At 42.4% G+C, this 230,686-nt stretch carries 198 protein-coding genes, 3 tRNA genes, 5 pseudogenes and 1 riboswitch (2 of these 207 only partly in view); of the genes and pseudogenes, 118 read left to right on the top strand and 88 right to left on the bottom strand.

Translation table 11 applies throughout. From position 1 onward, the window contains the following. Together SIO70_RS31140 and guaA are read right to left on the bottom strand one after the other, a co-directional pair. Positions 1 to 1,092, bottom strand: partial view of an ABC transporter substrate-binding protein gene (locus tag SIO70_RS31140; protein WP_320577505.1) — the 5' portion only. The gene continues 204 nt to the left of window position 1, outside the view; 1,092 of the gene's 1,296 nt are visible here — the first part of the coding sequence; the start codon lies at positions 1,090 to 1,092; the stop codon falls past the left edge of the window. Between the two features lie 133 nt (positions 1,093 to 1,225). Next, complete coding sequence (guaA, locus tag SIO70_RS31135; RefSeq protein ID WP_320577503.1) at positions 1,226 to 2,764, bottom strand: glutamine-hydrolyzing GMP synthase; 1,539 nt, start codon at positions 2,762 to 2,764, stop codon at positions 1,226 to 1,228. A 99-nt stretch (positions 2,765 to 2,863) separates the two neighbouring features. Here guaA and SIO70_RS31130 point away from each other — a divergent pair, with 99 nt between their 5' ends. The 11 genes from SIO70_RS31130 to SIO70_RS31080 all read left to right on the top strand — a co-directional run bounded on the left by SIO70_RS31130 (position 2,864) and on the right by SIO70_RS31080 (position 13,077). After that, positions 2,864 to 3,583, top strand: a complete 720-nt coding sequence (locus SIO70_RS31130; RefSeq protein WP_320577501.1) for a head GIN domain-containing protein — start codon at positions 2,864 to 2,866, stop codon at positions 3,581 to 3,583. Then, the gene (locus SIO70_RS31125) at positions 3,583 to 4,263 is read left to right on the top strand and encodes a class I SAM-dependent methyltransferase (RefSeq protein ID WP_320577499.1); all 681 of its coding nucleotides are present in this window, start codon (positions 3,583 to 3,585) and stop codon (positions 4,261 to 4,263) included. Before SIO70_RS31130 ends, SIO70_RS31125 begins: the two co-directional genes overlap by 1 nt. Positions 4,264 to 4,497: 234 nt before the next feature. Beyond that, on the top strand, positions 4,498 to 5,418 hold the full coding sequence (locus tag SIO70_RS31120) for a hypothetical protein (RefSeq protein WP_320577498.1): 921 nt from the start codon (positions 4,498 to 4,500) through the stop codon (positions 5,416 to 5,418). A 349-nt stretch (positions 5,419 to 5,767) separates the two neighbouring features. Further along, positions 5,768 to 6,904 (top strand): beta-ketoacyl-ACP synthase III, encoded by a 1,137-nt coding sequence (locus SIO70_RS31115; RefSeq protein WP_320577496.1) that lies wholly within the window; start codon positions 5,768 to 5,770, stop codon positions 6,902 to 6,904. Positions 6,905 to 6,987: 83 nt separating this feature from the next. Then, positions 6,988 to 7,389, top strand: a complete 402-nt coding sequence (locus SIO70_RS31110; RefSeq protein ID WP_320577494.1) for a hypothetical protein — start codon at positions 6,988 to 6,990, stop codon at positions 7,387 to 7,389. 15 nt (positions 7,390 to 7,404) lie between these two features. Continuing rightward, on the top strand, positions 7,405 to 8,409 hold the full coding sequence (locus SIO70_RS31105; RefSeq protein WP_320577492.1) for a BtrH N-terminal domain-containing protein: 1,005 nt from the start codon (positions 7,405 to 7,407) through the stop codon (positions 8,407 to 8,409). Positions 8,410 to 8,417: 8 nt separating this feature from the next. Continuing rightward, positions 8,418 to 9,164 (top strand): ABC transporter ATP-binding protein, encoded by a 747-nt coding sequence (locus tag SIO70_RS31100; RefSeq protein ID WP_320577490.1) that lies wholly within the window; start codon positions 8,418 to 8,420, stop codon positions 9,162 to 9,164. A 9-nt stretch (positions 9,165 to 9,173) separates the two neighbouring features. Beyond that, a complete protein-coding gene (locus tag SIO70_RS31095) occupies positions 9,174 to 10,460 on the top strand; it encodes an ABC transporter permease (RefSeq protein ID WP_320577488.1) in 1,287 nt (428 codons plus the stop codon). A gap of 108 nt (positions 10,461 to 10,568) precedes the next feature. After that, positions 10,569 to 10,826: a phosphopantetheine-binding protein gene (locus tag SIO70_RS31090; RefSeq protein WP_320577486.1), complete on the top strand. Its 258-nt coding sequence runs from the start codon at positions 10,569 to 10,571 to the stop codon at positions 10,824 to 10,826. Between the two features lie 6 nt (positions 10,827 to 10,832). Beyond that, positions 10,833 to 12,047, top strand: coding sequence for a beta-ketoacyl-[acyl-carrier-protein] synthase family protein (locus tag SIO70_RS31085; RefSeq protein ID WP_320577484.1), 1,215 nt, complete (start codon positions 10,833 to 10,835; stop codon positions 12,045 to 12,047). Beyond that, on the top strand, positions 12,037 to 13,077 hold the full coding sequence (locus tag SIO70_RS31080) for a beta-ketoacyl synthase chain length factor (RefSeq protein WP_320577482.1): 1,041 nt from the start codon (positions 12,037 to 12,039) through the stop codon (positions 13,075 to 13,077). The genes SIO70_RS31085 and SIO70_RS31080 overlap by 11 nt, the downstream gene beginning before the upstream one ends. On the opposite strand, the gene SIO70_RS31075 is transcribed toward SIO70_RS31080, so the two are convergent. Further along, the gene (locus SIO70_RS31075) at positions 13,038 to 14,768 is read right to left on the bottom strand and encodes a M14 family zinc carboxypeptidase (RefSeq protein ID WP_320577481.1); all 1,731 of its coding nucleotides are present in this window, start codon (positions 14,766 to 14,768) and stop codon (positions 13,038 to 13,040) included. The genes SIO70_RS31080 and SIO70_RS31075 overlap by 40 nt on opposite strands. A 93-nt stretch (positions 14,769 to 14,861) precedes the next feature. Continuing rightward, entirely contained in the window at positions 14,862 to 15,116 is a 255-nt protein-coding gene (gene rpsT, locus SIO70_RS31070) for a 30S ribosomal protein S20 (protein WP_183289934.1), read from the bottom strand. Positions 15,117 to 15,412: 296 nt separating this feature from the next. On the opposite strand from rpsT, the gene SIO70_RS31065 reads away from it, so the two are divergent. The 3 genes from SIO70_RS31065 (at position 15,413) to SIO70_RS31055 (ending at position 20,940) form a co-directional block, all read left to right on the top strand. Continuing rightward, positions 15,413 to 18,148, top strand: coding sequence for a 2-oxoglutarate dehydrogenase E1 component (locus tag SIO70_RS31065; protein ID WP_320577477.1), 2,736 nt, complete (start codon positions 15,413 to 15,415; stop codon positions 18,146 to 18,148). A 60-nt stretch (positions 18,149 to 18,208) separates the two neighbouring features. Further along, positions 18,209 to 19,765: a 2-oxoglutarate dehydrogenase complex dihydrolipoyllysine-residue succinyltransferase gene (gene odhB / locus SIO70_RS31060; RefSeq protein WP_320577476.1), complete on the top strand. Its 1,557-nt coding sequence runs from the start codon at positions 18,209 to 18,211 to the stop codon at positions 19,763 to 19,765. 83 nt (positions 19,766 to 19,848) lie between these two features. Further along, entirely contained in the window at positions 19,849 to 20,940 is a 1,092-nt protein-coding gene (locus SIO70_RS31055) for an RsmB/NOP family class I SAM-dependent RNA methyltransferase (RefSeq protein ID WP_320577474.1), read from the top strand. Between the two features lie 39 nt (positions 20,941 to 20,979). On the opposite strand, the gene mnmA is transcribed toward SIO70_RS31055, so the two are convergent. Then, on the bottom strand, positions 20,980 to 22,074 hold the full coding sequence (gene mnmA / locus SIO70_RS31050) for a tRNA 2-thiouridine(34) synthase MnmA (RefSeq protein WP_083729954.1): 1,095 nt from the start codon (positions 22,072 to 22,074) through the stop codon (positions 20,980 to 20,982). A gap of 135 nt (positions 22,075 to 22,209) precedes the next feature. On the opposite strand from mnmA, the gene SIO70_RS31045 reads away from it, so the two are divergent. The 5 genes from SIO70_RS31045 (at position 22,210) to SIO70_RS31025 (ending at position 28,165) form a co-directional block, all read left to right on the top strand. Continuing rightward, positions 22,210 to 23,670, top strand: a complete 1,461-nt coding sequence (locus SIO70_RS31045; protein ID WP_320577472.1) for a tagaturonate reductase — start codon at positions 22,210 to 22,212, stop codon at positions 23,668 to 23,670. An 8-nt stretch (positions 23,671 to 23,678) separates the two neighbouring features. After that, complete coding sequence (gene uxaC / locus SIO70_RS31040; RefSeq protein WP_320577470.1) at positions 23,679 to 25,073, top strand: glucuronate isomerase; 1,395 nt, start codon at positions 23,679 to 23,681, stop codon at positions 25,071 to 25,073. Between the two features lie 13 nt (positions 25,074 to 25,086). Further along, positions 25,087 to 26,085, top strand: coding sequence for a sugar kinase (locus tag SIO70_RS31035; RefSeq protein WP_320577467.1), 999 nt, complete (start codon positions 25,087 to 25,089; stop codon positions 26,083 to 26,085). A 1-nt stretch (position 26,086) separates the two neighbouring features. Beyond that, the gene (locus SIO70_RS31030) at positions 26,087 to 26,746 is read left to right on the top strand and encodes a bifunctional 4-hydroxy-2-oxoglutarate aldolase/2-dehydro-3-deoxy-phosphogluconate aldolase (RefSeq protein ID WP_320577465.1); all 660 of its coding nucleotides are present in this window, start codon (positions 26,087 to 26,089) and stop codon (positions 26,744 to 26,746) included. A gap of 114 nt (positions 26,747 to 26,860) precedes the next feature. Then, positions 26,861 to 28,165, top strand: coding sequence for an MFS transporter (locus tag SIO70_RS31025; protein WP_320577464.1), 1,305 nt, complete (start codon positions 26,861 to 26,863; stop codon positions 28,163 to 28,165). Between the two features lie 81 nt (positions 28,166 to 28,246). Here the strand turns inward: SIO70_RS31025 and SIO70_RS31020 are convergent, their stop codons facing one another. After that, on the bottom strand, positions 28,247 to 29,893 hold the full coding sequence (locus SIO70_RS31020; protein ID WP_320577462.1) for an altronate dehydratase family protein: 1,647 nt from the start codon (positions 29,891 to 29,893) through the stop codon (positions 28,247 to 28,249). 411 nt (positions 29,894 to 30,304) lie between these two features. Between SIO70_RS31020 and kduI the strand changes: the two genes are divergently transcribed. The 5 genes from kduI to SIO70_RS30995 are packed head-to-tail and all read left to right on the top strand — an operon-like array spanning position 30,305 to position 35,408. Continuing rightward, positions 30,305 to 31,141 (top strand): 5-dehydro-4-deoxy-D-glucuronate isomerase, encoded by an 837-nt coding sequence (kduI, locus tag SIO70_RS31015; protein WP_320577461.1) that lies wholly within the window; start codon positions 30,305 to 30,307, stop codon positions 31,139 to 31,141. A gap of 23 nt (positions 31,142 to 31,164) precedes the next feature. Then, positions 31,165 to 31,929, top strand: coding sequence for an SDR family oxidoreductase (locus SIO70_RS31010; protein WP_320582078.1), 765 nt, complete (start codon positions 31,165 to 31,167; stop codon positions 31,927 to 31,929). A 20-nt stretch (positions 31,930 to 31,949) separates the two neighbouring features. Next, on the top strand, positions 31,950 to 32,999 hold the full coding sequence (locus SIO70_RS31005) for a LacI family DNA-binding transcriptional regulator (protein WP_320577459.1): 1,050 nt from the start codon (positions 31,950 to 31,952) through the stop codon (positions 32,997 to 32,999). Positions 33,000 to 33,024: 25 nt separating this feature from the next. Beyond that, positions 33,025 to 34,173 (top strand): glycoside hydrolase family 88 protein, encoded by a 1,149-nt coding sequence (locus SIO70_RS31000; RefSeq protein WP_320577457.1) that lies wholly within the window; start codon positions 33,025 to 33,027, stop codon positions 34,171 to 34,173. Beyond that, positions 34,170 to 35,408, top strand: coding sequence for a DUF2264 domain-containing protein (locus tag SIO70_RS30995; protein WP_320577455.1), 1,239 nt, complete (start codon positions 34,170 to 34,172; stop codon positions 35,406 to 35,408). The genes SIO70_RS31000 and SIO70_RS30995 overlap by 4 nt, the downstream gene beginning before the upstream one ends. 14 nt (positions 35,409 to 35,422) lie before the next feature. On the opposite strand, the gene SIO70_RS30990 is transcribed toward SIO70_RS30995, so the two are convergent. The 5 genes from SIO70_RS30990 to SIO70_RS30970 form a co-directional block, all read right to left on the bottom strand. Continuing rightward, entirely contained in the window at positions 35,423 to 36,100 is a 678-nt protein-coding gene (locus SIO70_RS30990) for a response regulator transcription factor (RefSeq protein WP_320577453.1), read from the bottom strand. Continuing rightward, entirely contained in the window at positions 36,072 to 36,908 is an 837-nt protein-coding gene (locus tag SIO70_RS30985) for a sensor histidine kinase (protein WP_072362625.1), read from the bottom strand. Before SIO70_RS30985 ends, SIO70_RS30990 begins: the two co-directional genes overlap by 29 nt. Beyond that, positions 36,875 to 37,570, bottom strand: coding sequence for a hypothetical protein (locus SIO70_RS30980; RefSeq protein ID WP_320577449.1), 696 nt, complete (start codon positions 37,568 to 37,570; stop codon positions 36,875 to 36,877). Before SIO70_RS30980 ends, SIO70_RS30985 begins: the two co-directional genes overlap by 34 nt. A gap of 144 nt (positions 37,571 to 37,714) precedes the next feature. Then, the gene (locus SIO70_RS30975) at positions 37,715 to 38,179 is read right to left on the bottom strand and encodes a hypothetical protein (protein WP_083729816.1); all 465 of its coding nucleotides are present in this window, start codon (positions 38,177 to 38,179) and stop codon (positions 37,715 to 37,717) included. A 742-nt stretch (positions 38,180 to 38,921) separates the two neighbouring features. Continuing rightward, positions 38,922 to 39,395 (bottom strand): hypothetical protein, encoded by a 474-nt coding sequence (locus SIO70_RS30970; RefSeq protein ID WP_320577447.1) that lies wholly within the window; start codon positions 39,393 to 39,395, stop codon positions 38,922 to 38,924. Positions 39,396 to 39,819: 424 nt separating this feature from the next. Between SIO70_RS30970 and SIO70_RS30965 the strand changes: the two genes are divergently transcribed. Next, a complete protein-coding gene (locus SIO70_RS30965) occupies positions 39,820 to 41,193 on the top strand; it encodes an IS110 family transposase (protein ID WP_320577013.1) in 1,374 nt (457 codons plus the stop codon). A gap of 59 nt (positions 41,194 to 41,252) precedes the next feature. Here the strand turns inward: SIO70_RS30965 and SIO70_RS30960 are convergent, their stop codons facing one another. Then, on the bottom strand, positions 41,253 to 43,562 hold the full coding sequence (locus SIO70_RS30960) for a GH92 family glycosyl hydrolase (RefSeq protein WP_320577444.1): 2,310 nt from the start codon (positions 43,560 to 43,562) through the stop codon (positions 41,253 to 41,255). Between the two features lie 147 nt (positions 43,563 to 43,709). Then, positions 43,710 to 45,389, bottom strand: coding sequence for an SGNH/GDSL hydrolase family protein (locus tag SIO70_RS30955; protein WP_320577441.1), 1,680 nt, complete (start codon positions 45,387 to 45,389; stop codon positions 43,710 to 43,712). 110 nt (positions 45,390 to 45,499) lie between these two features. On the opposite strand from SIO70_RS30955, the gene proB reads away from it, so the two are divergent. Both proB and SIO70_RS30945 read left to right on the top strand, forming a co-directional pair. Next, a complete protein-coding gene (gene proB / locus SIO70_RS30950; RefSeq protein WP_320577440.1) occupies positions 45,500 to 46,534 on the top strand; it encodes a glutamate 5-kinase in 1,035 nt (344 codons plus the stop codon). A 21-nt stretch (positions 46,535 to 46,555) separates the two neighbouring features. Then, on the top strand, positions 46,556 to 47,803 hold the full coding sequence (locus SIO70_RS30945; protein WP_320577439.1) for a glutamate-5-semialdehyde dehydrogenase: 1,248 nt from the start codon (positions 46,556 to 46,558) through the stop codon (positions 47,801 to 47,803). Between the two features lie 68 nt (positions 47,804 to 47,871). Here SIO70_RS30945 and SIO70_RS30940 read toward each other — a convergent pair whose 3' ends face one another. After that, the gene (locus SIO70_RS30940; protein ID WP_320577437.1) at positions 47,872 to 50,247 is read right to left on the bottom strand and encodes a glycoside hydrolase family 9 protein; all 2,376 of its coding nucleotides are present in this window, start codon (positions 50,245 to 50,247) and stop codon (positions 47,872 to 47,874) included. Between the two features lie 148 nt (positions 50,248 to 50,395). Here SIO70_RS30940 and SIO70_RS30935 point away from each other — a divergent pair, with 148 nt between their 5' ends. The 11 genes from SIO70_RS30935 (at position 50,396) to SIO70_RS30885 (ending at position 65,441) form a co-directional block, all read left to right on the top strand. Beyond that, positions 50,396 to 51,853: a sodium:solute symporter gene (locus SIO70_RS30935; RefSeq protein ID WP_320577436.1), complete on the top strand. Its 1,458-nt coding sequence runs from the start codon at positions 50,396 to 50,398 to the stop codon at positions 51,851 to 51,853. 1 nt (position 51,854) lies between these two features. Beyond that, the gene (gene murQ, locus SIO70_RS30930) at positions 51,855 to 52,664 is read left to right on the top strand and encodes an N-acetylmuramic acid 6-phosphate etherase (protein WP_320577435.1); all 810 of its coding nucleotides are present in this window, start codon (positions 51,855 to 51,857) and stop codon (positions 52,662 to 52,664) included. Then, on the top strand, positions 52,654 to 53,838 hold the full coding sequence (locus SIO70_RS30925; RefSeq protein WP_320577434.1) for an anhydro-N-acetylmuramic acid kinase: 1,185 nt from the start codon (positions 52,654 to 52,656) through the stop codon (positions 53,836 to 53,838). Before murQ ends, SIO70_RS30925 begins: the two co-directional genes overlap by 11 nt. Positions 53,839 to 53,965: 127 nt before the next feature. Continuing rightward, positions 53,966 to 54,712: a DeoR/GlpR family DNA-binding transcription regulator gene (locus tag SIO70_RS30920; protein ID WP_320577433.1), complete on the top strand. Its 747-nt coding sequence runs from the start codon at positions 53,966 to 53,968 to the stop codon at positions 54,710 to 54,712. Positions 54,713 to 54,977: 265 nt separating this feature from the next. Further along, entirely contained in the window at positions 54,978 to 58,088 is a 3,111-nt protein-coding gene (locus SIO70_RS30915; protein ID WP_320577432.1) for a SusC/RagA family TonB-linked outer membrane protein, read from the top strand. Positions 58,089 to 58,107: 19 nt separating this feature from the next. Continuing rightward, positions 58,108 to 59,403, top strand: a complete 1,296-nt coding sequence (locus SIO70_RS30910) for a RagB/SusD family nutrient uptake outer membrane protein (RefSeq protein ID WP_320577431.1) — start codon at positions 58,108 to 58,110, stop codon at positions 59,401 to 59,403. A gap of 187 nt (positions 59,404 to 59,590) precedes the next feature. Continuing rightward, positions 59,591 to 61,552: a gliding motility-associated C-terminal domain-containing protein gene (locus SIO70_RS30905; RefSeq protein WP_320577428.1), complete on the top strand. Its 1,962-nt coding sequence runs from the start codon at positions 59,591 to 59,593 to the stop codon at positions 61,550 to 61,552. A 13-nt stretch (positions 61,553 to 61,565) separates the two neighbouring features. Beyond that, positions 61,566 to 62,585, top strand: coding sequence for a type IX secretion system membrane protein PorP/SprF (locus SIO70_RS30900; RefSeq protein ID WP_320577427.1), 1,020 nt, complete (start codon positions 61,566 to 61,568; stop codon positions 62,583 to 62,585). A gap of 234 nt (positions 62,586 to 62,819) precedes the next feature. Beyond that, a complete protein-coding gene (locus tag SIO70_RS30895; protein ID WP_320577425.1) occupies positions 62,820 to 63,302 on the top strand; it encodes a c-type cytochrome in 483 nt (160 codons plus the stop codon). Between the two features lie 144 nt (positions 63,303 to 63,446). Next, positions 63,447 to 63,758 carry a hypothetical protein gene (locus tag SIO70_RS30890; RefSeq protein WP_320577424.1) on the top strand — a complete coding sequence of 104 codons (312 nt, stop codon included), beginning with the start codon at positions 63,447 to 63,449 and terminating at the stop codon, positions 63,756 to 63,758. Between the two features lie 147 nt (positions 63,759 to 63,905). Then, complete coding sequence (locus tag SIO70_RS30885) at positions 63,906 to 65,441, top strand: right-handed parallel beta-helix repeat-containing protein (RefSeq protein WP_320577423.1); 1,536 nt, start codon at positions 63,906 to 63,908, stop codon at positions 65,439 to 65,441. 44 nt (positions 65,442 to 65,485) lie between these two features. Here the strand turns inward: SIO70_RS30885 and SIO70_RS30880 are convergent, their stop codons facing one another. Further along, the gene (locus SIO70_RS30880; RefSeq protein ID WP_320577422.1) at positions 65,486 to 66,175 is read right to left on the bottom strand and encodes a hypothetical protein; all 690 of its coding nucleotides are present in this window, start codon (positions 66,173 to 66,175) and stop codon (positions 65,486 to 65,488) included. A 113-nt stretch (positions 66,176 to 66,288) separates the two neighbouring features. Between SIO70_RS30880 and SIO70_RS30875 the strand changes: the two genes are divergently transcribed. The 8 genes from SIO70_RS30875 (at position 66,289) to SIO70_RS30840 (ending at position 78,147) form a co-directional block, all read left to right on the top strand. Beyond that, on the top strand, positions 66,289 to 66,876 hold the full coding sequence (locus tag SIO70_RS30875; RefSeq protein ID WP_320577420.1) for an RNA polymerase sigma factor: 588 nt from the start codon (positions 66,289 to 66,291) through the stop codon (positions 66,874 to 66,876). Between the two features lie 35 nt (positions 66,877 to 66,911). Then, positions 66,912 to 68,129, top strand: a complete 1,218-nt coding sequence (locus SIO70_RS30870) for an alkaline phosphatase family protein (protein ID WP_320577419.1) — start codon at positions 66,912 to 66,914, stop codon at positions 68,127 to 68,129. A 226-nt stretch (positions 68,130 to 68,355) separates the two neighbouring features. Then, positions 68,356 to 69,510, top strand: coding sequence for a FecR family protein (locus SIO70_RS30865; protein WP_320577417.1), 1,155 nt, complete (start codon positions 68,356 to 68,358; stop codon positions 69,508 to 69,510). 291 nt (positions 69,511 to 69,801) lie between these two features. Next, positions 69,802 to 73,074: a TonB-dependent receptor gene (locus SIO70_RS30860; protein ID WP_320577415.1), complete on the top strand. Its 3,273-nt coding sequence runs from the start codon at positions 69,802 to 69,804 to the stop codon at positions 73,072 to 73,074. A gap of 17 nt (positions 73,075 to 73,091) precedes the next feature. Beyond that, a complete protein-coding gene (locus tag SIO70_RS30855; RefSeq protein ID WP_320577413.1) occupies positions 73,092 to 74,606 on the top strand; it encodes a RagB/SusD family nutrient uptake outer membrane protein in 1,515 nt (504 codons plus the stop codon). 18 nt (positions 74,607 to 74,624) lie between these two features. After that, positions 74,625 to 75,485: a PKD domain-containing protein gene (locus tag SIO70_RS30850; protein WP_320577412.1), complete on the top strand. Its 861-nt coding sequence runs from the start codon at positions 74,625 to 74,627 to the stop codon at positions 75,483 to 75,485. 84 nt (positions 75,486 to 75,569) lie between these two features. Further along, on the top strand, positions 75,570 to 77,093 hold the full coding sequence (locus SIO70_RS30845; protein WP_320577410.1) for a DUF4832 domain-containing protein: 1,524 nt from the start codon (positions 75,570 to 75,572) through the stop codon (positions 77,091 to 77,093). Position 77,094: 1 nt separating this feature from the next. After that, positions 77,095 to 78,147 carry a DUF5009 domain-containing protein gene (locus SIO70_RS30840; RefSeq protein ID WP_320577408.1) on the top strand — a complete coding sequence of 351 codons (1,053 nt, stop codon included), beginning with the start codon at positions 77,095 to 77,097 and terminating at the stop codon, positions 78,145 to 78,147. Positions 78,148 to 78,236: 89 nt separating this feature from the next. Here SIO70_RS30840 and SIO70_RS30835 read toward each other — a convergent pair whose 3' ends face one another. Then, the gene (locus SIO70_RS30835; RefSeq protein ID WP_320577406.1) at positions 78,237 to 78,752 is read right to left on the bottom strand and encodes a DinB family protein; all 516 of its coding nucleotides are present in this window, start codon (positions 78,750 to 78,752) and stop codon (positions 78,237 to 78,239) included. Between the two features lie 227 nt (positions 78,753 to 78,979). Between SIO70_RS30835 and SIO70_RS30830 the strand changes: the two genes are divergently transcribed. Further along, positions 78,980 to 79,822, top strand: coding sequence for a rhomboid family intramembrane serine protease (locus SIO70_RS30830; protein ID WP_320577404.1), 843 nt, complete (start codon positions 78,980 to 78,982; stop codon positions 79,820 to 79,822). Next, on the top strand, positions 79,819 to 80,499 hold the full coding sequence (locus tag SIO70_RS30825; RefSeq protein WP_320577403.1) for a TIGR02117 family protein: 681 nt from the start codon (positions 79,819 to 79,821) through the stop codon (positions 80,497 to 80,499). Before SIO70_RS30830 ends, SIO70_RS30825 begins: the two co-directional genes overlap by 4 nt. A 144-nt stretch (positions 80,500 to 80,643) precedes the next feature. Here the strand turns inward: SIO70_RS30825 and SIO70_RS30820 are convergent, their stop codons facing one another. Continuing rightward, positions 80,644 to 81,579 (bottom strand): hypothetical protein, encoded by a 936-nt coding sequence (locus tag SIO70_RS30820; protein ID WP_320577401.1) that lies wholly within the window; start codon positions 81,577 to 81,579, stop codon positions 80,644 to 80,646. A 1-nt stretch (position 81,580) separates the two neighbouring features. Then, entirely contained in the window at positions 81,581 to 82,780 is a 1,200-nt protein-coding gene (locus SIO70_RS30815; RefSeq protein WP_320577399.1) for an MBOAT family O-acyltransferase, read from the bottom strand. A 428-nt stretch (positions 82,781 to 83,208) separates the two neighbouring features. Here SIO70_RS30815 and SIO70_RS30810 point away from each other — a divergent pair, with 428 nt between their 5' ends. Both SIO70_RS30810 and SIO70_RS30805 read left to right on the top strand, forming a co-directional pair. Further along, entirely contained in the window at positions 83,209 to 84,075 is an 867-nt protein-coding gene (locus SIO70_RS30810; RefSeq protein WP_320577398.1) for an AraC family transcriptional regulator, read from the top strand. Positions 84,076 to 84,150: 75 nt separating this feature from the next. Continuing rightward, on the top strand, positions 84,151 to 84,693 hold the full coding sequence (locus tag SIO70_RS30805; protein ID WP_320577396.1) for a YbhB/YbcL family Raf kinase inhibitor-like protein: 543 nt from the start codon (positions 84,151 to 84,153) through the stop codon (positions 84,691 to 84,693). A gap of 201 nt (positions 84,694 to 84,894) precedes the next feature. Here SIO70_RS30805 and SIO70_RS30800 read toward each other — a convergent pair whose 3' ends face one another. After that, positions 84,895 to 87,003: an outer membrane beta-barrel protein gene (locus SIO70_RS30800; protein WP_320577394.1), complete on the bottom strand. Its 2,109-nt coding sequence runs from the start codon at positions 87,001 to 87,003 to the stop codon at positions 84,895 to 84,897. A gap of 219 nt (positions 87,004 to 87,222) precedes the next feature. Here SIO70_RS30800 and SIO70_RS30795 point away from each other — a divergent pair, with 219 nt between their 5' ends. Both SIO70_RS30795 and SIO70_RS30790 read left to right on the top strand, forming a co-directional pair. Further along, positions 87,223 to 88,224, top strand: coding sequence for a sensor histidine kinase (locus SIO70_RS30795; RefSeq protein ID WP_320577392.1), 1,002 nt, complete (start codon positions 87,223 to 87,225; stop codon positions 88,222 to 88,224). Continuing rightward, positions 88,190 to 88,885 carry a LytTR family DNA-binding domain-containing protein gene (locus tag SIO70_RS30790; RefSeq protein ID WP_320577390.1) on the top strand — a complete coding sequence of 232 codons (696 nt, stop codon included), beginning with the start codon at positions 88,190 to 88,192 and terminating at the stop codon, positions 88,883 to 88,885. Before SIO70_RS30795 ends, SIO70_RS30790 begins: the two co-directional genes overlap by 35 nt. 2 nt (positions 88,886 to 88,887) lie before the next feature. Here the strand turns inward: SIO70_RS30790 and SIO70_RS30785 are convergent, their stop codons facing one another. From SIO70_RS30785 to SIO70_RS30775, 3 genes are all read right to left on the bottom strand, one after another. Then, positions 88,888 to 89,724, bottom strand: coding sequence for a hypothetical protein (locus SIO70_RS30785; RefSeq protein ID WP_320577388.1), 837 nt, complete (start codon positions 89,722 to 89,724; stop codon positions 88,888 to 88,890). 36 nt (positions 89,725 to 89,760) lie between these two features. Next, on the bottom strand, positions 89,761 to 90,360 hold the full coding sequence (locus SIO70_RS30780; protein WP_320577387.1) for a hypothetical protein: 600 nt from the start codon (positions 90,358 to 90,360) through the stop codon (positions 89,761 to 89,763). 122 nt (positions 90,361 to 90,482) lie between these two features. Beyond that, entirely contained in the window at positions 90,483 to 92,612 is a 2,130-nt protein-coding gene (locus SIO70_RS30775) for a GH92 family glycosyl hydrolase (RefSeq protein ID WP_320577385.1), read from the bottom strand. 56 nt (positions 92,613 to 92,668) lie between these two features. Beyond that, a riboswitch (TPP riboswitch) is annotated at positions 92,669 to 92,763 on the top strand. A gap of 43 nt (positions 92,764 to 92,806) precedes the next feature. Here SIO70_RS30775 and thiM point away from each other — a divergent pair. From thiM to SIO70_RS33630, 13 genes are all read left to right on the top strand, one after another. Then, positions 92,807 to 93,613: a hydroxyethylthiazole kinase gene (thiM, locus tag SIO70_RS30770; RefSeq protein WP_320577383.1), complete on the top strand. Its 807-nt coding sequence runs from the start codon at positions 92,807 to 92,809 to the stop codon at positions 93,611 to 93,613. Beyond that, a complete protein-coding gene (thiE, locus tag SIO70_RS30765) occupies positions 93,606 to 94,232 on the top strand; it encodes a thiamine phosphate synthase (protein WP_320577381.1) in 627 nt (208 codons plus the stop codon). The genes thiM and thiE overlap by 8 nt, the downstream gene beginning before the upstream one ends. Then, positions 94,229 to 95,062, top strand: a complete 834-nt coding sequence (gene thiD, locus SIO70_RS30760) for a bifunctional hydroxymethylpyrimidine kinase/phosphomethylpyrimidine kinase (protein WP_320577379.1) — start codon at positions 94,229 to 94,231, stop codon at positions 95,060 to 95,062. Before thiE ends, thiD begins: the two co-directional genes overlap by 4 nt. Then, positions 95,049 to 95,693 (top strand): TenA family protein, encoded by a 645-nt coding sequence (locus SIO70_RS30755; RefSeq protein ID WP_320577378.1) that lies wholly within the window; start codon positions 95,049 to 95,051, stop codon positions 95,691 to 95,693. The genes thiD and SIO70_RS30755 overlap by 14 nt, the downstream gene beginning before the upstream one ends. 38 nt (positions 95,694 to 95,731) lie before the next feature. Continuing rightward, positions 95,732 to 96,595, top strand: a complete 864-nt coding sequence (locus SIO70_RS30750; protein WP_320577376.1) for a CPBP family intramembrane glutamic endopeptidase — start codon at positions 95,732 to 95,734, stop codon at positions 96,593 to 96,595. Between the two features lie 10 nt (positions 96,596 to 96,605). Continuing rightward, positions 96,606 to 97,352, top strand: a complete 747-nt coding sequence (locus SIO70_RS30745) for a patatin-like phospholipase family protein (RefSeq protein ID WP_320577374.1) — start codon at positions 96,606 to 96,608, stop codon at positions 97,350 to 97,352. A gap of 91 nt (positions 97,353 to 97,443) precedes the next feature. Then, on the top strand, positions 97,444 to 98,145 hold the full coding sequence (pxpB, locus tag SIO70_RS30740; RefSeq protein ID WP_320577372.1) for a 5-oxoprolinase subunit PxpB: 702 nt from the start codon (positions 97,444 to 97,446) through the stop codon (positions 98,143 to 98,145). Then, positions 98,146 to 99,162: a biotin-dependent carboxyltransferase family protein gene (locus SIO70_RS30735; protein ID WP_320577371.1), complete on the top strand. Its 1,017-nt coding sequence runs from the start codon at positions 98,146 to 98,148 to the stop codon at positions 99,160 to 99,162. Beyond that, on the top strand, positions 99,138 to 99,902 hold the full coding sequence (gene pxpA, locus SIO70_RS30730) for a 5-oxoprolinase subunit PxpA (RefSeq protein ID WP_320577369.1): 765 nt from the start codon (positions 99,138 to 99,140) through the stop codon (positions 99,900 to 99,902). The genes SIO70_RS30735 and pxpA overlap by 25 nt, the downstream gene beginning before the upstream one ends. After that, complete coding sequence (locus SIO70_RS30725; RefSeq protein WP_320577367.1) at positions 99,899 to 101,068, top strand: NRAMP family divalent metal transporter; 1,170 nt, start codon at positions 99,899 to 99,901, stop codon at positions 101,066 to 101,068. The genes pxpA and SIO70_RS30725 overlap by 4 nt, the downstream gene beginning before the upstream one ends. Positions 101,069 to 101,084: 16 nt before the next feature. Next, a complete protein-coding gene (locus tag SIO70_RS30720) occupies positions 101,085 to 102,191 on the top strand; it encodes a multiheme c-type cytochrome (RefSeq protein WP_320577365.1) in 1,107 nt (368 codons plus the stop codon). Positions 102,192 to 102,232: 41 nt separating this feature from the next. Beyond that, positions 102,233 to 103,120, top strand: a complete 888-nt coding sequence (locus tag SIO70_RS30715) for a metallophosphoesterase family protein (protein WP_320577363.1) — start codon at positions 102,233 to 102,235, stop codon at positions 103,118 to 103,120. A gap of 131 nt (positions 103,121 to 103,251) precedes the next feature. Next, complete coding sequence (locus tag SIO70_RS33630) at positions 103,252 to 103,374, top strand: AraC family transcriptional regulator (protein WP_414017947.1); 123 nt, start codon at positions 103,252 to 103,254, stop codon at positions 103,372 to 103,374. A 25-nt stretch (positions 103,375 to 103,399) separates the two neighbouring features. Here SIO70_RS33630 and SIO70_RS30710 read toward each other — a convergent pair whose 3' ends face one another. Continuing rightward, positions 103,400 to 103,801, bottom strand: a complete 402-nt coding sequence (locus SIO70_RS30710) for a helix-turn-helix domain-containing protein (RefSeq protein WP_320577361.1) — start codon at positions 103,799 to 103,801, stop codon at positions 103,400 to 103,402. 75 nt (positions 103,802 to 103,876) lie between these two features. On the opposite strand from SIO70_RS30710, the gene SIO70_RS30705 reads away from it, so the two are divergent. Together SIO70_RS30705 and SIO70_RS30700 are read left to right on the top strand one after the other, a co-directional pair. Further along, positions 103,877 to 104,755 carry an NmrA family NAD(P)-binding protein gene (locus SIO70_RS30705; RefSeq protein ID WP_320577359.1) on the top strand — a complete coding sequence of 293 codons (879 nt, stop codon included), beginning with the start codon at positions 103,877 to 103,879 and terminating at the stop codon, positions 104,753 to 104,755. Between the two features lie 55 nt (positions 104,756 to 104,810). Next, positions 104,811 to 105,626: a hypothetical protein gene (locus SIO70_RS30700; protein WP_320577358.1), complete on the top strand. Its 816-nt coding sequence runs from the start codon at positions 104,811 to 104,813 to the stop codon at positions 105,624 to 105,626. 75 nt (positions 105,627 to 105,701) lie between these two features. Here the strand turns inward: SIO70_RS30700 and SIO70_RS30695 are convergent, their stop codons facing one another. Beyond that, on the bottom strand, positions 105,702 to 105,863 hold the full coding sequence (locus SIO70_RS30695) for a phenolic acid decarboxylase (RefSeq protein ID WP_320577357.1): 162 nt from the start codon (positions 105,861 to 105,863) through the stop codon (positions 105,702 to 105,704). Positions 105,864 to 106,071: 208 nt separating this feature from the next. Between SIO70_RS30695 and SIO70_RS30690 the strand changes: the two genes are divergently transcribed. Continuing rightward, complete coding sequence (locus SIO70_RS30690; protein WP_320577356.1) at positions 106,072 to 106,458, top strand: hypothetical protein; 387 nt, start codon at positions 106,072 to 106,074, stop codon at positions 106,456 to 106,458. Here the strand turns inward: SIO70_RS30690 and SIO70_RS30685 are convergent. The 3 genes from SIO70_RS30685 to SIO70_RS30675 all read right to left on the bottom strand — a co-directional run bounded on the left by SIO70_RS30685 (position 106,455) and on the right by SIO70_RS30675 (position 109,909). Beyond that, positions 106,455 to 107,045, bottom strand: a complete 591-nt coding sequence (locus SIO70_RS30685) for a phosphatase PAP2 family protein (protein WP_320577355.1) — start codon at positions 107,043 to 107,045, stop codon at positions 106,455 to 106,457. The two genes, SIO70_RS30690 and SIO70_RS30685, sit on opposite strands and share 4 nt — an antisense overlap. A 66-nt stretch (positions 107,046 to 107,111) precedes the next feature. After that, entirely contained in the window at positions 107,112 to 107,696 is a 585-nt protein-coding gene (locus SIO70_RS30680) for an RNA polymerase sigma-70 factor (RefSeq protein WP_320577354.1), read from the bottom strand. A 59-nt stretch (positions 107,697 to 107,755) separates the two neighbouring features. Continuing rightward, entirely contained in the window at positions 107,756 to 109,909 is a 2,154-nt protein-coding gene (locus SIO70_RS30675) for a cellulase family glycosylhydrolase (protein WP_320577352.1), read from the bottom strand. 101 nt (positions 109,910 to 110,010) lie between these two features. Here SIO70_RS30675 and SIO70_RS30670 point away from each other — a divergent pair, with 101 nt between their 5' ends. The 4 genes from SIO70_RS30670 (at position 110,011) to SIO70_RS30655 (ending at position 117,261) form a co-directional block, all read left to right on the top strand. Next, positions 110,011 to 111,105 carry a FecR family protein gene (locus tag SIO70_RS30670; protein WP_320577351.1) on the top strand — a complete coding sequence of 365 codons (1,095 nt, stop codon included), beginning with the start codon at positions 110,011 to 110,013 and terminating at the stop codon, positions 111,103 to 111,105. Between the two features lie 94 nt (positions 111,106 to 111,199). Beyond that, complete coding sequence (locus tag SIO70_RS30665) at positions 111,200 to 114,613, top strand: TonB-dependent receptor (RefSeq protein WP_320577349.1); 3,414 nt, start codon at positions 111,200 to 111,202, stop codon at positions 114,611 to 114,613. 12 nt (positions 114,614 to 114,625) lie between these two features. Continuing rightward, complete coding sequence (locus tag SIO70_RS30660) at positions 114,626 to 116,092, top strand: RagB/SusD family nutrient uptake outer membrane protein (protein ID WP_320577347.1); 1,467 nt, start codon at positions 114,626 to 114,628, stop codon at positions 116,090 to 116,092. Positions 116,093 to 116,097: 5 nt separating this feature from the next. After that, complete coding sequence (locus tag SIO70_RS30655; protein ID WP_320577345.1) at positions 116,098 to 117,261, top strand: M14 family metallopeptidase; 1,164 nt, start codon at positions 116,098 to 116,100, stop codon at positions 117,259 to 117,261. Between the two features lie 61 nt (positions 117,262 to 117,322). Here SIO70_RS30655 and SIO70_RS30650 read toward each other — a convergent pair whose 3' ends face one another. The 6 genes from SIO70_RS30650 to SIO70_RS30625 all read right to left on the bottom strand — a co-directional run bounded on the left by SIO70_RS30650 (position 117,323) and on the right by SIO70_RS30625 (position 122,531). After that, entirely contained in the window at positions 117,323 to 118,345 is a 1,023-nt protein-coding gene (locus tag SIO70_RS30650) for an alpha/beta hydrolase (protein ID WP_320577343.1), read from the bottom strand. Positions 118,346 to 118,512: 167 nt separating this feature from the next. Beyond that, positions 118,513 to 118,773 carry a hypothetical protein gene (locus SIO70_RS30645; protein WP_320577341.1) on the bottom strand — a complete coding sequence of 87 codons (261 nt, stop codon included), beginning with the start codon at positions 118,771 to 118,773 and terminating at the stop codon, positions 118,513 to 118,515. Beyond that, a complete protein-coding gene (locus SIO70_RS30640) occupies positions 118,773 to 119,765 on the bottom strand; it encodes a hypothetical protein (RefSeq protein WP_320577339.1) in 993 nt (330 codons plus the stop codon). Before SIO70_RS30640 ends, SIO70_RS30645 begins: the two co-directional genes overlap by 1 nt. Positions 119,766 to 120,175: 410 nt before the next feature. Then, on the bottom strand, positions 120,176 to 120,982 hold the full coding sequence (locus tag SIO70_RS30635; RefSeq protein ID WP_320577338.1) for a zf-HC2 domain-containing protein: 807 nt from the start codon (positions 120,980 to 120,982) through the stop codon (positions 120,176 to 120,178). Next, complete coding sequence (locus SIO70_RS30630) at positions 120,921 to 121,886, bottom strand: hypothetical protein (protein WP_320577336.1); 966 nt, start codon at positions 121,884 to 121,886, stop codon at positions 120,921 to 120,923. The genes SIO70_RS30635 and SIO70_RS30630 overlap by 62 nt, the downstream gene beginning before the upstream one ends. A 276-nt stretch (positions 121,887 to 122,162) precedes the next feature. Further along, the gene (locus SIO70_RS30625; RefSeq protein ID WP_320577334.1) at positions 122,163 to 122,531 is read right to left on the bottom strand and encodes a helix-turn-helix domain-containing protein; all 369 of its coding nucleotides are present in this window, start codon (positions 122,529 to 122,531) and stop codon (positions 122,163 to 122,165) included. Positions 122,532 to 122,603: 72 nt separating this feature from the next. On the opposite strand from SIO70_RS30625, the gene SIO70_RS30620 reads away from it, so the two are divergent. Further along, positions 122,604 to 123,404, top strand: a complete 801-nt coding sequence (locus SIO70_RS30620; protein WP_320577332.1) for an enoyl-CoA hydratase/isomerase family protein — start codon at positions 122,604 to 122,606, stop codon at positions 123,402 to 123,404. A 31-nt stretch (positions 123,405 to 123,435) separates the two neighbouring features. Here SIO70_RS30620 and SIO70_RS30615 read toward each other — a convergent pair. The 3 genes from SIO70_RS30615 to SIO70_RS30605 form a co-directional block, all read right to left on the bottom strand. Next, positions 123,436 to 123,507, bottom strand: a tRNA-Met gene (locus SIO70_RS30615). 57 nt (positions 123,508 to 123,564) lie between these two features. Then, positions 123,565 to 124,482, bottom strand: coding sequence for a helix-turn-helix transcriptional regulator (locus SIO70_RS30610; RefSeq protein WP_320577330.1), 918 nt, complete (start codon positions 124,480 to 124,482; stop codon positions 123,565 to 123,567). A gap of 59 nt (positions 124,483 to 124,541) precedes the next feature. Continuing rightward, positions 124,542 to 125,372, bottom strand: coding sequence for an SDR family NAD(P)-dependent oxidoreductase (locus SIO70_RS30605; protein WP_320577328.1), 831 nt, complete (start codon positions 125,370 to 125,372; stop codon positions 124,542 to 124,544). A 99-nt stretch (positions 125,373 to 125,471) separates the two neighbouring features. Here SIO70_RS30605 and SIO70_RS30600 point away from each other — a divergent pair, with 99 nt between their 5' ends. The 3 genes from SIO70_RS30600 to SIO70_RS30590 all read left to right on the top strand — a co-directional run bounded on the left by SIO70_RS30600 (position 125,472) and on the right by SIO70_RS30590 (position 128,643). After that, the gene (locus tag SIO70_RS30600) at positions 125,472 to 126,332 is read left to right on the top strand and encodes a helix-turn-helix domain-containing protein (protein WP_320577326.1); all 861 of its coding nucleotides are present in this window, start codon (positions 125,472 to 125,474) and stop codon (positions 126,330 to 126,332) included. Positions 126,333 to 126,408: 76 nt separating this feature from the next. Further along, on the top strand, positions 126,409 to 127,500 hold the full coding sequence (locus SIO70_RS30595) for an FAD-dependent monooxygenase (RefSeq protein WP_320577324.1): 1,092 nt from the start codon (positions 126,409 to 126,411) through the stop codon (positions 127,498 to 127,500). A gap of 105 nt (positions 127,501 to 127,605) precedes the next feature. Continuing rightward, positions 127,606 to 128,643, top strand: a complete 1,038-nt coding sequence (locus SIO70_RS30590; protein WP_320577323.1) for an aldehyde reductase — start codon at positions 127,606 to 127,608, stop codon at positions 128,641 to 128,643. A 213-nt stretch (positions 128,644 to 128,856) separates the two neighbouring features. Here SIO70_RS30590 and SIO70_RS30585 read toward each other — a convergent pair whose 3' ends face one another. Further along, positions 128,857 to 129,879 (bottom strand): LLM class flavin-dependent oxidoreductase, encoded by a 1,023-nt coding sequence (locus SIO70_RS30585; protein WP_320577321.1) that lies wholly within the window; start codon positions 129,877 to 129,879, stop codon positions 128,857 to 128,859. Positions 129,880 to 129,955: 76 nt separating this feature from the next. On the opposite strand from SIO70_RS30585, the pseudogene SIO70_RS33625 reads away from it, so the two are divergent. Further along, positions 129,956 to 130,141, top strand: a pseudogene (locus SIO70_RS33625) (arsenic resistance protein); the annotation flags it as partial. Between the two features lie 78 nt (positions 130,142 to 130,219). On the opposite strand, the gene SIO70_RS30580 reads toward SIO70_RS33625, so the two are convergent. Then, entirely contained in the window at positions 130,220 to 131,338 is a 1,119-nt protein-coding gene (locus tag SIO70_RS30580) for an acyl-CoA desaturase (RefSeq protein WP_320577320.1), read from the bottom strand. Positions 131,339 to 131,581: 243 nt separating this feature from the next. Here SIO70_RS30580 and SIO70_RS30575 point away from each other — a divergent pair, with 243 nt between their 5' ends. Next, a complete protein-coding gene (locus SIO70_RS30575; RefSeq protein WP_320577319.1) occupies positions 131,582 to 134,755 on the top strand; it encodes a chemotaxis protein CheB in 3,174 nt (1,057 codons plus the stop codon). A 139-nt stretch (positions 134,756 to 134,894) separates the two neighbouring features. Here SIO70_RS30575 and SIO70_RS30570 read toward each other — a convergent pair whose 3' ends face one another. From SIO70_RS30570 to SIO70_RS30550, 5 genes are all read right to left on the bottom strand, one after another. Further along, positions 134,895 to 135,332 (bottom strand): DUF6265 family protein, encoded by a 438-nt coding sequence (locus SIO70_RS30570; RefSeq protein ID WP_320577318.1) that lies wholly within the window; start codon positions 135,330 to 135,332, stop codon positions 134,895 to 134,897. Positions 135,333 to 135,395: 63 nt separating this feature from the next. Continuing rightward, a complete protein-coding gene (locus SIO70_RS30565; protein ID WP_320577317.1) occupies positions 135,396 to 136,211 on the bottom strand; it encodes a helix-turn-helix transcriptional regulator in 816 nt (271 codons plus the stop codon). A gap of 203 nt (positions 136,212 to 136,414) precedes the next feature. Beyond that, entirely contained in the window at positions 136,415 to 138,301 is a 1,887-nt protein-coding gene (locus SIO70_RS30560) for a glycoside hydrolase family 97 protein (protein ID WP_320577315.1), read from the bottom strand. Between the two features lie 720 nt (positions 138,302 to 139,021). After that, positions 139,022 to 140,437: a YncE family protein gene (locus SIO70_RS30555; protein ID WP_320577313.1), complete on the bottom strand. Its 1,416-nt coding sequence runs from the start codon at positions 140,435 to 140,437 to the stop codon at positions 139,022 to 139,024. Between the two features lie 4 nt (positions 140,438 to 140,441). Then, on the bottom strand, positions 140,442 to 141,080 hold the full coding sequence (locus tag SIO70_RS30550; RefSeq protein WP_320577311.1) for a DUF305 domain-containing protein: 639 nt from the start codon (positions 141,078 to 141,080) through the stop codon (positions 140,442 to 140,444). 514 nt (positions 141,081 to 141,594) lie between these two features. Here SIO70_RS30550 and SIO70_RS30545 point away from each other — a divergent pair. Both SIO70_RS30545 and SIO70_RS30540 read left to right on the top strand, forming a co-directional pair. Further along, complete coding sequence (locus SIO70_RS30545; RefSeq protein WP_320577309.1) at positions 141,595 to 142,575, top strand: sensor histidine kinase; 981 nt, start codon at positions 141,595 to 141,597, stop codon at positions 142,573 to 142,575. After that, a complete protein-coding gene (locus tag SIO70_RS30540) occupies positions 142,563 to 143,327 on the top strand; it encodes a LytTR family DNA-binding domain-containing protein (protein ID WP_320577307.1) in 765 nt (254 codons plus the stop codon). The genes SIO70_RS30545 and SIO70_RS30540 overlap by 13 nt, the downstream gene beginning before the upstream one ends. A 280-nt stretch (positions 143,328 to 143,607) precedes the next feature. On the opposite strand, the gene SIO70_RS30535 is transcribed toward SIO70_RS30540, so the two are convergent. Further along, complete coding sequence (locus SIO70_RS30535; RefSeq protein WP_320577305.1) at positions 143,608 to 144,504, bottom strand: helix-turn-helix transcriptional regulator; 897 nt, start codon at positions 144,502 to 144,504, stop codon at positions 143,608 to 143,610. Between the two features lie 162 nt (positions 144,505 to 144,666). On the opposite strand from SIO70_RS30535, the gene SIO70_RS30530 reads away from it, so the two are divergent. The 6 genes from SIO70_RS30530 to SIO70_RS30505 all read left to right on the top strand — a co-directional run bounded on the left by SIO70_RS30530 (position 144,667) and on the right by SIO70_RS30505 (position 149,876). Beyond that, on the top strand, positions 144,667 to 145,653 hold the full coding sequence (locus SIO70_RS30530) for an aldo/keto reductase (RefSeq protein WP_320577304.1): 987 nt from the start codon (positions 144,667 to 144,669) through the stop codon (positions 145,651 to 145,653). Between the two features lie 171 nt (positions 145,654 to 145,824). Then, complete coding sequence (locus SIO70_RS30525) at positions 145,825 to 146,658, top strand: aldo/keto reductase (RefSeq protein ID WP_320577302.1); 834 nt, start codon at positions 145,825 to 145,827, stop codon at positions 146,656 to 146,658. A 494-nt stretch (positions 146,659 to 147,152) separates the two neighbouring features. Beyond that, positions 147,153 to 147,611: a hypothetical protein gene (locus SIO70_RS30520; RefSeq protein ID WP_320577300.1), complete on the top strand. Its 459-nt coding sequence runs from the start codon at positions 147,153 to 147,155 to the stop codon at positions 147,609 to 147,611. A 63-nt stretch (positions 147,612 to 147,674) separates the two neighbouring features. After that, complete coding sequence (locus tag SIO70_RS30515; RefSeq protein ID WP_320577299.1) at positions 147,675 to 148,139, top strand: hypothetical protein; 465 nt, start codon at positions 147,675 to 147,677, stop codon at positions 148,137 to 148,139. 472 nt (positions 148,140 to 148,611) lie between these two features. Then, positions 148,612 to 148,947, top strand: a complete 336-nt coding sequence (locus SIO70_RS30510; RefSeq protein WP_320577297.1) for an EthD domain-containing protein — start codon at positions 148,612 to 148,614, stop codon at positions 148,945 to 148,947. Positions 148,948 to 149,027: 80 nt separating this feature from the next. After that, positions 149,028 to 149,876 (top strand): AraC family transcriptional regulator, encoded by an 849-nt coding sequence (locus tag SIO70_RS30505; protein ID WP_320577295.1) that lies wholly within the window; start codon positions 149,028 to 149,030, stop codon positions 149,874 to 149,876. Here SIO70_RS30505 and SIO70_RS30500 read toward each other — a convergent pair. The 4 genes from SIO70_RS30500 to SIO70_RS33620 all read right to left on the bottom strand — a co-directional run bounded on the left by SIO70_RS30500 (position 149,873) and on the right by SIO70_RS33620 (position 152,156). Further along, the gene (locus SIO70_RS30500) at positions 149,873 to 150,781 is read right to left on the bottom strand and encodes a helix-turn-helix domain-containing protein (protein WP_320577294.1); all 909 of its coding nucleotides are present in this window, start codon (positions 150,779 to 150,781) and stop codon (positions 149,873 to 149,875) included. The two genes, SIO70_RS30505 and SIO70_RS30500, sit on opposite strands and share 4 nt — an antisense overlap. 2 nt (positions 150,782 to 150,783) lie before the next feature. Continuing rightward, positions 150,784 to 151,128 (bottom strand): hypothetical protein, encoded by a 345-nt coding sequence (locus SIO70_RS30495; RefSeq protein ID WP_320577291.1) that lies wholly within the window; start codon positions 151,126 to 151,128, stop codon positions 150,784 to 150,786. A gap of 4 nt (positions 151,129 to 151,132) precedes the next feature. Continuing rightward, positions 151,133 to 151,912 carry an SDR family oxidoreductase gene (locus SIO70_RS30490; RefSeq protein WP_320577289.1) on the bottom strand — a complete coding sequence of 260 codons (780 nt, stop codon included), beginning with the start codon at positions 151,910 to 151,912 and terminating at the stop codon, positions 151,133 to 151,135. A gap of 103 nt (positions 151,913 to 152,015) precedes the next feature. Further along, on the bottom strand, positions 152,016 to 152,156 hold the full coding sequence (locus SIO70_RS33620; protein ID WP_414017889.1) for a hypothetical protein: 141 nt from the start codon (positions 152,154 to 152,156) through the stop codon (positions 152,016 to 152,018). 276 nt (positions 152,157 to 152,432) lie between these two features. On the opposite strand from SIO70_RS33620, the pseudogene SIO70_RS30485 reads away from it, so the two are divergent. After that, positions 152,433 to 152,507: pseudogene (locus SIO70_RS30485) on the top strand (hypothetical protein); the annotation flags it as partial. Positions 152,508 to 152,549: 42 nt separating this feature from the next. Next, complete coding sequence (locus tag SIO70_RS30480) at positions 152,550 to 152,774, top strand: hypothetical protein (protein ID WP_320577288.1); 225 nt, start codon at positions 152,550 to 152,552, stop codon at positions 152,772 to 152,774. Here SIO70_RS30480 and SIO70_RS30475 read toward each other — a convergent pair. Continuing rightward, positions 152,755 to 153,381 carry an RNA polymerase sigma-70 factor gene (locus SIO70_RS30475; protein ID WP_320577286.1) on the bottom strand — a complete coding sequence of 209 codons (627 nt, stop codon included), beginning with the start codon at positions 153,379 to 153,381 and terminating at the stop codon, positions 152,755 to 152,757. The two genes, SIO70_RS30480 and SIO70_RS30475, sit on opposite strands and share 20 nt — an antisense overlap. Positions 153,382 to 153,497: 116 nt before the next feature. On the opposite strand from SIO70_RS30475, the gene SIO70_RS30470 reads away from it, so the two are divergent. The 7 genes from SIO70_RS30470 to SIO70_RS30440 all read left to right on the top strand — a co-directional run bounded on the left by SIO70_RS30470 (position 153,498) and on the right by SIO70_RS30440 (position 164,773). Next, complete coding sequence (locus tag SIO70_RS30470; RefSeq protein WP_320577284.1) at positions 153,498 to 154,670, top strand: FecR family protein; 1,173 nt, start codon at positions 153,498 to 153,500, stop codon at positions 154,668 to 154,670. Positions 154,671 to 154,829: 159 nt separating this feature from the next. Next, the gene (locus tag SIO70_RS30465) at positions 154,830 to 158,393 is read left to right on the top strand and encodes a SusC/RagA family TonB-linked outer membrane protein (protein WP_320577282.1); all 3,564 of its coding nucleotides are present in this window, start codon (positions 154,830 to 154,832) and stop codon (positions 158,391 to 158,393) included. A 10-nt stretch (positions 158,394 to 158,403) separates the two neighbouring features. Further along, positions 158,404 to 159,825 (top strand): RagB/SusD family nutrient uptake outer membrane protein, encoded by a 1,422-nt coding sequence (locus tag SIO70_RS30460; protein WP_320577281.1) that lies wholly within the window; start codon positions 158,404 to 158,406, stop codon positions 159,823 to 159,825. Between the two features lie 111 nt (positions 159,826 to 159,936). After that, positions 159,937 to 161,358 carry a TlpA disulfide reductase family protein gene (locus tag SIO70_RS30455; RefSeq protein WP_320577278.1) on the top strand — a complete coding sequence of 474 codons (1,422 nt, stop codon included), beginning with the start codon at positions 159,937 to 159,939 and terminating at the stop codon, positions 161,356 to 161,358. 604 nt (positions 161,359 to 161,962) lie between these two features. Next, positions 161,963 to 162,784, top strand: coding sequence for an AraC family transcriptional regulator (locus SIO70_RS30450; RefSeq protein ID WP_320577276.1), 822 nt, complete (start codon positions 161,963 to 161,965; stop codon positions 162,782 to 162,784). Positions 162,785 to 162,881: 97 nt separating this feature from the next. Next, the gene (locus tag SIO70_RS30445; RefSeq protein WP_320577274.1) at positions 162,882 to 163,235 is read left to right on the top strand and encodes a nuclear transport factor 2 family protein; all 354 of its coding nucleotides are present in this window, start codon (positions 162,882 to 162,884) and stop codon (positions 163,233 to 163,235) included. Between the two features lie 632 nt (positions 163,236 to 163,867). Continuing rightward, positions 163,868 to 164,773, top strand: a complete 906-nt coding sequence (locus SIO70_RS30440; protein WP_320577272.1) for a hypothetical protein — start codon at positions 163,868 to 163,870, stop codon at positions 164,771 to 164,773. A gap of 138 nt (positions 164,774 to 164,911) precedes the next feature. Here SIO70_RS30440 and SIO70_RS30435 read toward each other — a convergent pair whose 3' ends face one another. After that, the gene (locus SIO70_RS30435; protein ID WP_320577271.1) at positions 164,912 to 165,577 is read right to left on the bottom strand and encodes an IS30 family transposase; all 666 of its coding nucleotides are present in this window, start codon (positions 165,575 to 165,577) and stop codon (positions 164,912 to 164,914) included. A gap of 180 nt (positions 165,578 to 165,757) precedes the next feature. Between SIO70_RS30435 and SIO70_RS30430 the strand changes: the two genes are divergently transcribed. Both SIO70_RS30430 and SIO70_RS30425 read left to right on the top strand, forming a co-directional pair. Then, positions 165,758 to 166,156, top strand: a complete 399-nt coding sequence (locus tag SIO70_RS30430) for a MerC domain-containing protein (protein WP_320577269.1) — start codon at positions 165,758 to 165,760, stop codon at positions 166,154 to 166,156. A gap of 4 nt (positions 166,157 to 166,160) precedes the next feature. Further along, on the top strand, positions 166,161 to 167,573 hold the full coding sequence (locus tag SIO70_RS30425; RefSeq protein ID WP_320577267.1) for an alkaline phosphatase: 1,413 nt from the start codon (positions 166,161 to 166,163) through the stop codon (positions 167,571 to 167,573). Positions 167,574 to 167,781: 208 nt separating this feature from the next. On the opposite strand, the gene SIO70_RS30420 is transcribed toward SIO70_RS30425, so the two are convergent. The 9 genes and pseudogenes from SIO70_RS30420 to SIO70_RS30390 form a co-directional block, all read right to left on the bottom strand. Next, a complete protein-coding gene (locus tag SIO70_RS30420; RefSeq protein WP_320577265.1) occupies positions 167,782 to 168,009 on the bottom strand; it encodes a hypothetical protein in 228 nt (75 codons plus the stop codon). A 79-nt stretch (positions 168,010 to 168,088) separates the two neighbouring features. Next, positions 168,089 to 168,349: pseudogene (locus SIO70_RS33615) on the bottom strand (GTP-binding protein). Then, positions 168,280 to 168,483, bottom strand: coding sequence for a GTP-binding protein (locus tag SIO70_RS33610; protein WP_414017888.1), 204 nt, complete (start codon positions 168,481 to 168,483; stop codon positions 168,280 to 168,282). The pseudogene SIO70_RS33615 and the gene SIO70_RS33610 overlap by 70 nt, the downstream one beginning before the upstream one ends. A 163-nt stretch (positions 168,484 to 168,646) precedes the next feature. Continuing rightward, positions 168,647 to 169,480: a prolipoprotein diacylglyceryl transferase gene (gene lgt / locus SIO70_RS30415; RefSeq protein WP_320577262.1), complete on the bottom strand. Its 834-nt coding sequence runs from the start codon at positions 169,478 to 169,480 to the stop codon at positions 168,647 to 168,649. Between the two features lie 4 nt (positions 169,481 to 169,484). Next, on the bottom strand, positions 169,485 to 169,940 hold the full coding sequence (locus SIO70_RS30410; RefSeq protein WP_320577260.1) for a hypothetical protein: 456 nt from the start codon (positions 169,938 to 169,940) through the stop codon (positions 169,485 to 169,487). Then, positions 169,933 to 171,126: an ABC transporter permease gene (locus SIO70_RS30405; protein WP_320577258.1), complete on the bottom strand. Its 1,194-nt coding sequence runs from the start codon at positions 171,124 to 171,126 to the stop codon at positions 169,933 to 169,935. The genes SIO70_RS30410 and SIO70_RS30405 overlap by 8 nt, the downstream gene beginning before the upstream one ends. Continuing rightward, positions 171,123 to 171,728 (bottom strand): ABC transporter ATP-binding protein, encoded by a 606-nt coding sequence (locus SIO70_RS30400; protein WP_320577257.1) that lies wholly within the window; start codon positions 171,726 to 171,728, stop codon positions 171,123 to 171,125. Before SIO70_RS30400 ends, SIO70_RS30405 begins: the two co-directional genes overlap by 4 nt. A gap of 9 nt (positions 171,729 to 171,737) precedes the next feature. Continuing rightward, positions 171,738 to 172,724, bottom strand: coding sequence for a GTP-binding protein (locus SIO70_RS30395; protein ID WP_320577255.1), 987 nt, complete (start codon positions 172,722 to 172,724; stop codon positions 171,738 to 171,740). Positions 172,725 to 173,231: 507 nt separating this feature from the next. Then, on the bottom strand, positions 173,232 to 173,324 hold the full coding sequence (locus tag SIO70_RS30390) for a T9SS type A sorting domain-containing protein (RefSeq protein WP_320577254.1): 93 nt from the start codon (positions 173,322 to 173,324) through the stop codon (positions 173,232 to 173,234). Positions 173,325 to 173,505: 181 nt separating this feature from the next. Here SIO70_RS30390 and SIO70_RS33605 point away from each other — a divergent pair. Further along, a pseudogene (locus SIO70_RS33605) lies at positions 173,506 to 173,568 on the top strand (hypothetical protein); the annotation flags it as partial. Between the two features lie 42 nt (positions 173,569 to 173,610). Here the strand turns inward: SIO70_RS33605 and SIO70_RS30385 are convergent. Further along, positions 173,611 to 173,805: a hypothetical protein gene (locus SIO70_RS30385; RefSeq protein ID WP_320577252.1), complete on the bottom strand. Its 195-nt coding sequence runs from the start codon at positions 173,803 to 173,805 to the stop codon at positions 173,611 to 173,613. A 115-nt stretch (positions 173,806 to 173,920) separates the two neighbouring features. Here SIO70_RS30385 and SIO70_RS30380 point away from each other — a divergent pair, with 115 nt between their 5' ends. Then, positions 173,921 to 174,853, top strand: coding sequence for an IS4 family transposase (locus tag SIO70_RS30380; protein ID WP_320577250.1), 933 nt, complete (start codon positions 173,921 to 173,923; stop codon positions 174,851 to 174,853). A 272-nt stretch (positions 174,854 to 175,125) separates the two neighbouring features. Beyond that, positions 175,126 to 176,454: a DUF2911 domain-containing protein gene (locus SIO70_RS30375; protein WP_320577248.1), complete on the top strand. Its 1,329-nt coding sequence runs from the start codon at positions 175,126 to 175,128 to the stop codon at positions 176,452 to 176,454. Between the two features lie 871 nt (positions 176,455 to 177,325). Here SIO70_RS30375 and SIO70_RS30370 read toward each other — a convergent pair. The 7 genes from SIO70_RS30370 to SIO70_RS30340 all read right to left on the bottom strand — a co-directional run bounded on the left by SIO70_RS30370 (position 177,326) and on the right by SIO70_RS30340 (position 189,454). Further along, positions 177,326 to 177,502 (bottom strand): hypothetical protein, encoded by a 177-nt coding sequence (locus tag SIO70_RS30370; RefSeq protein ID WP_320577246.1) that lies wholly within the window; start codon positions 177,500 to 177,502, stop codon positions 177,326 to 177,328. A 44-nt stretch (positions 177,503 to 177,546) separates the two neighbouring features. Further along, the gene (locus tag SIO70_RS30365; RefSeq protein WP_320577244.1) at positions 177,547 to 177,777 is read right to left on the bottom strand and encodes a hypothetical protein; all 231 of its coding nucleotides are present in this window, start codon (positions 177,775 to 177,777) and stop codon (positions 177,547 to 177,549) included. 174 nt (positions 177,778 to 177,951) lie between these two features. Then, positions 177,952 to 181,530, bottom strand: a complete 3,579-nt coding sequence (locus tag SIO70_RS30360) for a hypothetical protein (protein WP_320577243.1) — start codon at positions 181,528 to 181,530, stop codon at positions 177,952 to 177,954. Positions 181,531 to 181,816: 286 nt separating this feature from the next. After that, positions 181,817 to 182,191, bottom strand: coding sequence for a hypothetical protein (locus SIO70_RS30355; protein ID WP_320577241.1), 375 nt, complete (start codon positions 182,189 to 182,191; stop codon positions 181,817 to 181,819). Positions 182,192 to 182,202: 11 nt separating this feature from the next. Next, positions 182,203 to 186,651: a DUF6443 domain-containing protein gene (locus SIO70_RS30350; protein WP_320577239.1), complete on the bottom strand. Its 4,449-nt coding sequence runs from the start codon at positions 186,649 to 186,651 to the stop codon at positions 182,203 to 182,205. 1,641 nt (positions 186,652 to 188,292) lie between these two features. Then, positions 188,293 to 188,366 (bottom strand) — tRNA-Asp (locus SIO70_RS30345). Between the two features lie 302 nt (positions 188,367 to 188,668). Next, positions 188,669 to 189,454, bottom strand: coding sequence for a nucleotidyltransferase domain-containing protein (locus SIO70_RS30340; RefSeq protein WP_320577237.1), 786 nt, complete (start codon positions 189,452 to 189,454; stop codon positions 188,669 to 188,671). A 480-nt stretch (positions 189,455 to 189,934) separates the two neighbouring features. Between SIO70_RS30340 and SIO70_RS30335 the strand changes: the two genes are divergently transcribed. Then, entirely contained in the window at positions 189,935 to 190,486 is a 552-nt protein-coding gene (locus SIO70_RS30335) for a hypothetical protein (RefSeq protein WP_320577236.1), read from the top strand. Between the two features lie 768 nt (positions 190,487 to 191,254). Here SIO70_RS30335 and SIO70_RS30330 read toward each other — a convergent pair. The 3 genes from SIO70_RS30330 to modA all read right to left on the bottom strand — a co-directional run bounded on the left by SIO70_RS30330 (position 191,255) and on the right by modA (position 193,764). Further along, entirely contained in the window at positions 191,255 to 192,160 is a 906-nt protein-coding gene (locus SIO70_RS30330; protein ID WP_320577235.1) for an ABC transporter ATP-binding protein, read from the bottom strand. A 207-nt stretch (positions 192,161 to 192,367) separates the two neighbouring features. Further along, the gene (modB, locus tag SIO70_RS30325) at positions 192,368 to 193,030 is read right to left on the bottom strand and encodes a molybdate ABC transporter permease subunit (protein WP_320577233.1); all 663 of its coding nucleotides are present in this window, start codon (positions 193,028 to 193,030) and stop codon (positions 192,368 to 192,370) included. After that, the gene (modA, locus tag SIO70_RS30320) at positions 193,027 to 193,764 is read right to left on the bottom strand and encodes a molybdate ABC transporter substrate-binding protein (protein WP_320577232.1); all 738 of its coding nucleotides are present in this window, start codon (positions 193,762 to 193,764) and stop codon (positions 193,027 to 193,029) included. The genes modB and modA overlap by 4 nt, the downstream gene beginning before the upstream one ends. A 116-nt stretch (positions 193,765 to 193,880) precedes the next feature. On the opposite strand from modA, the gene SIO70_RS30315 reads away from it, so the two are divergent. The 3 genes from SIO70_RS30315 to SIO70_RS30305 all read left to right on the top strand — a co-directional run bounded on the left by SIO70_RS30315 (position 193,881) and on the right by SIO70_RS30305 (position 195,793). Beyond that, complete coding sequence (locus tag SIO70_RS30315; protein WP_320577231.1) at positions 193,881 to 194,168, top strand: putative quinol monooxygenase; 288 nt, start codon at positions 193,881 to 193,883, stop codon at positions 194,166 to 194,168. Between the two features lie 56 nt (positions 194,169 to 194,224). Continuing rightward, the gene (locus SIO70_RS30310; RefSeq protein WP_320577229.1) at positions 194,225 to 195,013 is read left to right on the top strand and encodes a type II CAAX endopeptidase family protein; all 789 of its coding nucleotides are present in this window, start codon (positions 194,225 to 194,227) and stop codon (positions 195,011 to 195,013) included. 186 nt (positions 195,014 to 195,199) lie between these two features. Next, entirely contained in the window at positions 195,200 to 195,793 is a 594-nt protein-coding gene (locus tag SIO70_RS30305) for a pentapeptide repeat-containing protein (protein WP_320577227.1), read from the top strand. A gap of 151 nt (positions 195,794 to 195,944) precedes the next feature. Here SIO70_RS30305 and SIO70_RS30300 read toward each other — a convergent pair whose 3' ends face one another. Beyond that, positions 195,945 to 196,454, bottom strand: a complete 510-nt coding sequence (locus tag SIO70_RS30300) for a PDDEXK nuclease domain-containing protein (protein WP_320582077.1) — start codon at positions 196,452 to 196,454, stop codon at positions 195,945 to 195,947. A gap of 111 nt (positions 196,455 to 196,565) precedes the next feature. Then, positions 196,566 to 196,945: pseudogene (locus SIO70_RS30295) on the bottom strand (DUF1016 N-terminal domain-containing protein); the annotation flags it as partial. A 264-nt stretch (positions 196,946 to 197,209) separates the two neighbouring features. Here SIO70_RS30295 and SIO70_RS30290 point away from each other — a divergent pair. Further along, complete coding sequence (locus SIO70_RS30290) at positions 197,210 to 200,338, top strand: RICIN domain-containing protein (RefSeq protein WP_320577225.1); 3,129 nt, start codon at positions 197,210 to 197,212, stop codon at positions 200,336 to 200,338. 64 nt (positions 200,339 to 200,402) lie between these two features. Here the strand turns inward: SIO70_RS30290 and SIO70_RS30285 are convergent, their stop codons facing one another. The 3 genes from SIO70_RS30285 to SIO70_RS30275 form a co-directional block, all read right to left on the bottom strand. Further along, positions 200,403 to 201,314: a helix-turn-helix transcriptional regulator gene (locus tag SIO70_RS30285; RefSeq protein WP_320577223.1), complete on the bottom strand. Its 912-nt coding sequence runs from the start codon at positions 201,312 to 201,314 to the stop codon at positions 200,403 to 200,405. A 4-nt stretch (positions 201,315 to 201,318) separates the two neighbouring features. After that, the gene (locus SIO70_RS30280; RefSeq protein WP_320577221.1) at positions 201,319 to 202,230 is read right to left on the bottom strand and encodes an alpha/beta hydrolase; all 912 of its coding nucleotides are present in this window, start codon (positions 202,228 to 202,230) and stop codon (positions 201,319 to 201,321) included. Positions 202,231 to 202,331: 101 nt separating this feature from the next. Further along, positions 202,332 to 203,132, bottom strand: coding sequence for a glutaminyl-peptide cyclotransferase (locus tag SIO70_RS30275; RefSeq protein WP_320577220.1), 801 nt, complete (start codon positions 203,130 to 203,132; stop codon positions 202,332 to 202,334). Between the two features lie 380 nt (positions 203,133 to 203,512). Here SIO70_RS30275 and SIO70_RS30270 point away from each other — a divergent pair, with 380 nt between their 5' ends. The 3 genes from SIO70_RS30270 to SIO70_RS30265 all read left to right on the top strand — a co-directional run bounded on the left by SIO70_RS30270 (position 203,513) and on the right by SIO70_RS30265 (position 205,294). Further along, positions 203,513 to 204,304 carry an AraC family transcriptional regulator gene (locus SIO70_RS30270; protein WP_320577218.1) on the top strand — a complete coding sequence of 264 codons (792 nt, stop codon included), beginning with the start codon at positions 203,513 to 203,515 and terminating at the stop codon, positions 204,302 to 204,304. A gap of 6 nt (positions 204,305 to 204,310) precedes the next feature. Next, positions 204,311 to 204,463, top strand: coding sequence for a helix-turn-helix domain-containing protein (locus SIO70_RS33600; protein ID WP_414017946.1), 153 nt, complete (start codon positions 204,311 to 204,313; stop codon positions 204,461 to 204,463). Between the two features lie 78 nt (positions 204,464 to 204,541). Next, a complete protein-coding gene (locus SIO70_RS30265; protein ID WP_320577216.1) occupies positions 204,542 to 205,294 on the top strand; it encodes an SDR family NAD(P)-dependent oxidoreductase in 753 nt (250 codons plus the stop codon). Positions 205,295 to 205,657: 363 nt separating this feature from the next. Here the strand turns inward: SIO70_RS30265 and SIO70_RS30260 are convergent, their stop codons facing one another. Then, a complete protein-coding gene (locus SIO70_RS30260) occupies positions 205,658 to 205,807 on the bottom strand; it encodes a hypothetical protein (protein WP_320577215.1) in 150 nt (49 codons plus the stop codon). Between SIO70_RS30260 and SIO70_RS30255 the strand changes: the two genes are divergently transcribed. After that, a complete protein-coding gene (locus SIO70_RS30255; protein WP_320577213.1) occupies positions 205,806 to 206,063 on the top strand; it encodes a hypothetical protein in 258 nt (85 codons plus the stop codon). The two genes, SIO70_RS30260 and SIO70_RS30255, sit on opposite strands and share 2 nt — an antisense overlap. An 89-nt stretch (positions 206,064 to 206,152) precedes the next feature. Here SIO70_RS30255 and SIO70_RS30250 read toward each other — a convergent pair. The 6 genes from SIO70_RS30250 to SIO70_RS30225 form a co-directional block, all read right to left on the bottom strand. Then, positions 206,153 to 206,237: transfer RNA gene (locus SIO70_RS30250), tRNA-Ser, on the bottom strand. A gap of 641 nt (positions 206,238 to 206,878) precedes the next feature. Beyond that, positions 206,879 to 207,898, bottom strand: a complete 1,020-nt coding sequence (locus SIO70_RS30245; RefSeq protein WP_320577211.1) for a cupin domain-containing protein — start codon at positions 207,896 to 207,898, stop codon at positions 206,879 to 206,881. A gap of 143 nt (positions 207,899 to 208,041) precedes the next feature. Continuing rightward, a complete protein-coding gene (locus SIO70_RS30240; protein ID WP_083729923.1) occupies positions 208,042 to 208,296 on the bottom strand; it encodes a hypothetical protein in 255 nt (84 codons plus the stop codon). Between the two features lie 4 nt (positions 208,297 to 208,300). Beyond that, positions 208,301 to 209,242: a zeta toxin family protein gene (locus SIO70_RS30235; RefSeq protein ID WP_320577208.1), complete on the bottom strand. Its 942-nt coding sequence runs from the start codon at positions 209,240 to 209,242 to the stop codon at positions 208,301 to 208,303. Between the two features lie 130 nt (positions 209,243 to 209,372). Continuing rightward, positions 209,373 to 209,594, bottom strand: a complete 222-nt coding sequence (locus SIO70_RS30230; protein ID WP_320577206.1) for a DUF4241 domain-containing protein — start codon at positions 209,592 to 209,594, stop codon at positions 209,373 to 209,375. 75 nt (positions 209,595 to 209,669) lie between these two features. Continuing rightward, complete coding sequence (locus tag SIO70_RS30225; RefSeq protein ID WP_320577204.1) at positions 209,670 to 210,434, bottom strand: glucose 1-dehydrogenase; 765 nt, start codon at positions 210,432 to 210,434, stop codon at positions 209,670 to 209,672. Between the two features lie 102 nt (positions 210,435 to 210,536). On the opposite strand from SIO70_RS30225, the gene SIO70_RS30220 reads away from it, so the two are divergent. The 3 genes from SIO70_RS30220 (at position 210,537) to SIO70_RS30210 (ending at position 212,556) form a co-directional block, all read left to right on the top strand. Continuing rightward, the gene (locus SIO70_RS30220) at positions 210,537 to 210,893 is read left to right on the top strand and encodes a helix-turn-helix domain-containing protein (protein WP_320577202.1); all 357 of its coding nucleotides are present in this window, start codon (positions 210,537 to 210,539) and stop codon (positions 210,891 to 210,893) included. A gap of 312 nt (positions 210,894 to 211,205) precedes the next feature. Next, a complete protein-coding gene (locus SIO70_RS30215; protein ID WP_320577199.1) occupies positions 211,206 to 211,820 on the top strand; it encodes a hypothetical protein in 615 nt (204 codons plus the stop codon). A 1-nt stretch (position 211,821) separates the two neighbouring features. Beyond that, on the top strand, positions 211,822 to 212,556 hold the full coding sequence (locus SIO70_RS30210; RefSeq protein WP_320577197.1) for a DUF3307 domain-containing protein: 735 nt from the start codon (positions 211,822 to 211,824) through the stop codon (positions 212,554 to 212,556). A 477-nt stretch (positions 212,557 to 213,033) separates the two neighbouring features. Here SIO70_RS30210 and SIO70_RS30205 read toward each other — a convergent pair whose 3' ends face one another. Genes SIO70_RS30205 through SIO70_RS30190 form a run of 4 tightly spaced genes read right to left on the bottom strand, consistent with a single transcriptional unit; the run spans position 213,034 to position 218,986 of the window. After that, positions 213,034 to 213,738, bottom strand: a complete 705-nt coding sequence (locus SIO70_RS30205; protein ID WP_320577196.1) for an ABC transporter ATP-binding protein — start codon at positions 213,736 to 213,738, stop codon at positions 213,034 to 213,036. A 12-nt stretch (positions 213,739 to 213,750) separates the two neighbouring features. Further along, positions 213,751 to 215,190: an ABC transporter permease subunit gene (locus SIO70_RS30200; RefSeq protein ID WP_320577194.1), complete on the bottom strand. Its 1,440-nt coding sequence runs from the start codon at positions 215,188 to 215,190 to the stop codon at positions 213,751 to 213,753. 5 nt (positions 215,191 to 215,195) lie between these two features. Continuing rightward, a complete protein-coding gene (locus SIO70_RS30195; RefSeq protein WP_320577192.1) occupies positions 215,196 to 216,617 on the bottom strand; it encodes an ABC transporter permease subunit in 1,422 nt (473 codons plus the stop codon). An 11-nt stretch (positions 216,618 to 216,628) separates the two neighbouring features. After that, a complete protein-coding gene (locus SIO70_RS30190; RefSeq protein ID WP_320577190.1) occupies positions 216,629 to 218,986 on the bottom strand; it encodes a TonB-dependent siderophore receptor in 2,358 nt (785 codons plus the stop codon). 1,072 nt (positions 218,987 to 220,058) lie between these two features. Here SIO70_RS30190 and SIO70_RS30185 point away from each other — a divergent pair. From SIO70_RS30185 to SIO70_RS30170, 4 genes are read left to right on the top strand one after another with little or no spacing between them, the layout of a single operon-like run. Beyond that, positions 220,059 to 222,263 carry a peptidase domain-containing ABC transporter gene (locus tag SIO70_RS30185; RefSeq protein WP_320577188.1) on the top strand — a complete coding sequence of 735 codons (2,205 nt, stop codon included), beginning with the start codon at positions 220,059 to 220,061 and terminating at the stop codon, positions 222,261 to 222,263. Between the two features lie 28 nt (positions 222,264 to 222,291). Beyond that, a complete protein-coding gene (locus SIO70_RS30180) occupies positions 222,292 to 224,955 on the top strand; it encodes a lantibiotic dehydratase (RefSeq protein ID WP_320577186.1) in 2,664 nt (887 codons plus the stop codon). Between the two features lie 22 nt (positions 224,956 to 224,977). After that, the gene (locus SIO70_RS30175; RefSeq protein ID WP_320577184.1) at positions 224,978 to 225,832 is read left to right on the top strand and encodes a thiopeptide-type bacteriocin biosynthesis protein; all 855 of its coding nucleotides are present in this window, start codon (positions 224,978 to 224,980) and stop codon (positions 225,830 to 225,832) included. Further along, positions 225,816 to 227,729 carry a lanthionine synthetase LanC family protein gene (locus tag SIO70_RS30170; RefSeq protein WP_320577182.1) on the top strand — a complete coding sequence of 638 codons (1,914 nt, stop codon included), beginning with the start codon at positions 225,816 to 225,818 and terminating at the stop codon, positions 227,727 to 227,729. The genes SIO70_RS30175 and SIO70_RS30170 overlap by 17 nt, the downstream gene beginning before the upstream one ends. 48 nt (positions 227,730 to 227,777) lie before the next feature. Here the strand turns inward: SIO70_RS30170 and SIO70_RS30165 are convergent, their stop codons facing one another. Together SIO70_RS30165 and SIO70_RS30160 are read right to left on the bottom strand one after the other, a co-directional pair. Then, the gene (locus tag SIO70_RS30165; protein WP_320577180.1) at positions 227,778 to 227,963 is read right to left on the bottom strand and encodes a pinensin family lanthipeptide; all 186 of its coding nucleotides are present in this window, start codon (positions 227,961 to 227,963) and stop codon (positions 227,778 to 227,780) included. Positions 227,964 to 228,766: 803 nt separating this feature from the next. Next, complete coding sequence (locus SIO70_RS30160; RefSeq protein WP_320577179.1) at positions 228,767 to 228,907, bottom strand: hypothetical protein; 141 nt, start codon at positions 228,905 to 228,907, stop codon at positions 228,767 to 228,769. A gap of 614 nt (positions 228,908 to 229,521) precedes the next feature. Between SIO70_RS30160 and SIO70_RS30155 the strand changes: the two genes are divergently transcribed. Together SIO70_RS30155 and SIO70_RS30150 are read left to right on the top strand one after the other, a co-directional pair. Continuing rightward, positions 229,522 to 229,977, top strand: coding sequence for an IS110 family transposase (locus SIO70_RS30155; protein ID WP_320577177.1), 456 nt, complete (start codon positions 229,522 to 229,524; stop codon positions 229,975 to 229,977). Continuing rightward, positions 229,974 to 230,686: the 5' portion of a transposase gene (locus SIO70_RS30150; RefSeq protein WP_320577175.1), read on the top strand. 160 nt of this gene lie beyond the right edge of the window; 713 of the gene's 873 nt are visible here — the first part of the coding sequence; the start codon lies at positions 229,974 to 229,976; its stop codon lies beyond the right edge, outside the window. The genes SIO70_RS30155 and SIO70_RS30150 overlap by 4 nt, the downstream gene beginning before the upstream one ends.

Here is a 230,686-nt window from a genome sequence, read left to right as displayed (position 1 = left end):
GGTCAGCTCAAATCCTTTGAAAGCCATATCCGACGGACGGGACTTATACACTTTCTTCCAGTAGTCATTGATATAACGGCTGTAAGCATCCGTCTTATCATTCCAGTAAGGAGTGGTGTAGAAGATAGGCATTCCTTTGAATTCAGGTTCCTTGAACTTCATCACATCCCATGTAGGCATACCAAACACCTGGATAGGGTAGGTGGCCGACTGAGTGCTCAGTCTGCGGATGATCGACTTTGCATTGGTTTCATCCAGCGAAGTTACGATCACCAGGTTTGGACGGTCATTCAGCAGGTATTGAGAAAGGGCCAGGTCACTGATGTTATCATCCCAAACTACTTCTCTTGGTTTGGTTTTCTTACTACTCTGTAGTTTCTCGTATTCAGCCTTGATATCAGCAGCAATACGCTTTTCAAACGGCGTATCGTGGTGGATCACCAGGATATTTTTAGTTGCAAAGCCTTCCTGCAGGTAGCGCAGTAAAGCTTCGCTATGTGTTTTCAGCAAACTGTTGGTGATGATGAAAAACGGATTTTCATTTACACCAGCATCATTTGGATAGGTAGCCGACACCAGGTTGATCTGTTTCTTTTTGGCTATATCACTCAGATCTTTGATCTCCGGCGTACCAACGGCAGCGATGATGAGGTCTGTATTGATCAGGTTTGCACCCGACAGGTTCTGCTTATTCTTACTATCGTAGACAGTAACATTCAGTTTTATACCCTGGTTTTGCAGACTATCCAGTGCCAGCTGCGCACCTTCATAGAAATCCAGACCCGGCAGAATATAGCGGGGCAGGGAGCGGGTAGGCATGTCTGTATTAACCGAATCCAGGTAAAGTGGGGTAAACAACGCTATATTATAGGTGTCTTTTTTAATTTCCCGGGCAAAAGCTGGAACATTAAACGGAATTTCCTTAGGAGATTTAGCTTCATCCTTAGGTTTTTCCTCTTTTACAGGTTTCGCAGTTGTTGGCGGTGGTGTAGCCGTCTTTGAACTACTTTTCTTGGAAGTAGTACACGCTGACAGCAGTACAACCACGATGGATGCAGTGATCAATGGCCTGCATAGAATGGATTTACTCATAGCGATCGTTAAAATACAAAAATCATGCAAATGCAATAGGAGATATGGTGCCTACTGCAAATGATGTTGGTCAGCCCCCTTAAAATGGAACAGGCTGTAAGTGAAAATAGTATTACTTACAGCCTGCCTGGAATTATTCCCATTCGATGGTAGCCGGCGGCTTGGAACTGATGTCGTACACCACGCGGTTAATACCTTTTACCTTATTAATGATGTCGTTAGACATTTGAGCCAGGAATTCGTAAGGCAGGTGTGCCCAATCCGCAGTCATACCATCCACGGAAGTTACCGCCCTGAGGGCAACGGTGAATTCGTAAGTCCTTTCATCACCCATTACACCTACGCTCTGTACCGGAAGGAGGATGGTACCTGCCTGCCATACTTTGTCGTAGAGACCGTGTTCACGCAGACCTTCGATGTAGATAGCATCTGCCTCCTGCAACATCGCTACTTTATCAGCGGTGATTTCACCGAGGATACGGATAGCCAGACCAGGACCCGGGAAAGGATGACGACCCAGGAAAATCTCACTGATACCAATTTCACGTCCTACGCGTCTTACTTCGTCTTTGAAGAGGAAACGGAGTGGTTCAACAAGACCCATATTCATCTTCTCAGGCAAACCACCCACGTTGTGGTGTGATTTGATGGTTACAGAAGGTCCGTTTACAGATACAGACTCGATCACATCAGGATAGATAGTACCCTGACCCAGGAAAGAGATGTTCTGCAACAGGGTAGCTTCCTGCTGGAATACTTCGATAAAGAGACGACCGATGATCTTACGTTTCTTTTCAGGATCACTTACACCAGCCAGTTCACCATAGAAGAGGTCTTTTGCATTCACACCCTTCACGTTGAGGCCCATATGTTTATATGAGTCCAATACCGTTTCAAATTCGTCTTTACGGAGCAACCCGTTATCTACAAATATGCAGTAGAGGTTACTGCCAATTGCTTTATGGATCAGCTCTGCAGCTACAGTGGAGTCAACTCCACCGCTGAGGGCCATTACTACTTTTTTATCTCCTACCTGTGCCTTAATTTTCTCTACAGTTTCCTGTACGAATGCAGCAGGGGTCCAATCCTGTTTGCAACCACAAATGTGTACGAGGAAATTGCGTAGCATGGTCTTACCCTCCAGAGAGTGGGTTACTTCCGGGTGGAACTGGAAACCCACCATTGGGAACGGAGTTCTGGTATCGCATTTGAAAGCGGCAACAGGAATGCTTTCCGTCTGGGCTATGATCTGAAAACCTTCCGGCATACGCACGATGGTATCAGAGTGGCTCATCCATACCTGGCTACGGGGTGAGATGTCGAAGAGGGCCTTTTCTTCTTTATTTTCGTGCACCATAAAAGCACGGCCATATTCCCGGATGTTGCTCTTTGCTACTTCACCACCAAAGTTTTTAGCCATCAGCTGGGCTCCGTAACAAATACCGAGCACAGGCACTTTTGCCGCCATGGCAGCGATATCTACGGATGGTGCGTTAGGCTCGTTTACTGAAAAAGGACTTCCGGAAAGAATAATGCCTTTAACTGTATCATCCCATTGTACTGGTTGCAGACAAGGTTTGATTTCACAATAAATATTCAGTTCCCTGATGCTGCGCGCGATCAGTTGCGTATACTGGGAACCAAAGTCGAGGATAAGAATCTTTTCTGTCATGGTGGTGCAAAGATAAAGGGCTTGGAGCAAATCCCAAGTTATTATGGTATTTTCGTTCTGAACCCAATTCATAATTCCGCCATTTTAAACATTTACCTTATGAAACAAATTACCGGCTACGCCGTCCTTGTATTGTTAGCACTTTCCCATACCGGTTGTGACGAACATGGGGTCAACGGCAGTGGTAACATGAGCACAGAAACCCGTAAACTGGGCGATTTCCACGCCGTATCCTTACGTGGATCTATGGACATAGATTATACCGACGGACCGGCTGAAGATGTGGTGATCGAAGCTGAAGACAATATGCTTCCCCTGATCACCACCGAAGTAAAAGATGGTCAGCTGATAATAGGCCAGAAATCCAATACCTCTATTCATCTGCATAAAAAGATTACGGTAAAGATCACCGCTCCCGATGTAGAGGAACTGAGCCTTGCCGGCTCCGGCACCATTCGTCTTATGAATGACTGGGAACAGGACGATTATGTAAAGTTGTCCGTAACCGGCAGTGGCGATGTGTTAGGATCCGTGAACAGCCCTAAGGTAAGTGTGGCTGTAACTGGTTCCGGCGATGTAAAACTGAAAGGTGAAGCCAAAGACCTGAATGTGGATATCGCAGGCAGCGGTTCTTTCGATGGCTATAACCTGCATGCAGAAACAACCAATGTACACGTAGGCGGTAGTGGCGATGCAAAAGTACACGCCAGTGTAACCCTGAATGTACAGGTATCCGGTTCCGGTAGTGTGGATTATCATGGTAATCCAACCGTCAATTCCCAAACATCAGGATCAGGTTCAGTACACAAAAGAGATTAATGGAGCAACGTAAAATGACGGCTGCGGAAGCTGCACAACAATTACGCCGCCCAACAGGGGACGATGGGGTGAAGATGGGCGTACAAATGAGCAGGTCGAACCGCCTTATTTATGAAATGACACTCGATTTCCTGCAACTAAAAGCCGGCGATCAGGTGTTGGAACTGGGCATGGGGAACGGACATTTTATACCTGCCTTATTCGAAAAAGAAAACAACCTCCAATATACAGGATTAGATCTCTCCGATGTGATGGTGCAGGAAGCCATTGTTGCAAATGCAGACGCCATCCGTGCCGGCAGGGTACAGATCCTGGAAGGTACGGCAGACACTATTCCTTTTGATACAGGTGTATTTACAAAAGTCTTTGCAGTCAATGTATTGTACTTCTGGCAACCGCCAGCAATAACGCTACAGGAGATCTACAGGATATTACAGCCGGAAGGCGAAGTGATACTGGCCTTTCGCACGAAACGTACCATGGAGAAATTAGCATTCGTAGATCATGGCTTTTCATTGTATGATACAGAGACGGTGCAGGAAATGTTACAAAATGTTGGGTTTCAGGTCACTGAAATTCAGACAGCAGTAGAACCCCCGAAAGCGGCTGCAGACGGGAGTATGCTGGTACAACTGGAGAACGTTTGTATGAGGGGCGTTAAAACTTTAAGTAGTATTTAACACTTTCTTTATAGTACTTACCTCATATTTGCACCTGTAAAGCAACTAATTAAGTCCTTTGGCCACGGTACTGCTGTAAACAAATATGCAGAGGTTATGGCAGTACCTGGCTAAGGCACAATTTTCTCCCACTCTCTTTCCTGCTTTCGTATCATATAATAAAAATATATCTTTACTCTACGGTTGTTTTTCGTAAGTTTACGATTTCAATTGTTCTAACTCCTATTCCTGAATATGAACGAAAGACCTAAGATCCTGGTAATATATTATACACAGACCGGACAACTAAAGCGGATAGTAGATACTGTAATTGGCCCATTGCAGGATATGGCAGATATAGTATACGAAGAATTGAAACCTGTGCAGCCATTTGTATTCCCCTGGGAGAAACAAACCTTCTATGATACAATGCCTGAAACTGTATTAGGTAAACCCAGAGCAATACAGGCACTGAATGTGGATCCAAATGCGCATTTTGACCTGGTCGTACTGGCTTATCAACCCTGGTTCCTGTCTCCATCCCAACCCACAGCGGCTTTCCTGCAAAGTGAGCAGGGAAAAAGCCTGCTGAATGGCAAACCGGTTATTACCCTCATGGGTTGCCGTAACATGTGGCTGAGTGCTCAGGAAACTGTAAAAGGATATTTACAGGCTGCGGGAGCGCACCTGGTAGGAAATATAGTACTGGTAGACAAATCTCCGAATCTGATAGCCCTGATCACTGTACTGCGCTGGCAGTTCAAAGGTAAAAAGGAAGCAACCTCCTTACTGCCACCAGCCGGGGTACAGGAAGTAGACATTGTGGAATCAGTAAGATTCGCCAACCCAATCCGTAAAGTATTGACTACCCGTTCCTGGGATGCCCTCCAACCCGAACTGATCGAACTGAAAGCTGTGGAATTATTAGCTCCACTCATCCTGTTGGAAGACAGAGGTATCCGGGCTTTCCGCTACTGGTCCAAATTTATCAGTGCCAAAGGTGGCCCCGGTGCCCCTGAACGCCAGGGTAGAGTGAGCATGTACAGGGGCTTATTGTTAATAGGAATATTCGTATTGTCGCCTATCGCCAAGATTTCATCATTATTCAAGCTGACATTTAAGAAAAAGGAACTGGCCGAAAGGGTGGAGTATTATAAAGGCATTCACCTTAGTTAAGGTAAAATAATAGCTAAATATCATATAATCAAAATAAAAGGCATTGTTATTGTGCTTGTTTTAAATGGAAGCATGAAGGCGGTTCATTAAAGCCGGCCACAGGCCCTCCCCGGAAAGTCTTCTGCCAGCAACAGATGCTATTTTCAATCAGGGCTAAACAATACCATAGCATTTTATATTCTATATTTACGGGCGCTTTTATCTGTCTTTGAGTATAAATGTGAATGTGATGCGAATGAAAAATGGGACAAGAAAAAGAGCAATGACTGTAAGCCAGGAGGTACACAATACCAGCCGTCGCAGACGGAAGGGCATCAACTTATAACAAAAAACAGGAACCATATTTCAAATGAACGAAGTTTATATTACAAGGCTCTCTAAATTTCTGCCGAATGAGCCTGTTGGGAATGATGAAATGGAAAACATTCTAGGACTGGTTGATGGGAAACCTTCCCGTGCCAGACTGAGAGTTCTTGGAAATAACAAGATCAAAACCCGTTATTATTCGCTGGATAAGGATGGTAAATCTACCCATTCCAATGCTGAAATGACGGCCGAAGCAGTAAAGGGTCTTTTTGATGATAAATTTCCGATCAATAAAATGCAGGTGCTGGCCTGTGGTACTACCTCGCCTGATCAGCTGTTGCCAAACCATGCTGCCATGGTTCATGGTCTGCTCAAATGTCAGCCGGTAGAACTGATCGCTGCTACTGGCGCTTGTGCAGCCGGTATGCAGGCTTTTAAATATGCCTGGATGTCCATTAAATGTGGCAACTCTGCAAACGCTGTGAGCACTGGTTCCGAAAAATTCTCCAGCTGGATGCTGTCAGAGAAATTCGAACCGGAAACTGACCGTGTGAAATTGATAGATAATAACCCGATCATCGCCTTTGAAAAGGACTTCCTCCGCTGGATGCTCTCCGATGGCGCCAGTGCAGCCCTGTTCCAGGACAAACCGAATGAAACCGGCCTCTCCCTGCGCGTAGACTGGGTGGAGATCGCTTCTTATGCTAATGAACTGGAAACCTGTATGTATGCAGGTGCTGTTAAAAACGAAGACGGTACTACCAAAGGCTGGATCGATATGACGCCGGAAGAATGGGCACAGGATAGCGTGTTCTCCTTCAAACAGGATACCCGCCTGCTGGGCAAAAACATCGTACCATCCGGTGCACAGATGTGGAAAGAACTGGTGGAAAAATACAATTTAGACCTGGATAAGCTGGATTACTTCCTGCCTCACCTGTCTTCTGAATTCTTCCGCTTTAAAATAGATGAAGAAATTACACGTCTGGGTGTACCTATTCCTCAGGAAAAATGGTTTACCAACCTGGTGAAAGTAGGAAACGTAGGTACAGCTTCTCCTTACTTCATGCTTGAAGAACTGATGAATACCGGCATGCTGAAGAAAGGACAGACCATCGTGATGATGGTTCCTGAAAGTGCGCGTTTCTCTTATGCGTATGCGCACCTGACAGTTGTATAATTTTCATTTTCATAAAAGCCATTGAAAAAATCGCTTCCGCCCGCGGCTGAAGCGATTTTTTTCCATAATCAAACACCTGTCAAATGAAAAAAGAAGAAGTTCCACAAGATGGCAATAACATGCATGACGGGAAATTCAAACAGCTTTTTTACGCAACAGATGATGCAGGCGCATATGTACCCGTAACCAGTGTTGGCTGGGAACCCGAAAACATTGCCATGCAACAGGCATGGGAAGAAGTGAATGCAAAGATAGCAGAAGCCCACAGGGCCATGCAGGCGGGTGAAGTCAGCCCTATTTTGTACTACATGGAAAAGACCATCATGGATCTGCCCCTCCTGGCAAGTTATGTGAATAAGTTCCAATGGCAGGTGAAACGTCACCTGAAACCTTCTGTATTCAGGAAACTGAACGACGATACTTTAAGAAAATACGCTGCTGCTTTCAAAATAAGTCTTGATGAACTAAAAAAGGCCGGGCAGTAATTTATACCAATCAATATGAGCGATATTCAGTTCAACCACGTGCAAACAGCACATTGTGAGTGTGGGGTGATTTCAAATATTTTCCGTTTCTATGGTCTTGAGATCAGCGAACCAATGGCACTGGGCATCGGTGCCGGCCTCTTTTTCGGACACCTGCCTTTCGTGAAGGTAAACGGTGTACCTGGTACCACCTATCGCGTAGTACCCGGCGCCATCTTCAGCAGAGTGTGCAAAAGACTGGGTGTGAAAATGGAATCACATACTTTTTCCAGCGTGGAAAAAGCAACGGCTGAACTGGACAAAGTATTGGAGAGAGGCATGCCTGTAGGCCTGCAGAGCAGTGTATATTACCTGCCTTACTTTCCTCCTTCCTACCGTTTTCACTTCAATGCACATAACCTCGTGATCTATGGAAAGAAAGACGGGAACTATCTCGTCAGCGATCCAATCATGGAACACGTCACAGAAATAGATCCGGTAAGCCTGGCGGAAGCCCGCTTTGCTAAAGGATTTCCGGCACCCAAAGGGAAAATGTATTACCCCGTGGTAGTACCCAGAGAAGTCAACTTTGCAGCACCTGTCAAAGCAGGTATCAAACAAACCTGTAGCGATATGCTCAATATTCCTTTACCCTGGTTTGGTGTAAAAGGTATTCGCTTCCTGGCAAAAAGACTACGTAACTATCCGGAGAAAGTGGGCGAAAGAAGAGCCACGCTCTACCTGGGAAACATCATCCGCATGCAGGAAGAAATCGGTACCGGTGGGGCCGGCTTCCGTTTTATGTATGCCGCATTCTTACAGGAAGCTGCAGGCATCCTGAAAAGAGATGACCTGAGCCAGATGGCCCAGGAACTGACAGCTGTTGGCGACATCTGGAGAAACTTTGCCTTCACTGCCGGCAGAGTGTGTAAAAGCAGAACGACCAACGGAAATGGTTATGCTGAACTGAGTGACCTGATGATGCAATGCGCGGCCTCGGAAGAAGTGTTCTTCAGAAAACTGGCAGCCTTGAAACTTTAATTGAAATTATGACCAGCATACTTGTACAGGATCTGCATAAAACCTATAAAGGTGCGTTGGAACCATCATTGAAAGGGTTATCATTCAGCTTTGAAAAAGGTATGATCACCGGACTCTTAGGCCCTAACGGTGCTGGTAAAACAACAACCATCTCTATTTTATGCGGACTGGTAAGTGCTGACAACGGAATGGTAAAGATCTTCGACCTGCCCCAGACCGCTGCACACAGAGAAGAGATAAAGAAATTAATCGGTATCGTACCACAGCAGATTGCCTTGTTTCCCCAACTGACAGCTATTGAAAACCTGGAATACTTCGGGAACCTGTATGGATTGAAAGGAAAACCACTGCGCAACCGTATCGACGAATACCTCCAGATCTTCGGCCTCGAACAGAACGGAAACAAAGCCGTACACCGCTATTCAGGTGGTATGAAAAGACGCGCCAACATAATCGCATCTATCCTGCATCAGCCACAACTGCTGATACTCGATGAACCGACTGCGGGTGTGGATGTACAGTCGAGAAGTATGATCCTGCAATTCCTGCGCGAATTCAATGCACAGGGTGCAAGCATAGTATATACTTCGCACCTGCTCGATGAAGCACAGACCATTTGCCAGGAAGTGGCGATCATTGACGAAGGCAGACTGATTGTACAGGGAACGCCGGCACACCTGATTGCACAACATTCGGACTGCGGGCACCTGGAAGATGTTTTTTTACATTATACCGGTCATGCGGTAAGAGATTAATAAAATTTGATGTTAAGGCTATTAGCTACCATAAAGAAAGAATGGCTGTTGCTGCTGCGTGACAGAACAGGGTTGGCCCTGCTATTTGCCATGCCTGTCGTGCTCATTACGGTAATGGCTTTGATAGAAGATGCACCATTCAGAGACTACCAGGAACTGAAGTTTGACGTACTGACTGTAGACAACGATCATGGTCGCTTAGGTAAATATATCAGGGATGGATTGGAATATACCGGTCAGTTCAATATTATCGATACACTGAAAGGACAACCCGTACAGGAAGCACAGGCACTGGAAATGGTGAATGCAGGTGATTACAAAATTTGCATCATTATACCACAGGGATCTACAGGCGCCATCGTGAGCAATGCGAATCGCATCGTAAATGACCTGTCCAAAAGAATGGGCGTACCTGCAATATTGCCGGTGAGCCTGCGCAAAGATTCACTAAATGTATTGGTGTATTTTGATCCTGCTTCCAAGAAGGCTTTCAAGAGTGCAATTCATCAGGCGCTCGATAATTTCCTGACACAGGTAGAAACAGATCTGTTGTTGGAAAGGATCAAACAACAATTGAAAAATAAAGATATCGCACAGCAGGATTCCATGGTGATCCAGTTGAAGGCAGTAGGGCTGAAAGAACAGCTCACAGGGCCTTCGCAACAACTGGATGTGATCTCGAATTCGGTACAGCACAATGTACCTGCATGGAGTATTTTCGCTATGTTCTTTATCGCTATCCCAATAGGAGGGCATATGATACGTGAGCGGGAAGAAGGAAGCCTGGTACGTGTACGATTGATACCCGGATCTTTCCTGGATATCCTTGGGGGTAAACTGTTGTTCTTTATGGCAGTAACAGTAGTGCAGTTTTACCTGATGATGATGGTAGGTATTTATTTGCTGCCATTATTTGGGTTACCAAAACTGATGATGGGCAATAGTTACCTGGCTACCTTCGTCATAGCAGTGAGCATCGGTTTGGCCGCTACAGCATATGGTATACTGGTTGGTACCGTGTTTAAAACGCCTAACCAGGCACTGAATTTCGGAGCGATTTCAATAGTCATCTTATCGGCGATAGGCGGCATCTGGATACCACTTGAAATCATGCCGGCAAAAATGCAGCTAATCGGGCATTTATCTCCCCTCAGTTGGGGATTGGATGCCATCAATGATATCTACCTCCGTAACCGGGGAGTACAACACATCTGGTTACATGTCGGAAAACTGATCGCCTGCGCCGTACTCATGCTGTGTATAGCAGCAGGTGTGGAGCAAAGAAGGATGAGCTGATGGGGATTATTAAATGTAAAACAGTATTTTTACGGCCACTTGGCAACAAAATTGCTTTAGAGGCTTAGCTTTCCAAATAAAATAAGAGAGTATAAACCTACGACTACTATGGAAGATTTAAAACAGAAATTGAAAGTACAGATTATTGAGGTGCTGAACCTGCAGGATACCCGTCCTGAAGATATTGATGACAATGCACCATTGTTCGGAGATGGTTTAGGACTGGACAGTATTGATTCACTGGAACTGATGGTATTGCTGGAAAGACATTATCACATCAAGGTGGAAGATCCCCGCGAAGGCAGAAAGATCCTGCAGTCTGTACAATCTATGGCTGAATTCATTCAATCCAAACAACCTGCGTAAGCTGGTATGGCGGAACGTGTATTGATAACGGGCCTTGGAATGGTGACGGCCATTGGTGATGATGTAGCGGGCAATTTGAAAAGCCTGCGCATGCAGCAGAGTGGTGTTGGTTTTACACAACATATAGACACTATCTACAAGGATATCCTGCCAGCAGCAGAGGTCAGACATTCAACTGCGGCCTTGCAGCAAATGGCAGGTGTGGCAGGTAAGGACGGGTATACCCGTACTACCCTGCTGGGCCTGATCGCTATGCGCGAAGCACTGGCAGATGCCCGTATTGCAGATGCCAGTGATGAACCATCTGGTTTTATCAATGCATCGACCGTAGGAGGGATGTGCGACACAGAGAAAGTATATTTCGATGTGATCAACCCTGAGAAAGAAGGAGATTTTTTACAGTATATTGATACGCTGGATTGTGCAGATTGTACCCAGCGCATAGCAGATACAGTGGGTATCAGTGAATACATCGCTACCATCAGTACTGCATGTTCTTCCTCTGCCAATGCACTGATGTTTGGTGCACGCCTCATCAAAGCAGGACTGGTACGCCGCGTGATATGTGGTGGTACGGAAGCCCTGACCCGCTTTACCCTGAATGGTTTCAACTCACTCAAGAATATTGATAAGCAACATTGCCGTCCTTTCGATCAGCAGCGAAATGGGCTGAACCTGGGTGAAGGAGCTGCATATTTAGTACTCGAAAGTGAATCACTGGTCAAAGAGCGCCATGCCCGTGTTAAAGCAGAACTGAAAGGGTATGCAAATACCAACGAAGCATTCCATCCTACAGCGCCTTCACCAGAAGGAGATGGTGCATTTGCAGCTATGCAACAGGCCTTGGCTATGGGTGGTGTAGCACCGGACAATGTTCAATACGTAAACGTACATGGTACCGCTACCCTGAGCAACGACCTCGCTGAAGGCCACGCATTACAAAGATTGTTTGGTGATAAAGTACCCCCGTTCAGTAGTACGAAACCCTTTACAGGACACACGCTGGCCGCAGCTGGCGGTATCGAAGCGATCTACGCGGTATTGGCCATTCAACAATCTATAATTTTTCCCAACCTTCATTTTTCAGAGAAAATGGAGGAATTAAATATTACACCGGAAACTCAGTTGAAAGAAGGAGTACCGGTATCCAACGTTATTTCTAACTCATTCGGTTTTGGAGGCAACAATGCTTCACTGCTGATCAGCAAATATGAAGGATAAATACTACATACAAGGCATGTCGGCTATTTCGCCGCAACACTCTTTTGGAGAGGATATATTTTCTCAACCCCTGGTTACAGTGCAGGAGAATGTATTTGCATGTGTGGAACCTGACTATCGTAATTTCATGCCACCGAATAGTATACGCCGCATGACGCGTATATTGAAAGTAGGATTGACTGCAGCGCTGCAATGTATGCAGAACGCGGGGATCGCAGTACCCGGTGCGATTGTGACAGGTACGGGAAAAGGAAGTTTGTCTGATACAGAACGTTTCCTGAAAGAGATCAGGGAATACAAAGAAACGGCATTGAATGCAACGCCATTCATTCAATCTACCTACAATGCGGTAAATGGGTTGATTGCATTACAACAGAAATGTACACAGTACAATAACACATTTGTACATCGTGGTTTTTCATTTGAAAATGCACTGCTGGATGGGATGTTGTTAATATCAGAAGGTAATAAGAATGTACTGATCGGTGCATTTGAAGAAATTACGGCGGAGCATTTTTACATCAAAAGCAGGATCGGATGCTGGAAGAAAGAAAAGATCTCCAGCGATGAATTGTACAGTCATCCTACACCGGGTACGATATCAGGAGAAGGAGCTGCATTCTTTGTATTGTCCGATACACCCGGTTATGCACAGTTAGCAGGACTGAAGATGGTATATAAACCAAAGGAATCTTACCTACAAAAGTTTTTATCCTCTCACAACCTAAGTCTCGAAGACATCGATCTCGTTATCAGCGGTCGTAATGGAGACAGCAACTTCGATCATTATTACAATGGGCTGCCAAAAGAGTTGCCATTCAAACATCTCTGTGGTGAATACGATACTGCTGGCGCATTTGCACTCTGGTTGGGTGCTCAAATATTAAAGGCCCAGCAAATACCAGCACATTGGTTTCCCATGGTGCAGGTACCGACCGGACCTTATAAGAATATTCTTATTTACAATCACTTTTTTGGAGAGCAACACGTCTACATGCTGCTAACCCTGAATACCGGATATCTCAAATAACCCGGTTCTCCATAAATCGAATGTTCATATACAAAATGTAATTGCGCATCTGCACTGTTGGCAAATGTGCTGTCTGCTTTTTTCTTCTCATCAATTAGTTTCCGCAATTCCGGATGCCTGCTTACATACGCTGCTGCCGTATCTTCAAACACATAAGGAGAATAACCTTCTTTTGGTGTGAGGATCGCATCAAAGAAATTCCATGCAAAGAAAGAATCACTACCTGTAGGTTCTAAAGTTTCGATCAGGTAACGGTTAGCTGACTGGTTCATGGGAATATAATAATCCCCTTTTCTGAAATGAATGCTATCATGTGATGTGGTTACTTTTACATGATTGTGCATATAGTGTCCTTCAAAAGGTCGTAACGCGGTTTTGAAATCAGCAATATGATATACTTCCACAGCAATCGTCGTATCATGTGCAAGCGTGCGCATGATCACCTTATTGTTCTTCAGAATATTCAACACATTCCACCAGCCCTGTGGTATAATATAAGCCGCTGGTTTCTGTACAAAATTATCTGCAGTAACGTAATTATAGAATTTCACCTTTTTTTCAAAAGGCTTAGAACGATCATAATACAGCCTTGGCAAACCTGAAATTTCACTTGGTTGATGTCCAGCCTCATACCCCTTGAAATTGATATAAGAAAACCGGGTGGTATCCACATTCCATTCCAGTGCAAACTCTTTTTGTGTTTTTACTGACTCCTTTGTTTTTTCTCTTAATGCTTTTATCTCCTCACTATGCACACTTACAAAACTGATAAATGACTCCATCAAAGCATAAGTCGCAGCTACCCTTTGTGGATAAGGCTTGAGCATATGCGTCTCTGGCACAAACCCAAATGTGGAGAACAAAGTAGTATATCCACTGGAAAAACGGGGTACATCCGCAAAAGTCATCCATCCATTTTCGGGTGTTTCTCCAAAATGATTTACATAAGGCACCAGGTCATATCCCTTTTCCTTCATCAGTTTATACAAACCCGGTTCAAACTTATTGTGCAGAAACTCGCCCATGACACCGCCCAGTTTGTTATATTCTGTACTCAGCAAGGTCATCACATGTTGGTAATCGGCCCCGTTGCTCACGTGATTATCAATAAACACATCCGGATCAGTCAGCTGATAAATAGTTTGAAAAGTAAAGCTGTTCCTTGAATCAGTTTTAATAAAATCCCTGTTCAGATCCAGGTTCCTGGCATTTCCTCTTGAGCCAAAAGCAGCTGGTCCATTCTGGTCTACCCTGAAATATTCACTGCGGTTCAGTGCGCCGCCAATATTATAAAGCGGAATTACAGCCAGCACTACATTAGCCGGCAGTTTCTTTTTTCCCTGCGCCAGATCTCTCAACAGCATCATACTGGCATCCACACCGTCCGGTTCTCCGGGGTGTATTCCGTTATTAATCAATATAATACGCTTGTTTTTCCGGTGCAGACCGGGGAAATTGAAATCTCCGTCAGGTGAATAGATCACCAAATGGAGGGGAAAACCGGCATCCGTATTCCCGATCTCCAGCATACTGATCTGTGAATAGCGCTGATCTAGTTTCTTATAAAAGGCGATCACTTCCTCATAAGTAGCAGTTTCTTTTCCCTGGGTAAGTTCAAATCGGGTGGTAAAATCCTGGGCATACAAAGTGGAAGCCCAAAAGATGGCCAGCAGGGCAAGGATTATTCTCATAAAAGGACGACTTTGGTTGACTATAATGAAAAACAAACAGCCCTTCCTGTTTTACAGGAAGAGCTGTTCATCAATATTTTAATCTGAAAGAGCTTAAGCCAGTGTGTTCACTTTCTTAGAAAGTTTGCTCTTCAGGTTGGCTGCTTTATTTTTGTGGATAATATTGCGTTTAGCCAACTTGTCGATCATAGAGATCACGTCAGACAGTTTTTCGCCAGCAGCAGCCTTCTCAGTCAATTTCTTCAGATCACGGATCGCGTTACGGGTAGTTTTACCGTAGTAACGGTTACGCTCATTTCTCGCTTTGCTTTGACGAACGTCTTTTTTCGTTGCTTTATGGTTTGCCATTTTTCTAATTTCAAGTTTCGGACTGCAAAGGTAGGGATTACTTTTTTACAAACAAAATAAAAACACTCCTAATGAGTTTTTTTTCTTCTAAACGAGTTGATTACACCATTCCAAAAGCGCCGGAAGTAGGCCCCTTTGCCGCTGCTAACCCGGATCTTCATTATTCATTCTTACGTATATCATTTTTCCATTTTTTTTCACAAAAGAAGAACGATATTTGCAAACCCATATATTATATATGGGTGCATTCAACAGAATAGCAATTTGAATCGAAGCTTTAGCAAAACTCGTTGTAAATGAAGGACTTCTCATTTGTTACCAACTCACATCCTGCCTACATTGAATCATTATACCAGGATTACCGAAAAGACCCTGGTGCTGTTGACCCGGAATGGGGCAAGTTTTTTGAGGGGTTTGACTTCGCGGTAAACAATGTAAATGGCAAGGCGCCAGGTGCGGGAGCACCGGTTAGCAGTGATCAGTTAACAAAAGAGCTGAACGTTTACAGGCTGATACAGGCCTATCGCAAAAAAGGTCACCTTATCTCGAAAACTAATCCAATCCGGGAACGTAAAGATCGTCAGGCCAACTTAGACATCTCTTTCTTCGGACTCTCCGATGCCGATCTAAAGACTGAATTCTACATCGGTCAGGAACTGGGTTTAGGAAAAACCAGCCTTGAAAATATTGTCAGCCGGTTAAAACAGGTCTATACTTCCGCAGTAGGTCTGGAATATGCTTATGTGAATGATGCAAAAAAAATTGAGTGGCTGCAGCGCGAAATGGAGACCACCCTGCAAAGAACGCTCACGCTGGAACAGCGCAAGCGCATTCTTCACAAGCTGAACCAGGGCGTTATCTTCGAAAAATTCCTTCACACAAAATATATAGGTCAGAAGCGTTTTGGTCTGGAAGGTGGTGAAAACACCATTCCTGCACTGGATGCCATCATCAATACTGCTGCCGGCGAAGGCGTTCAGGAAGCAGTGATCGGTATGGCACACAGAGGCCGTCTGAACGTACTGGCCAATATCTTAGGTAAAACATATGAGCAGATCTTCAACGAATTTGAAGGGCATGCCGTACCAGACCTCACCATGGGTAGCGGTGACGTGAAGTACCACCTGGGCTTCCGCTCTATCGTTGACACCCCGGGCGGTGAAAAAGTAAACCTCCAGTTGCTCCCTAACCCTTCCCACCTGGAAGTGGTAGATCCGCTGGTAACAGGTTTCGCCCGTAGTAAGGCCGACGTAATTTATAATAGTGATTATGACAAGATCCTGCCTATCCTCATCCATGGTGATGCTGCGGTAGCTGGTCAGGGTGTTATATATGAGCTCATACAGATGAGCAACCTGAAAGGGTATTATACCGGTGGTACCATGCACCTGGTGATCAACAACCAGATTGGTTTCACTACCGACTTCGACGATGCCCGCTCTTCTGACTATTGTACTTCTATCGCTTCTACTGTTCAGGCGCCTGTATTCCATGTGAATGGCGACGATGCGGAAGCTGTAGTAAAGGTATCAGAAATTGCAGCCCGCTACCGTCAGGAGTTCAACTCCGATATTTTCATTGACCTGCTGTGCTACCGCAGGCATGGCCATAACGAAGGTGATGAGCCTAAGTTTACCCAGCCAAGCCTGTATGCACTGATCGATAAGCACCCTAACCCTCGCGAAGTGTACACCCAGTACCTCCTGCAAAATGGAGAAACTGAAGTACAGGACCTGGCGAAGGAAATGGAAAAAGGCTTCTGGGCACAATTGCAGGAACGCCTGGACGAGGTAAGACAGAACCCGCTGCCTTATACTTACCAGAAACCTGAACAATGGTGGCAGGAACTCCGCAAATCCAGGCCGGAAGATTTCGATGCTTCTCCGGTTACAGCAGTAAAAGAAGAGGACGTGAGAAGGCTGATCGGCCGCCTCATGACATGGCCAAAGGAATTTGTGCCACTGCGTAAAGTAGAAAAACTGCTGCAGGATAAGATCAAACTGTATGAAACAGAAGGTAAAGTAGACTGGGCTACCGGCGAATTGCTGGCTTACGCCTCCCTGCTGAGCGAAGGTAGAGATATCCGTATGAGCGGTGAAGACGTGAAGAGAGGTACATTCTCTCACCGTCACGCCATCCTGACCGATGAAAATACCAACGCTACTTACAGCCGTCTGGGTTCTTTACAGGACAAACAAGGTTCATTCCGTATCTATAACTCCCTGCTGAGTGAATTTGCTGTACTGGGATTTGAATATGGCTATGCAATGGCCAATCCAAATTCACTGGTGATCTGGGAAGCACAATATGGTGACTTCGCCAACGGTGCGCAGACAGTGATCGACCAGTATATTACCAGTGCAGAGCAAAAGTGGACAAACCAGAATGGTATGGTTATGTTGCTGCCTCATGGTTATGAAGGTGGTGGACCAGACCACTCCAATGCACGTCCTGAGCGTTTCCTGCAGTCATGTGCTGAATACAACATCATCGTTACAAATATTACTACTGCTGCGAACTTCTTCCATGCGCTGCGCCGTCAGCTGACCTGGCAGTTCCGTAAGCCACTGGTGAACTTCTCACCAAAAGCGAATTTAAGGCACGTAGGTTCTTACTCCCCAATCTCCGCATTCACTGAAGGTGGATTTAAAGAAGTACTGGACGATGAATTTGTAGACGATGCATCAAAAGTGAAGAAAGTATTGCTGTGTACCGGTAAGATCTATTTCGAACTGGCTGAAAAGCAGGCGAAGGATAACCGTAAGGATGTAGCGATCGTACGCCTGGAACAATTGTATCCGCTGCCGGCAGTGCAGCTGGAAGCGCTGAACCAGAAGTATAAAGCTGCCACCTGGTTCTGGGTACAGGAAGAGCCCCTGAACATGGGTGCTGCTTCTTACCTGCAAATGAACCTGAAGCAGATCAACTATGGCGTAATCAGTCGCAACCCAAGCGCTGCTACTGCTACTGGTTATGCTAAGGTGCATGCACGCGAACAGCTCGAGATCATTGAAACAGCATTTAACATATAGGGAAGTTTAGAACAAGTGAAGAAATTCACTTTATACAAATCGCACACAGAAATTAGAAATATGGCTATCGAAATCAAAGTTCCTACGGTAGGAGAATCTATTAGCGAGGTAACAATTGCAAAGTGGTTGAAGAAAGACGGTGATTATGTGCAACAGGATGAGGTGATCTGTGAAATGGAATCAGAAAAAGCCACCTTTGAATTAAACGCAGAGAAGGCAGGTATCCTGAAGATAGCTGCTCCTGAAGGTGCTACATTGAAAATTGGAGATGTGGCCTGTACAATTGATACAGATGCGGCTGCCCCTGCGGCAACTGCACCAGCTGCTGCGGCAGCGCCGGCTCCTGAAGCCCCTGCGGCACCTGTAACGGAAGCTGCACCTGCTGCTCCGGCTGTAAATAAAGGAACGATTGAGATGAAGGTGCCAACTGTGGGAGAATCTATCAGTGAGGTTACTTTGATCAAATGGATAAAGAAAGAAGGTGAATACGTTGAGCGTGATGAAGTGATCTGCGAACTGGAATCAGAGAAAGCTACTTTCGAACTGAATGCAGAAGAAGCAGGTGCGCTGATCACCCTGGGTAAGGAAGGCGATGTACTGAAAGTAGGCGATCCAATTGCTAAGATCGATACCAGTGTAGGCCGTCCTGCAGGAAAAGCACAACCAGCTGCTACACCAGCGCCACAAGCTGCACCACAGGTACAGAATGCACCTGTCACAGCTATTCCTAACGATGTGAAAACTACACCTGTAGCTGCTGCTGTTATCGCTGACTCACATGTAGATCCGGCTACCATCAAAGGTACCGGCGCTCATGGCAAGATCAAGAAAGGGGATGTACTGGCTGCATTACAGAACCCAGGCGTAGCACTGGATCAGGAAATGTTCACCCGCGGCGAACGTCGTGAAAAGATGAGCAACCTGCGTAAGACAGTTTCCCGCCGCCTGGTAGAAGCTAAGAATACTACTGCCATGCTCACCACTTTCAACGAAGTGGACATGACTAACATCATGGAGCTGCGCGCTAAATACAAAGAAGTGTTTAAGAAACAACATGAGGTGAACCTGGGCTTTATGAGCTTCTTCACCAAAGCTTGTTGCTTTGCACTGAAAGAATTCCCTGCTGTAAATGCTTACATCGATGGGGAAGAATTAGTGTACCACGAATACTGTGATGTATCTATCGCAGTGTCTGCACCTAAGGGGCTGGTTGTACCGGTTATCCGCAATGCAGAGAGCCTGGATATGGCGCAGATCGAGAAAAAAGTAGTGGAACTGGCTACCAAAGCACGCGATAGCAAACTGACAATGGATGAAATGACAGGTGGTACCTTCACCATCACCAATGGTGGTGTGTTTGGTTCTCTCATGAGTACACCAATCATCAACATTCCTCAGTCTGCAATCCTGGGTATGCACAAAATCCAGGATCGCCCAATGGCAGTAAACGGTCAGGTAGTGATCCGTCCGATGATGTACATTGCGCTGAGCTACGATCACCGTATCATCGATGGTCGTGAGTCTGTGAGCTTCCTTGTACGTGTCAAGGAAATGCTGGAAAATCCTGAACAACTGCTGTTCGGTAAAGATCCACTGAAAGCATTACTGAAACTCTAACTTAGTTTTTTATAAGCCTTTGGCAAAACGCTCAATGCTGCTTTTAAAGAGCATTGAGCGTTTTGCTTTTTATATGATGTGATATGACCCGATGGGAGAATTATTTAGCGGCTGCTGAAAAAGTAATATTGGAATATGATGGAGGATTGCCTTTGCATCATTTTCTGAAGGGTTTTTTTAAGCAGCATCCTTATATGGGAAGCCGCGATAGACGGCATATTTCACAACTGGTGTATGCTCATTACCGGTTGGGTTATCTATATAAGGAGGAAATGTCTGTACAGGAAAGGATCCAGATTGGTTTGCATTTATGCAGGGCAGAAGAATCGGAAAACTTCCCCATTCCGGCTCCTTTAAATATACCGTTGGATAATATCTTTCCCTTCAAAGCCGCGCTTTCTCCCGATATAGATCCTATCGGGTTTTCCCGTTCATTTCTGCGGCAGCCATTCTTATTTATCCGCACCCGCAAAGGCAAACAGGACGCAATAAAAAAGCTGCTGCAACGCGCTGAGATCTCCTTCGAAGAATGGGGACCAACCACCCTCGCATTGCCAAACAGCACTAAGATCGATACCATTGTCACCGATAAGAGCTGGTACGAAATCCAGGATGCCTCCTCTCAACAGGTAGGTCATCTTTTCCATCCAAAACCGGGAGAACAATGGTGGGATAGCTGTGCGGCCAGCGGAGGAAAATCCATCTTATTATTGGATCAGGAACCAAAGGTAAAACTCATGGTAAGTGATGTGCGCTCTTCCATTATTTCAAATCTGCACATGCGCTTCAAAGAAGCAGGTATCAGGGATTATACCAGTATGGTTATGGACCTGACGGCCCCTATCGCCCTGGAACGTCGCTTCGATAATATCATTTTAGATGCACCCTGTTCCGGCTCCGGTACCTGGGGACGTACACCAGAAAACCTCTCTTTCTTCAGGGAGGAACAGATCAAAGAATACCAACAATTACAACAAACGATCGCAGGCAACGTAGTGAAACTATTGAAGCCGGGGGGATCATTAATTTATATCACCTGCTCCGTATTCCGTCAGGAAAATGAAGAAGTCGTCGCTCATGTAGAAAATACCACAGGCTTGAAAAAGCAGGAGGGAGGCGTGATCGCCGGTTATGAAAAAGGCGCTGACAGCATGTTTGCCGTGCGCCTGACATAAAAAAGGGGGGTGCCTGATGGCAACCCCCTTTTTTATAAATTATAGACTTCGCTGTATTATACCTCCTGCAATCACATCATCACCTTCATAAAACACTGCCGACTGCCCCGGCGCAATCCCCTTCACATTTCCATAAAAATTCACTTTTACCTTTCCATCCACATTATACAAATTACTCAGCGCCCCCTTATCCTTATACCGGATCTTGGTGATCGCCTCCATTCCTTCCGGAATATGATCGTACTTAATATAATTAATCCCTGCTACCAAAGTCTCCGTTCTATTCAACTCTTCCTCATCACCCAACACAACCGTATTGGTTTCAGGGATTATCTCCGTTACATAGATCGGCCTTCCCAGCGCAATATCCAACCCTTTACGCTGACCAATCGTATAAAAAGGATACCCTTTATGGTGTCCTACAATCGTACCATCACTCAATACAAAGTTGCCACCATTCACCTGTTCTTCCAATCCATCCACTCTCCGTTTCAGGAACCCACGATAGTCATTATCAGGTACAAAACAGATTTCATAGCTCTCCGCCTTTTTCGCCAGTTCAGGATACCCGAAATCTTCCGCCATCTGGCGGATCTCCGTCTTCCTGTATTGGCCTAAGGGTAAAATAGTCCGCGCCAATACATCCTGCTCCAATCCCCAAAGCACATAACTCTGGTCCTTCAGCTCATCCAGCCCTTTACTCAGCACCCAGCGATTATTCTCCTCACGAATTTTGGCATAATGCCCCGTAGCAATAAAAGCACAATCCATCGCATCTGCCCGTTTCATGAGCGCCCGCCATTTTATATGCGTATTGCACAGCACGCACGGGTTCGGCGTGCGTCCAGCCATATATTCCTCGACGAAGTTGTTGATAACGTAGTCGCCAAATTCTTCCCGGATGTCCAGGACGAAGTGGGGGAAGCCGTGATGTACAGCCGCAGCCCGTGCGTCATTAAAAGAATCCAGGTTACAACACCCGGTTTCTTTCTTACTGGAGCCGGCAGAAGCGTAATCCCAGGTTTTCATGGTGATACCCACCACTTCATAACCCTGCTCGTGCAGCATCAGGGCGGTAACGGTACTATCAATACCGCCGCTCATTGCTACCAGCACTTTGCCATGTCTGCTCATTATTGTGTATTTAAGAATGCAAAATTACAGAAAAAGAGGGGGAACGGATAGATCGATTTTTTTCGATTTGTAAATTACCTGTCTGCGGTGTGTAAAAAAATTAAAACAAATTCCCGGATTTCCCTAAATTTAAACATGTTACCAACATTAAATAAAGCATATCTGCTGCAACACCCGGAATTGGGTGTTTCCGGGCGCTACTTTACTTTCCCGGAGAAGATCCTCCAGTTTGGTACCGGCGTGCTTTTACGTGGCCTCGTCGACTACCTCGTTGACAAAGCTAACAAAGCCGGCCAGTTCGAAGGAAGGATCGTAGTCGTAAAATCCACGGATGGAGAAACTACCGAATTTACCTCCCAGGACAATCTCTTCACTACCCACATCAAGGGCGTAGCCCAGGGGGAATTGGTGGATCAACAGCTAATAAACGCTTCTATTAGCCGAGTTTTGCAATCGAATGCAGAGTGGAACGAAGTACTAGAAACTGTCCACCAGCCTGCATTACAGATTATTATTTCCAATACCACCGAAGTAGGCATTCAGTACGTTCCTGAAAAGATTGAAGGCATTGTCCCAGTTTCTTACCCCGGCAAGTTACTCGCCGTACTATGGGAGCGCTATCAGTGTTTTAAAGGCGCCCCCCATACCGGTTTTGTTATCGTACCTACCGAATTAGTAGTGAACAATGGAAACTTATTAAAGGACACCGTCCTGAAACTGGCTGCTTACAATGACATGCCAGTTGAATTCCAAACCTGGATCGCAGCCGATAACAGCTTCTGCAATTCCCTGGTAGACAGGATCGTGCCCGGCAAACCAAAGGAATTGCCACCTGCAGGGTATACCGACCAACTCTGGATCAATGCGGAACCTTTTCTGCTCTGGGCCATCGAAGGGGATGCCGGCATCGCCAAAATCCTCAACTTCCACCAGGCCGATGCCCGCATGCTCATTACCCCGGATATCACGCCTTACAGGGAGCAGAAATTGCGCATTCTGAATGGTAGTCACACCGCTTCAGTGCCATTAGGTTACCTGAGAGGACTGAATACCGTGTATGAATGTATGGAGGACCCTTACATGCGTGCATTTTTCAGAACAGTGGTCATCGACGAAATACTGCCTACCATTAAAGATACCTGCCCACAGGCGCCATTATTTGCAGAAGATGTACTGGACAGATTTGCCAATCCATCTATTGCACATAAGCTACTGAGCATTACCTTCCAGGAGAGTAGTAAGATGAATGCCCGCAACGTACGCACTTTTGTAAGGTATTATGAGCAGCAGGGCAAGGTACCACCCGCTATGTGCCAGGGTTTTGCCGCCATGATCCTCTTCCTTCGCCCTGCGAAGCAGGAAAATGGCCAGTACTTTGGTGCAAGAGGTACAGAATATTATCAGATCACCGACGACCGCGCAGCCATCTTTGCCGGTTATTGGCAACAGTATAACGATATTCCACAACTGGTAAAAGCCATCAGTGCCGATACCACATTGTGGGAAGCTGACCTGTCAGCATTGTCCGGGTTCACAACAGCTGTGGCAGGACATTTACAGGAAATGTTGGAGAATCAAGCAGCGTTAATTAAGTAATTCCAGTTATGAAGGCTTTTATGGATGCCGATTTCCTGTTAAAAACGGAAACAGCTAAGCAGTTATTCCACGATTATGCAAAAGAGATGCCTATCATCGATTATCATAATCACTTACCACCAGATGAAATAGCAAACAACCGGCAGTTTGAAAGTTTGACAGCCATCTGGCTCAAAGGCGATCATTACAAATGGAGAGCTATGCGCGCAAACGGTGTTGCAGAGCAATTCGTGACCGGTGATGCCGATGACCTGACCAAATTCAAACAATGGGCAGCCACCGTACCTTATACTATGCGCAATCCATTGTACCACTGGACCCATATGGAGTTGCAAAACCCATTTGGTGTAAAGCAATTACTGGATGCTTCCAATGCTGAATGGGTGTACGATCATTGCAATGAACAACTTCCACACTGGCGTACACAGACCCTGCTCAAGCATTTCAAGGTCACGACACTCTGCACAACAGATGATCCTTGCGATAACCTGGAGCATCATAAAGCGATCAGACAATCTGGTTTTGACATTCATGTATTGCCTACTTTCCGCCCCGATAAGGCGATAGCGGTAGAAGATGCACAAGCATTCAACGCCTACGCGGATAAGCTGGGAATGGTAGCTAATATGCCCACAGGCAGCTATCACCAGTTTATGGAAGCATTGCGCAGCAGGCATGATTATTTTCATGAAGCCGGCGGACGCCTCTCTGATCATGGTATCAGCACATTTTACAACACGGCATTTACTGCCTCTGAACTCGAAACCATCTACGCCAAACTGAGAGCCGGCAAAGAAATCAGCACAGCAGAAGCCCTGCAATTCAAAACCGGTACCCTCCACCTGATCTGTGAATGGAATCATGAAAGAGGTTGGGTACAGCAATTTCACGTAGGGGCGATCCGGAATAACAACAGCCGATTGTTACAGCAAATTGGCGCTGATGCAGGAGTTGATTCCATCGGTGACTGGCAGGTAGCAATTGCGATGTCTGGTTTTCTGGATGGCCTTGACAAGAAAAATAAATTAGCTAAAACCGTCCTATACAACCTGAATCCTTCTTATAACGAAGTGTTTGCTACCATGGCTGGCAACTTCCAGGATGGCACTGTACCGGGGAAAATACAATTTGGTTCTGGCTGGTGGTTCCTGGATCAGAAAGATGGCATGGAAAAACAAATGAACACATTGAGCAATATGGGCCTGCTAAGTCGTTTTGTAGGTATGCTCACAGATTCAAGAAGTTTCCTGTCCTGGTCACGTCATGAATATTTTCGCCGTATTTTGTGCAACCTCCTGGGTGATGATGTGGAAAACGGAGAGTTGCCTGGCGATATCAACTGGTTAGGAAAAATGGTGCAGGATATTTGTTATAATAATGCCAGATCGTATTTTGGATTTTAGTTAACCGAACTATATGAAACCAGTTAAAGTCATTTCCTTTGGAGAAATATTGCTCCGCCTGTCACCGCAATGGGAACAGCACAATGCTGCCCTCTATATAGGAGGTGCGGAAGCCAATGTAGCAGCGGCCCTGGCTAAATGGGGTACCTCTGTAGCATACATCAGCCGTATGCCTGACAATGGTATCGCGCATGAAGTAGAACAACAATTACAGCATTTAGGCGTCACTACAGATCGTATGATAAGAGGTGGAGACCGCATTGGTATCTATTACCTCGAGCAGGGGAAGGACCTGAAAAATGCAGGTGTGGTATACGACCGTAAATATTCTTCCTTTAGCCAGTTACAACCGGGAACGGTAGATTGGGACAGCCTCCTGGGTGATGCGGAATGGTTCCACTGGAGTGCCCTCACGCCCGCCCTGAATGAAGATACCGCCATTATTTGCAAAGAAGTACTGGAAGCTGCTACCCGCAAAGGATTATTCATCTCTACGGATCTTAACTACCGTAGCAGACTATGGCAATATGGTAAACAGCCATTCGCCGTAATGCCTGAACTGGTAGCATATTGTGACCTGGTGATGGGCAATATCTGGGCGGCACATACCATGTTGGATACAAACCTGAATACCGTAGCACTGGAAGCCAACAGCAGGGAAGTATACCTGCAACAGGCACATGAAGTCGCCCTGGAAATTACAGAGAAATTCCCCCGTTGCAAACAAGTGGCATTTACCTATCGCTTCTCGCATGCACCTACCCATAATCTGTATTACGCTACCTGGTATGACAATGGTACGCTGAGTGTATCCAAACAATACGAAACCAGTGAAGTGGTAGACAGAGTAGGGAGTGGTGATAGTTTCATGGCAGGATTAATTCATGCCCGTTTAAGTGGTATGGATGCACAGGAAACCATTTCATTTGCCGCAGCCGCAGCATGGTCTAAACTATTCCTGAAAGGAGATTTTAATTTAACAGACAAAGCAGATATCCTAAAACTGATTTAATATGGCAATAGCCGCATCTACCATAGTCTCAGCTTTTGAGAAAAGCAAGATCATCCCGGTGTTTTATCATGATGATGAAGCCACTTGTATTCAGGTCATGACCGCGTGTTATGCCGCTGGCATCAGGGTATTTGAATTCACTAACAGGGGAGAACATGCACGTCGCAACTTTGCCGCCATGCGTGATAAAAAACTGGTAGAAATGCCTGATCTGTACCTGGGCATTGGTACCATTAAGAATGCAGAAGAAGCAAAGGCATTTGCAGGTGCAGGTGCTGATTTCATCATCAGTCCGATTACTGATGTAAGTATTGCAGATGCCTGCAAAGAAGCTGACATTGTATGGGTACCGGGTTGTATGACCCCTTCCGAAATAGCTACCGCCGAAAAAACAGGTGCACGTTTCGTAAAACTGTTCCCGGGTAGTCTGTTAGGCCCTGATTATGTCACTGCTATCAAGCCACTCTTCCCCGACATGAAATTTATGCCGACAGGTGGTGTAGCTCCTACCAAAGAAAGTATACAGACCTGGCTGAATGCAGGGGTGGTATGTGTAGGCATGGGTTCAAACTTATTGAACAAAGACCTGATTGCAAAACAGGATTGGGATGGCCTGAAAGCTCAATTGTCCAAAGTAGTTGACATCGTAAAAAGCCTGTAAACCCAGCCTGTAAAGAGACAGCGACTAAATTCCTGTCTATTTTGTGCAAACGTTTGCATTATTCGCGCCGGTGTCGTATCTTAATTCCACTTTATAAATTCCAAAATGAAAGGCATGGATTCCACAACTATAGGTAGGTATCGCTGGCGCATTTGTGCGTTATTGTTTTTTGCGACCACTATCAACTATATAGACCGTCAGGTGATTGGTCTGCTCAAGCCCACATTATCTGAGTCTTTTCACTGGACTGAAACAGACTTTGCCCATATCATGACTGCCTTTTCTGCTGCCTATGCCGTTGGTTTATTATTCTTCGGCCGGTTGGTAGATAAGATAGGTACAAAGATGGGGTATATACTATCCATCGTTGTATGGAGTGTAGCCGCCATCTTACATGCATTGGCCAAAACAACGCTGGGCTTCGGTGTGGCGAGAGTTTTCCTGGGCCTTGGAGAATCTGGCAACTTCCCTGTTGCTATCAAAACCGTAGCAGAATGGTTCCCTAAAAAAGAAAGGGCGCTGGCTACCGGTATCTTCAATTCAGGAGCCAATATCGGTGCGGTATTAGCACCTATAGTAGTACCCTGGTTAAATGGTAGATATGGCTGGCAACAGGCCTTTATATGGACAGGGGTGATTGGTTTTATCTGGCTCATCTTCTGGGTGATCTGGTACGAAATTCCTGCACGTCACAAACAACTGACACAGGCAGAGTATGACTACATTCACAGTGATGATTTAGTAGAAGCACCTGTAAAGGATATAGATCCTCATCCAAAAAGTGTATCCTGGAGAAAGCTGTTAAGTATCCGTCAAACCTGGGCATTCGTATTTGGAAAGTTGCTCACAGATCCCATCTGGTGGTTCTTCCTCTTCTGGTTACCATCTTATTTTGCAGACACTTATCATCTTGATTTCACCAGGCCCAATCCGCAGCTGATGCTGATATACACAGCTACCACCATTGGTAGCATCGGCGGTGGTTATTTGTCTTCATGGCTGATAAAAAAAGGCTGGCCAGTATTCAAAGCAAGAAAGACATCGATGTTCATATTCGCCATCGCAGTCACACCGGTTATATTTATTCAATACGCTACCAATATGTGGGTCGTAGTGGGCCTCATTGCCCTCGCCGCTGCTGCACACCAGGCATGGTCTGCAAACATCTTTACGACAGCATCAGACATGTTCCCTAAATACGCAGTCAGTTCTGTAGTTGGATTAGGTGGAATGGCAGGTTCAGTAGGAGGGAGCTTATTTCCCTTAGTTGTAGGATACTTATTAGATCATTATAAACTTCTTGGCAACATCACCATCGGCTATAACATCCTCTTCGTAATATGCGGATGTATCTATTTAGTCGCATGGCTCATGATGCATATCTTCGCCCCCAAAATGGAGCGTGTATCATTTGATTAAAGGTCGGCCGCAGGCCCCACGGCCCAAAACAAAAACGCTTTTGCCGAAGGCAAAAGCGTTTTTGTTTTGTATCTAAATCTTTTACAAACTCACTCCTCTCTTCCATGGAATAAAATCGTCCTGATGCAGCAACTCCGCCTTCGTCTGTACCTCTCCACTTGCCGCCTTAATCACAAACTCCAATATCTCTTCACCCATCTCCTCAATGCTTACCTCTCCACTAATGATCGTTCCCGTATTAATATCTATAATATCCGGCATTCTTTGCGCCAACTTCGTATTCGTCGCCAACTTCACTACTGGTGCAATCGGGTTCCCCGTCGGCGTACCCAACCCCGTCGTAAACAACACAATATTTGCACCCGACCCTACCTCTGCCGAAGTAGACTCCACATCATTGCCCGGCGTACACAACAAATTCAATCCCGGTTTTTTTACATACTCTGTATAATCCAACACATCTATCACCGGAGAAATCCCCCCTTTCTTCGCCGCACCTGCTGACTTGATCGCATCTGTGATCAACCCATCCTTAATATTTCCCGGAGACGGATTCATATAAAAACCAGAACCTACAGACTCGGCCTGATTCTCATACGCACGCATAATACGAATGAACTTATCAGACACATCTTTCTCCACACAACGATTGATCAACTCCTGCTCCACACCACACAACTCCGGAAACTCAGACAGGATCGAAGTACCACCCAACGCCACCAGCAAATCAGAAGTATGCCCCACCGCCGGATTCGCAGAAATACCTGAGAACCCATCAGAACCACCACACTCCAAACCAATCACTAGTTTAGACAATGGACTTGGTTTCCTGCTTTCCTTATTAGCTTCAATCAACGCCAGGAACGTATCTTTAATAGCAGTTGACAACATGGCGAACTCAGAAGCACTCTTCTGCTGCTCATACACCAACACTGGTTTATTAAATGCTGGATTCAGTTTCTTTAATGATTCCTGCAGAATCGATACCTGCGCATGTTGACAGCCCAGGCTCAATATAGTAGCACCTGCAACGTTCGGATGGTGAATATACCCGGCCAGCAGTGCACACAGTGCATCAGAATCCTGCCTTGTACCACCACAACCACCTTCGTGCATCAGGAACTTGATACCATCTATATTATTAAATACGGTATGACGTTTACTGCTCAGTGTTACTACCTCTGCCGTGTAGGTCTTAATCCCATTCAGATCTCCCTTCTTATATAAAGACACTAAATCCTGTACCTGTTCATTATACACCTCTGTTGGCGCAAAACCCAACCCTTTTTCAAAAGCAGTCCTGATCACACTCACATTACGGTTCTCACAAAACACCATTGGAATCACAAGCCAGTAGTTGCGCGTACCTACCTGACCATCATTACGTGGATAACCCATAAAGGTGCGGTTAGCCCACTTACTCACATCAGGCTGTTCCCATTTTACAGTTCCTTCTTTTTCATGGAAAGCACTGGCGTCATGTTTTACATTGGTAATAGTAATCAGTTCACCCTTGGCAATGGCAACATTGGCTTTACCAACCAATACTCCATACATAGTGATAGGATCGCCTTCCTTAGCATCAGCGATCATGAATTTATGTTTAGCGGGAACGTCTTTTAATAAGGTTATTGTGGAACCATTGAACCCGACTTCCGTACCTTGCTGGAGGTCTTGTAAAGCAACAAGTACATTGTCGCCGGGATGTATTTGCAGATACTTATTCATATAAGCTAAAGTATAAAATTACCACACCGCCTGTTAATACTAAAATCTTAATCATTAATGCGATTTTGACTTTAGAATGATAGTAAAACACTCGATAGGTTGGCTAAAAGGTTTTAGCGGTTAAGAGCACCCCAAATCCTTGTCAGAAAAGGGAACGCAAAGATAATGACTCCTCCGCTAATGGAAATATTTATAATGTGATAAAAAGCCGGTAATACCCTTCAAACACCCTGAATTAGGCGGATTAGCCAAAAAACATGTGGTTAATGATAAAAAAGTATTAGTTTCATTGTTATGCAAACGTTTGCATTTCTGGGCATTAAGCACTATCTTTCCATTCAGTTATGAAAGATGCACTGATACGCATCTCCCGCTATTTATTATCATTTCTAAAAACTAATTGTCAGCCGTATGACTGCCGAAACGAGATATGCCACCAGCCCGGCCTCCGTGTTGCGCTGGACGACAGACGAAACCAGAAAAGAACTGCTTATAGAAAAGCTCTTCTTTGCCGACGATGCAGTATTGGTATATAGCCATTATGATCGTTTTATCACAGGAGGCATCATGCCTGTGAACAAAACCGTAAAACTGGGAACACCGGATCAGCTGAAAGCTACCTACTTCCTGGAACGCAGAGAACTGGGCATTATCAATGTAGGCGCTCCGGGCAAAGTTCAGGTAGATGGAGAAGTATTCGAAGTAGGCTTCAAAGAGGCGTTATATATAGGCAAAGGCAAACAGGAAATCCTCTTCAGTAGCAACGACTGTGAGCAACCTGCTAAGTTTTATATCAACTCTACGCCAGCTCATCAGACATATCCAACCCGTCTGGTCACTAAGAAGGATGCGGAAATCGTAACCCTGGGCAGCCCCGAAACCGCCAATCACCGTACTATTAATAAACTGCTCGTCGCCTCCGTACTACCTACCTGCCAGTTGCAGATGGGTATGACCGAACTCAAAACAGGCAGCATCTGGAATACTATTCCTGCGCATACACACGACAGGCGCATGGAAGTATACTTCTACTTCGAAGTACCCGATGGCCAATCCGTTTGTCACTTCTGGGGGCAACCACAGGAAACCCGTCATATCTGGATGCAGAACGAACAGGCTGTAATATCACCACCCTGGTCTATTCACTCCGGCGCCGGCACCAGCAACTATACATTTATCTGGGGCATGGCTGGTGAAAACCTCGACTATGGAGACATGGATGTATGTGCAGTACCAGATTTACGATAACCTTAAAAAAATAACTCATTATGATACTGCGGTCATTTGATCTCACAGGCAAGGTGGCATTGGTAACCGGTGCCAAACGAGGTATTGGCAAAGGTATAGCCGTAGCCCTTGCAGAAGCAGGCGCAGATATAATAGGTGTATCTGCTTCGCAGGAACCCACAGGTAGTGAAGTGGAAAAAACCGTGCAGGCAGCAGGCAAAAAATTCTATGGCTACACCTGCGATATGGGGAACCGTGAAGCCCTGTATGCATTCATCAAAGAAGTGACCAGCCGTTTTCCTGTCATCGATATATTGGTCAACAATGCAGGTACCATCCTCCGTGCTCCGGCAGCAGAACATCCGGATGAATATTGGGATGAAGTATTAGGCATCAACCTCGATGCACCATTTATACTAACACGCGAAATTGGTAAACAGATGCTATCCCGGGGCCGTGGAAAGATTATCTTTACAGCATCGCTGCTCACCTTCCAGGGTGGCATCAATGTGCCGGGATATGCTGCCAGCAAAGGCGCCGTAGGATCACTGGTCAAAGCATTTGCCAATGAATGGGCAGGAAAAGGAGTACATGTCAATGCTATTGCTCCAGGGTATATCGCTACAGACAATACCGCCGCCCTTCGTGCAGATGAAGATCGCAGTACTGCCATCTTATCACGTATCCCCGCAGGCCGTTGGGGCACTCCTAAAGACTTTCAGGGACCAGCCGTATTCCTTGCCTCCGCGGCTTCGGACTATGTACATGGTACCATCCTGACTGTCGATGGAGGTTGGATGGGGCGATAGTATTGGCTACACACTGATATATGAGTAAAAGAACAGAAAAAACGATTGTCGATATTGCGGAAGAACTGGGATTCTCCGTGTCTACTGTGTCCAGGGCATTGAATGACCATCCCAATATCAGCGCACGCACAAAAGAAAAAGTGAAGAAGATGGCCCGCAAACTGGGCTACCGTCCAAATGCGATGGCTGCTGGCCTGCGCAACAACCGGAGTAAAACCATCGGTTTACTCGTGCCGCGTATCTCTATGTTCTTCCCTGCTACTATCAGTACCGTTGTTCAAAACAAACTACAGGAGCATGGTTATAATGTGATCATCTGTCAGTCCAACGATTCTTACGAACAGGAAGTGGCCCTGACCAATACCCTGTATTCAGCAAGAATAGATGCACTGGCTGTATCCACTACATTAACTACTACTGACTTCTCCCACTTCGATATCTTCAAGGATAACAATATACCATTGGTATTTTTCGACAGGGTACCAAAGGACTACGATGTCACAGTTGTAAAAGGTGATGATTATTTAGGTGGATTGACCGTGACCCAGCACCTGATCGAACAGGGTTGTAAAGATATCGTCCACATCTCCGGCCCACTCACCTGCAACCTGTATGTAGAAAGAGTAGCCGGGTTCAAACATGCCTTGCAGCAACACAAAATTCCTTTTAAAAAATCAAGGGTTTTTTACCAGGAGTTAACCCGTGACAATGCATGGCAGGCATGCGAAAAGATCTTTGCAAAACAACCTTATCCTGATGGCATCTTTGCTGCCAATGATACCACTGCCATTACCATACTGGAATATTGCAGGAAGATCAATGTCAAAGTGCCGGAAGACCTGAAGGTAGTCGGCTACTCCAACGATCCGAGGGCAGAAATTATCAGTCCGGCTATCACTTCGGTAGACCAGTTCCCCGCTCTGATGGGAGAACGGGTAGCTGCAGCATTACTGGATCTGATGCAACAACCCAGACAAACCCCTCAGCAACATGCAGCTGAGATGGTACCCATTCAGTTAATCAAACGTGCTTCATCCGAAGTAAAAGTAACGAAGCGAAAAAAGAGTTAATACTATAAAAGAAAGTTAGTCACGTATGAGAAAATTACTCTTCCTCCTGGGCAGCGTACTGCTCGTCATTCCTGTAAGTGCACAGGTGCCTGTTGACAAAGCACTGAAGCTGGCTATTCAACAATACAAGCAAATGATGACCCATGTGCCGGATAGTTTACTCCCCCGCACCACCAACAATAAAACAGGTAAACTGGTCACCGCCGGCACCGACTGGTGGACATCCGGATTTTACCCGGGTACACTATGGTACCTCTATGAATATTCAAAAGATAAAACCATCCGGCAGGAAGCACGCAAACGTACAACTGAGGTGGAAAAAGAACAATATAACAAGACGACACATGACCTTGGATTCATGATGTATTGCAGCTTTGGCAATGCATACCGCCTTACAAAAGATCCAAAAGATAAACAGGTGCTCATCACCAGTGCCCGCACCCTTTGTACGCGCTTCAATCCTGTAGTAGGTTGCATCAAATCATGGGATCATGGTAAATGGAAATTCCCTGTTATTATCGACAATATGATGAACCTGGAATTGCTTACCTGGGCCACAAAAGAAACAGGCGATACTTCCTTTGCACACATCGCCCGTACCCATGCAAACACCACCATGAGGAACCACTTCAGACCCGATTTTAGCTCTTATCATGTAATAGGATATGACCCTGAAACAGGTGCAGTCGTAGCAAAAAATACTGCACAGGGATTTGCAGACAGCTCTGCATGGGCACGTGGTCAGGCATGGGGATTATATGGTTACACCATGATGTTCAGAGAAACAAAAGATGGTGCATATCTGGAACAGGCTAAGCAAATTGCAAACTATATCATCCCTCATCTGCCAGCAGATAAAATACCTTACTGGGATTTTGATGCGCCTGATATTCCCCATGCAAAAAGAGATGCATCTGCAGGTGCAGTGATGGCTGCCGCATTGCTGGAACTGAGTCAGTATACAAAGAACCAGACCTATTGGCAAACGGCGGAACAGATCTTACAAACACTCTGCAGCGATGAATACTTAGCCAAAGAAGGCGCCAATAATAACTTTATACTCAAACACAGCGTAGGTCACCTGCCAGCAGATTCAGAAGTAGATGTACCGCTGACCTATGCAGATTATTACTTTGTAGAAGCATTACTCCGTTATAAAAAATATAGCAAATGAACAGGCGGCGTTTCATACAGGCAGTACCCATAGCCGGATTGGCCACCGCCGTAAAACCAGGCAATATGTTACCCTCATCCGTTTCTCCCACAAATGACAGAGCATACTGGGCCTCGCTGCTGGTACGCATCGCAGAACCTGTATTGTACAACCTGAGTAAAGGCCAGCTGAAAAAGACAATGCCTTTGGAAGTAGCACCTGCCTACAGCAAGCCTGTGGAAAAGGTGACGTATCTCGAAGCTTTTGGCCGTACTATGGCCGGTATCGCTCCCTGGCTGGAACTTGGCGCCGACCAGACGGAAGAAGGCAAAATTCGGGGCCATATGATCAATTTAGCACAGGTATCTACCGCTCAGGCAGTGGATCCTTCCGGCCCTGACTACATGAACTTCACAGGCAGGTACGATGGCCAGCCTTTGGTAGACGGCGCTTTTCTGGCGCATGGATTTATCCGTGCCCCCAAACAACTCTGGGAGCCACTGCCTGACAAAGTAAAACGCCAGGTCGTAGCTGCATTCAAAAGTCTCCGTAGCATCAAGCCCGGTTATAATAACTGGTTACTCTTTGCTGCCATGATAGAAACCGCCTTACTTGAATTCGGCGAAGACTGGGATGCGATGCGCGTAGACTTTGCTATCAAAAAACACCAGGAATGGTACAAAGGCGATGGCATGTATGGTGATGGTACTGACTTTCACTTTGACTATTACAACGGTTTTGTGATTCAGCCCATGCTGGTCGATATACTAAAGGTACTGGTGGCCAAAGGCAAAGCCAATCAATCAGAATACGACCAGGCACTGGAACGAATGCAACGTTATGCCGTGATCCAGGAAAGACTCATCTCTCCTGAAGGCACATTTCCTGTAGTAGGTCGGTCTATGGCTTACAGAAATGCGGGTTTCCAACCCCTCGTACAACTGGCGCTCCACGATCAGTTACCTGCATCGCTCTCTCCTGCGCAGGTCAGGTGTGCATTGACAGCGGTTAAGAAGCGCATATTCGAAGCGCCGGATACCTTTGATCAAAAGGGTTGGATGCAGCTGGGCTTTTGTGGCCATCAGCCGGAAATAGCAGATGTCTATACATCTACTGGCAGCTCTTACCTGTGTACAGTGGCATTTCTCGCATTGGGTTTGCCTCCCGGGCATACTTTCTGGACCGGGGCTCCGGAAGAATGGACAGCGCAAAAAGTCTGGAAAGGGAAACCGGTCTTAAAGGATCATGCCTTATAATGGTTATTCAATCATTAATCGGTATTGATATCGATCAGGCCATACCGAATGCCGAAGATCACTAAACCTACTCTGGTTTTTACTTTCAGTTTATCGCAAAGACTGCTTTTGTAGTCGTCGATAGTGCGCGGGCTCACGAACATCTTTTGTGCAATTTCTTTGTAAGACAACTCCGTACAAAGGTATTGCAGGAATGTTTTTTCCTTGGGTGTGAGTTCGATTTTTTCGCTGAGAGACAATACATCTTTCTGCAAGCCAGAGATCACCTTGCCGGAGATATAATCAGGCAGGTAGAAGTCTTTTTTGATAATAGAATCAAAAGCTTCTTTCAGATCATCTGGTTCTACATTCTTCATAATGTATCCCTTTGCACCCGATTTCAGCATTTTGATGATCACTGATTCATCGTTCAGCATGGACAGTGCCAGTACCTTGATCTGAGGGAAATGGTTATTGATCCAGGTGGCAGTTTCGTACCCGTTCATACCCGGCATATTCACGTCGAGAATGAGGATATCAGGCAGCTGCAGTTCCCTGTTATTGATGATTTTGATCACTTCTTCCCCATTGTTGGCTTCGAAGAGAATGAAGTAATCCGCAAAAGTGTTAATTAATCGCCCAAGGGCTTTTCTGACAAGTACATGGTCATCAGCAATGGCAACACTATATTTCGCTTTCCTGGTTATGCTCATGGAATGATTGTTTGTTTACGGGTATAGTGATTCGGATAGCAGTTCCGCTGTTTTTAGCGCTGTTGATCTGAAAGGTTCCACCAATAAGACTGGCTCTTTTACGGATGTTTCTAAGTCCAAGGCCCTTGTGCTGGTTTAAGTCTGCAAACAGGGCTTCCTGGTCAAAACCAATACCGTTATCAGTAATTTCCAGGTCAATAAAGTCTGTGTTATGTGAAAGCCTGACTTCCACTTTTGTCGCTTTGGCATGCTTCACAATGTTGTTCAGCATTTCCTGTACAATGCGAAAGACGATAATCTCAGTCTGGTGGTCAAGCAGGTTCCGGATGTCTGCAAAATTAAAGGAAGTTTCGTATAAATTGGTCCGCCTTAGTCTTTCCAGCTCGAAATTGATGCTTTGTCCTAATCCGACTTCCGTAATTCTGTCAGTATGGAGGCTTCGTGACAGGTCGCGTAGCTCTGTAATAGCCTTCTGTAGCGCCTTTCGGCTTTCCTCTATGTATTCATGCGCTTCGCTGTTATTTTCCACGGGTACAGTCAGGAGGGAGAGGGCCACGAAGGTGAGGGACTGACCGATGTTATCATGGATCTCCTGGGAAAGGTGTCCAAACACGTTTTCCTGGATTTCCAGTTGTGACCGGAGTAGTTCCTGTTCATAGCGCTCCTTGAGCAATCGAAGCTCCTGGGCCTGCGCAAGGCGGCCTTTCTGATTCAGAATCAGCATAATGATAATGAACCCTACTAGTAATACAAGCAGGAAGATAGATGTAAATACTACAGGGAAGATTTCCTGAAAATCAGATTGCATATAAACGAAATACTAAAGAATAAATATAGAATAATATTTATCATAATATTTGTTACATGTAGTGTAGTAAACACCATCCATGGCATATTGGAAATAAAATTCAGGATCCCGTTCAGCGGAAGACTGCATGTGTAAAAGAATAGCAGCCCGGTAGCAGTCCAGAAAGTAGGGTCCTGGAGCAGGCTGTGAGGACCCGGAAATTTGATACGTTCATAAAAATAAAAGATGCAGGTGATCACTACCAGCAGGCAGCCCAGCATATATGTATACGTATTAAAGGTACCCGTACCCTGTAAAAAGGCCATATTAACGATCCCAAATATGGGGAATAGAACAATCGTATAACCCAGCGCCCTGATGACCTTAGGTGTGGACAGGAAGGAACGAAGCAGGTATAACAAATATGGGAAATTCAGGATAGCATAGCCATTATAATACTTTAGGTTATTCATATTATGAAGGCTGTACCACCAGGTGATGACTTCCACCGATATAGTGACAGATATATAAATGAGAAACGAGTTCAGGTAGCTGGGAGGTCTCTTTTGCAGTTTAGCCAATAAAGCAACAATGAAGCACAACAGGATCGTCATGACAATTACCGGTTGTTGATAAAGCGAAAAATGTGATAACGTTAATACGTTCAGTAGTGCACAGGACATATGAAATAAATACGATAGCTTTTTAACTGTTATTGGTCGTGGAAAGTTAGCAAAAGCAGGGTGAAATTTTTTGGCTGGCAAAAAAAACTGCCGGATCAGTAATCCGGCAGCATAAGTTGATATCTATATATAGATGTGGTATAATCAGATCTTGCTGGCAATTGCTGCATCGATCTTAACACCCCTCAATTCGTTACCAGCTTGACCAATACAGGCCGGAGGACATGGATAACCAAAGTTGAAAGCTACGATCTCAGCACCATTAGGTGTGGAAACATACAGATCTTTGTTTTCAGTTTTACCGGATTCGTTTACTTTCTGCTGAGTAGCGACAAAAACGATCGTTTGTCTGTCTTCCAGCAGGATGTTTTCAGGGAAAGAAGAAGGGTAAACACCAAAATAGACTCTAATTCCATCAGCACCAGCAGCTTCAGCTGTTTCGATATAATGTTTGAGTTCATCAAGGCTGTACCAAACGCTCAGAGAATCCAATTTTCCCAGACGTTCAGAGTTAGCTTTCCATCTATTCTCCCTGTAATTATTTTTGAGCATGGTTACATGCTTATCGTTTACAAACTGACCGGCTTTCATAATTGTAGCGGCTGACATAAGATATTATTTTAGGTTTTGAAATCTCATTGACAACATAAAACTAATTTAAAACAAATACAGTTATCACTGTAAGTTATTAATAATCATAACATTACAATGTGTATAAATTCGTAATTACTGTATAATCAGTTCATATATAATTTTGTCTAATGCAAAAACCGCCCTTTTCTACTCAACTTTCCGGTAAAGATGCAGTAATTTCTGCGTTAATAACGGTACATGTACCCCGGTAATTATCGGTGAGGATTATTTTTTTCTGCACACTGTCAGGTTTTGGGATACTCCTTCGGTCAGATCAGGGCTATTACGATTACACTTTGGAATGGAGATCTTGAATACCGTGATTTCACGGTATTCATAAGACCGTGATTCACGCAGTTTGTGAATGCGCATAGGTACGTTTCGTGTTGATTCAATGCCGGTTTTTTATACCCACGAAATCGTAAAACTGAGACTGTTTATCAGCAATTTATCCACCAAAAAACTTGTACGGGCATGACTGACAGGCATTTTGCTCATTGCGTGTTTATTCCGATGTTATAACAGTTAATTCAAACATAATAAATGCAACTAACATATTCATCCATCAAACGTGCTACGTCAACTTTATTTTTAATAATATTGAGAAGGCAATTAGCCTGAATGCTGATTTAAAATATTGTACCCTTTGAAAACCCTAAATTGTATTGTCCCCCCCAAAGTACCATAACTGGCCTGCTTTTTAGCAGGCCTTTTCTTTTTATACCACGTGTACCTCATACTCTTTCAACGCAGTCATATCGTATAGAAAACGAAATGCAATCACCGTTCGCAACAAGGCATTGGAAGTCTGCAAAGTAATCTCCGTATCACTATCTGTCACCCAGTTATTTTGAGCGGCAGGCTCGCCGTATAAATGACTCAGCCGGGCAGCCAGTTGAAACCCTGGTTGATCCGGGTAAATAAAGATCCTGTTTATAAACCCATTCTCATTCACACCAGCAAAAAGATGACTCATGGCAATACCATTGTCCTTTTGCTCAATCGTACACTTAATAGGCCTGTTGAATACATGGTAAAGACTGGCATGAGGAGCAACAGTAAAATGATGTTTACCCGTGTATAGGTTAAAAGGTAACATACCTGGAATATGTCCAGGCTTTCGGCCTAACTGGATGTTGCCGACACCCAGGTTGTGAAACCTGAACTGGTTTGGTTGAGAGGCGGATTTCATATGTGTAGGGTTAGTTATCATAAATTTACGAAATCCTTTTATCATGATCACACCATAAAACCACTGGTATTCCTTCAACGCTTCTTCGATGCTTCTTCGTCACTTCTTCGACACTAAAAGGGCACTTCAATATCCCCGGGATATTGAAGTGCCCTTTTGATGCCCTTATAGTATACGAATAACCAGCTTATGTTTCGCGCAAAATAACTGGGGGCGGCCCACCGACTGATGTTCAAGAATAATATAAATTTAAAAAGCAAAAGACTTTGCAGTAAGACCTGACAGTCCAATGAATATAAAATTCATCTCATAGTTTGGTTCTTCTTGCTTTTTAGGTTTCAAATTGGGGCTAGACCCCGTATGGAAGATTATACTTATTTATGCTTGAAGGCAAAGCTCTTTTGCTTCTTAAAGTAAAAAGTCTATGCCAAAAAAAACATCCAAAAAAGTAGCAAATCCAGGTTTTGTACCAATGCCTGTAGTTAATCCGAATGCCGCAGGAATTGACATTGGGGATACCATCCATGCAGTGGCAGTTCCCAAAGATCGAGATCAACAGTCTGTTCGAGTCTTTGGAACGATGAGTTGTGATCTAAAGGAAATAGTTGATTGGTTGGAAAAATGTGGCATAGATACCATAGCGATGGAAAGCACAGGGGTTTACTGGAAACCTTTATTCAACTATTTGATTCTGTATGGATTTGATGTTTATTTGGTCAATGCACAGCATGTACGCAATGTCACCGGTAGAAAAACGGATCAGAGTGACGCGGAATGGCTACAACAACTGCATAGTTGCGGATTAGTAAAAAGCAGCTATTTGCCGGAAAATGAGCAGGAAACATTGCGAACATTGGTTCGTCACAGGAGAACCCTTACCGAGGAAAGTAGCCGGTTTGTATTGCGGATGCAAAAGGCACTGGAGATGATGAATATTAAATTGCATACAGTGATCAGCGATATAGTGGGTAAGTCTGGTACAGCCATCATCGAAGCTATCATTGCCGGAGAAAGAAATGCTGCGAATTTTTTGCCATTTCTTGATTATCGCATAAAAGCTAGTCATGAAGTTATAATAAAATCATTAGAAGGCAACTGGCGCGCGGAGCAGTTGTTCACATTGGAAGAGAATTATATCAGTTACAAATTCTTTCAGCAACGAATTATAGCATGCGAGAAAGCAATAGAAGCACAATTACAGAGGTATGCAGCTATACAAAATGAAGGAGAGATCCCTTTGATAGAAACAAAGAAAGAAGATATTCTGTCCAAAGCAAAAAAGAGGAGTAAAAACGCTCCTATATTTAATACCAGATCATTTTTGAAAAATATTCTTCGGGTCGATGTCCTGGCTATTTATGGAATGAGTGACATCTGTGCCTTGGAAATACTGTCAGAAACAGGAACTGACTTGAGTAAATGGAAAAGCGAAAAACATTTTGTGTCCTGGTTGAATTTATGCCCCAACACTAAAAAATCGGGCGGAAAAATAATCAGCAGTAAGTTGATGAAAAAGAAGCCTAATTCCGCCAGCCAGGCATTCCGGATGGCAGCTAACGGTGTTCAGCGAAGTGATCACTGGCTGGGAGACTATTTTAGACGGATGAAGGCGAAAGGAGGAAACAAGTATGCTATTGTAGCAACCGCCAATAAAATAGCAACTATTTACTATAAAATGGTTACAAATAAGGTAGAGTTCAATCCTTTAGATTTGCAACAATATCAGGAACAGCGGAAAAATGCCAAAATCGCTTACTTGGAAAGAAAGCTGGAATCACTAAAAAAACATGTCGCTTAGTTATATGGAAGTACTATAGTAGTAACGAAGCTCTACCGAAGCTACACCGTAGCTAACGCCTACTTCTTCGGCTTAGCTCCCATGTAAAACACGAGCTTACCACCGTTCATAATATCCTCATGGGTAATTGAATTACTCACTACAGGCTTCCCATTCAGTACCACCTTCTGCACATACACATTCGTTTCGCTCTGATTCGGCGCCTCTACTGTAAATGTCTTCCCATTTTCCAATTGTAACACTGCACTTTTCACCGCAGGACTACCCAATATATACTCAGTAGAACCCGGGCAAACCGGATAAAATCCTAAGGATGTAAAAATATACCACGCACTCATCTGCCCACAATCGTCATTACCACCCAAACCATCAGCAGCCGGCTTATACATCTTCTTCAGGATCATCCTTACCCGCTCCTGCGTTTTCCATGGCTCACCTGTCCAGTTATACAAATAAGCCGCATGATGAGATGGCTCATTCCCATGCACATAGTTCCCAATTATACCATCCCTGGTAATATCCTCTGTCTCTGCAAAGAACTCATCTGGCAAATGCATCGTAAACAATGAATCCAGATGACGGGAAAACGCTTTCTTATCTCCACGCAGTGCGATCATAGCAGCAGGATACTGTGGTACATACAGACTGTAATTCCACGCATTCCCTTCTATGAAACCCTGATTGTCTGTTTTCAATGGATCAAACTCTTTCCTGAAACTACCATCACTCAAGCGAGGGCGCATATAGCCTGAAGCAGGATCGTACACATTCTTATAATTCTCAGAACGCCTGATGAACTCTGCATAAATATCATCCCTGTGCAGTTTCTTCGCCAGCTGTGCTATACACCAGTCGTCATAAGCATATTCCAGTGTCTTGGATACAGAAGCACCACTCTTATCTTCAGGCACATAACCATTATCTATATAGTAACCCAAACCATCATATGTACGATGACGCGCAGTGGTCACACAGGCATCCAGTGCCTTGTTCGCATCAAATGGTGCATTGCCCTTCATCACCGCATCTACTATTACTGACACACTGTGATAGCCGATCATACACCAGTTCTCATTGGCATAATGTGACCATACCGGCAACATATGTTGTGCACTCTGATCAAAATGTGCCAGCATGCTCTGTGCCATATCCGCATTGCGTTTTGGCTGAATGATATTGAAAAGGGGATGCAATGCACGATACGTATCCCAAAGAGAGAAAGTCGTATAGTTGGTGAAGTTCTGCGCCTGATGTATGTTCTGGTCTAAACCACGATAGTTACCATCTACATCCATATATGTGGTAGGACTTATGAAAGCATGGTACATAGCCGTATAGAAATTCACCATTTCATCATCATTCAGCAGTTGTGCATCGATCTTATGCAGTTCTTTGTTCCACAATGCCTGACCATCCTGTTTCACTTTCTCAAAATCCCATCCCGGTGCTTCTTCTCTCAGGTTCTTCAATGCACCTTCTGTGCTTACAGGTGACAATGCAAACTTGATCTTCACCTTTTCGCCGGCAGCTACTTTGAAATCAAAGTAAGCGCGGATCTGTCTTCCCGCCATTTCAGGGAAGTTATGGTTCGTGTCAAACTTTCTCCAGAAACCTCTGTACACATCATTCGTTTGATTCTGATGGCCATACTGATAGAATGGTTTGGAGAAAGACATGGCGAAGTATTCAATCCTTGTCCTTGCCCAGCCATTCGTCTGCCGGTAACCTGTAATGAGTGTATCGTTTTCCACCCTTACAAAAGTCCACACGTTTTTGTTGGAGTAGTTATAAATACCTGCCATCAGATCAAGAATAATATGTGCCTGATCAGTAGCTTCTGCAAAAGTATATTGATGAAAACCGACCCTGTTTGTAGCTGTGAGTTCTGCTGTGATGTTGTATTTATCCAGCTTTACTTTGTAATAATCAGCAGCAGCGGTTTCATTGTCATGAGAAAAAGTACTGCGGTAACCCGTTTCCGGATGATCTGCTGTACCCGGGTTCAGGTGTAGCTGACCTGTGGTCGGCATTATAAGGAAGTCGCCCAGGTCTGAGTGACCAGTACCACTGAAGTGGGTATGACTAAAACCACAGATGGTCTTGTCTGAATACTGATAACCCGCGCAATACTTATACACATCCGGGTTATATTTTCCATTCATTTCGTAAGGAATGGTATCCGTATCAGGGCTTAGTTGCACCATGCCGAAAGGCACAGTCGCCCCTGGATACACATGTCCCATTTTAGCAGTACCGATGATTGGTTTCACATAACGTGTCAGGTCTTTGTCCTGTGCCTGTGAAGATTCCTTAACAAAGAGCGTAACAGCGGTCAACATTGTAAGGTGAAAAGCAAAACGTGCACCCATTGGTTAATATGATTTTTTTTAACGTTGTAAAGTACAGGCACGGTTCAAAACACGTGTCATAGTTGGGTCAAAGAGTTTAAATGAATTTTAAATCTATTGCAGATATTGGTTCAGGTAATTCATCGGAAGTTTAAATGAATTTTAAATCTATTGCAGGTACCGCCTTAAATAATCCGCCAGTTTGCTGTACCCTGTGCTGTTTGGGTGCAGGCCATCGGTAAAGAGTGTGCTATCCGGTTTTAAATCAGCGTTCAGCAAAACCTGCCCGGGATTGATAAATGACACCTGTTGCATACCCGCCATTTGCTGGATACCTTTATTAATTTTTGCTACTCTATCTGCCATATTTACGCGGGGGAGTATGCCTGCCAGCAGGATATCTGCCATTGGTTGTCTTTCTTTGATTGCGATCACCAGTTGTTGTAAGCCTGCTATGATTTCCACATCTGTATTCATTTGCAGGTTATTAGTGCCTATCATAATGACTATTTTCTTTGCTTCAAATCCATCCAGTTCATCATGATACACTCTCCATAGCACATTTTCTACCCTGTCCCATCCAAAACCCATATTTCTGGCACCTGAAGGCCAGGAGTCTGTGCCCCTGGCAATGGGGCCGGCAGGTTCTCCACCCCAGAAATGGGTAATGGAATTACCAATGATAACAACTCTGGGAGGGTTCTTTTTGTTCATAGTCAGCAGGGTATTGTGGCGTAGATCCCAGTCATACCGGATCAGCTCACGGTATTGGCGGCAGGGGATAGTGATGTTGATATTGCCAATTGGTTCATGAAAGATCTGACGAAGGATCTGGGCATAACCATTAGCATATTGTTGCATACCAATATCATTGGGATGAGTGCCATCTACAGTACTTTCGATACCTAGCCCCAGTTGTTCAACAGGGAGTAGATATAGTTGTTTGACCCCTTTCTCCTGAAGTGAATAATATGCATTTTCCAGTGCATCATTTCCACCGATCCTTCCATGTTCTACTAATAAAATAGGAGTATTGGGCTTTACTTTCCTGATTTGTTCAACTGCTGCCAATACCTTTGCAAAAATTTCCTCATAAGAAAGACCTGAAATATTCGGCAGACAATCCAGCACATATACCTTCGCATCAATCTCAGTTAACAATTCCGTCACTGGTGGATCCAGTTTTCCATTTCCTGCAAAACCAAGGTTAATCACCGGTCTGTCCATCATCCTATCCAATTGATTCGTCCATGCTAATCCCGGCCGGGAGGCACAAGCCCCCTGTGCAATGGAAGTACCATAAACAACAATCGGTTTGTCGGGTCTCAATGGCAAAAAATGAATACTATCACTGCCCACAGTCCCTATTTCCAGCCACTTCACGGTATTATAAAGCGGCAGATACAACCGGTATTCCCCCACGTCCCTGCTCATGCCTGAAAACCGATAAGTAACCGTATCTCCAAAATTATATTTACCCGCACTCCATTTCCATGCCCCATTCGGATCTATACTATACAAATCCACACCACTGGCGCCTGTCGCCGGCATATGTGGCATATCCGGTTTCCCTGTCACCACATACCTCACTACAATATCAGGTGCTGAAGTCCGAAATCGCACTGATAGTCCGGCACTCATCCTCGATAAGTTCCAGACCTTGGGTGGCACGGTTTGCGCTGCTTTGGCAGGTAACCTGTCATATCTGGTAGCCATCGAAAATGCCTGACCTTCAATCTGAGCAGGTGTATACCAGTGCCAACTGGTATCCTTTTGAGCATGGGCTTTGCCACAGATCAGGCTGATAATGGCCAGCAGGGCTAACTTTGGAATTCGACTGTTTTTCATTGGTTTCTCATTTTAGCCGGCCGCAGGCCGAAACTAGACATAGCAATAAAATACTTTTTTAAAATATACTCAGCATTTTCAATAATTTTGATACCAAATTTTTTGGGACAGTGACTAAACCGATACTCGTAATCAAATTTGGATCAGCTTCCATCACGCAGGTTGGCGGGGAGCTGGATGAGACGATCATAGCTTCAATAGCCCGTCAGGTGGCAGAATTACAGGAGCAGTACAATATCGTGTTAGTTTCTTCCGGAGCAGTAGCTGCAGGTAAAAAATTCCTGCATGGATACAGTGGCACCATTAGTGAGCGCAAAGCGGCAGCCGCCATCGGTAACCCCTTGCTCCTCAGCAAATATGCCCGTTATTTCTCTCCGTACAACATCGCCATTGCCCAAAGTCTCTGCGAACGCCGTCACTTCAGTAACAGGCAACAGTTCCTGCAACTGAAAAAAACGTACGAAGAGCTGTGGGCCAGCAATGTAATCCCGGTGGCAAACGAAAATGACGTAGTAAGCGACCTGGAATTGAAATTCTCTGACAACGATGAACTGGCTACCCTGATCGCCGTAGGCTTTGGTGCCTCTTTGCTGTTATTCAGTACCTCTGTAGGAGGATTGCTGGATAAAGAAGGAAAGGTAGTCCCGGAAATCCCGGAAATCAACGAGTCAATATTATCACTGGCAGATACAAAAAAATCATCAGTAGGCCTCGGTGGCATGGTGTCTAAACTCACCTTTGCCCGCCTCGCTACCCGCATGGGTATAGGTGTCGTTATATTCGGTATTCATACGACCGACGGTATCCTCAATGCTATTAGTGGCAACACCGGTACCGTATGTTTACCACAGGAGTGCAGCATGCCTGCCAGAAAGAAATGGCTGGCCAGCGGTAGCCTGGTAACTGGCAGGGTACTGGTTGATGCCGGTGCACTGACGGCATTGCAAAAGAGACGTAGCCTGCTGGCAGTAGGCGTATTGTCTGTGCTGGAAAAGTTTGAAGGAGGTGAGGTGTTTGAAATAGTAGACGAAGAGCACAATGTAATTGCCGTAGCACGCGCAAAAGTATCTTCCGAATTATTGTCGGAAGATAACAAACTACATGACCTTGAGATTGCCCATGCAGACGATATCGTACTGTTGTAGGCAATTGAAAAAGAAATCAAAATGGAATCGATACAGCAAATGTTGGTAGATGCAAGAGCAGCTACCAGCGCTATAAAGTCACTGGCCGATGAGCAGAAGCAACAACTCTTGCGCAGTCTGGCAGTGCAGATAACCACGCATGCCGCTACGATTGTAGCTGAGAATAAGAAGGATCTGGATAAGATGTCTGACGAAGACCCGAAGAAAGATCGCTTATTGCTCAATGAAGCACGTATACAGCAACTCGCTGATAGCCTCAATGAAATAGCAGCCTTACCCGATCCTGCAAATGAATTGGTGTTGGAGCGCACATTGGCCAATGGGTTAAATGTGCAAAAACGTACCGTTCCATTAGGAGTGGTTGGCGTAATTTATGAATCCAGACCAAACGTGACCCTCGATGTAGCTGCCCTCTGTATCCGTTCGGGTAATGTATGTGTATTAAGAGGTGGGTCCGATGCTTTCCATACGAATACGATCCTGGTAAAGATTATCCAGGATGTACTGAAGGAATTCAAAGTAAATGTGCACACTGTACAATTACTACCTGTAGATCGCTCGCTGATAAACGAAATGCTCACTGCAGTAAAATATATCGATATCATCATTCCAAGAGGCTCACAACAGCTGATTGAATTTGTACGTGGAAATAGCAAGGTACCTGTGATTGAAACTGGTGCAGGTGTATGCCACACCTATGTAGAAGCAACTGCTGACCTGGAAAAAGCCAGTAAGATCGTAACGAATGCAAAGGTGAGCCGTCCATCTGTATGTAATTCACTGGATACAGTACTGGTAGATGAACAGGTGGCAACAGGTTTGTTACAATTATTAGCGCCATCACTGGCGGAGTATAATGTAGAGATCTTTGCAGATGAGCCATCGTACAACATCTTAAAAGGCTTATCCTATCCATTTTTACAACATGCAGCACCGGAAGATTTCGGACGTGAGTTCCTGGACTTCAAGTGCTCTGTCAAAGTAGTAAATGGTGCAGACGAAGCCCTGCTACACATTCAGGAATATTCTTCCAAACATTCTGAAGCCATCGTATCAAACGATGCAGCGATCAGTGAGCGTTTCCTGAATGAAGTAGATGCAGCAGCGGTGTATGTAAATGCCAGTACCCGTTTTACAGATGGTGGTGTGTTCGGACTGGGCGCAGAAATAGGTATCTCTACGCAGAAACTGCATGCCCGTGGGCCTTTCGCACTGGAAAAACTGGTGACAGAAAAATGGTTCGTCAGGGGAGACGGCCAGGTTCGTTAAAAATTTGCAATGGCAGGTTTCGCTAAGATGACCACATCGTTCATCTTATGATGCCAGGTTCGTTCATTTTAAAGGGAGCTTGATTCGTTAATTTTTCTAAAAGTATAGCCTTCCTTTTTCAATAAAGTGATCAGCTCACCAAGATGATCATACAATTTATCTTTACGCCGGGGATCAGTGCCTGCATGAATAAGCAGGATCACCCCATTCAGTCCTCCTTTGAACTGAGTAATGGATTGAAGAATACGTTCACTACTTTTGTATGAGGCGCCCATTTCCGGATAGGTATAATCAGCATTGCTACCTGTACCCGGCGTAAAGTTTACTACTTGTAACCCCATATCAGCAGACCATTCAGCGATCGTATTATTCCACCACTCATAAGGAGGAATAAAGTATCTCACTCCGGAAGTATCAACGCCCGCATACTTCATCTTAGATAAACACTGCAACATATCATTCCGGAATTCAGTCTTCGTTACAAGCATACTATCTCTCTTCCCCCAATCGCAATACAACAAATGCTGATCAGAATGTGGTCCTAAATAATGTCCCTGTTTAATCAATGTACGCACATCATGCCGCTCATAAAACCTGCCTGTAAAAAAGAACGAAGCCTTTACTTTTTGCTGTTGCAATACACGTGTAATAGTTGGCAATCCATCTGCAAATTCGTCAGCTGTAAACACTAGTGAAATTTCCTTTTTAGTCGTATCGGTTCGTACAATGCCTTTCAGTGCACTTTCCTGCGCTGCCAATAAGTAAATCAACACCGCTGTTCCATCCATGGTAGGTTCATTCGTACTATAATCTCCAAAGTCATCATGGTACACAGCCAGGTCACTCTGAAAAGGTGCATACTCATCTTCGTTCTGTAATTGAATTCCTATCAAACCCTTGTAAATACTGGTATATACAGGGCCATCAACCAAACCGCCATCAATCGGATATTGTTTCAAATGTGAAAAAGAAGAATGTGGATCAGCAGGCGTATCACCATTCGCCGGTAGTCCATATACCATAGAAGTTCCCCACGGATTACACCCAAATAACCAGTCAAAACAAGCCTGTTCCAGTGGCAGATAAGTATTATCCCCACTCAGTTGCCTGTACCAGTAACATTGAATAGTGAATGCTGTCGTTAAATTATTACTACACCAGATAAAAGGAATGGCACGGTAAAAAGCATTGTGATTCGCTTTGCGCCACACACGTTCAATACCCTCTTTATAGAACTGAATTAAACTATCTCTTTGTGCACCCTTCAACTGTTTGGCCAGTTCATAATGCCCGGGATTGATAAAAGGATACCATTGGTAATGTCGGGCCGTATCCTGCCCTAACCAGGGAGTAACCGGCTCCTGTCTTGCAAAAGACATAGCCTCCGCTGGCTTTGACAACATGGCTGCTGCCAGTTCCATATCATCTGCATAGTTATCTTCTTCATAGAAATAAGGTGACCGGCCAGGCGCAGTCTGACACACACCCGGATATTTCAAACCTAACTGATAAGCCGCCATCGCCTTATCCCGCAACAGAGAAGAAGCAAACAATTGTGATCCTAATGCAAAACAACTTGCAAACTTACCCGCCGTAGAAGCAACACCGGTAGCCCTGTTTTTATATTTCAACAATCCCTGTGGCTGGCCGGAACAAAAGTATACGGGTCTGAGCAGCCCATGCTGATAAAAATTCGTATCCTGCCCTGGTAAGCGCATTCCCTGGTGATCTCTGTCATCTCCAATCTGGTTAAATAGCCAGTCATCAGCAGGATACATTTTCAGTAACCAGTCTAATCCCCATTTCGCCTCATCCATGGCATCAGAAAACCCGTTTTTGCCCCTCAATCCATTCGCCTGTACAGTATCTCCAAATACCCCCGGAAAGTCTCTGCAGGCGGCTAATAAATGATAAGTGGCATTTGCCGAAGTAGTGGCATATTGCAAATAATCAGTAGCATCATGCCAACCACCGGATACATTTACAAAAGTATCTTTGGGTGCATACACCGTAAACCCATCATGGGTATGACAGCTATCTTTCAAAAACGGATTAAACCCACTCCTTTGCTGTCGCATATATCGCAGGCAAAACGCTGCCGCACCCCCATACACCGATTCACTGATCTCAAACTGCGGAGACCGGGTAGCACCTGTCTGTATATAATATAGTCCTGCCCGCTGCAAAGCAGAAAAATCCAACCTGCACGTTTGAGCAAACGGACCGTATGCCCCCGCAGCTTTTCCGGCAGCATGCCTGTACACTACTTTATTAGTCAGCACATCAACTACCTCAAATTTTTTTAATGTATCTTGGCTCTTACTGCACCAAACAGCTACTTTCATCCCTGCAGGCCGGTATCCGAGCTGATTAATACGGATCCAGTCCGCGGTCACCGAAAGATGTAAAAACAGTAGCAGCAATAGTATGGATAGTTTTTTCATACACTTATCTTTGTCTGTGGAATCAGGATAAATGTAAATTTATTCGTCTTTTTGCACATTATTTTAGTTTTTTTGCGTTTTTCTCTGTAAGTTTATTTGAGGGAATGCGTTTTTATGCGGTTTTATCTACCAAAATTGATTATCGGTTATGTCACCAGTGCTTTTATTCTCAATTGTCGTAGTCTATTTTATTATTTTATTGGTAGTAGCCTGGTACACCGGCCGTAATTCCAGTAACGAATCCTTTTTTATCGGTAACCGCAACAGTAATTGGATGTTGGTTGCCTTTGGGATGATTGGTACCTCCCTCAGCGGTGTCACTTTTGTGAGTGTACCCGGGGATGTCGCTAAGAATTCCTTTTCCTATTTTCAGGTGACCATCGGGTACCTGTTAGGTTACCTGGTCATTGCTTTTGTCCTATTGCCTTTGTATTACAGGTTGAAGCTCACTTCTATTTACAATTATTTGCAGACCCGTTTCGGCGTCGCTTCTTACAAAACAGGTGCTTCCTTCTTTATATTATCCAGAACACTTGGCGCTACTGCAAGGTTGTATCTCGTCGTGAATATTCTGCAGGAAGCTATCATGAATCAGTTTGGTATTCCTTTTTGGGTCACTACGCTGGTAATCCTGGTCATGATCTTACTCTACACTTTTGAAGGTGGGGTCAAGACCATTGTTTATACAGATACCTTACAAACTACCTGTATGCTGCTGGGGTTAGTGCTCTGCACCATTTACATCCTGCACACCATGGATATCAGCATGGGAGAAAGCCTGCACAGAATGTCGCAGCAGGGCATGACCCGCATCTTCTTCGGCGATCCGAATAGTAAACTCTTCTTCCTGAAACAGATACTGGGTGGTGCATTCATCACCATCACCATGACAGGTATGGATCAGGAAATGATGCAGAAAAACATATCTGTAAAAAGACTACAGGATGCACAGAAGAATGTAGTGACCTTATCCCTCATCCTGATGGTGGTGTTAATGTTGTTCCTCTTCTTAGGTGGTTTATTATACCTGTATGCAGAGCAACTGCATGTAGATGTAAAGGGCGATAAACTCTTTCCTGTACTGGCATTGAACCATATGCCTGCCTACATGTCCATCATCTTTATTGTAGCATTGATCTCTGCCTTATTCCCAAGTGCAGATGGTGCAATCACAGCATTGACATCTTCTTACTGTATAGATATTCTGGGTATCAACAGAAATGCGGAACTCGATGAAAAACAAAGAAAGTCAACCAGGCAGCGCGTGCACCTGGTATTTACATTCATTTTCCTGCTATTCGTACTGGTCTTCAAGTGGATTAGCAGTGCCAGTATGATAGGTGTGATACTCATAGTAGCGAGCTATACATACGGTCCATTATTGGGATTATTCTCCTTTGGTATATTGACAAAACGTCGCGTTAGAGACAAGGCCGTACCTGTTATTGCAGTTGTAGCACCATTGGTTTGTTTGTTGTTGGATACATATCAATCAAAAATACTGGGCGAGTTTAAGATAGGATTGGAACTACTACTGATAAACGGTCTCCTCATGTTCGCCGGATTATGGATCTTCTCAAAACCCTCAGAAAAAACACCTTTATAATATGCTTACTACTGAAATGTCTTCCCGCTTTAACAACCTGGAAAAGATGAGCGTAAAAGCCATTCTGGAAGGTATTAACAGTGAGGACGCCACCGTGCCACAGGCAGTCGCAAAGTCGCTGCCACAAATAGAGAAGCTGGTGACAGCTACTGTAGAACGAATGAAAAAAGGCGGTCGCCTTTTTTATATCGGCGCAGGTACCAGCGGGCGTCTCGGCATACTGGATGCATCAGAATGCCCACCCACATTTGGAGTAGGTTTTGATCTGGTGATCGGGTTGATAGCAGGTAGTGATACTGCCATCCGCAAAGCAGTAGAATTTGCAGAAGACGATAAAGAACAGGCAGCCAAAGACCTGGATGCTTATCACATCAATGAGAATGATGTAGTGATTGGTATCGCTGCCTCGGGTACTACACCTTATGTAATTGGTGGGGTACAACAAATGCGTGCCAGAGGTATTGTGACTGGCTGCATAACCTGTAACCTGAACAGCCCATTGGCAGCTGAAGTGGAATATCCCATAGAAGTACCGGTAGGTGCGGAATTCCTGACAGGAAGTACACGTATGAAAGCTGGTACTGCACAAAAGCTGGTGTTGAATATGATCTCTACCACCGTGATGATACAACTGGGCAGGGTAAAAGGGAATAAGATGGTAGATATGCAACTGAGCAATCATAAACTGATAGACAGGGGCATCAGAATGGTGATGAGTGAACTGGCAGTAGACGAAGAAAAAGCAAAACAACTGATCGAAGAGCATGGCAGTGTAAGAGCCGCCATTGAAAGCCGGATGCATGAACAGTAATTTACAACGACTTTTTACCATCACACAAAAGCCGGTACGACGTATTATCGGTTTGATGTCGGGTACATCGCTCGATGGACTGGATGTGGCTTTGTGCGCGATCAGTGGCAGTGGTATGGATACAAAAGTAGTGCTGGAACAATTTGAAACAGTACCGTATCCCATCGAAGTGAAGGACGAGATCCGCAAGATCTTTGCAAAGGAAACCATTTCCTTTCAGCAGCTTTGTCTGCTCAATCCATGGATTGCCAATCACCATGCAGTATGGATATTAGATTGTTTACAAAAATGGAATATAGATCCGTCAGCAGTCGATCTGATTGCATCACACGGGCAAACAGTGTATCATAGTCCTAAGATATTGCATCAGCAGGCAGCGTTTCCAAATGCCACTTTGCAGATCGGAGATGGGGATCACATTGCAGTAAAAACCGGCATCATCACCCTGAGTGATTTTCGCCAGAAGCATATTGCAGCAGGAGGAGAGGGGGCGCCACTCGCCTTGTACGGTGATTACTGTTTATTCTCAAAACAGGGAGAAGACAGGATCATGTTGAACATGGGGGGGATTGCGAACTTTACATTCCTGCCGGGATCACTGGATGCAAACAAAGTATTCGTGACAGATACAGGACCGGGCAATACCTTGCTGGATGCATTTGCCCGTCATTATTTCCAAAAAGAATATGATGAAGATGCACAATTTGCAAAGCAGGGAACAGTGAATGAAAAACTCCTGGCAGCATTAAAAGAAAACTCCTTTTTTAAAGAAGGATTTCCCCGCACCACTGGCCCGGAATTATTCAGCAAAGAGTATGTACTTAAGGCAGAACAAGGCATCGGGGTCAATCCATTCGATGTCATGGCCACCCTCACCCAATTCAGTGCAGACACCATTACCGATGCTTTGCTGAGTGTATTGGACGCAGACAGAGCTTACGCAGTATACATGAGTGGCGGCGGTGCACACAATCCATTATTAGTCGGATTGATCAAAGCCCGCATGCCGCACTTAAAAATAAACACCACCAGTGAACTGGGAATAGCCGGCGATGCGAAAGAAGCTGTTTTATTTGCTATCTTGGCAAATGAAGCTGTCATGGGAGAAGGAATCAACTTCGGAAAGCCCGGCATGCCGGCTATCACCATGGGAAAATATTCATTTCCTGCATAAACCGGCAAGATTTATAAAAAAAATGGCGTGAACCAGCAAAAAAATGCGGATTTATATTTGGATTTGTGCGTTTTTTTGCTGAATTTCAACTCCGGATCGCACCAATTAAATTTTCAACCAAACTAAGATGCTAAAAGAAGAACGCCACGCCTATATACTTCACCAGGTGAACTTACATAATAAGGTGCTGTCTTCACATCTGAGTGAACAGATCCAGGTATCTGAAGATACAATCCGCAGAGACCTGGCTGAACTGGCGCAGGAAGGTAAAATCATCAAAGTACATGGTGGCGCATTATCCAATTCTTTTCATCTTGGTATCACTTCGCAGGATGTATATGCTGTAGAAGATAAAAAGACCATCGCATTAAAAGCAGTACAGCTTATACAGGATGGCATGTTTGTATTAACAACGGGTGGTACCACTATTGCAGAACTGGCGCGTATGCTGCCAAAAGACCTGCAGGCCACCTTTATTACAGTAAGTTTACCGGCAGCTTTTGAATATGCCAACCATCCTAACATCGAAGTTATCGTGATAGGTGATAAGCTGGCAAAAGGTTCCAAGATCACCGTAGGAGGGGAGGCGATTTCAAAGATCAGGATGATCAAAGCAGATCTCTGTTTTTTAGGAAACAATGCCATGGATGCAAGTGATGGTCTTACAGACAATGACTGGGAAGTGGTACAGGTAAAACGCGCTATGATCAGCACTTCTAAAAAGGTAGTCGTATTATCCATTTCAGAAAAACTGGATACTGCCGAACAACTGAAGATCTGTGATGTAGAGGAGATAGATATTTTAATAACAGAGCTGCCACCGAATTCCAAAAAACTACAGCCTTACAAGAAAAAAGGCATTCAGATATTATAAAACACTTGTGAATAAACCAGGGGCGCACTGCTTCCCGGAAAATCAAAATCGTCGTTTAGAATGGAAGCTACGCGTTAAGGAGAATCAGTAATTCATTTTGCAGGATCGTTGTCGTAAACAGTGAAAGTGTATCGCCTGAAAAATTGGTGAGGGAAAACTTATTCCCAGCACCCTGTAATCATCTTTTAATCAAAAAAACATTTATCCCTATGGGACATGGGGATAGTATGCCAGGATCTATCGTCTTCACATTTAAAAATTAGCTATGAGAATGTATCAATTATTCCGGCATGTCAAATGCAGGTATCTGTTACTCTTCTTTGTCATGCAGTGTTTGACTGCCGCAGCCGCCTTTGCACAGGTAAAGCTGACGGGTAAAGTAACAGACGAAACCGGCACACCATTGCCAGGGATCACGGTAGCCATCAAAAACACCAAATCCGGAGCAATGACTGATGGAGATGGAAACTTTGTGATCAATGCTGATCTGAAACCAGGTACTTACACAGTGAGTTTTTCCGGAATCGGTTTTGCACAAAAACAAAGTGACCTGGTAATTGGTACAGGTAAAACTTATACTTTAAACACACAGCTCGGTACCTCCGTATCCAAACTGGATGAAGTAGTGGTAACAGGTACTTCGGCAGGTACTACCCGCAAACAATTGGGGAGTTATGTGAGTACTGTAAAAGCAGCAGAACTCTCCAAAGGCGCTACCGGCAACGTACTGGCGGCTTTACAGGGTAAGACTGCCGGTGCACAGGTATCGCAAAACTCAGGTGACCCTGCAGGCGGTATCTCTGTAAAACTCCGTGGTATCAGTACCATCGGTGGTTCTACTGATCCGTTGTATATCATTGATGGGGTGATCATCGACAACTCTACCACCCGTGTTACCAATGCCGATGCAAGCTATGCCGGCGGTAACTCAGTAGGTAACGTAGGGCAGAGCCGAATGGTAGACATCAACCCTGCGGACATTGAAAGTATCGAAGTACTGAATGGTGCTGCAGCAGCTGCCATTTATGGTAGCCGTGCCAATGCCGGGGTGGTACAGATCTTTACTAAACGTGGTTCCAGCGGTGCTCCTGTAGTGAACTTCAGCACCAGTTTCAATGTAAACGAACTGCGTAAAAAACTGGATGTAAACCAGGCGCCTACCAAGTTCGGTGGCGATCCGGCTACTTCTACACAAACGATCCTGACGCCTTCTATCACCACTACCACCGATGTAAAACGTTACGATTACCAGGACTACATCTTCCGTACTGGTGTAGGTGCTGATAACAATATTTCCGTTACCGGCGGACAAAATAAAACCAAATACTACGCTTCTGCAGGCTATCTCTACAACCAGGGGATTGTAAGAAATACTGATTTCAACCGTTACAGCTTCCGTTTAAACCTCGACCAGGAGCTGAATAAGTGGATCAGTTTTAATGCCACCATGAACTATGTTTATAGCAAATCAAATGAGAAACCGGATGGTAACTCCTTCTTCTCACCGACCAACTCTGTGACCATCATTGGTAACTACTACGACATCTGGGCAAGAGATGCTGTGGGTAATATTCAGGCTGTAGGTGAACGTGGACGTGTGAACCCTGTTTCTGTAATAGAGGACATCAAACAGCAGCAGCAAACGAGCAGGATCATCGCGGGTGCGGGTATTAAACTCAAACCCGTGAAGAACCTGACTGTCGATTATCATATGGGTATTGACAACTATAGCCAGGATGGTACTACCCTCATTCCTCCTTACAAGTATAATGTAAGCTCAAGCTTCTACGGTGGTGGTGCTTCACTGGACCCTACCCAGAATGGTTATGCCAGTGCAGGTAGCAACATCTCTTTCATGATCAACCATGATGTGAATGCGACTTACAATGCACAGATCACCAGCCGTCTGGCTTCTGTAACACAACTCGGTTATTCGCAGCAATACCAGCGAATGCATTACTCCCTGCAACAGGGTCGTGGTCTGCCTCCTTTCGTAACTACTGTGAGCGGTGCAGCTACTGCTATTACTGGTGCTGACCAGCGTACAGAATTGTCTATCTCCGGTGCTTTCATTCAGCAGAACTTTAAATACCGTGATCAGTTCTTCATCACAGGTGCATTGAGAATGGATGGTTCATCTGTATTCGGTGAGTCAGAAAGAAATCAGCTGTATAGCAAACTGAGTGGTAGCTATGTGATATCAGGTACTGATTACTGGAATAAGATGGGTGTATCTAAATGGTGGAATCTTTTCAAACTGCGTGCTGCTTATGGTGAATCAGGTAACCTGACTGGTATATCTGCATATGGCCGTTACAATACTTATAATGCAGTTGCATTTGTTGGCGCCGCTTCCTTTACCTCAGGTACTACCTACACCAATCCGGATGTAAAACCGGAAAGACAGAAAGAACTGGAATTCGGTACAGATCTGGGCTTCCTGAACAATCGCCTGAATGTGTCTGTAAACGTATATCATAAACGTGTAAACGACCTGCTTATCACCAGCTCCATCGCACCTACACAGGGTTACACCAGCCGCCTGGACAACATTGGATCCCTGCAGAACAATGGTGTGGAAGTAGTGCTGAATGTAGAACCAGTGAAGACAAAGAACTTCACCTGGGATATGACAGCCATCTGGAACCACAATAAGAACAAAGCACTGAATACAGGACAGAACATCATTCTGTACAGCACAAACAGTGGGGCACCGGTAGCTATCGCAAATGGTCAGCCAATAGGTTTCTTCTATGGTACCTTCTTCGCAAGAGATGCGAATGGCAAACAGATCACCAATGCATCAGGTATTCCGTTGACAGAACTGGGTACACAGAACAGTGCAATGAGTTATACAGCGGGTCGTGATGCAAACGGATTGCCAACAGGTTCTTCCCTGCAAAAGAAGATCGGTGATCCAAACCCGGACTGGACAGGTACTTTGACCAACGATTTCACCTACAAAAAATGGAACCTGCATACACAGCTGGATGCTGTACAGGGGGGCGATGTATTCAATGCTGACTTCAGAACCAGACAAGGTGTAGACAATGGTAAAATTGCAGAGCAGGAAGATAGAGGTCAACTGCCACGTGGTTATATCGCAGGTGTATATGCAATACAGGAATGGAGAATTGATGATGGCTCTTTTGTAAAACTGAGAGAAGTATCATTGAGTTATAATATTGGCAAAGTAAAAGGGATCAGTGACCTGACAGTGAGCGTAGGTGGAAGAAACCTTTATTCATGGGATCACTACAAAGGATACGATCCTGAAGTGAATGCAGCAGGACAGAGTACAATTCTGCGTGGTATTGACTTCGGTTCAGTACCTGCTCCAAGAACTTACAACGTAGCGATTCGTGCCAAATTCTAAACCATCAAAAAGGAGATTCATGAAAAGGTATATCAATAATTATAGCAGGTCAATCATGGCAGGGATCTTACTCTTCGCTGCTGCATCCTGCAAAAAAGAATATACAGATCCTTCCGGACCTTCATCTGGCAATGCACTCAGCTCTGCCAATGCACTGACGGATGTGGCAGTAGGTTTACAAAACTGGTACACCGCTGCAAGAACAGGAAATGTGTACACCAAGATAGCTGCCAGTAGTCTGCTCACAGGTGAAACCTATGTGGTGAATGCCGGTAATACAGACGAAAACCAGTTGTACCTGGGTGGAACCAATGTGCAAAACACTAACACCATCGTAACAGGCCTCTGGACGGTAAGTAACAAAATCATCTTCGATGCGAACAACGTGTTGAACAATGTGAACAGCGTGGTGACCGATAAAAGCTATGCCAGTGGGCTCATAGCCTACACCTCCATCTGGAAGGCACTGGCCATTGGTGATATGGCGGAGTTCTGGGAGCAGGTACCGGATACAACAGGTACAAATGTTTCCTTCATCACGAATACTGCTGGTTATACCAAAGCCATTGGCATTATTGACAATGCCCTGGCTACCATCAGTGCCAATGCAGTGAGCAGCACATTTACCAAAAATATACCTGCGGGAATCGATCTGCAAAACACCCTGTATGCGCTGAAAGCACGCTATGCACTGTTTGCGGGTGATTATACGACTGCGCTGGCAGCAGCAAACCAGGTGACACTGAGTGTGACATCTACGTACAATTACAATGCGCTGACTACAAATCCGATTTTCACACTGGTGACTTCTACGAACAACATCTATCAGGTCACTGATTCTACCATGAGTTTACCAGTAGGTTTACGTCCGGATGCAGATGACAAACGTTATCCATTTTACGTAACCATCAGCAGTAGCCCGCGTTTCCGTATCAAAGGTTTTTATACTTCTACTACACAGGCTATACCTGTATACCTGCCCGGAGAGATCACGCTGATCAAAGCAGAATGTTATGCCCGTCAGCATGATCTCGCCAATGGGTTGATTGAACTGAATAAAGTAGTGACCAAAACTGCATCGCAGGATGCATTTGGCGTAGGCGCTGCATTACCGGGTGAAGTGGCTGCAACTGAAAGCGACCTGCTGAATCTGATTTATAAACATCGTCGTATCGAACTGTTTATGGGTGGGCTGGCACTGGAAGATGAGCGTCGGTTTGGCAGACCAACTACAGAGCGCAAGCGTTCCTACTTCCCGTATCCATTCGTAGAGCGGAACGGTAATACAAACACACCAACAGATCCATCATTCTAATAGCCACTCTCAGTTCAAATCCCCGCTTCTGCTATGTGCAGAGGCGGGGATATTCTGTTTCGTCTATGAAATTTGCCTTTCTGCATATTATTTTGCCCCATTAATTGTATTGGGATATTTTTGTCTTACCACTCGACCTAGCATTCTGTTAATCTCAAAGCAATTTCCAAGGACTATACCTGTTATAATGATTATTGCTATCTTAAAGCGTAAGCGTGCAAGAGCGAATGCCTGTTTGAAGTGTTTGCTGTCGATGTGGATGCTACTACTTTGCTCACACCATTTAAAGGCTCAGTTGTGTACTGGTAGCCTCGGAGATCCGGTTGTTAGTATTGATTTTGGATCAGGTACTGCCTCCTTCGGTGGTGCACTGGCTTCGGACATTACAACTTACACCTATGTGGCGCAGGCCTTTCCCAGCGATGGCTATTATACTATTGAGAGCTCAACAGCCGCTTCCGGTACTGTGTGGTGGAGTACCACAGACCATACTGGTGGCGGATATATGATGGTGGTAAATGCCGCCACCTCTGTAAAAGATTATTTCTACAAGAAAACAGTGACTGGGTTATGTGGAGGTACGACCTACGAATTTGCAGCATGGGTCGTAAACCTGTTGCGTTCACAGGATAATAACCCTCCCAACGTTACATTTTCCATTCTATCAACCGACGAATCTACTACTTACGGCTCTTACACTACAGGTTCTATTCCCCTCACCAGTGGAAGTGCAGTGTGGAAGCAATTTGGTTTTTACTTCACCACACCTGCAGGTGTCACAGATGTAGAGATCAAGATCAGCAACAGTAGTCCGGGTGGGGCACCAGCCAATGACCTCGCATTGGATGATATCACTTTCCGTGCATGTGGTCCTACAGTTACAGCTTATACTACAGACGGTTCTTCTTCCAAAGAAGTATGTAAAGACGATGCTACGGTATTTACATTCAATGGTACCGTATCCACCGGTTATTCTGATCCTGCCTACCAGTGGCAGGTAAGTACAGATGGCGGTACTACCTGGACAGATATCAGTGGCGCTACGAGTACCACTTATGTACGTGAGCCAACAGGCGCAGGTACATATCTATATAGAATGTCTGCCGCTTCCTCTGCCAATATCAGTTCATCTGCCTGCCGGGTGAGTTCCAATACCATCACGATACAGGTAGATGATAGCCCTGATCCCCAGGCCAGCAGCAACGATCCGGGGTGTGAAGGCGATACGCTGGAATTGAGTTCCTCTTCATATTCAGGTGCTACTTATAGCTGGACAGGTCCGAATGGATTCACCAGTAGTTTACAAAACCCCGTCATCTATGGAGTTACATCAGCCAGCAATGGTGATTATATCGTTACCTTAACCACGGCAGTAGGTTGTTCCAATTCAGATACCACCAGCATCGATGTGAATGCAGCACCATCAGCAGATGCGGGGGAAGATCAGAATATGTGTGAAGGCGCTGCCGTAACGCTGGAAGGTAGCGGGGGCACCACCTACCTGTGGTCACCTTCGTCAACATTGACAGATGCGACGAGTGCAATAACCAATGCATCTCCTACAGACACGACATCTTATATACTAACGGTGAGTAATGGCACCTGCAATGCGTATGATACCGTTACCGTGAATGTATGGAAACTGCCAACAGCCAATGCCGGCGCAGACCAGCGCATATTTGAAGGAGAGGCCGCACAGTTGTCAGGTACAGCCAGTGGTACAGATGTAAGTTATGCATGGACACCTGTTTATAATATTACTGATGCAACGATACTCAATCCAATCGTAACACCAACTGAAGACACTACCTACACCCTCACCGTCACTTCTAATTTAGGATGTGGAGAAGCAACAGACGATGTATTCATCAGGGTGTACAAAACCATCATCATTCCAAATGCTTTTTCTCCAAATGGTGATGGTATTAATGATACATGGAAGATAGACAAGCTGGATACTTATCCCGAAGCAGATGTTAATGTATTCAACAGATATGGACAGGTCGTATTCCATAGTCATGGCTATGGTACGGCGTGGGATGGTACTTACAATGGTAAGCCATTGCCGGTAGGTACTTATTATTATACAATAGATCTGAAAATAGGATTTGGTAAAAATCCCAGTGGTTGGGTCGTGATACTCCGATAAGAAAACCAGCGATATGAATAAAGTGATCATTATAGGTATCAGCATGCTGCTGGCGATGAATGGATTTGCACAGCAAAAGCCACACTATACCCAGTATATACTCAACCAGTATATTATCAACCCTGCCTTGTCGGGGATTGAGAACTATATCGATGTCAAGGTCAGTCATCGTCATCAGTGGACAGGCTTGAGTGGAGGTCCGGTTACTACCTATGTAACGATGCAGGGGCCGATCAATAAAAAAGATTATCGTACTACTGCTACTTCCTTCGCTGTACCGGGAGAGAATCCCCGTGGGCAGCGTTATTGGGAGAACTATACAGCAGCCGAACCGCATCATGGGGTAGGTTTGCAATTTATCAATGACGTGACAGGACCGCTGACGAACCTGAGTGTATTCGGTACGTATGCGTATCATATCGGGTTGACACCCAGAACCAGTTTGTCCGCAGGATTCGGTGCGGGTTTTAGTCGTTTTAGTCTGAATAGTTCCGCCCTGGATTTTAATAATACCACAGTAGATCCCGTGGTGTATTCCAGTGGTGTACTGAACAGAACAAAGTTTGATATGACGGCGGGGTTGTACCTCTATTCCGCCGATTATTTCATTGGCTTGTCTGCACAACAGATCGTGCCTAATACCCTGAGTTATTCTGACCATACCATCACAACGGAAACGGGCAAAACAGTACCTCATATCTTCCTGACCGGCGGTTACCGGTTTTTGTTGACAGAGGACTTAAACCTGACACCTTCCCTGATGGTCAAATATATCAGTCCCCTTCCCATACAGGTAGAGGTAAACACCAAGTTACAATACCATGATCTGTTATGGATAGGGGCGAGCTACCGCCATAAGGACAGTTTTGCAGGAATGGTGGGTTTCAATATCTCCAATTCCGTGAACCTGGGTTACTCTTATGACAATGCTACAACTGCGCTGGCTTCTTATAACCGGGGTACCCACGAGCTGGTGCTGGGCTTTACTTTTGGCAATAAGTACGATGATAGTTGCCCCCGGAATGTGTGGTAACGCTGTGTGATCGAAACGTTAAATATACGGCTGAGATTCGGCTACTAGTGTGAAAAGCAGTAATTTTCCGGCGCTTTTTTCTTAAACCTTCAACTGTTGACAGCCTGCTCCTTCATAGGGGCAGGCTATCTTATTATCTGGAAATGTCATCCATTCGTCATTATAAATTTGTAATATCTGGGTAGTTTCATAAATTCATTGCGGAAGCTTATTACTATTACAAAACCCATGGTCATGAAATTCAAGAAGTCTCTTGTGGTGCCATTGTCATTGATATTGGCAGTGTCACTTTGTTCACTTTCGTTGCCCCCTGAAGAGAAGGCAAAGAATCTGAAAGTTTTGCCTAAAAACATCAGTCATGAAGAACTGATGCAAACAATGCACTTGTTCAATAAGTCATTGGGTGTAAAATGCGATTTTTGTCATGCTCATTCCAAGGAGGATCCTAAGAAGTTGGATTTTGCCAGTGATGTATTGGAAGAAAAAGAAACGGCCAGAGACATGATGAAGATGACAATGCGCATCAACAAAAAGTTTTTTAAATCCGGTAAGGATGAGAATGGTAAGCAGATTATGACTGTTACCTGCTACAGCTGTCACAATGGTCAGAAAGAACCTGTTGCTACCCCTCCGGGCGGTAATGAGAAAGGTCCTCAGGGTCCGCCGCCTCCAGGTGCCCACGATGGTCCGCCACCACCACCACCGGCAAATCATTAAATTCTTTTCCGGCTGGCAGCAGGCCCTGCCTGCCGGAAATATTCTTGTTTGAAATCAGAAAGCATTTATCTTTAGTATAACAAATTCCACTGTAGTTTTTAAATTAATCTCAGAAAACCACAACGCACAACAAAACAGATTGTTATGACCATGTTCACAACACTTACCGCACTCGCCGTATTATTTTTCGTCGCACATGTTATTCTTTTATTCACCTCCTTTGGTAAAAATGGCTACCAGAAGAAACGTTATTTTTATTCTCACCTCACCCTCTGGATTACGGGTGTATTGCTGTTCGCGCTGGCTGCTATGTATGCTGGTAAGCAGGTTTCACCGATCCTGGATGTATTTGACACTATTGGTAAGCAGGCGCTGATACTGGGTGGTGTAGTCGTATTATCACTCACTGCACACACCATTGTCCGCTACCTGATCATGCCCCGGTTTGTAAAATAATTTGAAGCATATGCTTTGATAAAAAGCCGCCTTTGAAAAAGGGCGGTTTTTTTTTATGAAATTAGCGGTCCTATCTATTCTCTCCTTCGTCTTTATAGTGAAAGCAGCTTTATTAATTGAAACCCGTTAACCAAACTGTAAATTGCCATGAGAAAAACCCTCTTGATTGCCTGTAGTGGCTTGCTGATTCTCTCTGCCTGTAAAAAGGATGTGGAAGAAAAGCTGAAGAACACCACTACCACCGCCGTGACAACGTCCTCAGTCACGAACTTTTATGTCAATGGCACCACGGGGAGTGATGCCAATGCAGGAACCTCAGACACTTTGCCATTAAAGACTATCCAGGCCGCACTCTGGAAAACCACCGATGGCGCAGGTGCCACCATCTGGGTTGCCGCCGGTACCTACAAGGAAAAACTCTGGTGGCCTTACTCAGGAGCAGACTCCACACATCCCATTACCCTTACCAACTATGATGGTGGTACGGTTGTGCTGGATGGGGTGAGCGCTTCCAATGGTGATCAGAAAGCCATGATTGCCGTGGTTTCCAAAAGCCATGTCCGGATCAACAACATTACCGTGGCGAACAACATTACTTCCAGCGCTGTAGGTATTCTCTTCCAGGGGAGTGGAACAGACATCCAGGTGACTGGTTGTAAAATCTACAACATTGGTTGGACCACCGATTCTACAGCCGTACCTTCTTCTACTGACAATGCCAATCCGCTGATGGTATGGGGAGATGCACTCGCCTCTTACAACAAGGTCTACATTGGCAGCAACCAGATCTACAGTTGCAATACCGGGTATAGCGAAGGGCTGACCATGGCTGGGAATGTGGAAAACTTCCTCATCGAAAGCAATGTGGTACACCATATTCGTAACATCGGTATCGATATGACGGGTCACTATTCATGGGCAAATACCAATGATAGTGTGAATATGGCCCGCAATGGGAATGTGAAATACAATATTGTGTACAACTGTATTTCTCCTGTTGCTTTGAATGGTGGTATTTATGTAGATGGAGGTAAGTATATCAACATCGAAGGCAATATCTGCTATAATAATTATGCAGGTATATCAGCCGGTTGTGAAAATAATAACTACACCGCTACTGGCATCAACATTCGTGACAACTTCATTTACAACAGCAGGAATGCAGGTATTCTTGTTGGTTCTAACCAGACAAACAGTAAGGTGACGTATTCTACCATCATGAACAATTCCCTGTATAAAAACTATACAGATGGTGGTTGGGGTGGAGAGATTAGTCTGCAGAATACAGATTATCTCACCATCAAGAATAATATTGTGTACTCCGCGAGCGATATCATGATCATTGCATTGTGGGGGTATTCATCTACGAACCTGGTGAGTGATTACAACCTGTATTATGGAGTGTCAGGCACTTCAGCTTCAGCTACATTCGACTGGTATCCTACCAGTACCACGTATGGTTCACTGGCGGCATTTACAGCTGCCACAGGATTGGATGCACATTCTACTTATGGCAATCCAAATTATGTAAGCACAACGAATCTGCACCTGAGCAGTACGTCACCGGCTATCAATGCGGGTGATCCTTCGTTTGTGTTGGGTTACCAGGAGTATGATATAGATAAACAGAGCAGGATACAGAATAGCAGAGTGGATAAGGGCGCGGATGAGACTGCGTATTAATTTATTAAGCTGTCGCTTCAGTCTATGGACAGGAGCGACAGCTTTTAACCTGTCGCGTCATCCAGGTAAACGTCGTCAGCGAGTGTTTCCAGCTGGGTTACGAAGGAACGTCCAGCGTTCTTTGTACTGGTTGATCCCGACCATCTGCAGGAATGGATATCTTCAATAGCATTGCTTCCGCAGGATTTGCAATAAGAAAAAGAAAACCTGATCTTAATAATATTCTGTGGTTGGGTAGGACCATAGGTTGGCAATTCCTGAAAATGAATATTTGGCAAAAAGCTAAATGGAGGAGCTTCCTCATTGTGTTTTTTCTCATACCTGGAATATTCTCCGGCATTTAGTACATAAAAGGTTTTATAGGAATAGTATTTCCCGCATTTCTCACAGTAGTAATCTAAAAAAAGTAGCATGGTCAGGGGGAGCAGCAATACCAGTGATTCCCATCCGCCATGACTGAACAGCCATGTCGCTCCACTTAAAAAAACACCTAACCCGGCATTCACCTTTCTGTTTCTGCTATGATTGAAGCGCCTGAACAGGTAAAATACAAGGAACAACCATAGCGCCAGTAAAAAGAGGGCGAATCCCTTACCACCCGAAAACCCACGGGGTTTCATGGAAGTACTATAAATAATCCCCCCGCCTATGCAGGCGATGAGGGCCAGTATGCTGGCTATAATAAGTGGTTTCCAATCAAATTTTCCAGAAAAATGGTAGTGGGGTTTAGGCATATAGAGAATAAATTGGGAATAAATTACTGAAACAATGGTTCAGTTTAATTATTTTTAGCAGGATAACATCAATTCAAAGCAGCTAAAGGAGCGATAGTCGGGTATATTTACGCATGCAGGCTACCACGGATACGGAATTACTACAACGACTGCGGAAAGGGGACGAAAGTGCCTTCCGGCAGTTATATGACCGGCATAGCAGGCCGGTAGCTGCGTTTATATACCAGTTAACCCACTCGGCAGTAGATGCCGAGGATATCCTTCAGGATACCTTTCTCAAGCTCTGGACCAGCCGGGAACAGCTTCCAGCCATCGATCATATTGGCAACTACATCTTTATCATTGCCCGCAATAAAACGGTCGATCACCTCCGCAAGGTGGCCCGCCAGCAGCACCTGGTAGACCAGGTTTGGGCCAATATCTCAGAAGTGGCGGATGCCCTCGACCTGCAACTCGATGCCAGGGAGAGCCAGCAACTCATTTTCAATGCCCTCGCACAATTGTCTGATCAGAAACAGACCATTTTCCGCCTCAGCAGGGTAGAGGGGCTGAGTCATGAGGATATTGCCACAAAGCTGGGTTTGTCCAAAAGCAGGGTCAAGAATTTACAGGTCGAAACCCTGAAACATATCCGTGTGTTCCTGTCACGTTATGGAGGTCCGCTGGGGGTACTCCTGTTCACATGCTTAATGAAAAGCTAACATACAATTCATTGAATAATTTCCATTTTTGGGGCATGAAACATTTACTAATTTGTCTGTTGCTGGCAGGTACAGTCAGCGCACAATCCAAACGCGAAAAGAAAGTGGTATTTGTCATTGCAGACGGAATTCCTGCCGATGTGATAGAGAAAGTAGCCACTCCCAACATAGATAAGATCATTGCTGCCGGTACCTATACCCGCATGCATGTAGGCGGGGGCAAAAGTACCTACTCCGAAACCCCGACCATCTCCGCTGTAGGGTACAATAGCCTGCTCACGGGTACCTGGGTGAATAAGCACAATGTGCCTGACAATGATATTAAAGATCCCAATTACCACTACCATAATATCTTCCGCTTATTCAAAGAGGCTTATCCTGCAAAACAAACTGCGGTTTATTCCAGTTGGGAAGATAACCGTACAAAACTCGCCCTTTCTGAATACGTAGACCTACATGCAGATGGCTACGAACTCGATACCAACAACTTCCATCATGATAAACAACGTGATTTCATGCATGCTATCGATGAAAAGGTGATCACAGAAGCCGTAGCAGGTATCAAAAAGAATGCGCCGTCTCTCAGCTGGGTTTACCTTGAATATACCGACGATATGGGCCATATGCACGGCGATAGCCCTGAATTCTATAAAGCGGTGAGCCTGATGGATGCACAGATGGGGAAGTTATGGGAAGCGATCCGGTATCGCCAGAAAAATTATCCCGAAGACTGGATGATTGTAATCACCACCGATCATGGTCGTGATGAAAAAACAGGTCGTGATCATGGCGGCCAATCCGTTCGCCAGCGTAGCACCTGGATGGTGACCAGTTATCGCCCCTTAAATAATTATGCAAAATATTACGAACCCGGGATTGTGGATATTATGCCTACGATAGCCCGTTATTTACAAATCAATATACCTGATTCTGTAGCCCGCGAAGTAGATGGTACTTCCCTTATCGGAAAGGTAGCTATCGCCCAGGCAGCAGGAAATTTAATTCAGGGGAATATAGATTTGAAATGGAAGGCACTGGAAGATAGTGGCAATGTGAAGATATGGGTGGCAGCGACTAATAATTTTAAGACAGGAGGTCAGGATGAGTATAAATTATTAAAGGTGGTGCCTTTAAAACAGGAACACGCATTAGTGGATGTAAAAGGATTAAAAGATTTAAATTCTTCAGATTCTTCGTTCTATAAAATAGTCTTAGAAACTCCCTCCAACACCGTGAACCTCTGGCTGAAATAATAATCGTTTTACAGCCGATAACTGCCTTTGCCGATGACCGCCTTTGCTGCCGGCCGATTTTGGAGCCGGCTTCAAGCCGGCTCCAAAATCGGCCCCTCCAAAAAAATCGGGTTTTGCCGAAGGCAAAACCCGATTTTTTTGGTAGCAGCAGTATGTTTTTTGCCTTTTTTAAAAAATTATTATCTTTTCACGGTCCTTCCCAATTTTTCACTCGTCTTTATATTATATGCCAGAGCATCAGCCAAGAATACAATATTTGTTGGGTCGTTATGTGAATAGATCCTGCACCCGCGAGGAGCTGGATGAGCTATTTGCATACATCAATAACGAACCTAACGAAGAGACTTTAAACAGCCTCTTAGCCAGCTATGCTGACACGGCCTCTACCGCTCCTGACATAGATTACGAAAACATTTACAGTCAGCTCATCCCTCCTCGCAGCCGGATCATCACTTTCCGCCGCCTGGCAGCCGCTGCTGTATTATTATTACTGGCAGGCTCCGCCTTCTGGTACCTTGGCCACACCCATAAACCACAACCTTTACCTGTCGCCAGCAAGATCGAAAAAATCATAACACCCGGCTCCAACAAAGCCACCCTTACCCTGGCAGACGGTACCGTCGTTACTTTAGACAGCGCCGGCAACCAAACCATCCACCAAGGCAACCAATCCATCAAACAGCAAAACGGACAATTACTATACACAGCACAAACAAACACAGGTACTGTACATTATAATAAGCTATCTACCCCAAGGGGAGGACAATTCCAGATCGTATTACCCGACGGAACCAAAGTATGGCTTAACTCAGCTACCACCCTCCGCTATCCAACCGCTTTCACCGGCGCCACCCGCGTTGTGCAACTGGAAGGCCAGGGTTATTTCGAAGTAGCACCTAACGCCACACATCCTTTCGTCGTAAAAGTACCTTCCACACAAAGGGACAGTATGGAAGTACAGGTACTGGGTACCGGATTCGATATCATGGCCTATGCCGACGAAGCCACAGTCAACACTACCCTCATTTCCGGTAGTGTCAGAGTAAAAGAAGGAAACACACTACACACCCTGCAACCTGGTCAACAGGCTGTCATGGACAATGAAGACCATGCCATCACTGTCAGACCCGCAGATATCAAAAAAGTTACCGCGTGGAAAAACGGTGTGTTTGTATTTAATAACACGGCTTTGCCAGCCATACTTAGAGAAGTCGCCCGTTGGTACGATGTGGAGATCGTTTACACTGCCAAACCAAGCGCAGAACTATACGGAGGGGGAATCAGCAGAAACCTGCAATTGTCATCAGTATTACGTTTGCTGGAAGCAAGCGGATATAATCACTTAAAATTAGAAGGGAGAAAAGTCATCGTATTACCGTAAATAATTAAATCAAAATTTAAAGCTTATTGTTACCGAAGGGTACCTGGAACCAAAATTTAGTATAGACCAAAATTTAAAAGCAGCAGAAGAATACTAAAAAGCAGCCGCTAAAAGGGATACCTATTTAAAAACCGGAGACGCTCGCAACATCCCCGGTTTAATTATCCGGCATTCCTTGCATAATCACTGTAAGACCATTTAAGTACTACCAAACACTACAAAAGTATGCATTTCGATTGTAATGTAATGGCCCGCTGTGTGCGCGGGCTATCAACCAAAATTTGCCTGGTTATGAAATTGACCGCCCTCGTTCTTCTGGTCACCTGTTTGCACGTTACTGCTGCAGGATATTCCCAGAAGGTCACCTTAACGGTAAAAGAAGCGCCGCTCCAAAAAGTGTTTGCTGAGATCATCACTCAGACAGGAGTATCTATTGTTTATTCTGAAAAGGTATTGTCGAATACAATCCCTGTATCTTTTCAGGTCAAAGATGCCAATGTACAGGATGTGCTCGACCTATGCCTTAAAAATCAACAGGTAGCTTATTCTCTGGAAGGCAACAGCTTCGTGATTCACAAAGCCCGTATTGCACCTGCTCCCGCAGTGTCGATGGCTGATACCACTATTACTGTATCAGGCAGGGTCACTACCGCAGGAGGTGCTGCATTGCCCGGTGCCACTGTCATGGTAAAAGGTTCACGCAAAGGTGCTCAGTCTGATGGCGATGGTCACTTCACCATCCGTGATCTGAATAAATCCGATGTACTGGTGATCAGCAACATCGGTTTCGCTACCAGAGAATACCCGGTGGCAGGTGTCCATGGTGCTATCAGCATCCTTTTGGAAGAAGATACCCGCAAGTTCAACGAAGTGGTGGTAGTAGGTTATAGTGATAAAAAGAAAGGTGAACTGACCAGCGCGGTAACTGTCGTGAACGAAGAGAAACTGAAAACCGTGACCACCAATGACCTGGGCAATATGCTCCAGGGTAAAGTGTCCGGCTTACAGGTAGTGAACAGCTCCGGTGCGCCAGGTAGTTCTTCTGAAATCAGGTTGCGTGGTGTATCGTCTGTCAATGCATCGCAAACGCCACTGGTAGTGGTAGATGGTATCATTGGTGGTAACTACGATCCAAACGATGTGGAAAACGTGACTGTTCTGAAAGATGCAGGTGCGACTGCTATGTATGGTTCTCAGGCAAATGCCGGTGTGATCATCGTAACAACTAAAAAAGCAAAACTGGGTAAAACACAGTTCGAAGCAAAAGTAACGACCGGTTTCCGTACACCAGACTTTGGTAAGATGAAGATGATGACGGGGAGCGAACTGTACGATCACCAGAAAGAATATTACCGCGATTATATTCCCGGTACTACGAACAACTCCTATAAAATTGACATCCTCAAGTTTTATAGCGAACGTCCGCAATCCCTGCGCAATCAGAACTACAGCTGGTTGAATACCTTGTTCAGCACAGCGCCGATGCAAAACGTATACATCGCTGCCAGCGGTAGCTCAGAAAAAAATGAATACTATACAGCGCTCACTTACTACAATGAAAAAGGTACATTCATGAACACTGGCTATCAGCGTGTGAACGTGCGTGCAAACTCTACCTACCATTTCACAAAGGATGTAAGCGTGACCAACAATATCAACATCAGTGGTATAAACGGTAAGAGCTATAACTACGAAGATGTGTACTATGCTTATCTGAATATGCCATGGGATAATCCATATAATGCAGATGGCTCACCTGTGTATGTAGATGGTACTTCTACCTTTAAATGGTGGTCAAGAGATAAGACCAACCCGGTACATACCATCCAGAACTCTTCACATCCTTACAAATCATTTGATGTGAACTATGACCTGGGGCTGAATGTAAATATCACCCCATGGCTAACCTTCACCAGCAGCAATCGTGGTGCAGTAGCTTATTCCAAAGCAAAGGATTACTACTCTCCGGTAGTAGCAGGCCTGTATAACGGTACAGGTTATCTGAACGAAGCCAGCACCTTAACATACGGTGTGATTTCAAACGACCTGTTGAAATTCAAGTTTAAATTTGGCGATCACTCCCTCACTGGTTTAGCAGGTGTGGCGATAGAAAATAGTAAATCAGAATTGATGGGTGCTTCAGGAAAAGGGTTACCGATCGGATTATCTGTACTGAATGTAGTATCCAATACACAGATGGTAAGTGGATCTACTGATCAGTCTATCATCCAGTCCCTGATCTCACAGGTAAGTTATGGTTATAAAGAAAAGTACTTCCTGACAGGATCTTATCGTATAGATGGATCTACTGCTTTCCCTTCCAACAGGCGTTATGGTTCATTCCCCGCAGTATCTGCAGCATGGGTAATGAGCAGTGAAGATTTCATGAAGGACCTGACCGCGGTAAACAATCTGAAATTAAGAGCGAGCTTTGGTGTAACCGGTACACAGGATATTGGTTCTTCCCGTTACTTAGGTTTATATGCACTGAGCAGCCAGTACAATGGTAGCACAGCAGCTACCCCTTCTCAGTTACCAAGCCCGGACCTGAGCTGGGAAAGCAAGCAACAGATCAACATAGGTATCGACCTGAGCATGCTGAACAACCGGATCAACCTGACAGCCGATGCGTATAACAACATCACCAAAAACCTCCTGCTGCAGGTATCACAACCACTGTCAGTAGGTTTTGAACAACGTTGGGAAAATGTAGGTGAGGTCGTAAACAATGGTATTGAATTAGGATTGAACACTGTGAATATCCGTCATAAGGATTTTGAATGGAATACAGATTTCAACATCAACTTCAACACCAACAAACTGCGTCAGCTGCCAAGCGATATCACCCGTACACAATCTACCTGGAGCATATCACAGATCTATCGCAACGATGGTAACCTGTATGAATTCTACATGCCTAAATGGCTAGGGGTGAACAAAGAAACAGGTGCACCACAGTGGGAAATTGTGAACAAAGATGCGAATGGTAAAGTGATCTCCCGCGAAGCAACTTCTGACTACGCAAGTGCTACTTACCAGGAAGTAGGATCTGCCCTGCCTAAATTCCAGGGTGGTTTTAACTCCCAATGGAAATACAAAAACTTCTCCCTGAGCGTGAACACTTACTTCATCAGTGGCAACAAAGTATTCAGCAATGCCCTGCGCTTTGTGGAAAACGATGGTACAGAACCTTACTACAACCAGATCAAACTGCCATCCAGCTATAAGATCTGGACTAAGCCAGGAGATGTAGCGACAGAGCCAAGTCCGCAGAACAATGCAAATGCGACAGAAACATCCACCCGCTATCTGAAAGACGGTAGTTTCTTCTCCATCCGCAATATCGCGCTGGCTTACAACCTGCCTAAATCATTGGTGAAAAACTGGCGTTTGAACGATGTGACAGTATCACTGACCGCAGATAATGTGTACACATTTACAAAGTTCCTGGGGCAGGATCCAAACACGACTATCACATCCAGTGACTATGTAATGCCGGGTGTATCGGACTTTAAATATCCGAACAACCGTCAGTATCTGTTAAACATCAATATCAGGTTTTAGTTAAAAACTATCAGACCATGAGAACAAGAATTTTCTATATCATACTTATCATACCCATTCTACTGAGCAGTTGTCTGAAAGATGTGAATCCAAGTGATTCCCTTACTACAGGCAATCTGACCTCAACGGTGACTGGTTTAAAAGAAGCGTTAAACGGAGCCTATGCTTTGTTCAAGGACCATGTAACATTCAATGGGGTAGAAGATGCAAACAACATGTACCTGCGTCAGTATTTCCAGATGAGCGATTTTGCCAGCGATGATATCGTGTGTGGACAAACGACCACTGACCCGCTGTATTATAGCTTTTCACTGGCACATACGCCCACGCAGACAAACAGTCGTTACTTCTGGTATATCTCTTACAAGATTATCAGCGATGCGAATACGGTGATCGAAGCAGCGTCTGCGATCGAGAACCCAAGTGATGAGGTTAAACAGCTGATTGGTGAGTGTTACTTCCTGCGTGCGTTCTGTACCTTCAACCTGGCGCGCTTTTATGCAAAGCCTTATTCACAGGACCCAACAGCAGCAGGTGTGATACTCCGTACGTCTACCAGTGATCCATCTATGAAGGCAAGATCGACAGTGGCAGAGACTTATGCACAGATCATTGCAGATGCGCAAATGGGTGCTGGACTGATGAATACATCCCGTGGTGTACAGTATGCATCCAAAGAAGCGGCTTATGCATTGTTGTCAAGAGTATACCTGTATGAAGACAATACAGACAGTACCACTTACTATGCCAACCAGGTGATCAATTCAGGTCGTTTTACACTGGAAACGGCTACCGGGTTTACCTCCATGTTTGCAAATGCGACAAGCAGTACAGAGACCATCCTTTGTGTGGCGATGACCACCACGGATGATTATGGTAAAGCAGGTTCTATCGCATCTATGATCTACACAGATGGTAACTCAGGCTGGGGTGAGGAATTCGCTTCTACATCACTGAGAGATACTATGGCCGATCATACTGAAGATGTTCGCTGGAACTACATCGTACCATTCGAAGATGCAGATGGCAATGTGCAGAAAAAGAACGGTATTGAAATGTATATGATCTCTAAATTCTCTTTCCAGGGTAATAGCCCTACCTTAAGCTCTCCGATCATGTTCCGCCTTGCAGAAATGTACCTGAACAGGGCAGAGGCTGAAGCCAAGGCGGGTAATACCACTGCGGCATTGAATGATGTGGATATAATCCGCAGGAACCGTGGATTGGAAGGATCATTGTATAATGGTGTTTTACCTTCAGGCAAAACCGTACTGGATGTAGTACTGAAAGAAAGACGTATCGAACTGGCCTTTGAAGGCCATCGTGCACTGGATGTATACCGTAATAAGCAATCATTGAACCGTACATATTGGGGATATCATCTGGCGGGATTGAAAGAGTCTGATATCAATCTGTCAGTATTACCGACTAATTACGATAACATGATCATCAACTGGGATAACAGCAAGACAATCTACTATATTCCGATTGATGAGATCCAGACAAATACTTTGTGTACACAGAATCCTTAACACTTAAAGCCGTATATCATGCGTTTCAATAAATATAACATGATAGCCCTGATACTGCTGGTAGTAGCAGGAGCCTGTAAAAAAGAAGATAGTTCTCCCACCGCTGATGTGTTTTATGAAGTAGCGGTAGATGGAAACAACGTTACCTTTACCAATCAAACAACGGGTGCCACTTCCTACAAATGGGATTTTGGTGATGGTGATTCCTCCACAGAAGCAAGCCCTGTGCATACTTATCCCGGCAAAGGAAAGTATGTACCTACCTTGTATGCATATACTCAGGGAGGAAAAGTGAGCGAAGGTTCAACAGTGATTAACATAGCCAAGACATTGCCAGTAAAACTGGATGACAATACATTGTCAGACTGGGATACAATTTCTACCTATGTAGTTACACCGCCTGCATCAGAAACCTACTTTAAGAAAGCGAAGTTTGACTATGATGCGAACTATATATACATATATTTAGAAGTAAATGCAGTGGCCAATTCCGGCAACATTTACGACTTCTACATGGATACAGATAATAACAGCGGCACTGGTTTACTAACTGGTACCTTCCCGGATGGTGGTTATGATGTATTGTTAGAAGGGTCAGTATTTGGAAGTTGGTTAGATGCGTTCAACTTTGCAGGAGCCACGCAGCAGGCATTTTCATGGTCATCCTCAGGAGCATCCGAGTTTTATACCACAGGTGCTACCGTGCAGGATGGCAGTACCTTTAAGTTTGAAATGCGGTTGTCCCGTTCCAAACTCAAGGGGCTGGCTGCAACCACAGCCTTCAGAATTGGTATCGAAGCGACAAAGAGTGATTGGTCGGCTACCCTGGGTGATTTACCGGGTGGTAAGCAATCATCTATCTTAGTCACATTTGAATAAATTTTTGCCGTAGCTGGTAAAAGGGGGCAGGGAGGCAATACATTGCATGACCTGCCCTTTTTATTTAACATTAAAGATAATTTCATGAGGGCGATCCGCTTATTATTCCCATTTATATTGTTGGCTGTAGCTTGTGATAAGACCAGTGGCGGAGACAATACTGTGGGTAAAGACAGTACGACAATCACCTATACTGCGAGTACTGAAGATTTTCCGAATCCTGAAAGAGGTTTTTATAGATATTCTGAGACGACTGTGGATAACTTTACGGCATTGGATGCTGCCACACTGGCTACTTACAAGAATGGTGCGACACCTTCAGGCGGTAGTTTTAGTGTGATGAGCACATTGGTGTTCCGGTATTTTATTATGACGGGGTATACAGGTAAATCATTGCCTGCTTCATTTTTGACTAATCTGGCAAAAGACTTCGCAACCGCCCGTGCCGCAGGCGTGAAGCTGATACCAAGATTTACTTATACGATTAGTGTAACGGCAGGTAGTTGTCCGGAGAGCTGGATCTGTACCCCTTATGGCGATGCGCCCAAGAGTGTGGTATTAAATCATATCAGCCAGTTAAAACCTGTATTACAGGCAAATGCCGATGTGATCGCAACTGTACAGTTAGGTTTTATAGGTGTATGGGGAGAGAACTTTTACACCGACTATTTTGGAGATGCCTCTTCCAACGGGCAAAAGCAATTGCTGGATAATAACTGGACAGATAGATCAGAAGTATTAAAAGCGATGCTGGATGCATTGCCTGCAGATAGAATGGTGCAGATCCGGTTACCACAGTTAAAGCAGAAGTTTGTGTATGGGGTAAGTGCCTTACCGACTTCCAGTGCCATGACGGCAGATGAAGCAGCGACAGGCACCGACAAGGCAAGGATTGGTTTTCACAATGACTGCTTCCTGTCCAGTGCAAATGATTATGGTACCTTTGCAGATTATGGCCATACTTCGGTGGCACCGGTAGAAGCTACGACAGCCATGCGCAATTACACCTCGATGGATAGTAAGTATGTGGTAGTAGGAGGGGAGACGTGTAGTGATGAATATAGTCCGCAGAATGATTGTGAACCTTCAGGACACGCAGAGCAGGAGTTTAGCGATATGCATTATAGTTTCCTGAATGCTGATTACAATGCAGATGTGAATAACGACTGGCAAACAGGTGGATGTTTAGATAATATCAAGCGTAAACTGGGATACAGGCTGGTGTTGAAAGATGCGATCCTGCCATCTAAACAGGCTACTACCGATTCGCTGTCAGTGACCATACATTTACAGAATGCGGGTTATGCAGCACCTTACAATCCACGGCCAGTACAATTGTTGTTGCGCAATACGGAGAGTAAGAAAATTGATACATTGACATTTACGACAGAGGTGCGTAAATGGCTGACGGGTGATGTAACTTTAAGACAGTCCTTTAAATTACCTGCAGGTATTGCAGCAGGCACATATGAAGTATTGCTGAACTTACCGGATGGCTATAATTCGCTGCGCAATATGCCGGCTTATAGTATCCGGCTGGCGAATGAAAATGTATGGGAGTCTGCGACTGGTTACAACAACCTGAATCATAAGATCACAATTCAATAATATGATAAAATCTTCCGGACGTTTATTATCACTGGATGTAATGCGGGGTATCATCATGATCCTGTTGGCAGGAGAGAGTTGCAGGGTGTATGATAGTTTGCATGAAGTATCGCCAAATGCCTTTATAGAGCAGTTTTTTCATCATCCATGGCATGGGTTGCATTTCTGGGACCTGGTACAGCCGGCGTTTATGTTTATGGCAGGAACGGCGATGTATATTTCTTATGAAAGCAAATTGCGGAAGGGGGTGAGTTGGGCACAGAACTTTAAGCATATATTAATACGAAGTCTGAAGTTGTTTATTTGTGGTGTGGGTTTACATTGCATTTATGCAGGCAAGCCGGTGTGGGAGTTGTGGAATGTATTGACACAGCTGGCATTCACAAGTATCATTGCTTATTTGTTTATTCGTAATTCATTTACGGTACAGATCATCGTAGGGTTCCTGTTGATCATTCTCAATGATGTATTGTATAGAACCATCCTGGTACCGGGGTTTGAACAGCCATTTGTAGCGTACCACAATTTTGGTGCATACATGGATACAGTGTTGATGGGTAAAATAAATACCGATGGCTGGGTAGCGATCAATATTATTCCTACGGCAGCGCATACCTTGTGGGGCATGGCGGCTGGTAAGTTGCTGACTACTTCCCGCACGGGTGGGCAGAAAACAATGATCTTAATCATCGCTGGTTTAATCGGATTAATACTAGGCTTTGCTGCAGACTGGTTTGAACTGTCTCCGATCATTAAGAGAATTGCTACAGCCGGATTTGTATTAGCATCAGTAGGATGGGTATTATTGATCTTAGCATTCCTGTATTGGTGGATAGACATTAAGGAACATAGTAAATATACGTGGGTAGCAGTGGTAGTAGGTATGAATGCGATCTTCATTTACCTCTTTTTTGAAACGGTGGGAGCGCAGTGGGTGAATGGGGTAGTAGCTATTTTTGTTCCTATAAAAGTATTATCAGCTTTTGTAACGTTAGGGTTGGAATGGGGATTGTGTTATTGGTTATACAAACGAAGTATCTTCTTTAAGTTGTAAGGCATTTATGAAAACGGGAATTCTCTAACCGGCATAAAATCTATTTTCAAAAAGAGGGGCGCTGATTTTATTCATGCGCCACTCTTTTTTTATAAATATCTTTCTTTCAGAATTTGCATATGGTGCAGTTCATGACCGGCCATAATATACAGGATCGTTCTCACAGAAATCGGGTTACCGGCGGAGGTGCCTTTTATTGCTCCCTGTTCTTCAGTAAGGTTTCTTACTAAATACGCGTTCGCTGTTCTCACCGCTTTCATTTCTTCCGCAAGGTCCTTTATCGTCCTTGAATTTGCATCAGACATTGCCACATAATCATCCTGCTCAAACCCGGGTAAACCTTGTTTTTCTCCCCTGATAAAGGCCAGCAGGCGGTAGCCAAAGATCCTTTCAGTATCGATAATATGGCCTAAAACTTCCTTCACGTTCCACTTGCCCGGTGCATAAGCATAGGCGCCTTTTTCCTCTGGAATACTGGTATAAAACGCATATCCCTTGTCCTTCAGTTCAAGTATTAACTGCTGTACAGGTGCATCGCCCACCTGTTTAATATAATTCATTTGATAATCAATGAATTCTCCTGGTTGTGGTTGGGTAGTTATCATGGCGGTAAATTTAACCTAATAATACAAATATAAATCTTTGCCAGCCATAGCAAGCATACACCTCTTCGCCAGCCGTAGCAAAAATAGACGGCTTAGGCTGTAGCAAATATAAACCCCTTCAACTGCCTGCCGCAGGTCCCCTCCGGGAAAAGACGCTACTGCCGAAGGCAGTAGTCTCTTTTTCCGGATTTTTCGTAAATTTATCATTATCTCAATACCGCAAAAAAATGGGGACAATCGGACTTACCTGTTTGTTAATTATCATTGTTAATATCATCGTCTCGTTCAAAGGATTCAGAGACCCTTCCTTCTTTGCCCGCTACGCTTTCGATGTAGATGGCATCCTGCTTTACAGACAATACGACCGTATTATCAGCGCTGGTTTCCTGCACGCCAATAAAACACATCTTTTCCTAAACATGCTGGCCTTATTTTTCTTCAGCACCAGTTTAGATTACTTCCTCAGTAATGAGGCATACCTTAGCATTTATTTCGCCAGCCTGATAGGAGGGAATCTGCTTTCACTCTTCCTCCACCGTCACCACGGCGACTATACCGCCATCGGAGCTTCCGGTGCTGTCAGCGGTATCATCTTCGCCGCCATCGCCATCGAACCCGGCATACATATAGGATTGTTATTCCTTCCTTTCCATGTACCCGGCTGGCTCTTTGGTATTTGCTACGTATTGTATTCTATTTACGGCATCCGTTCCCAGCGTGACAATATCGGGCACGATGCACACCTTGGCGGCGCCATGGTCGGCATCATCACCTCCCTGTCGTTCCAGCCACTGGCAGTAATGTACAATTACGGTACTATATTATTAATACTCCTGCCGGGCATATTCTTTATCTACATGGTTATCAGGCATCCGCACCTGCTGCTGGTGGATAACCTGTATTTCAAACGTCATCACAAAGGTGACCTCACCATCGACGATAGGTACAACTCTGCCAGGGTAATAAGAGAACAGGAAATAGATGGTCTGCTGGAAAAGATCCATAAAAACGGTCTCCGCAGCCTCACCAAAAAAGAAAGAAAAACGCTGGAAGACAACTCCAAATTATGATAAAGAAAGTACTGAAAATAGCATTATTCACGATTCTTACACCTATTGTACTCGTTTGCATTTATCTCTTATCAGCCTGGGGGCTTTCGCGCATCACAGTTGCAGCCGAGCCTTCAGGGAACAACAACATACCGATGTACATCCTTACAAACGGTGTACACACTGACCTCGTCATCCCTGTCAGAAACGAACAGATCGACTGGAGCAAAAGTGTACTATTCGCCAATACCATTGGCAAAGACACCACTGCCGAATGGATCGCTTTTGGCTGGGGAGACAAAGGCTTCTACCTCGAAACGCCTACCTGGGCAGACCTGAAGTTCAGCACGGCCTTCAAAGCCGCTACCGGCCTAAGCACCGCTGCTATTCATGCTACCTTTTACAAAAGTCTGCGTGAAGGAAAGGATTGTATACGCACCAGCATTGACAGTGCCAGATACGCAAGACTGGTTGCCTACATCCAGCAAAGTTTCAGGAGAGATGACAAGGGCCAGGTTATGAACATTGTGACGAATGCGAACTATGGCCGCACTGATGCATTTTACGAAGCCAAAGGCAGTTACAGCCTGTTCCATACCTGCAATACCTGGGCAAACAGTGGCCTCAAAGCCTGTGGTCAGCGTGCCTGTCTCTGGACGCCTTTTGACAAAGGCATCTTTTATCAATACAGGAAATAGCAGTAGTGTATCATTTTGGATGTAGTCTGGCAGGCCGCAGGCCACTGCCGAAACTCGTGTACAGGGGCCGTAGGCAACCGCACAGGAGTTTCAGGTGATTTTTAAGAAAATTGAAACTGGTACACTACCAGGATATCGCTGCTATTACAGCATAGTATATGGCTTGATAATAGATATCAGCTTCTGTGTCCGCAGCTCTCGGGCATTTCTTTTCAGGTGATATACCGTATCATAATATTCACTGTCGTCATAAACAAAATCTTCCGGAGAGTTAATGACTTTCACTTTCAGATTGAGCACCAGGTCGTTCTGGTACTTTTTAATGACGGCTTTATTGATATTATAAGCGTTCCTGGAATAAGTTGGAAACACGAAATAAAGATGTATGCCATTTTCATTGGCATATTGCGCCAATTCGTTTATTTTTTGAATACCATCCCAATATTTATATACAAACGCTTTTTTGTCATTAATGGTAGCAGGTGCCGGACGATTCAGGTGTGCAACAACATCTCCATACTCATTAAATGACGTAATGGAGGCAATCGTTGTCTCTTTTTTAGCGCCAAACAATTTTTTAGAGATCTTATCAAATAAGTAATCCTTGTTGGTCTTTAACTGGTCAATGATGTTGTCAGTAAAGGTTGGGAAATCTTTGATAGCAAGGGTTCTAAGGTATTTCCGGGCCTCGGGATAACTGTCAGCCGCTTCTTCATCCAACTTATAACGACCTTCATCCAGATAATATTCCGGGGAAAGAAAAATGAAATCACCTCTTCGCGCACTGTGCTTCAGTTCAGAAAGCATAAAGTCTAACCCCAATCCGGCATGGATCGCAAGATTTGTAACTGGTAATTTGATAGAATCTTCAATTTTCCTGCTGTCTATTCCATAGGCAACATTGGATCCACCGGCAAACATGACCCTTGGACCTTTAAAACTGTTCAGTCTTTCATGTTTTAACCTGATCGCACTCACAAAATTACCTTCTGCTGACTTTGCATAATTCGCGCTCAGAACAGCCATTAACAATGCAGCGATTGCTGAGAATAATATAAACCTGGCAATAAACTTTTTCATACTAAAACTGGAAATAAATGAACTGTTGAGGAGAACCTTTAAAGATGGCGATAGCAAATATGATCATAAAGTAAAACGACCATCGCACAGGTCTGGACAATTGTAAATTAATGCCTGCAATAGCATATGGTTGTTCCCTCCCCAACCATTCGAGGACCAGAAATAAGGCTATCAGCACTAACTGCGTTTTAGGAAAAACCTCTGGTGTGCTAAACAGGGATCGGCTAAATATTCCTTTGATGTAGTTAAATGCATAACGGAGACTCTCTGCCCTGAAAAAGATCCATGCAAAGGTCACCTGCGCAAAGGTGACGAGTATAGCGACCAGTTCTCTGAATGAGGGTAATACTTTTCCTTTAGCAGCGATTTCTATATTATTTCTGTTCCTGTTAAAAAGCAACAGGGGTAAAAAATAGATCGCATTTAATCCGCCCCAGAATATAAAGGTCCAGTTGGCGCCATGCCAGAACCCGCTCAGCAAAAATATGATAAAGGTATTGCGAACTGCATTCAGCTTTCCTCCCCGGCTACCTCCAAGCGGGATGTATACATAATCTTTAAACCAGGAAGATAATGAGATGTGCCATCTTCTCCAGAATTCAGCGATATCTCTCGAAAAGTAGGGATAAGAAAAGTTTCTTAACAACTCAAAACCTAACAACCGGGCTGTTCCTAATGCAATGTCAGAATAGCCGGAGAAGTCTCCATATATCTGGAAGGCGAAAAGGACAGCACCTAATACCAATGTGCTCGCATGGAGGTGTGTATTCGATGAAAAAATTTCATTGGCATACATCGCGCTGACGTCTGCAATCACAATCTTCTTAAAAAGTCCCCAGAGAATTTGTCTTAAACCGTCGCTGGCTCTTTCGGACGAAAAGTGTCTGGGATGTTGCACCTGTGGTAATAAATGGGAGGCCCGTTCAATAGGACCTGCTACCAGTAAAGGAAAGAAGCTGACAAATACAGAATAGTCTATCAGGTTCCTCGTTGGTTCACTTCTTCCTTTGTATATATCAATTACATACGAGAGGCCATGAAAAGTATAGAATGAGATCCCTACAGGGAGAATGATTTTGAGTGTCCAGATGTTTGCCTGCAAACCAAAGTTTGTGAGCAGATCAGCGAAGGACAGCACAAAGAAATTATAATATTTGAAAAAGAGTAAAAAGCCGAGGTTGATGGTAATACTTGTAATCAACCATAGCTTTTTCGACCGGGGGGTAGCTGCTTCACTAATTTTGATACCACTGTAAAAGTCCAGTAATATCGAAAACGATAATAAGAAAAGGAAACGGTAATCCCAGCATCCATAGAAGAAGAGGCTGGAAACTAATATTATAATATTTTGTAGTTTAGTATTTCCTTTTCCTACGAACCAATAAAGAAAAAATACTATTGGAAGAAATATTGCAAACTCTATGGAGTTAAATAGCATACAGCGTAAATGGATGATGGTTTAGTTTAGGTAGTGTCTGTTTGGAAATTAGAAAATTAAGTTGACTTTTTATTTTGTAACATTTATTTAAATGAAATTGTACTTGTTTAAGTAGTATATAGCACCTGTTTACCCTTGTTTAAATTATTTATTAAAGTATCATTATTCTCATAGGTTCCTATCTTTGCCACATGGATACGTTCAATCTGCCAATGGACCTGGTACAGGAAACTGACAATGTGCACATCATCGGTTATCAGTCTTCAGCAAACCTGGTGAAGAACAAGATTACCATGAACACCAACCTGTTCAGTTTCCTGCTGGCTGGCGTAAAAACAACGTTTTATGCAGAAAAGAGCGCGCAGATTGACCCATCTCAGTTCATCCTGTTATCTTGTGGCAATTGCATGATGAGCGAGAAAAATGCCCCTGAAAATGGCATTTACAAGAGTATCCTGTTTTTCTTCGATAATAAAATCCTCTCAGATTTCTTTATCAAATATCCCGGCCCGCCCCAGGTCCATGTTGAACAGGGCATGAGCATTGCGGAACAACCTTTTGTTACCTTCCGGCTGGATCCTTTTTTACAGAATTTCCTGCACTCCCTGGAGCTGATGCTGGCTACCGGCAAACCCATATCAAGGGCGATGCGGGTACTCAAGTTCGAAGAGCTGATGTTGTACATGGTGGACAAGTACCCTCAGGAGGTATTGAGTCTCCGTACCGCCAACAAAGACGAACATGACTTCCGGCAGGCGGTAGAAGCACATATTGAAAACAATATCACTGTCGATGAACTGGCTTTCCTCTGCAACATGAGCACCTCTACTTTCAAGCGCCGTTTTGCCAGGATCTATGGCGTAGCACCCAGCAAATGGTATTTACAAAAGAGAATGGAAATGGCGGCGACCTTATTATTAAATAACCGCGAAAAACCCAGTGATGTATATCATAAAGTAGGGTACGAAAATCATTCAAGCTTTACCCAATCCTTTAAACAGGTATTCGGTCTCACCCCCAGTGAATACCAGCAACAGAAATTGACCGTTTTACAATAGCTTTTGACCTGTTAGCTGTAAACCCGCTCCTATGGCGCTTCGTACTTTTGTATCACAAACAAAATACGAGGAACTATGAAGAAATTAAGCGCATTATTAGGAATGATAGCCATCTTCGCTATCAACGCACATGCACAGACCTTTACCTTAAAAAGTAGTGACCTGGGTGGTCAGTTCTCCAACAAACAATATAATAGTATTATGGGGTATACCGGTGAAAACCAATCCCCGGCACTATCATGGGATAATGCCCCTGCAGGCACCAAAGCTTTTGCTGTAACAATGTATGATTTTGATGCCCCAACCGGTAGTGGATTCTGGCATTGGGTGGTATACAATATTCCTGCAGATGTAAAGGAAATAAAAGCGGGTGCCGGTAATCCTGCCAAACAATTATTGCCTGCAGGTGCTATTCAGGGAGTAACCGATTTCGGTGCACCAGGTTATGGTGGTCCTGCACCTACGCCGGGTTTACCTCACATGTACCTGATCACTGTATATGCTTTGAAAGCACCATTAACGTTGGATAAGGGGGCGACAGCAGCGTATGTTGGGTTCAATTTAAATATGACAATGTTGGGTAAGGCATCTATGATTGCTTACGCACAACATCCATAAATTTAGTTTTAAGCCGGGGGCTGGCCTTTCTTTCAGGCTCCTATCAGCTTATTCCCAGCCGGCCGCAGGCCTCGCCGCCAACAAGCAATCCTTTTGCCGAAGGCAAAAGGATTGCTTGTTGGAATTTTATTCTATTCTAAAAATGTCTTTTTCTTCGCCATCTTCTTACCCTTATAATATACAAGTATCTTCAACCTTCCATCACTTCGCCCTTTCCTGTTCCTGGTCAGCCGTATTATCACTGTGATTCCGTTTACGTGCAAAGGTTTCTTTACCAAAGCGATATGTAAAAGCTATTCCTACTTTCTGAGAATCATACAGGCCCCTATGTGTATAATAACTATCCTTCACCCCGGCTGAATGACTGTTCTGTCCGGATGAACGGAAAATATCATCCATATTCAGTTTCAATGTTGCCTTGTTGTGCCACAGCTTCTTCTGCACCCCTGCATAAATAATATATCTTGGGTTGATGACTTCCTGTCCATTGATATTCCTACCTGAATAATCGCCACTTGCTTCCGCACTCCAACCATGTGTCAGGTCAAACTGGTTATACAATCGTACTCTCACGGAATAAGTACCTGAATTTAACGCTGTGGAGAATGCCTCTCCATGCAGCTGCATTTTTCCCGCCATTATATTTGCATTCATGTCCCACCATTTCGCAGGGTGTAAATTCAGATTGACTAGTAACATGGCAATATATCCCTTCGCCACATTGTCAGGTTTGGTAATATAAATATTATCCACCACGTCACTCATCGTAAAGATGATATCCCTAAACCAGTTGTATTGCAAACCTAATCCCAGCCATTGTTTATACTGGTACTTTAACTCAGTTCTGTAATTCGTTTGTGGGCGCAGATTAGGATTACCCGTTTCATATGTATAACTATTCGCAAAAGCCACAAAAGGATTTAATTGTTGATAATTCGGTCTGTTCACTCTTCTGCCTATGTTCCAGCTCAGTGTTTGATTACCTGCACTATCTAATTTATAACTCAGGAACACAGTCGGAAATAACTGTGTATAATTCCGCTTAAACACAGATGTTGCATACGCGGTATTCCCCGGTTGTCTGCCCGTGATGTTTGTATTCTCTACACGCAAACCGGCCTGTGCACCCCAGCGTTTCCATTTCTTCTTTGCACTGATATATGCCGCATTGATATTCTCATCATAAATAAAATGATTGGAATTACTATCCACCTGTACCCATTTCTCATTATAATACCTGGAATCATAATCGTTCTTTACAAAACTCGATTTTGCACCCGCTTCAATACCAATAGGATGTACATAATCAGCCTTCACCGCAAAGATCTGCATATCAGACCATAACCGGTAATGGAAGAAATCATCGTCATTATTCAGGTTTTGTTCATCGTGATTGTTATAAGAAATATAACTGGCATCGGCAGAAAGTTCGTGGCCTTTATTATTGAATCTATGCAGGAAGTTCAGGTTGCCACTAAAGTTTTTCCAGTTGGCATCACTATAAGTAAACCCTTTGCTGATACTATCATTGTTGGCATCACTGGTATATCCCCTGGTATAAATACTGGGTCTTTGCTGTGCATTTACTTCAAACCCGATTACATTTTTTGCATTTAAATTATAATCCATGCCCAGTCGGATCCCCTTGGTATTGGACCTTCCTTTTACATGCGTATGCAAATACACACTCAGGCTATCTGCAAAGTAATCCCTGTTTGTCTTATCATCATCATACGCTGCATCTCTGTTATAACTGAAACTGGCAAACCAGTTCATCTTTTTATAGTTATAGTTGATATTCAAAGAATTGTTGGATCTGGTATAAATGCCCTGACTCGCACTGAGCGAAATATTTCCTGTCAGCCCAAGAATGGTATTTTTCTTCAATCTTAAATTGATTACGGCACCCCCACCTGCATCATATTTAGCGGGTGGCGCATCCATCAGTTCTATCTTATCGAGGGTGCTACCGGGTAATCCTTTCAGGTAGTTCGCCAGATCCTGGCCAGACATATAAGTGGCTCTGCCATTGATCAATACCAATACTCCTTTTCCATTCAGTTGGATGGTACCATTATGATCTACAGTCACACCCGGTGTTTTATTCAGCACTTCAAGAGTATTGCTGCTGGCGGCACTGATCATCGCATCTACATTTACAACAGTTCTGTCAATACTCTGTTCCAGTAATGGCTTTTTACTGATCACTTCAATGCTTTTAAGCTGTACTTGCTTGGGTTTGGAGGTATCCTGTGCAGATGCCTGAATAACTGGAAATAGGCTGATAAAGATGGCGATTATGGGTCTCATTGCTGTGTTATTTTTAGCAAAGATTGGCCAGCAGCAGGGGGAAGCGAAATTTTAGTGATGTAACTGGTCATATCCGTGACGAAAACCTTATTTTCAAGGTTCGTCAGTCATTTTCACAGGTTCGTCATTATTGGCTGGCAAAATGGGGGTTGTGACTCATATTTGTACCACAGAAATACAATCGATATGAAAACGGTGGGAAACTTGAAATTACATCTTATGGTAGGAATATCAACCGGCATTGTGTTGTTTATTCTGATAAGACAATTTGTGCATACAATCACCGCCATGGACGATGAGGAGATTGCCTTTGCATTGACCGTAGGTTTTTTGGCGGCAGTATATACAGGACGGTTTTTATCTTTCTTATTCATTGATGAAAAAAGACAGGTATCTTATCGTCCCCTTATTCTTCTTTCCATTATATTTTTATTATCCAGTTGTTTTACTTGTCTCTTTATAGGAAAGGCCCTTCAGCGTCATGATTTCTTCCACGATTTTCTGTTCCCGATGTCGTTCCTGATCATGAGCCTGACCCTGGGCATGCTCATCAAACTATTCCGTACCCGGATCTTCACACACTTACATGAGGCCCAGATCCTGGCGGCCAACAGTCAGAGTGAGCTGCAAAATCTGCAATCCCAGTTAAGTCCGCATTTCCTGTTCAATACCCTCAATAATATGTACGGTCTTTCTATTACAGCACCAGGCAAAGTACCGGCCCTGCTGTTGCAATTGTCCGATCTGCTGCGATACTCTGTATACGATGCCAAGGAAATGTTTGTACCTTTAAAAGACGAGCTGACATACATCAACAACTACATGGAGTTTGAGAAGATCAGGATAGGGGAACGCCTGCACCTGAACACGGTAATAGAGCCTTTTGACGATACGAATGATATGATTGCACCGATGCTCATGATCGTATTTATAGAAAATGCTTTTAAGCATTCTAAAAATACCACCAACGACAAGATCTACATTGAAATCATGATCAGGCGCTGGAGTGACAGCATCCTCTTCTCCGTAAAAAACTCCAAAGGAGAAGTACCGGAACACAGTGGTGGCCTGGGACTGGAAAATGTAAGAAAGCGCTTATCTTTACTGTATCCCAATCAGTATGACCTGAACATAGATGATGGAGATAAATATTTCACGGTACAGTTGCAGCTAAAAATTAAGAATCATGAGAAAGATCAATTGTCTGATAGTAGACGATGAGCCAATAGCCAGGCAGATAATACAAACGTATTGTAGTCACTTTCCGATGTTGAACATCATCGCCTCCTGCGGCAATGCGCTGGAAGCAAAAGCTATTGCACAACAGGAAGACATAGAACTCATTTTTCTCGATATCAACATGCCGGTACTGAATGGACTGGCATTTTTAAAAACACTCAAGTACCAGCCACAGGTGATTTTCACCACTGCTTACAAAGAGTATGCTGTAGAAGCCTTTGACCTGGCGGCCACAGATTACCTGTTAAAACCCTTTTCATTGGAAAGGTTCATTATAGCAGTGGACAAGGCTTTGGAGAAACTAACAACACCTGAATTCACCGCCAGTAAAAAGGAAAACTTCATCTTCATCAAGGCAGATGGAAAGATCTATAAAATACAGTACGAAGATATTTACTATGCAGAGGCCAGTGGTAATTATACCAAAGTAGTCACTAAGCAACGTACCATTCTCCCTACTATCACCTTTTCCGGTTTTGAAGAGTTATTACCTGCTAATTTATTTATCAGGATACACCGTTCATTTATTATCAACAAAGCCAGCATTACGCATATAGAGGGCAACCGGGCATTTATAAATACCACAGAGATCCCTATAGGCAGTAATTACAAAGACAATTTTCTGAAACAACTGGGGTTGTAAGTTTAAATGCGCAGACCCAGTCCGGCGGAGAAGTAGAACATGTTATAACCTGTTTCAACCCCTGTGATCAGGTGCTGCGGTAGCACATAACTACCTGATAGGGAACAGTTGAATTGCTTGTAGACAAATACAACGGGCAATGAGAATTCATACGAGAGTACATTGAATTGTTCACTGCTTTTAGTAACGGCTTCCGGTTGGGTCGGAATGAGGTTAAAGAGCTTCTTTTGTTCGTAATAAGTATTGCTGAAATTCTGTGTGCCGAAGTAAGCGTATGCGGTTGGATTAATACCAATTGCAGCGTGTTTTTTGGGAAGACGGATCAGGAAGAGATGATCTAATCCTGCGGCTGCGCCTACGTCTGTTTTGTTGCTGAACTTCAGGTTTCCATTGATGTTGAAAGTGATCACCTTTGTTTCTAAGGCGACATTAAAACCAGTCTGTGATTTTACAACAGATTGAATGAGGCGGGTATCTTTTTCATACAGGTATTGATTGTAAAAGATATTGCCGGATACTTTTTTGTTTTGACCAAAGCGATAACCCCCTTCCAGAATAGTCGCAGTATAATCCAGCGTATTGACTGGGTTGTTAATGAAAATCATGCTTGCCTGCGCATACAATCCCATTTTCAGCTGGTAGCCGATGCTGGGGTTGAGCAGACTACTTTTTAGACTGTCAGTACGACCGTAATAGGAGATCCTTGACTGGAAATCCAGGTTAGCGGTAAATACATTCCTGCGTGTGTCAGTCTTAGTGGTTTGTGTTGAGTCCTGTGCACGCAGGAGTAAAGGCATGGCAATACCAGCCAGCAAAAGGAATTGTATGCGGGCAATCATGATATAATAAATGATGGTTACTAAAGGGGAGAGGAATTAATTATTGGCATTTACATGACCGGATACGTTGGCGCTTGCGCTGGCAGATGGTTTAGCAGCGGTAGCAGTAGACTTCACGTTGGCAGCAGTGGTAGTAGTTGCTGACTTTACATCGTTAGCCGTGTTAGTCGCCGCAGTTTTGGTAGCGGTAGCAGTAGACTTAGTTTCATTAACTGTGTTAGTTGCCGTTGTCTTGGTGGCTGTCGCTGCTTTATTTGCAGTACTCTTCACCTCACTGGTCGCCGCCTTTGTATCTACATTTGCATTGGCTGTTGTAGCAGAAGTAGTTGCTACATTTGTACCTGTTGCTGCCGTAGTCGTGTTTGAAGTAACACTTACGCCGGTAGTACCCTTAGTGCGTTGCACAGCAGCAGTCGTATTTGCAGCTGTATTACTGGTAGCCGTAGTAGTTTTGCTCACAGTCGATTGGGTTGCATTTGCTACTTTGCTGGTCGTTTTATTAACTACAGCTGCATTGGTCTTAGCAGCTACAGAACTACTGGTAGCAGATGTAATACCTAAATTTACCTGGGAGAAACCTGCATAGCTAAAGAACATAGCGCCTGCTGTCAGCAGGAATTTGAAACGTGCATTCATGTTGATATGGTTTTAGGTGATTCAAAAAAATACGTACCGGAAGAAAATCCATAATTATGCCAGACTCAAAAATGCCTGGCATAATAAGTTTACGTAATCACCTAACTCATTGGTTTTGTTTTTTAAAAAAAGAAAACCAATTCACCACCCTGCATTATTTGTTCGTATGTAATCGCATGTCCTTTCAGCTCTTTTCCATTATAAAGCAGACTCCTCCTGCCTCGTCTCTGAACCGCCTTCAACTGGAATTTTTTATTATCAGGCAATAAAATAGTGACTTTATCAAAAATAGGTACAGACAATTCATAGTTGTTACTCACCGGATCTACAGGGTAAAAACCCATTGAAGCAAACAGGTACCAGGCAGACATCTGCCCTGCATCATCATTCCCACTTAAACCACCCGGTCCATCAGCGTATTCTTCTGCCAGGATTTTATGTACGGTTTTACTTGTCTTTTCAGGTGCAGCAGTGAAGTTGTACATAAAAGGGATCTGGTGCCCCGGCTCATTCCCATGCCAGTATTCATCCTTTCCAAACAAACTATCCAGTGAAGCTTTCAGGTTTATTTTTTTAGCTAGTCCAGTTACATCCTGAGGTACGTAGAATGTGTACTGCCTGGGTGTACCTTCTGTAATATAAGGTTCTTTCTTATCAGCATTAAATGGACTATACCAGCTACCATCTGCATACTTACCTCTTGCCATGCCTACCTTCGGATCTATGACATTATTATAATTCTGCGCACGCTTAGCCAATATTTCATAATCTGCTGTCTTACCCAAAGCTTTCGCCACAGTAGACAATGCATAATCATCATACGCATATTCCAGTGTGCGGCTCACCTGTTCCTTTTTATGAAATGCAATGGGCACACTATCTTCCATTGGAATATATCCATACTTTATATAACTATCCAGTGCTCTTCTGCCTTTCCCGTTTAAGTAATCATCACCTTTGCTCATTTCAAAAGCATTCTTCCGCATCAGTTCATAAGCTGCATTCACATCATAATCCCTGATCCCTTTATTGAAAGCAGAAGCAATAAAAGCCGTAGCGTGATCCCCGATCATTGCAGCTGTATAACTATTCCAGCAGGGAAATATAGGCAACCATCCACCTTGCTGTCCTTTCAACACTAAAGAGTTGACAAAGTCATTCACCAACTTTGGCTGTAATATTTCAAATAAGGGCAATTGCGCCCTGTAAATATCCCACATAGAGTAATCATCATAATAATCCCCTTTGCTGACACGCTCATTCTGGTAATCTCCTGCAAATCGAGGATATTTGCCATCTACATCATTGAACAACCTGGGGTGCTGCATAGCATGGTATAACGCCGTATAGAAAATACGTTTGTCTTTTTCCCTGGTTGTTTCCACCTGTATCTGGCTCAGTGCTTTGTTCCAGACGGCTTCATTCTTTGCTTTCAAAGCAGCAAAATCCCAATCGGGTATTTCAGCTTCCAGGTTTTTACGGGCATTATCAATACTGGTAAAAGAGGTTCCAATACGTACTCTTACCTGTTCACCTTTTTGCAGGTAATAAGCCGCATAGCCAGATTTATCTAAGGGAGTCACCGTCTCTATCTGCATAACAAAATAGCCACAAAAACCTGCCGGTTCTCCCCACCCCTGATAAATACGATGCACAGGATTATAACCTGTTATTTCATGCCTGTAGGCATTAATCTTCACAATACCTTCCTGCCGGTCACTATTTGGTGTCAGCAACAGGTACAGGCTATCCGTCTTTTCCATAGTAAACTGGAACATGCTACATCTTAAAGTAGCCGTGATCTCCGTACTAACAGCCGGTAGGGTTAATTTATAGTATGCAGGGGTACTGATTTCCTTGTCATGAGAAAAAGGCGTTGCGTAGTTAGTCGTAAAGTGCCCGGTGATAGGCATAATGGTGAAACTACCATAATCCTGTGTACAGGAGCCACTCAGCCAGTGTGTACCTCTAAACCCGGTCAACAGGCTGTCTCTGTAAGTATATGGAGGAAAACATTTGTTTTCGGTCGTATTGGTTTGCGGTGTCCATTGCGTCATACCAAATGGCAGTCCAACTGCCGGAATGGTGTTGGCATAAGATTCAGTGCCACTGCCATGTTTCTGGGAAGAAGCCGTTGTACTGGCTGCCGTGCCCGAAAGTGGCTGAACATAACGTAGAAGGTCTGATGTCTGGGCAGAAACACTTCCGTGGAAAAGACAGGCGATAGCCGCCATTGATACAATTAACCGCATAGACACAAGTATAAAAAATAATTATGTCATTTTTCTCCCGTTGTTTGCTAAATTTGAGCAGGCTTTAGGGGTGTTCCTTCATTGGAACTGAGAATTACTCTTCGAACCTGATCCGGCTAGTACCGGCGTAGGGAAAAGCAGCTGCTTAGCGCATGCGCACTCCTGGCCATTATACTTAAAATCAATATGGCATTATGAAGGAGTTTATCAGGGAACAGATCCTGGCTGTTCGGCAACAATCCCCGCTGGTTCACAGTATCACAAATTATGTAGTCATGAATAATACTGCCAATGCATTGCTGGCAGTAGGTGCATCTCCCATTATGGCCCATGCTCATTCGGAAATGGTGGACATGGTCAGGATTGTAGGTGCACTCGTAATTAACATCGGTACCCTCGATGAATACTGGGTAAAGAGTATGGAACTCGCTATCGGTCAGGCAAATACCCTGGGTAAACCATGGATCCTTGACCCCGTTGGAGCAGGTGCGACCCCTTACAGAGATGAAGTATTAAAACAATTACTGGAACTAAAGCCGACCATTATCCGTGGCAATGCTTCTGAAATCATGGCGCTTGCCCGTAAGAATGCCGGCACTACCAAAGGCGTGGATAGCACCGAGGAGAGCACTGCCGCTGTAGAAGCAGCTCGTTTTCTGCAACAGGAGTTTGGCAGTGTCGTGTGTGTATCCGGTGCTGTGGATATCATTGTTGGCAAAGACACGACTATATTATTATCAAACGGACACCCGCTGATGGCAAAGGTGACAGGAATGGGTTGTACAGCTACCGCACTGATTGGCGCTTTTGCAGCTGTTAATCCCAAGGATCCCTTTTGTGCAACCGTTTCGGCCATGGCTCTGCTGGGTATAGCAGGTGAAAAAGCGGCAAAGATGTCTGCCGGCCCGGGTAGTATGCAGGTAAATATACTGGATCAATTATATCAACTGACAGATGATGTAGTGGCTTCACTGATTAAAATAGAGGAGTCCAATGTTTAATCGCAGATTATACCTGGTCATCAGCGAAGAAGCCTGCAAAGGCAGAGATCTGGTTACAGTGGCGACTGCAGCTATAAAAGGTGGAGTAGATTTAATTCAGTTACGCGAAAAAGAACTGGATAACCCTGCTTTTTTAGAACGTGCCCTTCGTCTCAAAGAAGCGCTCATTCCTCATAGGGTACCCTTGATCATCAACGACAATTTATGGGTGGCACAGCAATGTGGCGCTACAGGTATACATGTTGGTAACAGTGATCTGGCGCCATTGGCTATCAGGGCACAATGGCCTTCCTGCGGAATCTTAGGGTATTCCATAGAATATGAAAAACAGATCTATACAGCCGATGCAGAGGCTTCAGATTACCTCGCTCTAAGTCCCATTTTTGCAACACCAACCAAAACGGATACCGTTACAGAATGGAAACTGGAAGGGATCAGGCATATCCGTGCTCTCACAGATAAACTACTGGTAGCGATTGGCGCTATCCACGCAGGCAATGCGGCAGATGTGATCAAAGCAGGAGCAGATTGTCTGGCCATTGTATCTGCTATTTGTGGGGCACCGGACCCTGAAAAAGCAGCTGCTACCATTCGTCTTCAAATAGAAAAAGCTCTATGACAAAATATAAATATGTACCTGTGTTGACCATCGCAGGTTCCGACAGCGGGGGAGGGGCAGGCATACAGGCTGACCTGAAAACCTTTGCTGCATTGGGTTGCTTTGGAACATCCGCGATCACAGCGATCACGGTACAAAATACATTGGGCGTAACAGGGATCCATAGTATTCCCCCCGAAATTGTAACAGGCCAGATACGTGCCGTGATGGATGATATACAACCGGCTGCCATAAAAATAGGGATGATACATTCACCTGCGTTAGCATTAGCGCTTGCCGAAACGCTGGTATTATATCCCAATGTACCGGTAGTACTCGATCCTGTCATGGTGGCGACCAGTGGAGACCGGCTGATAGAATCAACCACCATTTCAATACTGAAAGAGAAATTATTCCCTTTGGTATCATTGGTTACACCCAACCTGGATGAAGCGGCTATCCTTGCAGACATGCCTTTGCAAGATCTTTCTGGTATGCAACAGGCAGCAGATCGTATTTTACAAACAGGTTGTAAGGCGGTGTTGGTAAAAGGGGGGCATCTGGCAGGTAAAGAATTGTTTGATGTCTATAAAGATCAGGGGAATAATGTACATATCATATCCAGTCAGCACATAGATACTGCAAATACGCATGGTACAGGGTGTACCCTATCTTCTGCTATCGCAGCTTATCTGGGTCGTGGAGAAAAGTTGGTGACAGCTATTGACAAGGCCAGTCAATATATACATAGCGCCATTGCTGCAGGGCAACATGTACAAACCGGGAAGGGCCATGGCCCTGTGAATCATTTTTTTGCACCTGAAAAACAAATTACACATGAGTTGGAGTGAAAGAGCCTGGCAGCGTACCGCCCGTATTTATGACGAGATTATTGAGATGCCATTTATAAAAGAACTGATAGATGGAACATTACCCATAGAAAAATTCAAATTTTACATTGCGCAGGATGCACTATACCTCGAACAGTTTGGACGTGCATTGTCATTGATAGCGGCAAGAGCATATACCGTAGAACAGGTATTGCAATACACCCGTTTTGCAGAAGGCGCTATTGTAGTAGAAAACGCTTTGCATGCTGCTTATTTCAAAGAATACGACATTACAGAAAAGACAGCTGTTTCTCCATCCTGCCATCATTATACCAGCTTTTTATTGAGTACCTGTGCATTGGCTTCGGTAGAAGTTGCTATGGCGGCAGTACTGCCTTGTTTCTGGATTTACAAAAGAGTAGGTGATTACATCTATGCACAACAAACCGCGGCGGATCACCCTTATCGTAACTGGATAGATACGTATGCGGGAGAAGCCTTTGGCGAACTGGTAAAGAAAGCGATCGCATTCTGCGATGCCGTGGCCACACCCGCTTTAGAAGAGGCTATGCATGGGGCATATGAGAAAGCATGCCAGCTGGAATTTATGTTTTGGGACAGTGCATACAGACTTGGAAAATGGAGCGTTTAAGTAGTTGGTAGTCCTATTTTTTTTGGTATATTGAGGGCATGACCCAACAACAAAATCCACGAAAAACAATCGTAATCTTCCTGCTGATCACCTTTGCTATCAGTTCTTTTTTTTATGCCTTCATCATTCATACAGGAAAAATTATGGGTGGTCGGGGTGTTTTCGTCACTGGTATGATGTGGAGCCCGGCATTGTCTGCATTTTTGACTTCCCTGATCATCAAAAGACCCATCAGTGCCATGCCCTGGAAATGGGGAGAGGCCCGTTACCAGTTATGGAGTTACCTGGTGCCACTATTATATAGCCTTGCAGGTTATTTAATTATATGGACGGTGGGTTGGGGAAAGTTTTATGATCCGGCGTTTGTAGGTGGCGTTGCTGAATCTTTTGGTTTGGAAAAGCTACCCAAAGGATTTGTGATAGCATTGTATATACTATTGACGGCAAGTATCAGTATGGTGCGCAGTGTGTCGAGCGCATTGGGAGAGGAGATCGGTTGGCGTGGATTCCTGGTCCCTGAAATGTACAAAGTAATGGGGTATACAAAGACCTGTCTGATCACAGGTTGTATCTGGGCCCTCTGGCACCTGCCTATATTGTTGTTTGCCGATTATAATAGTGGTACTCCTGCCTGGTATGGTTTCTCCTGTTTCTCCATGCTGGTGATCAGTGGTAGTTTTATCTTTACCTGGTTCAGCCTGAAGTCTGGTAGTTTGTGGACGGCAGTGTTGTTGCACGCCAGTCATAACCTTTTTATACAGGCTATTTTTACACCCCTCACCCTTACTTCCGATAAAACTAAGTACTACTATGATGAATTTGGGATAGTAATTCCTATCTTGAGTGTGCTGGTAGCCATTTATCTCTGGAACCGGAGAGGAGAGTTACCGGCGCCAAAATAAGAACAGCTACATGAATGCATCTAAGCGTCCCTTTGTATTATCAGGAGGGGGAGCCAGGGGATATGCTCACCTGGGAGTACTGAAAGCCTTTGCCGAACAGCAGATTACACCATCTGCCATTGCCGCTACGAGTGCCGGATCTATTGCCGCTGCTTTTATTTGTGATGGGTATACAACGGATGAAGTGAGAGAAATATTCCAGCACAATAAGATCGGTCTCTCAATGGAGTGGCGTAACTGGCGTACAGGCCTCCTCTCGTTAAAAACAGTAGAAAAGGTATTGACGCAAACCCTTCGCCATCAAAACTTCGAAGAGTTAGCAACGCCTTTGTACATTGCAGCTACCGACTTCAACAAGGGTACACAAATGATCTTTGACAAAGGTCCGATCATACCCGCCGTCTTAGCGGCATCTTCCATTCCATTATTATTCCAGCCGGTAGTGATAGATGGAAGTCCTTATGTAGATGGAGGTCTCACGGGCAATCTGCCTGCCGAACCTTTGCTGGAAAAATACAATGACATCATTGGCGTGCATGTAAATCCGCTGACAGAATATCATCCTGAAAATGGGTATCTGGCCAATATCGATCGTACCTTACACCTGGCAATCCGTGAGCCTGTGTTGAAAAATAAGGCACGTTGTCAGTGGTTTATAGAACCGGATGGGTTAGGGAAGTTTGGGATGTTTGATTTTAAGCACTTTGATGACATTTATAACATAGGATTGGAATACACGCGTCAGCTTTTTTCCTGATAAAACAGGACATTTCTCCCATGCTGACAGGGGCAATCCTAAAAATAATTCTGAATTTTTTCCTCAATATCGCGTACCTTATTCCTGAATTATGAGCATGGATTATACTATCAACCCGCTAGGCGATCATTCCCTGATCATTGAATGGTCACAAGAAATCTCACCAGCTGTTCACGACAAGGTCATGAACGTGTATAATCACCTGCTTACCATGCAGCTGCCATACATTCTCGATATCATACCAGCTTACGCTTCGCTTACGATCGTATACGACATCCTGTTAGTTCGCCGTGAACAAAACAACAATGCCTTTACGACCATCCAGTCATTGATCGCACCGGCCTTAACCGCTCCGCTCATTATACAAAAGACTACATCACGTCTCCTTGAAATTCCAGTGTGTTACGATCCTTCTCTCGGGCTGGATCTGATTACTATGGCGTCTCAGAAGGGCATGAGCGAAGCTGACATCATCGACCTACACACTTCTCAGACATACACCGTTTACATGCTGGGTTTTCTCCCGGGGTTCCCATACATGGGCAAAGTAGACAATCGCCTTGCTACACCAAGGCAAAAAAAGCCCCGCTTAAACATTTCGGCGGGCAGTGTCGGCATTGCCGGGGGGCAAACCGGCATCTACCCATTAGCATCACCAGGGGGCTGGAACATCATCGGCCAAACACCTATCAAAATGTTTGACCCTGCATTAGATTTCCCCTGCTATTGTCATCCCGGCGATCAGGTAAAATTTATACCTATCTCGCTGCGTGAATTCCATAAAAAGATATAAATGATACAGGTCATCCAACAGGGTTTACTGGATACAATACAGGACGGGGGCAGATATGGCTACCAGCATCTGGGCATCAATCCCGGAGGCGCTATGGACAGAGCCGCCATGTATGTAGCAAACATTCTCGTAGGCAACAATCCGGAAGCCGCCGTAATAGAGTTACATTTTCCTGCAGCTGTATTACTGTTTGAACAGGATACCCTCATCGCTCTTTCCGGTGGTGACTTCGGCGCTATGGTGAATGAACAACCATTAGATACGAATCAACCCATCTGGATTTCGCAGCTATCGATATTACGTTTTACTAAACCAGTCTCTGGCGCACGTTGTTATATCGCTGTAAGAGGCGGGCTCTCGACCACGCCCTGGCTGGGTAGTCACAGTACCCATCTCAAAGCGGGTGCCGGTGGGTTTGAAGGCAGGAAGCTGCAAAAGAACGATCGTATTCCGGTGAACGAGGTAGATGAAGAGATCGACAAGGCCTTGCGAAATAAATACCTGCATGCTACACAGCAAGCCACCCCATTACCGTGGCGGGCAGATGTGCGGGACCTGTATTCAGATGGCAGTGAGATCAGGGTGGTGACAAGCCTCGAATATCCTGAACTGACACCCGCTTCGCAGTCGGTATTTACCACGCACCACTTTACCTTGTCGGAACATTGTGACAGAATGGGATATCGCCTCAGAGGACCGGTACTACACATGATCAAAGAAGAAGAACGGCTCTCGGCCGGCATTACCAGGGGTACCGTACAATTATTGCCAGATGGCCACCTGATTATACTCATGGCCGATCATCAGACAACCGGCGGCTATCCGCGCATCGCCCACGTTGTAAGTGCTGACCTCCCTATATTAGCACAGTTACTACCACACAGCCAGATTACTTTCAGGATTATTCCTCATGGCGAAGCCGAGGAGTTGCTTATCGCAGCAGAGCAGCACTTGCATTTTCTACAAAATGCCTGTAACTTACGATGGCAGGAATGGCTGCAACACAACCAGAAATAAATATGTACATCGACCTGAACTGTGATATGGGCGAAGGTATGCCTACCGATGCCGAAATAATGCCTTACATCAGCAGTGCAAATATTGCCTGTGGCTATCATGCCGGAGATAGGGACACCATGGAACAAACAATCACTCTCGCCCTGCAGCATCAGGTGGCGATCGGTGCACACCCGGGGTTCAGGGACAAAGAAAATTTCGGCAGAACAGAACAACAATTGTCAGATGCCGAAGTCTATGATTTGATTGCTACACAGTTATATACTTTAGACAAAGTTTGTCTTTCGCTGAATGCCACTATCCAACATGTGAAACCACATGGTGCATTGTACAACATGGCAGCCAGAGATCAACACTTATCAACCATCATCGCACAAGCCATCAGAGATACCAATCCGGCCCTTTGTTTATTTGGATTGAGCAATAGCTGGCTTATAAAAGCTGCGGCAGCTATGGGCCTTAAAACAGCCAGTGAGGTATTTGCAGACAGAACCTATCAGGAAGATGGCTCCCTTACACCACGTAGTCAACCCAATGCCCTGATAGACAATGAAGCAGATGCGTTGCAACAGGTATTACAAATGGTAACAAAGCAGGAAGTAACGACTGTCAATGGAAAGACAGTACCAATTCGTGCCGAAACCATTTGTCTGCATGGAGATGGTGCGCATGCAGTGGCTTTTGCAAGAGCAGTGCATAAAACTTTAGGAGAACACCACCTAACCATACAACACACTTGAACAAACAACGCTCTTCCGTCCTGCTGGGTGCTGCCTTTTTGATGGCTACATCAGCAATAGGTCCGGGTTTCCTGACCCAAACGACTGTTTTTACACAGCAGCATGCCGCTGCTTTTAGCTTTGCTATTTTCATATCTATCCTGTTGGATATCGGTGCACAGCTGAATATCTGGCGGATACTGACAGTGAGCCGCTCCCGTGCACAGGATCTGGCCAATGAATTGTTGCCCGGACTGGGTTATTTTCTGGCATTTTTAGTGGTGCTGGGAGGTCTTGTATTTAACATCGCCAATATTGGTGGGTGTGGATTAGGATTAAAGGCGCTATTTGGGTTAGATACTTTGTACGGCGCAATATTGAGTGGAGTTATTTCCCTTTTTATTTTCTGGATGAAAGAGGCGGGAAATGCCATGGATCAGTTTACCCGCTATTTAGGGATACTGATGGTGTTGCTCACCTTGTATGTAGCCATCAGTTCTCATCCTCCAGTACTGGATGCCATGCGGCAAATGGTATGGCCGGATAATATAGATACAAGATCTATCATTACATTAGTAGGTGGAACCGTGGGTGGGTATATCAGTTTTGCAGGAGCACACCGGTTGCTGGATGCAGGCATAGGAGGGCGTGAGTCTATTCCACTGGTAAACCAGAGTGCAACAAGGGGAATATTGATCACAGGTGTGATGCGGATATTGTTATTCCTGGCGGCATTGGGTATAGTGACACAAGGTATTCGTCTTGATATTGGGAATCCTGCAGCAGCAGTATTCAAAAGCGCTGCTGGTGAAATCGGTTATCGTTTCTTTGGTATGGTGATGTGGAGTGCCGCGATCACTTCAGTAGTAGGGGCAGCGTATACCTCCGTTTCATTTTTAAAAACATTCCATCCTTTTATAGCAAAAAATGAAAAATGGTTTACTACCTTTTTCATTGTATTCAGTACAGTGATCTTTGCAGCCATAGGTAATCCTGTTCATTTGCTCATTATTGCAGGCGCCCTCAATGGATTGATACTCCCAATAGCACTGGCAGTGATGTTGTTAGCGGCTTCCAGAAGGTTGAAAGATTACAAACATCCGCTGGCATTGTCTCTGGTAGGTTGGGTCGTAGTGGTGGTCATGGGTTGGCTGAGTATCCTTACACTCAGGCAGTGGATCATGTAAGATATTTTTCTGCGTTATGAATAAACGAATGTTGTTAGTCGCAACAGGCATCATATGCCTGATCATAGTATTATCCCAATGTATCAAACAGCCGGTTACTCAGGATTTGAGAGGAGCCGCATATGCCGGTGCGAATACCTGTGCTGGTTGTCATCAGGATATTTACAACCATTATGTACAGACAACCCATTTCAGAACGACCAGCAAGAACATATTAGGCTCGTTTCCGGCCTCATTTACCTATGATAATGGCGATCAGGTTACAATGTCCGTTACTGATAGTGGCAAGGTACAAGGTTCCCATCTCTTTCATTTATCAGTAGGTTCCGGGCGTCATGCACAAACCTATTTATACTGGCAAAATGAGAACTATTTTCAGTTGCCGGTATCTTATTATGTCAGTGCAGGTCATTGGGCCAATAGCCCAGGTTTTCCTACATCCCATCCTAAATTTGACAGGCAGATCCCCAGCACCTGTTTTGGTTGTCACAGTTCTGCTGTAGGTATCAAAAATGTCACAATGATAGGTCGTAGTTTGAACGAAACCTTTGAAAAAGGGAAGCTCATTTACGGCATAGATTGCGAGCGTTGTCATGGTCCTGCAGCAGCACATATCGCTTATCATACTGCGCATCCGAACGAAAAGACACCCAGGCATATGACAGCTGTCCGTACCCTTGGAAATCAGCAGCAATTGGATATGTGTGCACTGTGTCATTCCGGTTTAAAGACACCACAGAAATCGCTCTTTGGGTATCAACCCGGTGATGCTTACAGTGACTATTTCTTCCCTGATATCAGTGGTCCTTCCAGGCCATCACAACTGGATATACATGGTACCCAATACCAGTTATTTACAGCCAGCCGTTGTTTTAAAGAAAGCAGACAGATGAACTGTACCACCTGTCATGATCCACATCAGAATGAAGCGAATAATACAGTAGCATTTTCTCAGAAATGTATGCAATGCCACCAGCAACAACCGTCGCCCCGGTGTAAGTTTGATAAGATGGCGGTATTAAATTGTATTGATTGTCATATGCCGAAATTACCTTCATCAAAGATTGTATTGTCAGGTGCCTACTACCTGCGTACCCACCTGATTGGTATTTATAAACAATAACTTAACACAGGGCATTCAGTTGGATTTTTACCTTTGCTTCGATGTTAAGAAGAACCTTATTCAAAAGAATGGGCGGCCTGTTATTGGCGCCTGCATTGCCATTGAGTACGCTGGCGGCAACCGGTGCAAAACCCGCATTGCGCATCGCCCATCTCACAGATATTCATTTGAAGGACAAATTTGATGCGCCCCGTCACCTGCGGGATTGTTTACATCATGTACAATCGCAATCGCCCAAAGTAGATTTTATTCTTAATGGGGGCGACCTGGTATTTGATATGAACAAAGAAGATCTGGCGACTAACGAAGCGCAGTGGAAACTGGTGAAAGGAGTGTTCAAATCAGAATCCGGTTTGCCCATGTATTCAGTGCTGGGGAATCATGACCTCTGGTGGAAGGAAAAGAATGAAAAGGAATATGCCTTAACGCAGCTGGAACTGGCGAAGCCTTATTACAGTTTTGTAAAAGGTGGATGGAAGTTTATATGTCTGGACAGTGTGCACCTGGATATTGACAATACCTGGTATATTGGAAAATTGGGAGAGGAGCAGTTTCATTGGCTGGAAAATGAATTGAATAATACAGATAAGAACATGCCGGTGTGTGTCTTGTCACATATCCCTATACTTACGGCTACACTAATGATTGAGGATAACATTGTCAACAAGTGGTCGATGTTGGGTGGAGATATGCATACAGATACAGCTGCGATCATCAGTCTTTTTTACAAACACCCAAATGTGAAATTGTGCCTGAGCGGGCATATACATTTAAGGGATAAGGTGGTGTATAACAATGTGACTTACATCTGTAATGGTGCGGTGAGTGGTGCCTGGTGGGAAGGGAACAGGAGAGAGACGGCGCCGGGGTATGGGTTGATTGATTTGTATGCAGATGGGACGTTTGCAGAGCAATATGTAAATTATTAAAAGCCTTGCGGCAGCAATAAGCAAAAATTTCTTTGCTGCCGCAGGCCATTTTTTTAGTGTGTAACTTTCAAACTATACAAATTCACCTTACTCCCCAAATTATCCGCCGCACTCAAATCATGATCCTGTAAATAATTCCCCACCTGAAACCTCACCATTACAAGCTTAATTTTTCAGATCAATCCTATTTTATTCGTTTTTTTAAAAGATATACAGGGTTAACGCCGGGACGATACAGGGTGACAAAAAAATAATAGTAGCTGCGGTTATTTCCAGGTATTAAATTTCAATATCCCTTCCGGGAAAATCTTCCAGTTTTTTCGAAACCGGCATATCTGTTTCCTCAATCGCCCATACAGCCATCGCATACAAAACAGGGCGCAGTGCTATTCCGGAAGGAGTTAAACTATAATGCACTACAGGAGGAATATTTTGGGTAGCGTCCCTTACAATCAATTCATCCGTTTCCAGTTGTTTTAATTGCTGAATGAGTACTTTTTCACTGATACCCGGAATATTTTTCTTCAATTCATGATAGCGCTTTTTACCAGATAATAATTGAAACAAAATAATAGGTTTCCAGTACCCACCGATCTTTTCCATCACATATGTAACAGGGCATTCCTGGAATACTGTCTTTTTATTTTCCTGAATAGTCGAGCTTTCTTTTATAGCAGTCATAGCTACCTACTTTAGGGTAAGTTCTTCTTTGAACCTCCTCACAAAGGTAGCTTTGCTGTAGTAAAAAATCAAAACATGAAAATCACACTCACAGGCTCATTAGGAAATATCGGAAAGCCACTTGCTACACAGTTGATCAGTGCAGGGCATGTAGTCACCATCATCAGTAGTAATGAGCAGAAGAAAACAGCGATTCAGGCTCTTGGTGGTATACCAGCTATAGGTAATATACAGGATGTTGATTTTTTGACCGCGACATTCAAAGGTGCAGATGTGGTATACACCATGATCCCTCCTGATTTTAGCGTGTCGGACTACAGGGCATACAGTGCATCATTAGGGCAATTATATGCACAGGGTATTCAGCAGGCAGGAGTGAAGAATGTCGTAAATATAAGCAGCATGGGGGCTCATTTAAAAGAGGGAACAGGGTTGACAATCGGATCCTATGAGATGGAAACAGCGCTCAATAAAATTCCGGATGTGCATATCAAACACATGCGTTTACCATACATTTTTACCAATCTTTATGGTAATATTTCGATGATCCGTCACATGGGTTTTATAGGTGCCAATTATGACAAAGATACCCGCCTTGTAATGGTGCATCCGGAAGATATTGCAGATGCAGTGACGCAAGCTATTCAAACACCATTTACGCTGCCTCATCACATCATTTACGTAGTCAGCGATGACCGTACTATGGCCGAAGTCGCTACGGCCCTTGGCAATGCCATTGGTCAGCCGGATCTTCAATGGGTGGTTTTTACAGATGAACAGGCATTGGCAGGTATAATGCAAAGTGGTATCAGGGAAGAAATAGCCCGGCTATTGGTAGAAGTAGGCATAGCCGTACGTACAGGCATCCTCTGGATGCCTTATGGAAAGAAAGAGGGTACCCGCAGCCTGCAAACCTTTGCAGATGAATTCGCTACCCGTTATCAGAAAAACTAACCGCTGATATCAATATGTTTTTATATTATAAAAATATGTTATCTTGTGGTTCGCTATGAGATACACATTATTTATCCTTGGAATTACCTTGGGGTTTATTGCTTGTAAAAACTCAGTTGCCAGTAAACCTGAATCTGAAATTGAAACCGCCACCGAATCCGCACCCCCTGTAGCAGAGCTGGATTCCGTAGGTAACTATGAAGCATTGGATACCGCCCTTAGTTTCGCCGGCATATGGGTGAATGAAGGATATGTGAATGACCTGCATATCACACAATCCCCTCGTCTTTGCAGGGCCGATAGTATTAGTTGTCTGGAGATCCCAGCACGCACATTGATGGTGACCAGGTATATTGGTGGTTTCCATGATGGCGAAGCAGATATAGTAGTTGTGAAAAGCGGGGATCAATACCTGTTTACCAGCCCTGACCGTAGTAAAAAGAATGCTGATACTATCCGGATTTTTTCTCCTACAAGGATCAAAATTCGCGATACCTATCTCTATAAATTAGTGAAGGGCGATGTGACTAAACCAGATTGGGGAATATTGGAAGAGTTGTTATTCAGTGGTACTTATCACCTGGAAGATGGGAAGAAAGTGGTGTTTGGAGAGAATGATACCATTGCAGGGTTGGATCTTTTTACCCATTATACGCCGATCATTGATGATTGGTATGCTGAGATAAATAATGATGTGGATTATATTGAATTCCAAACTTCGGAGAATAAAAGGGAGAAATATGGATATAAGTTTTTTATGGATACGCTGACGATCTTTAAAACAAAATGTCTACAAGAGAATAGCAGAACAAAAGCGTGCACATTTGAAACTTATGGAGATAAAGTGTACACATTGATAAAAGAAAAATAATTTTAAAGGCTTTTGCCGCCAGGCAAAAGCCTTTAAAATTATTAAAATGTCACTTACCAGACCTGATATCTTCTGTCATCCCCTTATAATGCGATGCTCATGTACCCCACTAGGAAAGAAAATCACCCCATGTAGCTTTTCCCGTCCAGGCATACAATTCACACCTACATCAGTACCGGTAGGTTCTGTCCATACAATCTTATACACATCATCCGCAAGTTGTATATGGTCAATCATCTGTTGTATGATATGATACAATTTGTATTATCATTTAAGGGACATATCGGGAAAAATGAATTTCTTCTTATCAGTTCTTCGTTAAATATCACTCAAAAATAATTTCAATCATTAATTCCAAACCTTCACATTTAAATTTTATATACTATATTTGACCCTCCAATTTTAGCATATCGAAAGGCCTAATACGAACGTGAATTCTGAGACTATGAAATATACCATCCTTTTCGCATCAGCATTTATGCTAATGACGAGTTGCAGGCAACAAGCTATAGATACTGCCAATAACGACAGTACCTTCATCCTGGAATCTGCACCTTCCATTGCACAACAAACTGAGGATGCAAATGTGCTGAAAGTGTACGTCGAGAAAAACGGCACCATCTTCGCCAATGGCACTCAGGCCACCATCACCGAATTGGACAATCAATTGAAAAAATTGAAGGAAAAAAACGGCATCGTCTGGTACTCAAGAGACAATCTTTCTGACGACCCTTCACGCGAAGCAATGGCTGCCGTCAATGAAATATTGCAATATGAATTAAGCGTGAAGTTTTTCGCTGACAAAGAATTTAAAAAAGAAGCAGATTTTTAATGCATGCCCGGGCGTATAAATCCTAAGGCAAACGAAGTACCTACACCCAGTAACGCACCCGTAGCTACATCCGTAGGATAATGTACCCCCAGGTACATTCTGGAATAGCCTATCGCCGATGCCCATACCATGGAAGGCGCTATGATATACCATTTGGGATATGCCCTGGCCAGCGCCGTAGTAGCACTGAAAGCAGAAGAAGTATGACCAGAAGGAAATGAATAGGATGTCGGTTCGTACACTGCTTTCAGTCTTACATTACTCACAAAGGGTCTGGGTCGCTTTACGATTACTTTAATCAGCGTATTCAGAAGAAAAGTAGTCGCTGTACTACTTGCAATATACAGGGCGTTCTGCTTCATGTCAGGGTCGTTTTTAATTAACCCCGCTGTCAATACCACTACTGGTATTCCCACATCTACATAATCATTCATATTGGAAATAGTGCGCCACATCTTTGTCTGCCCCGGCGTACGGTGAGCCGCCAGATCTTCGAGCACACGATCATCAAACTGTTGTAATTTTGATTGGGCAAATGTATCAGGGTGTAAAAAGATTAACAATGCCGGAATGATGTACCATTTCATGGGTACAAATGTAGTTATTTCGTAGGAGGATATAATAAAGCGAACATTCTCAGGGGGGTATTTAGATTACTTCATCTGCTGATACAACAACACCAACACAATTAAATCCTTCAGCTTATCCCTCAGTGTCGCCAACGCATATGTCAACTGATTCTCCACCGTTCGCTTACTAATCCCCAACCTTCCCGCAATCTCCTCATTCGTCAGTTGCTCCTTCCTGCTCATCAAAAATATCTCCCTACATCTTTTGGGCAATCCTTCCAGCGCCGTCATCAGCCTCACTTCCAACTCTGCCTCCCGCAATTTATCCAATGCCGTATTCCGCTCCTCAGATTGCGATAGCAATTCCAGCGTATCTGTATAAGTCACCCGCTGCTGTTGCTGCTGATGCGCCTTTCTATACACATGATAACGGGCCGCCGTTGTCAGATACGCCGGAAAAGACTGTATCTGTAACTGCGCCCGCTTCTGCCATAAATTGAGGAAAATATCATGTACTACTTCTATGCAGGTCTCCTGATCTTTCAGATGATGAAATGCAGTCGTATACACCCTATACCAGTACCGGTCATACAAAAGCGAAAAAGCTTTTGCATGCCCCTCCTGTATTGCCTCCCATAAATTTTCATCTGCCGTCTGATCATTAAACATAACAGAATCAAGATAGGAGTTTTCAACAGAAAATCATAATCAGGACAACCCACCACCTTTTAATTCCGGATAAAACTCCCCGTCACCGTTTTCGCCCCATGAATCACCACGAAATACATACCCGGTTGCAGTGCAGAGATATCCAGCGTCTGCTGTTGCCCTACCACCGCCATCTTTCGCACACCTTTCAGGTCGTATACGGTAATATATTTCCCATTCACATCCACTCCTGAAAATTGAATGGTATTTGTAGCCGGATTAGGATAAATCACCAATGAGTTGTTGGCAACCCGTTTCATAAAAGAAGCTGGTACCTCCTCAGGATGCAGCACAAACTTTACCGCATCTGCAATCACATACCCATTCGCAGAATCATTTCGTATCAACACATTCCCGGTTGTTCCTGCTGCAAAATCATACGTACCTAAATATTTCCACACCCCATTATCTATTTGCTGGTTAATGATGTAACTACTGCTACCACCTGAATAATTTACATCCACAGGCGTATTGGAAGCTCTATTAGTACCGGAAGACCATCGCATATACACATCATATGTACCTGCTACTGCCAGATCAGGAGAATATCGCATACTCTTACCGCCGGTAGCGCCTGTATTCCCATCCACCATGTAATTCGTACCATAATACCCCGGTAATGAAGTACTGCTGCTCCAGGTACCTGTTGCCACCGCACCCGTATTATCCACAAAAACAATATTGGCCGAAGGCATATCTTCCACCACATGTCCCAATGCGCTCTCTACCGTAGATACTGAGGATACCCTGTAATAATAAGTCACATCATTCGTCACATTGGCATCTGTATAAGTAGTGCCTGTAATGCCCGAAGCTATCAATGTATAAGGTCCTGTTGCTGCTGTAGCTCTGTACACATTGTAGCTGGTAGCCCCTACGGCAGTTTTCCACCAGTTTAACTGCACCACCTGATTCCCCGCCTCACTTGTTAAGTACATGGGCAGATCAGGTGCAAAACCGACAGGATCAGTAGTAGCAGAAACTTCCCCGCTATTTCCATACACATAATAATAAGTCGTGTTGGCTGTTAATCCCGTATCAGAATAATTAGTCGTAAGCACTGTATCAATGATGGTATAAGGTCCGCCACTTATGGTCGCACGCTTTAACTCACCTACTGAATCAGGAGGTAGCGCCAGATTAATAGCAGTAGGAGACACCCCATATGCTCTCAGACTGCCTGACTGTGGCTGTCCGGAATTCTGTGTGTCAATAAACCATTGCTGCATATACTGCCCCTGATTCTCTCCATTCATCAGGTTCCAGCTCCAATCAAAATACTGCGGTTTCCAGAAGTTATCGAAAATATACCCGGTCCAGCCTATTTCCGGATGCGCATCCATATAAGTTCTAAAAGGCGTTCCCCACGCAGTCGTTGTACCATGTGTCACAGCATCTGAATAACTACTATTATCATTCCAGCCAAATTCCGTCACCATCACCGGAATGGTCTGCGCAGCCGTACCAAACTTCGTATTCAGGTTAGTCGTCGTTGCTGCTCCCTGATTAGGATATATATGATATACATATACAAGGTTCGTACCCGTCATTGGACTGGCCAAAGCACTGTTTACACGCGTGCTCCATTGTGGTCCACCTACCAGGATAATATTTTTAGGCGCCACTGCCCGGATCGTATCAATCACTGGTTGTATATAACTCTTCCAGGTCGCCCATACATCCGGGTTAATCGGTTCATTATATACTTCAAACAATACATTCGGTGTATTCGCATACTTTGGCGCCACATATTTCCAGAAGTTCATCACTAATACCTGCGGTATCCCACCTGAACCATAATTAGAAACAAAATGCAGATCCACGATAATATACAATCCCTTAGCAATCGCCTGCTGTACATAAGGATCTATAATATCGGCAAAACTCTGTGCCGGATCGCTCACCTTGGCACACGTCACCTGCAACCGTACAACGCGGGATTGCCAACCTCTGCCGGCATCCGCCTGCCATTCCAGCATTTCACTGATAGGTTTGGTATTACAGGTGGTACATTCATTATTATGTTCCGGCGCCAGAATAGATACACCTCTCAGGGTAATATTATTACCAAGGGAGTCTTTGATCCGGTTACCATCTACATGTAGCCAGGGTACCTGCGCATGAACAGCAAAATAAAATACAAGGAACAACCATAGTATAGTTAGGGTCTTCATAAAAGTGGAATTAAAAAGTGAAAACAAACAATACTTAAATTTAAAAAAAAATCTTCAAAACTATGTGTGTGTCTTCCCACCATTTGTCTCTTTATTAAAGTATGACCAGGGAAGAGTATCTCAAACTATATGAAAAGTATGATGCCGGACTTTGCAATAGCGAAGAACTGGAACAATTGCATGCCTACCAGGATGATTTTGAATTGCTGAACCTTCCCTGGGATCCCGCTATGGGAGAGGAGTCTGTGATAAAAGTACGTAGTTTCCCCCGCATCCAAAAGACCCGGATCTTCAGCATACTGTCAGCAGCAGCAGCCATTCTCCTGCTTATTGGAACAGGTCTTTTTTACTTCCTGCATCCAGCAAAAGAGGTGAAAACTACTGGAATGAGTATTCCGCACATACTTCCCGGTGGCACCCAACCTACGCTCACATTATCCGATGGTTCAGTCGTGACACTGGATAGTCTGCAAAACGGTACGCTGGCAAAACAGGGCAATACAACGATTACCAGTCAACACGGTCAGCTGACCTACGAAGGCACCGACGAAAGAAGCAACATTGTTTATAATACCATCAATATTCCTAAAGGCGGTCAATATGCACTGGTACTTTCTGATGGTACCAAAGTATGGATCAATGCCGCTTCTACACTGAGATTTCCGGTTCGCTTTGGAAATGAACGGATCGTAGAACTCACTGGTGAAGCCTACTTTGAAGTGGCCCAACAGCCGGCACACCCATTCAAAGTAATTACAGGACACAAAATGAACATCGATGTACTCGGTACCCACTTTAACGTGAACGCCTATGCAAATGAGCCCAAAGGAATCGTATCTCTGATGGAAGGCAGCGTGAAAGTCAGCGATGCACAACATACCTGTATCCTGAAACCCGGCCAGCAGGCATGGGCAGATAATGACCTGCGCGTGGCAGATGAGATGGATGAAGAACAGGTACTGGCGTGGAAAAACGGTCAGTTCCAGTTTGTCAATACTTCTCTGGAACAGGTACTCCGACAACTGGAAAGATGGTATAATATAGAGGTCAGTTACTATCAGCTACCCGCCAAACACTTTTACGGAACTATCCCCCGTAATGTGGAACTGGCGCAGGTCTTAAATATGCTAACTGTTACCGGCGGGGTAACATTCTCAATGGAAGGTCACAAGTTAACAGTAACAAATGGAAAGTAAACGATAAGCAAATCAACCAATTTTTTAATCAGCTGTAATAGCACGCCGGCGTGCTAAAGGACATTGCATTTTTATCAACCAAATGATCATCGCTATGGCATTTAGAAGAATTACCAGTAGCTGTCTGCTGCTGTTAGTATGTATCCTCCTGCAAATCCCGATCATGGCATCACCTCAACAAAGAATTGTGCTGTCAGTAAAGGATGCGCCACTCGAAAAAGTATTGAAAGAACTAACCAGACAAAGCGGTTATCATTTCCTCTACACCGCAGAACTCATGAAAGAGTCTAAACCCGTGACTTGTAGCACGAACACAGCCAGCATCGAGGAAGTATTAAAACTCTGTTTTAACAACCAGCCATTATCCTATGATATTGTCGACAAAATGATCCTCATCAAATCGAAGGAGCACGACAAGAAAGAATGGATGATGGCCACTCCTGACCAGTTCACCATCAAAGGACAGGTGACGGACGAAGGTGGTGTACCACTGCAGAATGTCACCATCAGTGTAAAAGGTAATACCAGTGTACACACTATGACAGATGCAAGAGGAAATTATTCCCTCACTGTCAATGATGAACATGCCGTATTGATCTTTTCATTTGTCGGCTATGGACGAAAAGAAATGTCCATCGCCGGCAAAGTCACACTGGATGTAACGCTACAGCCAGAGACAAAACAACTGGAAGAAGTAGTCATTGCCTATGGTACTTCGAAAAATAAAAACCTGACCAATGCTGTGGCACAGGTCAAAGCAAATGAAATTGAAGACAGACCTGTTACCAACCTGGCCAGCGCCCTTACCGGTGCAGCACCGGGTATACAAACAACAATTGGCGGTGGTCAACCCGGAGATGGACCAGATATCCGTATCCGTGGTTTTGGCTCTGTAAACGCCGGTAATGCACCGTTGTATGTAGTAGATGGCGCACCTTATGACAATGCGCTGAGCAGCATCAATCCAACAGATATCGAAAGTATCTCTATACTCAAAGATGCTTCTTCTGCAGCCTTGTACGGTGCCCGCGCCGCCAATGGGGTCATCCTCATCACCACCAAAAAAGGAAAGAAGAACAGCATGCAGGTGAACGCCAATGTATCACATGGCTTTAGCTCCAAAGCTTTCCCTGATTATGACAGGGTGACATCGAAAGATTACTATCCACTGGAATGGGAAGCTTATCGCAACAGCCTCGTGTATTCCAGCGGTTCCAGTATAACAGACGCCAGCACCGCTGCTTCTGCCAATATCAAATCAGCATTGGGTTATAATCCCTTTAATGTAGCCGACGATCAGATCGTACTCACTGATGGTACACTGAACCCGGATGCAAAACTGCTATATGCAGACGATGTAGATTATGGCAACTGGAAACGTGCGCTGGAACGGAATGGAGAACGTAGTGAATATAACCTCAATGTAAGCGGCGGTAGTGATAAAGGCACTTATTACATGTCTGTAGGCTATCTGAAAGATGATGGTTTCTCCATCCGCTCTAACTTTGAAAGAGCTGCTGCCCGTGTAAATGCAACAGCTACTCCGAATAAATGGTTCCGCACCGGTGTGAACCTGGCTGGTACAATGGTGTCTTCCGATCAGGCAAATACCGGAAGTGGTCTCAACGAAAATCCATTTTATATCGCCCTGAGAATGGGCCCTGTTTATCCTGTATACGAACACGATGAAGATGGTGCATATGTAAAAGATGCTACCGGTCAGAAAGTATGGGATGCGGGTTCTGCGCGTCCCGTATTTACTGGCAGAAATGTATTGGCAGAAACAGTGTTAAATCAGAACCGTCTGAAAAGGAATATGCTCACAGGCAATACCTTTGCTGAAATTACTATTCTGAAAGATTTCAAGTTGTCCACCAACTTTAGCAGTGCAGTGAACAACTACCTCTCCTCTGTTTATGACAATGCGGAGATTGGCGATGCGGTGGGCTCCGGTCGTGCATATCGTACCAACTCAATTACGACGACCACTAACTTCAACCAGTTACTGAACTACTCCAAAGAATTAGGACAGCACGGTATCAAAGTATTGTTAGGTCATGAAAATTACCGCTACCAATACAATTACCTGTATGGACAGAGAACCAGCCAGATCGTAGAAGGCTCTACCGAATTAGACAATTTCGCGACGCTGGCCGACCTGAGTTCATATACCAATACCTATCGTACAGAAGGTTTATTCTCCCGTGTAGAATATGCCTATGCTGATAGATACCTGTTGGCAGCATCCTTCCGCAGAGATGGATCATCCAAGTTCTCCCCGGAAAACCGCTGGGGAAATTTCTGGTCATTGAGTGCAGGGTGGGAAATCAATAAAGAGAATTTCTTCAAAGCAGACTGGGTAGATCAGCTGAAATTAAGAGCATCTTATGGACAGGTAGGCTCAGATGATTTGTCAGGTTACTACCTGTACCAGGCATTGTATTCCGTTGGGTATAACAATGGATCAGAACCGGGCTTGCTGCAATCGACCATTGCCAGCCCTGACCTGAAGTGGGAATCCAGCAATAGCCTGGATGCGGCGATTGATTTTGCATTCTTCAAAAACAGGCTCTCCGGTACATTCGAAGTATTCAACCGTGGTTCCAGCAATCTCCTCTTTGATGTCCCCTTACCCGTTACCTCCGGTGTGGAAACACAGGCAAAGAACATTGGTAGCATGTACAACCGGGGGATAGAGATCCAGTTGTCCGGCGATGTGATCCGTCACAAAGACTTTAGCTGGAACCTGGGCATTAATGCAACCACTTTCAAAAACAAAATCACAAAGCTGCCACAGGAAGAAATTATCACAGACAGCAAAAAGCGTAAAGTGGGTCATTCTCTCTATGACTTCTGGCTGCGTGACTGGTATGGTGTAAATCCTGCAAACGGTGCCACCCTTTACAAAGCAGATGCATTTGATAATACAACGACCACTTTTGTCAATGACAAAGGAGATACCGTAACCACAGATCAGAACAATGCCCGCTATCATTACGCCGGCAGTGCAATACCTGACCTCTATGGTAGCATTACCAATACATTTAAATACAAAAATTTCAGCCTGCAATTCACCTTTATATATCAGTTGGGTGGAAAAGTATATAATGGAGAATACGCCACCCTGATGGGCTCCGGCACTACCTACGGTTATGCACTACACAAAGATCAGTTAAAGCGCTGGCAGAAAGAAGGAGATATCACCGATGTACCGCGTATGGACAATAGCCAGGGCAGTGCATTCAATGCATCGAACAGTGACCGCTGGCTGATGAGTGGATCTTACCTGAGCTTAAAATCAGCTACGCTGGGGTACATGGTGCCTAAGCAGCTGCTGTCAAGAATAGGCGTGCGCAGTGCACAGTTCTATGTGTCAGGCGAGAACCTGTTTATGCTCACCTCTATGAAAGGGATGGATCCATCTAAAGCATTTACAGGTGTGATCTCATCTACCTCTACTTATTCACCGGCACGCATCATTTCAATCGGTGCTAATTTCTCACTCTAATTTTTCCGGCACATGAAAAAGTACATCTTCATAATAGCAGCCATCACCCTTTTTTCCTGTAAAAAAGAGTTGAATACCTCACCTACAGATGCCATCTCCGATCAGGTGGTGTTCAGCAATATCAGCAATGCAGAAGAGGCATTGAATGGTATATATCGTGCACTGTATATACAGTACGCAGGCCAGTCAGAAGACGGGCAGGGTGCCATGATGATCAATATCGACTGGATGGGAGACGATGTGGTACATACGGCAGCAGGTACCTCTTATTTCAGGGAAGCGTATAAATGGAACAGTCATCGCGACGCCTCCAGTGCATTGACATACTTTGCCTATCGCTTTTATTATATCATCATCTCCAATGCAAACAGTATTATCAACAACATCGATGCCGTAGAAGGAGAGACGAGTGAAAAGAACCGCATTAAGGCAGAAGCCCTGAGCCTGCGTGCATGGGGGCATTTTTACCTGGTACAGTTATTCGGGGAGCGGTATGATGCAGGTAAGGAAAATACACAGTTAGGCGTACCCATCATGACCACGAGCAACACGGATGCCCATGCCCGTAACACTGTAGAAGAAGTGTATACACAGATCAATGCCGACCTGGATGCAGCTATCACCTTATTCGGCGATGCAGCAGCACGTACAGTTAAAACACACTTTAATCTGAATGTAGCCGAAGGACTGAAGGCAAGAGTGGCACTCACCATGCAGGACTATGCAACAGCAGCCAGTTATGCGATGAAGGCACTGAATGGCTTCCCGCTGAAGACGAATACCGTTTACATGGCAGGCTTCACCGATATCTCTAACGATGAATGGATGTGGGGTATCAATCAGCTGGCAGATCAGCTATATACTTATGGCACATTCTATACTTATATGTCGGCTAACTTTTACAGCTCCTCACACACCAAAAACAATCCGAAAGCCATCAATAAACTGTTATATGCAAAGATCACAGCCACCGATGTTCGTAAAGGACTCTGGGATTCTACAGGTAAGAATACAGCCTTTCCGATTGTGAACAATGGGGTTCGCAAAGCATATATGCATCGTAAATATCTCGTAGCCGATATCAACTCTACAGCAGGTGCTATTCCTTACATGCGTGCAGCAGAAATGTACCTCATAGCAGCAGAGGCATTGGCAAGAGAAGGTGGGCATGATGCGGAAGCAGCAGCAGCATTGTATACCTTAGCAGTAAACAGGGATCCGCAATACCAGTTAACTACCAGTACAGGCACGGCATTGTTAGATGAGATTATGGTACAGCGCAGGGTAGAATTGTGGGCAGAAGGTTTCCGGTTCCTGGATCTGAAACGTACCAATAGTGCGCTGGACAGAACGAACAGTAATCACACGTCTGCACTGGCCAATATATTGTCAGTCGATGCAGGTGACAAACGCTGGCAGTTCCTGATACCTGATGATGAAATGAATGCGAATCCATTGATGGAGCAAAACCCGTTGTAAAGAAAATGAAAAGACTATTTTATATGCTATTCCTGTTGTGTGCCTGTAAGGGTACACAGCAGGTAACATCCTCCTCCTTGAAGGTAAAGATGCAGGTGAGAAAGGAGTATGATTTTGAAGGGGGCGTACACTTCAGCAACCGTTTTCCTGGTGCCCGGGCGAATGACATCAGGCAGGTAGATGATAGTACGTTTAAGATTACCATTCTTCCTGAAAATGCACCCATCAATCCAAGTCCCTGGTATGCATTCAGTGTATGGACAGACCGGCCTGGTCGCATACATCTCTGTTTAGATTATGATAAAGAGCAACATCGCTATGATCCTAAAATCAGCAACGATGGCCGGCAATGGATAGATACGACACAGGTACGTCTTTCGGCAGACAGTACAAAAGCATGGTTCACGTTATTGACATCTCCCGATTCACTTATAGTGGCAGCACAGGAAGTGATTCCTTCTGTTGCGGTGTACAACTGGATAGATAGTCTGCCCAATGTGCAACACGAAACTATTGGTTACAGCATTCTGCACAAACCAATCGTGGCCCTGCACACAACAGGGAGTGATGGCAAAAAACTTATAGTTGTATTAAGCCGTCAGCATCCGCCGGAGGTAACCGGTTATTTTGCTATGCAGGAATTCGTTCGGGTGGTAACTGCCAATACGCCGGAAGCGATTCGCTTTCGTCAGCAATATGAGATCCTGATCATGCCTATGTTAAATCCGGATGGGGTGGACGAAGGAGACTGGCGGCATAACCTGGGTGGTGTGGACCTGAATCGTGACTGGGATAAATTCAGACAACCTGAAACGAAAGCGGTAAAAGACTACCTGGAAAAGACCATTGCTGTACAGGAGGCGAAGGTGTATTTCGGTCTTGACTTTCATTCTACATACAGGGATGTATTTTACATCAATGAAGATTCAGTGCATACGAACAGGCCGGGGTTTACCCTTCAGTGGTTAAAGGAATTCCAGCAGGCGATACCCGGGTTCAAAGCCAGGGTAAAGCCTAGTGGTAATGGGGGGAATGTTTCCAAAAGCTGGCTCTCCCGCGAGTTGGGGGCAGAAGCATTGACGTATGAAGTGGGAGATAACACCAGCAGGGATCAACTAAAGATGAAAGGCCGGGTAGCGGCCGAAGTCATGATCAGATTATTGCATTAAGAAAGCCACCGCAGGTACTCGTTTCCTGTTGCTGCTACAGGCAGCAACAGGAATTTGTTTTTTATTCACAATTTGAAATCCTTGGATTATCGCTTGATCCGCACGGGAATAAATACTTACTCTGCGCAAACCCCGCCACCGGACTATCCGTTACTTCCAGCGCCGTCATGCCCTGTGGGAGGGTCGCCTGTGCAGATGATCCATTGCCTAATGCCGTATTCTTCGCATTCGCATTTCCATTAAAGCTATAATCTATCATCGCGTCCAACAATCTATACACCACATAATAATCATAGGCATCATAAGCAGTTCTTGTATTCGGCAAATCATGGGCAGCAGTATAAGTATATCCATCTACCACACTTTGCTTCACTAAAATATAATCCTTCTCCGCATCCGTAATATTGATATGCTTAAACATATCTATCGACATCCTGTGATCATTCGTCACATCATCATTATATACTTCTGAAATCAATTTCGTATTGGAAGGAAAACTTTGCAATTGTGTATCGGTAATATTATAAGAATACCACTGAGCCATGGTAAAAATAAACCGGCCGTTTTCACCCCATCCATTGTCTACAAATCCTTTATATGCCAATGCATAAGAAGCACCACCACCAAAAGAATGCCCCATAAATCCCACCTTCTTAGTGTCAATAATATTGGGATAGTCATTCACCGCCTTCAGAAAACTCTGCCACAAAGTATTATACCTTGAATCTACCGTTACACCTGTGGTAGGATAAGGTGCAAACACCACTGCATAACCTTTCTTTGCAATAAAATTGTACAAGCCTATATTATAAGACACCTCTTCACCTCCATAAGGATGTGAATAAAAAATAACAGGCACTGGCCCCGTCGCTTCTTTTGGGTAGAATATGGTGACTTTCTTATCAGTATAGGTAGGACTATCAAAGCTTACACTGTCCACCGTATAACTGCCATCTGCACCATACCCACTGCTGGGGCGTGATACTGGTCCAGTCAGATCATCATCAGTGTTTGTAACTGGAGTAGTGGTCGATTTTCTGCAGCTACAACAGAGTACTAATAGGGCGATTACGAACATTCTCATGGTAGTAAATTATTATATCAGTAAAGAAAATAAAAATTCCAGAGAGAATATCTATAATCGGGGTGAAACAGAATATTTGTATGGTAAAGCTGATAATAGGTCCAGTCAGTCATTTCCTCTTTTTCGTAAATGAGAGTGCTGATCAGAGTCGCTATCAGGTAGTTAAGTCATTGTCTGTTAATGGCCTTGATGTTTCGCTGGTGGGAAACCGGCTTATCAGTTACCGGTTTAGTGGCCTGATAAGCTTCGAGATTTTGTCCCTTTTCTTTATGTTTATATAACCAATCTCCATACGCAGGTGGCGGCAATGGAATATCATTCTTAGCAACAGCATTAAAATAACCAGCCTGCGAGTCCATCTCCGGATCCTTTTTTTGATGGCAGGAAAATAATAAACAGGTAATAAGGATAAAAAATAGATACTTCATCAGGTATTATGCTTTAAAACACTTTTCAGCACCTTCAATGCACTCTTCGTATCCTGCGATAATCCGCTGATAATATCTCTAAACCCATACAGCAGATGATCCAGGTTATTCTTCTCACTCTTCCAATCAATGAACCTCGCACTTTGCGGCGTTTTTGCAAACCCTTGCAAAAACTCATATTTAGGATGATTGAAAAGCGAATTGATCTGCTCCTGCAAATCTTTCACCTGTTCTTTCAGCGTGGTATTATACAGGTGTAACTTATCATTCGTCAGCGAATCAGGATGTCTGTCTTCCTGCTCAATCCACTGAATCTCCAGTTGTAACATGGTCAGCAGGTCTTCCTTCTCTTTCGCTATCACCAGTTGCTTCATCAACTCTTCTTTCAATTGTATCTTTGTCGGATCCTGTTCCAGATCAGGATGAAAAAACTTAGCCAGTTGCCTGTACAATTGTTGAATATTCTTCCTGCGCAATGCATCCAGCAGCCGTTCCTTTTCTTCTTTATAACGTTCCCGTTTTGTCGCACTGACAGGTGCCGGCAAAGTCTCATCACTCGCCGCCGCAGCTCTCAGTTTAGTCAGATACGCTTCATTGATATCATGGTAGGAGGTCTCTGACAAGGCATTGAATATATCCAGCAATTCCCCCTCCGGCTCCGCCTGCTGATACCTGAAGATGTCGTTTAATAATTGCAGGATCAACAACCGCAGGTCTTCTTTTTCATGGTCAGACAAGCCTTTGGAAATAGTCATAAACCCATTCATCAACACCGCCAGTTGGCCCCGCAAATCAGTCAGCTGTTGTATGAATGGGTAGATAAATTTGATATAATGCTGGCGTTGCTTATCCAGTACAGCCGTCAGCTCCGCCAACTCCTGCCGGAGTGTGGCAATTTGCTGAATCAGTTTATTAAAGGTCTTTTGCTCTTTGCTGAGGCTGGATTTTTTGATACTGAGTTCCCCTGGTCGCTTATCTAATTCCTGTGACATAGGGTCAAAAATAGGAAAAGCCCGCAGAACTCCACGGGCATTTCGGTTTTAATAAATATATCTACGCACTGCGAAGCCTGTTATACATCCAGTGCTCCATTGACCTGGAAGGTTTTTCCCCAGGTTAGGTTTTTGTGGATGCCGTACCCGGGCACAACCTGGCACCACCGTTCCTGGGAAATTATAGGGGTAATAGGTAATCCTGGCCAGCGATTGGTAAGCATCTATGCCTTGGTTCCCCGTGGAACCTGCACTGAGACGGAGCTTCAAAACATTGATCCCTTTTACGTTTTCAAAGAATCGCTCCTTATAATTATTCCAGCCGATTCTTGGTTAGGGGTATTCTTAGATAATACAAAGGGGAGACTGCCTCAAAAGTCAACATTACTTTTGAGGCAGCCTCCATATATTTACAGGTTATTCAATGCCAACTGTGCACGCTTTTTCATTCGCCCGTCCGTCTTCACCAGATCTTTAAATAGTTGTCTTGCCTGGGCTTTCTGTTTTTTATATTTGAAACACATGGCCAGCTGATATCTCGCTAATTCTCCATAGCTGGTGGCGGTGTCTGTCATTAATTTTGTAAATATTGGCATGGCTTCATCCAGGTTTCCTTTGAAATAATAAGCCATGGCAGTTCTATAAAGAGATTGATCCGATCCGGCTTCAGCTATAACCGGTGGTGGCGCTGCAGTAATACTATCATCACTGGTCACCACATCAGTATGCGCTGTGCCGATATCTGTAAGTGACGTTCCGGCATCCGTTTGCGCTACTCCAATAGAAGCAGCCACAGGTTCGGCTTTCGCAATAGCCGGATGAATTTTTTCATGTTTTACCTGTTGAGCAGCCAGAAAAACAATGCCGGTTACGATCGCTGCTGCCACTACACTCCAAAAATAAGTAAGGAATCTTTCCTGCGTTTCAATCTTCTTTTGATAACGTTCTACTTCAAACACAGGTGCAATATCACTACTACTACGAATGAGTTCCTGAACTTTCAGACTCATAGCCTGGTATTGCGCGTGGTATTTTGGTTTTTGGAGAATCTCTACCGCATCACTGCATAGTTCACAATTGACAAGGTGTTGTTCGAGAAGGTGTTTTTCCATGTGGGTTAAACGGCCATCTACATAGCGGGGGAGCTGGTCTTTACTAAAACAACGAACCCTGCTGAAGATCTTTAATATCTTGTCCTTGTTGTCTAAATTTTGCATAGTCTTGTGTTTCGGGATTTTCAACGATCAGCATTAAAGCTGGTTCCTGTTTGATAGGTTTTGGTTGTTCTAAAGTTGTTACTAATTCTTCTACGTTCGCTGGTTGTTGCGCGTCCTGCTTTTGCTTTGCGGCTTTCGCATATCCACGCTTTGCACTCTTCACAGGTTTCGCGTATGCTACTTTCACATCTTCTTCGATCTTTACAACTTCCATCTTCCCATTTTCGGCTATCATCTTCACCTTCTTATTCCGCTTCACCACTTTCGTCTTTTCATGCTCGTCTGCATTTTTCACATCCTCTTCTACATTCACATATTCTATCGGCCTCACCTTCGCATATTCCAACTTTTCCAAAATAATTAACGCCAATTCCTGTTTCGCTCTCCTGATCAGTTTCCTGATCTTATCCATTGTATACTCCCTCTCTGCCGCTATCTCTGCAAACGTCTTCTGATCAAAATAAAACTCCTTCAACATCTCCCTATGTGATGATTCCAACTCATCAAACGCTGCTTTCATATACAAAGACAACTCCTTCCTTTGCATCAGATGGCTATTCGCCTTCTCCACTTTATTCTCCAACCGTGTGATATCGCTGGATGCAGAAGTCGGAAAATAATACGTATTCCTTGCCTCTCTGTTTCCCTGTGACTTAATAAAAAACTGCATCCATTCTCCTATTTTAGGAATCGTCTGCGTATGCAAACTTTTAAATAGCCGTTTTAAAAGAGAAGGGAAAAATTCATCAGGGGTATTATCGTAATTGTTTAAAGAAGGCAAGGAAACCGCCGCCAGTAAATGGCTATATCTCTCAAGTAAAATTCCTGCTGCTTCCTCATCTTTCAGTTTTCTTGCTCTGGCCATGAGCTCATGGTCTGCTATATTTGCAAGTTGATGTAGCATAGTTCTGATTAATATTTACAAATAGAAATATATGGGAAAAAAACGCATTGAGGAATTAGCCAATAAGTATGCCGTATGAGCTGGCAAAAAATGAAGATGATTGATAGTCAATGGCCTGTTGCAAAAGCTATCTTTTGCATATTAGATAAATCACATGTGAAATTCCACGGTACAAACAGGTTTTTAATTGGATGAGAAACTATCCAAATTAGTAATAATCAGATAATTGTATTTTGTGCAATGGCGCACTGTCGCCAGTCACATTTTGTGGAAACATCAGTTACAAGTTGAGGAAGTACTAATCACTTTACGATGTTCTCTTCCCCAGTGGATCAAACTTTCCACAATCGGGTACAATGACTCGCAATAGGCGGTCAGCCTGTATTCTACGTTCCTGGGAAAATCTGGATCTTCTCTTCTTTCAACCAGGTTATTCAATTCCATCATCTGCAATTCTTTTGACAGCATGGCAAAAGTGATCCCCGGAATACTTTGCGCAATCTCTCTATACCTGCGCAAACCATTATGCAACGCTAATACAACAGGTATTCGCCACTTTCCACTCAACACATAGAGTGCATCCTGCGCATACCTGATTTCCTTCTCATCCTTTATTGTACAGATGTACGGTTTTTTCTTTTCCATATTGCTATAGTTTACAATAGCAGTTTTAATCTCAGTCAATACTGCAATTACATTTGCTAAAACTTTTCTGAAATGACAACAAAGTTATTACATCTGCACATAAAAAACGGAGTCGCAAATATTACTTTCAATAATCCACCTGTGAATGTACTGAGTGGTTCATTGATGAAATCTTTAAAGGAAGTCCTCCATGGATTATCCAATGATGTAAAAGTAATCGTCTTTGACAGTGCGAACCCCGATTTCTTCATTGCCCACGTAGATATCAATATTCTCGATGAACAGGATGTATTGAATGAATTACTGCAAACAGCGCCCGAAGGATTAAATATATTTCAGGCAGTTGGCGAAATGCTGAGAAACTTGCCGCAGGTCACTATCGTAAAACTAAAAGGTATTGCCCGTGGTGGTGGCGCTGAATTTGTTACCGCAGCAGATATGAGTTTTGCTTCTTTAGAAAAAGGAAAGCTTGCACAATGCGAAGCATTGATGGGCATTATCCCCGGTGGTGGCGCTACCCAATACCTTCCTGCAAAAATGACCCGTGGCCGTGCATTGGAAATTATGTTAGGTGCTGATCTTTTCGACGCCGCTACCGCTGCGCAATATGGTTGGATCAACCGTGCCCTGCCTGATGCCGAAATTGACGCCTTCGTAGACCAGCTGGCACAAAACATAGCTGCCTTAGAAGAAGGAATCATTTCCACAACAAAGAAAGTATTGGCAGCAGGCTTTAAAGCAGAGAATGATGGGTGGGCTGCATTGGCATTCACGCCGCGAACCGCAGAGATCATGAAAAAGGCGATGGAAAATGGAGCACAAACAGTAGCAGGAGAATTGGAAATAGAATCGCTACTCAGGAGTATAAAATAGAAAAATCCCGGCATCACCGGGACTTACTTTGTAGCGAGGAGCGGATTCGAACCACTGACCTTCGGGTTATGAGCCCGACGAGCTACCTCTGCTCTACCTCGCAATGAGGGTGCAAATTTAAGAAAATAAATATCTCTGCCAAATTTTTTTAAAAAATAGACTAATTAAATGATTGTCTGAACTGCAAAGGAGTCACTTTTGCCTTTACTTTAAAAAATTTGCTGAAAGATTGAGAGTGCTCAAACCCAAGCTGAAAAGCTATTTCAGACGCAGATAGGGTAGTGGTCGACAACAACTCCTTTGCTTTTTCAAATAGCCGTGCCTGTATTAGCTGCTGCGCATTCTGGCCAGTGAGGGACCGAAGCATATCGCTCAGGTAACTGGGGGAAAGGTTCAGTTGTTCTGCCAGGTATTGAACAGAGGGCAATCCTTTGGATGATGGATAATCATGTTTAAAATAATCATCAAAGAGGTCTTCCACGCGTTGCAACAGATCGTAGTGCATGACCTTGCGCGTCAAAAACTGGCGCTTATAAAACCGGTTAGCATAGTTCAGCAATAACTCAATATGAGAGATGATCACATCCTGGCTAAAATCATCGATCCGGCTATTGAGTTCCGTATCAATCATCTGAAAAATGGAAATGATGGTATTCTTTTCCTCTTCTGAAAGATGCAGTGCCTCATTGGTGGAATAAGAAAAATACCCATATTGCCTGATCTTTTTGGCAATAGGGTAATTCAGTAGAAAGTCCGGATGTATCAGCAGCACATACGCAGAACAGATCGCAGGATGGTTGGAATTTTCACCAATGATCTGACCCGGGGAAGCGAATAGCAAACCACCCTCATCAAAATCATAGTAGCTCTGGCCGTACCGTATCTTTCCGCTAAGCCTCGGTTTATAGGATATTTTATAGTACGTGAGCACATGAGGTCCCGCAGGCATATTCTCTATTTGGGTAGTCGGTCCATTGAGCAAACTCACCAATGGATGCCTGGGATTCGGTAACCCAAGTATGCGGTGCATCTCAGAAAGAGATCCCATTTTATAAGGAAGATTTTCTTCTTTTTTCATGTTTATGCACATTAAAGAATGATAACCGATATAAAGATCGGTTATCATTCTCAATTATATTATTTTGATTCTCCCTGTGCTGCACGGGAAACCTCGTCCCAGGCTTCCCAGGTTGCTATACGCTCAGCATACGCTGCACGCAGGCCTTCCAGGTTATGACTACCCAAATTAAAGCGCAATGGTGGATTGTCTGCATCTACCATTTTAAAGAGGGAAGGAGGTGTAGCAGATGGATTGCCTCTTTCAAACGAAGTGAGCCGTGCAAAAAACTGCTGTTTGAAATCTGCATAAATGTCAAGTCCTGCAGCAAATTTCAGCGACTCCTGTGTCCCGAATTCTGTAGCATAGGCCCCTGGTTCGATGATCGTCACTTTAATACCGAAAGGTTTTACCTCGGCTGCCAGGCTTTCATGAATCGCTTCAAATGCCCATTTAGAAGAACAATAGTAGCCAATTACCGGCAATACAATATGCCCCAGGTTACTGGATACGCCAATAATATGACCGCTACCTTGTTTTCTCAGAAAAGGCAGCGCGGCCTTAATCACAGCAAGGGGACCTAATACATTCGTTTCGTACAGTGCCCGTACATCATCAGCACTAGCCTCTTCAATAGTGCCCACAAGAGAATAACCTGCATTATTCAGTACGATATCCAATCTGCCAAAGTGGGCATGTGCTTTTGCCACAGCCGCTTTCACCTGTTCCTCGTTCGTCACATCCATTTCCAGTGTCAGCACATTTTCACCATACTTAGTATTAAAGTCGTCAATGCTGGCCAGCTTGCGTGCAGTAGCTACCACCTTATCGCCCCGCTCAAGTGCAGCTTCTGTCCAAACCCGTCCAAACCCTCTTGAGGTTCCTGTAATAAACCATATTTTACCTGCCATAATATGTATGTTTTAATTGTAGATCAAAGATCGGGATATGGTGCTTTCCACTTGTAGCCCTATCGAGGCACTTTGTAGCCAAAAAATTATATTTGTAAGGTGAAAAAAAGAAAATCCATTCCGGTCAATCCGATGGCGAACCAGTTTGGTTCAGGCATAGCTGTTGAACGACTCGCTGTGAAGGAGTTAAGTACTCCGGAAAAGGAAGAGGCTGGAAGGCCACACAGGGAGGATGGACATTCGTTTTTTCTGCTTGAAAAAGGCAGTGTTACAGTGGAGATAGATTTTCAGCAATATAACATCAGGCCATTGCAAATCCTTTATATACATCCTAATCAGGTACATCGTATATTGTCCTTTAAAAATGTAACTGTTAGTGTCTGGTCCCTCAATAATGAAAACCTGCATCCTGAATACCTGCAACTATTAGAAGAGATCACACCGGCAAAACCTCTCTTATTAAAGAAAGAAACATTCTCCCTTATTGCAGATGCCGTATCATTGAGCATCCGTTACTTTGAACGTCAGAACGACAGGCTATATCACCCCCTCCTGAAAGATAGCTGCAATGCATTGGTCGCATTAGTGATTTCGGAATACCTGGCGCAAACACAATACACACAAAAACTGACGCGATTTGAAACCGTCACCAAAAGCTTCAAAAAAATATTAGAACGTAATTATACCATTGCCAAACGCCCGGCAGACTACGCACAGCAACTAAATATATCAATCCCTTACCTGAATGAATGTGTCAAAAACACAACAGGATATTCTGTTTCCAATCTAATACAGCAACGTGTAATATTAGAAGCAAAGCGTTTGCTCATGCATTCTGGTAAGACAGTAAAAGAAATAGCCACAGAATTAGGCTATGATGATTATCCCTATTTTTCAAGATTATTTACCAAAATGCTCCGAAAAACGCCTTTGGCATTCCGGAACAAAAACCTCGATTAGTCCAATAGTTACTTTTTTCAGATCTTATTTTCCTGCATGAAGGGCCTTTACTTTGTACCAACAAAAACGAAATAAATTGCAAAAAGAAGTACTCGTCTCGGGCGCAAGCATAGCAGGGCTTTCAATAGCTTATTGGATGAATAGAGCAGGTTACAAAGTATCGGTAGTGGAAGTTGCTCCGGGACCCAGAATGGGTGGTACGGCAGTAGATCTGCAAGGTTCCACGATTGATGTGGTGAAGCGGATGGGAATCTATGAGCAGTTAAAATCAAGTGCATTGAATCTGGAAACCATCGTATTCAAAGATACGAATGATGCCACAGTCGGCTCCATTGCGGTAGAGCGGAAGGGTGAAGAAATCGAAATTGAAAGAAGCGAATTAGTCCGGATTTTATTAGAGCAATTAAAAGGTGAAGTAGCATTTGTTTTTAATAACAGCATTACCGCGTTAGATGAAACCGCCGATAATATAATAGCAACTTTTAAAGATGGTTCGAAAAAAGCGTTTGACCTTGTATTTGGTTGTGATGGCACGCATTCAGGGATAAGGAAAATATGGTTTGGTGATGAAAGTGAATTTTCACATTTTCTCGGTGCATATTTTTCAATCTCCATCGTGGATAAATTGCTGGTGGAGCAAAATACCATTCAATTCTTTAATGTTCCTGGCAAGGTTTATATGTTGAATGCATACAAGCATAAAACCGATATTGTATTTTGCTTTCTATCGGATCAGGAAATACCATACGATTATCGCGATGTAGGTCAACAAAGAAAGATCATATTGGAGCAGTTCAAAGAACAGGGATGGAGAACTAACGGATTATTAAAAGAAGTTGCCGATGCAGAAAACTTCTACTTCGATAAATTTTGTCAGATCAAAATGCCTTCCTGGACAAAAGGCAGGGTTGCTTTAGTGGGTGATGCGGCTTATTGTGCTTCGCCAGCTGCAGGTAGAGGAGGTTCATTGGCAATGGATGGTGCCGCTGCACTGGCTGATGCACTGCTGGCACACAATGGGGATTACTTATTGGCATTTCAGGATTATAATAAGAATCTACGTCCGTTAATAGAAGAAGTGCAGGCAGACGCGGCGAAAAATGTAAGAGAAAAATTAATTCCTTCAACTGAAGATGGGATTCAGCAGATGAGGCAGGAAGGGTTTTAAAAACGCCTGCTTAAAAATACCTGACTTTTAATCAAACCAAACACGCCTTTTCAACAAACCTCCTAATCTGTTTTACACCGAGATTTGATTCATCAAATTATTGAGATGAATACAAATATTGATAAAACAGTCCTGGTGACTGGCGGCGCGGGTTTTATAGCCGTCCATTGTATTTTACAATTATTACAGGCAGGCTATCGTGTACGGGCGACGCTTCGTTCTCTAAACCGGGAGGCAGAGGTAAGAGCTATGCTCAAAGAAGGCGGTATAGAGGCCGGGGATCGTTTAACATTTATAGTGGCAGACCTATCTGCAGATGCTAACTGGGATAAAGCTGTAAGCGGATGTACCTATGTGCTGCATGTAGCTTCACCTACTCCGATTGTCAATTATAAACACGAAGATGAAATGATCATTCCTGCACGGGAAGGCGTACTTCGTGTACTTCGCGCATCCAGAGATGCTGGTGTAAAACGTGTAGTATTGACCTCTGCTATCGGTGCTGTGGTATATGGACATCCTAATCAGGCAGCACCATTTGACGAAACAACCTGGACCAATATTTCAGGTAAAGCACCTGCCTATCAAAAATCAAAGACCCTGGCAGAACTGGCCGCCTGGGAATTTATAAAAAAAGAAGGCAATGGGCTGGAACTGTCAGCAGTTAACCCTGTCGGTGTTTTAGGCCCTGTACTGGGAGCTGATTATTCACATTCCATTCACCTGATTAAAAATCTTTTAACAGGTAAAGCGCCGGGGTGTCCAAAGATCAATTCCGGGTTAGTAGATGTACGTGATGTAGCTGATCTTCATCTTCGTGCAATGACGCATCCTGATGCAAAAGGGCAACGATTTATTGCGACTGCAGGTGAAAGTATCTGGTCAGTAGAAGTTGCAAAAATTCTGAAACAACATTTGGGCGAAGCTGCTAGTAAAGTACACGCTAAAGAATTACCCAATATATTGCTGCGGATCGCAGCGTTCAAAGATCCGAAGTTGAAATCGATTATACCATTATTAGGGAGGGTGATGAATGTGACGAGTGAGAAAGCCATCCGAATGTTGGGTTGGTCACCTCGTTCTACAGAAGATGCGGTATTGGCAACAGCGGAGAGTTTGATAAGATTGAATTTATTAGATTAATCATTTCAGATTTAGGTTCCAATTGCTGCCTTTTGTAATATGATGCAGGTAAAATTCATAATATAGATATTATAATTCCGATTAGGTTGGGACAAATTATCGAATGATAATTTGTCCCTTTTCTCTTGCAGACCTGCTGGAATAATCTCTTCACTTTTCACCAATTATTATCCCTCATCTTCCATGTCGTTACCAGTTTTCCCCAGGAAGCTCTTACCTCCATCCTAACCCCGGTGCTACATGCTCTAAAATCGACGACAGGATATGCACATTATACTCAATTCCCAACGTATTAGGTATTGTCAATAGCACCGTATCCGCCTCCTGTATAGCTTCATCCTGCACCAGCTGCTTAATCAGCTGATCCGGTTCTCCTGCATAGCTCCTTCCAAAAATAGCGCGTTTGTCACTTTCGATCATTCCAATTTTGTCAGCTCCATTACTATCCCGCCCAAAGAAATACCTATCCTGATCATTCATCAGTGCAAAAATAGACCGGCTCACCGAAACCCTTGCTTCACGTTGATGCCCGGCTTTCTTCCACGCTTCTTTGTACAACCTGATCTGTTCTGCCTGTTGTACATGGAATGGCTTCCCACTTTCATCCAATTTCAAAGTAGAACTTTGCAGGAACATGCCATTTTCAGCTGCCCAAACAGCGGTAGCATTAGAAGCTGCTCCCCACCAGATGCGATCCCGCAATCCTTCAGAGTGGGGTTCCAATCTTAATAACCCTGGAGGATTAGGAAACATTGGGTAGGGATTGGGCTGTGCAAATCCAACGCCTTTAAGCTGATCCAGAAATTGTAACGCTTTCCTGCGGCCCATTTCTGCATCCGTTTCTCCTTCAGCTGGTTCATACCCAAAATAACGCCACCCATCGATCACCTGTTCCGGCGACCCTCTGCTGATTCCCAGTTGTAATCGCCCTCCCGAAATCAAGTCGGCCGCTCCGGCGTCTTCCACCATATACAGGGGATTTTCATAACGCATGTCAATAACACCCGTTCCAATCTCTATCTTGCTTGTTTTAGCGCCGATAGCAGAGAGCAAAGGAAATGGGGATGCTAACTGAGCTGCAAAATGATGTACCCGAAAATATGCGCCATCTAAACCGATTTCTTCGGCAGCGACCGCCAAATCAATAGATTGAAGTAAGGTATCACTTGCCGTACGGGTCTGATAGGCGGGATGATTGGACCAATGTCCGAACGATAAAAATCCTATTTTCTTCATACGTCTCTATTCGATTGTAAAATAGCCGTTACAAAGATAGATATTATATCATTGACTGGTACGAGGCCCGCCATTTGCCATTGCGTTCACCGCATCGGGCAATAATTTTGAACTGGCGATAGCAGTATCCATTGGAGTGTTTGGGATTAATTCAGGACAGGCATTTGCAGGTGTAATTGGGCCATTGGTAGAAGTTCCTGCTTTGATTATATTGGTACGGGTAGCGATGTGGTTAAAAAAACGTTTCTATCAACCAGCATAATCTTAAACAAAAAAGCCCCCGATCTTTCGACCTGAAGGCTTATATCTTAAATGTGTTAGAGAACACGCTGAAACGATGTTAGGCTAACTGATTTTTGCCCAGTATTTTCAACATCCTTCCATGCTCAATCAACGCTATCAGGAAAGTCCGCTTTACGTGATAAGGTAATCCAAATTCCTCCGCCGTCTGTTTTACAATAGGTGCCAGTTTCCGGTAATGAACATGACATATATTCGAAAACAAATGGTGTTCAATCTGAAAATTGAGACCTCCTATAAACCAGGACAACACCCTGCTGCGTGGTGCAAAATTCGTGGAACTAGCGAGTTCGTGAACGGCCCAGGTATCTTTAATATGTCGTTTGCTACCTTCAACAATCGGTTCCGGAAACGTAGAATCTGGCATAACATGAGCTGGCTGAAAAATACATGCCAGCATAAAACCAGCCGTAAAATGCATAATTACAAACCCCGCCAGCACAAAATACCATGCCTGACCAGAGAATAGAATTGGTAACACTAATACATAGCTGTAATAAAACATTTTGTACCAGGTAATATGAAAAATAGCCCTCCTTAAAGATATTTTTTGTTTGACAAGCAGATCCCGCTTTTTATAACGAATTACCTGCAGATAGTCTTTTGCCGTCATCCAATACAAGGTCATTAGCATATAAAAGAACCAGGCATACAGGTGTTGGTAACGATGAAACCAATACCACTGCTGTCTGGGAGAGAGACGTAAAAGTACAATACTATCAATATCCTCATCAAGCCCTTCTATATTTGTATAAGTATGATGCAGTAAATTATGCTGGATCTTCCAATTGACGCTATATCCACCAATTACTTCGAGCATATGTCCCAAAAAAGCATTAACTTTCTTATTAGGAGAATATGCACCGTGATTCGCATCGTGCATAACAGAAGTCCCAATTCCCACTATACCAAAACCCATCAGTAACCAGAATGCCCAGAACAGCAACAGACTATTAGCTCCAACACTACTGATTATCAATAAATAGGGAATAGTATAACACAATATCATGATTATTGTCTTTCTCCACATACCGCCATTGGCATATGGAGAGGTCTTTGTACTTTGAAAATAATCCTGCACTTTAGCTGTTACCGTATCAATAAAACTGCTGTTTCCTTTTGATGCGAACCGGACTATATTTATCTTTGTGACGCTCATATGATAAATTTGAATAAGATATTGAAAGAGGAGGAACCCTAGGGTTGACAATCTCTCTAAAGGTCGGCTTTTTTTTGCAGTAATGATATTTACTTTTTAAGACATTAGAAGTAGCAACAACAGCTTATGCCCGTGGAATTTTACTTGCGGAATAGCTTTTCGGAATATAATCCTACCTTAGGTTACAACCGCTCAGCTTTCTAAATCTCCATTACATCTGGTTACACGTTAAAAGATATTTCAATGGTTACAATAGAACCCCATCATATTATTGCCATTGGTGCTTCTGCCGGTGGTATAGAGGAGATTAACACAATCTTTGATAATACTCCATTGGACGGTGTTGCGTATATAATTGTCCAACACCTTTCAACGGATTTTAAGAGCAGGATGGTGGAGTTACTTGTCAGGCATAGCAAATTGTTGGTGCAGGAAGCTGAAAACGGGATGGACATCCAGGCCAATCATGTTTACCTGATTCCCAATGATAAGTTCATGACCATTTGGAATACCCGGTTATACTTAACGGGCAAGGAAAATGAAAAGCCGCCTCATCTCACAATCAATATTTTCTTTAATTCTCTTGCTGCCAGTCATGGCAAAAGAGCGGTTGCCGTTGTACTCTCAGGATTAGGTGCAGATGGTACAGATGGCATTATCGCAATAAAGCGGGCTGGTGGCCTGGTGATTGCCAGAGAACCATTAACGTCCAGATTTCCCGGCATGCCTTCAAATGCAATCGCCACCGGAATGGTTGATTTTGTATTAGAACCTCCTGCTATGCCCGAAGTGATCGAAGATTACGTATTGCACCAGCGGGAACTGGAAGTAGGCATTCAGGAAAATGAAAATACCATTGTGACAATTATAGATTATATAAAGAATCAATTGCCGCTTGATTTTTCAGATTACAAACTATCTACCCTCCTTCGCCGCACCAAGAGAAGAGCTGCATACGCTAATTTTATTACACTGGAGGATTATTATGAATTTTTGCGTACAAGCCCTGCTGAGGTAGTGACCCTGGCAAAAGATTTTCTTATCAGCGTTACATCTTTTTTCAGAGATGCGGAAGCCTTTGAAATAATTGAAAAAAATATTCTGCCAGATTTGCTTTCAAGGCTTAATCCCGGCGAGGAACTTAAAATGTGGATTGCTGGTTGTGCTACAGGTGAAGAGGTTTATTCAATGGCGATACTGATCAAAGAGCAGTTGACCGGTCCCTACAAAGATATCCCTGTAAAACTTTTTGCCACAGATCTTGATAGTGCTGCTTTATTACATGCGGGCAAGGGGCTTTATCATTGGAGTAGTGTAAAGGATATCTCCCCTGAAAGATTGCAGAAGTATTTTCTAAAAGAAAATGAAAGCTACAGGATAAATCCTCTGATACGCCAAATGGTGATATTTGCACAGCACGATCTGGTGAAAAATCCTCCTTACTGCAACATGCACTTCATCAGTTGTCGGAACCTGCTGATCTACATGACTCCCTTTTTGCAGAAGAAGGTATTTTCAATGCTGCTCTTCGGGATTAAATTCAATGGCTACCTGTTTTTAGGTTCGAGTGAAACTCCCAATCCCATTATTAGCCACCTGGAAGTGATCAGTAAAAAGTGGAGATTATATAAAAACATCAGTGAAAAACGGATCATTAATTTCGATTCATTTTCAATACCAGAATCGCTAGGATCGGCTACAATCGAACCTATTCGTGAAAATGCCGGCAGGAACAGAGGATATGATGTAGCAGAAACTATAAATGATATGCTGGCGAATGAATTGGATTACCTGGCGGTATGCATAGACGACAACTACCAGGTAGTCAAATCATTTGGTAATACTACCAAATACCTGCTGCAACAAAACTTTAATTCAAACCTGATGCAGTTGCTGCCAGAACAACTGGAACTTGCATTTAATACATTAATAAGTCAGGTATCTATTACAAATAAGAAAATTGGGGTTAAAGGTATTCCTGTCGATGTCAATGGTGAAAATATTTACGTTAGCCTCACCATTTGCCCATTGCAGGCAAAAAAGGGAAATCCTCTATCTTATTTAGTCATCTTCAAAGAAGATGCAAACACATATGACGTTAATAAGGATTACCAGGTGTTCAATGAACAGGCTTACAATGTAAAATACGTATCAAACCTCGAGCATGAATTGAAAGAGGTCAGGGAAAAACTTTCAGCAGCCTATGAAAGAATTGATGCGTACAATGAAAATATGCAATCCTTCAACGAAGAACTCATTTCATCGAATGAAGAAATGCAAAGTACGAATGAAGAAATGCAATCCGTCAATGAAGAGCTGCATACCATAAATGCCGACTACCAATTGAAGAATAAACAGTTGCTTGAAATTAATGATGATTTGAACAACTATTTCAGAAGTAATATCAATGGGCAGATATTTTTGAATGAACAACTTGAGTTAATGAAGTTTTCGCCTGCTGCTGTTAAACTGATCAATCTGCAGGAGGCTGATATCGGAAGACCAATCAGCCACATCTCCACTAATATTAAACTGAGCACTATCATAGATGATGTAAAGAATGTACTGATAGATGGACTGGAAGTGACCCGGGAAATTGAAACCAACGACGGTCATTGGTACCAAATGATGCTGGTACCTTATATACAACAGGTAGAAAACAGGCGTAATGGTGCAGTTATTTCATTTAATGATATTACCGCGCTGAAAAATGCGAAAATTGAATTGGATGAAAAAAATGAAAGTTTGCTACGTATAAATGCAGATCTGGACCATTTTATTCATATGGCATCACATGATTTGTTAGATCCCCTGAATAATATAGAATCAAGTATAGCATTGATGAACCTGGTGGATAATGAGAATTCAGAATTGATGGATTTTATACAAATTATCAATTCCTCCATTAAGAAGTTTAGTTTATTGATAAAGAATATTAGCACGATAGCCAAAATGGAAAACGATTTGACGGATGTGGAGCGGGTTGATATTGGAGACGTGATCAGTAATATTGAATGGAGCCTTGAAAAAAAGATAAAAGATACGCATGCTGCCATAATAACCCAACTTGATGTAAAAGAGATATCCTTTTCTCACAGGAACCTGAGGAGTATATTGTATAATCTCATTTCTAATGCTATGAAATTTGCAGGGCATGACGACCCGAAGATTCACATTCATACCAGGCGGGAAGGGAAATATATTGTCATCAGTGTAGAAGATAATGGAATAGGTATTACTAAGGATGGACTGAGGAAGATATTCACTATTTATGGTAGGCTAAACCAGCATGTGGAAGGACATGGAGTAGGTTTATATCTGGCAAGGAAAATTATAAATGCATCGGGGGGAGAATTGAAAGTTGAAAGCACGGTTGGTAAAGGAAGTAAATTTACCATTTATCTAAATTGCCTTTGAGGTAAATTTCACACCACAATGATTACAAACAATATTCGGAGGAAGAAGTAGATACTGATGACCCTTTTACAACGGTGGTGATAGTGGCTATTTGATAGGCACTGCTATCAAACCAAAAACACGGGCATTATAGCAGATCTTAATGCACTTTTCTCATTGGGAAGATCTCTTTGCGAAGCCGTCCGTCTACCATCCCTGAAATTTCAGCTATCAGGCTATCTGCATCCAATTTTCTATAAGTGATAATTTGTGGAAAATCATGTTCAGAATTTTCAAATACGAGCTGTTTATCTGATATTTTTGTTAATGCAAAACGCACCGGCTGTCCATTGTTTTGATTTTTTACAGTAGGGATATAATACAATTGATGTTGTTCTGCTGTTAATCGGATGGTTTCAAATATCAATGTATCTTTTCCCTTCAGCATATAGCTTTTGCCGCTTAGCTCATTCGATGATTCCCTTTTCCAGCTTTCGTAAATAGTTCCTTTGGATGTCTCACGTTCCCAGGTACCTATCAACCAGGCGGCTTTGTTAATGGGCCCGATAAAACATAGGGCGATTAATAATCTTAACATAGACTTCAATTTTATACGAAAGTGCGAAAAAAGCCAGTGTGGAAATTGTAAAAAAGCGACAAGTCATTTTCTGCCATATAACAACGCCGACATTTTAAGGTTATCGTTGTAATACTGCTTCGGGGTATAGCCCGTCAGTTGCTTAAACTCTTTTATAAAATGTGACTGGTCAAAATAATTTCCTTCATAGGCTAAGGCTGTAAGAGAGGGCTCTTTTCCGCTAATGAGTTTTTTAAATATATTATTTAGTCTTATTACCCTGGATAATTGTTTGGGGCTCATGCCTACGTCTGATAAGAACCTGCGCTCAAGCCGTCTGCTATTGATCTGACTTTTTCTGGATAGTGCTGTTACAGATAATTGTCCATTGGAATGCAGGATCGCCTCTATCAGGGACCTGGTGATGTGGTCGATCGTTTCAGCAGTTGCAAGCCTATTGGTGAGAAATTGTTCTACCTCTTTGATTCTATCTGATACAGTAGGAGCGGTAAGGATTGCCACTTCTAAACTTTTCCCATCATTACCGAAAAGTCTTTCAAGTGGGATAGCTGTGTTTTCCATTTCGGATAAAGGCAATTGTGTAAATGGGGAAAAACCATCCGGATGGAAACGAACTGAAAAAATGCCTGTTTTGCCAGTTGCCACTATTTCAAGTGGACGGGTTAATTGCCCGATTACAAAGCACCGGGGTTGTAAAATAATGCTGCCATCTTCCAGGTATTGCTCATACAGATCCCCGTAATGAAAAATCATTTCCATACAGCCATCAGGTATGATGGTCTGTTTTTGTGGAATGCTACCTGCAGGACCTTCCAGGGTCCAATAACATTGTATCATAGGATCCAGGTCGATACCAGCTAAATAGGTTTGATACTGCATGGTGTAAATATATATTACTTTTTATTGTGGGCTTGCAAATGTTTGTTTGCGGAGTTCTTTGGCCATTGAGAGAGATTATAATGAGGATGCGCTGGCATGAATGGGAAAGCAATAAAGCCTTCAGATTTTCCATCTGAAGGCTTTATTGCTTTTTATTATCGTATACCCTGTAATATCAGCAAAGCTATTTCCCGTAAGAGCACTTACATTTTAGCTGTAAACCCTCCACCAGGTGCCATTTTAATAGTTAAGACATCCTTGGGAGATAAGAATTTTGTTTCTCTGTTAACGCTTGTATTCGTTAGGGTGTCATAAACAAGGGTTGCTTTTGCTTTTTTAGACAGAAAAGATAGCGGTATTTTTATTTCCCTTTCAGTCGTACCATTCATTATTCCAATCCACCAGGTATCTCCTTTACGACGTGCAAAAGCAACGACTTCACCCATTTGGGTACATGGAAGTACCCTGGTTTCATCCCAGGTAGTAGGGAGCGTCTGGAACAGGTCAAACAGGGGGCTTTCAAGATAGAATTTATACTGGTCACAAAAATGCGTTACCGGCGAAAGATAAACAATCGCCTGGGCAAATTCATGTGCCCATGTATATTTTGCGGTGGTCAATTCTGCGGGATTTAACATGACTGGCGTAACATCTGCCGCACCTGCCATCAGTCGTGTGAAGGGTAGGCAAACATCCTGCTGGAAAGGCATTACCCGGTCATACCTTGACATGTGGTATTCATTACCACGTACAGCCTCCCTTGTGATATCATTTGGATAAGTACGCCTCAATCCGGTAGGTTTTACACTGCCATGAAAGTTCAGGAGTAATTTTAATTCGGCGCAATCCTCCATCGTTCCTACATACCACTGCATAATATCGGCTGTTGCATCAGGGATAAAGTCAATTTTTATCCCGGAGGCACCTATAGCCTTTATCTTTTCCAGGTATTTGTGGCGTTCTATAGCATTCCTGCATTCTTTTGAATCTACCCATACTATTGATTGTACCCCCACGCTTTTACCATAGTCGATCACTTCTTTTAATAATGTCCACTGATCTTTCCCATCTTTTCTCCAATCACGCCAGCCATCGTCTACCAGGTAGTATTCCCATTTTAACTTAGCAGCGGCATCATACCAGTTTTTTTGGTCTTCCAATTGTGGTGCACCAATACTCCACCATTGCCATAAACATCTGCCAGGTTTTACCCAGGAAAAGTCACGCCCTTTCTTAGGAGGTGGGCACACATTCATCAGCAGATCCGAATTCACAAGGCCATTTAAATTGGGGGAAATGATCGTGGTCCGCCATGGAGTTACTTTTTGCCCTTTATATGAACCATCCGGAACAGAAGGCCCATTTTCTGCCAGGTGTTTGAATTGCCATCCATCTTTTGCAAAAGGGAAATAAGCTTTTAAAACATGCCCATTGCGCATGAATGACATATCAGAAAAGTTTTCGCAGTCAGCCTCCGAAATAGATAGATATTTTCCAGATACTTCAAAAGTAAGCGGCCCCATTATTGGCTGGTTCTCCGGAACCTTATTTAATGATGTTACATGGCTCAACTCTTCATACGATTGACTGAATCCTGACCATGCTATGTTTGTAGCATTTTCAGGAAGATTCCATGCGGTAGATTCACTATCAATATATGTGGTTCCAATGGGAATAGTATAACGGATCGCTACTCCATCGTCATATACTCTTATAATAAGATTGAATTTCTTACCTGCCGCTTCCAAAGGAATACTTGTTTCATTTGCATGATTAGTGACCAATGGGTGATTCCCTAAAATTGAATACCTTTCATTTAGCGAACTTACTTCAGGTCTTCCAGGAATGGTTGTTTTATAGCCTAAATCTATATGATCAACGGTTAGGCCTAATGGAGACGTATTAATAACTTTTACATTCCCATATAGGATAGAGTAGGAAAGTCTTTCATTTTCAATAAATACATTAACGATAATTTGTTTGTTCGGACTATTGACCTGAATTTCATTTACCTGTTTGTTAGCATTAACAGTAGTTGTGCATATTCCCCACATTAGGAAAGTTAAAAGACCATGTTTCAGGTATCGCATATCATCTAATTTTAATTTTTTAGTTGAAACCCTATTTATTCGATTTAACACAAAAAAGATTTAACACATTGAGCAAATTGAGACCCTGATTTTACATCAGCAAATATGATTAAATCAAAAGAAAATTAATCTAAGATAAATATTTACAGCAGACAGCCATCATATAAGCCAAATGTGAGGGAAGAATAAAGTGTAATTTGGTTCAGCCCTGATTAAGGCTATAAGTTGGGGAAAATACACAAATTTTTATCAACTTAATAATCTAACCTTCTGGTTTGAAGCTAATAGGTTTTCCCTGTAAATGGCTTGCCAATAAAGGAATAAACAGAATGATAAGAATATTATGGCAGGTGTGGTTATTCTAATTTAACCACATTTAATACTATTTTATCAATGATTGATTTGTAAGTTATCGGCTAATGGTAGTCTCCGGAATAAGACAGTGGCGATCAAAATATTGTATTGTTATTGGGGAGGCATTGATCTTAGATGAAGATCGGGATATGAATGATCTTTTTCGGAGAATCAGGAAGGAAATCAAGCGGCTATTGACAATGTCAGCCCGGATGTATTAATCTCGTAATTTAGAGACACTTAAGGATACATTTTGTGCGCGGATCGCTTCCTCTGTTGTATCCTCGATGGCTCCTCATAAGCTGTGTCCAGCATTGTTGATCAATACATCCAGTCTGCCAAAGGATTCATTAAAAGAAATAGTTTTTACTTAGATAATGCCTGATCGATTAACACCGTTTGCTTGCTTGCCTGATCAATGAGAACGATATGGGTGTAATCACCATCATTTTTGGTACTGTTTATCGTTTTAACTAAACCTGTTGATTGTCCTGCATATTTGCCCAGCGTATCAGTGGTAAATGTGTTGATCTCGTAGTTTAATTTGTAGGGAGCGGTATTTGACCGCGTTAATGCCAGCGTATATGAAGTGTTTGGAGTCAGGCCGGAGAATATTTGTTCTACCAGGTCTGCCAGCCCAACCGGCCTTACAGCAATTCTACCTATTGCCTTTCCTGCTTGCTCAGGATTTTTCATCGTGAGAATTTGAGTTTCAGCAGTGTCATTGAGGGCTGATAACCCGGTTTTATTGGCTGCATCTGTAACTGCATGATCAGCATATACCAGTGCTTGTGGGCTTTGGCCTATCTTAACCGGCTGTAGTGCTTTCATAGTTTCCAGGTCAATAGCCTGAACCTGATCGCCATATTCCAGGCCCACATATAGTAGCTTTCCATTTGCTGAGGGCCATAAGCCATGCGGCAATGCACCAACATTGATCGTGTCCGTTTGCTTGAAATCCTGCGCAACGTCAAATACCCGTACCTTGTTTTCCCCACCAACTGTTACCAACATCATCAGTTTGTTTTTTACATAAGTAAACGTAACGTGATTGGTGATGGCGCCGGTAGTTAGTACTTTACTTACAGTTTGCGTAGCGGTATTGATCACTGTTACCTTGCCTACGTCTTTATGAGTCATGGCTATCCATTCACCTTTTGGGCTGGTAAAGATGTTGGGGGAAAACGGACTGACAACCGGGATCTTTTTGATGATTTTGTAGTTGGATGTATTGACAATATCCACTTCAGGCGTAAAGCTGGAGCAAACATAGGCTAGTTTACCATCAGGAGTAAATGCTATCATACCGGGGCCATCAGCAACCTGCACCTGTTTCACTTCCTGCATTTTTGCAACATCAATTACGCTTACATAAGCCTCTCCACGTACGGACACCCATATTTGCTTACTGTCTGGTGTAAAAGTAGGTTCGTGGGGAGAACGCCCGACGTAGATAGTTTTGATCACCTTGTTCGTCTCGGTGGAAACCAACGTAACCGAATTGGAACCAATGGAAACCACGGCGAGCATTTTCTTTGCTTCGGAATAACGCAAGCCGTGCACCAAAGCTTGTCCTTTGTACAAGGGGCTTAATACATTAGGGTATGGCTTGCCTAATTTGATCTCTCCGAGGAATGTATTGGTGGACGGGTCGACCACAGACACAGAATTTGATACCTGGTTTGCAGTATATACCCTGTCGTGAGCATATGGGCTTTGTGCTTTAGCAGCAATGGCAAATGAAGCACAACTAAGTGTTAATATGATTTTGTAATTTTTCATGATATTATTGAATATAAGCAGACATTTGTTCGATTTCAATTTGTTCATTGGAAATAAGGCTTTTTGCAAAGGCTAATGCCTGGACATCCTGGCCATGTTTCAATAAGACTTTCGCCATATCAACTGCTGCCTGGTGATGCGGAAGCATTACCGCAGCAAAAGCATAATCCGTATTCGTAAGTTTTCCAGCAGGCGGCATTTGCGCCATCATTGTTTCCATGCACTGATTGAAGCCATCCTCAACAGCTGATGGAAGCGATCCTTCTTTGGAAGCGTGTTGATTTAACCATAATTCCATTTGTAACAATTCCGAACTCTGTTCGGCAAGAATGCTTTTAGCCAGCTGAATCATTGTGAAATTTTTACCGTGGGTGATTTCATACCGCGCCATACTAATTGCTCCCTGATGATGTGGAATCATTTGAAGAATGAATTCAGCATCTGCCGATTGACCTTTGGTTGCTTTATCCATTTGTACCATCATAGTGTCCATCATTGCCAGAAATACTGGTTTTTGTACTGCGGACATTTGGTGATGCATTGGCATTGACATGTCCATCTTCTGGGCATCCGCTTTGATTAATACTATTGTGATCAACAAGCCGGGAAGAAGCGGTTTAATGAATTTGCTTAGATTATTCATGTGCGCTGTTATTTTTTCTTACAAAGAGAAGCATTCCTTTGGTTTGCCAAAAGAAGAAAAACGCGTGTCCGGCAAATTTGATCCTGAATTCGGCAATTGAAGAGCTGTAACAATGAATCAACCATCCATATCGTGTAAATGTTCGAAAGGATGATCACGACATCTACACTACATTGAAAAATCTTCTTTATACGCAGGGATTAAATGACGTGCCTGGCAGCTTCATCGCGTGAATTGCCGTGCTCAGGTTTAAATTCGCCGGGCATAGGTTTATTCTTAATTTAGATGGATACATTACGTTGTATATTTGCGGGGTTATGGAGGATCATGTTCAACTAATTATCCTTCCTGGATATATGAGGTATGTAGCGCAAGGCCTGGTACTGGGGGCTATGGATACCAGTCAATGCCTGCTAATAAATACTAAATTTGAAATTCAAGCGAGGGTCATGCTATGATTTATTCAAAAAAAACAGATAAAGCATCAGGGAATGTTTTTAAGGTTTCTGCCCGAATGATCTGGTTTAGCGCGGTATTTATGGGTGTATTGGCATCCATTCCAAAAATATTGCAATTGCATATAACCATGGGCGAACTGATGATCGATGCATCCATTGCGTTCCTTTTTACATTATTTACCTGGTACTTTAATTTATATCAATTGCCCAAATACTCGGGGGAGCCAATTGACGACCATTTTTTCAACCGCAGGTTGGCATTAAGCCTGCTTGTTGGAATTGGACTGATGATCGTCCTAGTGTTACTGCACCAGTTATTGGTACCTGGTTATCCCCTCAATACGATGCTCATGATGTATGAGTTCCGGGGTGTATTAATCAATTTAACGATTTACGTATTTTTATTCCTGCTTTATCAAAGTTTTCATACACAATTAATCAGCATTGAGCTGGAGCGCACAAAAGCAGACCATGTAAGTGCTAAATTTGATCTGCTTAAACAGCAGGTAAATCCACATTTTCTTTTTAATAGCCTGAATACGCTAAAATCGATGGTCGATATGCAGGATGCTCATGCCTCTGAGTTTATTCTGAAGTTATCCGATTTTTATCGGTTCACGCTTGAAAATCGCGTGAATGACCTGATTGCCCTTGATGAAGAATTACAGATACTGGACGCTTACCTGTTTTTGTTAAAAGCGCGATTTGAGGATGGAATAGCCATAAAGATTGATTTGCCTTTAAACCAATCCGGTATAGCTATACCACCCTTTACATTACAACTGCTGGCTGAAAATTGTATCAAGCATAATGTAATTTCACTCGAAATGCCACTGCAGATAAAATTATATGCGGAAGGTGACTTTATTATCATGGAAAACAATATACAACCAAAACTAAAACCAGAGCCTTCAACCGGTATGGGGCTGGAGAATATAAATCAGCGTTACCTGCACCTAAACCATAGCCCGATCATTGTGGAAAAGGGAGCTGATATTTTTAAAGTTAAACTTCCTAATGTTCCATGGAAATACTGATTATAGAAGATGAGTTAAAAACGGCGAGGGCGCTTGCCAGGCTTATTACGGCTGCGGAACCGGATAGTCGCATCGTAAAGACTATTCAAAGTGTCCAATCTGCTGTAGACTTTCTCCAGGAGACACAACCAGATCTTATATTCATGGATGTACAACTGGCTGATGGCCTTTGCTTTGAAATATTTAATCGTATCCGCGTGAATGTTCCTGTTATTTTTTGCACGGCATTCGATGATTATATGATGGAGGCTTTTAAAGCCAATGGTGTAGATTATGTATTAAAACCATTTTCAGCTGAAACAATCGCGGCAGCATTATCGAAAGTCCGTAATCTCAAAAACTTTTTCCAGCAAACGGGCAATACCTTGGCAAACTTTTCGCAATTGATTGAAAAGCTTCAACCCCGTTCATACAAAAAATCCTTCCTGGTAATCAACGGCCAGAAATATCATACGATCAACACTGACACCATCGCTTATTTTTTTATCCGTAACGAGTCTACTAAGATAGTGACCATGGATGGTCAACAATATCAGGTGCCCCAGTCATTGGAAGAAGTGCAGCGCCAGTTAGATGGACATGATTTTTTCCGGCTCAACCGTCAATACCTTATTGCATTCAGAGCAATTAAAGAGGTTGAACATTACTTCGCGAGGAAGTTATGTATTACCCTTAAAGTGACAACAGAAGAAAAGCTACTGGTAGGTAAAGATAAGACAACGCTGTTCCTGTCCTGGCTCGATGATCGTTAATAAGGGCACTTATGCCAGCAATACAGGTGCAAAAAGAAAACTGCAAACCCTCGTATTGCCAATGGGATTGTCTATGACCGGCAAATTGAGGCATATCGAACTTCAAAATTTTACTACATTTTAACCCGGATTGCCCATCTATCGGGGAATACACCCTCAAACGAAAAAAGGCAAAGGCATCAGTGGGCGAGTTTCAGTTTGCCTGTAACATTGAAGCGTAATGATCGGGCTGGCACGAATATTTCAAAATCCCTAAAGATGAAATTTTAAATGAGTTCATTTAATTCATCATCCGGTAATCATTCGGCGTAACGCCTATTTTTTGTTTGAATAAACGGGTGAAGTGCTGTGGATATTTAAATCCCAACTCGTAGGCAATTTCACTCACAGATTTATTCATATCAAACACTCTCTCTTTCGCCACATCTATCACTTTTGATTGAATGTATTCCTGGGCAGATCTGCCGGTTTCTTTCTTCACCAGGTCACCAAAATAGTTGGGTGATAAATGTAGTGCTTCGGCGCAATAAGCTACGGAAGGCAAGCCTTCGATCTGCGGTTTATCGGATGAAAAATAGTCTTTCAATAAGTGTTCAAACCGTTCCAGGATTCCTTTGTTTGCATTGTCGCGCGTAATGAACTGGCGGTCGTAAAAACGAATGCAGTAATTGAGTAGCAACTCGATGTTGGATGCAATCAGTCCTTTGCTGTGCTTGTCTATATTCTGATCGAGTTCATACTCGATTTTTGAGAAGCAATCAATCACAATATTTCTTTCTTTATCCGACAGGTGAAGTGCTTCATTTACATCATACGAAAAGAAAGAATAATCCTGAATGTGTTTGCCCAACGGAGTGCCGTTTATCAGGTCGGGATGAAAGACCAATACCCAGCCTTTCGGGGCAAATGGTTCAACGCCGGGTTCCACACCTAACATTTGCCCGGGCGCTACACATACCAGGCTTCCTTCCTGGTAGTCGTAGTGCTTTCTTCCATAGCGCAATTGGCCACAGTTCAGTTCTTTCAGCCCCACCGCATACAAACCAAAGTTGTATGACCTGGCGGGCATCGGTTGCGCTTTAGAGATGTCAATCACCGTAACCAGGGGATGTTTGGTAGTTACGCCCCGCATGGTATTGTATTGCGCGATGCTGCTAATTTTTACAATCTCTTCCATACCTTATTCTTTTATCGCTACAAAATTACAGGTTCCTGCAATCCTTTTTGATACCGGTCTTCCCAATCAGTAATAATGGTAGGAAACTCCGTAATCTGTATACAAAACAGCTCGCACATCTTCCCCAATTTTACAGCCATAAACATACAAAAAGCATACAAAATGAAAACACGACAATTAGGAACCTCAGGATTAGAAGTGTCCGAACTTGGTTTCGGTTGCATGGGACTAAGCCACGGTTACGCTAACCAGCCGGACCGGAAAGAGGCCATTCGCGTGTTACGCGACGCGGTGGAACAGGGTATTACCTTCTTTGATACTGCAGAGGTTTATGGTCCTTACACCAACGAGGACATCGTGGGAGAGGCGCTGGAGCCGTTCAAGGGCAAGGTAGTGATCGCCACCAAATTTGGATTCAAAAATGGATCGAACGCTGAACTCGACAGTCGTCCGGAGACAATCCGAAAAGTAGTAGACGCATCACTCAAGCGCCTTCGCATCGATACAATCGATCTTCTCTACCAGCACCGTGTGGATCCGACCGTTCCCATTGAGGATGTGGCTGGCACCGTGAAGGATCTCATTGCCCTGGGAAAGGTGAAGTACTTCGGGTTATCAGAGGCTGGGGTCTTAAATATCCGTAAAGCCCACGCTGAGCAACCTGTGACGGTGCTGCAAAGCGAGTACTCCCTTTGGTGGCGTGAACCCGAAGAAAAGGTCTTTCCCGTGCTTGAGGAGCTCGGTATCGGTTTTGTGCCCTTCAGCCCACTCGGCAGAGGCTTTCTGACCGGCAAAATCAATGCCGACACGCTCTTTGATAAAGAGGATGGCCGGAGTTACTTCCCACGTTTTCAGAAAGAAAACATGGAAGCTAATCAAGCCTTTGTAGATATTCTCGCCCGCGTTGCGACGGAGAAGGGAGCTTCCACCGCGCAGGTGGCGCTCGCCTGGATCCTGGCACAGAAGCCATGGATCGTTCCGATCCCGGGTACCACGAAATCACAACGCGTGAAGGAAAATATCGGCGCGACGGGTCTTGTGCTTTCTCCCACGGAGCTAAGCACGATCACTCAGGGTGCAGATAGCATTGAAGCCAAAGGTGGCCGGTATCCGGAAAGTTTTGACAAGGTGATAGACCGGAAAGCGTAGACGATTTGACCTGGTGGAGATTTCCAACGAGATATGTAACCGGCTCTACAAATAGAGCCGGTTACATTTTAACCTTTGTACTTAGGTAAAAGGTTAATCTTTGCAGTAGTACAGGCCAAAAACGGGGCATGGACGCTCATCAATCTACACACTTCCGGTTATTGAAAATTTATGGAAAAACAGCATACAGATAGTTATAAAGTGATGGACATAACATTAAATAACGGCATAAAAATGCCGCTGCTTGGTTTTGGCACTTACCTGCTTCGGGATGGTTTAGAGTGTGAGCAGTCTGTGCTGAATGCTTTAAATATTGGCTACAGACTGATCGACACAGCTGCGGCTTACTTTAATGAAGAATCAGTGGGCAGAGCGATTAAAAAAAGTAATGTCAAACGGGACGAAATCTTTGTGACCACAAAATTTTTGCCAATGGATCCCGGGCATGAAAAAACAAAGCACGCCTTTGAAGCATCACTAAAAAAATTGGGTCTTGACTATATTGATCTATACTTGATTCATCTCCCTCAGGGAGACGTAAATTCCTCCTGGACAGCAATGGAAGAATTATATAAAGAAGGTAAAGTAAGGGCTATAGGTATAAGTAATTTCAATATGAATCAGATTCAGAATTTACTCAAGCAACATAGTGTGATACCAGCAATCAATCAAGTGGAGACACATCCATTTTCGCAAAAAACAGAAATGCAGAAAGCTTTGAAAGCTCAAGGCATCCAGTTGGAGTCATGGGCCCCCTTTGCTCAGGGTAAAAACAATCTTTTTAATAATGAACTTTTAAAAGCGCTTTCAGGCAAATATAATAAGAGCATTGCCCAGGTGGTGCTACGATGGTTAATTCAAAAAGAAGTTGTGGCTATCCCGAAATCAGCAAATATGAAAAGGATAAGTGAAAATTTCAATGTATTTGACTTTGAATTGTCTTCTGATGATATGACGACTATCAAATCGCTGGATAAAGGTAGTGGACTAATTTATCATGTTTAAAAGACGTTTGAAAAATCAGTTTTGGTAATATCTCTATTTTATTTCTGGTGTATTGTAAAATTGGTTAATTTGTTTATTCAATCTAACAAAGACTATAATGAATGCTACTTCCTTATGACCATCCGGAGTTCAATTCACCCAGCAATGCGGTTATTTATAACGAGGATAAAAGTATTTATATGCGGTTGGCACTTCCCATACCGGTTTCTGAGCAACGTAATGGAGGGGAGGGTATGTGAATGATAGTGCTTTTGTAGGACTGTATATTGGTGGTGTAGTATGGGGAAGGAGAGATGGGAATGGCTTTGAACCTTGTGTTTGACAAGGATTATTGCGAAACAAGGGCATTAAATTATATAACAGGTGAAGTTGGGGAGTGTCCTGGCTCATTTAGATTGTAAATTAGTAGTATTGCCTGATCTTTTATTTTGATCTGACGATACTGCAAATTAAATAAGGAATTAATAAATTTAGCAACTAATCCATACCAACTTATGAAGTATTTTTTTAGTTTTCTTTTCCTGCTCTACACGATGTCCACTTTAGGACAAGCATCCTTTCCCAAAGGTTTTAAATTAATAGAAGGCGACAATATGACCGGGGAAGATGATAGATACTCTAATGGAAAAGATGTTTTCCAGATGCATTTCTATTGGAGATCCTATGATGGAGATTTCACCTGGAACGATGATAAATATAGGCAGCACATTGCAGAAGGTATTGGATACCCGGTTTATCAGACAAAGGATAGCCTCTTGTGGGGAACGGGGAAAATAAATGGATATTACTCTTATGTAGTAGTAGACTGGCATGGTGAAATATTTGAACTTTTTTCCAAAGAAAATGATGCAGACTTCGCTAGCTATTCGAAATGGCTCATTTCTTCTATAAGAGAATATCGTAAAAAAGGGAAAAAATTCATGTTTGCGAGAAGATTGCATATGATCTCATAACTTAAGATTAACAAAAACGCCTTTTGGATTATCTCCATCCTCCCGCCTCATACGTAAAAAACAATGAAGCATATTTTTACCTGCATTGCTTTTTTATGCCTGATCATTCCTAAGGTTGTTTCCGCACAGACCATAGCCGTAGACTCCTCCTATTGGCATTCCATTCCTTTTTACAAGTCTATCACTGATACGGTCGATAAACCCATCCATATGGATTATTTCCAAATAGACCAGGACATTGTAAAAGATCAACTCAATGATATACCAGCAAATGGCTCCAGCATTGCTGCCCTTCTAAAATTACTTCCTCATTTCATAGACGGAAATTGTAATTGCAGAAGCTTCAGCCAGGATTTAGGGTATGGATTAAAATCAACACGTTACACCATACACGGCGGCTACGGCTCTTATAATGTAGATGCCGTGTATTTCGACGATCATGTGCTGAAGTTAAAATTGACAATTGATGCGGAAAGAGAAATAATCGAAGAATACCTGCTCAACCTGATCCGAATGCCATTTGTTTAAGCTGCTCAATCCCGCTCTTGTTCTTAGGGATAAGTTCCCGTATGCTCATAGCTTTAATTAATTTATATTGCTTTATAATAAAACAGACAAGAGAAATGGATGATTGGGGCCTTAAAAACCTCATTCAGACAATACGCAGTTTTACTGCTGTAGATGACAACGATATGTCAGAGATGCTTTCATATACCTCCATTATACATCTCAAAAAGAATGAGCTTTATTGCGGGAAGGTCAGCATTTTGTCATCTCACTAAAGACAATTAAGAATTTTCAGTTCCTGCAAACTCATTCTAACCACTACCTCCCTTTGTGTGTCAGCATTGAATTTCCATTTTCGGGCTACATTTTGACTGTTTCGGGCTATTCACTTTGAAAACAATCCCAGACCTTTGCTATATGTAACAAATACGGTTATACTGCGCAGTTAACTTCATCTTAAAACAGAGGAAATAATCCTCCATTAAAGAACATTATGGTTAAGTTAGCTATTTTATTAACACGCAGAGAAGGCATGACTCATCAGGAGTTTTTAGATTACCGGAGAGATATCCATGCGCCACTGCTGCTCTCAATTCCAGAAACGGAACAATATGTGAGAAAGTTTATCGTATCAGCCCCCGTTCCGGCATCTATGTACCCTGCTGCTGCTTATGATGCCATGGTAGAAGCGTGGTTCGATAGTGTAGAAGATCTGAATACATTCTTTCAGTCAGATAATTTTGTAAACATTGTAGACCCTGACCATATAAATTTCCTGGATATATCTGCGGTGGTGAGATTGGTTACAGAAGAAATTGTGGTAATATAAACCAACATTTTTTGCGGATATTGCAATTGCCGGACGGCTGTGTCCCAATTGCAATACCCGCATCATTAGTTTGTCAGATTATGAAGAATACAAAAGAGCTGTATTTTCCACCAGGTTTAAATTTGTATGTTGGCGATCACCATAATTATGAACCGCTGCAAAGCCATACATTCTGCATTTTTGCCAGCATCGTATCCAATAAGATCACCATCAAAAATAATGGTGAATGGGTATCTGTAAATCGTCATGGTCCCAATACACTATTATTCTATTCATCCGGTTCAGCTGTCGAAATCGCATTTCCTGAAAAAGAGCCTATTAAGACGATTACCATCACCTTTACCCGGGATACCGTACGTGCTATTATAGATCAGCCTGACGTGCTGAATGGGCTTGATAACGGTTTGCCATTTCTATATTTAGATGAAACAGTGCCGGAGGCAGAGAGGTACATCCATAAACTAGCTGCTGTTTTCGATCAGGATGGACCTTCCCGGTTCGAAACGTACATTACCCTCCTACATCTCCTTAAGCTAACGCTGTACCGCACTTTTGTAATCAAAGAACGTTACAACTCATCCGGTCTTTTAAAGGAGGATGTAGAGAAGTTATACGCTATCAGGAAGATCCTAATGGAAAATAGTCACCTGACAATAAAGATTGCAGCGCTTTCCAAAGAGGTTGGAATGGGGCAGAGTAAGATGGTTAAATTATTTAAACAGGTCTTTAACCGTACCATTTACCAGTTTGCCCAAAAGGCGAAGGTCATCAAAGCAAAAGACCTGCTGAATTCCGGGAAATACACCGTATCTGAAGTCGGTTATATGGTAGGGTATAGCAACATGACGCATTTTGCAAAAGCCTTCAAAAAATACTACAAAGTAAATCCTGGGGAATATCTTAAGAACGTATTGGCGAATAAGATCTAATTGAAGGAAGACCTGAACGCTAAAGGACTTTGCTTCGTTTTTGTTTTAAATAACTTGCTAAATGATTGGGAATGCTCAAAACCTAACTCATAGGCGATTTCACTCACAGTCAGGTCTGTAGTGGTCAGCTTCTCCTTGGCTTTCTCAATGAGCTTTTCATGAATATGTTGTTGCGTAGTTAGCCCGGTAAGTTGTTTTAGTAAACTCCCCAGATATTTAGTTGAAATATTAAGTGTACGGGCAATGTATTGCACAGTCGGCAATCCCTTTGATAGCAACTCTTCATTGTTGAAATAAGCTGTCAATACCTCTTCCAGTCGCCCGATTATTTTACTGTTAGTAATCTTTCTCGTCAGGAACTGCCGTTCGTAAAACCTTTGTGCATAGGTAAACAATACCCCTAACTGGGCAATAATAACATCCTGGCTGAACTTGTCAATATTGGAGTTGTATTCAAGTTTGATATTTTCAATGATACCATTGATAATGTTCTCTTCTTTTTCTGAAAGGAATAAAGCCTCATTGGTAGAATAGCCAAAGAATTCAAATTGCCTGATCTGTTTGCCGAGTGGGGTATTCCAAAGAAAATCGGGATGAATAAATAACATCCAGCCTTCCAGTTGTGCAGGTACGCCATCATCTTCTCCGCGCATGATCTGTCCGGGTGCCATAAACGCCATTAACCCCTCGTCAAAATCATATTTCTGCTGCCCATAGAGCAATTTATCACAACCTCTTTTCAACGATACCACATACAGATCAAATACAACGCTATCAATATTGGTATCAATTTTTAAGCCTTTCAGGTCAATCATGCCAATCAACGGATGATGAGGTTGGGGTAACCCGAGTAACCTGTGTATCTCAGTGATAGATTTGATCCTGTATGGTTTATTATTTGCCATCGTTAAAATTTAATCGGATACTTTAACCAGATCAGTACCAAAGGTAAGGTGAGAAAAGGTATTTCTATCAATGCCATTTTTATATTTCCTCCTCTTAAGGATAATGCCATAATTAGTAAAATGAGGATAGCATTTACGAGATTACTAATAAAAAACGTCTGGGGAAAAAACAGCATGACCCCTATAATCAACAATAGCACGCCGAAATACGGAACGATTGAAGCATTAATACCTAAATCCGTCATCATTTTTACCTGCGCAGGTTGTGCTGGCTGAAAAGCATCCCAACCGTGTTTAAAGGTCAGGAATGTGGAAATCAGCATGAGTGCGATAGTGATGAACTTCATAAAGTTAGTTTTTGCCATACATGGTGGATGCCCCCATGGCAGCTAGTTGAGAAATCATGAATTTAGGAGCAATTCTGCTCAGTATACGAATCATTTTTGATAACCCCGGGAATATTTCATCCTTCCCTTTTTGTATGCCTTTGATAGCTACATCAACCAGTTTTACCGGGTCCATCAATAACTTCGCATTGAAACCATCTTCTTGGATGAAAATATCATTCAGTGGGGTAGCAGCGCCGGGTGCGATCAACTCAATTACTTTGATATTGGTTTTCCTTAGCTGCATTCTTAAGGCCTGTGTATATGCCCGCAGGCCCGATTTGCTGCTACTGTAAATAGGCGATACCGGTAAGGGAGATAATGCTATACCTGATGTAACATTAATGATAGCCGGGTTTTGCTGTTTTATCAAATGAGGAAGAAACTGTTGTACCATACGTATAGGGCCCATTAAGTTGATCTCTATTTCACGGGTAATATCCGTCAGTTCACGTGGTTGTTGCAGGCTCATCTTCCGCATCTCTCCGGCATTGTTAATGATAATATTCAGCCGGGGGAATTGCCTGGTAACTACGTCATATAAATGAGCGATATCCTCAGCTTTGCTCACATCGCTTTCTATAGTATGCACAGCTGGTAGCAGCTGTTTTGTTGCCTGTAACTTTACTGCATTCCTGCCAGTGATGATAACGGTATTACCAAGAGCAAGAAGCCTGGATGCAAATTCATAGCCAAACCCGCTGGTTCCTCCTGTAATGAGAATCGTGTTGTTTTGTAACTGCATGATTGCTGATTTTGATACTGTAAAGGTCTATCGTATTCAAAAAGCAACTGTATGCAAAAGTCATATTGTTGTAGTCAAAAGGGAATATAACGTGTCGGACGGCTTAATTATCCTGATGCTGTTCAGATAACTCAGTGGGTGTTAGCCCATATTGTTTCTTAAACGCAAAGGAAAAGTGAGATAGGTTTTCAAACTCTACCGCTAGATATACTTCTGAAGGGCGTTGTTTTTTATTTAAGATCAAATAGTGCGCTTACTCCAAACGCTTTTGTTGTAACCACTTTTCAGGTGTAGTATCAAATATCTTTGTAATCTCTCTTTTTTCAAGTGGTTTTTCTGTGCGATGAGCAGCAGTAATATCTTAAAATAAATGCGGAATATATGGATGCATAACAACAACTACTAATTCATTTAAAGCGAATAAGGATCTTTATATTGACCTTTCCCCAAATTAATTTTAGATTACGCATCAGATATGCGAGTTGATATGTTGATAGCAATCATTTGGTGCCATTAATCCATAACCCATTTATTTAATCAGCCTGATTTTTTAGGGAAGCTAAAATCATGGTATAATGGTTATGCCTGGCATGAAGAAGCTGAACGTGTATACAATCCATTTTCTTTATTGAAATATATGGATGGTCGTGATTTCAGGAATTATTGGTTACATACAGGTACGCCTGCCTGGTTGGTGAACATGATGAAGCAAAACAAGGAATATGATCTGGAAAATGTACATATTGGCGAAAATGCACTGAGTAGTTGTAATGTAGAACATATTGCTGTGATACCTGTACTGTTTCAAACTGGCTACCTTATGCGCCGCATCAATAATAAAATTATCGATCCAACCCCGTGAACAGGATCAGGATAATAAATTTAAGATGCTTAAGTGTATATTCTTTTAAGAATTGCAGGGACTGCGTAATATGGCTATTGATAGTTGCTGTGGAAACCCCCATTATTTTACTGGCCTCCTCGTAACTACGTCCTTCTACCTTACATAATATAAAAGCCCGCTTACGTTGTGGAGACAACTGGTCTATCGCTTTATCCAAAAATCGCCTGAGCTCCCGCTCCTCCATGAGCTGCTCTACATTCAGGTAATGCTGAGAGCTCTGTAAAAGCAGGTTTTGCAAAAGATTGGAATCCGACGCATTTTTCCGGAAGTAATTATATACCAGGTTCTGGGCGACTGTATAAATGAAGGCCTTGAAAGATTTTTCCGAATCTATCTGCTGCCTGTTCTTCCATATATTAATAAATACCTCCTGTAGTAACTCATCTGCGACATCTTTGTCTTTTACCAAACGCAAAATTCTCAGCCAAATGGGCTTACTATAAGCATGATACAGTGCATTAAAAGCCGTTTCGGCACCATTTCTGAGCTGAATGAGTAACTCTTCCTGATATTTTATATCTATAAATTCCAAAGTATTTATGGAGAATGGACAAACATAAAACATATTATTTTATATTTTACCAAAATCTGTCTTTCACTCCCGCTGCTGTAGCCCAATATTTTTTTTCTAAACCATTCATTGTTTTTTGAATCTGCTGTTTATTAATAAAAAAACATTCAATGGAATCTTCATTACATGAAATTTTCAGAAGATATGTCAATGATGATTGCACAGAAGAAGAGATCAGCATCTTATTGGACCACTTCAACATTCCGGCAGAAGAACTCCTTCTTAAGGACTTGATTATAAAAGAATTACAACAGGAAGATACACCTGCTTACCAACCGCAGGATACAGATATTCGCCTGCAAAAGGTGTATCAGCACCTGGAACTGTTGATAAAAAACGAAAACAGGCCCGGACTCCGGTATTATAAATCGTGGCCGTTAAAAATAGCTGCCGCCGTCCTGGTGATGATAGCCGCAGGTGCGTTTTGGATGACCCGGAAGGAAAGCCTGCCCATGCAACAACCAGGATCAATCACGCAAATAGTACCCGGCACCGACCAGGCTACCCTCACCACGGGGAATGGACAGACGATCGTACTGAACAATATCAAACAGCTGGATGTTCCCCTCCAGGGTGGAGGCCGGATTAAGAAACTGTCAAATGGACAAATAATATATGACCTTCCTGGAAATGCCCATAGCAGCAACAGCAGAGAGCGCAATATGGTCAGGACACCTGCCGGTGGACAATGGCAGGTCGTACTTCCGGATCAGACCCATATATGGTTAAATGCCTCCTCTACTATTACCTACTATCTTCCTTTTGAGGGACAGGACAGGAATATTGAACTTTCAGGTGAAGCATATTTTGAAGTCAGCAGGAACAGTGAGCATCCTTTAAAGATCACCTGCCGCAACCAGGAAGTATTAGTACTGGGTACTGCCTTTAATATCATGGCCTATCCCGATGCGCCGGCTGTAACGACGACGCTCGTGAAGGGCGCTGTGGTGGTAACAAGCGGACAACAGCGGCTGCAAATGGCCCCGGGAGACCAGTCCAGCAACATGGACGATCAGCTGCACATAAAGCATGGAGTAGACATTGAGGAAGCCATATCCTGGAAAGATGGGTACTTTAAATTTAATGGTAGCCTCCCGGAAATAATGAACGATATCGCAAGATGGTATGATGTTAAAATCGTCTATAGGAATACCAGGTCTAATGAAATTTTTGAGGGAGAAATCTTAAGAAGTCGAAGTCTGGAAGATGTATTAAATATTATAGAAAAATCAGGTAAAGTACATTTTATTATTAATGGAAGAACCATAACAGTAGAAGACTAATACTGAAAAGCCGATTGTGGTGGAACACAAATCGGCTAAGAGCCAGTAATAGTTTGAATTAAACGAGTATAATCAACCAAACCAGCCAAACAAATGTATTTAAATTTTGCCAAGAAATCGGGCAGATGGATTCATCATGCCAAAAAATCCCTGCTAATTATGAATTTCAGCGCAATGCTGCTTTTGGTGGCTGTCATGCAGGTCAGCGCCAGTTCGATGGGTCAGACTGTAAGTATCAATGTAAAGAACACCCCGGTCAGTAGTGTCCTGAAGGCAATCAGGCATCAAACAGGCTATGACTTTTTTTACAGCAAAGACTTACTGAAAGATGCCAGGATGATCAGTCTTTCCTGCAACAATGTCGCCATCGAAAAAGTATTGGATAGTTGTCTGTCCGGTTTACCCATTACCTATGAAATTAAGAACAATGTCGTATTGTTCCGGAAGAAAGAGGATATCGCAGCACCTGTCGATTTTTCAATTCCGCCCATTACACTAAAGGGCCGTATTACGGATTCTACCGGTACCCCACTCAAAGGGGCTACTATCCGTCTCAGGAAAACGCCCAACGTGATCGGGACGGATGGTAACGGAGAATTTACGCTATCAGGTTTAAAATCAGGAGATGTCATCATCATCAGCTTTGTGGGGTATCAGACCCGGGAAATTATTGTGACTGGCGAATCGACGAATTATCTAAACATCGTCCTGAAAGCTGAAATTAATAAGCTTACCGAAATTGCTGTTGTTTCCAATGGCTATCAGACACTTCCAAAAGAGAGAAGCGCCGGCGCCTTCGGAAAGCCAGACATGTCACTGGTATATGAACGATCTTTTAGTGTGAATATCCTGCAACGGTTAGATGGACTGGTGCCGGGTTTAGTCATTAACAATAGCCCGAGCGCCTCACAAAATCCCATTCTGATAAGAGGTCTTACCACTGTGGGTACGGAGGTGCTACCAGGACTTGGCATATATGGCAATGGCACTAACAGGAACCCGCTATATGTTGTGGATGGTATTCCTATTAATGATATTAATACCATCAACCCACAGGACGTAGCCGACGTGACCGTTTTGAAAGATGCAACCGCTGCCTCTATATGGGGGGCCAGAGCAGCCAACGGCGTAATCGTTATTAATACGAAAAAAGGAAGTACCGGCGGAAGACTAAGAGTACAATATGATGCCTTCCTGAACTACCAGGGAAAGCCTAATACCAACTATTACCCCGGTATGAACAGCCGGGATTTCATTAAGAATGCGGAGGAAATTTTTGATCCGGAAACCTATCCCTGGGAATCCCTGACCAGTTATCCTCTTTCCGGCATGCCGCCGCATGAGGTGATCCTCTACAACCGCTACAGAGGAATCATTAGTAATGATCAGGCGACCAAAAGTCTTGATAGCTTATCGGCCATTGACAACCGGAAACAAATCAAAGATCTCCTTTATGCCAATGCCTTATTATCCAATCAAACGATTTCGGTAACAGGCGGCAACAAGCTCTATTCTTTTTATGGCTCCCTTGCCTATACCCGGAATACCGGCTACCAGCCAGGTAACAATACCAATACGTACAAACTTAATCTCAGGCAGGAGTTTGCCGCCGGTCCTCATGTGCATTTCGACCTGGTCACAGACCTGACCAATACGCTCTCAAGCGCAAAGCGACCTGTTACCGCTGATTCCCGGTTCTATCCTTACCAGCTGTTCAGAGATGCGGGTGGCCACAACCTGTCCATGCCTTATATGGGTACGCTGAGCGACTCTATCAGGCAGGACTACCAGGACAGAAGCGGTATCAACCTGGATTATATACCACTGGATGAATTGAACTATGGATATACGAAATCAAACCAGCTGAATGCCAGGAATATACTGAATGTCAATATCTCATTGACAAAAGGACTCAGCTTCTCTGGTACTTATGGATTTATCAATGGTAGTACCAGGGGGGAAGCTTATGATGATATCAAAAGCTATAATATGCGATATGAGCTGCTTCAGTTTACAGTAGCTCCTACTGCCGGTTCTACCCCTGTTTATTACCTGCCTGCTACCGGCGGTTCCTTTGCCACCAACAATTCTACCAGCCGAACCTGGACCGTTAGAAACCAGTTGAATTACAACAATAGCTGGGATAACGCACTACATCAGCTGAGTATACTTGCCGGGCAGGAATTGCAGGAACAACAAAGTCTGGCGAATACCACCCAGGTGCGTGGTTATAACCGGCAGTTACAGACATTTTCCATGCTGGATTACCAAACACTCAGTACGATTGGGGTGGCCGGCACAATTATTCCTAACTACGGCATCGTCAGCCTGCTGAGTGATAACTACTTTACGCAGACAGAATCAATTTCAAGGTTCAGATCCTACTTTGCTAATGGTGCTTATACCTACAATAGAAAATATTCAATCAATGGAAGTTTCCGTATTGACAAAAGCAACCTGTTTGGCCTGGATCAGTCAGCACAGAATAAACCGGTTTGGAGCGTAGGTGCAAAATGGATTGTATCAGATGAACCTTTCCTTTCCAGGTCTGCCTGGTTAAACAACCTTGCCTTCCGCGCCACCTATGGATTGTCGGGCAATGCACCTAGTCCGGGTACCTCTGCTTCCTTTGATATTTTAACGAGATATCCCAGCGCCTACCTGCCTAACGGCGCAGGGCTGTATATATCTTCTCCGGCAAATAGAAAGCTGAGTTGGGAAAGCACCAAAACAATCAACCTGGGTGTGGATTTCTCCATGCTGAATAACGTGCTGTCAGGTACACTGGATCTTTATAACAAAGCGACCTCTAACCTGCTGGGATATATGCCTGTCAATGCACTGACAGGGTATACCTCCGTTATCGGTAACGTGGGTGACCTCAGTAACAAAGGCGTTGAACTCAGCCTGACCTCCAACAACCTCAAAAGAGGATCTTTCAGATGGAGCACTATGCTGAATATGTCCTATAACAAGAACAAGCTCATAAATGTCACCTCTGCTTATAATACCACGGAAGGTTACCTGAGAATTTATCAGAGCTATGTGAAGGGATATGCTGCATATAGTGTTTTTGCCTATCAATATATGGGGCTGGACAACGAGGGAGATCCGCAGATCAAACTAAAGGATGGTACATTGACGAAATCTCCGTACATATCCTCTACGGCAGATGTTCAATACAAAGGCACTACACAACCTGTTGTGAACGGAGGTCTTACCAATATCTTCAATTACGGTAACTGGATGCTGAGCGCAAACGCCGTTTTCAACCTGGGCCATGTCATGAGAAGAGAAGGCAACCTGTTATATACCGGCGATCCGACACATAGCTCGTTCAGCGGCGATTTCCACAGTGAGTTTGCGAATCGCTGGAAGACTCCGGGAGATGAAAAGCGGACAAATATTCCTTCTTATGTAGCCGATAGCTATACCAGTTATAGTCGCCGTGACGTGAGTTACTATACTTATGGCGATATCAATGTGGTAAGTGCAGCTTATGTAAAACTCAGAGATATTTCTTTAAGTTATACGCTTCCATCATTTATACTCAAAAAACTGCGCGCAGAACAGATCGCACTTCGTGGGCAGGTTTCCAATATCATGCTCTGGAAAGCGAATAAATATGGTATTGACCCGGAATTCCAGGATGCCAATAATGGTGTACTGACAATGCCGGTCGGACAAAAGTCTTTCACTGTAGGAATAAATGCCAAATTCTAAAAGAGATCTCATGAACTATATTATAAATAAAAAGATTATAGCTTTAATTATTTCACTGCTGGTCATTACTTCCTGTTCCAACCGCTTCCTGGAAGTGGAGCCAAAGGGATCATTGATCGCGCAGTCGCTGAGTGACTACGATCTTTTACTGAACAATCTATATGTAATCTACATTAATAGTAATGCGCAGGTACCGATGGGTGATGAAGTAGCTGCCATGGAGCCCTACTTTACACAGGCCAACTATCGCACACAAAGGTTATTCCGGTGGGATGACGTGATCTATGAGCGTAATGACGATGCGCCTGAGTTCACGATTACCATGCAGAATGTTTATGAATTCAATAAGATCATTAATGAGGTAGATAATGCGACAGATGGCACCACTATCCAGAAGGCATCTTTAAAAGCCGAGGCACAGGCCGGCAGGGCATGGACCTACTTTTTAATGATCAACTACTTCGGATTGCCCTATAGTGCTAATTCAGCAACCGATTTAGGTTTTCCAATTATCACCACATCAGATATCACCCAGACAGCATTCAAGAGAGCCACGGTCAAAGAAGTATATGATTTTATCATCAATGACCTGACTGCTGCCATACCGAATCTTCCTGCACAAACTACTTCGAGATTAAGAATGTCTAAGGCTGCAGCTGAAGGTATTCTGGGTAAGGTATACGTCTTTATGGGCAACTACCAGAATGGCCTGACCTGGCTCAATGCCGCGATCAACGACATGAGCAATTCGAAAATTCCGGTAGGACTATATGATCTGCAAACTGCTACAGCGGATGATGGTGTGTATGGCGGTACAGCTGTGCCTCCTATGACAGCGAATATCGAAGATCTGCTGGTTAAGCGGTCTACCAGTTACTGGTCATACATCAATAACGAATTGGTATTAACACCGGCTGCTGCAGCCCTGTTTGACGCCTCGGACTTCCGGCTGAAATTCTATACAGATAAAACCTATGGCGGCTCCTCTTACCCCGTCAGCGGCGTCTTGAGAAAAAACCGTTTCTCCGCGTTTGATTTCGGAGTTGTAGTACCTGATTTATACTTATTACGTGCAGAATGTGCATGCCGGCTCGATGACCTGGTGGGTGCTCAAACAGACGTAGAGACATTACGGCAAAAACGGCTGCCGATCAATGACGCCGGAGTTCCTGATAGCGTATCAGGAAATAAAATAAAACTGTTGAATTTTATCCTGGACGAAAGAACCAGGGAATTTGCGGTAACAGGAACACGTTGGTTTGACATGAGACGACTTTCAACAGATCCTCTTTTTAGCAGCAAATCATATGTACATACCATTTATAACGAAGATGGTTCCTCCACACAAATTTCACTCAGACCCGAACGGCTGGTGCTACGGTTTCCACAAAAGATTGTAGAACAAAGTACCGGTCTTGTCAATAATCCATAATATTTTTCTATCATAACCTGTGCTTCAAGAACCAACCCAATGGAATACTGCTTCCGGTCTCCTGTAAAGAGGCCGGAAGTAAGTTCCTCCTTACATTTTCAATAATCAATCATGAAATATTTTCTATTCATACTCTTTTCTTTTCTTTCCCTGGCGTTGCATGCCCAATCTAATCCAAAAGATAGCCTGTTCATTGCGAAGTGTACGGCACTGTTGACGCTCGAGCCCCCACAAAGGGATATAGCCATCCTCAATGAAGTCCGTACTTATACAAAAAACGGTGATGAGCCAAGTCTTTTAAACGCAGCCACCGTACTTTTTTATATGGGCATGCCTGTTGCGAGCGATTCTATTTATATGGTTGCTGCCAAAAAATACCCAAAGGGTGCTGCAGCCCGAACCGTAGCGTTTAGCAAGATTATAAAAATGGAAGAGAATAGCAGTAAGGTGGAAGCTGCCTACTATAAATGGTTAAAGGAATTTCCCGATAAAGGAGATAATAAGGATTTGTATGAAAACGCCCGGGCGCACATTGCTACTATCTATGCAAAGGAGCGTAACTATACACAAACACAGAAATGGCTGTCCGCTGTGAAGGATACCATGTTGATAGCCAACACAGATGCAACCATCGCCGGGCTTGCGCTGAGTGCAAAAGATACCGTACAGGCCACAAAGTCAATGGAGGCAGGGATGGAAAAGATCAGTTTACTAACCGATAGTATGTTCAACAACTACCGGCTTAACTATAAGATGAAGTATGCAGATTTTTTATATCAGCTGAAACGTTATGATCAGTCACTCAAAGTAATTACGGATGTTTATAACCATACAGATGATAAATCTCCTGAACTGGAGCGGTTATATGCAAATATATTAGTGGAAAATAACAAGAGCAAAGAAGCAATGGTTGTATTATCCGGTTTACTGAAAAAAGGAAAGGGAGATGAAAAGTTGCTGCATGATCTGAAAAATGCCTACCAACAGGTGAATGGAAGTGTAACAGGATACGACGCTTATCTTCAGCCGCTGATTGACACCATGAAAGTGAAGGTGAGAGAGGGGCTTGACCTGAAAATGCTGGATGAAAAAGCCCCTTGGTTCTCATTACGTGTATTGGACGGAGATACGATTTCTTTGGAAAAGCTGAAAGGTAAAACGGTTATTCTTGACTTCTGGGCTACCTGGTGTGGCCCATGTAAGGCCTCTTTCCCTGCTATGAAGACTACCCTTAAAAAGTATGCAGCTGATTCGAATGTCGTATTTTTATTTATTGACTGCATGGAACGTGTAAAAGACCCGACAGGTATGATCAGGAGCTTTCTCTCAAAGAATGAGTATCCTTTTACCGTACTGCTGGATAGCGAATCAATTGTGGCCGATCATTATGGTGTGAAAGGTATTCCTAATAAAATCATCATTGATAAAAACGGGGTGATCCGTTTTCGGATGGTAGGATATGAAGAAGGAATTGATGCTGCTGTAGAAAGGTTATCTGCAATGATTGACGAGGTGAGAAAAGTTAAATATTAACTGATTACTTAATCCTGAATTATACGCGGCTTATATTGATTTATTTCAGTATAAGCCGTTTCTTTTTTGCCCCTCATTCTTCCTGTGGTATTACAATTGCCGGAAGGATGGTTGTAAATGCAATAAAAGCACCAAAAGGATACACGAATTATTTGAGCAGTTATTAAGTCAATTCTGTTTGATACCCTTAGAAAGGTTCTTATTGAGGAGTATTATGAAATGAACAGGGAAAACCTGGAACAACAGAAAATATTATCCGACCAATTAGAGGATGTCGAGAACAAGATCGACAGCTTGGAGGAGAGTAGGTATGTATTAAAAGAAATAAGGCAGGAGACGTTTAATAAGTTTTATTCTCGGTATAGTAAGTAGCGGAATCTTATTTCCACCAAACTGGGAAAATGCACAGGAAGTATTTCGATTGCGCTGTGCAAAGATCTAAAATCTACCAACGGATTAGTGAAATTTATCACTGATTTACAATTGTTAATAAAAGAAATATTACATTCTGTAAACCACATAATGTTTACTTATTTAAAGGAATTTTATAAATTGTTAGCATACTACAGTGGCGGGTATCTTTATTAGCTAAAAATAACACAGAATGATACTTAGGCAAATAACTCCAAAACCTGAACTTACGAAATTTATTGACAACTTTTGGGTATTTGAGAATGATGTTGGTTTACCCACAGAAGATAGCAGGGTAATTGCCCCAAATGGGAAAGCTAAGTTCATATACACCTATTTAAATGGATTATCTACCATAGATTGTGGTATTCAAACTGACCACAAAGAACAGGATATTTTTTTTATTGGTATTTGGAACAAACCTGTTACGCTTGTTTCGAAAAACAGCATAACTGGTACTGTCGGTATTGAACTTACAGCAAACGGGTTGCATCGTTTTACGCAATTATCAGCAGCTGAAATCGTGAATAAAATTTACAGTTTTACAGATATCTACGGCGCGGCAGGCAGGGAGCTGTTAGAAAGACTGGCTAATACCGGCAAACTTGACGATAAAATTGAAGTACTTCAAAATTTTCTTATACGGATAATAAGAATGATAGACAGGAATAATCTGTTGATCGATCATTCCGTTCAGTTAATCAAAAACACTTCAGGATTATTGACCATAAATCAACTTGTTAAAAGAATGGGATACTCAAGGCGATATCTCGATATGCTTTTTAAAGATCACCTGGGTATTTCGCCAAAAACCTATGCTGGCCTTATTCGGTTTCAGGAATTTTATACACGCTGGGCCAATACCGATGACAAAAAATTTTATCAGGAAGATATTTACGAGATGTATTACGATCAGGCTCAATTTATAAAGGAATTTAAAAAATATACCGGTTATTCCCCCCGTAACTATGCACAAATGAAAAATGATTTCGGAAAAATCTTCTATAAAAAATAGCTATTTCCCATTTTTACAATTATTACCCGACATGTCGTTTTATTTTTGTTGCATAATCAAAATATTATTTTATTTAAATGCATCTAAAAAAAATTGAATGGAAACACAACAGGTAGCAGATCGTTTTAATGAGCTGGCACAGGCCGGTCTTTTCGAGGAAATTCTCCTGGAATTGTTTAGTAGTGATGCGAAAAGTATTGAGCCTGCTCATGCACCTTTTCAAAGTGTACAGGGGCTCGATAATATTATTGCAAAAGGCAAACAGTTTCATGATTTGATTGAAGAAATGCACGGATCTTATACAAATACCCCTATTGTCGCTGGCAACTTCTTTGCTTGTACAATGGGAATGGATGTTTCCTTAAAAGGAGTAGGCAGGCAGAAATTTGATGAAGTGGCTGTGTACGAGGTCAAAGATGGAAAAATAATTTCGGAACAATTTTTCTTTTAAAATTTGTTCTGAAAAAACTCAATACGACTATTTATTTAATAAAAAATAGAATTACTCATTTAGTACTCGTAATGTTAAAAATGAAGGTGTAACAGCAATCATCCTGGATAAAATTTTATGCATTAAACTGTCTTAATGATTTTTTCTGTTAAATCGGAAATGAAATTCATTTAAGTTTGAAGGAGTTTGGCGTCAATGCTTCTTTTGTGATAGATAAAAAATAATGGGCTAATTAAGCAATAATTGACTTAATTAGTCCCATTTCGGATTCTTGCGGGCTGTAGGTTACAACTTTCGAACCGGTTTGGAGAGGATCTCAATGAGGTTGTATTTTTTTATAATAAGTATCTGACAAAGAGTCAAACATTATCGTGAAAAAGACATATGCATCGGTGATGGGGATCGAGTTCGAACAAAAAGGCAATTCCAAATAAAGATTTATTAAAAATAATAAGTTCGGTGAAGGATTTAAACTTAACCCGAATCGTATTTTCGCTATCCGGTAATAGCCGCACATTTTTTAAGTAGTTAAAAATACAGCTTGCAAAAATCGTTTTCTGTTAAAAGAAGCTTACAATAGTGGAAATATAATGGTAGGCACTTTTTTATAATTATTTTAAAGTTACCGGTCAATGATAAAACACGCCAAGTCGATTTCCGGAATCAATGGTTTCTATACAGATGAAAGTCAGAATATTATTTATTATATTCAGCATGAGACGGGAGGTCTGACGATCTTTTGTATGGATGTTTCCAGGTTTGAGATAACGTCTTGGAAAATCCACATTGCCCTCCCGGAAAATACATTTTTTACTTCGTGGTATGTTAGCCACGGCTATATTTTTCTGAATTTCTCAGGAAGCCTTCATATCTATCGAGTGGCCGATGCCAGCCTCCATGCAATTCATAAGGGCGCATATCACTACAGCGATGCTGAATCTTTTATAATGGAAGTTGCTGACGGTTCAACGTTCAATCTTGTGAAACGCAGTCTCGAACATGACGAGATTCATTGGACCATTCCGGACTTTCCCAATGCTTTTGTAAAGTGTGCTGAAAAATACCTGGTAGCATCGTTGAAGGAAGACAGGCCACATACCTTAATCGGATATTCCGGTGTAACCGGCGAAAAGCTGTGGACGGTAGACGTTTCGAACTATGGAACCGCCAAGATCAATCCCTTCTTGTCTGATGAACCGTGCCGCATCTACGGGGAGGTTCTCATCCATCAAGACTTTGCAGTGCTGTCGCTTTCTGTGGGTAAACTTCTTGTTCTCGAACTTTTTTCCGGCAGACAGCATGCCTTGATACCTGATTTTGGGGATAATGTTTTTTTGACGAATGACGGAAAAGTCTACGAAATGACAAAGAACAGGTATGGTTTTGTAAACCTCCAGGAAGGGAAATATACCCCAGTAAAACGAGACTGGGGCACTACCGACAAAGAGATTTTCGCAGGAGGTTTTTTGACCAGGTTTTCCTTGTACGTTAATCATGTATATGGCATGCTTTCCGGGCACAGGAAAAGACTGACTTAAGGCATAAGCTGTGTTCAATCAATAAGTGCAACACGTGATTTTAGTAAATATACCTCATTAGGAGTTTTGTAATCAAACTTTCTAACAGGTCTGTTGTTAATCATTTTCTCTACGGCTTTTACATCTTTTACAGAAACCTCACAGAAGTCCGTCTTTTTTTGGGTAAAATCGCCTTATGACGCCATTTCTGTTTTCAATACTACCCTTGTCCTGAGAAGTATAGGGTCTGGTAAAATAAGTCTTTACTCCAAGTTCAGCTGCGATTTCGTGATGAAGGCTTAATGCCTGGTCATTGTCAAATGTAATAGTCTTTATGAATTTATTACCTGACAGTCTTTTCATCAAGAGTCTTTTTATATTTTTTGGCTTTTTAGAGTTTATTTTATCAATAGTCGTTATCAAGCTTGCCCTGTCAAGGGTTACCAGAAGGCCTGACTGATGATTTTTACCAATAATTAAATCGACCTCCATATCACCCAACCGCTTCCGTTTATTTACTATTTTAGGCCGCTTTTCAATAGAAACGCGGTGGGATATTAATCCTCTATTATCTTTATAATTGCCCCGCTTACGTCTCCTACGGGCATGCTTCAGATGCAAATAAAGTCGTTTGTCCTGTATATCATCTCTTCGGTTGCCAAATTTACACTGCCATACCCATTTATAAATTGTCTCATGACTTACACCCGGAGTCCCGTCCTTGCGCCACTGAGCTGAGATTAACTCAGGACTAAATTTTTCTATCATCATCTTTTTGCGGGCTTGTGCTTTCAGATCAAATGAAAATAAGTTTATGCTTTTCATTATGTAAGTTCAAATGATAAACGCAACAGGTGAGTTTACACATGATACAATTGTTTATTAAAGATAATTATTAATATGCAACTTGGTTGCAAATAAGTAAAATGTTGTAACTTTGCATTGCTATCATAGCAAAACTTCTTTGAGAATGAAGGGTTTATTAGAGCTTTTAAGAGTATAATTATGAAAACGGTTTATCGTATTAAGTTAGATGCCATTGGCATAGGAGCGTCATTTGCCTGTGCTGTACACTGCGTTTTATTGCCGCTGATAACTACTACGTTCACTTTATTTGGTATTGAGGTGATTGAGAATATCTATTTGGAAATACTTACCATAATAGTATCAATGAGTGTTGGCGGATGGGCTATTTATAAAGGATATAAAAAGCATCATCACCGTTTGTCTCTTGTATTGTTTTTTTCAGCAGGATTGTGTTTGATGATTGCTGGTAACATGGTATCCTCAGCACCGCTTGAAATAATCTTTAAACTAATTGGAAGCATTTCTATTATCGGGGCACATGTTGGGAACTGGCGCTCTTGTAATGCCTGCAATAATTACTCCATCAACATAAAATAGGTTCATGAAAAGAAGAGAATTCTTTAAAAATTCATCGTTAAGCTTTTTAGGCGGGGTTTTTCTGCCAGGTAGCTTACAGCGTTCAGGAAATGAAGGTCCGCTGGCGTATTCCTATGGCAAGCAGGCAAAGAATATCATTTTTATGGTTAGTGATGGGATGAGTATTGGTACGCTAAACATGGCTAGTCTGCTTTCGATGCGTAAGTTTGGTCGTCAATGTAACTGGATAAAATTGTATGAGCAACAGAAAGTGGTAAGAGCCTTGATGGATACAGCCTCTGCTAGTTCCTTAATCACCGATTCATCTGCCGCTAGTTCTGCCTGGGGGGGAGGAGTGAGGGTGAAAAATGGTGTCTTAAACGTGAGTGAGAATGGTATACATCATCAGACGATTCTGAACAAGTTTAAAGCTGCGGGAAAAGCAGTTGGCTGTGTTACTACGGTTCCGATCACGCACGCAACACCAGCTGGGTTTTGTATTAGCAATAGCAGTCGTGGTGATCAGGCAGAGATAGCCTTGCAATATCTTCCACTGAAGTTTGACATTATGATGGGAGGTGGTCTGGAATTTTTCTCCGCTGAAAAGCGCAAAGACGGTAGAGATGTATTAAGTGACTTCAGATCGAATGGTTATAAAGTATTGCGCAACCGTACGGAAATGATAAATCTAAAAGAACCAACAGGTACGCCAGTACTCGGTGTTTTTACTGAAAATGGATTACCATTTTCCCTGGATCTTGAGCAGGATAAAGAGTTGCAGTCATCAGTGCCAACACTTGCCGAAATGACCAAACAGGCTATTCATCATTTAGATAAGAATCGCAATGGATTTATATTACAGGTAGAAGGAGGAAAGGTTGACTGGGCTGCCCATGCCAACGATGCAGGAGCACTCATCTATGATCAGTTGGCATTTGATGATGCAATTGGTATTGCAATAGCGTTTGCTGAAAAGAACAACGATACACTGGTTATTATAACAACGGATCATGGTAATTCAAATCCGGGATTATTTTATGGTGATGCAGCTAACGAGAATTTTGATAAGTTGCAACATTTTAAATATACTAATGAATGGATACTTTCAGGTGTCACTAATTCGTTTACACCTGCCCGATTAATAGAACGTATTGAGGGAGCGCAGGGCATTGTGCTTTCAAAAGAAGATGCAGCAGATCTTTTGACGCATTTCAAAGATATTGATGCTCCGGGTCTTTATAATCCACGTAAGCTTCCATTTAAACAACTGGCTGGATTACAAAGTGCCCATACTTCCATAGGGTGGGGGGCAATGGATCATTCTGCAGACTATGTGGAATTAGCTATGTTTGGACCTGGCAGTAAGTCACTGAAGCCTTTTGTAAGGAATACTGATTTACACCAGCTCATGCTCCATGCTGCGGGGTTAGCGGGATGAGTATCAACGGTTTCTTATTGCTTAAGATTTTTGCAGTATCAATCAATTAACTGGCAATAAACGACAATCAATAACCGGAACAAGACGTTCCGGTTATTGATGATGAGAAACCGCTCTAAATTTAAACACCCCGTTACTTTATAATGCAAACCATTTTTTATAATTGTTTGAGCTTTAAATTGCTTTTCCTGTTTCACCGCAATTAAGATTAAATCTGCATTTGTTCACTCAGCGCTTTTTTAAACCATGTCAACACATTTTGCCAGTGCTTGTCCCCATACAAGGCAATAAAATCAGTAGTTGATTTGCTGTTTAAATTTTCCAGTTCTGAAATACGACTATTTATGAAATGCGAAGTCAACTGTATTTGACATTGTTGTGTGATACAGAATTTCCATTCCACAAAATTGGTTGGGATTATTTGTTGCATATTCATAGCTATTATTTTGATGAAAGGATTTTAACCTGATCAGGATTGGCTTCTTATTTTTTAAGTAGTTCAATTCCTATATAATTTAGTAGACATGATTCCAGTGCTGCCTGCAATTTATTTTATTCAAATCCTGGCCTATAAACACAAGCTCATTTTCCCGGTCTCCAAAGTCTTTGTCCCATCTGGACTCAATAAGGTCTATATTTTCTATAAATGCACCATAACTTATTCGGTCAGCATAAGACATGCTACTCTACCATATACCGGCGAGCTCTAATCTGGAAGATCCTCCGGCCTGTGATAATTTTTGTGCTTTATGAGGCTTATCGGATACCCGGAAAATGCCTTTTGAACGAATGATATTGGAAGGGAATCTCTGTTGTGCAGGATATTACTTAATAACGTTGTCTTACCGCTTCCTGGAAAAACACTTAATACAGTAACGGGTAATCGTTTGATTGTAGTAACGTCTTTCATTTGCAGATTTATTTTAAATTTTCACATGAAACAGTGTTGAAAAATAGTTGAATGTTTGGGTTTAACATACCTATACTTATCTTCAGTTAAGTGTGTTATTATGCCAAACAGGGGCTGCTAGTCGAAGGGTAAAAATTTGATGAATAATTAATTCGTAAATTGATTATGAGATGAAACTGCTGCTGCTATTTTTTAAACGCCCGGTTCTAATCACGAGATAAACACCCCACATTATGAACGGAATGCTTAAGAGTTGCCCCATATTTAAGGGCAGATGATCCTCAAAAGTTTCCTGGTTCGCTTTAAGAAATTCCATCAGGAAGCGAATGGTAAAAAGGCTAATGATAAAATAACCGGACAACCGCCCTGGCCTTCGCTGAGTGTGAAAATTCAGTAATAGAAACCTAAATATTAGAAATAAACCAAGATAGCAGATGGCTTCGTATAGTTGAGCCGGATGGCGTGGCATCTGGTCTACCCTCTCAAATATAATTGCCCATTGCACCGATGACGTTTTGCCTATGATCTCTGAGTTAAAAAAGTTGCCTATGCGTATGCAGGCACCGCATAAGGGAATAACTATACATAATTTATCCAGCAGCCACAAAAAGGGTAACTTGTATTTACGCGCATATAATAAGAGCCCAGTAAAAATTCCTATGGCACCTCCATGACTGGCAAGTCCCTGAAAGCCGGTTATTGTGAATCTGCCACTTGTCCATCTGAACGGAAGTACTATCTCAAGTGGGTGAACCAGATAATATTGGGCTTCATAAAATAAACAATGGCCCAGCCTTGCACCTATGAGTGTCCCAGCTATTATATAAATGCTTAGTTGTTCCAGCAATTTTTCGGGTATACCTTGGCTTATAAATATCTGCCGAAGTGTCTGAAAGCTTAATATAAAGCCCAGTGCAAAAAAAAGGGAGTAATAACGTAAAGAATGGCCTCCAATCTCAAAAAAAACCGGATCTATATTCCATTTTATATATGTCATAAATTCAATTTTTTATTTGTACTGCATCATCCATAATGTAATAGAATTCATTAATGTCATTTTCATTGAGTCTGAGTTTTCCCTTAAAGGTGCGGTATTGGTCTGTTCTGTATTTTTTGTTTGAAACTTTGAGATTAATAGTCATAACGGAGGCAGGACCAGCCTTTCCACAGAAATAACAAGCTGCGTAGGAATTCGCAGATAATGCGATCTTCTCACCTTTAATATCAAAGGGGACTACATATCCTTCGATGATGACCTCCGTTCCATTTAATTTTTTAATATTTACAGGGAAGGTTGGAAATAGCATATAACCGCCGATCTCCTTAACGAAGCGTTCCTTGAACTGAATATTCTGCAACAGATCCCAGTTTACATTTATTGCTTTTTGCTGGCCTGCTGTAATAAGAAAAATTGAAGAAGAAATTACATAACATACAAATAGTTTAAACTTATTCATCGGAAAGGATTTTTGAAATATTAAGCCAGTAAATAGTTAATGCAGGAATCAAGGACGCTACCAGACCGATCAATAGGGTAATGCCAAGTAATATGATTTCTCCTTTCGAAATAACTGAGATGTAGAATTTAAAATTAGTGTTGGATTGATAGTTTAGCAGTATTAACCCTAATCTGCTGACAGCAACACCACTTAAAAAGCCAGCGAATGACAGTAGCATGGCTTCAGATATCACAATCAGAAAAAGCTGAAGGCGTGAATAGCCTAGTGAGCGAAGTAATGCAAGCTCATACTTTCTTTCTTTGAGTCTGTTCAGCAGGGAAATAAATACACTTAGTCCTGCCATCATCATAATAGCCAGCGCGACGTACTGCAAAGTATCAATACCTATTCCTATTAATCCCATCAGCCTGTTGATTTCCAGCGTTGGAACGGCCGCCTGCATATTGGTTGTTTGGTTTATTGTACGTGGAAAAGTCATCATGCCCATTGGACTACGAAACTTGATTAAAAGAGCCGTAATTTCGGTTTCAACCTGTTTTCCCTCATCCTCATCTTTGTCATCTATATCATGGTGTTCATGGATAAGTCTGACTGTAGCAATATCTGTTAGTATAAGATTATCTGCCATTGTTCCTGCTGGTTTAAGAATACCAACAACCTTATAAGGAAGTCCCTTATGTTGGTGCCCATGTTCGTCTTGCCCATGTGTCCCTAAAAACGTACTACCAATCTCTAGACCCTCAGAAGCTTTGACATTGCTTCCAATGACTGCTTCCATCGGCTCCTGAAAAATTCTTCCATTTGCCAAACGGCCATTCTCATTAATAATATACTTGAGTGTTGTGCCAACAATGCTATATCCTTTATAGTTATCGCCGTAAGCCAGTGGAATACTCCATTCGATCATTGGATTATGAGTGAGTCGGGCCGCCTCTATCTCGTTAATATTTCCGGTGGGCGCATCTACATGATATACAGCTGAGAGTACAAGTTGAAGGGGGCTTCCCTTTGCACCTACGACCAGATCAATATTCTTCAGTTCATTGTCAAATTTATGCTCTAATTGCTGTTGCAGCGTCCATAGCAGTGAGATGATAGCTACTCCGAAGAGTAATAATATCCAACTCAATAATGTTGATAACCATTTGTATCTTAGGTTGGCGAAAATGAGTTTTATAATCATGTCAATTCAATATGGCTATTTAGTGCTTTTTTAATCCGGTCATCATGGGATACAATGATTAGCGCACTATGATATATAGTAGCTTGTTCCCTCAGCAGGCTTAAAACAGCGTCCGTATTTTCATCATCAAGACTACTGGTCGGTTCATCTGCTAATAGAACCATTGGATGGCCTATCAATGCTCTTGCAATACCAACGCGTTGCTTTTCTCCCTGGCTTAATTGCGAAGGGAATTTATTTAGCAAATGTGCAATGCCAAGATCTTCGGAAAATACAGGCAGAAATTTGTACTTATCCCGTTTTACAGCAACAAGAATGTTGTCACGAACGGTTAGTCCTTTTATAAAATGGCTATGCTGAAATATAATACCCATTTTCCTGTTTTGTAATTGAGTGCTTTGCCCGCTGATAAGCAAATCATCAATACATACTTCTCCTTTATAATTATTTATTAGACCTCCCAGTATATGTAGTAGTGTAGTTTTACCACAACCACTGCGTCCTGTTATAAGCAGGGTTTCTTCTCTCGCACATGAAAAATCAGGATAGCGTAGGGTGACAGCATTATCGTATGTATAAGTTAAGTTCCTGACAGCTAGCATATTGATTATTTATACGTTTTTATCCAATTCAGCTTTATAAAGACATTGTCTGAGTAGTTTTTCGAAACCTTTAGACTGCAGATCCTTACCAATAAATACGATCCGGCTTCTTTTTATTTCATCATCTTCCCAATGTTTGCCATGTGATAGGGACAGATACTGCGCTACCGACTGAACAATGACTTTCTGATCTTCATCTTGAGCATTTAAGATTCCTTTTACTCTATAAACATCTTTCGCCTGAACAGCCAGAAATATCATTAGAGTATGATGTAGTTTTGGTAGATCAAATGGGTCATCAAATAAAAAAGTAAGAGATGATAAACCATGGTGATGATGTTCCTTATGTTTGCTAAGTGAAGGATCTTCATTAGCAGTAACCTGCTCAACGTTTCTTTTAAAATTCATTATTGAATCAATAGGGTATTTGCCGTCAGTAACAAACAAAACAATGGCAAACGGATTAATATTGTATAGTAGACTTTTTATGTTTTCAAGTTCATTGGGGTTGACTATGTCCGTTTTGGAGATCAATAATATATCACTGAAGCTGATTTGTTTTCTGGCTTCCTCTGTTGATGCCAGTTCGTAAGCAATATTTTGTGCATCAACGACGCAAACAACACGTTGCAATTCATAATACCGGGTAACCAACGGGTCTACCAAAAAGGGTACACCTATTGATGCCGGATCAGCGATTCCCGTTGTTTCAATAATCAGTTCCTTAAAATTTACTGCCTTTTTGGAAAGAGAGATGAGGAGTTCTACCAGATCTTCATTCAGACTGCAACATAGGCACCCGCTGCTCATTTCAAAAATACTGTCGGCGACCTCTAACACCAGTTCGCCATCAATAGATTCTTTACCAAATTCATTTTCAATAATGGCGTATTTTCCTGTCTTGCTCCCGGATAGTATAGCATTTAGAAAAGTGGTTTTACCTGCGCCTAAAAACCCTGTAATGATTGTTACAGGTTTTGGATTGATTGTATTCATGAGTTTTGTATTATTGCATCATTGTTGCAAATATAGTAGATTAACTATAGAATATTCTCATAATTGTTTTCACAGCACAGAAAATTATAAGTAATAAGGGCGTCTTCGGTTTTTTGACCGGAGAACGCTCTCATGCACTTTTATTCCTGGTCCAATACTAAAAGTAGATTTGTTATTTTCCGGGTAAAGCGTAGGAGGCGAAGATTCATTATAGGTCTAAGTTCTATAGTGTAGGAGTTATACGAAAAGCCTCCAAATCTTTCGACTTGAAGGCTTTAAAGCTTGCGGCCCCAGGTATCGGAACCTCGGATTCTAGCGAAATAGGGGTGAAAGATTTACTGCAAAAACTGATATTTCCAGAGGGGATTTTGTTTGATAGAAAAAAGAGGCATTTCGACCCATTAAAACCAATTTCATTTTTCAGCTAATCCTAAAAAGAAGTCTATCAAAAAAAGGAACGGCTGGCCATCGCCAGCCGTTATGAATTATTATTACAGCTCCTTATTATCATTGCTTGATCACTTTGAACACATAAGGATGTCCTGCATCCTGTACCTGCACCCAATACATCCCTGCCGGATAAACAGAAAGATCAAACATTGATTTCGAACCAACAGAATCCTTTGCTAGTTTGAATTCTAATTCTTTGGGGCAAAAAGAGAAAGTTGGATAAAACTACAAAACCCGCTCTTAGAGCTACCGTCTGGACACAATTTATTTCTATTTTTGAAATAAAAAGGTGCAAAGCAGGCATTTTTACGAGATAAAAGACAAGCGATTAATGAATAGAGGTAACTCCATTCTTAATCGCTTGTTTGCTAATAGTGTACATTCGATTAGACGGTTAGCTAGCAATGATTCAGAAGCCAAAGCCATTTACCGTTTTCTACAAAATGACCATGTCAGTGAAGATGACATCATCAGAAACATGTCCTCCAATTGTGTTAGTTGTGTTGGAAACAGGCCAGTGTTGTGCATTCAGGACACCAGTGATGTAAATCTTTACAATCACAAGAATAGGATAAAAAAGGACGATTATATCGGTACGACAAATGCTGCGACTAATGGTCTTGGGTTTCATATACATCCAGGATTTGTTATAGATGCGGAAAGTTTTATGCCTTATGGGTTTTCCACAATAAAGATTTGGAACAGATCACATGAACAAGCTAAAAAAGATGTGAGCCATCAAAAAGATGCTTCCCATAGAGGGTAAGGAATCTTATAGATGGATAGAGAGTTCCCTGAAAAGTAAAAATATTCTACAGTCTGCAAGCGAGATTATTATCATCCAGGACAGAGAAGGTGATATTTATGAACAATTTGCACTTGTTCCTGATTCTAAGACCCACTTGCTTATAAGGGCAAAAACCAATCGGATAGTCCAGGAAAAACAAAAGCTTTTTGAATACCTTGGCAGCCAGCCTTTGCAAGGTTCTTATGAGGTCAAAGTAGAAGGCGATAAAAGAAGAAGTACAACCAAAAGAACAGCAACAATAGAGGTTCGTTTTTCAACAGTAACAATCAGAGGCAATCAATACATCGATAGAAATCTTCCGAGAAATATCACCTTATACGCTATAGAAGCTAAAGAAGTGGGAGATGATATAAAGAACCCCATTCATTGGAGGTTACTGACTACAAAAAAAGTAGAGGATTTACAAACAGCATTGCTTTGCATAGAATGGTATACCTGCCGGTGGGTCATCGAAGAAGTATTTCGAATTTTGAAGAAAGAAGGGTTTAATATTGAAGCGAGTGAATTATCGCAACCCAAAGCCATAAGAAAGTTATGTTTAATGATGCTCGAAACCATCATCAAACTTTTCATTATGCAGATAGCATACTCAATACCTGAAGAATCCTGTCCTCAGAGTTGCTTTTCTGCTGAAGAAATAGAATGTCTGGAACAGCAGATCGAACAGTTAGAAGGCAAAACGGATAAACTAAAAAACCCATATACATCTTCCGATCTGAGAAGGTATATATGGGCTATAGCCAGATTGGGTGGCTGGAAAGGCTATCTATCTGAACGTAAGCCCGGCATCACTACCTTTTGGATGGGGCTGCAGAAATTTACTGCAGTCATGCAAGGCTGGATTCTTTTTAGAGATGTGTCCAGACGGTAGCTCTTAGAGCGGGTTTTGCTTTTTCGCGGGCTACGGGGGACGAAGTTCGAACCGGTTTACGGAAGATCTATCTGTAATTCATGCGTTTACAAGGTATATTAATAAAAGCTAAAATCGTAGCAAGGACAACGATGATTGCAACGAGTAAAAACATCCGTGAATGCATGTTTACAAAGATTTTACATTCCAATTTACACTTTTTTACAGTTAGTTTCTGGGTTTTGAAATCAGGTAGATTAGGTTTGCTTGATCAAAAAATTTAAAATTAACTTATGATCAGAAAACTATTTTCTTCCAGCCTCTACCTTGATAAATGGCTTGTTATTCTCAGGGCGATTACCGTTATTATTATAATGGAATATGGACTGGAAGTTTTTAGCAAAAAGTACATGGAGGGGAATACGGCATGGTTAAAAGATATCCAATTTCCTCTACCCTTGTTCATGGCCTATGTTGGGAAAACAACAGAATTATTGGGGGGAATTTCTCTGATTCCTGGACTATTTACTCGAACTATATCTATTCTTTTGGTTATAAACATGTCATTCATAACTTTTATAATGGGAAACGCAAAGCTTCCAGGAGAAGAGATATTGTCGTTCTTATTACTATTATTATTTGCGGCATTCTTTTTTGCAGGTTCAGGCAAATGGAGTCTTGATTGCAGAAATAAGATGTTACGGGCAAGGTACTGTCCGATATTGAGGTATCGAAAAAGACTAAAAATGAGGGCACTTTTAGTTATATTTTTTCTAACTCTGACATTTGTTTCTTTTTCGCAAACTATCTTTCCCAGTCTAAGTCCGAAAGGAAGAATTGAGCAAAAGATTGGGCTAACGAACATTTCAGTAGACTACGAGAGACCAGCAGCTCGAGGGCGCAAAGTATTTGGCGAATTGGTCAAGTACGACAAATTGTGGAGAACTGGTGCAGGAAATTGTACAAAGATTGGATTCAGTGAGGCTGTTGTTATCGGCAATAAAAGCATAAGCAAAGGGACTTATTCAATCTTTACTATTCCGGGAACCAGCGAATGGACTTTGATATTGAATAAGGACACGACTCTTTACGGACTAACTTCGTATGACGCGACAAAGGATATAATTCGACTCAAAGTAAAGGCGCACTCGACAGATCGATACTACGAATCACTAACCATAGACATCGACATAGTACCCAACAATGCTATTGTCTACCTTTCATGGGAGAATACCCAGATTTCATTCCAGGTAAAAACAGAATCAGACAAACTAGCCAATGGTTTTATTCAACAATATCTATTAACAGATAAGTCACGAAATTCAGACGAATACGCAGCGGCTGCAGAGTATTATTACTACTTAAATAAGGATTTAGATCGAGCGGTGCTACTCATTGACAAGGCAATTGCAATGAAAGAGGAATCTTGGTACTACAGACAAAAAGTTGACATCCTGGAAATGCAAAAGAAATATGAAGAAGCGATTGACTGTGCTACTTTGGCTATTTCAATAGATCAAAAGAGAACAAATTGGGACTCTAGGACAAAGCAACAAAGTGAAACGGAGTATAAGAAACGAATTGAGTTTTTTAAACGTCAAAAAAATAAAATAAATCATTGATCAGAAACAGACGAGGGCAGACATGATGAGTAGTGGATTTCGAACCAAATAATTAACTCTAGAAATAAAAAATCTGTCAATCTTCGTAAAAAGGCGTAAGAAATAGATTTGAAGAAATAGTTTTGAGCCTGCCGGAACTCGACTATCCACTCGACTAAAAAAGAAACCCCGCGCGTAGCGCGGGGTTTCAATCAAACTTAGCGGCCCCAGGTATCGGAACCTCGAACCAGATTATGCAGGATTGGATGGATTTGGGAGTTATTTAGGCCAAATTGGGTGAATATTGTATGCTAAAAAAAAGTTCGAGGTTGGTAGATGTTGTCTGGATCGGGAATAAGGGTAGACTTTGCGCTATGAGGCAAAATCACTAAAGAATATAGAAAATCAAACAACTACTTAGAGTATTATGTTATCCTCCTTATTTTGAAGTATAATTTAATTATCTTCTAAGAAATACCAACTACTTGGTATTTCTTATATCATAAGTATCGGTAATTTACATTGCTTAGGTATCTTGATATTAATGTATCAATTCTTTGTTCTTATGGATATATGAGAAGACTTAGTTGTTAATCCATTAGTGTTCTTACGTATGAAGAGCGTACGCGGCCACTGCTTTTCATACAACTTGGGCACTTTGAGTGGGCTCCTGTCTTTTTTGCAAATAGACGTATGGTTTTATCTTGAATTTCCGAACGGTATATCTTTATTTCACGTTCTCCGTAAAATAACACTGCGTCTTTTAAAACTAAAATACTAGAAGGGGGCACTATAAAATCATATAATTATCAATTAGTTAAGATACAGATATTATTTATGAGTCAAGTTTTTTCAATTAATTAAGTGCATCAAATTTGGCGAAGAACCATTGTTAATTACTGATCACATTCCCTTGTTCCTTGCCGCCAATCACAAATTCATCCACCACTACGCGACCTGCTAATGGGAACTGTTCACTACTCTGCATCCCCTGCTGCACTTTGCGCTTAAAATACCAGGCACTTGTTTGTCGGATGCCATATTCTCTGCTTAGTTCGCAACCTGACATTCCCTTTTTACTAACACTCAAACGGAAACAAATCTGGAAAGCTATTAGCAGACTAATTTTACTTTGTGGAACGAGGTGCCTGCTGTTGGATACTCATTATAATTACAATCCTGACAACGTCTGTCAAGCCAACTTTTCCCTTTCCACCACAGTTTGCCGCCAGACTTTTTGCACTTATACCCCTTCTGCCACTTCATTCCGGCCAGGTATTGCAAACAGGCCTCTTCGTTTGGGAACTGTTTATGAAAACTATCTGGTGTTACTCCTTTAAACATAGCTTTTTTTTATAAAGCTAATCCGACACTACGCTGTATATTTACTTAACACCCCGTAAATGGGTAATTCTATAAAATAATTTATGTGTTGTTGTGACGGCTATCTTATTTATTATTTTTTAATTGGAAGCTTTTGTTGAACGTAAAGACAGGCATTCATTTATTAATAAAACCCTAATTTTTATAATGGTAATCATGTACTTTCATCACATTACCATCCATATCTCTCACTACTTTCAACCGGCCTATTCCATCATACTCATAGTAAAAAATATGACTCGCAGGATCACACTGACTAGTCATCCCCACCAGTGGGTTATAGGTATTAGTAGTCATCTTCGCATCAGCAGGATAAAGCCTCAATTCGTCGATGGTTACACTTCCAGTAAGGGTCACAGATGTAACACCTGACACTTTATGCTCAAAGTAATTCCACCCTCTTTTGCTGACAGTTGAAGTAGCTATTGATCCATTCACTGTAGCAGAACCTGTTTTACTCCAATAAGAAACGATATATGCCTGAGAAGCTGCTAGTCCTGCTTTTGTAATATTGCCACTAATGGTCCAGGACTTATTTCCTGTAATTCCTCCAGTAACGCTGATACCTGTAGATGGCACAGCCCAGTTGCCAGCTCCGGCATCCTCAAACCCGCAATAAGCGACATCAGCAATAGTTGCATTATGTATAATAGCGATCGGACTTGTACGATTGTAATTCCAGATATATACAGTATGAGCGTCATTATAATTAGCCTGTTCCAACAGATTACCTGAGCTATCATAATTAAATGCCTGCCACTGTGTAGTCATTGTTGCCGTTCCTTTCTGAAATTGACTGTATTCTTGTAGGATAGTATTACCGGTAGGCCATACCTTATAATCATTTCGGACACGTTCCACTAATGTGCCTGCTTTAAACTTATCAGTTTCCAGCACAGTATTTTTAATTTCTCTTTTTACCAGACTGTCAATCGCCCTGGAGGAATTGGTAGTAGTTCCTGAAAGGGATGCTTTATCCAAAGGATATTTAAGTACAGTTTTCAGTACATTATTTTTACTGTCTGTTGTTTCCATACGTGTTAATTGGTAATGACCAGGTGTTTTATCATAGAAATAATTCTCTGTTTGAACGATACTATTACCGCTATCATCGTATGTAGTTATTTTTTTAGATTGGATTTTATCAAATCCGGTAAGGCGATAAAATATTGGCAGTTGTACCTGATAATATTCAATAGGGTTACCAGATATCGTATATGTTTTGTAATCATCCTCTCCATAATGAAATCCAGGATATACCCCTCCAGGGTTTACAAGTGGATCATAGAAATCTTCTGTTTCACTCGGTGTTACCTGATAAGTCACTTTCCATAAGCTGATAAAATCGGTATTAATTTCTCTGACTGTATCTTCATAACTATTTCCATTCAAATGAGGGGAATAGGAGTTATAGGTATATTCTTCTTTTGCGATAGTAGCACTTCCCTTCAAGTATTCTTTTGTCAATAATTTACCTCTTGACCATTCCTTCTGTTCATATTGCCACAAATCTGTACCGTTGTAAAATTCACTAAAAAGAGATGGACTAAAATCAAAACTATATCTTGTTATCAGAGTATCACCAGCCTTACCGACTGCTTTCTCTGTCACGTATTTATAACCTGCATAAGAGCCGGAAGTAGATTCCAGCGGCAAACTGGATGTAGCCAGGAATTGCAAACCATAGCCCCCATTACCAGAGGATTCCTGCTTATACATATACTTCATGTACTGTGGCATGGATAATACCTGTCCGGAAGTAACTTTCGTATTAGGATCAGTATAATCATACTTCTTCTGTAATGCTAAACTTCCGTCCATATCATAGGTGTTAATCTGTTTCGCCCTGACACCTCCGATATTTAACTTATGGCCATTGACATCCGGCTCTCTCCATTTGATCTGAAAAAATGTACTGTGTGGCTGATTCAGAGCAGTACCACTCATATTTGACAATATCTGCACCTGCATAAGATATTTACCCGCAGATATTTTCACAAATTGGTTAGTGGAAGGTGTTCTTGTTCCTGAACTACAGTCAACAGCCGTATGACTGGTTATTCTTCTCGAAATGCTGCCATCATTATTGAGCAGATACAGATCAAAATTTACATTAGCCGAATTACAGCTGATATTAAGGCTTTTATCAATTGTAGTCTGACCGATGTTCGTAGAAGAAATAAAGCTCCAATCCAATGTGAAAAAGCTACCTTCCGGCACTGTGAAATATTTCTTATAATACCGTTCTCCTGCTATAGCAGTTGTAGAATCGGGAGCGGGTGTGAAATAGTTTCTATCGTAACCAGATACGCTGATTGACATACTTTTCTCTGTGAAATTATCATCCTGATATGTAGACTCAAGTTCCCATGGGATATTGTTTTGCCCATATCCCTTAGCTATATTGTTTCCTTCATAAATATATTCAGTTTTGCCTCCTTCCGGGAAGGTGATGCTTTTCAGTGAAAAAACCTTACTGGTATCTCCTTTTACCCTTCGGTCTCCTCCTACAATGTAATCAGGAGAAATATTAGGGATAGTTGTAGCATTTGAATAAGCATTAAAAAATCCCCAATGATCCTGCGCGGCAGAAAACTTAGATGGCATTTGACTATAAGTATAATAGTCGAACTTATAAGTATTGACCTTTGAAATATCACTACCATAAATATCCAGTGAATCAAGTTTCAAACGCTTATTGGCATAATCTGAAGTAGCTACAGGCCAGGTATAGTTTACTGACTTGTATGCATCTGCAATGAAGTAACTATAATTAAAAACGATTGATTTTACTACTTTACCCTGATTGTCTGATACTACTATTTTACTTAATGCTTTATTGGGCATATCTAGCCTGGTAGTGGTATAAAAATCAATCTTACCGTCCTTAAATTTTATTTGCTTTAGGATATTTTCATGATAGTAACATGTGGCTAAACTGATCACATATCCAGGAGAACTTATACTTCTGTATTTAGTAAAACTTTCATTTAATACTTTATCAATTGTATAAGCTGGGAGTGTATCGTAAGAGAAGGTGATACTATCATTATACTGATTTTCTATCCTGGTTGGCAGCCAGCTATTATCTGAATAGGAATTGGGGCCGCCAATAGAGCTTTCTGTACCTCTTTTAAAGGTGCCTTTTGTGCCATCTGGTAGCTGCAAAGTCCAACAATCAATATTATTTGTGTTTTTAAGCTGGTATTTAACTGTAAGATCTTCTTTTGGGAAGAGCACGAACTTTTTGTTGTTTTGATCGTACATGTATCTTCCGGAAAATCCAAGAAAGTTGTAATAAAATTCGTCAGGCATCAAATCATTCTGGTTAAGTGCCGGATGCTTCGCATACCACATAAACATACCCCTTTGAGACAAGTATTGATCTGCTGCTGCATTGGGCAGGGCCAGATAACGTTTGATAGTTGTATCCAAGAAAAAGCATTTCTCATCAGCAATTCCGCCTCTTACTGTTCTGGATATTTGTCCTCCGTAGTTAAGACTCCATCCTAGTCCTACCCAGGTTGCATCCTGATCTACACGTATACCACCAGCATGATAATCTAATGAGATGGGCACAGCGATACCATTTATCGTGATTTCATATAACGGAATGCTGATTGCAGGAACACCTGTAAAGTAGGATACAGGGGTTTCAATAAATCGGTTAAACGCGGACACTTCGGGAGTCTTAGCATCAACGGTTGTCTTCATTGTCTGGGCGCTCGTTAATAATGGGAGCATGCAAATAACAGCAAGAATAAAAAAGCTACTAATTCTATTCATAACATAGGGATGGGTAGGTCTAACTATTAAAAATAACATTCGAAGGGATCTGATTACTTGAAAAGGTTAATTGCAAAAGATTTCAAATATTCAATAAAGGCCGTATCAAAAGTAATTTAATGACATTTAGAATATCTTAAAGAAAACTCTCTATCAGCTATCCGAATAAAATCCCGGAATTTTTACTTTTGATACAACCTCATTGAATAATAATTTACGATGGATCTCTTAACAGATAATCCAGCTTGATGATAAGACTTCCTCTTATTACCGGCTTATCAGCAATTGGTATCAGTTTATCACCTTTCACAACAAACTCATAGAGGTAGGGGAAAGTGTACGTTTTTAGTATCAGCGTATCATGAACTAAAGTCCATTTTCCAGTGGTGAGATAGGTAGAATCCAGGTTGGATGATGAGAATCTTTCATGAATAGTATAATTAAAGCTCGAATCATGTTTTATTGTCAATTCCCACCTTTTATTCGCTGCCTCAGCGATAGAAGCTTCTTGTATTGACTTAGTATAAACTCCTTCAATACCACGCTGAAAAAAATTAAATAATGCCATTATTACTAAATATTTCACCATATTATTTTTTTTTAGTTTCTGTAAATTATTACACCTTTAGTGGGCAATACTATCTTACTCTCTGCATTAAATGCCCCAAAAGGAGTAATGGCCTTTCTTCTTATTTCCTTATATTTTGCTGCTGTTTGCAACAGTTGTAAAGCGCTTTTAGACATCGGTAAGTAACTGTTACGACCAAAAGTTTCTAATTTATAAGATAATCGTTGGCCCCAATTTGCACCTAGTTCAACTCTTATTCTATTCATTCTTTCATCAGACCGATCAATATTCCCTAAATAGAACACAGTGTATCCATTGTGGGTAAGATTATTAAATAAAAATGTATGCTCCATTTCATGCAATACAGCCATACCTATGCCAAATGTCATCGGATCCAGATCTGATGAAGTACCCATTACAAATTTTTCAATCTGATTCGGGTCGATTATTATATAATCTGTTTGTGGATCTACAATATTAAATGCCCAATGTGGTAATGTTTTTGATCCTCCGCCACGAAAATCGATATATATTTTACCTTCACCAAGTGCCTTTAATATATTCGCACGTGCCTCCATACTTATACCTTTGTTAGTTTTTATACCATTATTTTGGATACTATTATTTATAACACTCAAATCAAGTCCTGATATTCTGGACCATTGGTCAACCAACGCCTGGATAAGGTCATCCTTACGATAAGATCGCCCATTGACCACCACAACAGGTAATGTCATCGTTCCTACTATAGCAGTATCCCCCAACAAATCACTCAATAATACCGGATTATTCCCCATACCTGAATATAGACTGGAACTTTCATTAGGCTTCGGATCTATCTCCATCCACCTTCCAATCTGTGGATCATAGTTCCTGTAAAACGCATCATACTGATTCAGTCCTAGATCCTGGTTTAATTCAATACCATTAAATTTATACTTATTCTCCTCATAATTCATCCCTTTCAACGCATTATAAGAAATCGCCTCCATTGTCAAACCGTAAGGATAATAATGCGTTTCCTCCAATGCTGGCCCATTCAGTAACAATACCTGCACATTATCAAAATAAACATTTTCTGTAGTTTCATTATCTGTATATATATACAAGAACCCTGTTCTCTGGATCACCATTTTATCAACTCCCAAATGCTGTACCGCATCCGGGTTAACTGCTATCCGCTTCAAACCACTATTCTGATTAACCATATTAAACTGATCATCAAAAAGGACATAATTCAAATAAGCTTTCGGGCGATTAGAATCAGTATCCCCATTATCACTATTTATCAATTGACTATAATCATTGTTGTTCAGACTGCTAGTGATTACGGAATTATCTGCTGCTGTCAGACTATGTTCCCCATTTGTAGCACTACTTCCTTTAAGTGCCTGCAAAAATCCTGTTACTATTGAGGATACAGGAGAATTATTCGTATTTCCAACTGACGCAGAAGATTTATAAAAAGCATCTGCACCGATCTGAATAGTATCCCCTGCCATTACCCGCAATACAATGGAAGGACCTATTTTATTGCCACTATTATTTGTTTTAGCTACATATTTGTTAATAGTTGTTGAACCTGCCTGATTATACCCTGCTGGTGTTTCTACCCGGGTAGTTTCGATATTACTGAAAGTAGCACTTTCTATTGTATTATTCTCTGTTTCCATCGTAGCTGCATATGCACTGGAATCTGGCTGATCGGTCAATACCATTCGGATATTCCCTAGATGGTCTTTCTCAAAGTAATCAAAAGCGTAGCTAACAGGCTTTCCGGTAATATACAATGGACGTATCCTGCCTTCCTCTTGTCCGATGGTACGGAGACTATCATTCTGATAAGTGAACCCTCCGGAATAATCTGTTACTGTTTTTACCGTCGTTCCACTACCATTATTAACTACTATCTTACGGATTTTATTCCCCAAAGCATCATACTGATAGGTAATAGTTCCTTTTCCTCTTACAGTTATAACATCGGGTAGATTCAGATAATTATAGGTAATAGAAGATATATTTCTGTTCTCATCTGAATTCAAATTACCATTCAGGTTATAGGTGTAATCATCTCCTGTGTTCGTACCATTGATGAAATCGCCTAATGTAGTAGTAGTCTTTGTATTTCCGTCTGTAACCGCCGCTAACTTGTTAGAATGATTAGCATATTGATAAGTCAGATTATCCATTGTCTCTTTGGAAAGACCATTCATCCCCTGCTGTACCATCCTTTGTATGCCTCCATTAGCATCGTACGCCAGGTTATTTACAGAGAAATCCATCTTAACATTACCCCAGGCTGCCCCAGCTACATCCTGCTGTGAAAAATCTGCCGCCGTTAAACGGTTTGTTTTATCATAAGAATAACCATAAGAACGCGGAATACCATCTGAGCGGGTCTTCCATTTTTTACCGGCTATAGAACCATTATAGTAATTAGAGGTAAATCCATAGTCATAACTCAGTTCTTCCCCAAACCAATTTTTCAGGCTACCATCCGTTCCTACATAATCTTTATTGATACTATTTAACCAACCACGTACATTGTACGTCAGTATCATTGAGTCTATTGGTGTACCACCATTTGAAATACCCAACCGTTTCTTACTCACCCGGTTCAGCTCATCATACGTATAAGTTGCAATGGTCCGTTCAAACCTTGAGTCATCATTTAGCTTCTTTGTCACACTGATTAATCTATCCCGATGATCATATGTCAGAGTGGTTAACAACCTAATTTCAGGAATAATGTTTTTAGGGGCCTGGTGCCTCATGTAGTTTGCCAGGATATTGCCACCAAAGCTGTATAAAAAGGTCGTTATATCTTTTCCCCCTACGCTGTTGCTGCTGATTACTTGTATAGGCCTACTTTTGTCATTATAATAAGTAGTCGTCATGATCCATTGATCAGTACCAAGCACACGAACTTTCATTCCTGTGGGAAGGTCATTTGAGAGCGTACTATAGTTTCCTGAAAACGGCTCAGGATAAAGGCTGTCTTCTACAATCAACTTTGCAAAATCATCAGTCTTCAATTTATATACACCTGGATAATTATAATTATCATAATACATATAAATTAATGGCGTTATTGAAGAAATATTGATGCCAGGCAACGAATAGGTAGTTGTCATACTGGTAGAAATTCCAGAAGTAGGTGTGACTATTGTAGCTTCAAACGATGCATTTGTAATGGATTCAAAGCCAGGCATAAAATAAATATTATCGGTTGCATTATAGTTTGTGCTGCCATCATCAGCATATAAAGTCAGCTCTTTTTCCACAGGGGCCTGGTAAGAAATAGACGAAGTAGCCGTAGCGGAATTCATAGCTGTTTGCAAAGCTTCCCTCGTAGTATTACTTTTATAAATGGCGGTCATAACAGTACGATTCGTATTATCGTAAAATACTGTATACCATTCCATAGGTGACTTTGCTCGTTGCTCAGCATCCTGTGTAAAAACAAGCCGGTCACGAAGATCATATACTTTATATACCTCTCCATGCCCCGGTATTTCTTCGACTACCAATCGATTACGATAGTCATATACATAACGATAGCACAATTCTTTAGCCACATCGCTTACCTTACTCCAGTTATTAATCATTGCATAATTGGTCGCTACAGGAGGGATCACAAAGCCTACCTGACTATTGTCATTATATACATAATAAGTACATAACCAGCCCACATGGGCAGTATAATTAGTAGATTGCTGTACTTTCTTTAGCACTACATTACTTTCTTTATCCCTGAATACAACTATCTGGTTTTGCTGTTCATCTATGAATACTTCTTTAAATAATTGACCGGCAGCATAGACCCCCGGGCTTATTGGAATACCAGTATCCATATTCCATATTCGTACAGAGTCTGCCACAGAATTAATCATATGCTTGTTTTCAGTTGCATGAGTATTCCAGCTATTGCCGGCAGCGTAATTTTTCACTACTCTGTTCAACGGTGATGCTTCATATTCTACTGTCCTGTAAAAAATGCTTTCACCTGCCATTCCTGGATTTAGAGTAGCGTTTTTATAGAAGGTTTCCTGTGCAGAAAACGGATTCGTTTTAAATTTACCATCATTGGTATTATCGGTTGTTTGGGCATAGGGCATGTATATATATTGTTCACGCCCATAAGCATCGTATACATATGGTAACACCATGTCCCTTCCTCCAAAAGAGGCTCCCTTGGTGACTGCCTGTTTTACACGTCCTAAACCGTCATAATAGGTAGTAGATTGTCTTACTTCTCTGATTGTCCGGTCCTTATTAACAACATTCGCCGTATCGCTAATAGGCATATTGGGTTCCCAGGTGGTAACATAATTAGGTTGGTTTGCGTCCGTGGTGGCGCCAGGTTTACTAACCGGCGTAGCAGTTGGAAGCGAGGAACCATTAGGGTAATTATTCTGTGCTTTCACATAAAAAGGTGATATAATGACAGTAAAGGATAGTAGGGTATAGAGGAGTTTCATGCTACAATTAATTTTGAAATTCAGTTAAATGGGGTTCCAATAAAAGTTGTCTATGAATAGACACTATAATCCCCGTTTATGGCAATGATAATATATCAGGCATGTCTGTAAACAGTTTTGACAGAACAATTCCTCCTTATCTGTTAATAAATGCCGTAATAGATAATAGAACTTAATACTCATATAACTTGTCTTGTGGAAAGGTTACTATGTTAATTCGCCTCGAAGTTACCTGAACAATGCATTTTAATGGGTCGCATACAGCCTGGCTAGAGCCTCGTTGCAAATTTTATGTATAAACTTCTCAGGGGTCCTAAGGTATAGGTTTATAACCATTCGGCAACGTTTAAATGCTAACTTAACAAAAGTAAGAAAAGCTAAACCGAATTAATAAGATAATTTCAAAAAAATAGTGTCCAATCATTAAAAAAAATAGCATACAGATTGGAATTAATAAATAAAGTTAATTGAAAGGTTTTTGCAGTTGTACCCCAATATTATAAAGGCCATCAAATCTTTCGACTTGATGGCCTTTAAATTTTTCGAAACGTCAGGTTTCTTTAGGGGCTGGAGGGGACAACATTCGATTGCGCTGTGCAAAGTCCGTGAGGCGGGGATTTATAGATGAAACGCCTCGAAATTACCCGACAGGTGACCAATCCTGCCCGACAAGGTTTAGTCAACCACCGGAAGCGAGTCTTGCGTAGTCATTAGAGATGATGGCACGAAGCGTAGACAGCGACTGCTGAAGGTATGCTATTGAGCCTCGAAACTGTCCACGATGTTGAAGCTTTAGCTGTTCGAAAAGCTAAGGCAACATCAAACCTGCGTTACAGACGAGTGGGGGCGATTCGACCGGGGTCTGAGAACATATCAAAGGCAGATTGGGGTAATACGGGAACGCAGGAGAGCCTAACGTCTCCGAACGGAAGTCGGTTTTTTTTAAAAAAAAAAGGATTTACCGAACAACAAACAATCCAGGTATCCAAGGTTTGTATTACCACCTCGCGATACGCTAAGAAAAGGTAATACCGGGAGGTATCCGCATCGAGAGAAATCGAAGATAAGGAGAAAGACGAAGGCAGTCTTAGCATCCTCATAGCGAAACCGTAAATAGAGGAACCGTATGCGGGAAATCCGCTCGTACGGATCTGTGGGGGAGCGGGGAGGCAACGAACCGCTCTACCCGGAACCTATTTATGGAGGATTTATCTAAGATTTATGCGTTTATTAGCAATAATTAACTAAAAATATGATGATAACCAGAATGTTTTGGGAAGAATTGAATTGCTCTCTTATGAAAAAAAGGATGCCATTTGCAAAATCGCCACGGGTTTCCATGAAAAGGAGATAGAATTCCATAAGCAGGAAGGGGACAAATAGAGGTTGTGTTGCGAGTTTGCCCCCGATGCGTTTCACAGATTGTGGGTTCATGTGTAGTTATAAAATTGGGGGAAAGATAAGTTTTTTAGCATTTAAATTTAACTACTTAGTATAAGGCGCAAACGCAAATAGGAAGAGAAATTGCAGAACTGCATTGTTGTGAATTGATGAAATACTATTGAGGATTGGATATATTCTATTAATCATCTAAACCCAAAAAAGCCTCCAAATCTTTCGACTTGAAGGCTTTAAAGCTTGCGGACCGGACGGGACTCGAACCCGCGACCGATGGATCGACAATCCACAATTCTAACCAACTGAACTACCAGTCCGTTGAGAGATACTTCAGGTACCTCCCGGGGGCATAAACAATACAATGGATGCTTTTGGGGCTAACATTATCCAGTCATAGCTATCTGCGCCTTTTGCTACAAATACTCCGCTACAACCTTCAAAAATGAGGTAACAAACAACAAAAAGATAACTTAAGCTTCGGGGTTACATCCCCAGGAGATTCCATCTTTCATTTCCTCTCCCGTTGATAAAACAAAATTACCACCGCGCTGCGCAGTCTTTCTACGCAGTAAAAAAAGAACAAAAAAAAACTTCAGAAAAAATCTGAAGTCCTTAATTATCAATCTATCGAATCAAAATACGCAATCACCCGCTCCTCACTCGCCCTTCGCAACTCCACCTCCGCACCATATATCTCCTCCCTCAACTGCCTATACAACTTCACCACCTGCCTCAATGCCGCATATATCTCTTCCCTGTCATACCCCGCCAGTGTCGCCTGCAATCCCGCTATTTCCTCCGCCCGGCACAACGTTTCTACCCTCCTCAACCGCCTCGGCTCATTCCCGTTTTTTATATGCATTAATGGCCCCAACACCACATTACGCATATACCCCAACGACTCCAACGCCTCAAAATACTCTCCCCGCCCCACTTTCAGTAACGTATAATGTATCCATATCCAAAACCTGTCTTCTATCCACTGATACGCAGGATGTGGAAAATGCGCAGTCGTCTGTTCCAGTACCTCCTGTAACCGCCCTCCTTTATCCAATAAAAGCACCGGATCCTCCACCCTTTGCCCAAACTCTTCCAGCGTAACAAACTTTATATCCACATGCAACAAAGGCGCATCATACAAACAAATTAACAACCTTGGCTCACCCAAATGCTCCCCTGTAAACGCATTGAGCAAATGCCCAAACCGCTCCGCATACCCCATCATCATTTCCTTATTGCCTCCAATTGCCTCCCTCGTCACCAATACAAAATCAATATCAGAATATTCATCCAGCTGACCACCTATCCATGACCCCCCAGCTGCCAACCCTACCACAACATCATCGGCAGATAGCAGATCTACTACCCGGTCAGCAAATTGTTGAAACGTTGTTTGTTTTTCCATTAAAGAAAGATACAAATAGATACCCAACTCTTGTCACAATAAATACAATCAATTGCACCGGCGGCATCTCCACAAACCCCTGATCCACCAAAGCCGTACCCGGAAAAAAATACGCCGCCACCTGTCCCAACCAGTAAAATCTTACAATCGGCACAGCCATCTTAAAATCACGCTTTACCCATATACACCACTGCGTCATACCCCACCACAGGTGTTTCCTTCTTTAGATCCACAAATTGAAAATCAAGCTGATTAGCAGCATCCTGCTTCAGAATATCAACCGATATGTAGGAATATTTGCTGTAGAATTCGAAAATATCTAATCCGCCTTTGACCGCTATTAGTCATTTTTCATAGCTTCTTCTTTCGCTGGTTAAAAATGGAATATAGAAGTCAAACAACCATTAGAAACCCGTTAATTCCGCCTGAAAACACCTTCCTGCTGGATCCTTATCTTTATCTCTCACTATATATATTTCTATGGCAAAACAAACTTGCATCCTCACCTTCAGCCGCCGGTTAGGTAAAAAGATCGGTGTAAAGCGCAAAACGGACTTTTTCCTTCGTAGCCTCCCCGAAAAGGTGTGTCAATCCCCCGGTACCAAACGTGCTGCTCAACGCTTCGGCATGGCCAGTTCTACCGCCGCCTTCATCAGGAAGGCCATTGTCCCCATCCTGGATTTCACCTGCGATGGCGGTCACGTCAACAGGCTGACAAAACGACTCATTCCCTCAGGAGGTCAGGACATAAAAGCTATCAAAGGGTACCGCTTTACAAAAAATAAATATAATAAAGAAGGGATGATCATTGCTGTAAGGATTGATTTCACCACCAGAAAGGTAATCGGTACCGGCATTTTTACCGCGGATGAAAAGATTTGCATTCCCGGAAATGGGACATTAATTATTGTAAATGGAGCAGGAGAAATCATAGACATACAGGAAGAGGAAATACCTGTATTAAATGCCTCCATATATATTGCACATATAACAATGCCTTCGAAAAATACCCCCTTCACCCAAAGAGAATAATCCCCATCCCGCCAAACGAAATATATACAAGTGAATCCAATCAAAAAGAAACATACTTTACATTTGCAGGCAAGCCCTGTCCCTCACTCATTCCCCAAACATTCCTGATTCCCGCAAAAACCTCTATATTCTACCTCCACCTCAAGTCCACGTTCCTGCCGCTGCTATATCTACCACCTGTCGTGCAATCACTACAAAAGGCAGAAATACCCCTGCTCACAGCAAAGAGTTCCAGGCAATGCCCAAACTACCGTCGGCCTCCCAGCCCTCACGATCTTGTGCAATGCAAATTGACTGGTTTAATCGCTACAAAAACCGGCCGAAGCTGGAAGTTTCATTTTACCATAACGGGCGGCACTATACATACTGGACATTATTTGATACAGGCAGAGATGGCACGATGCTGATAGGAGAGAACTTTACCTGACAAAAGAGGAATTGGGCTCAATTACATGAATTACAAATGCTTAATGGCAAAATGATTGTCTGGTTGGACGCGGAAATAGGAGGGGAACGATTCAAAGATATTGTAACGAATACTGCTAATCCGGCAACACCGCAGGGAAGCTGTACACTATTGGGAAACCAGTTGTAGAATCATTTCAATGTGATCCTGGATAACCAGCAGAAGAGGATGTATCTGAAATTGAATAGCAGGAGGGAGGAACGGTATTCGGATTATAAACAGTAGGAGGAGATGATGATGAAGAAACCCGATTGATATGCAAAATAGGTATTTCACATAATTTGAAGCTTTTGAAAAAGCTATTATTCCCGTTCAAACTTCACCTTATCCCCGACATTCAAAACACCATTTTCAACCAACACTGTTACATATGTTTGATTGCCTTCCTTTCGCACGTCCACCACATTCCCTCGGTACACATCAGACATATTCTCCTCTTGCTCATCAGACAGATCTTTCTTCAGCGATTCCGCCGGATTCCCCTTCAGCACGTCCAGCACATTCCCCTTTAGCACATCCGCCATATTCCCCTTCCGCAAATCAAAAAACGCAGCCGGTGAAGCATACTCCACACCACCCCCATTTACAATATGTATCACCTTATCAGATAACTTCACAATCTCTTCCACATCATGACTCACCATAATAGTCGTCAAATGATATCTTCTATGCACATCCTGCAAAGTCTCCTGCAATGACAGCCGCAGCTCCCTGTCAATCGCCGACAAAGGCTCATCCAATAATAACAGCGCTGGCCTTTGTGCAATCGCTCTCGCCAGTGCTACCCGTTGCTTTTGTCCGCCTGAAAGCCCCTGTGGCTTTCTCGATGCCAGCTTGGTCAACCCTGTTACATCCAGCAATTCATCTACAATACCCGTAGGCTCGTTTTTTTTCAAAGCAAAAGCAATATTTTCCCGCACAGTCATATTCGGAAACAACGCATAATCCTGAAACACCATGCCGGCATTCCTTCGCTGCGGACGCACATTTATTTTACGACTACTATCAAACCACATGGCTCCCTCCACACTAACACTCCCACTATCCGGGTGCATAAACCCCGCCAGCATTCGCAATATACTCGTCTTACCAACGCCTGAAGCGCCATATAAACTTACAAACTCCCCTTTTTTTAATGCCATATCCAGATGAAGAAGCAACTTTCCATCAGCAGTATGTAAATGCTTTTGCAACGATAATTTTACCATAGTAAAATGTTTGATCTATGCTATCCTCGCCTCAATAAATAATACCTCTATACCTCACCTGAAAATAATCACTCCTCTCATCCTCCCTAAATAACACCTCTATACCTCACCTGAAAATAATCACTCCTCTCATCCTCCCTAAATAATACCTCTATACATCACCTGAAAATAATCACTCTTCTCATCGTCCCTAAATAAACACCTCCACTAAAAATAATCACTCCTCCTCATTCTCCTATTCACCAGATACATCCCCAACAACACCACAAACGAAATCCCTATCAACACCACCGCATAAACATTCGCCTCCCTGTAATGAAACGTATCATTTAAATCATAAATCGCAATCGCCGCCGTCCTGGTCCTCCCCGGAATATTCCCCCCTACCATCAACACAATCCCAAACTCCCCCACCGTATGCGCAAACGTCAAAATAACCCCCGTCAACAAAGACGACCTGATATTCGGCAACAACACCCTCCTCAATGTCTCCCATTTCGACTTCCCCAACGAATAAGCCGCCTCCCCCAAACTCTCCGGCAATGAAGCCAACCCCGACTGTATCGGATGCACCATAAAAGGCAAACTATACAATAAAGACCCTATCAACAATCCCTCAAATGAAAACGCCAGCCTTACATGCATATACTTCGCCAAAAACGCCTCCGGCCTGAAAGCCATCAACAAATAAAACCCAATCACAGAAGGCGGCAATACCAACGGCATACTCACCACCACTTCCATCACCGTTTTAAAGATCGAAGGCTTTTGCGTCAACCACCACGCTATGGGAATAGCAATAAAGAATAAAATAACCGTCGTAAACAGTGCCAGCTGTAACGTCAAAATTATAGGTGCTGCCTCTATCATTGTACAATATATCCGAATTGCTCAAATATTTTCTTTGCCTGGGCCGAATACAGGAAGTCATAAAACTGCCTCGCAGCCGCATTGTCCTTCAATAAAACCGCCGCTTGTTTAAAAGGAGGATAATCCTGCCGCTTCACCTCCATCCATTTACCTTTCCCCTTCATCGCATCAGATATCACAATAGACTTCGCCGTAAACCCAACTTCCGCATTTCCCGAAGCAATAAACTGGCTCGCCTGCGTAATACTCTCTCCCGTTACCAGTTTCCCCTCCACTGAGTGAATCAGCTGGTATTTCTTAAGAATAACCATGGCCGCTGCCCCATAAGGTGCTGTTGCCGGATTCGCAATAGCAATGTGATGAACCCTGTCAGCACTTAGCAACCGCATATCCGGAGTTACCCCGGGTAAGGTCGTCCATAACACAAGGATCCCCTGCGCATAAGTCCTTGGTGGTGCCACTGCCAAACCAGCAGCCTGTACCCTGGCAGGAAATGCCGTATCCGCAGATATAAAAATATCAAAAGGAGCCCCTGCAATGATCTGCTGGGCCAACTTTCCCGAAGCGCCTGATACCACCTCAATTTCAGCCTTATTCCCCTTGTTAAAGGCCGTCTTTAACGCCTCAATGGTATATTGCATATTAGCCGCGACAGCCACTATTATCTTATTTTGAGCCTGCCCACCTACAGTAATGAAAAACGCGCAGACGAGAAGGAGCAATCTCAGTTTCATACTTAAATTTACAAATACTTATCGCTAATATCGATAGTTACCATTGAAAAAAAGAATATGACATCTTATATTGTAGCATACATTTTGCGCAATAAGCGCAAAGAAACATCAGCAGAATGAAAAGTATAAAAATCGTTGCGAAGTTTAAAGTCACTCCTGCCAACAAAGAAGCAGTATTAGCCAGTATTTTGAAATGTGCCGAACTGTCAAGGGCCGAAGACGGAAATATATACTATGACGTGACAGCACATGTGTCAAATCCTGACATAATAGTCATTCTTGAAGAATGGAAATCTCAGGCAGCTATTGATTTTCATAATTCTACCGCTCACTTCAAAGAACTGGTGGAAAGCATAGCAGGCAAAGCCGAAATCACTATCGATGTCCTGACCCTGATCAATTAAATGTACTTTGAACCCCGCGGCTGACGTGGGGTTCAAAATTTTACTATATTAGTAGCATGGATCATCAAGCATACCCCGAATTAAAATCCCTTTTGAAGCTGTTTCTGATGCTGCTATTATTCATGATCATAATCGGATTAATAGGTGGCTTTTATGTGGGTTTTTCTAAAACTCCTTTAGACCCGTTAACCAAATCTTTCATCAACCTCATTTCTTATACAGCGGCTATGATCGCTACCATCTGGTATGCTGCAAGACTAAGTAAGAAAGAACAGCCTGAATCATTTGAATTGGGTTTTAATAAGATACAGCTTTGGTTGATTCCATTATTAATCATCAGCACGATAGCATTAACGGTAGGGTTAGAACGGGTATCTTCGCTGGTGCCTATGCCTGATAGTGTTGCTGAATTCTTTGATGATCTCTTTAAGAATGATATCTTCTCCATCATCATGATATCCGTTGTCGCACCGATATTGGAAGAAACACTTTGTCGTGGTATTGTGTTAAAAGGCTTATTGCAAAATTATTCCCCCCGCAAAGCAATCTTATATTCAGCATTGTTTTTTGCATTGATACATCTAAATCCGTGGCAGTCTTTGCCTGCTTTCTTTGCAGGGCTATTCTTAGGATGGGTGTATTATAAAACAAGATCTGTCATACCCGGGATTATTGTACATGCGGTAAGTAATACCACGTTTGTATTGTTCTTATTCCTGCCAAAGGCCCAGCAGGATTATTTAGGTTTGTTAGGGTTACCCCTATATTTAGTCGTGTGTGTATTGGCAATAATAGTGTTTGTAGCAGGGTGCATGCTAATTCAAAAAAGGGCGAAGGTGGTCTGAATTTGCTCGTAGGGCCCATCAATTTAAAAGAGAAATATGCAAACAAATAACTGTCAGTTCACAAGAAATATATTCAAACAAATACGAGTCAATACATTCACACCCGTTTATTAAACTGCTCTGCCAAAAAAACAAAAAAGCACCTTTCTCTGATCAAAAAGACGATTTTTGTTTTACCTTAATGCCATGAAAAATACATGGGACGACAAAGAAGAAAAATTTTACGAAAGACAGGAATTCATGGCAATAGACTTTACTGAAACGCCACTAAAGAATTGGGAGTTCTACAAATGCAAATTCGACAAATGCATTTTCAGTAATTGTGATCTCTCCAATACCACCTTCGAAGACTGCACTTTTGATGGCTGCGATTTTTCTATGGCAGTAGTGAAGAATACCGGGTTCAGAAGTATTGTCTTTACCGAATGCAAATTGCTCGGTGTGAACTTTGCTCTATGCAGCAAATTGCAGTTCTCTTTTAAATTTGAAAAATGTAACCTGAACTACGCTATATTTTTAGGCAGAAACCTGAAGAAGACTCCTTTTATAGAATGTAGCCTGAAAGAAGCAGATTTTTCAGATGCCGACCTCTCCGAATGTAAATTCACCCAATCAGATCTCACGCTCACCAGGTTTTCCAATACCAACCTGGAAAAGACTGACTTCAGGGGCGCAATGAATTTCTCCATCGAACCTGAATTTAATAAGATGAAGAAAGCAAAGTTCAATCTTTTCCAGCTAGAAGCATTGCTCTACAAATATCAATTGGATATTGATTAAGATCTCTTCAGGAACTCCGCCGGTGTAAAGAAGAAATTAAACCCCGGTTGATCAGCAACGCCAATGCTAATGTTGTGTAAACGCTGGTCTGTTTGCGACAAAAATATTTTCCTGATATATCATGGCTGTCATCTGACGGCTTTTTCAGTTTTTATGTTTCTTTTGGTGTATAACTTAGCTCAAACCTCACTCTATCCTCCTCGATCAGCCTTTTTAACTCACTTTCATCTGGAAGATAAAGCCGATACCTGCTGGCATATAGTTTTTCATTTTCTGCCAATACCGAATACTTTACAATAGTTTCATCCTTTTCAGTACATAAAATGATTCCGATAGTTGGATTGTCATCATCTCCCTTTTTTAAATCATTATACATCCTTACATACATATCCATTTGCCCAATGGCTTCATGGGTGAGTTTGTGTGTCTTTAGGTCTAGGAGAATAAAACATTTAAGGTAGTAGTTGTAAAATACAAGGTCAATGTAAAAGTCAGACGTATCAGTAACAATATGCTGCTGTCTTGCGACAAATGCAAATCCCTTTCCAAGCTCCATCAAAAATTGTTGTAAATGACTAATAAGGGCAGATTCAATTTTAGTTTCTGTGGGGACTGTACCTGACGGGAATCCTAAAAATTCGAAAAGATAAGGGTCCTTTATAAAATGTGTTGTCTCTGTTGATTTACTTTCCGGGAGTTTAAGTAATCTTCCTAAATATTGGCTATCAATATTTCGTTGTAATGTGCGGCTATTCCAATTCCCTTCAATGGCATGACTGATTAATTGAAGTCTAAGTGTTTGATTTTCAACTCTGCTAATGATTCGATAGTGCGTCCAGCTCAATTCAGGACGCACTGCGTCCCAAATCTCAAACGCAAGAAAGAAATTTCGCATATTTCTGAGGTTGCTCTCATCAAAACCTTTTCCAAATTCTGAGGATAGTTTAGTCGCGAGACTTTTCAAAACCCTTTACCATAGGCTGCACGGTTTTTCCCATCCTGCTCATCCTGAATGATTAGCTTCCCAATTTCCCAATACGTTTTTAATAATATAGTATTAGTACTCTTATAAACAGTTGCCCTTGCTTTAACTATTATTTGAGCAATAGCATTATATAAAGAGTGGCTTTGACTTTCAAGATTATTATTCATCTATTACTGTAGTTTTTACTATAACCGATCACAGTCAATATTACCCGAAATTATTTCATTGCCGAATAACTAACAAGTAGTAAATGAAATTAATTGAGGTTTTAAATATTGATTATCAATATGATTTTCTGTTTTTTCTATCAGTCCCTCCCATATTCTCCAACCTACACCTCAGAATTAAAATCTTTTTCTTACTGCGGCCATATCGCCGTCATTCTGATTATTTTGGTGCCGACAGCTCCACGTCTCACTAAAACTTAACCTATGAAAAAGTCACTGTACTTTTTACTGATCCTATGTTCTTTCGTAATCAAAACCTATTCACAAAGAACATATTACATCGACTTCGGCCCAAATGATGTTACCAACGGTAACATCACCACCAGTCCCGATGTAAATGGCTATTACTGGAACAACATCACCAACACCAGTACAACCGCCGCTTCGGTATACCTGGTCACCAACAAAAATGCATTATCCGGTGCATTACTCAACATCACCTCCGGCTTTAGCGCCAACGGCATTAACAACGGCGGCCTGCTATCACCCAGTGCATCTCTCCTGGATGATCTCGCTATCAACACCGCCACGCAGGATTATTTTTATACTGATAATACCGCGAGCTTTATCATCAAAGGACTGGATGTAAGCAAAGGATATGTCTTTTATTTCTTCGCTACCCGAAATGATCCTGAAGTACGCAAATCGAATTATACCCTTGTCGGCAACACCACCTACAGCGCTACCTTACAAACCTCAGGTACGAATCTGGGCGGAACCGGCTACAATGGTAACAACAGCACCATTCTCGCCACCAGCACCCTTACGCCCGATACAAAAGGCCAGATCGCCATTACCGTAAAAAGGGAAACCGGCACCTTCGCCTATATCGGCGCCCTCAAAATAGCGGAAGTCCAACTACCTGTTACCGCATTAAAAACGACCTATATTGATTTCGGTCCCAATGATGTAACCAATGGTAACATCACCACCAGTCCCGATATCAATGGCAATTACTGGAACAATGTAACCAATACCAGTACTACTGCCACCCAGGTAAACCTTGTAGATAAAGTGAATGCATCAACAGGTGCATATGTTAAAATCACTTCCGCATTTTCTTCCAATGGCATTCAGAATGGAGGCCTGCTATCACCAGATGCCAGCCTATTAGGTGACCTCGCCATCCCCACTGCCACCCAGGATTACTTTCACACCTCTGCGTCTTCCAGTCTTTCAATAAGAGGACTGGATAAAACCAAAGGCTACGTTTTTAATTTCTTCGGTACCCGCAACGACCCTGAAAAAAGAGTAACAGGATATTCACTGACAGGTGCTACATTCTACGACGGTCTGCTGCAAACCTCCGGATCCAACCTGGGCGGAACTGGATACAATGGCAATACGAAAACCATCCTCACCTCAGATATAATCATGCCTGACGATAATGGTCAGATAAACCTTACCATGACCCGATCTGAAGGCACCTTTGGCTACCTGGGTATCCTGAAGATCAACCAGGTCAACCCTGTTACCTTTGAGCCATATTGCACCACAAAAGACGCCAGTCGCATCGCCATCATGGGATCTTCTGTTCCCTCAGGCACAGGTGCCACCAACAACCAGGGATACGCCCAGTTATACGCTCAGTTACTGACTACCAGGGCCAACAACGGTACCGGTCAAACCTGGAATGTATCGAACATATCCGTTCCTGGCAACAACACCATTAGTGTGATCAACCGGTGGGATAAAGACTTACTACCCATCTGCGGCAAATACGTTATTTACGCCCTCTCTTTAGGAAATGAAGGTATCACCACCGGTGGTCAGGCGATCTTTGATCAGTTCAGAGACAATATGAAATTGCTCATTAACAAAGCAAGGCAACAAGGCATTGAACCCATCGTCACCAATTGTTACAGTCGTGAAGATTATACGGCTACAGAATACAATTACATCAAGCAAATGAATTTACTGATTCATTCCTGGAATGTAGCAAGTATCAATTTGCTGGGTGCACTTGACAATGGAGCAGGTAAATGGGCCACCGGTTATAAATATGATGACCTGCATCCCAATGATGCGGGGCATCTTGAATTTGAATATGCAATCGTTCCTTCTTTGTTCGATGCTTTAAAAGCAGGAAAGACACAACCCTACCAGATAAATGGTACCTATTTAAACTTAAGCCCCTCGACTGGCTACAAGCTTCAGATGAAGCCTGAGGAAACGCTTCACTCCTTTACCTACTCTTTTGATATCCAAACATCTTCCACCGGGCAGTTAGCAGAACTAAGCACCACTACTGGTTTAAAAACCTTAGTGATCAATAGTGCCGGAAAGCTGGACTATTCATCAGGTATTGCAGGTACTACAGTTCTGACCGACAACCAATGGCATAAAGTGACACTCACCCATTACTATGCAATGGGGAAAACACTATTATACATCGACAAGGTATTACAGGGCTCAATTGCTGAAAAGCTCGTGACCACTGCCTTTGATCTGAATGGCTCCACTGCACCATCTGCAAATTATCGCACGTTACTCTTCTACCGTTCTGGTATGACACCAGAAGAGATCAATGCCATGGTAGATGGTAATCTTCTAAAATCAAGTCTTGAAATTTATTCCCCCCTTGATGGCGGCAATGCAGATCCAATTATTAATTTCGCCCAGAGCACAAACAAATTAAAAAAGGTAAACATCATTGCAGGTACCTATTATCTTCAAAACCGTTTCAGCGGACTGTACATGGATGTGGATGACAGTCAGATTACGCAGGATGGTGGCAATATCCAGCAATGGGGCTTTTTGAATGGTACGAATCAGCAATTTACCTTTACGCACTTAGGTAATGAAGTCTATAAGATCATTTGTGTAAATTCCGGAAAATCAGTAGATGTGTCAGGCCTGAGCACCGCAGATGGTGCCAATATACTGCAATGGAGTTATGTAGCCGGCACCAATCAACAGTTTTCGATGGTACCTGTGGATAACGACTATTATAAGATCATACCACAGCATAGTGGTAAATTGGTAGAGGTATCCAATTTTAGTACGGTGAATGGAGGAAATGTACAGCAATGGTCAGATGCAGGTCAACTCAGTGGCCATTGGAAACTCGTTCGGCCATCATTGGCAGCAACGGCTACAATGGCCAGCGTAGCGCATAAAGAGGGCCAGCCCGGAATTTCAGTATATCCAAATCCTGCTGTGAACACACTTTATATAAGTGGGCTAACGAATGCGGTTAGTATTAAAGTATATAATAGTTCAGGGCAATTGCAGTTATCCGCTTATGGAAGATCTATAGCTGTTGGCCAGTTGGGTCCTGGCGTGTATTTCGTGCACCTGGGATCGAAGGTATTCAAATTTGTTAAACAATAAAATACTAAAAGGGTGTATCAGAATTTCTGATACACCCTTTTAAATTATTCAGTTCCCGTATCATTTAATTGAACCTTGACCGAAACTCCAATGGAGACATACTCGTCTTCTTCTTAAACAATTTATTGAACGATTGTGGATATCCAAACCCCAATTCATAAGCAATCTCTGCAACCGTTAATGTCGTTGTACTAAGATATTCCTTTGCCTTTTCAATCAGTTTATCCTGAATATGCTGCTGAGCACTTTGTCCTGTCAGCGTCCGAAGCATATCACTCAGATAGTGTGGTGAAAGACGCAGCTTATTAGCCAGATATTCCACACTGGGAAGGCCGTTTTTTAACGTTTCTTCATTATTGAAATATTCTTCTAACAATCCTTCCATCTGCGTAAGCAAAGTATGATTTGTCGCTTTGCGAATAAAGAACTGTCGCTCGTAAAAACGATTGCTATAATTTAATAACAACTCCAATTGCGCAATAAGAATATCCTGTGTATGCCGGTCAATATGCTGATACTCTTGTTCGATCTTGTGGAAAATATTTATGATATCTTTCTCTTCTCTGTCCGACAAATGCAATGCTTCATTCACCGCATAAGAAAAGAAACCATATTGTTTTATCTTCCCGGACAGCGGAGACCCCAACAAAAAATCAGGATGAAACAACAACGCATACCCTGTGCCTGTTTGCTGACTATCCATAGCAAGCTCACCTACGCTAATCGACTGTATCTGTTTGGGCGCTAAACAACTCAACACACCCTTATCAAAATCAAAATATTGCTGACCATATTTCACCTTGCCCTGCACATTTCTTTTCAAAGACACACTATAAAAATCGAACAGAAAATTCTCAGCAAAGAAATCAGCCGTCAGTCGTATATCTTCCACCCGAATCACACTGATCAGTGGATGCAATGGATCTGGTAGCGATAGCAACCTATGAAACTCAGATATGGAATGTATGCTTTTCATGCTACTACAAAAGTACACTATTAAAGAACGGCACCAGTTTACCAAGCGCTTCAGTAGTAGCAAAAGGCTGATCATATAAATCATAATGACCCGCACCCTGCACTACATGAATACTTTTATTGACAGCAGCAGCCTTATTATACAATTCAAATCCATCTCTGTAAGAACCAAATGCACCGACTTTATCTCCAACTATTACCATAAGCGGCTGTGTCAGCAACTGATCTGCAAGATGAAATGCATCAAATGCAATAGCGGCTCCCATACCTGTAAACCGCAACTTATTACAGGAATTTGGATGTTCTCCTCTAGGCGTTCTGTAATAATCGATGGCTGCTGCCATATCCACTTCTACAGGCCCAGCCTGCTTCGCTTCTTCAATAGATGCCGGTGTCCATTGCGTGATCAGCGGTTCTGCTCCGTTAGCTTCTGCAGTACGTTGTTGACCCACAGCCTCCAATATCTGTAATGCATTCAACTCCCGGTAAGCACGGCTAAAATTCGCCGCAACCACAGTGCCTACTGCTTTAATCCGTTTTTCAGTTAAGGCAGCATTTGCCGCATAGCCACCACCTGCACAAATGCCCAGTACGCCAATACGATCATTAGCTATAAATGCTATAGTGGTAAGATAATCCACCGCACACCTGATATCTTCCACCCTGGTAGCAGGATCTTCAAGATACCGTGGTTCGCCGCCACTCTCCCCTTGAAAAGAAGCATCGAAAGCCAGTGCTACAAACCCTGCCTGCGCTAGTTTTTCTGCATACAGACCGGCCGTTTGCTCCTTTACACTACTTCCCGGATGCACGCATATAATAGCCGGATATTGATGTTGCGCATCAAAATTCTCAGGCAGATGAAGATTGGCTGCTACCAGCCATGTGCTGTTCTTAAATTTTACTGATTGTTGCATGAATGCAAATTTCCCTAAAGACGGAGAATGCGATGTTTCCAAACCGTGTAAAGGTGTATCCAAATTACTTGCAAGTCATATGCAATTTTATGATGACGAGTTTACCTGAACTTCACTTCAAATAAATAAGGCCATTGTTTTCCGGTTATCAGAAAGCTGGCCCTTGCACTATCATAAGCGATGCCATTCAATACGTCTTCATGAGGGTCAGGCAGCTGATCAGGATTGAATACCTTGCCACCATGCGCAAAGATATCCGTCAGGTCTGCTTTCGCAACAACGCGTCCACTTTCCGCATTAATCTTCAAAATATTATTGGTCAGAAACTGGTTGGCGTAAATAAACCCATCTACATATTCCAATTCGTTGATGTTAGTAACCGGACCGTTCTGATCGGTCACACTAAGTGTCTTTTGCACCTGTAGTGTATTTGGATCCAGGTATTGCAGATTGGAGGTGCCGGTACTGGCTATGAGACTTTTTCCGTCGTGCGTCAATGCCCAACCTTCTCCGGGCCATGGGTATTCAGCTATTTTTTTAAAATCCTTCAGATCGTAAACAAAGATCTTATTACTACGGTAGGTAAGTTGGAATATTTTGTTGTCGAAGATCGCGATGCCTTCTCCAAAAATAGATTTGTCAATATAATGCTCTCTGATTGGCTTACCGGTAGTGAGGTCTATTTGGGCAAACTTACTAAATCCTTCACGGCCAGTACTTTCAAATAGTTCGTTGTTGTGGACTAATAGGCCTTCTGTATAGGACGTTGTGTCGTGAGGGTATACATTTAGGACGGTATACTCCATAAATGCGGGTAAACTATTTTCTTCTTTCGGCTGATTGTTGTTATCACAGGCAGCAAAAAGGATGGTAATGGCTATGGTCAGTGATCTAAAATTCATAATTCCAGACTTTAATTATCCTAAAGATATAATATCGGCTCAAAATACAAAGCCCCCGGATCTTTTGACCTGAAGGTTTAAAGCTTGCGGGGGGCACAAAGTCGAACCGGTTTACGGATAGTTTGTTTGAAATTTTGACATTTTTTGATGAAACACACTGCATTGTTTGTCAATAGTCTATTTGGATATTAATAGTATCTCTGCCTGTCACTTCTGACTTACATGAATGTAATTTGAAATGCCCTGGTACAAATTGAATTCGCAGTTCACTCCCGGATATCAGTCGATTGTTAAACAGATCTTGTATAGTAAGACAGCCTGCAGAGATCAAAACGGGTAGTCAGAAAAATTGGCTAAATTTGATTTATACATATTGTGCTATGAATAGTGTATCGTTTAATGATCTTGACAAACACTTCGCCTCCGGGTCTTCGCTTGAACTAAAGGCCTTGTTACCAGCCGGTATTCAGGATGAGATCGGCCATTTCAATGTCTTTAACATGTCAAAGATCCGGCAGACCGTTCAGGATATGCCGACCCAACCTTATCAATGCCGTACCTTTTATAAAGTCAGTCTGTTGGTAGGCCAATCAAAAATTGGCTACCCTGATGGCATTAGAAGCCTCTCGCAGCCAACATTGATATTTACGACACCCAAAAGCCCTATAACCTGGTTGCCGATGGAAAGGCAGTCGGGCATGTGTTGTGTGTTCACGCCAGAGTTCCTTCATCCAACCAGGAGTGGTGTAGTGCTGGACGAACTGCCGATCTATAAATCACCTGAACATCCTTTGTTCTCGCTGGAGAAGGGGGACGTGAAAATAGTGAAGAGCATCTATGAAAAGATGCATACCGCTATCACCTCAACTTATGCTTACAAATATGACCTGCTGCGTACTTATACACTTGAGCTCATCCATTTTGGACAACAGTTGCAGTCAACGATAATGGCTCACCCCAATCACAGCAATTTCGCACGCACAACGTCCCTGTTTATTGAGCTGCTGGAAAGGCAGTTCCCACTGGACAATCCTCATCAGGAAATCAAATTGCGAACTGCCGCAGACTATGCTAACGAGCTCAATATACACGTCAATCACCTGAATAAAATATTAAAAGAAACCACTGGCCTGACAACATCTGCATTGATAGCCGGAAGGATCCTGAAGTAGGCGCAGATCTTACTACGTCAAACAAACTGGACTATTGCGGAAATCGCTGATAGCCTTGGATTTTCAGACTTTGCGCATTTCGCAAAGTTCTTTAAGAATGAAACCTCTATTCCCCCGGGTACGTATCGCTCCCAGGCAAAAAGTTTGAATTATACATAAAATGGATTGCTGATAACATAGGCCCCATCTGGCAATTACCGCAATTTTGTACTGTCTTTTAATCAAAAAATACGACAAATGAGCACATCAAAAATTGCGTTAATAACAGGCGGAGGAAGGGGTATCGGTCAGAATATTGCAGTAAGCCTGGCACAGAAAGGCAACGATATCATTATCACTTATGTTAACAACAAGACAAGTGCGGAAGAGACGATAGCCGCTATTCATATGCTGGGCCGTAAGGCTATAGCCCTGCCACTCAATACGATGGACGTTAAAAGTTTCGAAGCCTTTGGAGTACAACTAAGCAATGCACTGGACACCACATTTGGAAGGACTCACTTTGATTTCCTGATAAATAACGCTGGTACCAGTTATAATGCGCCCATTGAGGCGACCACAGAAAGCAAGTTTGATGAGATGATGAACATCCATCTGAAAGGCGTTTACTTCCTCACTCAAAAAATGTTACCACTTTTGCAAGATGGCGGAAAAATTGTAAACATTTCATCTGCTGTATCGAGGATCTCCTACCCGGGAGTTTCAGCTTACGGAATTATGAAGGGTGGCCTGGATGTATATACCAGGTATCTGGCTGCTGAACTTGGTTCAAGAGGCATTACAGCAAATGTGGTGGCGCCGGGAGCTATCTTTGGCGGTGCTGCTATGGAGGACAGTCCTGAAATGCGCAAATTTGTAGAAGGTATCACGGCACTGGGGCGTGTCGGCCAGCCTGATGATGTAGGTGGTGTAGTGTCTTTCCTTTGCAGTGATGATGCCAAATGGGTGAATGGACAGCGGATCGAGGTGACTGGTGGCGTGGCGCTGTAATTGTATTTAATGTGAATAAACGATATAGACTGCTATATGTAATATAACAATGCCGGAGACAAGATCTCCGGCATTGTTATATTAGTAGGGTGACAAACAATCGAGATGGGACTATGTCATTTACAGGGAACCTCTTCAAAGCCTGCCCTCTAATGCATAGTCGCTGACCATATCGTAATGGGTATGGAGCCGCTTCCCGCAAAAAGTTTGAGCTGTTACGCATAAGTATCCGGAAAAGGCGCATAGTAGTTTTGTAGGGTCAATAAGATGACCACTATAAAAGATAAAAATGACAGTTTTAATGACTGGTACCTTCTCCGGGTTACAACATATCCGCAAAATGGATGACAATTAATTGCAAGTTTAGGCAGGCGAATTAACAGCTTCTTCCGTATTCAGTATATCTGTAACCGTCTGGTGCAACTGCGTTTTGGTAAATGGTTTTTTGAGAAAAGCATCAGCACCATTTTCCAGCGCTACATCCTGAGCGGCCGCATCAACACCAGAGATCATGATCACTTTTACAGTAGGATGTTTATTTTTTACAAAGCTAAGGAAGAAAGCAAGACGAGGTTTAACTGCTAAAGAAGTTGGTAGCCAATTAATAGAAGATATTGCCAGATATCAAATGCATCCCGATTGTGAAACACTTTTATGCTTTGTTTATGACCCAGAAGGCCTTATCGGAAATCCTGCAGGAATAGAAAATGATTTGAGCAAAGATGATGGAAATATCAAGGTGAGAGTATATATAAGACCTGAGGATTAGTAAGAACCATGGTACTCAATTAGAAATCATTAAGGCCTATAAATAGGCAAAAAGCCTCCAAATCTTTCGACTTGAAGGCTTAAAGCTTGCGGAGAAAGAGGGATTCGAACCCCCGGACCTGTTACAGTCAACGGTTTTCAAGACCGCCGCATTCGACCGCTCTGCCATTTCTCCGCTGCAAATGTGAAAAACTGAATGAAAATCTCCAAATATTTTTTCAAAATGTGTAAAACATTTTTCAAATATCTCCCAACAATACTCCCAAAGACTCCTACAAATCACTCCTCAAAACCGCTCCACTACTAGCATTTGTCACCAAAGCCCTATACTGCCTCAGCCATCTTGTTGTCAACACCTTTTTTACCACCACAAACTCCTTTTTGCTCTTTTCTATCTCCTCATCCTCCAAAATATACCTGTCCACATTTCATCTCCATCCTTCAACAACCCTATCATCCCCCTCCGTTGACACATGTCCAATAGACACTCTTCTGGTAGCCCCACTAAACTTCCTATTCATAATCAACGCACAGAACTACCCACCCCCCATAATCAACTCGTCGGCATCAGCATCTCCTGCATTCCAGTCCCGTCTTTCGGCCCCTTATACCTGATCTATCTATCCTTACCAGGAGTTTGGGTTTGTGCCTCGTACGCTGAATAATGTTTCCAAAGTCGTTACAGATAGTGGTTTTATCGCCACCATTCGCCTGAATAACGGATTGGAACCTAATGCAATAAAAAAAGCCCAGGCAGTAGTCATAACCCGCCATATGCATTTGCCACAGCGGTTGCTAAAACAATCAGACCGTAAGTTATTTCCTAATAATAAATGCCTCCTTATTCGGAAACTTCTCGACAATACTTTTTGATGTGCCAAAGTTGGCTTCTAATATATCTTTTGGATTTCCGCTCAACCACATACTCAAATCTATGGCTTCATAATTCCCACTATTAAACCCTAATAGTACAATCAATTTCTCCTCTCCTGTATTCTTAATATAATGTCCTGCACCCATTGGTACATATCCAATATCTCCTGCCTCAAACTGATCTTTTACAAACTGTCCCTCCGCGAGAAACACCCCCATCTCCGCATTCCCCTGAATAAAATACTGCCACTCATCAGCATTTGGATGCCAGTGCAACTCTCTTAATCCACCTGGTTCAATTTCAAAAACAGACCCTGTAATCGTTCTGGAAATCGGAAACTCCTGCTGTGTCACCACTCGCTGTGTACCTGCTCCTGGCACTAATTTAGGCATCTGTGCACCTAAAGGATATCGATGTGGAGAGGTCAGACTCACATGCTCTCTTGCTACGGCCAGTCCAGCGCCCACATCCGGCAACTTCCCTGGTGCGAAGTATACTTCTTTCTGAGGTAGGGTAGCTACTTCATCCAGCGTCAATCCAAGATTCTGTGCGGCAATTTCAGGAGGTACACTGGATACAAAATCGGTGATACTAAAAGTGTGGTCTTCAGAAAAGTCTCCATTATCAAAGATTAAAATAAAGTGACAGGGCTCCTGACTAATACACTGCAATACATGCCCATAACCTCGTGGAAAATACCACACATCACCGGGTCCAAACAGATCGATGTATGTTTGACCGTTGGGATCGATTGTCGTAGTTCGTACATTTCCTTTAATCACATAAGCCCATTCTGCGGCATTGGCATGCCAGTGTAATTCCCGCATAGCGCCGGGTTCTAAATGCATGCTCACACCAGCTAAATTTACAGAGGCAGGGAATTCCTTTACAGAGGCACCACGGGTAATGCCGCCTGGTGAGGTTCTTGGGGACTGCTTTTCTAAAGAGTATTTGAATGTCATGGTTGTTGGATTTATGGGGTGGATGCTACCAATATTATGCTATATATGGATGAGCTACGATATTCATAAGGTGGAAGTTCCAATGATACTCCAAAAAAAGGCCCGCGCACTGCGCGGGCTCTATAAAATATGGAATCGACTTACTAAAGCTTATCGGCTTTCATTTGTTGAAGCCCTAAAATCACGTAATCAAGTGTATCTTCCTCTTGCTCGCAAAGTAACGCAATCGCTGCTGAATGCTTTCTCACTAATTCCTTGTACGCAAGCGTACTCAATTGATTATTATGCACAGCACGTTTTGCTGCAACCTGTGAGATTTTACGAGAAAATTCTTTGCTTTTGGGACGGTTTTTACTTGTATTACCTAACTTTCCTCTATGATTTTCTACTTTTGACATATTATTAGTTTAAGTTTATTATTTCGAATCTGAACATGGCTGCAGGATTATCTCCTTCCAGATTAACGGTAACATATGGTTGTCCCAATTCGACATCTGTGGAAATAGCTCCGAAACTTTTAAATAGATCATTCCTCTGGCATCTTAGGAAATAATATGTCAAACTCGGATCATTTCCTAAATCGTCGAAGATCATACCTAACGGTACATAACGTCCTGACTGGTTATATCTCCTGAGAGCCCGAATTGTAGCCTGGCGTTTAGGCAGAGCGGCTAGTGTAAGATGCACCTCATAACCTACCCTTTTTAGGTCTTCGGCTGTTCTGGTGAGTTTTTCTGCATTATTACCTATTGAGGGTATAACGATATTGTAACCTTTCTCAATTGATAAGGTTTGCAATGGTTTAATTTTCTTAGGATTATCCCGAAACCCAGATGTGATTTGTCTGGATTCAAGATGCACAAGCGACGCCCCCCATGGTAATTTATGAAACTCAGGCAACTTCCTCTTCGCATAATCCGAATCAATAATGATCGCATGATTTTTATCCGCAATCATATTACTAATCCCTGATTTCCCTGAAGCCGGCAACCCAATGATAAGAAACGCCTTCTTTTCTGCCCATACCCCCGTCGTAGGCAAAGCACCACCTTTCCCCAAACATATCTCATCATCATCATCCAGCCTTACCATCGTTATCAATTCATCAATAATTTGCTTCCTTAGCGCCCACCTTGCCGCCTCCGTTTTATAATTCCGATCACGATAATTATCGTACATCAATGTATGTACCCCTGGATTATCATAGTCAATCAATGCCTTCTCACTGCTCACAATTTTAAAAGCAATATCTCTTTCATCTTCTTCCGGTTCAAACTCCAACACAGTAGTAAGAAAATGATCCACCTGATTAATATCTAAGAGTAACCTTGCGTATCTACCCATGATATTTGGTTGAATTAATTTACTACAACTGTATTACTTTTTTCTAAACCTGTACCATATAAAAAATCCAATTGAGCATTGATACTCCAAAAAAAGCCCGCGCACAGCGCAGGCTTCCAACCTCTTTAAATCATTTTACGCCTCCTCCAATCATTCCAAAATCCGTCACCAACCAGCCTATCTTCCCCTCTTTATCATACCCAATATAACCCGCATTAAACCCATCTCCCCATCCGGAACTAAGCAATGCAATCGTATGCCCATCGAATTCCTTCATCAACCACGACCACGTATTCTTATAACTTTCCTCCATCTCCTTTGTTGCCGAAGCCGATAATTGCGTATCCCGCAACTTTGTTTTCTGATTTACTCATTTTGAAAATTGTTTTATTGGCATGAGTTACAAACTGGCGCCAGCGTGGGGCAATTATTTAGACAAATAGCTTAGACCACCATCAACAAGGAGCTCAGCACCAAGCATAAATGAAGAATCATCAGAAGCCAGGAAAACAGCTGTTTTGCCAATGTCAGATGGTTGCCCAATTCTGCCGATAGGCATTACATCTGCCCAGTATTTTTTTACAGCTTCAAGTTGTTCTGCAGGAATAAACCGGTCAAATACAGGTGTATCTGTTGTGCCTGGTGATATTACATTTGCTCTGATTTTTCTACCTAAAAGGTCGTTTGAAAATCCCTTTGCAAAATGGATGACAGCCGCTTTTGCAGCACCATAAAGCGTAAAGGACGGATATGCCCGGTGTGCTGCATTTGACGCGATAAGAATAATAGAACTACCATCATTCATATAAGGTAGTGCTTTATGAACAGTGAAGTAAACACTTTTCAGATTTAAATCCATTGTCTTGTCGTAGTCAGCTTCACCAATATCTGCTACAGAACCAAATGCTGACCCTGTAACTGCACCTCCTGCATTGGCCACAATTACATCTATTTTACCAAATCTTTCAGATGTTTCTTTAAACACTCTTTCCAGGTCGGCAAGGTTGGTAACATCGGCATTCTTGGCTATAAAATTATCTCCAAGTTGAGCCACAGAACTATCTAAAGTTTCCTGATTTCGGCCGACAATGACTCCTTTAGCACCTTCATTTTTAAATTCCCGGGCAATGCCAAATCCAATGCCACTATTACCACCTGTAATAACTGCTACTTTATTTTTTAATCTATTCATTATTTCGTTTTTATTGATTGAGTGTCAAAGGTAGACTACCTAAGTTCTTTTTAGTAACTTTGTGCTGAAAAGTAACAGTAACATGGGTGTAACCAAGTAACAATGGGATGTAAAATAGAAGAGTTCCAAAAGGAACAAAAGAAAAGAATGAGAGCTGTTCAGGATGCAATGGACGTGCTCAACGGGAAATGGAAGATTGCTATTATTTCGTCTATTTGCTGTTATGGTAAAAGACGGTTTTCCGATATTTTGAATGATGTAGACGGAATTTCCAACAGAATGTTGAGCAAAGAATTAAAGGAATTAGAATTAAATGAGTTGGTAAAACGAACCATTTTAAACACACAACCCATAACGGTTCAATATGAACTTACGGAACATGGCAATACGCTACAAACCACTATCAGTAATCTTGCAGATTGGGGAGTAGTACACCGAAAGAAAATTGTCGGGAAATAATGTTCGTTCTTTATTGGGCATTGTCCTGTTAATTATATCAGGAAAAGGGTTAGAAGCAAATGTGATAACTACCATGTATAGTCAGACAAAGCAAGAGCCCTTGTGTCGCCATAAGAATAAAGAGTTCCAGCTATCTTAACCTCTGACGAGACTGATATTTAGGAGTAAAAGCTTAATTAAATACATTTATCGGTACTAAAAGCGATAATTCAAATTATCGCTTTTAGTACCGATAAAATCCATTCAATAATCATTATATCGGTTGAATTGACGATATTTTGAAATATCGGCTCAATAAACGATATTTGAAATATGACTAGTATTATTACAGGAGATATTATCAATTCGAGGAAAGTTGATCCGGTTATTTGGTTAAATCCTTTAAAGGATCTTATGAAAGAGTGGGGTAAAACCCCCAAAACGTGGGAGATATACAGAGGAGATAGCTTTCAGTTAGAAATAACCCAACCTCAATATGCCCTGTTAGCTGCAGTTCGCATCAAGGCCTGTATTAAATCTATAGAGAAATTGGATGTGAGAATGGGAATAGGAATAGGGCACAAAAACTATGATGCTAAAAAGATAACTGAAGCCAATGGAGAAGCATTTATTAATTCGGGAGAAACATTTGAAGAGCTTAAAAAATTAAAGCAAAATCTTGCTATCAAAAGTCCCTGGACACAGTTGGATGATGAACTGAACTTAATGTTTCGTCTGGCATCAATAGTACTTGATAAATGGAGTACGGCTACTGCACAAATAGTGGCAGTATCAATTGCTAACCGCACACTATCACAAAAAGAACTCGGTGATAAAATGGAACGAACACAATCCACAATTAGTGAGGCACAGAAACGAGCACATTATGATGAAATAATGGATTTGGTCTCCTTTTATGAAAAAAACATCACAGAAAAAATCAATTGATATGATCTTGCTACTTCAATTCTTTTTAGCTCATATTCTTGGCGACTTTTTTTTGCAAAGCAGCAAATGGTTGGCCAGTAAAGAGTTAAAGAAATGGCGTTCTCCCTATTTATACGTCCACGTATTCATACATTTTATACTTATTATATTAGTGACCTGGGATTTGGGTTTGTGGGGAGTGGCATTAGTAATTAGCATTTTGCACTTACTTATTGATGCGATAAAATTGCAATATCAAAAGCCCACTACCCAGAGAGCATGGTTTTTTATAGATCAACTCGCGCATTTAGTCGTTTTATTTTGCGTATGGTCTTTCCATGAAAAAGTATCGTGGAGTTATATTGCTATAGCTACCCCTGGAACACTTATAATTAGTACCGCTATTCTATTCGTATTAAAACCAGCATCCCTCATTACCAAATTTGCAATCTCAAAATGGGCACCAGGTGTTAGTACCAATTCCAGTTCACACACAATTGGCGTACTTGAATCTTTAAAAAATGCAGGTGAATGGATTGGGTTTCTTGAAAGGCTATTGATTCTGATCTTCATCCTATTAGGAAAATGGGAAGGAGTTGGTTTTTTACTAGCGGCAAAATCTGTATTCAGATTTGGTGATTTAAAAGAACCCAAAGAAACAAAACTCACTGAATATGTAGTAATCGGAACATTCCTTAGCTTTTTTATTGCTATTCTAACAGGAATTATCACCAGCCAATTACTAACGATGCTTTAAGAGGAAATCTATAAACAGAATTGATGAAAATAAATTCTTGAAGAAATAGGGAGTCCTTATTTAAGAAGTAGCAGCGCTTTGAAGTGTACTTACGGAAGCAAAGAAAATAGTAGTAACATTAAAGAGCGGATTCAAAACAGAAAAGGCTGTTAAAATCAATGATTTAACAGCCTTTTGATGTTACTATGCGGCCCCAGGTATCGTAACCTCGAACCAGATTATGTAGGATTGGGTTGATTTAGGGGGTATTTAGGCCAAAATGAGCGAATATAGTGCAGCCTATTCTACTTGCTTCCTTTAATCCATCGTTTATCTGGTTTTTTGCATTATCCATAATTGATTGCTTCCTACTTAGAAACTGAGCATTTAATTTTGATGAATAAAGCAAGTACATCACCATTGCAATTATAAAAAGCATCTTCGTGATTTCATATTTCACCATTGTTTTGTCCATAAATGACTTATATGGATTTTTCTTTAAATCATTTCAAGGTAAAGTTTCTGTAATTCATTGGCAGTAATGTCTTTAGTATTTAGTACGTGTACAAGATTTCCCTGTTTCATGATCCCTATTCTGGAACCTACATTTACTGCATTGAAAATATCATGGGTTGCCATCAAAATAGATCTGCCTTCTTTGGCCAACTCTTTACATATTTGAGTGAATTCATCAGTGGCTTTAGGGTCTAAGCCACTGGTAGGTTCATCCATCAGTATAATCTCTGCGTTCTTAGACAGCGCAATGGCAATCCCAACTTTTTGCCGCATACCTTTAGAATAGGTTGAAAGTCTTTCCCGGTGTGCTTTTTCCTGTAATCCTGCATTATTTAAAAAACTTTTTAATGAGTCGCCTGAGTAACGGAAGCCAGCCAGTCTGCTAAAGAAGTCAAGATTTTCAACTCCACTTAAATTACCGTACAGTTGAACTATTTCCGGGATATAAGCAATGTGTCTCCTTATCTTAGCAGTATCGGGAGTAACTTTTATTCCTTTAATTAATGCACTACCAGCGGTAGCTTCTGCAAATCCAAGGAATAAATTTATAGTAGTTGTTTTTCCCGCTCCATTTTGCCCTAACAAACAAAAGATCTCTCCGGGTTCTATTTGAAGATTAAGGTTATTCAACGCCGTGTATTCATTATACTTTTTAGTTAACTGAACGGCTTCTAATGCATGTACCATAACAAATATTTTTTACAGCTTGATAAAAGAATGTTTTCTTTCGATGAGTACTGCCATTACCAGTATTATACAGGAAAGCATGAAAATATATACTATAGCAAGGATAACATTGATATCAAATACTATTGGAGGCCTGTAGTTAAAAACAGGAATGACAGATAAATCAGCAGATGTTAACCTCTTTTCCGCAAAATGAAAAGGATATAAAAAGCCTTGCCATTGCAACTGATATTTGTTTGCCTGTTCATTGAAGTCCTGGAAAGCGTATAGTTGATTCCCACTGATTGTATTTAATCCTGATTCGCATAAAAAAACCGGATTCCATCGCAATAGTTTTTGTGCAGTCCGATTTCGCAGATCAACCTGTTGATTAAAAGGTTTCATTTTCCTATTCATGCGGCGTTCGAGCAAATAGTAATATCCTGCTACATAACGGAGACTATGGGGAAGCGTATCCTTTGCTGGATTAATACTGGATGCATATTGAGGATTATATCTGTTAAAACTATCTGATAATAGTTTTGGCGAACCGGCCCATATTTCTTCTGACTGATGTCTTCGAAATGATGCAATCTCATCCTGTAATGGTAAAGGGTATTTCACCTGAATATAACTATTAACAACAGAGGGAATAACAATCAGTAGCAGAAGCCAGGTGGAAGCCAGATATAGTGCTGTAACCATGGCTGCTTTTTTTAGGGACAGCGCCAGATATGCAATTGCAATCCAAAAGAATAGATAAAGCCAGGTAATCAACATCCATCCAATTAGCATTCCTAATGTGTAGTCCGTCTTATGTATTACAAGTAGAAACCCGATTATATTCAAAAGTGTCAAGATAGAACCTAATAAAAGGAACCGGAACAATAGCTTTAACCGTATTACCAGTTTTACATTGCTTCCTTGTATAGCAAGCAATGACAATGTGCCTGCTTCTACTTCAGCTGAATATATAGAATAGCAGAAAGAAAGGACTAGCATGGGCAATAAATACACTAATACAAAGCTATAATCGAAATTACCTGCCAGCATCATCATTGGATTTGTTATAGGCGCCCAGTTCTGATCATTAAAATTTCTGGTGAACTTTATCTGCTGATACCATGGTTGAACATCCATAAGTCCCAGGGATAGGGCAGACAGTGGCAGCGGTTTTTTTATTGCAGTTGGTGAAAGCCGGTAATTAATCATTGCTGCCAGACCAGCATTTTTTGCTTCTCCTTTTCCTTTCGGCGTTGAAGTGTCCCCCAACTTTTGGATTGTATTGCGGATATCCTGATCAAAACTGACCTTCATACTATCAATCTGAGTAAACTTTGAATGCACCGCCTGGTTACCAACTCCTATTGCGAGCAATGCGATAAAAATAAACAGTATCAGACCGCTCAGCATCCAGCGTTGTCTGCATAGCTGGCGCCATTCATGACGACAAATAGTTTTTAACAGATCCATGTTTATTATTTTAATCTCTTTGCTACAAGAGGAATTATTATTATTAAAATGACCAGCCAAAGTAATAAGGATATCATAGCCCAAATATGCCAGCATATTGCGTTTTCAAAGGCCGGTGGGGTGTAGCTGAAGGTTTTCATCTTTTTGAAGAAATCAGGACCTACTTTGTAATTGTATGAAAGATATTTAGAACCACTATTGGCAAGTTCCATATTTAATGTTCGGATAAAATTGTCGCGGTATTTTTTTGCATGGTGATGAAAATAAAGATGATGAAAATAATCAGTGCCTGTTACTCCCATTGAAAACTGTTGTATAGCCATAAATGGATTAAGCAGACCTACCTGTTCCATATGGAATTGTTGCTTTTTAATGATCGATTCTACATTTCCGGCGTAACGTTCGTATACCTTTGCATTATAATCTTCCCCATATTGCATTGACAAGCCATCAAAATTTATAGGAAGTTGAGAGGCGCTATCAACGCCATATTTTTTGAGCGTTTGTTCCATATATTTTTTATACCGTTCAAGCGAGGAGCCATCGTTTCCCATGCCCAACTGATTTCCACGGGTGATATTACGGCTCAGTTCATACCGGGAGGGTAAGGGATCAGAAGCATCAATAAGACGGGCCACACCCCTTGGCATTAGTACAGCCCAAAACAGCCAGCAACCGAGCGCTGTTACGAGCGCTCCATTAGATGTTTTATTCCATGTTGAAATAATAACACCTATACAAACAACGATAAAGAAAAACAACAGGTAACTTAATGAGAACAGCAGGAATCGAAGGAGGATATCTTTGCCTGGCATTTTAAACAGGAAAGGGGAAGCCATTAATAATAGTGCTGGAAAAATTACAGTAAGTATAATGGTGTAAATACCCAGAATTTTTCCCCACACAATTTGAGAGGGCCTTATACCCTGGATCAATAATACGCGGAGTGTATTTCCTTCCCGCTCATGGGTAATAGTGTTGAAAGTAATCAGTAAAATTAATAGCGGTATCAGCAGCTGGAACACCAGGGCAACAGACAATTCTCCAAACCTAAGTTGACTATCGGAGGCCTCGGCTTCCGACTGATTTACCTCATGTTGAATGTGTGCCTCCACCCGGTAGCTGTTACCAAGATAATTATTCAACCCGTTATCGTACATGCTCAGTAAAGAGCCCGGTTTAAAAAGATAGGTTCCAAAATGGGCTGCGGAATGGGGATTAGCATGCTGTTCTTCCCATTCTTGCTGAAACAGGGAGGCTGCCCGTTGTTTCTGTATTTCACTTTTTTTCAAATGCAGCCATCCGGTAAATGCGCCAAATCCTATTAGAAGCCATGCAATGCAGGCAAGTACCAAAACAATTTTATCACGAATGGCAGAGAGATATTCCTTTTTAATAATTGTCAATACTGAATTTCTTGTTATCATGATAGCACCATTTATCGAAATGAACAACTAAGGGTGGCAAGCAGATTGCGCGGCATGCCCGGAGTGTAGGAGTTCGTAATCCCACTGACTGCATATCGTTTATCACCGAGGTTGTTTCCATTTACCTGCAGACTGTATTGCTTATACCGGTATCCAATCAATGCATCAAACAAAGTATAAGATGGCATTTGCAATACGGTGGCTCCTACCTTTTTAGCACTGAAATAGCGGTTGGCTACATTCTGAAATCCACCTCCGATGAATAACCCTTTCAGCCGACCATTACGGAAGGAGTATTTTAACCAACCATTAGATGAGTTTTTCGGTGAGTTGGCAGGAATCTGTCCAATCTCTTCTGGTTTCTTGCTTTCGGTGATTTTTGTACTGTTATAATTATAATTTAAATTGATAAACAGGTTTGAGAATACGGTTCCTGTCACACCCAGTTCAACACCACGGCTTTGAACTGCTCCAATGGCTTCGCGCCAATTTGGAAAACCATCGCGTGGTGCTGCCTGCAATACATTTTTCTTAGTGCTTTGATAAACCGTCACGAAGGGAAGGAGTGTGCTATGGAAAAATTCCCCTTTTATTCCAAGTTCATACTGTTTGGAGGTCTCCGGATCAAAAGGGCCACCGCTTTCAGCGTAGTTACCATATTGTGGTGAAAAACCCTCATTATAGTCAACATAAACTGAGACGGTATTAACAGGCTGGTAGACAAGTCCAAGACGGGGAGAGAAATTTTCAGTACGCTCCGGCTTTTCATCGTATAAGATGGAACCATCCTGCTTCAGTGCAAGATAACGGCGGAAATAGTTGTTATATCTTAATCCTACAAGGGATTTTAGTTTTGGTAAAATCACAATCTGATCCAATATATACGCCCCCAGAATATTATACGTGAATTTCTCAAAGGAAGTATTAGCATATACTATATTTCCGGTACTGTCATAATGTGTTTGCTCATCAGCAGAAAATACGGACAATTTTGACGCTGAATATTGAGTAATGCCATCAGGATAATTATTACGGGTAAGGACAGCATCTCCACCCATCGCAAATTGGTGATGAATTCCCCAGGTATTTAACTTTCCAACACCATAAAGATTGATCGATGTTTGTGGAGAGTTGATGTTTTGCCACGTGTAAGAGCGGCTCACTGTATTATCAATTTTATTTACAAAGCCAGCGGCTGTGTATTGTCTGCGATTTGCTCTTGCTTCGTTATAGGCAACCAGGAATCCAATTTTCCAATCGTCTGAAAAGCTATGCTCCATGATGGATTGAGCCTGAATATTATTGCCTTTGTAACGGCTGTCTTTTCCTGGATTAAAGTCGTGGGGTACAAGGAATATGCTGTCTTTATCAGGGCTGTTATAAATAGGAACGCGGGGTTGATAATTATTGCTTACATCATCGTTTATATAATTGCCATTGATCTGCCAGGTAGTGCGGGGCGCAATTTCCCATTTAACAGCACCATATACCTGTATATTTCTCCGGTCAAAATCTCGTGTAAAACTACCTCCATTCTGCAAAGCGGCACCCGCTAGAAAATACAGGCTCTTTTTTTTGTTAATGCTACCACTTACATCTGCCTGTGCCCGGATGAGGTCAAAAGAACCTGCACCGACAGAAGCATTTACAACTGTATTTTTTCTAGGTTGTTTGGTAACCAGGTTGATATTACCGCCCATGCCCCCGGGGCCAAAAAGGATAGCGCTAGGCCCATGAATGACTTCTATGCTTTCTATATTACCAAGTAACGGAATTTGTCCTTCGGGATAGGGTGATCCTTTTATCCCGTTGGTAGTGATCCCACCAACACCGGATGTATATCCCCTTGAACTGAAACCTCCGTAATAGTCGGTGGAAGTAATACCAGCTACATTTTTAAAAGCCTGGTCGAGTTGGAAAATCTGCTGGTCATCAATGACTGATCTGTTGACCGACTGGATATTTTGAGGAATATCTCTCATGGGAACATTCATTCTTGTAAGTACTTTGGCAGTAGCTAATGATTGGGCCGCACTAATATTTACTTCCTTCAAAGTAGACGTTGCTATATCTAATTCAAGGCTTAGAAATATTAACTTCCCATCGCTTATCTGAACCTGGCTGCTTTTGGCCTGATATCCAACGCCACTGGCAATAAGGGCGTAACTGCCGCGAGGAATGTTACCGAATTCAAAATTACCATTGTCATCCGTTTGCGTAGCAGATCCGTGTGGTTCCAGTTTAATCGAAATACCTGCCAATGGATTTTTATCCGGGCCTATGATCCGACCCTGAATTTTTCCATGTTGAGCAAAGATATTTCCTGAAATAAGAAGAAGTATGATGAACGAAAATAGTCGTTGGATCATTTTAGTGTGTTAATATAGGTACATAATGGTTTCACATAGGTCTTGTTTCTCGCAGATAATGGAGAGGAAGTCCTTTGAAAATTTGAAGCAATAATTGGTTTATATGGAAATACCGAAAGAGGGGGGACCTTTATTTAATAAACCATAGGAGGGGAGCTCTGACAGGAACGGGGTAATAACCGCGCGCAGGAATAGATAGGATACTACAGGATCAATTTGGATCCGTTGTTGATCATCATAATACCCTGAATATTGATGAGCACAAACTTTACAATCCTTTACATAATTCTTACTCGTGTAAATTATAGCCGTTCCGGACTTATTTGAAATAATGGTTTTTCCTGTTACAGGATGGGCATGTTTGTGCCAGACCTGAACCGGCATTGCGATGAAGCAATACAGACCAAGTAATATAACTGCGAATTGCAGACGATATTTTCTAAGAAGGAGTAGCAATGATTTACAACAATGTTGCAAATATATGATTACAACAGCTAATTGACAAATTTGAAATCTGCTGGAAGTATTTGTTGAACGTACATGTTGTCACATACATTAATCAGGAAATCAATTGATGGAGTTTTAATTCAAAATGCTATATTTGCAATAATGTTGCAAATGTTTAGTTGATCACTCTCAAACCATACCGGCATATTATCGCGGCTGTTCTTTTAGGATTGTATTCTTTTTTTATAACTCCTGTACAGCTGTGGCATCATCATTCAAATGCTGATGATAAAATTGCTATTCCCAAACCTATATCCGGACAAAAGGTAGTTTTAAAAGGAACAGGTATTTCAAATAATTCCTTTTGCTCAATATGTAATCATAAATATTCCATCTTTCTTGATGATGCGTTATCGCATCCGTATGTAGCCGTAGTATTACATTCCATCCTGTTTATTGGTTATCATAAATTTTATGTATCTCCAATTGTCTGCCATTTAGCCAACAAAGGACCACCTTCAATATTTTAATTCTTCTGCCAATGTCATTTTAAGTGGATCGCGTCTTAACCCAGGAAGACGGAACTACAGATTCGTGCATCTGTTATACCCAAATTTATTGCTAAATGTTCTTTACGAATAGAAAACCTTTGTCTGTTTACAAGCAATCCGATGCTATGGATTGTGGTCCAACCTGTCTTAAAATGATTGCTGAATACTATGGCAAATCTTATCCATTGCAGCATTTGCGGCGACTGTGTAAGATTACAAGACAGGGTGTTTCGGTAGCTGGTATTATAGAGGCCGCGAAGGAGATTGGCTTTAAAACTTTTTCAAGCGAATTACCATTAAGCTTATTGATAGAGAAAGCACCTACACCATGCATATTGCATTGGGATAAACAACATTTTGTAGTGCTATCTGATATCAATGACTCCTACGCAGTTGTGGCAGATCCGGCTATTGGTAAACCTATTCGGTATGGAAGAGACCTGTTTGAAGCTCACTGGATAGCAGATCGCTCTTCACTTCGGGGAAGAGCATTATTCATGGAGCCCCAACAGGAATTTTATGAAAAGCAGGTTATTGAAGAAGGTCGTACTACACTATGGTCATTATGGCCTTATTTGCATGCGAAACGCGCTCAATTCATCCCCGTGGTAATTACAGTCCTGATTGCCAGTATCTGTTCTTTAATCATTCCGCTTTTAACACAATCAGTTTTTGACAAGGGGATTAAAAACAGCAATCTCTCAATCGTCTGGATGATATGTATGGGGCAATTGATGTTGTTTTTGGGCCGGATGTTCAGCGATTTTATTCGTGCACGCTGGTTGTACAGAATAGGAGCTACTATTAGCCTTCAATTATTGGAGGTATTTCTTTTTAAACTTACAAGCCTTCCTTTATCTTTTTTTGACAACCGCAATTCCACGGATAATATGCAGCGGGTAAACGATAATATGCGTATAGAGGATTTTTTGACTAACTGGGTAGTCACGCTACTTATGTCATTAATCACATTAATTGTGCTTGGAGGAGTCCTGTTTTACTATAATCCCTGGATTTTTCTACTATTTATGAGTAGTAGTATAGTTGGTTTATGGTGGGCCGGTTCATTTAAAAGTAAACGACACATGATTGATCAGGAAAAATTTAGAATAATGTCAGCCAGCCAGAAAATCCTGCTGGAAATATTTTCTGCCATGCAGGAGATAAAACTTACAGGGAGTGAACAGGAGAAAAAAATGCAATGGCAGGCTTTACAACAAGAAAGTATTTCTCTGAAATTAAGAAGTTTACGCCTGGACCAATGGATGCAGGGTACAGGCTCTTTTATTAATGAAATGAAAAACGTGTTAATCACCGGCTTGGCAGCTATGCTGGTAATAAAAGGTGATATGACAATGGGTAGTATGCTGGCTGTCACCTACATGTGTGGTCAGTTGAACATGCCGGTATTACAACTGGCCGAATTTATGCGAACCTCCCAAAATGCACTTTTTAGTTTGCAAAGAATGGATGAGGTAAACAGGGAACCGGAAGAAGACAATCACACCGCATTAGAGCTGATGCCAGTGCAGATAGCTCATGCTAATATTCAGCTGGATAATATAAGTTTTCAATATGGTTTGCGGAGTGCTCCTTTTGTACTGAAAAATATTCAGCTGACGCTGCCTGCCGGAAAGATAACGGCAATAGTTGGTATGAGTGGAAGTGGTAAAACTACTTTGTTAAAATTGTTACTCAAATTTTATAATCCGGTTGAAGGACAAATTCTGCTGGGTGACACTGTGTTGAAAGACGTAAATGCAAAATGGTGGCGTCGCCATTGTGGTGTAGTTATGCAGGATGGATATGTTTTTATGGATACAGTAGCTAACAATGTTTACACTGGTGTAGACCAGAAAGATCCAATCCGGTTATATGAAGCCTGTCGGTTAGCTAATATACACGATTTTTTCACCTCATTGCCATTCGGGTATGAAACTATTATTGGTCGTGATGGATTGGGGCTTAGTGAAGGACAGATACAACGTTTGCTCATAGCACGCCTCATCTATAAGAATCCCTCATTTATCTTCTTAGACGAGGCTACCAATTCATTGGATGCACACAATGAAAAAGCCATTGTTGATAACCTGAATCTATTTTTTCCGGGTAAAACAGTCATAGTTGTTGCACACCGCTTAAGTACTGTGCGGAATGCTGATCAGATTGTGGTTTTAGATAAAGGAAATGTAGTGGAATCTGGTAACCATGAAACCCTTATTGCAAAAGCAGGTGCGTATTATCATCTGATTAAAAATCAGTTGGAACTTGGTAAATAATATACCGATGTACGCCTAAATTAATGCTATGTTTAAACCTTTCCCTTTTGTTTTTATGCGATATGCCTCTCTGCATCATCGCAGCTTTAAAAAGCTGGAATTACATGGATTATCGCGATTTATAGTTGTTTATCAAAATATAACAGATAGACTTTCTACACTTCGTGAAATTTTATGTGACACTTTGTATCAGGAAATTTCCAAACAACATAGTGATGAAGTTCGAAAACGGCTTATCAAATTAAAAAGAGATATTCAAAATAATAAGAAAGATATTAATAAGACGATTATTGATGCGCAGGCATTTTCGCACATGCTGATAGTCCAACTTGAGAAATACAGCCATTATCATAATAGGTTATGTGAGCTTACAGATTCCTGGGAGGAGCATTACCAAAAGTCGGTTCAACAACACCGTCGAAATTTGCAGCAATTGGCAGATGATGAGTTATTGAAAAAAGGATTGGTTTTATCAAGTCAATCTTTATATGAACAGATCCCCTCATTTCAAAAGAAAGATACAGCCGCATTTCGTCATAAAGAATTTAAAAATGAATACGGTCTTTTGCTGTACCTAACCAGAATGGCCTTTAAAACATCACCATTCAGCACATTTACGAGTACAGGGATAGCAGAGATGAATGAAAATATGCCTGAATTGCGAATTCAGGCACCGGGAAATATAATCAGCAATACCAGACTAAATAATAACCTTTATGGGTTCATACGTTCGTTGATGCTGCATCATCCCGTATTATGCGATCTATTGCTGATTAGTTTAAACAACTCCATCGAGTTAAAAAATGATAAGGTTCAATTTCTGGTAAACGTTTCTAATATCGAATCTTTTCAGACTATGCCCGTTTCAGTCGTGATAGCATGGCTACTTGATTTTTTCAAAGAGCGGCAGGATATTTCGCTTGGTTTACTTACCGGACAATTGTCCCAGATTTCCGGGTACAATCTGCAGCAAACAAAATCCTATTTGTTGAAGCTGATAGCTGCCGGCTTTCTGGAAGCAGGTACTGGAACCTCAGGTATACATCCGGAATGGGACAGGCAATTATGCCAGTTTTTTGAATCACAACCTATCCAATATCCCGCTGCAAATCTTTTGCATTCATCTTTATTGCAATTAAGGGAGAGCCGGCATGGCTATAATAACGCTGATGCATCCCAGCGTTATCATTTATTACAACAGGGGGCCTCTTTATTAAACACGACAGTTGAGGGATTGCTGGCGCAGGAAGGAATTAGCCAGGAAGATGAACAACAGGCAAAAGAACGACGACTGGCATATATCTCGCAATTAAAATCCGGTCAATTTGAATTGCCTCCATTGATAGCCAAACCATTTTTACCATCAGGCATTTTTTTTGAAGATAGTTCCGTAACCAATAAACTGCAAATCCCCCTTACAGCGTTTCAAAATTTTACATGCAAAGTACATGCACTGGGAAATATACTGGCACTGGCCGATCCCTTACAACCTGAAAGAGATCGTATGCGAAATTTCTTTTTGAAACATTATAAAAATGATGCGGCTATTCCGGTGACCAGTTTTTATCATGCTTATTTCTTTTATGAAAAAAAAGTGGTTCATCAACAAAATATACCTGATTTCAGGCAAGAATTTCCTGACAGCATTCAGCAGTTATTATTAGATCGCCTGAATATTGAGATTGATAAGAATGAAAATGGAGACGTTGTTTTAGTGAACCTGACTGATAAAATGAAACCTGACATTCCCCGGAAAGGATCAATGGCAATGTTTGTGCAGTTTTTTGATGACGATAATGGTCTCAAAGGAGTTATTAATCATTTTCTGCCCGGTATGGGTAAGGTAGCTGGTCGCTTTGTTGATCTGTTTGATGATCAGATTAACAATCAGTTTAACGAATGGAATCAGGCGCTCTACAAGGATCATGTGCTGATGGAACTAAGTGATGGATCTGGTTTTAATGCTAATATGCATCCTCCTTTACTGCCATGGGAACTGCGGGTACCTGGTGGTCACAACAATTATCCTGCTAATCGACAAGTTTATTTAAAAGATCTGGAGGTAAGATTTGACATAAGGGATGATTCATTGTTTCTATGGCATACTAAATGGGAAAAGAGAGTATTTACATTTGATCTTAGCCTTGAGTCCTTTTACAGAAGGTCAAACTTTTACCAGTTACTGGCTCATTTCAATAATGAATATCGCATTTTAATGAGGCATTTCAATGTATGGCTTGATAAAATGATTCACCCCCCAGGTGCCCTGTACAATGTTGAAATTATCAGAAAACCACGGATTGTATTTGACAATGATGTGATCATGCGTAGGGCCGGATGGGTGGTGCCCTGTGATAAAATTCCCATTCAACAAAAGACAGAGACGGAAGCTGCCTGGTTTGTGCGGTTAAATAAATGGAGAATTGAGGTCTGCATTCCGGCGCATGTATTTCTTTATTTGCAATCGCCTTACATACCAGTTGGTGAAAAAAAATCAAAACCCATGCGTGATGACCATAAACCTCAATATATACATTTTGCTAATCCTTTGCTGATAAACGTATTTAAAAAAATGATTTCACGCTCCGGGATAATTTATATGGAAGAAATGCTACCTCATATTAATTATCTGGAAAGTCACAAAGATCAGCCTACTGTAACTGAATGTCTTGTTCATTGGTATCAGTTTTAATTATAATTAATACGTCAAGCATATGCAGTATACATGGTTATCCGCGCATATTTTTTATACCGGTTCTGCGGAGGAATGGTTATGTGGGTTTATAAAGCCGTTTGTTGAAAAGTTAGAACCACAGCTGCATCCATTAGTACCTTATTTTTTTATAAGATATGGCGAAGATGGGGCACATATAAGATTCAGGTTACAAACACCTGCCACCTATTTTCCAGCTGTAAAAATGATGCTGGAACAGGATTGGTATCAGCAGAATGTTTTAATGCAGAATAGTTACAAACTTGAATTTATTCCTTACTTACCCGAAATCTCCCGATATGGTAATGAGTCTACAATTATGCTGGCTGAGAGACAATTTTTTCTATCATCCGGTTATTGCCTGGATTCTATGTTATCACAATCACGGTGGCACACTTCTGCAGCGCTAGCAGCTGCGTTTCAAATGCATGTAGCTTTTTTTTATGCGCTTGATGCTGATATTTTCACTGTACAAAAAATTTGTGAACAGTTTATCGAAGCATGGTTAGGGGTTTTGACCCTTAATATGAAAAATGCTTCGTTGGCATCCTTATTGGAACACATGAATGAACTATATGGGAAACAGTCAGCATCTCTTAATAGAAATGCCCAGGCATTATGGCAATCATTGGAGGCAGGTTCTGCTCCTGCAAATTTGCAGAAATTTGCTCTTGAAAATCGTTTCGTACTTAACAAATACACCAAAGCCGGCATTACGGATCCGCAGTTTTATTTCGCTATTAGAAGTTTACTGCACATGACTCATAATAGGTTGGGCATTTCCAATAAAGAAGAACCCTGGTGCATTTACATTATCTATCGCTGTTTACAATACGTTTATGAAAATGTCTGCTGATCAGCAAATAATAGCCGGTGAAGTCTTTCGGATTGCCGAAGAACTAATTTCGTTAGCGCAGCAGGATGCCAGTGGTTCTTTTTGGATAACACCAGCTCCTGATGCTAAAAGACAGGAAGGTGAGAGCATAGACCTGTTTAACGGAAGTGCCGGTATCATCAATTTTTTTCTTTCCCTATATCAATACCACCCTGATCCACGGTATCTCGCATTATCTGTAAGTGCAGCCGATAGATTATTACAACATCAGGATGTCTTAACTCCCAAATACTATACTTTTTATGGTGGAGCTGTGGGTATTTTGTATCTGTGTGTTCAGTTGTATAAGGTGACAGGAGATAATATTTACATTAAAACGGCTGTACGGCTTGAAAAAGCCTATCGCCAGGATTTATTCAATAGTATGTCAAATGACCTTTTAAGTGGCCGTTCCGGAAACCTTCTGGCAATTTGCCATTTATATGCCAGCTGTAAAAACAACGAATTGCTGGAGACCATACATACACTTATCCGGCAACTGATCAGTAATACCTGTATTGCCCAAACTGGATTTAGATGGGATTTGTATAAAAATAGCTTTGATAGTCTTACCGGCTTTTCACATGGTGCTTCAGGTATTGCGTTTGTACTTATGGAGGTTGGAAAATATTTTGACGCGCCAGGGTTACATTATCTTGCAGAGCAGGCTTTATCCTATGAAATGAGTTATTTTGATCAGGAGACTGAAAACTGGATGGACCTTAGAGTAGGGACTGACCGCATGAAAACCATCCATCAACAGTTTGATAAGCAATTACTTCAGTGGCCATTAACCGCTTTTCAACCCAGCATGAGTGGCATAAGCTCCTGGGCACATGGTGCTGCAGGGTGTGGAATCTCCCGGTTATCGGCATTTAAAAATACGGGAAACAGTAAGTATGCAGAACAAGCTCAGGATGCAATGAAATATAGCTGGTCATATTTTACGAGACAACAGCATATAGATTACAGCCTTTGCAGTGGCTATGGAGGTATTGCCGTATTATTTCAACAGGGTGCAATTATATTACAGGAGCCTTCCCTGCATGAAAAATCGTGTGCAATTGCCATTGCGGCGATTGAATATTATAAAATACAGCACAACTATAACAGCAAGCTCCAACAGAGAATTACGGATCCTGGTTTATTTAGCGGGCTTGCCGGTGTAGGGTATTGGATGTTGGGATGTCTTAAAATTCATGAAACAGATTCGATTCTATTTCCTTCTATGCCAGATACTACCGGGCAATTAAATGATTACAGTATTTATGCTGTTAAAAAAACAGTTTTCTCTAAATATTTTGAAAATACTTTGCAGCAGATTACTGTTCAGGATTACAGATCGTATGAAAAAATAATAACCTTGTCCGATGATTTTCATTCAGTAGAACGGCATTTGCATGAATATATATTGAATGCTGAGGAGGAACCTGCATCAGCACTATCAATTATGTTCAAACGGGAACAGCAAATAGCCCATTTATGGCTTCAGTTTAACGGCTCACTAAGGTTTCGTCAGACCAGCTTAATACTAAAAGAATTCATTCATGAGAGTTTACGTTTTACGGTATCAGAGTGGTTACAACAAACACTTGTAACGGTTTCGCATATTGATGTTATAGCAGACGGGTATGGAAATGATCAATATGTTATTTATTGTTTGGAAACAGGTCTCCTGCAAGTTAAGGTTTCCAATATTGCTGCATTGTTACTCGAGTCATGTCGAAGGCCTGTTGATGTTGAAACATTACTATATAACTGGCGATCACAATATTTTGTCAATGAAAAGAAAGAGAAGATCGAAGAACTCATCATTGCGCGAATTAAAGAGTTGGTAATGGCAGGTTTCCTGACCAGGCACCAACGACAAACAGGATGATACTGAAGTATCATCCTGCGTGTGCCTGCAACAGCACACTGTGCTATATTAGCAAATTATAGTAGTACAGAAATGATGTTCATCATCTGTTTGTTCTGTATGGGTTGGATGTTCTTCACTTCCAAATCCACCAAACAGGCGCATATTCATTTCGTTTTCGAGGCTCGTAACGAAACTTTCAATTTTTAACTCATCAATACTGAGTTTGAAGTTTTGATCATTTTTAAGGTTCATAAAATAAATTTTAATGATTAACACCAACATTTAACGGGCGTCGGATTTCCCTGATTGCAATCATAATAAAGATAAAGAATAAAATGAAGCATTGTTGCAAAATGTTGGATTCTTTTATCGTTTTTGTTGATAAAATTGTATGAGCAACAAAAAGTGGTAAGCGCCTTGATGAATACAGCCTCTGCTAGTTTCTTAATCACTGATTCATCAGCCGCTAGTTCTGCCTGGGGTAGGTGTGAAGGTGAAAATGGTGTCTTAAACGTGAGTGAGAATGGTATTCATCATCAGACGATCCTAAAGTAGTACAGTTCTATATCATTTTAACAGGACTTGAACAAAAAATAGAAAATCTGGACGAGCGATTTATTGAAGAAAAAATGAATAGTTGTACGAGAATTCTGCGCATAAGTTTAGCCTGGAAAAAGTAGAATTGTTAGAACATCTGCAATTAACCATTATTTACACCTCGAACCTTGAAAATACATTCAATTAGCTACTATTTGTGTCACAGAACCTGCCTCTATGTGGGCTTCCAGCAATTATGTAGAAAAGCAAAAGATTACAATTCAGAATATTTCCTGAAGGAATCTATTATAACAAGAAAACAAATAAACCTCGAACTTTAAAAATGAATAGAATGTTCGCCTTCGTCGCAGACCTGATGGGCGTTTCAAAAAAAGAAGAAACCCGACTCTCTGAGATTACTCTCAATAAGTCGGGTTTAGCGGGCTGCGAGGGGACAAAGTTCGATTGCGTTGTGCAAAGTCCGTGAGGCGGGAATTTATAGATGAAACGCCTCGAAATTACCCGGCAGGTGCCCAATCCTGCCCGACAAGGTCTAGTCCACCACCGGAAGCGAGTCTTGCGTAGTCATCAGAGATGATGGCGCGAAGCGTAGACAGTGACTGCTGAAGGTATGCTACCATAGCCTCGAAACTGTCCACGATGTTGAAGCTTTAGCTGTTCGAAAAGCTAAGGCAACATCAAACCTGCGTTATTGACGAGCAGGGGCGATTCGACCGGTGTCTGAGAACATATCAAAGGCAGACAGGGGTAATACGGGAACACAGGAGAGCCTAACGTCTCCGAACGGAAGTCGGTTTTTTTTAAGGATTTACCGAATAAGAAATAATCCAGGCATCCAAGGTTTGTATTACCACCTTGCTATGCGTTAAGAAAAGGTAATACGAGGAGGTATCCGCATCGAGAGAGATCGAAGATAAGGAGAAGGACGAAGGCAGTCTTAGCATCCTCATAGTATACGAATAACCAGCTTATGTTTCGCGCAAAATAACTGGGGGCGGCCCACCGACTGATGTTCAAGAATAATATAAATTTAAAAAGCAAAAGACTTTGCAGTAAGACCTGACAGTCCAATGAATATAAAATTCATCTCATAGTTTGGTTCTTCTTGCTTTTTAGGTTTCAAATTGGGGCTAGACCCCGTATGGAAGATTATACTTATTTATGCTTGAAGGCAAAGCTCTTTTGCTTCTTAAAGTAAAAAGTCTATGCCAAAAAAACATCCAAAAAAGTAGCAAATCCAGGTTTTGTACCAATGCCTGTAGTTAATCCGAATGCCGCAGGAATTGACATTGGGGATACCATCCATGCAGTGGCAGTTCCCAAAGATCGAGATCAACAGTCTGTTCGAGTCTTTGGAACGATGAGTTGTGATCTAAAGGAAATAGTTGATTGGTTGGAAAAATGTGGCATAGATACCATAGCGATGGAAAGCACAGGGGTTTACTGGAAACCTTTATTCAACTATTTGATTCTGTATGGATTTGATGTTTATTTGGTCAATGCACAGCATGTACGCAATGTCACCGGTAGAAAAACGGATCAGAGTGACGCGGAATGGCTACAACAACTGCATAGTTGCGGATTAGTAAAAAGCAGCTATTTGCCGGAAAATGAGCAGGAAACATTGCGAACATTGGTTCGTCACAGGAGAACCCTTACCGAGGAAAGTAGCCGGTTTGTATTGCGGATGCAAAAGGCATGGAGATGATGAATATTAAATTGCATACAGTGATCAGCGATATAGTGGGTAAGTCTGGTACAGCCATCATCGAAGCTATCATTGCCGGAGAAAGAAATGCTGCGAATTTTTTGCCATTTCTTGATTATCGCATAAAAGCTAGTCATGAAGTTATAATAAAATCATTAGAAGGCAACTGGCGCGCGGAGCAGTTGTTCACATTGGAAGAGAATTATATCAGTTACAAATTCTTTCAGCAACGAATTATAGCATGCGAGAAAGCAATAGAAGCACAATTACAGAGGTATGCAGCTATACAAAATGAAGGAGAGATCCCTTTGATAGAAACAAAGAAAGAAGATATTCTGTCCAAAGCAAAAAAGAGGAGTAAAAACGCTCCTATATTTAATACCAGATCATTTTTGAAAAATATTCTTCGGGTCGATGTCCTGGCTATTTATGGAATGAGTGACATCTGTGCCTTGGAAATACTGTCAGAAACAGGAACTGACTTGAGTAAATGGAAAAGCGAAAAACATTTTGTGTCCTGGTTGAATTTATGCCCCAACACTAAAAAATCGGGCGGAAAAATAATCAGCAGTAAGTTGATGAAAAAGAAGCCTAATTCCGCCAGCCAGGCATTCCGGATGGCAGCTAACGGTGTTCAGCGAAGTGATCACTGGCTGGGAGACTATTTTAGACGGATGAAGGCGAAAGGAGGAAACAAGTATGCTATTGT

Origin of the sequence: Chitinophaga sancti, assembly GCF_034087045.1 — a bacterium.
GTDB classification, from domain to species: Bacteria; Bacteroidota; Bacteroidia; order Chitinophagales; family Chitinophagaceae; genus Chitinophaga; species Chitinophaga sancti_B.
This window is presented reverse-complemented; position numbering and strand designations above follow the sequence as displayed.

Excerpts from the sequence above, each read along its gene's own strand:
- guaA (WP_320577503.1), bottom strand. The coding sequence starts at position 2,764 with ATGACAGAAAAGATTCTTATCCTCGACTTTGGTTCCCAGTATACGCAA.
- SIO70_RS31130 (WP_320577501.1), top strand. The coding sequence starts at position 2,864 with ATGAAACAAATTACCGGCTACGCCGTCCTTGTATTGTTAGCACTTTCC.
- SIO70_RS31125 (WP_320577499.1), top strand. The coding sequence starts at position 3,583 with ATGGAGCAACGTAAAATGACGGCTGCGGAAGCTGCACAACAATTACGC.
- SIO70_RS31120 (WP_320577498.1), top strand. The coding sequence starts at position 4,498 with ATGAACGAAAGACCTAAGATCCTGGTAATATATTATACACAGACCGGA.
- SIO70_RS31115 (WP_320577496.1), top strand. The coding sequence starts at position 5,768 with ATGAACGAAGTTTATATTACAAGGCTCTCTAAATTTCTGCCGAATGAG.
- SIO70_RS31110 (WP_320577494.1), top strand. The coding sequence starts at position 6,988 with ATGAAAAAAGAAGAAGTTCCACAAGATGGCAATAACATGCATGACGGG.
- SIO70_RS31105 (WP_320577492.1), top strand. The coding sequence starts at position 7,405 with ATGAGCGATATTCAGTTCAACCACGTGCAAACAGCACATTGTGAGTGT.
- SIO70_RS31100 (WP_320577490.1), top strand. The coding sequence starts at position 8,418 with ATGACCAGCATACTTGTACAGGATCTGCATAAAACCTATAAAGGTGCG.
- SIO70_RS31095 (WP_320577488.1), top strand. The coding sequence starts at position 9,174 with ATGTTAAGGCTATTAGCTACCATAAAGAAAGAATGGCTGTTGCTGCTG.
- SIO70_RS31090 (WP_320577486.1), top strand. The coding sequence starts at position 10,569 with ATGGAAGATTTAAAACAGAAATTGAAAGTACAGATTATTGAGGTGCTG.
- SIO70_RS31085 (WP_320577484.1), top strand. The coding sequence starts at position 10,833 with ATGGCGGAACGTGTATTGATAACGGGCCTTGGAATGGTGACGGCCATT.
- SIO70_RS31080 (WP_320577482.1), top strand. The coding sequence starts at position 12,037 with ATGAAGGATAAATACTACATACAAGGCATGTCGGCTATTTCGCCGCAA.
- SIO70_RS31075 (WP_320577481.1), bottom strand. The coding sequence starts at position 14,768 with ATGAGAATAATCCTTGCCCTGCTGGCCATCTTTTGGGCTTCCACTTTG.
- rpsT (WP_183289934.1), bottom strand. The coding sequence starts at position 15,116 with ATGGCAAACCATAAAGCAACGAAAAAAGACGTTCGTCAAAGCAAAGCG.
- SIO70_RS31065 (WP_320577477.1), top strand. The coding sequence starts at position 15,413 with ATGAAGGACTTCTCATTTGTTACCAACTCACATCCTGCCTACATTGAA.
- odhB (WP_320577476.1), top strand. The coding sequence starts at position 18,209 with ATGGCTATCGAAATCAAAGTTCCTACGGTAGGAGAATCTATTAGCGAG.
- SIO70_RS31055 (WP_320577474.1), top strand. The coding sequence starts at position 19,849 with ATGACCCGATGGGAGAATTATTTAGCGGCTGCTGAAAAAGTAATATTG.
- mnmA (WP_083729954.1), bottom strand. The coding sequence starts at position 22,074 with ATGAGCAGACATGGCAAAGTGCTGGTAGCAATGAGCGGCGGTATTGAT.
- SIO70_RS31045 (WP_320577472.1), top strand. The coding sequence starts at position 22,210 with ATGTTACCAACATTAAATAAAGCATATCTGCTGCAACACCCGGAATTG.
- uxaC (WP_320577470.1), top strand. The coding sequence starts at position 23,679 with ATGAAGGCTTTTATGGATGCCGATTTCCTGTTAAAAACGGAAACAGCT.
- SIO70_RS31035 (WP_320577467.1), top strand. The coding sequence starts at position 25,087 with ATGAAACCAGTTAAAGTCATTTCCTTTGGAGAAATATTGCTCCGCCTG.
- SIO70_RS31030 (WP_320577465.1), top strand. The coding sequence starts at position 26,087 with ATGGCAATAGCCGCATCTACCATAGTCTCAGCTTTTGAGAAAAGCAAG.
- SIO70_RS31025 (WP_320577464.1), top strand. The coding sequence starts at position 26,861 with ATGGATTCCACAACTATAGGTAGGTATCGCTGGCGCATTTGTGCGTTA.
- SIO70_RS31020 (WP_320577462.1), bottom strand. The coding sequence starts at position 29,893 with ATGAATAAGTATCTGCAAATACATCCCGGCGACAATGTACTTGTTGCT.
- kduI (WP_320577461.1), top strand. The coding sequence starts at position 30,305 with ATGACTGCCGAAACGAGATATGCCACCAGCCCGGCCTCCGTGTTGCGC.
- SIO70_RS31005 (WP_320577459.1), top strand. The coding sequence starts at position 31,950 with ATGAGTAAAAGAACAGAAAAAACGATTGTCGATATTGCGGAAGAACTG.
- SIO70_RS31000 (WP_320577457.1), top strand. The coding sequence starts at position 33,025 with ATGAGAAAATTACTCTTCCTCCTGGGCAGCGTACTGCTCGTCATTCCT.
- SIO70_RS30995 (WP_320577455.1), top strand. The coding sequence starts at position 34,170 with ATGAACAGGCGGCGTTTCATACAGGCAGTACCCATAGCCGGATTGGCC.
- SIO70_RS30990 (WP_320577453.1), bottom strand. The coding sequence starts at position 36,100 with ATGAGCATAACCAGGAAAGCGAAATATAGTGTTGCCATTGCTGATGAC.
- SIO70_RS30985 (WP_072362625.1), bottom strand. The coding sequence starts at position 36,908 with ATGCAATCTGATTTTCAGGAAATCTTCCCTGTAGTATTTACATCTATC.
- SIO70_RS30980 (WP_320577449.1), bottom strand. The coding sequence starts at position 37,570 with ATGTCCTGTGCACTACTGAACGTATTAACGTTATCACATTTTTCGCTT.
- SIO70_RS30975 (WP_083729816.1), bottom strand. The coding sequence starts at position 38,179 with ATGTCAGCCGCTACAATTATGAAAGCCGGTCAGTTTGTAAACGATAAG.
- SIO70_RS30970 (WP_320577447.1), bottom strand. The coding sequence starts at position 39,395 with ATGAAATCCGCCTCTCAACCAAACCAGTTCAGGTTTCACAACCTGGGT.
- SIO70_RS30965 (WP_320577013.1), top strand. The coding sequence starts at position 39,820 with ATGCCAAAAAAAACATCCAAAAAAGTAGCAAATCCAGGTTTTGTACCA.
- SIO70_RS30960 (WP_320577444.1), bottom strand. The coding sequence starts at position 43,562 with ATGGGTGCACGTTTTGCTTTTCACCTTACAATGTTGACCGCTGTTACG.
- SIO70_RS30955 (WP_320577441.1), bottom strand. The coding sequence starts at position 45,389 with ATGAAAAACAGTCGAATTCCAAAGTTAGCCCTGCTGGCCATTATCAGC.
- SIO70_RS30945 (WP_320577439.1), top strand. The coding sequence starts at position 46,556 with ATGGAATCGATACAGCAAATGTTGGTAGATGCAAGAGCAGCTACCAGC.
- SIO70_RS30940 (WP_320577437.1), bottom strand. The coding sequence starts at position 50,247 with ATGAAAAAACTATCCATACTATTGCTGCTACTGTTTTTACATCTTTCG.
- SIO70_RS30935 (WP_320577436.1), top strand. The coding sequence starts at position 50,396 with ATGTCACCAGTGCTTTTATTCTCAATTGTCGTAGTCTATTTTATTATT.
- murQ (WP_320577435.1), top strand. The coding sequence starts at position 51,855 with ATGCTTACTACTGAAATGTCTTCCCGCTTTAACAACCTGGAAAAGATG.
- SIO70_RS30925 (WP_320577434.1), top strand. The coding sequence starts at position 52,654 with ATGAACAGTAATTTACAACGACTTTTTACCATCACACAAAAGCCGGTA.
- SIO70_RS30920 (WP_320577433.1), top strand. The coding sequence starts at position 53,966 with ATGCTAAAAGAAGAACGCCACGCCTATATACTTCACCAGGTGAACTTA.
- SIO70_RS30915 (WP_320577432.1), top strand. The coding sequence starts at position 54,978 with ATGAGAATGTATCAATTATTCCGGCATGTCAAATGCAGGTATCTGTTA.
- SIO70_RS30910 (WP_320577431.1), top strand. The coding sequence starts at position 58,108 with ATGAAAAGGTATATCAATAATTATAGCAGGTCAATCATGGCAGGGATC.
- SIO70_RS30905 (WP_320577428.1), top strand. The coding sequence starts at position 59,591 with ATGATTATTGCTATCTTAAAGCGTAAGCGTGCAAGAGCGAATGCCTGT.
- SIO70_RS30900 (WP_320577427.1), top strand. The coding sequence starts at position 61,566 with ATGAATAAAGTGATCATTATAGGTATCAGCATGCTGCTGGCGATGAAT.
- SIO70_RS30895 (WP_320577425.1), top strand. The coding sequence starts at position 62,820 with ATGAAATTCAAGAAGTCTCTTGTGGTGCCATTGTCATTGATATTGGCA.
- SIO70_RS30890 (WP_320577424.1), top strand. The coding sequence starts at position 63,447 with ATGACCATGTTCACAACACTTACCGCACTCGCCGTATTATTTTTCGTC.
- SIO70_RS30885 (WP_320577423.1), top strand. The coding sequence starts at position 63,906 with ATGAGAAAAACCCTCTTGATTGCCTGTAGTGGCTTGCTGATTCTCTCT.
- SIO70_RS30880 (WP_320577422.1), bottom strand. The coding sequence starts at position 66,175 with ATGCCTAAACCCCACTACCATTTTTCTGGAAAATTTGATTGGAAACCA.
- SIO70_RS30875 (WP_320577420.1), top strand. The coding sequence starts at position 66,289 with ATGCAGGCTACCACGGATACGGAATTACTACAACGACTGCGGAAAGGG.
- SIO70_RS30870 (WP_320577419.1), top strand. The coding sequence starts at position 66,912 with ATGAAACATTTACTAATTTGTCTGTTGCTGGCAGGTACAGTCAGCGCA.
- SIO70_RS30865 (WP_320577417.1), top strand. The coding sequence starts at position 68,356 with ATGCCAGAGCATCAGCCAAGAATACAATATTTGTTGGGTCGTTATGTG.
- SIO70_RS30860 (WP_320577415.1), top strand. The coding sequence starts at position 69,802 with ATGAAATTGACCGCCCTCGTTCTTCTGGTCACCTGTTTGCACGTTACT.
- SIO70_RS30855 (WP_320577413.1), top strand. The coding sequence starts at position 73,092 with ATGAGAACAAGAATTTTCTATATCATACTTATCATACCCATTCTACTG.
- SIO70_RS30850 (WP_320577412.1), top strand. The coding sequence starts at position 74,625 with ATGCGTTTCAATAAATATAACATGATAGCCCTGATACTGCTGGTAGTA.
- SIO70_RS30845 (WP_320577410.1), top strand. The coding sequence starts at position 75,570 with ATGAGGGCGATCCGCTTATTATTCCCATTTATATTGTTGGCTGTAGCT.
- SIO70_RS30840 (WP_320577408.1), top strand. The coding sequence starts at position 77,095 with ATGATAAAATCTTCCGGACGTTTATTATCACTGGATGTAATGCGGGGT.
- SIO70_RS30835 (WP_320577406.1), bottom strand. The coding sequence starts at position 78,752 with ATGATAACTACCCAACCACAACCAGGAGAATTCATTGATTATCAAATG.
- SIO70_RS30830 (WP_320577404.1), top strand. The coding sequence starts at position 78,980 with ATGGGGACAATCGGACTTACCTGTTTGTTAATTATCATTGTTAATATC.
- SIO70_RS30825 (WP_320577403.1), top strand. The coding sequence starts at position 79,819 with ATGATAAAGAAAGTACTGAAAATAGCATTATTCACGATTCTTACACCT.
- SIO70_RS30820 (WP_320577401.1), bottom strand. The coding sequence starts at position 81,579 with ATGAAAAAGTTTATTGCCAGGTTTATATTATTCTCAGCAATCGCTGCA.
- SIO70_RS30810 (WP_320577398.1), top strand. The coding sequence starts at position 83,209 with ATGGATACGTTCAATCTGCCAATGGACCTGGTACAGGAAACTGACAAT.
- SIO70_RS30805 (WP_320577396.1), top strand. The coding sequence starts at position 84,151 with ATGAAGAAATTAAGCGCATTATTAGGAATGATAGCCATCTTCGCTATC.
- SIO70_RS30800 (WP_320577394.1), bottom strand. The coding sequence starts at position 87,003 with ATGAGACCCATAATCGCCATCTTTATCAGCCTATTTCCAGTTATTCAG.
- SIO70_RS30795 (WP_320577392.1), top strand. The coding sequence starts at position 87,223 with ATGGTAGGAATATCAACCGGCATTGTGTTGTTTATTCTGATAAGACAA.
- SIO70_RS30790 (WP_320577390.1), top strand. The coding sequence starts at position 88,190 with ATGAGAAAGATCAATTGTCTGATAGTAGACGATGAGCCAATAGCCAGG.
- SIO70_RS30785 (WP_320577388.1), bottom strand. The coding sequence starts at position 89,724 with ATGATTGCCCGCATACAATTCCTTTTGCTGGCTGGTATTGCCATGCCT.
- SIO70_RS30780 (WP_320577387.1), bottom strand. The coding sequence starts at position 90,360 with ATGAATGCACGTTTCAAATTCCTGCTGACAGCAGGCGCTATGTTCTTT.
- SIO70_RS30775 (WP_320577385.1), bottom strand. The coding sequence starts at position 92,612 with ATGCGGTTAATTGTATCAATGGCGGCTATCGCCTGTCTTTTCCACGGA.
- thiM (WP_320577383.1), top strand. The coding sequence starts at position 92,807 with ATGAAGGAGTTTATCAGGGAACAGATCCTGGCTGTTCGGCAACAATCC.
- thiE (WP_320577381.1), top strand. The coding sequence starts at position 93,606 with ATGTTTAATCGCAGATTATACCTGGTCATCAGCGAAGAAGCCTGCAAA.
- thiD (WP_320577379.1), top strand. The coding sequence starts at position 94,229 with ATGACAAAATATAAATATGTACCTGTGTTGACCATCGCAGGTTCCGAC.
- SIO70_RS30755 (WP_320577378.1), top strand. The coding sequence starts at position 95,049 with ATGAGTTGGAGTGAAAGAGCCTGGCAGCGTACCGCCCGTATTTATGAC.
- SIO70_RS30750 (WP_320577376.1), top strand. The coding sequence starts at position 95,732 with ATGACCCAACAACAAAATCCACGAAAAACAATCGTAATCTTCCTGCTG.
- SIO70_RS30745 (WP_320577374.1), top strand. The coding sequence starts at position 96,606 with ATGAATGCATCTAAGCGTCCCTTTGTATTATCAGGAGGGGGAGCCAGG.
- pxpB (WP_320577372.1), top strand. The coding sequence starts at position 97,444 with ATGAGCATGGATTATACTATCAACCCGCTAGGCGATCATTCCCTGATC.
- SIO70_RS30735 (WP_320577371.1), top strand. The coding sequence starts at position 98,146 with ATGATACAGGTCATCCAACAGGGTTTACTGGATACAATACAGGACGGG.
- pxpA (WP_320577369.1), top strand. The coding sequence starts at position 99,138 with ATGGCTGCAACACAACCAGAAATAAATATGTACATCGACCTGAACTGT.
- SIO70_RS30720 (WP_320577365.1), top strand. The coding sequence starts at position 101,085 with ATGAATAAACGAATGTTGTTAGTCGCAACAGGCATCATATGCCTGATC.
- SIO70_RS30715 (WP_320577363.1), top strand. The coding sequence starts at position 102,233 with ATGTTAAGAAGAACCTTATTCAAAAGAATGGGCGGCCTGTTATTGGCG.
- SIO70_RS30710 (WP_320577361.1), bottom strand. The coding sequence starts at position 103,801 with ATGACTGCTATAAAAGAAAGCTCGACTATTCAGGAAAATAAAAAGACA.
- SIO70_RS30705 (WP_320577359.1), top strand. The coding sequence starts at position 103,877 with ATGAAAATCACACTCACAGGCTCATTAGGAAATATCGGAAAGCCACTT.
- SIO70_RS30700 (WP_320577358.1), top strand. The coding sequence starts at position 104,811 with ATGAGATACACATTATTTATCCTTGGAATTACCTTGGGGTTTATTGCT.
- SIO70_RS30695 (WP_320577357.1), bottom strand. The coding sequence starts at position 105,863 with ATGATTGACCATATACAACTTGCGGATGATGTGTATAAGATTGTATGG.
- SIO70_RS30690 (WP_320577356.1), top strand. The coding sequence starts at position 106,072 with ATGAAATATACCATCCTTTTCGCATCAGCATTTATGCTAATGACGAGT.
- SIO70_RS30685 (WP_320577355.1), bottom strand. The coding sequence starts at position 107,045 with ATGAAATGGTACATCATTCCGGCATTGTTAATCTTTTTACACCCTGAT.
- SIO70_RS30680 (WP_320577354.1), bottom strand. The coding sequence starts at position 107,696 with ATGTTTAATGATCAGACGGCAGATGAAAATTTATGGGAGGCAATACAG.
- SIO70_RS30675 (WP_320577352.1), bottom strand. The coding sequence starts at position 109,909 with ATGAAGACCCTAACTATACTATGGTTGTTCCTTGTATTTTATTTTGCT.
- SIO70_RS30670 (WP_320577351.1), top strand. The coding sequence starts at position 110,011 with ATGACCAGGGAAGAGTATCTCAAACTATATGAAAAGTATGATGCCGGA.
- SIO70_RS30665 (WP_320577349.1), top strand. The coding sequence starts at position 111,200 with ATGGCATTTAGAAGAATTACCAGTAGCTGTCTGCTGCTGTTAGTATGT.
- SIO70_RS30660 (WP_320577347.1), top strand. The coding sequence starts at position 114,626 with ATGAAAAAGTACATCTTCATAATAGCAGCCATCACCCTTTTTTCCTGT.
- SIO70_RS30655 (WP_320577345.1), top strand. The coding sequence starts at position 116,098 with ATGAAAAGACTATTTTATATGCTATTCCTGTTGTGTGCCTGTAAGGGT.
- SIO70_RS30650 (WP_320577343.1), bottom strand. The coding sequence starts at position 118,345 with ATGAGAATGTTCGTAATCGCCCTATTAGTACTCTGTTGTAGCTGCAGA.
- SIO70_RS30645 (WP_320577341.1), bottom strand. The coding sequence starts at position 118,773 with ATGAAGTATCTATTTTTTATCCTTATTACCTGTTTATTATTTTCCTGC.
- SIO70_RS30640 (WP_320577339.1), bottom strand. The coding sequence starts at position 119,765 with ATGTCACAGGAATTAGATAAGCGACCAGGGGAACTCAGTATCAAAAAA.
- SIO70_RS30635 (WP_320577338.1), bottom strand. The coding sequence starts at position 120,982 with ATGCAAAATTTAGACAACAAGGACAAGATATTAAAGATCTTCAGCAGG.
- SIO70_RS30630 (WP_320577336.1), bottom strand. The coding sequence starts at position 121,886 with ATGCTACATCAACTTGCAAATATAGCAGACCATGAGCTCATGGCCAGA.
- SIO70_RS30625 (WP_320577334.1), bottom strand. The coding sequence starts at position 122,531 with ATGGAAAAGAAAAAACCGTACATCTGTACAATAAAGGATGAGAAGGAA.
- SIO70_RS30620 (WP_320577332.1), top strand. The coding sequence starts at position 122,604 with ATGACAACAAAGTTATTACATCTGCACATAAAAAACGGAGTCGCAAAT.
- SIO70_RS30610 (WP_320577330.1), bottom strand. The coding sequence starts at position 124,482 with ATGAAAAAAGAAGAAAATCTTCCTTATAAAATGGGATCTCTTTCTGAG.
- SIO70_RS30605 (WP_320577328.1), bottom strand. The coding sequence starts at position 125,372 with ATGGCAGGTAAAATATGGTTTATTACAGGAACCTCAAGAGGGTTTGGA.
- SIO70_RS30590 (WP_320577323.1), top strand. The coding sequence starts at position 127,606 with ATGAATACAAATATTGATAAAACAGTCCTGGTGACTGGCGGCGCGGGT.
- SIO70_RS30585 (WP_320577321.1), bottom strand. The coding sequence starts at position 129,879 with ATGAAGAAAATAGGATTTTTATCGTTCGGACATTGGTCCAATCATCCC.
- SIO70_RS30580 (WP_320577320.1), bottom strand. The coding sequence starts at position 131,338 with ATGAGCGTCACAAAGATAAATATAGTCCGGTTCGCATCAAAAGGAAAC.
- SIO70_RS30575 (WP_320577319.1), top strand. The coding sequence starts at position 131,582 with ATGGTTACAATAGAACCCCATCATATTATTGCCATTGGTGCTTCTGCC.
- SIO70_RS30570 (WP_320577318.1), bottom strand. The coding sequence starts at position 135,332 with ATGTTAAGATTATTAATCGCCCTATGTTTTATCGGGCCCATTAACAAA.
- SIO70_RS30565 (WP_320577317.1), bottom strand. The coding sequence starts at position 136,211 with ATGCAGTATCAAACCTATTTAGCTGGTATCGACCTGGATCCTATGATA.
- SIO70_RS30560 (WP_320577315.1), bottom strand. The coding sequence starts at position 138,301 with ATGCGATACCTGAAACATGGTCTTTTAACTTTCCTAATGTGGGGAATA.
- SIO70_RS30555 (WP_320577313.1), bottom strand. The coding sequence starts at position 140,437 with ATGAAAAATTACAAAATCATATTAACACTTAGTTGTGCTTCATTTGCC.
- SIO70_RS30550 (WP_320577311.1), bottom strand. The coding sequence starts at position 141,080 with ATGAATAATCTAAGCAAATTCATTAAACCGCTTCTTCCCGGCTTGTTG.
- SIO70_RS30545 (WP_320577309.1), top strand. The coding sequence starts at position 141,595 with ATGATCTGGTTTAGCGCGGTATTTATGGGTGTATTGGCATCCATTCCA.
- SIO70_RS30540 (WP_320577307.1), top strand. The coding sequence starts at position 142,563 with ATGGAAATACTGATTATAGAAGATGAGTTAAAAACGGCGAGGGCGCTT.
- SIO70_RS30535 (WP_320577305.1), bottom strand. The coding sequence starts at position 144,504 with ATGGAAGAGATTGTAAAAATTAGCAGCATCGCGCAATACAATACCATG.
- SIO70_RS30530 (WP_320577304.1), top strand. The coding sequence starts at position 144,667 with ATGAAAACACGACAATTAGGAACCTCAGGATTAGAAGTGTCCGAACTT.
- SIO70_RS30525 (WP_320577302.1), top strand. The coding sequence starts at position 145,825 with ATGGAAAAACAGCATACAGATAGTTATAAAGTGATGGACATAACATTA.
- SIO70_RS30520 (WP_320577300.1), top strand. The coding sequence starts at position 147,153 with ATGAAGTATTTTTTTAGTTTTCTTTTCCTGCTCTACACGATGTCCACT.
- SIO70_RS30515 (WP_320577299.1), top strand. The coding sequence starts at position 147,675 with ATGAAGCATATTTTTACCTGCATTGCTTTTTTATGCCTGATCATTCCT.
- SIO70_RS30510 (WP_320577297.1), top strand. The coding sequence starts at position 148,612 with ATGGTTAAGTTAGCTATTTTATTAACACGCAGAGAAGGCATGACTCAT.
- SIO70_RS30505 (WP_320577295.1), top strand. The coding sequence starts at position 149,028 with ATGAAGAATACAAAAGAGCTGTATTTTCCACCAGGTTTAAATTTGTAT.
- SIO70_RS30500 (WP_320577294.1), bottom strand. The coding sequence starts at position 150,781 with ATGGCAAATAATAAACCATACAGGATCAAATCTATCACTGAGATACAC.
- SIO70_RS30495 (WP_320577291.1), bottom strand. The coding sequence starts at position 151,128 with ATGAAGTTCATCACTATCGCACTCATGCTGATTTCCACATTCCTGACC.
- SIO70_RS30490 (WP_320577289.1), bottom strand. The coding sequence starts at position 151,912 with ATGCAGTTACAAAACAACACGATTCTCATTACAGGAGGAACCAGCGGG.
- SIO70_RS30480 (WP_320577288.1), top strand. The coding sequence starts at position 152,550 with ATGGATGGTCGTGATTTCAGGAATTATTGGTTACATACAGGTACGCCT.
- SIO70_RS30475 (WP_320577286.1), bottom strand. The coding sequence starts at position 153,381 with ATGTTTTATGTTTGTCCATTCTCCATAAATACTTTGGAATTTATAGAT.
- SIO70_RS30470 (WP_320577284.1), top strand. The coding sequence starts at position 153,498 with ATGGAATCTTCATTACATGAAATTTTCAGAAGATATGTCAATGATGAT.
- SIO70_RS30465 (WP_320577282.1), top strand. The coding sequence starts at position 154,830 with ATGAATTTCAGCGCAATGCTGCTTTTGGTGGCTGTCATGCAGGTCAGC.
- SIO70_RS30460 (WP_320577281.1), top strand. The coding sequence starts at position 158,404 with ATGAACTATATTATAAATAAAAAGATTATAGCTTTAATTATTTCACTG.
- SIO70_RS30455 (WP_320577278.1), top strand. The coding sequence starts at position 159,937 with ATGAAATATTTTCTATTCATACTCTTTTCTTTTCTTTCCCTGGCGTTG.
- SIO70_RS30450 (WP_320577276.1), top strand. The coding sequence starts at position 161,963 with ATGATACTTAGGCAAATAACTCCAAAACCTGAACTTACGAAATTTATT.
- SIO70_RS30445 (WP_320577274.1), top strand. The coding sequence starts at position 162,882 with ATGGAAACACAACAGGTAGCAGATCGTTTTAATGAGCTGGCACAGGCC.
- SIO70_RS30440 (WP_320577272.1), top strand. The coding sequence starts at position 163,868 with ATGATAAAACACGCCAAGTCGATTTCCGGAATCAATGGTTTCTATACA.
- SIO70_RS30435 (WP_320577271.1), bottom strand. The coding sequence starts at position 165,577 with ATGAAAAGCATAAACTTATTTTCATTTGATCTGAAAGCACAAGCCCGC.
- SIO70_RS30430 (WP_320577269.1), top strand. The coding sequence starts at position 165,758 with ATGAAAACGGTTTATCGTATTAAGTTAGATGCCATTGGCATAGGAGCG.
- SIO70_RS30425 (WP_320577267.1), top strand. The coding sequence starts at position 166,161 with ATGAAAAGAAGAGAATTCTTTAAAAATTCATCGTTAAGCTTTTTAGGC.
- SIO70_RS30420 (WP_320577265.1), bottom strand. The coding sequence starts at position 168,009 with ATGAATATGCAACAAATAATCCCAACCAATTTTGTGGAATGGAAATTC.
- SIO70_RS33610 (WP_414017888.1), bottom strand. The coding sequence starts at position 168,483 with ATGAAAGACGTTACTACAATCAAACGATTACCCGTTACTGTATTAAGT.
- lgt (WP_320577262.1), bottom strand. The coding sequence starts at position 169,480 with ATGACATATATAAAATGGAATATAGATCCGGTTTTTTTTGAGATTGGA.
- SIO70_RS30410 (WP_320577260.1), bottom strand. The coding sequence starts at position 169,940 with ATGAATAAGTTTAAACTATTTGTATGTTATGTAATTTCTTCTTCAATT.
- SIO70_RS30405 (WP_320577258.1), bottom strand. The coding sequence starts at position 171,126 with ATGATTATAAAACTCATTTTCGCCAACCTAAGATACAAATGGTTATCA.
- SIO70_RS30400 (WP_320577257.1), bottom strand. The coding sequence starts at position 171,728 with ATGCTAGCTGTCAGGAACTTAACTTATACATACGATAATGCTGTCACC.
- SIO70_RS30395 (WP_320577255.1), bottom strand. The coding sequence starts at position 172,724 with ATGAATACAATCAATCCAAAACCTGTAACAATCATTACAGGGTTTTTA.
- SIO70_RS30390 (WP_320577254.1), bottom strand. The coding sequence starts at position 173,324 with ATGTTTGATCTTTCTGTTTATCCGGCAGGGATGTATTGGGTGCAGGTA.
- SIO70_RS30385 (WP_320577252.1), bottom strand. The coding sequence starts at position 173,805 with ATGAAACCCAAGACCATTAGTCGCAGCATTTGTCGTACCGATATAATC.
- SIO70_RS30380 (WP_320577250.1), top strand. The coding sequence starts at position 173,921 with ATGCTTCCCATAGAGGGTAAGGAATCTTATAGATGGATAGAGAGTTCC.
- SIO70_RS30375 (WP_320577248.1), top strand. The coding sequence starts at position 175,126 with ATGATCAGAAAACTATTTTCTTCCAGCCTCTACCTTGATAAATGGCTT.
- SIO70_RS30370 (WP_320577246.1), bottom strand. The coding sequence starts at position 177,502 with ATGTCAGGTTGCGAACTAAGCAGAGAATATGGCATCCGACAAACAAGT.
- SIO70_RS30365 (WP_320577244.1), bottom strand. The coding sequence starts at position 177,777 with ATGTTTAAAGGAGTAACACCAGATAGTTTTCATAAACAGTTCCCAAAC.
- SIO70_RS30360 (WP_320577243.1), bottom strand. The coding sequence starts at position 181,530 with ATGAAGACAACCGTTGATGCTAAGACTCCCGAAGTGTCCGCGTTTAAC.
- SIO70_RS30355 (WP_320577241.1), bottom strand. The coding sequence starts at position 182,191 with ATGGTGAAATATTTAGTAATAATGGCATTATTTAATTTTTTTCAGCGT.
- SIO70_RS30350 (WP_320577239.1), bottom strand. The coding sequence starts at position 186,651 with ATGAAACTCCTCTATACCCTACTATCCTTTACTGTCATTATATCACCT.
- SIO70_RS30340 (WP_320577237.1), bottom strand. The coding sequence starts at position 189,454 with ATGGAAAAACAAACAACGTTTCAACAATTTGCTGACCGGGTAGTAGAT.
- SIO70_RS30335 (WP_320577236.1), top strand. The coding sequence starts at position 189,935 with ATGGCAAAACAAACTTGCATCCTCACCTTCAGCCGCCGGTTAGGTAAA.
- SIO70_RS30330 (WP_320577235.1), bottom strand. The coding sequence starts at position 192,160 with ATGGTAAAATTATCGTTGCAAAAGCATTTACATACTGCTGATGGAAAG.
- modB (WP_320577233.1), bottom strand. The coding sequence starts at position 193,030 with ATGATAGAGGCAGCACCTATAATTTTGACGTTACAGCTGGCACTGTTT.
- modA (WP_320577232.1), bottom strand. The coding sequence starts at position 193,764 with ATGAAACTGAGATTGCTCCTTCTCGTCTGCGCGTTTTTCATTACTGTA.
- SIO70_RS30315 (WP_320577231.1), top strand. The coding sequence starts at position 193,881 with ATGAAAAGTATAAAAATCGTTGCGAAGTTTAAAGTCACTCCTGCCAAC.
- SIO70_RS30310 (WP_320577229.1), top strand. The coding sequence starts at position 194,225 with ATGGATCATCAAGCATACCCCGAATTAAAATCCCTTTTGAAGCTGTTT.
- SIO70_RS30305 (WP_320577227.1), top strand. The coding sequence starts at position 195,200 with ATGAAAAATACATGGGACGACAAAGAAGAAAAATTTTACGAAAGACAG.
- SIO70_RS30290 (WP_320577225.1), top strand. The coding sequence starts at position 197,210 with ATGAAAAAGTCACTGTACTTTTTACTGATCCTATGTTCTTTCGTAATC.
- SIO70_RS30285 (WP_320577223.1), bottom strand. The coding sequence starts at position 201,314 with ATGAAAAGCATACATTCCATATCTGAGTTTCATAGGTTGCTATCGCTA.
- SIO70_RS30280 (WP_320577221.1), bottom strand. The coding sequence starts at position 202,230 with ATGCAACAATCAGTAAAATTTAAGAACAGCACATGGCTGGTAGCAGCC.
- SIO70_RS30275 (WP_320577220.1), bottom strand. The coding sequence starts at position 203,132 with ATGAATTTTAGATCACTGACCATAGCCATTACCATCCTTTTTGCTGCC.
- SIO70_RS30270 (WP_320577218.1), top strand. The coding sequence starts at position 203,513 with ATGAATAGTGTATCGTTTAATGATCTTGACAAACACTTCGCCTCCGGG.
- SIO70_RS30265 (WP_320577216.1), top strand. The coding sequence starts at position 204,542 with ATGAGCACATCAAAAATTGCGTTAATAACAGGCGGAGGAAGGGGTATC.
- SIO70_RS30255 (WP_320577213.1), top strand. The coding sequence starts at position 205,806 with ATGATCACTTTTACAGTAGGATGTTTATTTTTTACAAAGCTAAGGAAG.
- SIO70_RS30260 (WP_320577215.1), bottom strand. The coding sequence starts at position 205,807 with ATGATCTCTGGTGTTGATGCGGCCGCTCAGGATGTAGCGCTGGAAAAT.
- SIO70_RS30245 (WP_320577211.1), bottom strand. The coding sequence starts at position 207,898 with ATGACATTCAAATACTCTTTAGAAAAGCAGTCCCCAAGAACCTCACCA.
- SIO70_RS30240 (WP_083729923.1), bottom strand. The coding sequence starts at position 208,296 with ATGTCAAAAGTAGAAAATCATAGAGGAAAGTTAGGTAATACAAGTAAA.
- SIO70_RS30235 (WP_320577208.1), bottom strand. The coding sequence starts at position 209,242 with ATGGGTAGATACGCAAGGTTACTCTTAGATATTAATCAGGTGGATCAT.
- SIO70_RS30225 (WP_320577204.1), bottom strand. The coding sequence starts at position 210,434 with ATGAATAGATTAAAAAATAAAGTAGCAGTTATTACAGGTGGTAATAGT.
- SIO70_RS30220 (WP_320577202.1), top strand. The coding sequence starts at position 210,537 with ATGGGATGTAAAATAGAAGAGTTCCAAAAGGAACAAAAGAAAAGAATG.
- SIO70_RS30215 (WP_320577199.1), top strand. The coding sequence starts at position 211,206 with ATGACTAGTATTATTACAGGAGATATTATCAATTCGAGGAAAGTTGAT.
- SIO70_RS30210 (WP_320577197.1), top strand. The coding sequence starts at position 211,822 with ATGATCTTGCTACTTCAATTCTTTTTAGCTCATATTCTTGGCGACTTT.
- SIO70_RS30205 (WP_320577196.1), bottom strand. The coding sequence starts at position 213,738 with ATGGTACATGCATTAGAAGCCGTTCAGTTAACTAAAAAGTATAATGAA.
- SIO70_RS30200 (WP_320577194.1), bottom strand. The coding sequence starts at position 215,190 with ATGGATCTGTTAAAAACTATTTGTCGTCATGAATGGCGCCAGCTATGC.
- SIO70_RS30195 (WP_320577192.1), bottom strand. The coding sequence starts at position 216,617 with ATGATAACAAGAAATTCAGTATTGACAATTATTAAAAAGGAATATCTC.
- SIO70_RS30190 (WP_320577190.1), bottom strand. The coding sequence starts at position 218,986 with ATGATCCAACGACTATTTTCGTTCATCATACTTCTTCTTATTTCAGGA.
- SIO70_RS30185 (WP_320577188.1), top strand. The coding sequence starts at position 220,059 with ATGTTCTTTACGAATAGAAAACCTTTGTCTGTTTACAAGCAATCCGAT.
- SIO70_RS30180 (WP_320577186.1), top strand. The coding sequence starts at position 222,292 with ATGTTTAAACCTTTCCCTTTTGTTTTTATGCGATATGCCTCTCTGCAT.
- SIO70_RS30175 (WP_320577184.1), top strand. The coding sequence starts at position 224,978 with ATGCAGTATACATGGTTATCCGCGCATATTTTTTATACCGGTTCTGCG.
- SIO70_RS30170 (WP_320577182.1), top strand. The coding sequence starts at position 225,816 with ATGAAAATGTCTGCTGATCAGCAAATAATAGCCGGTGAAGTCTTTCGG.
- SIO70_RS30165 (WP_320577180.1), bottom strand. The coding sequence starts at position 227,963 with ATGAACCTTAAAAATGATCAAAACTTCAAACTCAGTATTGATGAGTTA.
- SIO70_RS30155 (WP_320577177.1), top strand. The coding sequence starts at position 229,522 with ATGCCTGTAGTTAATCCGAATGCCGCAGGAATTGACATTGGGGATACC.